Source organism: Dysgonomonas sp. 511 (genome assembly GCF_010501105.1).
GTDB lineage: Bacteria > Bacteroidota > Bacteroidia > Bacteroidales > Dysgonomonadaceae > Dysgonomonas.
In genome coordinates this window covers 1-230686 of sequence record NZ_QVMQ01000011.1, presented here as the reverse complement: position 1 = coordinate 230686, position 230686 = coordinate 1, and the positions used below count along the sequence as shown (strand labels likewise).

The following is a 230686-nucleotide window of genomic DNA, read 5'->3' as shown; positions in this document are numbered from 1 at the left end:
TGCCTTTCGTGCAGATACTCAAGGGCAGAAAGTAACTGTTGAATAAATTTTTTAAGATTGCTTTTTGAATGGAAATAGTCAGGTTCTTTTTCAAGAAACTCTTTTAAGGTATACCCTTCAATATAAGGAGCTAAAAGGTATATTCCATTTGAATCGTAGCCTTTTTCTAAATAGCTCGATATATTGGGATGTTCAATTTTAGAGCCAATCTCAAATTCTTTCTCAAATGCAGCTTTATATAATGGATGATTAGAATATTCATCTTTGGGACGTTTAAGGAAATACCACTTACCTTCTAAATATATTTTATAAGTATTACTTGTATTACCATTTGAATATAATTTCTGTATCTCACTAAAATCAAATGATTTACAATTAATTAATTCATCAAAAGAAGAACTTTCCATAGTTTGTCAGATTTTCGACAAAGATAAATCCTTTTTATAAAATAGATAAAGAAGTTATTCCTGATATTTTTCCTGCTGTAAACTTTCCTATTGAAATGTCATTTCTTATTACATTCGATACAATGAGGGGATAATTGAGAACAAAATGGCTAACTTCAATAATATCATTTACAATTAACTTACTGTTTAAACTGTCGATAACAGAAAATTTATTATCCCCAATATATTCTATTGTAACAATCCTGTCAGGAGAGTAAGTAAACCTGATTTTTGTTCCAATGCTTATATTTTGGATATCTATTTCTTCAATGGATGTAAATGAAGAGTTTCCTGATTGGACAAGGCTTTCCAATAGTTCGTCCCAATTCTTATGGTTTATATATCGAGCTATCGCATCCAATGTGTAAAGTCGAGGTTCTTTCACACCATCAATAAATCCAAGTAATCGTTTTAAGGTATTCGTGCTAACTCTTTGCTTAGTGCATTTTTCTATATCAAATGATAAATGCTCACAATCAGATGGGTAACGTATTTCTTTACCCAATTGATATTCTAATTTTTCTTTGATTACAGGTGATATCATAGCTAAATTTTGCAGCAAAAATAGGGTAAATATCTCATAAAAATTCATTATGGACAATATGGATGCAATGTACAAAATGGATTGGGAATATTCAGAATAAGCATTATACTTTTGACCTGATATTTTTTTAACAAACTAAATTTATTCAATCTATGAAAAAAATGTTCTTCCCATTATTGATGACCATCATTCTGATGACAAGTTGTGGCTCTATCAGCAAAACAGGTTATGTTGCTCCTTTCGCTCGTACAGAAGTACATACAGATGTACTAAAAGCTGATTTAGATATCAGTAAAGAAAAGGTTGAAGCAAAAGCAAGTTCTTCTTATCTCTTTGGTTTTTGGAGAGTGGCAGGAGATAATAAGTTCACTGAGGCGAAAGATGCAGGGCTTAGTAACTCTATCTTTGGTGGACGAATTGATAAAGTAAAAAGTGCAGCCATGTATAAAGCATTGCAACAAAGTGATGCTGACATGCTTATCACGCCTCGTTACGATACTGAAACAAAAAGCTACTTATTGGGATTATTCAAAACTTACAAAGTGAAAGTGAGTGGTTACAATGCAAAAGTTAAAGACCTTCATCAAATAGAAGTGCCTATTGAGAAAACAGTAAGAACAATAGGAGATTAAAATATTTGACTATAAATAAGTTTAGTAACAGCCCGATGTGTATTAACAAAATTTTATATATTTGTACTGTACTTCACAGTACAGACATATTTTGTGATACACAGAAAGTGTAGCTTTATTCTTAAGAAACGAATCTGACAGTTCAAAATCTAAGCAGAGAATAAGCCAATATTCTTCTCATCATATCCTCGTATATGGTGGGGCTGTTGCTTATATTTGATGCTTAGAGGCTTTGTCAGAGCCTGTTTCTTTCAGATTAAGTTTTCAGCACCCACTTTCTTTTTTTTGTAATACTTTTCTTTGGTGCTGAGAAAAAGGAGTATCTGAAAATCCTCTAAGAGAGTAAGGCAATCGACAAATGAGAACTAAAATGAGAGCATTAAGAACCTCTGCAGATTTGCTTTTATGCAAATATTGTAACACTCCTATTCTCCTCAAAGGAGCAACGAAATATATTAATCCTAATTGTCCTTCAAATAAGCCACTTAGGAGTAAAAGAGAGAAGATGTTGAAAATAATTGAGGTATAACAATATAGATTTCATAAGATATGAAAACTCCCACATTAATAATATTGCTTGTTATCATTCCCTTGTTATCATTTTCTCAATCCAAGAATCCTTCTTTAATGATTCTCCCAAGTGATAATTGGTGCAATCAACGCTACTTTATGACTGAATACAATAATCAGGGAACAATGATGAAAGTTCCTGATTATAAAATGGCATTTCAGGAAGACACTGAATTGGGGCAGGTTATTAGTAAAATTGGCACATTGATGTTGAAGAAAAATTATTCACTGAAAGATGCTGAACAGGAATTAAAAAACATTCAGCAACGAATAGCAGAAGACAATGTAACTCAAAGCTCAGCAACAGGCTCTTTCCTTTCTGAATCGCCTTTAGATATATTAAAGAAAAGGGCAAAAGCTGATATTGTCATTCAAATTTGGTGGAAAGTAAACAAAACAGCAACAGGAAAATCAATTTCCTTTACATTGGAGGCTTTTGATGCTTATACAAGCAAAAGAATTGCCTCATCAACAGGAACAGATATACCAACAAACGAAAGTATTGTTCCTATTATGTTGGAAAAGGCTGTATCTGACAGGATGAAAGAGTTTACAGGGCAAATGGATAAATTCTATAAAGATATTTCCAAAAATGGAAGGGAAATTATTCTTTCTGTAAAACGATGGGAAAATACAGATTTCACATTGGAAAAAGAAATCAATGGAGAAGAAATAATAACTCATATCAATGATTGGATGAGAAAGAATACAGTTAATAGCCAATTCAATATGAGCGATGCTACTGAAAACTTTATCTTATTTGAACAAGTGCGCATTCCTATGAAAGGCAACATGGATGCGAGGGAATTTGGCAGACAATTACAAAAATATCTGAAAAGTTCGCCTTTCAATATAGACGCAAAGTTGATGACGAGGGGATTAGGAGAAGCAATTTTAGTTTTAGGAGAAAAGTAAACTATGAAACTGATTACTATAAAACAGATTTTCAGTATTGTAGCAATGATTTTCAGCATAGTATCTGTAAAATCACAAACAATAGATGATTTTGGAAAAATTACGCTTCAAAATCAAATTTCAAGCAGTTCAAGCCTATCCAAAGAAGCAATTTCACTTATTGAAACAAAGATGAAAGAAATTGTAGCCAATAATGGTATTGCTTCAACAGATGTAAATCCTCGTTTTGTCATCACTACAACTGTCAATGTATTAAGCAAAGATATTGTAGCAGGACCACCACAAATGGTGTCTCAAAACTTTGATATTACTTTTTCTATTGATGATATGGTTGAACAAAAGATTTTTTCAACAACAACTATTTCGTTTATTGGAGTTGGAACCAATGAAACAAAGGCTTTAATTGGAGCAATAAAAAAGATTAATCCCAATAATCCTGACTTTACAACCTTTATAGAGAATGGAAAAACGAAAATCATTGCTTTCTATCAGGCAAATTGTGAATCCATAATAAAAACAGCAGCAGCACTTTCTCAACAAGGAAATTACAATCAAGCTATCTACAATTTGGCTTTGATTCCTGATGTTTGCTCTGACTGTTATCATTCAGGTTTGAGACTACAAGGAGAAATTTATACTAAAAAGATAGAAGCAGAAGGAAAAAGAGCATTTCAGAAAGCTCAATCTCTATGGTCTCAATCTCCTAACAAAGAAATAGCTTCGCAAGTAATGAACTTTGTATCACAGATAAACCCTGATGTTTCATTTTTTCAGAATGTCATTTCTTTTGTAAAAGAAGTTTCGACCACAATACAAAATCAGGAACTTAGAGAATGGGAGCAATCAGTAAAAGAATACAATGACAGGTTGGAACATGCTAAGAAACAATCTGATAGAGATTTTCAATTACGACAGATGAGAATTAAGACATATAGGGAAATTGCTGTGGAATATGCAAAAAATCAACCTAAAAGAGAAATTTATAACACATTAATAATTAGATAAAATGAAAAAGAATGTATTGCTACTAATTTTCTTATTCGCCCTAAATGGGATATATGCACAAAAAATAGATATTGTATCCTTAACTACTATTGGAGAGGGAAAAACAAAAGATGAAGCTGTAACAAATGCTCTTCGCAGTGCGATTGAGCAATCGTTTGGGACATTTATTTCCTCACAAACAAACATAGTTAATGATGAATTAGTAAAAGATGAAATCGTCTCAGTCTCTAATGGCAATATAAAGAAGTATGACATTGTAGACAGTCAATCATTGAGTAATGGAAATACTTCTGTAACTGTAAAATCTCAGGTGTCATTATATACACTTTCGTCTTTTTGTAAGAATAAGGGATTTGAGACAGAATTTGATGGCGCTGCTTTTGGTGCAAATATTAAACTGCAGGAACTTTATGCAAAAAATGAAATAGAAGCTATTCGCCAATTGCAAATACCATTTCTTGCATTAACAGACAGGGCTTTTGACTATAAAGTGTCAGCAAAAGACCCTATAAAAGCAGGCACATACAAAGTAACAAGCAGAAATCAACCCATAGAAACAGGACCAAGAAGGCAACCCAAAACAGACGAATGGGAAGTTCCATTAGAAATAACAGCTTCTGCGAATCAAAATTTTTTCTCAGCAACAGAGGTATTATTCAATACATTAAGTTCACTTTCTTTATCTAAAAGTGAAGTCGAAAATTATCTTAAAATAAATAAGACTGTTTATCCATTCACACTGTGTATTTCAAGTAAAAAGTATGATATATTCTATTTGAGGTCACAACAATCAGTACAACAAATATTGTCTTTACTAAGCAGTTTAAGAAATTCACTTATGAAAGCAGAAATAGATGCAAATATTCAAACAGTCGTAATAAGTTCTTTACCTAATGCACTCGATAGCAAAAACGCTACATTGATAAACAAATATGGTACACGTAATGCAAAAAACGCGAATCCATTTGTTTGCCAACTTGATAATATCTATTTGTCTGAGGTTGCTCTTTATAGTTCTCAAATGGTTCAATCTACATCATTAGGATATAGTGCTCGTAGAGTAACCTCAAAAACATACGAAAACACACCTTTCGATTTTCTATATAAACTTGAGAAAAATGCTCTTATTCATAAGGCAGGGAATAGAGGTGTAGACTTTGGTTCTGTTATTTCTCTTTCTGCAATCAACAAAGATAAATATAATTTACTCGTGTTCAATACTGTACATCCCGATCTTTCAACAGATAAGCTTTCCAAGATAAAAAAGTATACAATTTCATCTAAATAATATTATAAGTTATCATGAAAACAATAATTAAAATCACAGGAAGTAATTCAGACAATGAAGTTCTACTAAAAGCTATTAAAGTAAAAGAGTTATGTATTTCAGAAGATTTGTTACCAAATGGTTGTGATTACGAATTGGTGTTTAAATTCAAAAAAGACGCTATTGTCTCCTTATCAACAGGTAAACATTATCTTTTAGAAAATAACTATTGGAATAAGAAAACGTGTGCATCTATCTATGGAAATAGGATAAAATTCAATGAATCTTTGGCTGAAATAATTCCATGCTTATGAGAAGATGGTTATTATTTATATTCATATTGCCCGTTTTCCCTTGCTTTTCTCAGGACTATTCAAACGAAAAAACCTCTTTGGCTAACTTCTTAAAAAGAATGCACAATCAAACAGCATTTGAGGGAGTGAAGGTTGTTGAGGACTATGACAACACTTACTTAATCTCTGCATTGAGTTTAGATAAAAGTAAGTATAAGAGTGACAACATCTTGAATAGAGTGGCACAAGTAAAAGCAAGACAGCAAGTAAGTGTATTCTTGAATGGCTCTACGATATCATCTGATTTGATAATTAGGACAACTGAAACAAAAAAAAGAGCAGATTCTGAAATAATAATTGAAACAACAGAAATATTGAAAGAGCATTCTGTTGGCTTTGTCAATGAAATAGAACTGCTTATAAATTTTATAGCTAATACAGACAACAATAAAGTAGTATATATCTTTATCAAACGTTTGGATAAAGATAATAATCATTCAAAATACAATAATTTATGAAATATATTACAATCTTTACATTAGTGGTTTTTACAGTCGCTGCTTACTCATGCAGTAAAAGTAACGACAAATCACAAGAAAATGTTAGTCCCCTAATTGACAGTATATTTTTGATTACAAGCAATGCTGTTGGGGAATATTCTCTTGACCAAACTCTACCATTTTTCATTACAGAAACACATGGAGGTAATCTACGAGAATCTGAAAGGTGGATAAATCTTGATGACGTACAATTTAAGGCCAAATGTTATATTAATTATGATGGGAATGAGATGCAGATTAAAATTGTAGATTATTCAGATGAATATGGTCCTAAACAATATGACGAAATTAATGAAATATTAGTCAGGTCACCATTATATCAAACAAAAGAAGGCGCTGCTGTTGGAATGACATTATCTGAATTGAAAAAGAGATATAACGATTTAACATGTAAGTATTATTGTCGCTGTCCTGAACCTATTTTGAGTATAAAATATCCTGAATATAGCTTATCTGTACAGACAGACATATATCCCAATGTTTATTTTCTATTCTCTACCAAACAACTGAAAAGTGAAGAAAAAGTATTATCCAACGATGGAATGAATTTAACGATATCAGAAATAAGAGATGATGCCAAAATTATTGCTATTTTATTATCAGATGGTAGCGCAACTGTAAATGATATAGAGTCTGAATCACGTTACTAATATATTAAGATGAAAATGTAGTCAAGGGAAAAAATGATAGTTGTTGACCTTGAAAAAAAATATCAGAATACAGAAATATTAGATATCTCAAAAGCAGATATTGCGAATAATACAAGGTGTACCATATTGATGAAAGTAAAAAAGAAAACATAACATCTCAAGCAAGTATGAAACAGATTACACAAGCATTTATTCTCATTGTTCTTTTATTAGGACTTATAGGATGTAAAAACAAGAATGGTAAGGAAAAGAATGAATTGATTGGTATTTGGGGAACAACTAATCACCAATGTGATGGAGGTCTACTTCTATACATTGGAGAAAATACTGCTATATATACAGACGATATGTGCTTCAACTATGAAGGGAAATATGAAATGGATTCTTTATTTGGAAGGTTTGAGTATTTAGTTTTGGATGGTTTTGATAATTCAGTTTGTGATAATTTCCCTACTCATGCAGAACATAGATTTCAAATAGATAGGGATAAGGGGATTTTGGTCTACAACTCAGATATATTTTCAAAAATTTCTGATTTGGATGATAATACGAAAGAAAAACTAACTAAAATTCAAAATGGATTACAATCAAATAAGCTAACTGCTGTCATTAATGATAAGGATGGTTGGACAAATGCGAGAAAAGAACCAAATACATCATCTGATATTCTATATAAGATTTATGAAGATGAGATTTTCTATATTAATCCTGTTCTAAATGGGAATTGGTATAAAATTGTTGAATATAAAAATAATTCAAAAGGTTGGATACACAAATCATGCGTAAAGATTATTTCAAATAACCAAAAGAATAATTCAAATAATTTTTCCAACAATAGTTCAATTACCATCAATTCTGAAATGGATTTCAGAGCATATATTAATAATAGGACATTTAAGTCTTTAAGTGATGATATAACATTTAGATATGTCAATTCTGAGAATATTGCATATTTAAAAGGAATCGCAACAGGTCCAATAGAGGTGATAAAACATTCAACTTATAGCGAAGGAACAAGTGTGACATTTCTATTAAGAAGTACTTATAGTGGGAAGACTGCTCGATTTTCATTTGCAACTCCCAATATATTATTTGATGAAACAGGACGAGAGTATAGAATGCAATAAAACAGTTAAATATAAATCTTATGACAAAAGGGTTAAATTATTTCAACAATATTCTAATTATATTGTTACTATCGACAATTTCAGCGAGTTGCCAAGAGAAAATTGTTGATATAGAAGAATTACAAGAACATGATGGTGTTTTTTATAGAGTCAATTCAAAAACCCCATTCACTGGAAAATGTACTTCATATTATCAAAATGGACAATTAAAAATAGAAGGAAATCTAAAAAATGGATTGATGCATGGTGATGCGAAATTTTACTATGAAAATGGACAGCTTGAGGTAGAAGGAACATACATTGGAGGTAAAGAAAATGGAGTATTCAAATTATATTATGAAGATGGACAATTGATGAGAGAAGAGACATACATTGAAGGTAAAAAGAATGGAGTATACAAGTCATATTATGAAAATGGACAACTTGAAAGAGAAGAAACATACATTAGAGGTAAGGAAAATGGAGTATTCAAATTATACTATGAAGATGGACAATTGATGAGAGAAGAAACATACATTGAAGGTAAAAAAAATGGGGTACACAAGTCATATTATGAAAATGGACAACTTGAAAGAGAAGAAACATACATTGGAGGTAAAGAAAATGGAGTATACAAATCCTATCATAAGAATGGGCAATTGGTAACAGAAAGAATATATAAAGATGGGAAATTAGAAGATGGGATATACAAATCTTACTATGAAGATGGACAATTGATGAGAGAAGAAACATACATTGGAGGTGAAAGAAATGTAGTATCTAAGCTCTACTATAAGAATGGGCAATTGGAATATGAAAGTACATATAAATATGGAGAGTTAGAGGGAATATGTAAAAGCTATTTGGAAAATGGACAATTGAAAGAAGAAGGAACATACATTGGAGGTAAAAAAAATGGGATATTCAAATACTATGATAAAAATGGGTTGAATAAAGAAAAAGCATATAAAAATAATAAATTGGAGGGTATGAGTAAGAGCTATTGGCCTAATGGACAATTGAGATTTGAAGATACATACATTGGAGGTAAACAGAATGGAGTATCTAAGTCTTACTCATGTGATGGAAAACTGACAAATGTTGCAATATTTAAAGATGGGAAACGAGAAAGATAAAATCTAAAAACTATGGAAGACATTATGATTTTTAGAAAATTCCAAATCATAAACATTGTATTATCAACGCATCACATATTTGCATTCTAGAAATCATTAGCGAAAATATAATACATTGACAATTAGTTAATTATGCGTTTCTATTTAGTGGTAATTAAATAGAAATACACTAATAGACGTGTCAAAATACTCATTAAATATCCTCATTATCAGAAGGTTTATTAGGAATAGTTTCCCAATAAGCCTTCATTTTCTGACTAATTTTCTGCTTTGTCTCATCACTTTGAGTTCGTCCATAATTGGGGTTTAAAATTCCTTGCTTCTTAATTGACATCTTTGTTTTGGTAGCCTCACTTGCCTCTCTGAATAATCGTTTTGCCATATCTCTGTTACTATTATTTTCATTATACTTGACTTTTTTCTTTATTGAACTATATTTATATATAAATATTAAGAAAAATGGAAAAAGACAGTTTTAGGTCGAAGAAAAAGAAACTAAAAAAAGGAGAATTCCTATTATATTATGTTGATGGGCTGAACCATATCGATAATAAACTGAATACAGATTATATTATATCCCAACATATAAAATATTCAAAGTTCACAGATGAAGAAAGGGAATTTTGCCATAATTATGAGAATACCCCTAAAGATTTTATTATTGATAGTAATAAGTCTAACGAAGAACTTACAATAGATGATATATCAGAAAGGATGAACCTTGCACTAGCAAAACAAGAGAAAGAATGGAAATATAGCGAAATACAAAGAAAATTGGATTTAAAACCAATAGGGAGACAACATAAAACGAAATTACATCACAAATTCAATTACCTTATCCATCTATTTTGTTCAAGGTGTACCAATAATGAAAATGGATATACCAAAGTCAATTCAGAACTATTAAAAGATATCATTGGAAATGACTATAATATAGCTTTATATACTTTGCTTAGAATTGGGTTTATTGACACTGATGGGGCTTATACCATTGGAAAGAGTTCAAGGGCATATCGTATAAAGGATAAATATATATCCTCCATAAAAACGAAACCTGAATCCAATGTAACAATCAAAAAATATATTTATAAAGGTTACGAACAATTTGAAGCATATAAAAGAGCTAAATTCAATCGTTTATCTGACAGGGATAAGTTTATAGTTGAGAGATATGATAATTGCTTGCTAAGGCTTAAAATGGCTTTTACTGATGAATGTGAGAAATTCATATATAATAACAAAGAATATGAGCAAAATAAACCTATTCAAAAAGAATATTATCTAAACATATATAACAAATATACCTATCAGGAAAATGGCCCTTTTACAATAAATAAAATTGATAATGATAACAGGATATATCATATTCTTACCAATACCCCAAAAGATTTAAAACAATTTCTTAATATTAAATTCTCCATAGATATAAAGAACTCACATCCATTATTATTGAATAAACTATTATTAATATATTATTCTGATAATGAATTATTTAATAATATTGTAAATAAAGATATCAATATATATAATATACTTATATCCAATAATAATCTTTCTACCCATTATGTTTATGAGAATCCACATAATAAATTAATAAACAACAATATAGATAAATTATTGAATGATATTCCTAATATTCCTGTTGATGTAAAGAAGTATATCTATAAGACCTCACAAGGACGTATGTGGGAGGAGCTATTAGAAGCTTGCAAATCACAAGGATTGGAAGCCCTTGACAGAGGCGAGTTAAAAGCCCAAATGTTTGCAGAGGTTTTCTATTCTAAAACAAAAACGATGGCTTATAAAGAATATGGTAAGGTTTTCAAATCCATATATCCCAATGTATATAAAGTTATCAATGAATTGAAGCCAAAGGGAGATGAAACCAAGTTAAGCCATATTATTATGAAGATGGAGAGCGAATTATTCTATCAAATCTTAGAAAGTATATACAAGGAAACAGGATATGATGCTATCAATATACATGATGCGATTGTGATACTCGACACACCCAATAATGAGAGTTGTAACCACAATGAAATAGAAGCGATAATGAAAGAGATTTATAATACTTATAGCCTGTTTCCAAGCTTTTCTATTGAATTGTATAGCAGACCAAAGAAACTTGTTAGAATAGCTCAAAATGGCTTAATATAGTTCAAATATATTTACCCTGACACTTTGGAAAATTTAGTATGTCGACAAACAGACAGTAATCCATAGTTCATAAGCACCCCATAGCTCAATATGTTTTACCTAGGTGGATACAGGAGTCTTACTTATATATAGGGGGGATGTAGCATACAAAAATATACCCCACAGTGTACCCCAAAAAGAAAAATCCACTGATAAATTACTAATTATCAATGGATTATCTGTTGTAAAATGTGGTCCCACCTGGGCTTGAACCAGGGACCCCCTGATTATGAGTCAGATGCTCTAACCAACTGAGCTATAGGACCTGATTTTCGGCGGTTAACCCGAAATCGGTTGCAATATTACTGCTTTTCGACGAATTGAGCAAACTTTTATCAAGAAAATTACAGATAATATTAACGGAAGTCCGCTATCTACGCTGTTTTTCTGTTACTTATAAGCGACAAAGCTATGTAAAACAATACAGCCCCCGCAATACCCAATATAAACGAATGAAGCACGACCTCGGCTGCGATAAGCATTATTATAGTACCTATCACCAGAATATAGCGATATTCATTCCCTGCAAACTTCAAATTCTTTATCTTAAATGCAAACATCGGGATTTCCGATACCATCAGCAAAGAGAACAAGACAATGCCAAACAGCACCGTATATATCAGCATAGCACTCACCACAGGCATATTGGCAAGACCATAGCTAAGGCTTATCCAAAACATTGCATTTGCAGGTGTATTCAATCCCATAAACGAGCTCGTTTGCCGTGTATCTACATTAAACTTGGCCAGGCGCATAGCCGAAAATACTGTAAGCAAGAAAGCTACATATGGCAAATATGCAACAACGAACGCATTGCCCGAAATTACATGCATATTCATCGACAGGAATGTAAATACAGCAATGGCCGGCGCTACCCCAAAGCTAACCATGTCTGCCAGCGAATCCAACTCTTTACCCAATGGCGAATAAGCTTTGAGCAAGCGCGCAGTAAAACCGTCGCAAAAGTCGAAAATAGCGGCAACAATAACCCATGCCACGACACAAAGGAATTTCCCGTGGAAAGCCATTACAGAAGCAATACATCCCGAAAGCAAGTTAAGGGATGTCAGGGTATTCGGTATATAGTTTTTCATTCTCAATCAGGGTTTAAATTTTGCAATAACAGTTTGGTTGCCTGTTACTTTTTGATCCATCTCCACCAATATCTCAGTGCCGAGAGGCAGATAAACATCAACCCGCGAGCCTAGCTTGATAAAACCCAGATGCTCGTCGATATGAGCCACTTCCCCTACCCGAGCATAGGTAACAATGCGGCGGGCCATAGCCCCTGCCACCTGACGCAGCAATATCTGATGCTTGCCGTCTTCGGTTTCCATTACCACGGTCGAGCGTTCGTTCTCGGTACTCGATTTTGGCAGGTACGCAGCCATAAACCTCCCGTCGTGATGCTTAGATTCCAACACTTTCCCGTTTATAGGATACCAGTTGGCATGCACGTTGAACGGCGACATGAATATGGAAACAAGCAGGCGTCTATCGTTAAAATATTCACTTTCATACACTTCCTCTATTGCTACAATCTTCCCGTCTGCCGAAGCCACAACAATGTCCTTGGTCTCGCCCTTGAACCGGCGGTACGGGCTACGGTAAAAGTTGAGGACTATCAGAAACAGGATCAACGATATCCCCCCTATGAAATAAGAAAGTACAGACTGATGGAAAAAGTACCACAATGCCCCGTTTAGCAAGGCAAGGATAATGAAGTATGTTACTAAAACATCGCGTCCTTCGTGATGAACTTTCATGTTATTATTTATATAAATATACCATTGTGAGTTGCAAAAATATCTTTATTTAGTGATATATACAAATTTGCTTTCCTAATTTTTAACCGTAAAACGACCAGCATCTATCTCACCTTTCACTTTCTACGCTGTGGCTTCTATTCCTTATTTATGAGAAAACTAAAGTGTGAAAAGTAGGGCAAAGGCAATGATCGCTACAAAAAGCAGCATTTACCCATCCAAAATAGGCATTATATACAACAGGGCTAACGCATGAAAAAATGATATTCCAGTTTTGACTACTGTAGGGGCGAATTATCATTCGCCCGAAATAGAAAAAAATCTGCGGGCGAATGATAATTCGCCCCTACGAAGCTCGGAATTGAGTTTGGATAAATTTTATGCGTTTGCTCTATTATATACAATAGGCTTTTAATACATCAAAAAATCAATGACTTCGCAAATGGCCAGTAGATATCAGCTAAAAAGCAACACCTCTCAATTTAATTCCAACAACTTTATCTATACCATACAGACCCTAAAGCTATTAAATAATAAAAGAACCACAATATGCAAAACAATGAAAAATGTGTTCAAGTGTTACTTTTTAGAGAGATACAAGATGCCAGTAGACGAGTAAACGGGTTGGTTTCTTGTAAAACATGAACTTGTATCTCGTATCTTGTTTACTTGTATCTAAAGAAAAGGTAACAAGGAAAAAGTAATGAAAAGATGTTACAAGTGTTACTTTTTGGAGATGCAAGGTGCCTGTAAACGGGTTGGTTTCTTACAAAATTATGAACTTGTATCTCGTATCTCGTTTACTTGTATCTAAAGATATTGCTAATTGATGGCTGTTGGCCGATAACTGAAAGGTACACATACTACATGAGAGATATTTATTTATCTTTGTAACTTCATTTATTGCATAAAACATTTGAAAACAAATATCAACGTGTATGTCTGAAAGTAATTTAAACCCCGAAGAACCAAAAAAGAGCCTCAATTTTATAGAGGTGGCAGTGGAAAACGACCTGAAAGAAGGAAAGAACGATGGCCGTGTCCAGACGCGTTTCCCGCCGGAGCCGAATGGTTATTTACACATAGGGCATGCAAAAGCTATTTGCATCGACTTTGGTATTGCCAAAGAGTATGGAGGTATCTGCAACCTGCGTTTCGATGACACCAATCCCGTGAAAGAAGACGTGGAATATGTAGATTCTATAATGGACGATATAAAATGGCTGGGCTACAACTGGGCGAACGTTTACTACGCATCCGACTATTTTCCTCAGCTTTGGGATTTTGCCGTGCAGATGATAAAAGACGGCAAGGCTTATGTTGACGAACAATCGGCAGAAGAAATAGCCAAACAAAAAGGTACGCCTACGCAGGCAGGCACAGAAAGCCCGTTTCGCAACCGCCCGGTAGAGGAAAACCTCGACCTGTTCAACAAGATGAACAGCGGCGAACTGGCTGAAGGCAGCATGGTGCTTCGTGCCAGGATAGACATGGCTGCGCCTAATATGCATATGCGCGATCCTATTATGTACCGCATAATACACCACCCGCACCATCGCACAGGCAACAAATGGTATGCCTATCCCATGTACGATTTTGCACACGGGCAGTCCGACTATATAGAAGGTGTGACCCATTCGCTGTGTACCCTCGAATTTGATGTGCACCGTCCACTTTACGACTGGTTTATCGACCAGTTGGCAACCGGCGATTACCGCCCGCATCAATACGAGTTCAATAAGCTGCAATTTACTTATACCCTGCTAAGCAAGCGCAACCTCAGGGCGATGGTAGAAGAAAACATCCTCTCGGGATGGGACGACCCGCGTATGCCTACCATCAGGGGATTCCGCCGCAGGGGATATACCCCTGAGTCGATCCGTATACTGATGGATAAGATAGGTTACACCAAATATGACGGGGTGAACGATATCGGGCTTTTGGAACATTCCATACGCGAAGACCTGAACAAGATAGCAACCCGTGTTTCGGCAGTGCTCGACCCTATAAAACTCGTTATAACCAACTACCCGGAAGGGCAAACAGAGGTGATGAGCGCCCAGAATAATCCTGAGGACGAAAATGCAGGAAACCATAATATTACATTCTCGCGCGAACTGTTTATCGAACGCGACGACTTTATGGAAGATGCTCCTAAAAAATACTTCCGCCTGACTCCGGGCAATGAAGTACGCCTGAAAAACGGTTACATTGTGAAATGTACAGGTTGCAAGAAAGACGAAAACGGAAACGTAGCAGAGGTATATGCCGAATACGACCCGTTGACAAAAAGCGGTATGCCCGATAGCGGACGCAAGGTGAAAGGAACTATCCACTGGGTATCGACCGAAGATTGTTTCGATGCCGAAGTGCGCCTCTACGACCGCCTGTTTGTTGTAGAAAATCCTGCGGATGACGAGCGCGATTTCAGGGAGTTGCTTAACCCCGATTCGCTGAAAATACTGAAAGGTTGTAAGATGGAGGCTTACCTCAAGAATGCGAAAGAAGGGGATAAGTTCCAGTTCCAACGTACAGGATATTTCTGTATAGACAAGGATTCTACTGCCGGCAACGTTATATTCAACCGTACGGTATCGCTGAAAGATTCGTGGGCTAAGGCTAAGGTGAAGTAGGGGGGTACTCTGCTTTATATAGCCTATACTCCGTGGGGCGAAGCTCAGGGTAAACGCATGAAAAACAGGAATACTATTTTTCATGCGTTTACCCTGTGAACTTTGTGTAAAACTTTGTGTTCTTCGTGGTTAATTTTTTTTACTATAAAGAATACGGAGTTTTACGCCATATATTTTGGTAAACAATTGATTGCGTACTGTTCTTTATCTCGAACTCACATTATTTCTTACATAGAAACTGTATTTTTATCAAGAGCGATTATCTATATAATGAGGAAAATATTATTAGAGTCTGTTTAAATTTTATAGCAAATCTTTTTTATAGCTATTTGACTCGCCTTCGCTTCGTCGATTTTCAATTTTAGATGGATTTTTCGTGTTTTACTTGCTGGTTTAGCGGGCTAAACCGAGAGTAAAATGTGGAAAATACGCTAAAAAGAGCATAAGAAAGTTGCTAAGAACTATACTAAAGAACCTATAAGAAATATTTTCGCTAAAATTTAAACAGGCTCTTAGTTATTAAAAAAAATATTTTCCTGTTTCCTTTTAAATCGAAACAAAAAACAAAAAATAGAAAGAATTAGAAAGTTAATATTTCTTTTTGGGTGTATTTTAAAAAATATAATTATATATTTGCATTTAAATGAAACCTTAAAGAGATAATAACATGAATTATTCACATTTTTTACGTGGCATTGCTTTTGTTTTCTTGCTTTTTGTAATATCGGGTTTGCAATCGCAGATAAACATAACGCCAAAGCCACTTAAATTGACCGAGAAAGAGGGGCGGTTTACCTTAAAGACGGATACCCGGCTTATCGTGAAAGATAAAAACGCGGAAAAAGTGGCTTCCTTCTTCGCTGCCAAAATAAATAAATCGACAGGATATAACCTTGCAATACAAAAGGACGGAAGCGGCGCAAATTGCATCCGGCTCGAGATTGCATCCGGTATTCCCGTAAACCACGAAGGATATTTATTCCAATCGGACAAAGACGGGATAACCATTAAAGCCAAAACCCCTCAGGGCTTATTCTATGGTATGCAGACACTCCTGCAATTGTTGCCTGCCGAAATAGAAAGCCCGGTAGCAGCAAAAGGTGTTGAGTGGAGTATCCCTTCGGTTGATATAACCGACGAACCCCGGTTCGAATACAGGGGGCAGCACCTCGATGTTTGCCGTCATTTTGCAGATGTAGATTATATAAAGAAACAACTGGATGTTCTTTCCCTGTTCAAAATCAACAAATTCCACTGGCATCTGACCGAAGATCAGGGGTGGCGCATAGAGATAAAGAAATATCCGAAGTTGACCGAAATATCCTCGAAACGAATGGAGAACGAGGGTTTCGAATATGGTCCGTATTTTTACACGCAGGAAGAAATAAAGGAGGTAGTAGCCTATGCCAAAGAGCGTTTCATAGAGGTGATACCCGAAATAGAGCTTCCGGGGCATGCTGTCGCCGTGCTGACTGCCTATCCCGAATATTCGTGCACGGGAGGTCCTTTCGAAGTGCGTAATATATGGGGGATATCCAACGATATATTTTGCGCTGGCAACGAAGCTACTTTCAGCTTTCTCGAAGACATAATAAAAGAGGTGATGCCGCTGTTCGAAAGCGAATACTTTCATATCGGAGGTGATGAAGCCCCGAAAACCAGATGGAAGAAATGCCCGAAATGCCAGGCGAAGATCAAAGAGTTGGGATTCACATCAGATAACGAGCATAGTGCGGAAGAACGCCTGCAAAGCTACTTCATACAGCGCATAGAAAAATTCCTGCTGAAGAACGACAAAAAGCTGATAGGCTGGGACGAGATACTCGAAGGGGGGCTGGCTCCTACGGCCACCGTTATGAGTTGGCGTGGAGAGAAAGGGGGAATTGCCGCCGCCAACATGGGGCATAATGTAATAATGACGCCAAACGATTGGCTATATCTCGACAATTACCAGGGCGACAGGAAGGTGTTCCCTGTATGCAACCGTCGCGATGTGCCTTTGGCGAAAACCTACAGCTACAATCCAGTTCCCGCTGCACTGTCAACCGATAAGCATCGGTATATCTATGGTGTACAAGCCAATGTGTGGTCGGAATATATGTACACTACCGATATTATGGAATGGTGTACATATCCGCGTATCCTGGCCTTGGCCGAAATAGGATGGACAGCCGACGAGAATAAGGATTATACCGATTTCGAACGCCGGCTCGAAAACCAGCGCACCCGCCTCGATATGCACGGTGTGAACTATTACATACCTGTGCCTCAGCAGAAAGGTGTACCATCATGCAATTTTGTGGCCTTTACCAATACTGCCAAACTGGAGTTTGAGACTACCGAGCCTGTAAAGATGGTATATACAACAGACGGATCGGAGCCCCATGCCAAGTCGCAGGTGTATGAAAGGCCTCTGTACTTTACTGTAAATACGAAGCTGAAAGTCAGGTCGGTACTACCTTCGGGGAAGATGGGCGATGTAAGAACCATTGTTGTAGAGAAACAAAGCCTCCTGCCTGCAACAGCTCAGGAAAAACCATCGGGGCTGAAAGTGGACTATTATAAGGGGCTACATCGTAGTGTGTCTGATCTGGATGGCAAGCAGCCGGACGAAACCGGGAACTTAGACGCACCGCAAAGTGCAAAGTATGTGTATAAGCGAAATTCAGACCTCACGCCTGACAAATTTTGCAGTACTGTTGTCGCAGGCTATATGAATATACCGCAAGATGGCGTATATTACTTTGCTACCGATGCCGGGCAGTTCTGGATTGGTAACCAGCTTCTTATCTCCAACGAAGGGGAAGTGAAACGGCATAGCCGTGCCGACAGGTCTATTGCATTATCGAAAGGATACCATGCGATAAAATTAGTTAAACTGTCGGGTATAATTGGTGGCTGGCCTACTATCACGGAGAAACTGACGCTAAATATAAGACCGGAAGGGGTAAGTGAGTTTAGGGAGATGGATGCTTCTTGTTTCTAATCGAAGCTATTTTGCTTTCATTATCCAGCCTTGGAAGTTCTTTTTGTGTTAATTTATTTTGCATTTTGTTTTATATTACTATATTTGCGCAATGCCTAAGACAGAACAATGAAAGACAACCTGTATCGAAAGAACCTTAAATCCAGAGTAAGCCTGATTTTAATTGACCAACAGAGATTAAACAAGCTTAATATTTTCTTGTATATATATTCCCTTTCCCGTAACAACGGGGGGTTACTTTTACGAACCGTAACTAATATATACTAAGTATTTTATGATGTATCACATATTAATGTCAAAATTTTAACTATGAAAACTGCCTGTTTTGGACAAAAGATTCCTCTTGTCGGAGGACTCATTTCCACATTATTTATGATGTTTTCTTTTTCGTTGCTTTTCATATCGTGCGACGATGATAAGGAATATGGGCGTGGAGAGTTTCTTATCGTTTCCGAAACGAAAGAAAAAGAAGCTACTTCAGGAGTCTATTGTAAGATAGAGGGAGGAGAAGACACCCTCTATGTATTTTCTAATGTCGATTATAAATTATTCTTTCAAACTGCCGACAAAGACGAGGAATGGATAAAGGTGCTTAGTTCAGATTACCTTTCCGACATTCAAGCCACCAGGATAATACTAGAGGTCAGTCCGCGAGGCGATGATCTTGTAAAGCGTACGGGTGTCATGTCTTTTTCGTCGGAAGAAAACTTCTTAGGACAGTTTGTATCTTTCAATCAGGGATTCAACACCCGCCTGAAAGAAGATTTTACATGGTTGCGCTATGGCACAGCCAGTCCGTTCGACGAAAGTAAAGAAACCCTTATCGAAAATTGGACAGATGTACAAAAAGCATATGGCTGGAAGTCTACAACAGCCGATGGCAACACTTCTGCCTACTGCTACGGAAAAAGTGGCTATGTGAAATTGGGGCAGACTTTTAGCGGAGCAGACCTGATATCTCCATATACAAATGGCGTGATTAAAGACACAATATTAATGTTGTCTTTCGATGCCGTTGCCTACGTTTCGGAGATGGGGGTTAAAGACAATAATACACTTACAGTAAATATTCTCGATGGCGGGGAGTTTGTCGATGGCACTACATCCAAAACCATAGATATCGGCTATTACGACCATACCAACCGCGATGTGCCGGGAACAATGTGGAACGACGCCAGATACCATATGCTGATAGTCAGCAGGGAATCGAACCTGTTTACAGGCGATACCCGTGTGCAGTTTGTTACAGGCAACGACATAACTACAGGCACTCTCAATCGTATGTTTATCGACAATGTTTCCTTGTATATTATAGATGAAAAGTCTTACTATCTAGCTGAAGAAAACATCATACCTTAAAGTACTAATTTAGATAAAACAACAAGTATGAAAGTATTATTTAAAATAAGTATAACCTGCTTATTATTAGGGCTCGCCTTTGCCTTCACAGCTTGTGAAGACGAGGACGTGAACGCCCGGAAAAGCGGACAAAACCGGAGCTATTCCATCTCTGTAGGTTCCGGATCGGGTTCTGCTAGTTTCAATATCTCGGCAAACAGTTCGTGGAACTTGTCGATGGATGCAGCCACCGAGAGCTGGGCTTCTATCCAAAGTGGTACGTCCGGCAACGGAAACAGTACCATAGAAGTCAACTACACCGAAAACAAAAGCTTCAACCGTTTAGGGCGCATATACATATCCATCCCCGATGTATCGGTAGTAGATACATTATACCTGAGGCAATTCGGGCAGCTGCCTGTTCTCGAATTTGTTGCCAAAGAATTTGAAGCACATGGCTTTGGTGCAAAGGCTATAATGCAGGTAAGCACCAATCTGCCCGACGACCTGAAAGACAGAATCTCTCTCGAAGTAGATTATAAAAGCGAGGTTAAAGACTGGATCACCGATTTTGGCCTTACCCAAGACCTTACTTCGGCATCTTTCACTGTTACCAAAAACGCTTCCTCTTCCGACCGCACAGCAAACGTAAATCTGGTATTTACCGATGAATGGGGCGAAAAGCACATATCATCGTGCATGGTAATACAGTCGCGCCAAGGCGGAACCGAAAACACACAGGATGTCAGCTTCGAAACAGTAAGGGCATTGATAAGTGCCTCGTCAGGCTCTATCGAAATCACAGACGATATAAGCATCAGCGGCTTTGTAATCAGCGATTGCGAAAATCCGAATGTAGCAGCAAACCCGAATATTACGACCTCTACTATCAATTATGATGCAAACTACACCACTGCTTACGTGCAAAATGCAGCGGCGCAATATGGATTTGCCCTGACTACCGATACCAAAGATGCAAATATAATGCATCGGTACGACAACCTTAAGTTGTGGCTCAAGGGGCTTATGCTGGTTAAGGAATCGAACCCCGAACGTTACACAATAAAGGGTATAACAAACATCAATTATATCACTCTCGATGCGGGTACAGCATCCAATCTTGCCAAAAAAGAAAAATATATCAACGACCTGACCGATGCCGACCTCTATACATTCGTCACGCTGAAAGATTGCGAACTGCCAATCCGCAAAGGGCCGTTTACCCCTATCAACGAAGGTTATGGCGTAGCCTATGCCGTTTACCGTGTAGATATGTATCCTCTGGTTATAAGAGATAGCAAAGGCGGAAGTTCGCACCTGATGACGAATCTCGGATGCCCATACCGCCGCGATGGAAGCGTTCTCCCTCAAGGTTCGGGTGATATATCGGGTATAATAGTACACGAAAAATACGAACGTTTCGACCTTGGAGGCGATATCGGGAAATACCAGATACGCCACCTCACCCGCGAAGATATCAATGTAGCACAAAGTGCCGACAACAGTTTCTCGAAGGTGATATGCGAATGGACTAAATTTCAGGGTACATCTAAGATTGTTACGCCTACATCGGGTAGCGGAGAGCTCAGCCAGACTTACTCAACCGGCAATATCTATGGCACTCAGGATTATACTTATCTGGGCCCAATCACCGGAAAAACGGCAGACGACAACAAGGGAGTCATTCCTTCCGCTCAGGGACAAGGCATTGCCAAAACATATTGGTGGAACGGCACATCCGGCGAAAGCTGGGTGATTAAATTCTCTACCAAGGGGATAAGTAGCAGCCAGCTATCGCTACAGTTCACAGCTTTCCACAACGGACTGGGCGCGCCTCGCTACTGGACAATAGAGACTTCTACGCATGGCAATCAGAGCGGTGTGTGGGACAAGGTAAAAGACTATACAGTGCCCGATGTAGTACAATGGAGCAATACATTGTATAATCAGATCAGCGGATTGAAGAATATCGACGCATCATTGCCAGCATCCTTAATGGGACAAGAAAATGTATATGTACGCCTGCGTGTAACTCAAAATAAGGCAGGTACGGCAGCTTCTTACGACGGTACTGCTATCAACAACGCAACAGCAACCGTACTCTCTTATGTATCTGTACGCTATAATAAATAAATATAAAGGAACACCTAATGAAAAAGAGAACTAACATATTTAGGCAGAAGGTACAACGTTGTACCATGTTTCTGGCTATGTTTCTTTTAACATCTTTGGTATATGCCCAGAATATCACTATAACGGGTAATGTGAAAGACGATGATGGCGAACCCCTGATAGGGGCGACAGTCGTAGTTAAAGGAAACGCACAAAGAGGAACGATCACCGATGTAGATGGAAACTATTCCATACAGGCTTCACCCAATGCCACTTTGGTATTCAATTATGTAGGCTATATTTCTCAGGAGACTAAAATCGGCAACAAGACAAAGATTGACATTGTCATGTACCAGAACAAAGACCGGGAATTGCAGGAAGTAGTAGTAATCGGGTACGGCGAAGTAAGCAAGAAAGACCTTACCGGGTCGGTGGTCAGTGTCAAGATGTCCGACATCAAGGACGTTCCGGTTTTGTCTGTCGACCAGGCATTACAAGGACGTGTAGCCGGAGCCGACATCATGGCTACAACCGGCGAGCCGGGAGCTGTTACCTCTATCCGTATCCGTGGTACACGCTCTATTACGGCAAACAATGAGCCGCTTATCGTGGTCGATGGAGTAATGGATGCCGTCAGCGACCTTGGCGATATCAACTCCTCCGACATCGAATCTATTTCCATACTGAAAGACGCGTCTTCTACGGCGATCTACGGGTCGAGAGGTAGCAATGGTGTTATTATCGTTACCACAAAACAAGGTAGGAAAGGAAAACCCGATATCACATTCAAGGCAGATGTAGGATTCTCGCAGCTACCACGCAAACTAGATATTATGGATGCTTCGGAATTTGCGCAGTATCGCAACGACTACGCCTACTTTGCTACATCCGACAATTACGGAGAAATAGGGCCCGAAACCCCACAATCGGAATATCCGTATCCCGATCCGTTCAAGTATGGAAAAGGAACAGACTGGATAGACGAAATATCGCAGACAGCCCCCTATCAGAATTATAACATCTCGTTGGCCGGAGGTTCCGAAAAAACGACCTATTATGCTTCATTCTCGTACAACGACACCCGAGGTATCATCGAACGAAGCGGTGTGAAGCGTTATACCGGACGCCTCAACCTCGATCATCAGTTATTCAAGTGGATGAAGGTAGGGTTCAACGGGAACTATACCTTCCGCGACCAAGACCCCAATCTGGTTACAATCGGGGGAACAAACTGGTGGAATGCAGCAATCTATCTGAATCCTTTGCTCGATGCCAAGTCTTCTTTCAACAACCTGTGGTATAGCGGACAGAAATATAATTCGCCACGCTCGTACCTGGACCTCGTTACACGCAACCAGAAGAGCCACAATACAAATTATAGCATCTATGCCGAAATCACTCCCCTCAAAGGGCTGCGATTCAAAACACAGGGAACATATTACAAGTACGAACGAAACATCTTCCAGTACGAACCGGGAACAATGCCTGCCAAAGCCGAAGATGAAGGAGGTACAGCCTACAGGGGCGAGTATCATAAAACAAATTTACTGATAGAGAATACCCTATCGTACAAAACATCTTTCGACAAAAAGCACAATATAGATGTTATGGGAGGGCTTACCTCGCAGCGATGGGAAGGTAACAACCTCACCTTGCAAGGCAAAGGCTACCAGTCGGACAAAATAGGCTGGAACGACATGGGGGGTATTCCCGATAAAGAGAACTATACGGCAACCTCTTCTTTCGTAGATGGAGGTAAGACATCGCTGCTCACCCGCCTCAATTACAACTTTAAGGAAAAATATTACATAACCTTTACTGCACGTGCCGACGGAGGCTCCAACTTTGCCGACGACCACGAATGGGCATTCTTCCCATCGGGGGCATTGAAATGGAATATTACGGGAGAAGATTTCATGAAAAACGTGAAATGGATAGACGAAGCAGCCATGAGGATAAGTATGGGGCGGACAGGAAACGATGGTATTTCCGAATACCTGTCGCTGGATAAATTGACATCGACCACCGGAGGTTATCTCTTTGGCGGAAAACAACCTGTAGCTTTCTACCCTTCGCGCATGAAGAATAAAAAGCTCACATGGGAAAAAACAGATGTATATAACCTCGCTTTCGACTTGTCGTTCTTCAAAAACAGGCTGAATATAACTGCCGAAGGTTACCTTTCGTACACAAAAGACCTCCTGCTCAACCTACAGTTGCCTACACAGACAGGGTATAATCAAACCCTTAAAAATATCGGCGAGACCTCGAACAAAGGGGTGGAACTGAGCATAGAAACAAAGAATATAATAGGTGCAAAATTCTCTTGGCTTACATCTTTAACCCTGTCGCACAATAAGCAAATGGTGGAAGATATAGGAACAAGCGACTTTGTGAAAGCATACTCGGCCTATGGCAACAACAGCTATATGATGTACGGTTATGTAAAAGGCTATCCGCTGAATGCCCTATGGGGATTCAAATATGCAGGCACATGGAAAAACAAGGATGAGATAGACCGCAATAAGACCACCAAGGCTTACATATCGCCTACTCCTGCCCTTTACGATCCCGGATGCGCACGCTACCTGGATGTAAACCACGACGGGGTGATGAATGAGAACGACCTTGTTTACCTGGGCAATGCCGACCCTTGGCTGCACGGAGGTATCCAGAATACATTCCATATATTCGATTTTACGCTGGGTGTTTATTTCAACTATTCGTTAGGCGGCAAAATATACAACATATCGGAGCAATGGATGGGTAACGGCTCGCCATATACCAACCAGTACCGCTTCATGCAAAACGCATGGCATCCCGTGCGCAACCCCAATTCTGATATCCCGCGTGCAGGCAGCAACGATGGTATAGCTTCCGACCGCATGGTTTACGATGCTACATACCTCCGCCTGAAAAACATATCTATCAGCTACGATTTCGATTTGCGCAGGATCACCAACAACGTGATAAGGAGTTTGCGGGTAAGTGCCAGTGGCGAAAACCTGTATGTATGGAAGAAATATAACGGTTTCGACCCCGACGTATCTTCCAGCAGCAACAACTCCACGCTGCGCCGTGTAGATATCGGAGCATACCCGAAACCGCGCACTATAATCTTTAGCCTTCAGGTGAAATATTAACAATAAGTAAAAGAAAGTACTTAATGATACATTATTCCAAATCTAACCAGTTGATGTATTTAATCTTAACAAAATAACAAATAGGTCTGAGACCTTAAAGAATAGCAAAGATGAAAGCAAATATAAAAAATACGATATTACTTGCGCTGATAGCTATTGTATGTGTACTCCCTTCTTGTTCGCTGGAGGAAAACGCTCCGTTCGACAATATGGATAGCTTCTATAAAACCGAAGGGCAGTGCGTATCGGGATTAAACTCATGCTATATACCGCTCAAGTCGATATATACCTACACATACCTTATAGCGATGGAAGGCGTCACCGACCTGATGAGTATTAAATCGGGAACACTGGATGCACAGTTGAACATATCTCCCGCACAGCCCCGTTTCGGACAAACGATGTGGACACAGGGCTACAAGGGAGTCATGTATTGCAATGCTGCAATAAAAGGGATAGAAGGCGCGCCGATAAGGGAAGACGTAAAGAAAGAACTGTTGGCCGAGGGCATTATTCTCAGGGCTTATTACTACTGGTTCCTCACTTCCACCTTTGGCGACGTGCCATTCTATACCGAACATGTAGACGATACCAATATCGACCAAATTGCTGTTCTGGGGCGTATGTCGGCCGTAGATACCCGCAATTACCTGATAAAAGAACTGCAAGACCATGTTCCCAATATGAAGCAGATACGCTCCAGCGATATAGCCGACAACCGCATAGGCGCGGCTATGGGCTGGATGATAATGGGTAAGCTGGCACAATGGAACAAACGCTGGGATGTAGCCCGCGATGCGGTGGATGAACTCGAAACCATATACGGCGATCTCAACCAGTATTCATTAGACGATATTATGCTTCGCAATAAGAATACGCCCGAATCTATTTTCGAAATACAATTCTCCTACTCCGAAACAGGGCTGAAGGTAACCACCAATGCCGCCTGTATCTGTACACCAAGCCGTTCAAGCGGATTTACTTACGACGGCATAGAGATTACCGAACTGGGCGATAAAGCTACTACATGGACAGCCATGCGCCCCAATGCCTATTATTTCCAGTCGATAATGCCGAAGAAAAGTGTAGACAAGCGCAAAGACCTCAATCTGGCTTGGGAATACAACGGCAGGCAGTTCAACAGCACAGCCTCCATACCTTGGCCGGGCCCTAAATTCTGGTCGCCGGGGATGTTCAATACTGCCGATGGAAACAACCAGAAGGTATTCCGCTATGCCGATGCCCTGCTGATGCAAGCCGAGAACTATATGGAATTGAACAATCCCGACAAATCTGTCTATTACCTGAATCTGGTGAGGGATAGAGCCGGACTGGCATCTTATGTATTCAAAAACTGGGATGCCCTCAGGGAAGAAATTCAGAAAGAACGCGGGCGCGAACTCTTGGGGGAATACCAGCGCAAATACGACCTTGTACGCTGGGGGATCTGGTATCAGATGACATACGACTATACCGATTATGCATCGGTAAAGAACAATATCCTTCCTTGCCACGAATACTACCCGATACCCGACGTAGAGGTTATTTATTCGAAATACAATCTTGACAATAAAGCTTATAAAGCTTATGGTATGTAAAAACAAAATCTATAAGGAGATGAATCATATGAAAAGATATATCAAAAAAGCCGTACAGGTTTTCATACTAGGGCTTCTTGTCTTCAACTTGTCTGGTTGTAGCGACGACGACATACTGTTGTCGGTGTCGCCCGGAGAAGATACCAGTAATGGAGAATCGTTGCGCCTTATCAGCTACAATATACTCGAAGGTATGAAGCTGGATAAAACCAATAACTACGACAACTTTGTAGAATGGCTCAAAAGCTACGACCCCGATATCGTAGCCTTGCAGGAAGCCAACGGATTTACGCAGGAGTCGCTCGAAAAACTGGCTGCACGCTACAATCACCCGTATGTGATAACCAACGTGAAAGTAGGAGATAATTATCCCGTAGCATTGACATCGAAATACCCGCTCGAAAAACGCAGGCGGGTTACCAAGCATGTTTCGCACGGCTGCATCTTTGCATCCATCAAAGGAGTCAACCTTGTCGTTACCCACCTTTGGCCGCAAGGCTACTGGCATCAGGATGGTGATGGGCTGGGGACGGAATACCGCCTGCACGAAATGGGTATATTCCTCGACAGCACGATCAACAAATTCCCGATGGAACCGAAATGGTTGCTGATGGGCGACTTCAATGCCATGTCGCGCATCGATATGGATGGCATGGACAACCCTCAGGGACGCGACTACCGCGTACACGATATGATAATGGATGCCGGTTTCTCGGATGCTGTGCGCCACCTGCACAATTACTTCCACCGCACTACGCCTACTGTGTATGGCGGATGGACAGCCGGACGGAAAGGTACACGCATCGACTTTATATACGGCACTGACGCCATGCTGCGCGATGTCACTAAAGCGGGGGTGATATATGACGATTTCACCGATAATTTTTCAGACCACTATCCTGTGATGGTAGAATTCAGGTATTAACAGATAAAGACTAAGATTGATGAAAGCAATATCTATAAACGACATATTGAAAAAGTATTTCAACCGGATACTATGTGTGCTGGTAATACTTATGGGCTCGTTTACAAGCTGCGAAGACGATTCGGATATGGATTTATCGCTGGCAGTAAACTCCAACAGCGTGAAGTTGCCTGCGGCGGGCGGGCAAACCCATATCATGGTATATTCCACCGGAGAGTGGAATGCCGAGTTTGCTGCTCCTGTAAACTGGGCCTCGATAAACAAACTGATTGAGAAAGGAAACAGTTCGGTGCTGCTGTCTTATGCACAGAATTTCGGCGCTCCGCGCAAACTGGTTATCAACCTGGACAAGGCTGATGAATCGGAAGAAATTGTAGTAGTACAGGAAGGGATAACTCCTGAACTGAAATTCCCTGTTACGAAATACACACTGCCTAAAACTGAGTTGCCAACAAGTATTCCGCTGACTACAAATCTCAAGCACGACCTTGCCGATATACAAGTCAGCATATTGTATGACGACGAAACGTCGGAAGATTGGATATCAGAATTTAAGGTTACCGAAAAAGCATTTGAGTTTTACGCCCTCGAAAACAATCTGGGCGAATACCGCAGTGCCCGCGTCACATTGAAATTTGTCGATGGATTCGACCAAAGTTATACTACATACGTGGATATAGGGCAAACGCTCGACCCGGCAACAGTAGATCAGGAAAGGAATGTTACCGACCTCACCAAATTCGAAGCATCAGCTTCGGTAATGTTGAACGGCAATATAGCCCCTAGCCTGATTTTCTTCGATCAGAAAGTGGAATACCTGAGCGGAGCCGGCTGGATATCGAATGTTGAGGTAATCAACAACAAGCTTACATTCGATGTTGCAGCCAATGAATCGGGTAGCGACAGGTCGGCAAACATCGTTCTTTCGCTGACCACCAATAAGGGACAAACCTTCAAGATAAAACATGTAGTGAACCAGTACGCCACATCGTACACCACCTACTCCTTCGACGACCTGCGCGCCCTGATACCGGGAGCTACGGGAGAGCTTCAGATCAGCGATGCAATGGCAGGATTGACAGGTATTGTTATCAGCGATGCTGCCAATCCGAATATGGAAACCAATCCGAACACAGCATTTAATAAGATTGATTTTACAGAAAACGAAAAGACCGCCTATTTGCAATCTCTTGACGGGAAATATGGTATCCGTATAAAACTATCTACAGCCGAGGATAATACACTTAAGCGTTACAGTAAGGCAACAATAGCTTTGTCGGGGCTTACACTGGTAAAAGAATCGAACCCCGAACGTTATACACTGAAAGGCGTGACAACGGGCAGCATACTGGAAGCCATACCGGGTTCATCGGGAGATTTGGTAAAGAAAGAAAAGTATATTGCCGACCTCACTGACGATGACGTTTACACCTATGTGACACTGAAAGATGTAGAATTCTCTGTTCCTTACGGTTCTTACCTGAATACCAATACAGGCTATGTAGCCAATACAACATGGAATACAGGTGGGGTATCTGCCGGAGGAGCTTACCTCGATGCCGTACCAAGTACGCTTATCGATAATAAGGGTAGCAATATCAACTTCGTGATAAATGCGAAAGTACCGTGGTACAAAAATACATTACCGAAAGGATCGGGAACACTAAGCGGTATTATTGTCTATACCAAGCTTATCCGGTTTGGGAATAATGACGGCGATGTAGGCCGCTACCAGATACGCGTACTCGACGAACAGGGAGTTTCCCTTTCCGGCACTACCAAAAACACTACATTAGTAGAGTGGAACTGGATAAAGAACGGAACCGATATCAGCGCAGCAGGAGCCGTGCAAAAAGACGTTAACGGATTCGTAATGCCGGCTATAGGGACAGGAAAACTGCATTGTACGGCAAGTACAAGCACAGGCTTAGGTTCTCAGCCTATCTATTTTCCTAATGCAGCAGCAAAAGGCGGTATAAACAGTGCCATGCACTATACGGCCAAATGGTGGAATGCAAGTACGAATAAGGGTGAAGCATTTGTCTTCAATTTCTCTACGGCAGGCATCACCGGCAGCAACTTTACTATAAACCTCACACAAGGTGCAGGTTCGGGTACGGCAGCTACAATGGCATTCCCTGCATACTGGCAGATAGAATACTCTACCGATGGTGTAAACTATACCGTATTGCCTAATTCTACCTACTGCGTACGTCCGTTGGGCTGGTGGGGTGGCACATTGCAGTTTGTAAACCTGGGGCTGGTAAACCGTTCGTTCGTATTGCCTTCTTCCCTCTTCGGAAAAGACAATGTATATGTTAAGCTAGCCGCTAAGAGTAATGTTTGCGCTACCTCTACAGGAGCCGAAAACGGAACACTCGATGCAGATAGCCCGACAGTAAATGTGCGTCTTGGATTCGTGTCATTTAAGTATAACAAGTAAAACATAACTATTATGATAAGCAATATATTCAGGTCAAGAGTAATAAACCCGGCATATCTCATTTTGCCGGGGCTGCTCGCCTTCGTTCTCGGCGCTTGTTCTATGGATGATGGCGATGATATCGATATGTCGGAATTAGGAGCTACTAATTCGGAGTACATCGTTCCGGCTCAACCCGGTGAAGTACAGGTACAGGTATATTCCAACACAACTTACAACCTCACCTTTGTAAACGATACGGATTGGGCTTCTTTTCCCGAATCGCAGATCTCGGGCGACGGCAATTTCACTGTTTCGTATAATGCCAATGTAGGTTTCCCGCGTATGTCAGCTATCCTGATAGATGCGCCTTCCGTTGGCAGGCAAGACACCGTTTACCTGAAACAAAGAGGTGCTATCGAGCCTAAGATGGACTTCAAGATGACAAGCCAGACAGTAATGGGCGATGGCGGGCGCATAGAAGCCGAACTGGACACCAATATCGAATTTGCCGATATGGAAATCAAGGTCACCTATTCCAACCAGGACGGGGTGGAATGGATTCACGATAATTTTGCGATAGAAGGCGGCAAACTGATAATGACAGCCGACAACAACCCGTCGGAAACCTCGCTGCGCAATGCAAGAGTAGAATTGGTATATGTGGACGGATGGAAGCAGAAAATAGTTTCCAGCCTGTTCCTTACGCAAGCCAATGCAAACAACCTTTTCGGTGTTGAAGCATCTTTCCCTGAAGTAAGGGATCTGGAAGGCGGCAAGGTGAATAGCGACATTTACATCGAAGGGTATATAATAAGCGATGCTGCCAGCCTCAATGTTGCCGATTGTCCGCAGACTACCAATACTGCTATCGACTATACGGTTAACGACAAAACGGCTTATATACAAAGCATAGACGGACGTTATGGCTTCCGCCTGGTGGCAGCTACGGTGGCCGACAATATATTTACCCGCTATAGCAAAGTAAAACTGTTGCTGAAAGGCACGAGCGTAACTCTGGATACAGACCCTAACCGTTATTCCATCACAGGCATCACGTCCGATATGGTAATGACTTCGGAAGCAGGAACGTCAGCCGACCTTGTGAAAAAAGAAAAATACATGGGCGACCTCACGGACGACGATATATATACATACGTAACGCTGAAAGACTGCGAGTTTCCTATCCGCAAAGGCTCGTTCACGCCTATCAACGAAGGATACTCCACAGCCTTCAATGCTCATCGTATAAGCAAATTCCCTCTATTGATGCGCGATATACAAGGTAACAACATGTTCTTGCTTACCAATACCAAATGTCCGTACCGCCGCGATGGTTCTACCCTGCCTTATGGTTCGGGTACGGTTGCGGGTGTCGTCGTACACGAAACATTCAGCCGCTTTGCCTACGAAGACACCGGCGATGAGGAGACTTATGGGCAAATAGGCCGTTACCAGATCAGGCATATGGCACGCGAAGACATTACACTGGCGGCAAGTTTCGACAATAGCTTCTCAGGATTTGTCACAGAGTTCCGCTATTATAATGTAGAAAACGGTGTATTGTTGCCTACCACGGGAACCAACGGACGCATAACAACTACCGCCGCCGGAAAAGTGATCGGCGTGACCAGCGACTACTCGTATCTGGGGCCTGTCGGCGCAGCAAATATTGGAAACTCTAACGGAAACGGTGTAATCAAAGACGATGGTTCTAAGCTGAGTACAAGCACTTCTACCAACTCCGATGGAAAAGGTAGCGTGCATACTTCCGACAACTCGGCATGGAGCCTCAACTGCGAATGGTGGAATTACGACCGCAACGAAGGCGAATCGTGGATGCTCGAAATGGCGACTACAGGTATATCTACCAATAAACTCTCGTTGCAGATAGCGACTATGAACTGGACTGTAACCGGGCCGCGCTACTGGGATATAGAATGGTCTACACACGGCAACATCGACGGCCAATGGACCAAACTCTATACATATGCCACTCACGAAGCTCCGGTATGGGCTAATACGGCTCTCTTCCAGTTGCCGGGATATAAGAACATGGACTTCCCGCTACCTTTGGATATGTTGGGCAAGGCGAAAGTATATATCCGCTTCAAGGTTGCGAAAAATTTGTGCAGCGATGGTTATGCTTATGCCAATACTCCGATTACGGCGGCATCGAGCAACGCGTTCAGCTATGTGGCAGTACGTTATAATAAATAAAAGCGTTCTTTAGATAGTTATAAGTTGCTAAGAACTATATTAAAGAGCCTATAAGAGATATTTTCGCTAAAATTTAAACTGGCTCTTAAAAGGATATATAATTATTGACTCGTTTAAACATTAAAATATGAACAAAAAGACCATTTACCTATTACTACTCTCATTGCTCTGCGCAGCCGGAGCAATGAGTCAAACCACTCAGAAGCATCCTCTCAAGCTGAGGATAGGAACATATAATGTAGGGCATTTCAACCAGGGTAAGCTGGGAGGCTATCAGGGTGAAGATGTGCAGGAAGAGCTTCAGCGTTGGCGCAACTGGATAAGCGCGCAATCGATGGATATATTCATTGTCAACGAATGGAACAGCAAGTTCGACAAAGGCGGCACGGTAGACGCTACGGAAACCCTTCTCAAACCGTTGTACAACAATGTCTATTTCGGCGATGAAAACAAGTGGATATACAACGGCATAGCTACCAACTACGAGTTGACCAACATCCGTCAGGTGACATGGCATGCCGATTATTACGCACTTGTTGCCGACCTCAAAATCGGTAAGAAAATCATTACCATCATGTCTACCCACATTCCGTGGAAAAAGGAGCATCATCCCAAAGCGATAAACGACATGATAGCCGAAATGAAGAAATACGAATACCTGATTTGCATGGGTGATATGAACGCTCCCGATGCCACGCAACTACGTTTTCAGGAAGAGGGCTTCAATATAGCCAATGGAGGCTATCAGGGTTTTATGTGCACCGCGCCCGGCAGCAAGGCAAAAGGACGGACTAAGGATATCAGTATTGATAACATTTTTACATCGAAAAACATAAAAATATTGAATGCATCGGCTCCAAGTGCAGGGCTGACCGAACAGGATCATTATCCCGTGCTGGCCGATGTAATCATTACATGGTGATCTGAGTATTAGATTATTTGCAAAACCGACAGAGAGTTGCACAGGTGGGGAAGCAGCTCTCTGTCATTTTTTTTAGTAACTGTTTAAATTTTATTCATTCTAATTTTTAGAACTGTTTTAGAGATAATTTTTTCATGCGCGAAGTGATAGTAGCGGGCTACTTGAGCTGAGCGAAGGGGGAAATTAGCCGAAAACAGACTGAAAATGAATGAAGAAAAAGTAATAATAAAGTATTCGTATAAAATTTAAACAGTTACTTATTCTTCCGTATCCGGTTCGCCTTTTTTCTTCATCACTTTTCCCAGTTGCATAATCGGCTTGGCAAAGAAAGCCAGAATGCCCACTATCAGCGTTGCTATACCAGCCACTATAAAGGCATTGAGCAACCCTATCTTTTCGGCGATAAAGCCTGTGGCGAGCAAACCCGGTATAGTAGGCAGCAAGCTTATACTATCGTAAATGGAGAATACGCGCCCCAGAGCAGCAGGGTCGATCCTTGTCTGCAATATTACGACAAACGTTCCCCAATAGATCGAGCTTACCACGCCACCTATTGTAGTGATGACCACGAAGACGATAAATGCCGATGCAGGCAGTAGCCCGCAAGCCCAAAAGGCAAGCCCCATCAATATAGTCGTTATGTTTATAATGTATATCTTATTCACGGTCTTCATAAACCTGAGGCTTACTATCGCACCGCCGATAAGCATACCACTGCCCCAGCATACCTCTACCAGCCCCATCTGAAATTCGGAACCTCCGAAATAGTTGATGGTCATCAGGGGAAACAATGCGCCGATGGGAACCATAAAAAATGTGACTATTATCACACAGGCAAGCAGGTAAGAAAGTCCCTTTTCGCCGAACATATGCCCGATTCCCTCTTTTATCTCGCGCCAGATATGGGGAGCTACATTTTCTTTCTTCTCAGGATTGGGTATCGTCACAAACATCAACGAAGTGCAGGCAATGGCAGCTCCCACTACATCGAACAACATGATATATCCCATATCGAAGAATGCCACGAATACAGCGCCAAGCGCAGGGCCGGCAATATTACTCACCGACTGTATCATCTGGTTGATGCCTGCCACCCGCATCAATTCGCTTTCGGGAGCAAGCAAAGGCACAGAAGCCTGCATGGCAGGAGTGTGGAATGCGCTTCCCGCCGAACGCAGGGCAAGCAATAGATATATTTCCCACATCTCTATCCTTCCCATGAAGAACAATATTGCTAAGACTGCAGAGCAAAGGGCGACAAAGCTATCGGCTATTATCATCGTGCGTCGCCTGTCCCACCTGTCTACAAACACCCCCGTAAACAGCCCGAGGACGATGAAAGGCATAAGTACTGCCAGCATGGAGTATGCCAGCACTTTGGGCGAACCTGTTTCCATACTGAGCCAGAAGACAACGGCAAAGCCGACTATCGCACTGCTGAGCATAGAAAAAAATTGCCCCGACCATATAATTGTAAATGTACGTTTCCAGTTATTCATTTTTGTATTTTCCGGAATACTCCGGCGATAGTTTAAGATGAAAGTGTCCTAAAAGTAATATTGGTTGTAGTAAGTGGCTTTTAGAGCCAGAAGAGAAACAAAAGGTAATATACCTCTTTTGCTTCGTCCTTAAACATACAGAATAACTGGTTTCATTAGAATTGTTTTATGAGATGCAAAGATAAATATTTTTGAGAATGTCGGCATATTTGTTAATTGATTATTTGCAACTATCCGTTAAACTACCCGTAAGTTAAATTTACAAACGGGAAATTCACTATCTTTGTTCGTCTTAAAAAATAATGAAAATGAGATTCATACACTTTGCAATTATTGTTATAAGTATAATTTTTCCGATGAAATCGTATAGTCAGGATGCTCCTTTAACTCTGGAAGATTTAATTCCCGGAGGAAAATATTATTATAAGTACCAGCCGCAGATGCCTTACAATATGGCTTGGCTGGGCGATACCCCGATGTATGTAAAGGGGGCGGGGCGCGACAAGATGATGGCTGCTCCGATGAATGGCGAACAAAAGGAGAAACTTTTCTTAGAAATCAAAGACTTTCTGGCCAACCTGCCTCTCGAAGAAGATGAGAAGCCGGGAAATTTCCGGAGTGTAATTTTTTCTGAACAAGGTAAAGACGAAGCTCTGGTTATAGGACGTAGCAAACTATATCTTTACAACTTTACGACGAAAGAGATAACCGCAAGCTATTCCGATTCGTACTTCAATATGGCCAATCTTGAGTTAAATTCTGCGACGCGGCAAATAGCTTATACGAGGGAAAATAACTTGTATATACAGGACGGGAACGGAGCGGAAACAGCCGTCACCGCCGAAACAGACAAAGGTATCGTTTCGGGGCAATCGGTACATCGCAACGAGTTTGGGATAAATAAGGGTATATTCTGGTCGCCGCAAGGAAATCTGCTCGCCTTTTACCGTATGGATGAGACTATGGTAACAGATTACCCTTTGGTAGACGTTTCGGCTCGCGTGGCTAAACTGAAAGATATAAAATACCCGATGGCAGGGATGAAAAGCCACCATGTAACAGTTGGCGTGTTCGATCCTGCGACCGGGGAAACCATATTCCTGAAAACAGGAACACCTAAAGAGAAATACCTGACCAATATAGCCTGGAGTCCCGATGAAAAGACGGTTTATATAGCCGAATTAAACCGTGGACAGGATACCTGTATATTGAAAAGCTATAATGCGGCAACAGGCAAACTGCAAGCAACCCTGTTTACCGAAACTCACCCGAAATATGTGCAGCCCGAAAACCCTGTCTTGTTTCTGAAAAACGATCCTTCGAAATTCCTTTGGCAAAGCCGCCGCGATGGGTACAACCACCTATATATGTACGATACAACCGGCAAACTGTTGAAACAGGTGACCAGCGGCAAGTGGGAAGTGCTTTCTGTCGTTGGATTCGACGAAAAAGGAGAAAGCTTGATTTATATTTCTGCCGAGCATAGCCCGATAGAAAAGCATATCTATAAGGTGAATCTGAAGAGCGGCGAACGTACCCGCCTGTCGAAAGAAGAAGGGGTGCATCATGCAAAACTGAGTGCATCGGGAAAATATATTTACGATATTTATTCCTCGCAGTACAATCCGGGAAAAGTTGCTATAACAAATGTAAAGACAAACGAGACACACATATTCCATTCTGCTAAAGACCCATACAAGAATGTAAAGCTACCGGAGATAACAACCGGAAAACTCAAGGCATGGTCGTCGGCCGATAGCGATTTATATTACCGTCTGGTAAAACCTGCCGGTTTCGATTTGTCGAAAAAATATCCGGTCATCGTTTATGTCTATGGCGGGCCTCACTCCCAGTTGGTAGACAATTCGTGGATGGCTCAGTCGCGAGGATGGGAGATTTATATGGCTCAAAAAGGCTATCTTGTATTTGTGATGGATAACAGGGGTACGAGCAACCGCGGATTCGATTTCGAAAATGTCACCCATCGCAATCTCGGAGTAGTAGAGTCTATGGATCAGATGGAGGGAATCAAATATCTGAAATCGCTGCCGTATGTCGACGCCGGCCGCATAGGAGTGCACGGCTGGAGCTTTGGCGGGTTTATGACGCTGAACCTTATGCTTCGTTTCCCTGATACATTCAAAGTCGGAGTAGCAGGAGGCCCTGTCACCGACTGGAAATATTATGAGGTAATGTATGGCGAACGCTATATGGATAGCCCGCAGGAGAATCCGGAAGGCTACAAAGAAACGAATATGGTAGCGCGTGCCGGCGACCTGAAAGGGCGTTTATTGCTTATTCATGGCGATGAAGACCCTACAGTAGTAATGCAGCACACCCTACAGTTTGTAAACTCGGCGATTGAGAAAGGTACACATCCCGATCTTTTTATCTATCCGGGTCAGGAGCATAATATGCGGGGACGCAGCAGGGTGCATTTGTATGAGCATATTACCCGTTATTTTGATGATTTTTTGAAATAAAGGTAAAAAAGTTTATCTATATAACACCGCTCTCCCCGCTTTCTCCAAAGGGAAGCCCCCTAATCCCCCTTGGGGGACTTATGTGCAAAGCCATGACGAGGGAGAGGGGAAAAGTAACAGAAAAAAAAAGAGAAAAATGTGTTACATGTGTTACTTTTTGGAGAGATACAAGATACCAGTAGACGAGTTAACGAGTTGGTTTCTGGTAAAATATAAACTTGTGTCTCGTATTCGGGGTAAACGTATGAAAAAAATGATATTACAGTTTTGATACTGTAGGGGCGAATTATCATTCGCCCGCAGATTTTTTCTATTTCGGGCGAATGATAATTGACTCCGTCGATTTTCAATTCACCCCTACAAAGCTCACAATTGAGTTCGAATAAATTTCATGCGTTTGCTTTGGTCTTGTATCAATAGTATTGGAGGGTCGAGATGCTTCGTTCCACTCAGTATGACAGAGAGGATATAACAAGAAAATATTATAAACGACTATGTATAAAATAAGTAAACAGTTTGCCTTTTCGGCATCACATATATTGGAGGGGCTGCCTACAGAGCATCCCTGTTCGCGGTTGCATGGACATAATTATATTGTTACCGTACATTTGAAAGCCGAACATCTCAATGAAGTGGGTTTTGTGAAAGACTACAGGGATCTGGACAATGTGAAGAAATATATTGACGATGTTCTCGACCACAGGCATCTGAACGACATCCTGCCCTTTAACCCCACAGCCGAAAATATGGCTAAATATCTGTACGATATTTTCAAAAAAGACATCCCCGAATTATACGCAGTAGAAGTCTCCGAAACTCCTAAAACAACAGCTATCTATGAAGCTTAATGTGAACGAGATATTCTATTCGCTGCAAGGAGAGGGTGGGCGAATGGGAGAACCTTCCATCTTCATCAGGCTTACCAAATGCAACCTGGCTTGCAGTTTCTGCGATACGGACTTTGCATCGGGCTGCGATATGGCTTTGGAAGAAATATTAAATACAATAAAAGCCTATCCCTGCAAGTGGATAATATGGACAGGGGGCGAACCCACAATACAGTTGCGCGACGAACACCTTTCCTTTTTCAAAGAAAACGGGTACTGGCAAGCTATAGAAACTAACGGTACACGCAAAGTGCCCTCGTTGATAGATTATATATCGTGTAGTCCTAAACAAGACTATCCGGGCATAAAAGCAAGGATACCCAAAGCAGACGAAATAAGGATTCCCGTAGCAGCAGGCGATGACATCCCCGATATCAGTGCTTTCCCCGAAGCGGATAACTATTACCTTAGCCCTATCTTCGATGGAAACGGGATAAACCAGCAGAATGTGGACTACTGCGTAGAGTTTATCAAAGAAAACCCACAGTGGAGGCTCAGCCTGCAAATCCATAAGCTGATACATATAGAATAAAAATGACAATGGAACGATTCGAACTCGATATACTGGGCTGCGGCTCGGCCACTCCGACAACGCTGCACAACCCCTCGTCGCAGGTGCTGAACATACGCGACAAGCTATTTATGATAGATTGCGGCGAAGGTACACAGCTACAGTTCAGGAAAAGCAAGCTGCGCTTCGGACGGCTCAACCGTATTTTTATCTCCCACCTGCATGGCGACCATTGCTTCGGATTGATCGGGCTTATTTCTACTTTGGCCTTGTTAGGGCGGACGGGCGATTTGTATATCCATTCCACCACAGGGCTGGAAGAAATACTTCGCCCCGAACTCAACTTCTTTTGCCGCGACAATCCTTTTCAGGTAAAGATAGAAACTTTCGACCCGAAGGTAAACGAAATTATATACGAAGACCGGTCGGTAACAGTAAAGACCATCCCGCTAAAACACCGCATCCCTTGCGCCGGGTTTCTTTTTTGCGAAAAGCAGAAGGATGCCAATTTGCGTGCTGATATGATAGAGTTTTACAATGTACCTATCAAAGAACGTGCCCGGATAAAGCAAGGAGCTGATTTTGTGGCTGAGGACGGAAAGCTGATACCAAACAAGATGCTGACCCGCCCTGCCGAACCGGCACGGTCGTATGCCTATTGTTCCGATACGGCATACAGCGAAGAAATAGTGCCGATTATAGAAGGGGTAGACCTCCTTTATCACGAAGCCACCTTTGCCAACATAGACAAAGGGCGTGCGCACGAAACAGGGCATTCTACAGCATGCGAAGCTGCCGGAATAGCGAAAATGGCAAAAGTGAAGAAGCTAATGCTTGGACATTTTTCGGCGCGATATCCCGATAATAAGGTGTTGCTGGACGAAGCAAGGGAGATATTCGCCAATACAGTACTAGCCAACGAAGGTTTAAGTGAAAAATTATAAAAGACGTCAAAAATTTTACCTTTTTTTGTCTTTTATAACCTTTAATCCTTATATTTGCCTTTGTTAGAGTATAATATGGCTACATACAGGAAAATATTGCTGATTCTTTTGTTTGCTGGTGTTTCACTGGCAAGTGTAGCTCATACGTCTCCCCTTCCCGTTTCATCAGTTCCCGATCCGCTAGAGCAAACGGATGATACCATGACTATCTATGTAGTGGTGAATGGAGCCACTAAAGTGAAAATGGAAAACATTCCAGACTCGGGCTATCTTGAGGTATATAGCATTCTGGGTGTAAGGGTATCGAGTGTAAACCTCAAGACTATTTCGGGAGAGGAACATCATATAAACTTACCCAAAGGATTGTATATACTCAAAGCCGGAAAGGTTGCCGTGAAGGTAATTGTTAAATAAGGCTCAAATAGAGATGTCTTCACAGCACTTGTAAAATCACAACAAAGTGCAATAACGCAAAACTTATTTATCTATACTGCAAAGTTGTCTTGGGTTTCTAGGAATCTGAAACAGGAGAGTTGTAGAAAAAACACAAAAAGCACAGGTAATCATTTCTAAAGTTGGGAATATATAAGGCTATACGCTGAATTATTCTTAAATTTGCAGCTCAACAGGAAACAGTATGAATAAGAAGCTTTTGATAGCCCAACCAGTAGCGGAAGAACTAAAGATTTTCGGTGAACGTTACAAAAATTCTATTTTTTGTAACAATATGAGACTTCAGGAAATTATAGACTATATAATGAAGTCGGATGGAAAGCGTATCCGCCCTACACTGTTGTTGCTTGCGGCAAAAGCTTGTGGCGACATCAATGATATCACCTATAATTCGGCTATTACTATCGAATTGCTCCATACAGCCTCGCTTATACACGACGATGTGGTCGACGAATCGGATATGCGCCGTGGGAGGGCTTCGCTGAATGCTATTTACGACAATAAGATGGCGGTTTTGGTGGGCGATTATTTCCTGTCTACTGCCCTTATCAAAAGTGTGCTTACAGGCAATATCCGTATCATTTCCGATATTTCCGACCTTGGGCGCGACCTGGCAGAAGGAGAGCTGAACCAGTTGTCGTTGGTAAAAGAGCTCATTCTCGACGAAACCGAATACTTTGAAGTAATAAAAAAGAAAACAGCCTCGCTGATGTCGGTTTGTATGCGCATAGGCGCAATGTCGGTAGATGCACCGGAAGAAGATGTTATCAAATTCACTAAATTGGGCGAAATATTGGGGCTTTGCTTCCAGCTTCGCGACGATATATTCGATTATTTCACCGATGCCATTGGCAAGCCTACCGGAAACGATATCCGCGAAGGCAAGATAACACTGCCATTGCTCTTTGCCTTGAAAGAAGCTACAGAAGAGGAACGGAAAGAACTGCATTCCGTTATCTTCTCCTACGATTATACGCAGGAAAATATCAATAAGTTAATTAACTATGCTAGAGACCACGGCGGCATAGATTACGCTTACCGGAAAATACAGGAACTAAAATCCGAAGCTGAAAAGATCATAGAAACCATACCGAACACGGAAGTCCGCGAGGCATTGGATGCAGCTATGGATTATATAGTAGAGAGAGCTTATTGATTTATTGTAAGCAAAGGCTGTTGATAAGCACCAGATAGATAAACACAGCCGGAATAGCTAATATAGTACTGTCGAACCTGTCGAGTATTCCGCCATGCCCCGGTATCATATTTCCTGAGTCTTTAACACCCAAAGTCCGCTTGATAAGCGACTCGAAAAGGTCGCCCCATGTGCCAAATACCACGGTAACGGCTGCAAAGCCCAACCATGCAGGGACAGACAAATTGGGACAGAAGTGGGCGAATATAAGCGATGAGGCTATCGACACCGTTGCACCGCCTACAAAGCCTTCCCACGATTTCTTCGGAGAGATGCGTTCGAATAGTTTATGCTTACCGAATGCCATTCCCGAGAGGTAGGCAAATGAGTCGTTCACCCAGATGAAGACAAGTAGGGCGAGGATATATACATGGCTGTAGCTTCCCGGTTCGTAAGCAAATACAAGGTAATTAGCCAGAGCCATCGGCAAGGCTATATACAGCTGCCCTAGCAGGGCATAAGCAACCGATTGTATCGGATTTTGCCGTTTAAGATAAAGCTCGCTGATAAAGAGAGTCAGTAGGTAAATGATGTAAGGGACAAATGCCAGTGGCGTAGCCAGATAACAGCTATAATAGAAGCCACCGAGGAACAGGAAGAAACCGCCCAGCACATTCCATACACGGGTAAGGGGTACTTTGGCGTCTTTCTCTATCAAGCCGTAGAACTCGTATAACGACAATACGGTGATGAGAGAGAAGATGATGACGAATGTATATTGGTTTACAAGGATTCCTCCTAATAACAGGCCGACGAAAACAGCTCCGGCCAGGATACGGACAACGATGTTAGGTAGTTTCAATTTTTTCTATTTTTAGTACAAGGCAAAAATAGTAAAAATAGCAATACCATAGGAGGTTATATTGCCTAATTTATCTGAAGCGGTAGGTTTGCCCGTTCCAGCCTTTGAGTTCGATGAAGACAGACTGGTCTTTCACATCATCGGTTTTCACAGTGCATTCGATAGTTTTCTCCTGTCCGGGCTCTATGCTGATATAATTGTCTTGCCATACAGCAGAAGGGATAAGTTCGGCATGACCGTTCTTTATCTTTAGCATATTGAAGAAGGAAATGGAAGATGAGTTGTTTTTGAGAGTCACCTTGAAGGTAGTGATATCTCTCTTTTCTTCTCTCTGCACAGCATGTTCAAGCCTTACAGCAGATAGGGCAGCCAGATCTTTGAAATCATTATAAGCAATAAGCGGCGTTCGCATCCAATTGGTAGCGTTCCAGTCATATTCATCCTGAATATGAGAGATGGCATAGAAGTTATCGGCTATTACCTTTCCCGATATATCTTGCAATTCCATACTTATGAACAGGTTTTGTCTCATAGGGTCGAGGCTTAGTATGCCGGCAGAGGTATTGTCCTTGAGGTTGACTTTGACAATATGCTCGTCTATCAGTTTCGAGTGTATATCATATATCCGGATATGGGCTTTGTAGTTTTCTACGTTAACGAGCGATTCGTTTACTGCATATATGCTATTGTCGCCATAGTTATATATCAGTTGCAATGGCTTATTCGCCTTTTTCACCCCATAATAAGCACTGGTAGGCACCTTATAGTAGTCGTACAGTTGCCAATAGAGTGACGGCCATGCCGAATTGAGCATCCACTGTATAATTCCCGTACTATTGCTGAGGTTTACCCTGAATGCTTCGAACATGGCGCGTGTGCCGTCGTAATTTATGAGGTCGGCTCTTTGAAGATATTCCTCCAATGAACTGGCTTCACCATATTTACTGTTAATGACCTCCGTAAGTACATCGAGGCTATTCATACCTGCTGCCGATGCGGTGCAGTGCTGATTGTACTCTTCCCCGATAGGCCATAGCTTATTTGCAGGGATAAACTTTTGCAGGGACTCGATAACAGGCAGTTGCGCGCCGATACCTGTTTCGGTATTGAACCCAAATGCCCCGCCATGGTTCTTGTCTGTGTACCAGTAATTCGGACCTGCATATTCGTAAGGACCTGCCATTTTTGTACCTGTCGCCCCCGATAGAATACTCGCGCGCGCTTTGGCTGCACCAATATAAGGGCGGTTGTCTTCTTCTTCGAGAAACGTCAGGTATCTCTCTTCCAGTTTGGGGGCTGGCAGCATATCGCTTCCCGGCATCCAGGCTATGATGGATGGATGATTGCGAAGCCATCTTACCTGATCTTTGAATGAACGGGAGATCAACCCTATCTCTTCATCTGTCTGGATACAGCCGTATTGATCGTTGCAGGGTTTGCCATAATATGTATCCCATTCCCATTGGCAGCACCATCCGGCTATAGACATTATGCCATACCGGTCGCACAGGTCGTAGATACTTGAACTTGTGCCCCAGAAACCTTCGAAACGGATAAGATTGAGGTTCATATCCTTTATCATCTGCATTTGCCGCTCATTATCCGCAGGGGTATCACGCAGAAAGATATCGTCGGTCCATCCTGCACCTTTGAGCAATACTGTATGCCCATTCAGGGTAAATTCGCGATGTCCGCTTTCGGTTATATGGCTTTCTATTTCGCGGATGCCGAATGTAATAGTATCTGCCCAACTGAGAGTATCGTTCTTGCTGAAACTGAGTTCCAGGTCATAAAGTTCAGGTTTGCCCAGATTGTTGCACCACCATATGCGTGGCTGCGTTATATGTAATTCGGGTATATCTTTTGCTGTTAAAGTCAGTTTCTTTCGCTCACGGGCAGATAACTGTATAGGGTAGGAGAATGAGATATCGGGTTTTATCTTTCCATTGAGAACTCCTTTGCTGTTTTGTGCAGAAAGGTTTTCAACTTCGGTTTCTATCGTGAGCCACGCTTCGCCTAGTGTCTGGGTATTTACTTTTGTCTTAATTGCAGTATTGCTCAGTTTCGTATCTCCTGTGACAATGACGGAGACAGGGCGGAATATTCCCATGTTTTCGTCGCAAGGCCGCGGGTTCCAGTCGGCAAAGCCAATATTGGGGTCGCCCGGTTGTGCGCCGAATACTTCGATAGCGAGAATATTATCCTTAGCTATATATGGTGTAATATCCAGTTCGAAGCGCCGGTATGCACCAAAGATGCTATCGCGGGAGGCTATAAGCGTGCCGTTAAGCCATATGTTGGCATAATAGCTTATCCCCTCCAACTGAAGGAAGGCATGTTGCTCCTCCCTTAGTGGTGCCTGGTGGAAGGTGGTTCTGTACCACCACGATTGCCGGAACAGGGATGTGTCGGCATTATGTATATTGTTTCCTGCCAGTATGTCTTTGTATCTTCCGTTATCTACCAATGTTCCCATAATGGTAGATGGGACAGAAGCTTTATACCATTGGTCGGTTATCTGAAATTGGTCGGAGGCAATGATATTCCCTGCCGAAGATGTTGAAGCGGCAGGGAATACTTGCCAGTGGGAAGATAGCCTGATTACTTTGTACAATGCCTTGTCTTCATCTTTGCAGGATGAAAACACAAGAAGTAGAGTTATAAGCACAAAGGCACTTCTTCCGTACATACACACACTAATTTTAACCTATGAATTTTAATTAACTTGTATCTCGTCAATGAATATGGAGGCCGGTTTGCCTGCCCCTCCTGCCCATTCGGGTTGAGAACGAAGGTATTTGGCCACAACTTTTACATAGCGGGTATCTACTTTGCTGAACTCTGCATCGAGATAAACCGGGCCTACAGGCTGGCTTTCTTCCACAGGAGCAAATTCCTTGCTATATATTTGTTTAAAGTCCTTGTTGTCGTCAGAAACATATATCGAGTATTCCGATACATTGAATATCCAGCTGGCTACGTCGACAAATGTGCCCATACGCACTTTCGATATCGGTGTGGTTTCCTCAAGGTCGATAGTGGCTATCATGTCTTGCTGGAAGCCGATCCATCCGCCGCTGGCGTACACATCGCCTCCTGCCTGCCCGTCGACCAATGTAGGTGCACCGGCATAGCTGTAGCGTCCCCAGGGTTTGTTTTCGAGGGTAATAGGCTTGAATGTCGCTTTGTTTATATCCAGTTTGCGTTCGTATATCTTGCTTCTTATACCATCGCGAATGGCGACAGCTTTGATATCTACATTTTTGTCTATTTGGATAACCCCTTCATATAGAGTGCTTTTTTCGGTAGGTTCAGAGCCGTCCAATGTGTAGAATATAGGTGCATTGTCGAAAGTAGAAAGCGTCATTTTAAGCTGCTTGTTTGCGTTGTCGGTTTCTATCTTGCCTTCGATGTTGAATATATGAGTGGCAAAGTTATACCCCAGTTTGGCATACAGCTTGGTCAGTTTAGCCAGACGAGGCAGGAACTTCTGGTAATCCTTTTTCTCCGGCTGTGTCCACTGTATTTCCGAGAGTGCAGCCATGCGCGGCAATACCATATATTCCACATGGTTGAAGTCTTTCATATACTCTGTCCATACATTTGCCTGAGTGCCGATGATATGCTTTTGCTGTTCTTTGGTAAGTCCTTCGGGCATCGGTTCGTAGCTATATACCTTTTCTACAGGTACATATCCGCCTATGCCGAATAGTTCGTCTTTGATGTCTAATGCCTGATAGTAGTCGAAGTACAGGTAAGTAGTAGGAGTCATTATAGCATCGTGGTGCTGGAGGGCAGCTTCTGTTCCGCCTTCTATTCCCTGCCACGACATGATGGTGGCGTTAGGGGCTATGCCTCCTTCGAGTATCTCGTCCCAGCCGATCACCTTTCGTCCTTTACTGTTGATATATTTCTCTATGCGCTGTATAACATAGCTTTGCAATCCCTGTTCTGCTGTGTGTCCGGCATCTGCTTTAAGTCCCAACGCTTTGATCTTTGCCTGGCACTTAGGGCATTTCTCCCAACGTGTTTTGGGGCATTCATCGCCTCCTACGTGGATATATTCGGAAGGGAAAAGCTCGATTACTTCGTCGAATACGCCTTCGAGAAATGGATATATATCTTCGTTGCCTGCACAGAGTACATCATCGAATACTCCCCAGGTTTCAGCCACTTTATATGGACCGCCTGTACATCCCAGATTAGGATATGTGGTCAGTGCGGCGAGCATATGCCCCGGCAAGTCTACTTCGGGAATAATAGTGATGAAGCGTTCTTCGGCATATTTCACCACCTCTTTTATTTCATCCTGAGTATAGAATCCGCCATAAGGTTTTCCATCGTATTCTCCGCTGTTTTTGCCAATTACGGTTTGTGCTCTCATCGAGCCTGTTTTTGTGAGTTCGGGATATTTCTTAATTTCGATACGCCAGCCCTGGTCATCGGTCAGATGCCAATGGAAGCGGTTTATGTTGTGTAGAGCCAATATGTCGATGTATTTTTTCACGGATTCGATAGGGAACATATGACGGCTTACGTCGAGATGCATCCCTCTGTAACCGAAGCGGGGATAGTCTGTAATTTCTGTTGCGGGAAAGCTGACTGTAGTTATATCATGACCAACAGGCATTGATTTACGAAGGGTCTGCATACCGTAGAAAACCGCAGCTTCGGCAACGCCCTGTATTGTAATCTTGTCTTTGCTTACCAGAAGTTGGTATGCTTCCGGATTGTCACCTTTATAGCCTGTTTTGAGAACAATGACATTCTGATCTTTGACATCGCCGGTTATATCTGGTTTAAGCCCGATGCTTAAATTAATATATTCGGATAAGAATCCGGCAGCCTGCTTCAATGTCTCATTGCCTTCCGGGTAAACAATCATTGTTTTATCGTCGAGAATAAAAGGCTCGCCACCTGTATTCTTTACTTCGAAAGGTAAGGGTACGATTTCGTAATCGGCTTCTATGTTATGTTTCGAGCCACAACCTATGATAAGGCAACAGGCTGAGATAAGGAGTATCTTTGATAATATATTCATATGTAGCGTGTCTGTTGTTTTCAGATTAAAGTACTTAGCAAAAGATAGTAATATCCGGATATGACTTTTGCCATTCCGAATATTACCGTCTTCAATCACATAATTAATTACCCAAGCTTGTGTTCATTTGTTTGATTAGGGAAGCTGCCGGATCTTTACTGTCATTCTCGATAGACCATAAAGCCATTCCTGCAAGATCTTTTGTCAGGGCAAAAGCAGCCTTGGCACGGATAGCCGGAGGTCCGTCGTAATATATCTTATCTACTTCTTTCGACTTATCTCCATCGTTATCCTTTATTATTATTCCATTCTTAGCAGGAGCATCAGGATATTTCGAGCAAATCGCTTTGTATGAAACATATGTATTGAAGCTGCCCCAGTTGCCCCATGTATAATCGGCTGGTTTGCCGGAAAAGTGTACTCCAAACGTAGGAACGCCGAGTACCAGCCTGTTTGCCGGAATAGGGCCTATCCATGTTGTCATCCATTGGGCAATCTCATTTTCGGCAGCCCATTGTGAAGAATGCGGTACGGCGTCCAGGTCTTCGATAGCGAAAGCCAGTACATTTATCCAATCGTATTCGGTCAATCCTGCGACTGTATACAAAGAACCTCGTGTCCATCCTGCAACTACCGACATAGTCATTATATAGTCGTGTTCGACTTCATTGAGGACATTCTTTCCCGATTTCATCTCATTTGCCAGATATAGATAAAAATCTCTCAGCTTGGCCGATTCGGCAAATAAACCATTGGCAGTATTGGCTTTATCCATATATACATTTATACCATCGAGATTATGTGCTTTTACCTGTTCTACGATATTGTCTGCAAGGCTTTTATATTTGCTGCCTACTGCATTGTCGTAGAATGTATAGCTCTGATAAACAGGCGCCGCATTAAGGTAAGAGTTTAGTATTCCCGATACTTCGAGCAATACAGATACGCCATGATGGTGTGCATAAGTAGTAAGGACGCTCAGGTTCAGCCCATTGATATTCGACATGTTAAGAGAACCGTCTTCTTCTACTACGGCCGACGATACTATCAGATGAGTGATATTGTCCCAATCGACATCGCCTATAGAACCATTGCCAGTAAGGAATGCCACCGATTTTTTATTATATGCCTTAGGCGCAAAATCGTTGGGTACAAGTATGTATCCTTCACGCGAATTGGAAGCTTCTTTACGGGTAACTTCGAATTTTAGCAATCCGACCATTTTCTGTGTGATCGTATAACTGAAGTCTTTCTCTGTGGATATGACCTCACCATCGAGTGTCCACTTATAGGTAGCCCCATCGGAAGGAGAAACCATAGGGGAAAGGGTGATTACATCTCCTACATTCCGGGTCAGGTATTGTTGCCAGTCCATATAGATACGAGGAACTTCATCATCGGCAAAGCCTGGATTGTCTCCGTCATCGTTTTCGCAACTAATGAAAGCGAAGAGAGGCAATATTACAAATAATATATATTTTAATGTCTTCATTTCTTATTCTTTTTATAGGTTATTATTTTTTGTCCCACCAAACGCGTTCATTCCATGTATCAGTCTTGCTTTCGAGTCTGTCTATAGCCGATTGGTACCCTTCAGGGTTGCTCGTTTGCTCCGATACAGGATATTGCATGCGGCGAGGGCTTTCTCCTTTCGATTCGTTCTCAGTAGGATAATTATTGAGGAAATTGGCCTCTCTTGGCAATCCTAACCTACGGTAGTTAGACCATGTTTCGAACGGGTCGAGGAATGATAATATCCATAACTGTGTGGCTATTTGCTCCATCTCTGTCCCTGTTTTCAAGGTGTTTGTATTCAGAAAGGCTTGCAGTGCGGTCTGATCCGGGCTCACACCAAAGAGAGACCATTGCTCGACTGCCGCTTTCAGCCCTGCCTGGAAGTGCGATGCTGCGCTACCTCCTACATTGTAGCCGCGGAAAGCAGCCTCGGCGAGAAGAAGCTCTACTTCGGCATAAGACATGTGAATGTATGGAGTTGCCGGGTTTGATATTATTTTCGATGGTTGCATGAACTGGTACAGCCTTTCTACCGAGATGATAGTACCATTATCGAGCGTCAGGGAAACAGGATTGTTTGGCACTGTGGCTCTTTCGTCCCAAGAGAATAACTCTGCACCTATTGCAAAGGTTTCGTATTTTCCATATGCTTTGTATAGCAGAGGGGTAATATCTGTACGTACATTGTCTTCGAGATACGAACCAGCATAGTACGGGATGCGCGGGTCTTGTGTTTTTTCCATGGCCGCAATCAGTTGTTTGGAAATGCGGAATGTACTTGAGTTTGCATTCAGGAAACGGTTGGCAATGGCATTACCTCCCGATGGGCCGGTTCCGCCAACATCGTCGTGCATTACATAGCATATGTCGCTATTGGATGTGAAAACACCATCGGCCACCGCCGCTTCAGCTTCCTGTTTTGCCAATGCCGGGTCTACCTTTATCAAGCGCATAGCGATGCGTAGACGCAACGAGTTGGCTAATTTTCTCCATTTTTCGAGGTCGCCGCTATAATACATATCGCCACCCGCGATAGATTCAGCCGAGCTGTTGAATTGACCTGCTGCTTCTTTCAGCTCTTTGAAGAAATCTTTGTAGATATCTTCCTGACGGTCGTAAGCCGGTTTGAAAGCTCCGGAATAGTATGCCATACCTGCTTCGAAGTAAGGAATATCTCCATAATAATCGGTAAGGCGCAGAAAGTTTTCGACCCTCATTATACGTCCGGCAGCATGAGCATTCACGTATTCGGGCTTGTCGCGGGTTCTTTCTACCAGATCGACAACATTCTTGATAACAGACGGGTACATAGATTCCCACAATTGGGCAAAGAAGCTGTCATTTTTCTTCCCTTTACCTCCGTATTCTACCAGCGACCAGTCGTTAGACCATTGGTTTATAAAGCCGCCCGGATAGATCAAATACCTATGCCACGCTTCGGGGTCACTGGTCGGTAGTACCTGTATGGTAGTTATTTGCAGGTTGGGGTCCATATCAGGATTTGTATTAGGGTCTTTGTTCAGATCCTCATCGATGCAGGCTGTTAGTCCAACAATTGCAGCCAATGCAAGCCATTTTATATTTTTAATTATATTCATAATATTCCAGCAATTTAAAATTTAACATTGACTCCAAAACCAAATGTTCTGCGCGATGGTAACGATCCGTATTCCAATCCTTGTCCGTTTCCATTATTATAGTTAGACTCTGGGTCTATATTCTTTAGCTTGGAGTGAAGGATAAACAGGTTTCTTCCATAAGCCGACAGGGATAATCCTTTGATAGGTGTTCTGGCCAGAAGTTTCAGCGGGAAGTTGTAAGTAAAGTTCAGCTCTCTCAGTTTCACATAAGAAGCATCAAGAATAAACGGCTCAGGAGTGTTGTCTGCTACCGATCTCCAATATACCTGAGGGTCTACCGGTGTCGTATTATTCATCCATATAGTATTGCCATTCTCATCAAGTCCTCCATCGACCACACCTTTACCTACATATCCTCCGGTAGGAGTCCAGTTCTCTAAAGTGGCGTTAGCCGCTCTGCGGGCTTCTTCCGATTCGTTCCACTCACGGCGTCCTTCCAGTGTGTTTTTGGATGTGCCATTGTAGTGAGCCATGCGGTAACTCATAGAATAGATATCAGCTCCGAATTTCATGTCGAATAATACACCGAGCGAAAAATCTTTGTAACGGAACGTACTACCTACACCCAATGTCAGGTCGTGGTTACCATTTCCTAGCACAGATACTTCATTCTCGAATGTAGGCATACCATCTTCGGTGAAGATTACGTCGCCGTTTTCGTTGCGGGCAAACTTTTTACCCATGATAGACCCAAAGCTTTCGCCTTCCTTGGCTACAACCGAGGCTCCTGCCCATCTGGCTGCTGATAGTTCATATATCTTCACATCGTCGTGGAGTTTTTCCATTCTGTTCTTGTTGTGTGCAAGATTTACGTTCAACATCCATTCGAAGTCCTTTATGCGTACAGGTATCGCAGTTATTGCCAATTCAACACCCTTGTTGGAGATTTCACCGGTATTGATAATGGCGGCTGTATATCCCGCAGACGATGTCAGAGGCAGGTTCATAATCTGGTTTTTTGTAGATTGGTTGTAATAACCGAAGTCGAAATTGAGCCTGTCGTTGAGGAAACGTAAATCGAGGCCTATTTCGTGAGAATATGTAGATGTCGGTTTCAAAAATTGATTTGGCAATACGTCGGATGCGATAGTTCCCAAAGAGCTTCCTCCTATAGTGAAATCCAACAAGCCATAAGCATTGAATATCATATACGGACTGGTATCGCCACCTACTTTTGCCCAAGATGCACGGAGTTTACCGAACGATAAGCCTATGTTAGACAAGTTGGCGATTTCGGAGAATACAAAGCTTCCCGATATGGATGGATAGCTGTATGAGTTATTGTCTTTGGGTAGGGTAGAAGACCAGTCGTTGCGCAATGTAAATTCTCCGTACAGGAAGCTGTTGTAACCTACGCTTACAGAGCCGAATACAGAATTTACATCTTTTTTCAGGTTGGTGTATGAAGGGCGGTCGTACCGGTTATAGTTCCTTATACTTACTACATCGGGTAAACTTTGGTCGGTACCCTTGTTGCCGATGTTTTCCATTTTGTACTGCATCATATTTGCACCTACGAAAGCACTAACATCGAGCTTGTCGTCGAGGAAGCGTTTGTTGAAACGGATCAAACCTTCGTAATTGATCTCCGATACGGTTGTAGATGTTTCCGACATTTCTCCGGTTGTCCTTCCATCGGTATAACGAGGGGTATAATCGGTGAAACGGAATTTGTAATCGTCTATACCCACGCGCCCTTGAACTGATAGGTAAGGCAGTATTTTATAGCTAGCCATTACGTGCCCCATTGTACGCTCTTTGTTCGAACGGTTTTGCATTTCATTAATAACCCAATAAGGATTCAGTCGCCATTGGTTTCCGTTCCAAGGGGAATAACGTCCAAATTCGTCTTTATACCCTTCTGCCAACCATTTTTGGTCGAAGTTTGGAGCAATGCCGATAATACTGTTTCCTATATTGTTTGGCGAGTCTGATAATGCAGGGCGGTTGTTTACTTTCTCGCGCGAATAGTTTGCCCTGGCTTCTACATACAGATCTTTGGTCACGTTATAGTCTCCCTTCATCATCACAGTGGTGCGATACATGTTCGATGAAGGTACGATGTCTTTGTTTCTCATATCGGATACCGATACGCGGAAGTTGCCTTTTTCGCTGTTGTTGGACACAGCTACCGAATTGTTGTAAGTAATTCCTGTGCGGAAGAAGGAGAGGATATTGTCGTTGCGGTTTCCATACGATTTCATTTCCCCGTTGTAGATAGGAAAAGTAAGGGACGGGTCGAGCTTGCCTCCCCATGCACTTTGTGTCGATGTCTGTGCACTGGATGCCAGATATGAAGGCACTCCACTTGTACCTTGTCCATATTCGCGCTGGTAGTCGTCGAAGCCCGAAAGGATTTTCACTCCCGTTACATTCATCGAAACATCTATACCCAGTCCTTTTTGTCCTTTACCTGTTTTGGTGGTAATCAGTATAACTCCATTCGAAGCTCTCGAACCGTATAGGGCAGATGCCGAGGCTCCTTTCAATACCGACATCGATTCTATGTCATCGGGATTGATAGATGACAGCCCATCGCCTAAGTCGTATCCTCCGTTTACACCGGCGCTACCCATCGAGGTGTTGTCCATCGGCACGCCGTCAATTACATACAGGGGTTGGTTGTTTCCTGTCAATTGCGATACTCCGCGAATAATTACACGTGTGGATCCGGCTGGACCTCCACTACCGGTAGAGATATCTACACCTGCCATTTTCCCCGACAAAGCATTGACAGCATTGTCGCTACGGCCGGCAGTAAGTGCCTCGCTTTTCACTTCGGCTACCGAATAACCCAATGCCTTAGCTTCGCGTTTGATGCCGAGGGCGGTAACTACCACTTCGTCCAATATCTTGCTGTTTTCGACAAGTACCATATTCATAGTGGTACGTCCACCCACAGCTGCTTCCTGCGTGTTGAAGCCCACATAAGTAAATACTAATGTGGCATTAGGGGCTACGCGCATAGTGAAGTTCCCATTGAGGTCGGTCATTACAGCATTTGTTGTGCCTTTTTCCGATACTGATGCGCCCAACAGAGGCTCTCCCATATCGTCTTTTACAACACCTTTGACTGTAATTTTATCGGCAGGTTTTTGTTGCGCTGCCGAGCCTTTATCAGTCAGGAATATTTTCTTGTCTTTGATTTCGAAAGACACATTCGTTCCTGCGAATAGTTGGTTCAATGCATTTTTCAGGTCGGCATCAGTAACGTTGAGGCTGACTAGTGCTTTAGGATTGATAGTAGGTTGGCTGTAAGCGAATGTATAATTGGTTTGTTCAGTGATAGCTGAAAAAACCTTTTCCATTGCTACTTGATTGAGATTCAGGGTTACTTTTTGAGCCGAAATAGAAATCGTTGAACTCAAAAAAAGGACCCCCAGCAAAAATAAAAGTAGTCTCTTCATAGTCAATTAAATTTAAAAGTTAATTCCTTTTTACATTCTAATTGACACACGAAAGGTGGAAACGGGTGATAGGGGTTGAATATTTTTTTTTATCATTTTGTAAGTGGAAAACAACCGGTGCTATTTTTTCTAAATCGAGCAAAACCTTCTCCAAAGGGGTGTTTCTGGAGATAAGTATAGTATAAGAATATTTTAATGCCTCCTGCTCCAAAATTTCGAATCTTATATCATATTTGCGGTCAAGAACCTTTATTACCTCTTCCAGCGGTTTGTTTTTGAGATATACGACATCATCTTTCCAAAGGCTGGGCGATACATAGGAGTTATTTGCCAGAATGATGCACGAGCCATTGACCTTGTCGTATATCATTTTCTCACCCGGGTCGAGCGTATATTTCTTAGTGCCCGACAATGGGCGCAGGTTTACTTTTCCTTCGTCGAGGATCAGCGATATGTTGCGTTCGCTGCTATAGGCCTCCAGGTTGAAGGATGTGCCAAGCACATTTACGGCCACGCTATCGAGTTCGACAATGAACGGGCGGCTTGCATTTTTCTCTATTTCGAAGTATGCTTCTCCGTCCAGATATACTTTCCTGTCGGAAAAGGCAAACTTCTTGGGATAGCGCAACTTAGTGTCGGAATTTAGATATGCTACGGACCCATCGGGGAATACAATTTGCATGCGTTCGCCCTTAGGGGTATATACATCGACATACTCGGCGTCGCCAAAAAGGTCTACGCGCGAATCAAGTTTGTTCAATCCCCAGAATACGATGATAAGAGGAAGCAGAATGGCTGCGGCATAGCTGCCGATTTTTATAATTTTCTTTACAAACAGCCGTTTTTCTATTTTTTCATAAATATCGTCGGAAGGTATATCTTGTGTTTCCATTAAGGTTTCCAACAAATCCTTGTCAGTATAAAATTCTTCATCCATCCGTCTCGACAGATACAATTGCCCTTCTTTTGTGGCAAACCATGCAGCAACCTTTTCGGAATCTTCATCGTTGCCTATTCCGTTGATTATTTTATCTATTTTTTCTTCGTCCAGTTTCTGCATCATAGTGATATGTTTTCGCTAATATACCTTCTCCTCATTATTGACACGCAACTACCAGGAAAGGATGATGAAAATAGCAAGCAAAACCTTGCCTAAATACCATCTTAACATTTTTAAGGCTTGTGCATAATGTGTTTTCACGGTATTGATCGAAATTTTCATTTCGTCAGCAATTTCCTGATTCGACAGTTTCCCTTCCAGTTTCATCAAACAGATGGCCTTCTTTTGTTCGGGAAGCCTGTTTATTGCTTCATAAAAGTATGCTAGTTTTTCTTTTTCTTCAATAGCTTTGTGCAAATCTTCTTCATATGCATCCATACCTTCCGATTGGTATATCTTATAGTTGTGTTGGATAGCATTGTTGCGGTTGCGTATCTGGTTCAGAATGTAATTCTTCGTCATGGTGTATAAGTAGTTTTTCACGCTCAGCGATACATCCAGACTCGAATGAAATTCCCAAAACTTAACGAATACATGCTGTACCGCATCTTCGGCCATCGGTGTGTCTTTCAGGTAACGCAACGAAAGTACATACATCTGCTTATTATACCGTTCGTATATAATAGTAAATGCCTCCTTATTCCCTTGTTGTATCAACCGAAACAACTCTTTATCTGAAAGATCACCCTGTGCGTAATTATTAGTCAACATGGATTTCAGATACTGTTTTTTTTGTTTTTCTTAATAAAGTTAGTATCCTCTTTTAAGGTTAATGAACAAAGATATCAGAATATTTCTGAAAAATGCAAATTATTTATTATTCTACTTAGAGCCTGTTTAAATTTTAGCGAAAATATTTCTTATAGGTTCTTTAGTATAGTTCTTAGCAACTTTTTTATGCTCTTTTTAGCATATTTTCCACATTTTACTCTCGGTTTAGCCCGCTAAACCAGCGAGCAAAACACGTAAAATCCATCTGAAAACAGTTATAAAAAAGATTTGCTATAAAATTTAAACAGACTCTTACCTTACTACAGATAATTTGAGATGCCGATAAATGATAGAATTAACAAAAGAAAGGGTTGCAACTTATGTTTTTTTCCGTGAAGTCGTATCGAAGCCGTCGTGTAATGTTCTGGTTATTACATCTATTTCAGTTGCTTTTGGGCAGGTTTCGCTAAATCAATCGGCTGATTCAATATGTTAACATCTGTTTCGTTAAGAAAATGAGCCGGAAGTACCAACTCTCGACCCATCCTTACGTTTTCCTGTACAAAGGGTTATGCTACAGCCAGATAATAGAGGCAACGATTTGCCATATACCTATTATGATAGCAGCAATACCCAGTTTGCCTTGAAGTGGAGCAAGCTTAGCAAGCACTTGCTGTCCTTTTTCGGCAGCAGCTTCATTTTTCGAAAGGACATATTTGGCTATCAATCCATAGCCTAAAATGAATCCCAATGCTGCTTCTACGATAGAAACCAGCAACCATGTGATCCAATAGATAGGCCATGTGGTAAGGAAGCTAAGGTTGAGGATGCAACTGATGATACCCCATATTCCCCAGAATGCAAATACGACTCCGATCCATCCTTGGTAAGGAGTAAGCTTGTCGAGCCATTCTTTAGCATCTGGTTTTTTAGAGAGTAAAAGTGAAGGAACAGCCAAAAGTCCCAATACGATTAATGTAATACCGTAAATCATTTTGTAGTTAGTTTTTGAAGTTAGACATAGATTAGTGTTATATAAAAATGTTTTTATATCCGGAATTGTATCGGCTATACTATTTATTGAGATATACCAAGGTTCAGCTTATTTTTTATGATTTATTCTTCTATTTTAAGGTTATTTCTCAAAGATAATCAAAAAAGTAAATATACAACCTATACACATCGGGATACTACAAACCAAAAGCACTGTTTCATGCCCGTATGTCTAAAATATGCTTTGCCACCTTGCCGAGAAACTCCCGGCGATGCTCGTCTGTGCCTTTCGAAGTGCCTTCGCAACCCAGCCATACGGCATTGCGTATTCCCACAGGATTGAGCATGTCGCCTATAAAGCCTTTTTCGATAATATTGGCGAAGTTGGGGCTTGGATGTTCCGAGGTGGTTATTACAGTTGTCTTTTCTATTTTCAGTAAGGGGTTGAAGCCGCCTTCATAGTTGAAAGCGAAATCTTTGAGCAATGCCTTGTCGAAAAAGCCCTTTAGTATAGCCGGCATCGTATTCCACCAGTTGGGAAATATAAACACCATTTCGTCCGACTTCTTTATCATCTCCTGATAGCGCAGGATGAGCGGGTCGAATGCCCTGCCCTGGCTGTAGCCTGCCAACTCTTCTTCCGTGAATACAGGGTTGAAGCCGTCTTTGTGCAGGTCTATTACATTGTAAGGGACGTTTTCTTTGTCGTAAACGGCTGTTACTGTATCTAGTATTGCTTTGTTGAAACTGCCATGCCACGGATGGCTGAAAACGATGGTTACCATATATGTGTTTATTTAATAATTACAAGTTTACAAGTAGTTGCGCATATTGCAATCTGGCAATACGGCTTCTATCCCGCCACATTCACTTTTATTCCCAATTGCTCTACCTTAGCAGCTATTTCTTTCAGCTTGCCTACCGGTACTTTTTCAAGGTTCTTTTCTGGTGTTTCGCGGTCGATGGTGTATATCATCACCTCGCGCGGACGGGTTGCCTTTATGGCTTTTATCCATGCCGCAACCTCTTCTTCGGTGGTGTTGTCTACCACTTTGCCGTTGTGCGTGCCTGTGACAAACATGGTCTGCATAATGAAATTGCCTTCGAAACGGCTGAATTGCTCTATCTGATGCTCGATGCTGTACGACGGCGCATTGGGGCGGTCTATCAGGCGGACTGTTTCCAATATACCCGAATCGAGCTTCAAGATATTGTTGTCTACCCGTTGCAATGCCCTGAAAACAGATTCTTTGTTCAGGTGCATAGCATTCGACAAGACACTTATCTTGGCCTCAGGGTAATACCTGTTGCGCAGTTCTATTGTGTCGTCTATTATGCCTTCAAACTGTGGGTGCATGGTGGGCTCGCCGTTGCCGGCAAAGGTGATGACGTCGATAGTCACATTGTCGTTTTTCAGCTTTATCAGCTTGTCTTCCAATGCGGCTTTTACGTTGTCCCTGTCGGGAAGCTTGGTCTTGGTCTTGAAATCTTTGTTGTAGCCGCATTCGCAATAGATGCAGTCGAACGAACATAGCTTGCCATCGTAGGGCAATAGGTTCATTCCCAACGAAGAGCCCAATCTACGGCTGTGGATAGGGCCGAAAACTATTTCGTGAAATAATATTGTCGACATGGTTTTACCCTCCTTTTTTTCTTTTTGATAATCTTTTCAGTTAACAATAACTTTAGGTACAAGTAGACAAGATACGAGATACAAGTTTATATTTTACCAAAAAACCAACTCGTTAACTCGTCTACTGGTATCTTGTATCTCTCCAAAAAGTAACACTTGTAACACCTTTTACTCTTTTTTTATTGCTACCTTTTCTTTAGGTACAAGTAAACAAGATACGAGATACAAGTTTATATTTTATCAAAAAAACCAACTCGTTAACTCGTCTACTGGTATCTTGTATCTCTCTAAAAAGTAACACATGTAACACCTTTTCATTACTTTTTTCTGTTACTTTTTCCCTCTCCCTCGTCATGGCTTTGCCTATTTCCCCCTTCGGGGCATTTCTCCCTCAGTGTTTCTCAGTGGCTTCTTCGTGTATCTCAGTGTCATATTTTATTCTTTTAAAGTATTATTTCGTTTAGAACTTAACAGTCCTGCCCTTCGGGGGGATAAAGGGGGGCTTATATAGATAAACTTTTCTGCCTTTATTTCAAAAAAACGTCGTAACGCCTATATTATCCAACTCACACCGTACATTATCAGCACATAACGCAGAAACTTACCCGTAAACATCGCAAAATTGACGATATAGACATTCGCCCGCATGTATCCCAAAGCCAGTGCAATAATATCGCCCACCACAGGCAGGAAGCTGAAAAAAGCCATTGATGCGCCCTTGCCTTCGAGCCAATGTTGCATCTTGTCTATTTTTTCCTGCTTCACCTTCAGGTATTTTTCTATCCATTCTATTTTGCCCAGTTGCCCGAGGTAATAATTGGTCATGCCTCCCGCCCAGTTGCCCAACGATGCCACTACGACACACCCCCACGGGCTCATGCCCATAGCAAGCAATCCGGCAAATACAAATTCGGAACCCAGGGGTAGGATGGTGGCAGCAAGAAACGAAGCAAGGAACAGGCCGATATAGCCATATTCGACAAATCCGTCGAGCATTCCGTCAGGCATTAAGTTTGGTGTAGATGAAGGTGCCGAATATTACCCCCAGCACACAAAAAACTATACCCGTCTTGCGTACCCACGATTCTGTTTTTATTCTTTCTTCATCGTATTTGGCCTTGCGGATTACAGAGCCGGGGCTGACTATCATAAATATGCCGAACAAAAACATAAAAATAGCATACAGGTAGTCGAAATTGGTATATTTCATTTTCTATTCTGTTTTGGTTTATCAGTAAATTTACCTCTGACAACAAAGGTAATATTCCTGATAGTAATAACAACCGGCACAGGCAAAATGATTTCTACCGGCTTCGCTATTTTTCTCCCAACCGCTCTTGCAGCCGTCCTATTTCGCGGCTCAGGGCTTCTACTTCTTTGGTAAGGCATGCCATCTCCCTAGCCTGCGATTCTTTTTCCTGAGCCATTAGGTCTTTATACATCTGGGCTACTTCGGGCGGGAAATAATTGTTTATAGTTTTATTTTCGTTTTGTTCTATTTCATTGATAGCATTATCGCTTGCTGTAATGGTTTCTGCTTCTACCTTAAAGGTCATATTGCCTTTTTTGAAATAATCGCTGATAGTAAAATCGCGTAGAAATTCGAGGTCGCATTCCATCACATCGGCCAGCTGCTTCAGCGTCTCTTCGGCGATTGTTTCTTTGTTTTCGAGTTCCGATATCTTTGTCTGATGGAGTTTCAGGTTGTATTTATCGTTCAGCCTGTCGGCCAGCATTTCCTGCGTCCAGCCCAAATCCATACGGCGGGCTTTCATATTGAATCCCTGGTCGGGCTTGCGCCTGCTTGTTGTTTCTGCCTTTGCCATAATTGCGATATGTTGTTTTTGATGTTATTCTTCTATTGTTCAACAACGATATGTTAAACATAGTTTAGAGTCTGTTTAAATTTTAGAGAAATTTATTTTTAGCACGAAAATAGTATAAATATACCAATAAATATAGTCGGGAAATTATTTTTATGCCGGAAATGTTGGGATACATTTGTCGCAAATTTGATAAACGGGTAGGCTGATATACACGTTTATTTATTGCTTATTACAAAACAACTTACAGCATAGCAGGAGGCAAGCTTGTAAATTACAAAATAATGATGCCCGATGTATCCGAAAATGGAAAACGGGTGCGTGTATGCGCCTCTCTTATTTTAGCTTATCTTACCGATAGGCTAAAACTTTTTAACCGCTTAACCGCCTACATAATGAAAGCAAAACTGGTTTTCTACATCATATAGTGTGTCCTCGATAGTTACTTTAATATTGTTCTTCGTATTCGCAGTCGTTTTGCCCGGAAACAAGACCGAAAAAAGACAGCATTATATAAATTTGCCTTGTTTGCATATCAGATATTGCACATTTTTACTAATTTTGTGCGATAATATAGCTTCTAAATATCAATATTTATTTTTAAGTAGCTAATAATCATTAAAATAAACATAAAGATGAGCAACAATTTATTAAAAGGCAAAAGAGGTATTATCTTCGGAGCGTTGAACGACAAGTCGATAGCATGGAAAGTAGCTGAAAAAGCAGTAGAGCAAGGAGCAACCATCACCCTTTCGAATACACCTATGGCTGTAAGAATGGGCGAAACCAATGCTTTGAGCGAAAAGCTGGACACAAAAGTTATCGCTGCCGACGCTACCAGCGTAGAAGATCTTGAAAAGGTATTCACAGAATCGATGGAAATACTTGGCGGAAAAATAGACTTCGTACTGCACTCTATCGGTATGTCGCCTAACGTACGTAAAGGACGCGCCTACGACAACCTCGACTACGGTTTCTATGACAAGACCCTCGATGTATCGGCACAGTCTTTCCACAAGATGATGCAGGTGGCTAAAAAACTCGATGCCATCGCCGATGGCGGTTCTATCCTTGCCCTTACCCATATCGCTGCTCAACGCACATTTACAGGATACAACGATATGGCAGATGCTAAGGCATTGCTCGAATCTATCGGACGCAGCTTCGGATATGTTTACGGGCGCGACAAAGGTGTACGGGTGAACACTATTTCACAATCGCCTACACTTACTACAGCCGGACAGGGAATCGGTGGGATGAACGCATTCTTCGACTTCGCCGAAAAAATGTCGCCTCTCGGAAATGCAAGCGCTGAGGAGTGTGCTGACTATTGCATCGTAATGTTCTCTGATCTTACACGCAAGGTAACAATGCAAAACCTGTTCCACGACGGAGGTTTCTCCAGCATGGGACTTACACAGGCTATTGTAGAGGATTACATTGAGAAGAAATAGAAAGCTTCTTGGGGTATTGAAATAGAAGAGACAGTCTCTGATATAGATAGACCCGGAGAATAAAGCATAGAAAAGGGGCTTGTCCGATTTTTTGGGCGGCCCCTTGTGTTCCTTTTACCCAAAGTAGTAGTAGCCAAAAACAGTTTTGCATTAGCCCTTTGGTTTGTTTTGCGTAATGGCAAACGGCATTCGACCAAGCTAAAGATAAAAGAAACAGAATTATTAAGAGCCTGTTTAGAGCCTGTAAACTATGATACAATTTGCAACCCGCAACCAAACGCCGGAAGTCCGCCAAATGTGGAAAGAATGCTTTTGCGATGATGAATGTTTTCTCGATCTGTACTTCTCCGAAAAGTACAGGCCGGAGAATACACTCCTCTATTTTGCGGACGGCAAAGCGGTTGCTGCTTTACAAATGTTGCCATATTCTATTACATTTTACGGACACGAAATACCCTTTGCTTACCTTGCCGGACTATGCACATTGCCCGAATATCGAAGGCGGGGTTACATGAATCAATTGATACGCTATTCGCACGAAGTTATTGCCTCCCGAAACATACCATTATCCATATTAATTCCGGCGGAGGAGTCACTTTTTGGCTTTTATGAGCAATACGGTTATACCCAGGTGTTTGATGGTAGCGAAGAGCCTATTCCTCCATTGAAAGAATTGCTATCAGCAAACCCGTACCTATACGATGCTTATGACGCTTTCGATTCGATATACAGGAAGAAAGATTTTTGCGTGCAAAAGACATTCGAAGACTTCCGGACTATAGTAAAAGAACAGAATATAGACGGCTTTCCCGACAAGTATAATCTGGCCGGAATGGCACGGATAATAGATAAGGAAAAACTATGGGATTTATACTCCAAGGCTACCAATAACCAAACACTAGGTAAAGATGAAAAAGACGATTTCTTGTGCCGCCTTCTTTTTGGTTACAAAACAGACGAACTGGATGAACCATACAGAAGTCTGTTTCCTGTGCATCATCCTGTAATGAACCTGATGCTGGAATAAACCGTTAAATCTTTTTTAAGAAGGCAGTTTCGATTTATCTATCTATATGTAAAAGAAATAAGTTATCTTTGAACCTTCAAAGAAATAAAAGTATTTGATGGAAAACTTCGGTATAGGCATAAGGGATATAGTTGATATATTGCTGGTAGCAACAGTAATGTACCAACTGTACCGCATTGTTTCCAAATCCGGAACGGGAGCCATATTCAATGGGGTGTTAGCCTTTATTGTTTTGTGGATACTTATTTCCCAAGTGTTTCAGATGAGGCTGATGGGAGCGATTCTCGACAAGGTGGTGAATATCGGTCTGTTCGTTATTGTTATCATTTTCCAAGACGAGATCAGGCGTTTTCTTATGTCGCTGGGATCTAACCGTACAATCAAATTCCTGATGCGACTGTTCCGGTCTAAAGATAAGGAAGATGTTAACGATTCAACTATAACTTCGCTCGTATTGGCGAGTATGAATATGACGAAAACCCACACAGGGGCATTGATCGTTCTAGAGAATGAAATAAAACTGACCCAATATGCCGAAACCGGCGAAACCCTCGATGCAGATATAAGCACACGTTTGCTCGAAAATATATTCTTCAAAAACAGCCCCCTGCACGATGGTGCAATGATTATCTCAGGCGGACGTATCAAGGCGGCAGGGTGCATCTTACCTGTGGCACAAAATCAGGATATACCAAAAGCTTTCGGGTTGCGTCACCGTGCGGCATTGGGTATCACACAAGAAACTGATGCCAAAGTAATTGTAATATCGGAAGAGAGAGGTAAGATATCGTTTGCCAACAATGGCAAGATAGAAGCAAACATCACGCCCGAACGCTTGCAGGAACTTCTGATAGAAACCATGCGGAAGAAAAAGAAGAAATAACACAATTGCTTATTTCCCGTCCAGAGTGATAAATGGTATTATCATCTCTTCCAGCGATATACCGCCGTGTTGGAATGTGTCAGTATAATACGAAACATAATGGTTGTAATTGTTAGGATAGGCGAAAAAATCCACTCCTGTGGCAAAGATATATTTGGTGCTGATGTTAGGTGCGGGTAGCCCCACTTTCTCAGGTGAGTGGATATCATATACCTTCTTGCGGTCGTATTCGAGGTTGCGCCCGGCTTTGTAGCGGATGTTGGAGTTTACCGACTTGTCGCCAATTACTTTCAAAGGATGCTTTACCCTTACTGTGCCGTGGTCGGTAGTTAATATGATTTTAAACCCCATGCTTTTAGCCTTGCGCAAAATATCCATTGTGCTCGAATGCCTGAACCACGAACGGGTGAGCGAACGATAAGCCGCTTCGTCACCGGCAAGTTCTTTTATCATCTTCGATTCGGTACGGGCATGCGAAAGCATATCCACAAAGTTGACTACTACTACATTCAGTTGTTTGTTGGCAAGGGTGTTCATGTTTTGTGCCAGCTTCTCACCGTACGAAGATGTAAGTATCTTGTGATACGAGAAACTATAGTTTTTCCGGTAGCGTTCGAGTTGTCCTGCTATCAACAGGTCTTCGTGCATATTCTTGCTTTCGTCCTCATCCTCATCAACCCAAAGTGCCGGATACTGTCTTTGTATCTGTTCGGGCATAGCTCCTGCAAAGATAGCATTGCGGGCATATTGTGTAGTTGTAGGCAGTATGCTGAAGTATTCGTCTTCGGAGATAGTAAACTCTCCTGCCAGTATGTCCTTTATCTCCCACCATTGGTCGAGCCTGAAATTGTCGATAAGGATAAAGAACAGCTTTTCGCCATTGTCGAGCATCGGGAATACTTTCCGGGCAAAGAGGAGGGGGCTAAGCAGAGGCTTGTCGTCAGCACCCTGTATCCACTTCTCGTAGTTGAACCTGATATACTTGGCAAAAGCATTGTTGGCCTCCTGTTTTTGTGTATGCAGCAGGTCGAGCAACGGGCTTTGGGCAGAGGTCAGCTCCATCTCCCAATATATAAGCTTCTTGTATATGTCGACCCAGCCCCGGTAGCCGGGCGAATCGTTTATCATATTACTGATGTTTACATACTCCCCGCGATAGCCTTCGAGAGTGGCTTCGGATACGATATCGTCTTTGTGAAGTATTTTCTTCAATGCCAGCAATATCTGGTTGGGGTTGACAGGCTTTATCAGGTAGTCGGCTATCTTCTTGCCTATGGCATGGGTCATAATGCCCTCGTCTTCGCTTTTGGTTATCATTATAACCGGAATATTGGGGTCGACTTCCTTTATCCTGCTAAGGGTTTCTATGCCACTAAGTCCCGGCATATGCTCGTCGAGGAATACGATATCGAATGTCTCTGTCCTGAATGTTTCTATAGCATCCTGTCCGCTGTTTACCGGCGTTACATCATACCCCTTCTCGTTGAGGAAAAGGATGTGAGGCCGCAGGATATCTATTTCGTCATCTGCCCAGAGTATTCGCTTTTGTCTCATATTCGTCTACTATTTTAAGCAACAAACCCGCTTTGCATAGGGCAAAGCGGCTTGTTGTTTCCATTATCGAGAACGCGTTTTGTCCTGCTTTATTATTTCAGGCTTTGGCTTATTGCGTTTATCAGGTAGCTCTTGTTGTCGTTGCCTTGCTCCCACATCATAACACCGGCTAGTCCATTTGTCATTACATAACTGCATTTTGCCTTTACCGACTCTTCGTCGTCGTAAGTAATGAAGATGCCTTTGTAGAAGTTGAACAGATATGGAGCCTGTGCTGCATCGTCCCAATAGCGGTAATATTCCTGTTGGTTTACAAGGCTGTCCTTAATATTGGTATAGCTCTTGGTAGTATATTTGCTTTCTGCAGGGTCGAATCCTTTGTCCCATCCTTTTTTCAACTGGTAAACACGTCCATAAGCTGAAATACCCATTACCAACTTTCCGGCAGGTACTCCGGCGGCGATATATGCGTCGACAGACTTGCTTGCGCTTGCCGATGGCTGGTATTTCTCGCTCGGTTTCAGGTTGGTATGGTGTACTGCTTTGCCTTCCTGCTGGTAGTCGTAGGTCATTATATTCACATAGTCGAGATACTCTTGCACTTTAGCCATCTCTGTATTGTCGATAAATCCCTGATGGCCACCTACTGCGGCTGTAAGCTGGTATTTCTTATCGTTTCCGGCTGCGGCAGCGTCTAGTTCTGCCCTGATAGCAGCAAGCATCAAGGTGAAGTTTTGCTTATCTTCGGGACGGAAAATATTACCTTCCGCACCCGCTGTTGCCGGATATTCCCAGTCGATATCCAATCCGTCGAGGTCGTATTTTTTTACCAGTTCTACAGCCGATTTAGCAAAGGCTTTTTGTCCTTCGGCTGTCAATACAGCATCGGAGAAGTTCTTGCTGCCAGCCCATCCGCCTACCGAAAGAAGCACTTTTAGGTCTGGGTTTTGCGTTTTAAGTCCTGTAAGTGCCTTCAGGTTTGCGGCGTCCACTGCTTCGTTGGCAAGGATTACTTTGCCATCTTGTATCAAGGCGAAGGCGTAGTTGATATGCGTAATTTTCTCGGCAGGTATGCGGTTGACATCTACATTGCCGTTGTATCCTGCTACGTAAGAGATTACAACAGGTTTGCTTTCTTCTACAGGCTTATTGTCTGAACACGAAACCAGAACAGCCAGCGCGAGCATTAACGAAAGAATAATTTGTTTCATAGGTTATTTTTATTTATAGTTATTTCAGTTAGCCGACAATGAGTTATAAGAGAAAAAGCAACACCCCTTGGTACAGTACATGACAAAAAGTGATATCCCCTCGAAAGCCTGTAGGGGCGTAATATTGCAATAATTTTAATTTTTGTCATATGCTATGCCTTTCAGGCCCTTTTCCTGAAAACTTCCTTCGAGGCAGGGTATAGCCAGAACTTAATAACCCTACTCCTTAAACATCAACAAATGTAAGAAAATTCTTGTTCAGCTTATAATTATACCCTCCTAATTTGAGGAAAGGGTCTTTTGCATTTCCCGAAAAAGCAATTTCAGTAATTTGCACTTCGGCAGAAGAGGACGGCTTTTTCAGCTTGCCTGCCAATTGAAGAATGCAGATATAAGGTAAAAGATACATGAAGATTTTCACAAAGCTGCGAGGTGGGGAAGTGCGACGGCATAAGACTATCTTAGTACAGTGATTCTTAGCGTTATCAAGCATAGCAACGGCCTCTATTAATGGGTTGAAATAACACATTGTGGAAAATTTAGAATCGAGCCAATTTTTCATAATGGAAAACTTTTCAACAATTTAAAAAATATAAATGTCTGATAGGCATTGTGTTGAAAAATATTGGGGAAAACTTTTGAAAAAATCACGTATAAATAAATTCTTTTTTTTCTGTATAATCGGATTATATAATATAACTTTGTTGTCGTATACGGTTCCACCGAAATAGGACGAAAAAGGGAATCAGGTGCAAGTCCTGAACTATCCCCGTAGCTGTAAATTTCACAGAAAAGCCTGGCTCTCACGCCACTGTTTTGAGAAGCTGATAGCAGAAAAACTAAAAGCTGACAAGAAAATGGGAAGGCGCCTTGCTTGAAATAAGTCAGAAGACCTGCCGTATACGCAATTCGTAGCTTTCGGGAGAAAAGCAAGGATATACGACTACTTCCCAGCTGTGGTATTCGCGTATATTTCTGCGCCCTTCCGTCGGTTATGTTTTTATAGAATTAAAGTATAAAAGACATATTTCATTATGATCCAGACTGTAGTAAAAAGAGACGGGCGTATCGTTGGCTTCAACGAAGAAAAAATAATGGCTGCCATCCGCAAAGCCATGTTGCATACCGAACACGGCGAAGACGCAACATTGATAAGGCGTATTACCGACTATGTATCGTGCCAGGGCAACGAGCAAATGACCGTGGAGCAGATACAAGACATGGTGGAAATGGAACTGATGAAAAGCCCGCGTAAGGAAGTGGCTAAAAAATATATCGCCTACCGCGACAAACGCAATATTGCCCGCAAGGCCAAAACGCGCGATATGTTCCTCGAAATTATAGAAACCAAGTCGAACGACATCACCCGCGAAAACGCCAATATGAATGCCGATACCCCGGCAGGCATGATGATGAAGTTTGCAAGCGAAACCACAAAACCCTTTGTCGACGACTATCTATTGTTGCCGGAAGTGAAGGAAGCCGTACGTCTGAACTACCTGCATATCCACGACAAAGACTATTATCCTACAAAGAGCCTCACCTGCGTACAGCATCCCCTGGATAAGATATTGAACAACGGGTTTTATGCAGGTCATGGCGAATCGCGTCCGGCAAAACGGATAGAGACTGCCAGTATGCTTGGTTGCATTTCGCTCGAAACGGCTCAGAACGAAATGCACGGTGGACAGGCCATCCCGGCATTCGATTTCTACTTAGCCCCGTTTGTAAGAAGAAGCTATGTAGAGGAAGTGCAGGTGTTGGAGCAAATCAACGGGCAGGATTATAAGCACCTTTACGATGTGCAAATAGAAGACTATTATATTAGAGAGTTGGGCGGACTGCAAGGTGACGAACGCGTTATACAACACGCTATCAACCGCACTGTCAATCGCGTACACCAGTCTATGGAAGCTTTTATCCATAATATGAATACCATTCACTCGCGCGGAGGAAACCAGGTCGTATTCAGTTCTATCAATTACGGGACTGATACTTCTGCCGAAGGGCGATGCATCATCCGCGAATTGCTGCATAGCACTTACGAGGGTGTAGGCAATGGGGTCACAGCCATTTTCCCTATACAGATATGGAAAAAGAAAAGAGGAGTAAGCTATTTGCCGGAAGACAAAAACTACGACCTCTACAAACTTGCCTGCAAGGTGAGTGCACGCCGTTTCTTCCCCAACTTCCTTAACCTGGATGCGTCATTCAACACGCACGAAGAATGGAAAGCCGACGATCCGCGCCGTTTCGAACACGAAGTGGCTACTATGGGATGCCGTACACGTGTGTTTGAAAACCGCTTCGGGAAGAAGACATCTATCGGACGCGGCAATCTTTCGTTCTCTACTCTCAATCTCGTACGCATAGCGTTGGAATGCAGGAATATTGAAAACGAAAAAGAAAGGATCGACTGTTTCTATAGCAAACTCAATCACCTACTCGACCTAGCCGCCTTGCAATTGCACCGCCGTTTCGAATTTCAGAAGACGGCAGCACCAAAACAATTCCCATTACTAATGTCGGTACTGTGGGAAGGGTGCGAACAACTCGAAGGCGAAAACACAATAGAGAAAGTAATCAATCAGGGAACGCTGGGGATAGGGTTTATCGGTCTTGCCGAAGCTTTGGTTGCTCTGATCGGCAAACATCATGGCGAAGATGAAAAAGCACAAAAACTCGGACTAGAAATAGTTACCTATATGCGCGACCGCATAAATGAATTTTCCGACAGATACCAGCACAATTACAGCGTACTGGCTACTCCTGCCGAGGGTCTGGCGGGGCGTTTCACCCGTAGGGACAGGAAAGACTTCGGACTTATAGAAGGGATTACCAACAGGGATTATTATACAAATTCGAACCACGTTCCTGTATATTACAAATGCAGTGCGCACCAAAAAGCAAAGGTGGAAGCACCGTATCACAACCTCACCCGTGGAGGTCACATCTTCTATGTTGAGGTAGACGGCGATGCCACCCACAACCCCGAAGCTATAATGACTGTGGTAGATATGATGGACAAGTATGATATGGGATATGCTTCGGTAAATCATAACCGCAACCGCTGCTTGAAGTGTGGCTATGAAAATGCGGATGCGCGTATAGCTGCCTGTCCGAAATGCGGAAGCAACGAAATAGACCGCTTGCAACGTATTACAGGCTATCTGGTGGGAACAACTGACAGATGGAACAGTGCCAAACTGGCCGAACTGAACGACCGTATTATCCATGAATAATGCGAATCGGCAGTTAGAATTTAACGGCAAATCGTTCTTTTATATACTGCGCGCAATCACAGATTGGCTCCGCTTCGCTCTGCCGAACGGTGTTTGCTTGCGTTCCTTTTGGCCTAAGCCCCAAAAGGAACCAAAAACTCTTTTGCGCCTCGCTTCGCCGTACGACCCACTTTGCGCTTTGCCGGCTGAATGAAGTGAACTAACGACAAGCCTTTTGTTGGCTTAGCAAAGTTGCATAACAGCAGCCCCACTTCATTCTACGCCGTCTGCATCGCGTGGGTACCCCGTACGCAAAGCTAATGGCGCGGGCTAAAGCCCAACAAGAGTTTGCGATATCACTAGCCTTTTGCTTCCTTTTGGGCAATGCCAAAAGGGAGGGCAAGCCCAGGAGGGCGCGGCAGGATGAGCTAATGATAAAATGTTTAACACAAGATTGCTTTTATGCAGTATAAAAAAGTAACATACAATTTAACTACTGATTAGCATGAATAAGCTATCTATACTAAATATTGTACACGACACTACCGTAGATGGTCCGGGATTCCGTACAGCCATCTATGGTGCAGGGTGCATACATCAGTGCGAGGGTTGCCACAATCCACAATCGTGGAACATAATGGCAGGCAGGGAATATTCGACAAGCGAATTGCTGGAGATAATAAAGCAGGATGAGTTTTCGAATGTGACTTTTTCGGGCGGCGACCCGTTTATGCAGATAGACGGATTCACCGAACTTGCCCGGCTGATAAAGGCAGAAACAAAAAAGAATATCTGGTGCTATACCGGATTTACGTATGAGCAGATTGTGAAATCGGCTAAGTTGTCGCAGATATTGCCTTTTATAGACATCCTTGTAGACGGACGGTATATAGAAAAGCTACGCAACGAAGACCTGCAATTCAGAGGCAGTAGCAACCAGCGTATTATTGATATCCAGAGATCTTTATCGGCTAAGGATATTGTATATTGGGAAAAGGAAAAAGTATCAAAACACTTCTATTCACATTCCAATATTGGTTTACATTCCAGGGTAAACGCATGAACTTTATTCGAGCTCAATTCTGAACTTTGTAGGGCGAATGATAATTCTCCCCTACAGTAGTCAAACACCTCCCAATTTAATCCCAACAACTTTATCTATATCATACAGGCTCTAAAGCTGTTTAACAATAAAAGAACCACAATATGCAAAACAATGAAAAATGTGTTACAAGTGTTACTTTTTAACAATATATATGTTGATTATCAGTGGTATATGCATATTGGCTCTTTTTGAATATACATAGATAGAATCTTTATTTCCGAAAAAATATCTGCATATTTGTAACATCCGGTTTTTTTCTGCGTATATATTTTTAGAGAAAGGGAAAGTAAATGAACGATATCGAAAGTATAATCGGACAATGCCGGAAGGGAGAACACAGAGCACAGATGCAACTGTACAATGCTTTCTACAAGCGGGTGTATAACTCTTGTTTTCGCATACTGAGAGATTCGCTGGAAGCCGAAGACGCCATGCAGGAATCTTTCTTGAAGGCTCTTACCCGGCTCCACGATTATGACGAAACGATCGCCTTCGGTGCGTGGTTGGTGCGCATAGCGATAAATACATCTATCGACAAGCTGCGCAAAAAGGAAAAGAATGTTATAACACTCAACGAGGATATGGGATATAATGCTATAGCCGATAACGATAGCGATGATTGGGAGTACATTGTAGGCAAAGTGGAACAAGTAAAAATGGCAATAGAAAAACTGCCCGAAGCCAGCCGCTTGGTTATCAACCTATATCTGATAGAAGGATACGACCACGAAGAGATGGCAGAGATATTAAAAATACCCACCGGAACGGTGAGGGTGCAATATATGAGAGCAAAGCAAAAATTGATTGAACTTATCTGAAAAGGAGGGAACAATGAAAGATAAGAGAAAAAAATATATAGATGACAACAGGAACTTGTTTGACGACCAGGAGCCTGTGACTGGGCATGCCGAACGCTTCGAAGCATTGCTAAACAGCAAGATGGACAAGAGTATTAGGCAAGGCACAGGGCACAATAAGAAGATGCTTGTCAGTATAATATCCATCGCAGCTTCATTCTTGCTGGTAATAACCATAGCCACAAGGATATATTTGCCAAATAAGGAAAATATGGGAGCTACTCTCGACAAGCCGGTTGTGGTAAGTACCATACCTGACGAATTTAGGACAGTAAACGAGTATTACGACCGCCAGATGAAAGGATATATCTCCAATATTATGTGTAAATTGGGACATACCGATCCTCAAAACCAGGCAAGGCTTGCAGCCGACCTCGAACAGATAATAGAAAACAATTCGGCCTTCGTCAACGAAATGTTGCAGAACGAGAACGAGAAAGTGGCTGTGCGATACCTGAAAAAGCATTATAAGGCAAATATGCAAGCGCTTGAGAATATAGATAAAAAATTGGAAAAATACACAGATTGTTAAATTACACGATTATGAAAAGATATGCATTGATAGCCACGTTGTTATGTATCAATATATTGTACATACAATCCACCCCTGTAGGCGATACCATTCCCGGAAATAAAATAAATATAGATATGAAGGGAGTATTCGACCAGATAGAAGAGGGTCTTGACTTGAAAATAGACTTCGATTCTCTCGACAATTCTTTCAAGGTAAATGATAGTAGCTTGCAGGCATTCAAGGTTAATATCAGCGAGAAAGCAGGCAAGAATGTCACAGTATATACTAACCCCAAAAACGGTTACAGCTACTCTTACAGCATAAGTAGGCAAGGGCAAAAGGGACGCACCCCAACAAGAACGGAGAAGAAAACCTTTTCGAATATCTCCGAAATAGAGTTTTTTCAGAAATATGGAAATATCACTGTCAAAGAAACGGCGTCGAAGCAGGTAGAACTCGAAATACACTATTTCGATACCAAATCGGAACAGGCCTCTTGCCAGATAACTACCAGCAACAAACTGCTCTCGATAGCAACAAACAGTTCGAGAAAAGGAAACTCATCAGCTAAAGTCAACTATATAATAAGCATTCCCCGCAATGTGGGACTGAATATAGACATTAAGTATGGTAATGTATCTATGGATAAGCACTCCGGAGCATTGTTGCTCGATCTCTCCTATGCCGAAATAACAGCCGGAGAGATACAGACTCCTAAGTCTATCATAAAAATGAAATATAGTGATGCTAAAATAAGCGTGCTCAAAGATGTCGATATCTCCGCATCGTATTCCGACATAAAGGTAGGAAAAGCTGGCAGGATAGACTTTATGGGAAATTATTCCGACTACAAGATAACCGAAGTGTCGGATATGGTTTCCAAGGGGAGTACGTCTTCTTATGGAGATATAAAACTGGGTACGGTGAATAATATTGATGTCAACATGAAATATAGCGACATAAAAATAGAACACCTGATTTCTACATTCAATGTATCGTCTGCCTATGCCGATGTATCTGTAAATAGTGTTTCCGATAAATTGAAGGCTTTGACCTTCAGCGGGGCTTATGCCGATATATCCATCAACCTACCCGAAAAATTTCCGGTAAGCGTGGATATCACCTTAAGCTATGGCGACCTGAATGTGTCGAAGAAGCATAAGGCAACCTATACCGAATCGAAAGAGACAAACACCGCTATTGTCAAAAAAGGACAAATAGGCACAGGCACGCCTAAGGCTAAGATTGCGGTGAAAAGCAGTTATGGCGATTTGCAAATAAGATAGTAGGCAAAATACGCCGGTAGTAATCTTTTAGTTTTTATATCCAAAATGGCGGGATGGGAATCTCTACATCAAAGGCGTTTCCATCCCATCCTTATGTAATTTTTGCCTGAAAAAAAGGAAGCCACTGAATGAATCAGCAGCTCCCTAAACTTCACAAACTATTGCTATCTATTAAAACTAACTACAGGCTATCGCCAAAGTCTTCTTTAAATTTCTCTATCAACCGTTGCGGCCAGTCGCTTACAGGCTCGAGCCCTCCCATAAAGAAACGAAGTACAGGCGGCTCGTAAACGAAGCGTAAGCCTCCTATCAGGTGGCGGTTTTCGTATAGCCATGCCATGCGGTCTTCCACATATTTTATTTGCGACAGGGTGAATACCCGGCGTGGAACGGCAAGGCGGAGCAACTCCATATCGGCATAAGTCTCGTTGCCATATTCGTCGCGCTGGTTCGATACCGATCCGCGTTCCATACCCCTGATACCCGATATGAGGAAGAAGGCAGCAGCAAGCGAGCCGGCAGGGTATTCCTTTTGCGAGATATGGGCACAAACCTCCATTGCATTCACGTGGGCGCCAAGTACTCCCGCAGGTGTAACCATAGGCACGCCTTTCTTTTCTAGCGAGTTTACAAGGTATTCTATAAACTGCGGGCTTTGGCAGATCATGCTTTCATCCAGTGTTTCGTACAGCCCTACTGCTATAGATTCTATCTCGCGCACCGACATACCTCCATAGGTAAGGAATCCTTCGAAAAGAGGAATAAGCGGTTCCAGTTCTTTCAATATGGCATGGTCGTTGGTGCAGATACCCCCTCCGCGCGAAGAACTCAGCTTACGCGCCGAGAAATAAACCAGGTCGGCCATCCCCGTCATAGTCTGGATGATATCTTTCATCGAGCTGTTTTTAAACTCTTCCTCGCGTTTTTTCACCAGATAGGCATTCTCGCCAAGCAGGCTGGCATCGAGCACAAGGCGTATTTTGTATTTGTCGGCAATGGCTCGTACGCCCCTGAGGTTTTCTATAGAGAATGGTTGCCCGCCAATCAGGTTGGTCGAAGCCTCCATGCGGATATACGGTATATTGGCAGCACCATGTTTATTAATACAGGCTTCCAGCTTTTCGAGGTTCATATTCCCTTTGAACGGGTGACGGCTGTTTATTACATAGGCTTCATCGTACAACAATTCTTCTATCTTCCCTCCATATTGGGTAATGTGCGCCATGGAAGTAGTGAAGTGGTAATTCATCGGCACAATGCTGCCTTTGCGTATATAGGCATTCGATATTATATTCTCGGCAGCGCGCCCCTGATGCACAGGCAACAGGTATTTCTTTCCCAAAACTTCTTCTACGGCTTTCTGGTATCTTACAAAGCTTTGCGAGCCGGCATAAGCGTCGTCGGCTATCATCATAGCGCCGAGTTGGCGGTCGCTCATCGCATTGGTACCGCTATCGGTAAGCATATCGAGGAATACATCTTTGGTGTCGAGCCTGAAGGTATTGAATCCGGCTTCGTATAGTGCTTCCAGGCGGCGTTCGATGGGTACTAAATGTAGTTTTTGTACAACACGTACTTTGTGCAATTCCAGAGGGATGTCTTCCCCGTTGTAGAACTTAATTTTAGGTGAATTGTCTGACATAGTATTCGTTTATAGTAATGTTATGATTGTTGACAGAATAATAGTTGCGCAATTTATAAATAATTATTCAAAGTGCAATGAATATTTATTGATATGTGATAAATTATTCGCTATAATTATTCTTATTGTGACTATTTGTGTAATAAATATCGTTTTCTGTATCTCTTTTTCTGCATTTTGTCATCTGGTAAAAATTGCTATCTTTGCGCCTGGTTTCTTGCATTTGATAAATAGTAGACAAGAAATATTAGTCAAAAGAAACCGGAAAGTACTAAACAAAACTAACTAATCAAGCAAATGAAAAATTTAAAACTACTAAGCTTCCTTTTTGTTGCCGTATTGAGTTTCGGCTTTGTATCATGCAGCGATGATGACGACGATGACAATGGTGTAAAAAATGTACTTAACTACGATTCTAAATCGTATGAAATCTCTGGCGGACATATCCTTGACTATGGATATGGAGTGTATAATGAAAGTCTCTATAATCTCGATCTTTATCTCTATACAAAAGGAATGAACATTGATGAAGAGACTGGAGACCTTTCCGGCGAAGGGAAAGTGGTATATGCAGAGCTGTGGTCTTCAACTGCAGAGCTTACAGCAGGAACATATACATCTAACCCATGGGGTAACGAAGTTAAGATGAAGGCAAATACATTCTCATCCTTGACCATCTGGGATGGAGATACTGAAGTGCAATTCACTGAAGGAACAGTTACCATTGGCAAATCTGGTGACAATTATACAATTACCATTGCCGGAACAGGTGACGATGGCAAGGCTCTTTCTGCCTCATATCGTGGTACTTTGAAATCCTTCATACCAAAGATGTAAAAAGATTCTGAATCTTTTTTAAGGACGACTAAGAGTAGCCTTCGGATTTTTCGAAGGTTATTTTTTTTGATCTTATTTCTCAAAGATACTGAAGTTGACGCTCCCATACACCCTCTTGTCTGTGAAAAGGGGATAATCAGAAAAATCATACTCTTTCGAGTGTTCCAAGATAAACATTCCATCGGGCTTAATCAGGTCGCGCTCGAAAACGAGGCGGGGTACGTCGGCAAAGTTTTTGAGGTCGTATGGCGGGTCGGCAAAGATAAAATCGAATTGCTCGCGCCCTTTTTCCAGATAGCCGAACGCATCCAGTTTCAACAACTGCATTTCGCTGCCGATTTTCAAGGTTTCCTTCGTTTTCTCGATGAAAGAAGCATGGTTGAAATTCTTTTCTACCGACACCACTCGTGGGCAACCCCTCGAAACCAGTTCGAAGCTAATGCCGCCTGTACCTGCGAAGAGGTCGAGCGCAGAGGTTTCTTCCCAGTCGATAATATTGTTAAGTACATTGAACAGGTTTTCCTTTGCAAAGTCGGTTGTAGGACGGGCTTTGAAATTCTTTGGAGGGTCGAACCTGCGCCCTTTGTGTTTTCCGCTTATAATTCTCATAATGGAAGTGATAAAGAAAGTAAATCGAGCGGAGCCTTGCGGGCATCTTCGCTCCAGAAATGGATTTCCTGCGGCAAGCCTATTATTTCTATGTTGTTGATATACTGGTACAGTTTTTCCGAAAGCCGGCTATCTGCCTTGCCTGCCAGATACAGGGTGTCGTTCATCTGGTCGAAACCGCATTGTTCCCATATTTTCAGTATATAGTAAAGCGTATTTGCCGGAGGTTCGTTTTCGTATGTCAGGCTATGCAAAAGCGTTGCCCCTTGGAAGCAGATGACATCAGTAAAATCTGTGTGGAAATTGACGAACATCTTATTCCCCTCTCCCGAAATGCGTGCTTTTTCTTCAAAGGTATTTATCAATAGTTGCGAATGGTGGAAGAAATGAGGATTCCACAGGTTGCGCGACAGGAAGCTGAATAGGTCGTCTTCTATATTGTAGAGCATTACTATATCCTGCCTCTCGAACAGGGCCGATTGTATATGTCCGGACTTGTTGGTATGGGTGAAATCGTAAAAGTTCTGCTGCTTCTTTTTGTCGTAAAATTCTGCCGGAACCATTTCGTAATCTTTCGAGACTATCACCACGTTGGTCTGCCTGAAAATCTGCGTAAGGAAATTAAAGTCGAAAATAATCCGCTGCACATTTGTCAGCAGGTCGTCGCCCGGTCTGAATGTCGTTTCGCGCAGGCAATAATTATTGCCCATATCGGGATCGGTAATGGAGAACATAAAACCGTTGGGTTTTACGCGCAGCGAAAGGATATATTTTTCCGACTTGCCGAGGTCGATATTTTCGGGTAGAAACATAGGTGACAGATAAGTTTTCTACACAAAGGTAGGAAAAAGATAGTTTTGTTTGTCAACTATTATAGCATCATTGAAGAAATGATGGTGTTATATTTCTGTTCGATCTCGTACGAAGAAATCTAATAACTCCTTGTTTAAAGGCTTTTTGTATATAATTAATGTAAGAGTATGTATGTCAGTTCAATATTTTTTTATTCCTTTGCACCTGAATATTGAATTGATATACTGAATGAACCGTAAGAAAATACTTGTAACCGGAGGAGCTGGATTTATAGGTTCGCACCTATGCGAAAGGTTACTTAACGAAGGAAACGAAGTTATTTGCCTCGACAATTACTTTACAGGATCGAAAGATAATGTAATCCATCTGTTAGACAACCCTTATTTCGAACTGATAAGGCACGATGTTGTGCATCCCTTCCATATAGATGTAGACGAGATATACAATCTTGCCTGTCCTGCATCGCCGGTGCATTACCAGTACAATCCTATCAAGACAATAAAAACCAGTGTGATGGGTGCAATCAATATGCTGGGGCTGGCAAAAAGGGTGAAAGCAAAAATTTTGCAGGCCTCTACCAGCGAAGTATATGGCGACCCTAATGTACATCCTCAACCGGAGGCTTATTGGGGAAATGTCAATCCGATAGGCATACGTTCGTGCTACGACGAAGGTAAGCGTTGCGCCGAAACCCTCTTTATGGACTATCACCGTCAGAACGGGGTGAGAATAAAGATAGTGCGCATATTTAATACTTACGGGCCACGTATGAATCCCGAAGACGGGCGCGTAGTGTCCAACTTCATTGTGCAGGCACTCAAAGGAGAAGATATAACCATATATGGAGACGGTATGCAAACCCGCAGTTTCCAGTATGTAGACGATATGGTAGAAGCAATGGTGCGCATGATGGGCAGCGACGAATCGTTTACAGGCCCTGTCAATACCGGCAATCCGGGCGAATTTACCATGCTGGAACTTGCCAATCTGGTATTGGAACTCACCGGTTCGAAATCGAAACTGATCTTTTGCCCACTGCCTAGCGACGACCCTAAACAACGCCGCCCGGATATATCTCTGGCTAAAGAAAAACTGGGATGGGAACCAAAGGTGCAATTAAGGGACGGTCTGGTGAAAACCATCGGATATTTTGACAATGTACTGAAAAATTCATAATGAAAATAATGCCCCTATAAATTAATATAACTCTGAACTTTGATGAAACTATCAGTTGTAATACCCGCTTATAACGAAGCAAAAACGATTCATTTAATATTAGATAAAGTAATAGAAGTAGAGCTCATAGGAGGCTTTACCAAGGAAATAATAATAGTAAACGACTGCTCGAAGGACGATACAGTGGCTGTCGTTCAAAAATACATTGCGGCACATCCTCAAGCCGATATGAAGCTGTTTGAGCAGCCGAAAAACATGGGTAAAGGCGCGGCCCTACACCGAGGAATAGCTGAGGCTACAGGCGACTATATCATCATACAGGATGCCGATCTGGAATACGATCCCGAAGAATACAATATATTGCTTAAACCTGTTGTAAACGGTTTTGCCGATGTAGTATTCGGATCGCGTTTTCTGGGAGGAAAGCCTCACCGTATCCTGTTTTTCTGGCACTCTATAGGCAACAAGTGGCTCACATTTGTATCCAATATGTTTACCAACCTGAACCTTACCGATATGGAAACCTGCTACAAGCTTTTCCGTTCGGATATTATAAAGAGCATCCCGTTGCAAGAAAGACGTTTCGGATTCGAGCCGGAAGTTACGGCAAAAGTTGCCCGTTATCCTAAGGTAAGAATATACGAAGTCGGTATTTCTTATTATGGAAGAACTTACGAAGAAGGTAAGAAAATAGGGTGGCGCGATGGAGTGAGAGCATTTATCTGTATGCTCAAATACGGTTTGTTCAGGATGAAATAGGAAGTATAATAAGATATTTTCAGACAGTTGCTTACAACTGAGAAAAAAAAGATTCGATTGATCTGGTGAAGTTTTCCCACGACAATCGTTTCTTTTCTTTTTTAAGGTTTTCTTTATATTGCTCAAGCCCGGCATCATCGGTGGCGAAGAATGACTTTATGCCTTGTGCCAGATCCGAAGCTGTTGGTTCAGATACGACTAACCCCGTTCCGGAATGGTTGACAGTGCTTCCCAGCGCGCCCACATTGGTCGCTATCATTGGCAGTTCCAGTTGATATGCCAGTGCAACCACGCCGCTCTGCGTAGCCGAACGATAGGGTAGAGCCAATACATCCGCCGCCGAGAATAGTGTTGTTACCATATTATCGGGGATATATTGCTCGAAAACTTTTATATTGTCTTTCAATGGCGAATTATTTATCAGTCCGGTATATTTATCGAAGCTGCCGTAGCTTTCTCCGGCAATTATCAACTGATATGAATCGTCGAGATACGCCATTGCCTCTATCAGCAGATCCAATCCCTTATAGTCTCTTATCAGCCCGAAGAACAGGAGATTCTTTTTATCCGCCATTACTCCCAGTTCGTTGCATGCCGTTTCTTTATCGAACCGTTCGGCATAATGGTCGTAGATGGGATGAGGCTGCAAAAGAACAACAGCATTTTTTTTCAGAGTCAGCAGGTCTTTTCTTACGGGATCGCTCATTACAATAAAAGCGTCGCACCTGTTGAAAAAGAATTTTGCCAACGGCTTTTCTATCAATGTCCGTTCGTGCGATATGGCATTGTGTACCAGAGAGACAACCTTAGTCCTTTTGTTCACAAACAGGCAAACCGAACCATAAGCCGGAGCCAGAAACGACATCCAGTAAGGGATTATCAGCAGATCGGGGGCATATTTGTTTATTTCCCTTGCTGTTTTTATATACGAGAAAGGATTGATGCTACTCAACACCCTACGGCTGTCGATAACAGTCACAGGATCGTTTTCGGTCACATACTGAGTTTTACCCGGAAAGAGGAAATTGGGATATAATGTAGTAAAGGTAAATGCTTTCACCTCATTGTTTTTCGATAGCTCCGTGTAGAGGCGGGCATTGAGTTGTGCCAACCCTCCCCTGTAGGGGTAGAAAGGTGAAAGTATTGCTATTTTCATTTCTGCTTCGCGGCTATTACTTCGTTTACCCGGTCTACTACAGTTTCTTCTTTTATCATATTCAGGCAGGCATAATCGCTTCTCAGGCATGGTTGCTCGCCGAATACGGAACATGGGCGACAATCGAGATCGCCGATTTGCACAGCATTTTTCAAATCCTGACGGAATCCGTAAAACCCTAAAGCCGGATGGGTTGCACCCCATATGGAAACCACCGGAACCTGCACCAGAGAAGCCAGATGCATATTTGCAGAATCCATGGTGAGCATGACATCCATATACGACATAAGCAAAAGCTCTTTATTAAGGTTCACTTTTCCTGTTGGGTCTATAATGTTAGGATATTTTTTTGCCCAAAGGGACAATACTTTCTGTTCTTCTTTGCCTGCGCCAAAAAGGAAGACCGTAGTATTTGGCTGTGCCGATAGTTTTTCTACAACCTTTTCCATCTTCTCCAAAGGATAGATTTTCCCTTTATGTTTGGCAAAAGGAGCGACACCGATCCATGTGCCTTCTTTTTCGGTTACAACAGCGTTCAACAGCGACAAATCTTTGCCTACGAAGTCGAACAGGTTGTTGAATACCATTGGTGCGGGAAATCCCAACTTGTCGAATACTTCGCGGTATCTTTCGATTGTATGTTTCAGAGGTTGATCCAGTTTTTTGCTTGCAATAAGATCATATTTCTCTTTGCGCCCTTTGTCTATCTTTGCAGTCTTTTTGCCTAGAAGGAACATGCTGCAACGCACTCCTTTCGACCTCAATACATCGTGTACATCGGCCACGTGGGAAAACCGCATAGGTATAAGCCTTCTCATTACCCTGATGAAACCTCTTATCCCCTTATGCCTCTTCTTGAGGTCTAAGGGTATCACATTGATATTGAACCCTAAATTTTCGAATAACGGAGCGAATGCTTTCCGTGTCATTACCGAGAATCTGTCTTGCGGGTACTTCGCTGCAACGGAAGCGACCACAGGAACCAGTAATGCAACGTCGCCAAAAGAAGATGCTCTTATTACCAAAACCTTAGCCATAAGCTTAAAAAATAATTACTGTATTAGTTTGTGTCGTGTTTTTATTTATAGTCTTTTCTATTTCGAAGGCTTACCATACAAAACAGGGTTCAGCGATGGGTCGTTGTACATCTTCATCTGTTTGTACACCTTCATATATTTTTTGCCGGCTTCTATATCGGCCAACAATTCTTCTATCGCTGTAGACAAGTCGCTCCGCTGGGTAAGCAATACTTGCAGTTTTTTCTCCGTTTCGGCACGGTGGTCGCGCGATGCATCTTTTCGGTCGGTCTCTTGCTGCATATGATATATCTTGAGCGCCAGTATCGAGAGGCGGTCTATAGCCCATGCAGGGCTTTCGGTGTTGATCTGTGCTCTGGGCTCAACTTTTACATCCTTGTATTTTTCGAGGAAATAACTGTCTATCAATTCCACGAGGTCTGTCCTTTCCTGATTCGATTTGTCTATCCTGCGTTTTATTTTCAAAGCTTCGGCAGAGTTTATTTCCGGATCGCGGATTATATCCTCCAGATGCCATTGCACAGTGTCTATCCAGTTTTTCAGGTACAAGAAATATTCAATAGTCTTTTCCGGATAAGGATTATTGATAACAGTGTCTACATTATCATGTTTATGATAATCTTCAATCGATCTCTTGAATATAAAATTACTAATTTCGGTAAAAGTCATAATTTAATTGTTTAAATACTAAGGTCACAAACTTACTTATTATCTACCCAAGTATATCTGTCACTTATTAGCCCAGGTTTCTCTATCCAAATTTCGGTAATTTATTGCTTCTGCCAAATGTTTCGGTTCAATTTTTTCGGAATTATCTAAATCGGCTATTGTCCGCGATACTTTCAGAATTCTGTCGTAGGCCCTGGCCGACAGGTTGAACCTATCCATTGCTGTTTTCAATAATTGCAGTCCTGTTTCATCAATAGAAGCATATTTGTTCAGCATTTTGGGAGTCATCTGTGCATTGCAATATGTTCCTTCTTCGTTTTCGAAACGCTTTACTTGTATCTCCCTCGCTTTTATCACCCTTTGCCTGATGTCTTTGCTTGGTTCGGCAGGGGTTTTGTCCGATATTTTTTCGAAGGGTACGGGTACTATCTCTATATGTATGTCTATCCTGTCGAGCAAAGGCCCTGAAATTTTATTCAGATACTTCTGCACTGCTCCGCCCGGGCAAACGCAGTCTTTCTCGGGATGGTTGTAATATCCGCACGGGCATGGGTTCATCGACGAAACCAGCATGAAACTGGCCGGATAATCGACAGTGAACTTCGACCTCGATATGGTTATTCTCCTATCCTCAAGGGGTTGGCGCATTACTTCGAGCACACTCCTGCTAAATTCGGGCAGTTCGTCCAGAAAAAGCACCCCATTGTGTGCCAGGCTTATCTCACCCGGCTGAGGGTATGTTCCGCCACCTACGAGGGCTACATCGGAGATGGTGTGATGGGGACTCCGGAAAGGACGTTGAGCCATCAGCGAAGTGTCTGAGCCCATCTTACCTGCTACACTATGTATTTTTGTGGTTTCCAGTGCTTCGTACAGTGTAAAGGGGGGAAGGATGGAGGGCATCCGTTTTGCCATCATCGACTTTCCCGCGCCCGGAGGGCCTATCATTATCAGGTTGTGCCCGCCGGCAGCGGCAACTTCCAAAGCCCGCTTTACGTTTTCCTGTCCTTTTACATCGGAGAAATCAAATTCGAATAATTGTTGGGAGCTGTGAAATTCTGCTCTGGTATCTACAACGGTTTTTTCGAGTTGCTTCTTTCCATTGAAAAACTCTACTACTTCGGTTATATTATCCACACCGAAAACATCCAGATTGTTCACCACAGCGGCTTCTCTCGCATTCTTGCCGGGAAGCACGATGCCCTTAAAGCCCAGCTCGCGGGCTTTGATTGCAATGGGCAAAACCCCTTTTATGGGCAGGATAGAGCCATCGAGCGACAATTCTCCCATTATCATGTAATCTTCGAGCATACCGGGGTCGACACCGTTGGATGCGCCCAGAATACCGATAGCCAACGGCAAATCGTATGCTGTGCCTTCCTTGCGTATATCGGCGGGAGACATGTTTATAACGACTTGTTGTCTTGGGAATTTGTAGCCATTGACTTGCAATGCCGAAACGATACGTTCGTGGCTTTCTTTTACCGATGCATCGGGCAGTCCTACAAGCATAAATTTTATGCCTTTAGAACAATTCACTTCAATGGTTATCAAAGTGGCTTCTATACCATGCACTGCAGCGCCAAATACTTTAGCTAACATTTCACCTATTCTGTATTTGTTTTTACTCGAATGCAAAAATATAAAAATAACCGGAATAAAGGCTGTTTATCAGACGAAAAGATAGCCAAGCAGTCTTGTTGACAACGATGCCTCTTGGCTTTTTCAATAAATAAAGCCTGTCTGAAAATCAGGCAGGCTCATGTATCATCTTCTCTTTTGACACCCTTATGGTGTCTTTTTTATTTCAGAATCCCGACCTAGTCAAACTCTCCTTCGTTGCGTGCAACTATTTTCAACAGTTTTATATCGAAGAAAAGCGTAGTATATGCAGGGATCGCGCTTGTTGCCGATGTTCCATATCCTAATTGTTGGGGAATACAAACTTCTCTTTCTTCGCCAACGGTCATGTATTGCAATATATCTACCCACCCCATTACACCACCTTGGGCAAGGGTGCTGAGGCGAAAGCCGCGTCCGGACTGGGCATTGTTATTACCCTCTGTGCTATCGAATTCTACTTTGTTGCCATCGTAGTTCAGGTACCAGCCAATATAGCGCACAACCACACTATCGGTTACATGCGGAGTGCCTTCTTGTGTGATTTTAGGTGTGGCAAGGCCTATAGTGTTGGTTATCACATCGGTATATTTCCAGTAGAGAGTACCGTTTCTCGAAAATGATTCCAAAGGTTTGTATTCTCCGCTTGTGGCCACATCCCTTACTACTTTTTCGTTGTATGCCTTCCATTCCTCATCTATCTGATAGGGGTCGTCATCGTCTTCGCACGATGAAAACAGAAGTACAAAGCTGCTGAGCAGGATTGATATTATTAGTACGTTTTTGTTCATATTTATAGTTTATCCTATTGTTTTCAAAAGGTTCTTCAAGCTCACTTTGTCGGCTATGATACCTGCAAGCCGGTCGATGGCTACGCGTTCTTGCTCCATAGTGTCGCGGTAACGGATAGTAACCGTATTGTCTTGCAAAGTCTGGTGGTCTACTGTTACGCAATAAGGAGTGCCTATGGCATCCTGACGGCGGTAACGCTTACCTATGCTGTCTTTTTCGTCGTACTGGCATTTGAAGTCGAATTTCAGGTTGTCGATTATCTCGCGTGCTTTTTCCGGCAATCCGTCTTTCTTCACCAATGGCAATACACCTAGTTTTATCGGGGCAAGTGCCGGAGGCAGTTTCAATACTACGCGGCTTTCTCCGCCTTCGAGCTGCTCTTCGCAATATGACGCCGACATAACCGACAAAAACATACGGTCGACTCCGATCGACGTTTCTATAACGTAAGGAACATACGATTTATTGAGTTCGGGATCGAAATATTGTATTTTTTTACCCGAAAACTCCTCGTGGCTGCTCAGGTCGAAATCGGTACGCGAGTGTATTCCCTCTACTTCCTTGAAACCGAATGGCATTTCGAATTCTACGTCTGTGGCGGCATTGGCATAGTGCGCAAGCTTGTCGTGGTCGTGGAAACGGTATTTTTTGTCGCCGAACCCGAGTGCTTTGTGCCACTTCATACGGGTTTCTTTCCATTTGGCAAACCATTCGAGTTCTTCGCCCGGACGAACGAAGAATTGCATCTCCATTTGTTCGAACTCGCGCATACGGAAGATAAACTGGCGGGCAACTATCTCGTTGCGGAATGCTTTACCTATCTGTGCGATACCAAATGGTATTTTCATGCGTCCTGTCTTTTGCACGTTCAGGAAGTTGACAAATATACCTTGTGCCGTTTCCGGGCGCAGGTACACTTTCATTGCGCCATCGGTAGTCGATCCCATTTCGGTAGAGAACATCAGGTTGAACTGGCGCACATCTGTCCAGTTGCGCGTTCCACTGATAGGGTCTGCTATTTCGCAGTCGATTATTATCTGGCGAAGCTCTTCCAGGTTGCTGTCGTTGAGCGCTTTTGCAAAACGTGTATGAATTTCGTCGCGTTTTTGCTGGTTTTCGAGCACACGAGGATTCGTCTGGCGGAACATAGCTTCGTCGAAGCTTTCGCCAAAACGTTTTGCAGCTTTTTCTACTTCCTTGTTTATCTTGTCGTCTATCTTGGCCAGATGGTCTTCGATAAGCACATCGGCACGGTAGCGTTTTTTACTGTCTTTATTATCTATCAATGGGTCGTTGAAGGCATCCACGTGTCCCGATGCTTTCCAGATAGTAGGGTGCATAAATATGGCGGAGTCGATACCCACTACATTTTCGTTAAGCAGTACCATGCTGTCCCACCAATACTTCTTGATGTTGTTTTTGAGTTCCACGCCCATTTGCCCATAGTCGTAAACCGCGCTTAGCCCATCGTATATCTCACTCGACTGGAATACAAAACCATACTCTTTGCAGTGCGAAACTATCTTCTTGAAAACATCTTCTGACATAACTCTTTCTGTTCTTTTTACGTTCAGTTTTATATGAATTTGAATAAGTTGCACAAAGTAAACATTTTTTTTTGATATAAGAGGGCTTGCAGCTAGCCATTAATACTAACCTGATATCCGGTTTTTGCATATTTAGTAACTGTTTAAATTTTATACGAATACTTTATTATTACTTTTTCTTCATTCATTTTCAGTCTGTTTTCGGCTAATTTCCCCCTTCGCTCAGCTCAAGTTAGGATGAATAAAATTTAAACAGTTCCTTACTGTGTCTGGTTGGCGATGAACAGGCGTTTTTTACCCGAAGGCGAAAAATAACGCTTTTTTGAGCCGTTAGCTGTTTTAGCCTCCAAAGGCTTGTGTGTCGGCTATTATCATAACCTGGAGATTATCTTGCCCGCACAGGCTTGGAATATGAGCGAATAAATATTATTTTTATAGTCTCATCCATTAGAGAAGCGGAAATAAGAGCAAACTGCAAGAACAAAAAATGCAAAGCAAACAGAGAAGGTATTGTTTTTTAACAAAAAAAGCTGGTAATGAGTGCCGTGGCTACCTTGTCTGATAATTATGGTGTTGCTTTTCGCTAAGATTGATTGTCTATTTATACTGGGAAACAATGACAAATAAAATAAAAGAACTAAGGAAAATAGTTCCCATCCCCATAGGAGAAGCCATGCAACTGCTGAAAGAGAATGACGGCGATATAGAAAAATGCGTTTACCTCTTCAAAGCAAAATCTATTGCTGAAATCTGCAAACAGACCGGATGCGACGAAGCGGTGGCCGCCCGGCATTACGAAGAGGAAAAACTTGATATAAACCGAGCTGTATCTGTCGTAAAAGACACCCTGTTCGATGCCGGATACACCCCCATCGGTGGGCTTACGGCAGCTAAGATAAGAACCGTTTACAGTTGGTTTCACCTGATAGAAGAATATGATCTGGGTGCAGCATTAAGTTTTTCGCTATTGAATGTTGTTGCAGAGGTGTTTTCGTTGATTCCCGAAACAAAAGAATTTGCTGTCTCGATCGGAAAGGCAAAAGTGGCGAAAGATATTATTTTCGAGGGATATGCCGATTCCGATCCTTTAGAAGAGTTTGTGCGCAGGAGCCAACGACTCGACGATGATGCCGATTTTAGCCAAGTGCTGGCTGTCGTAAACCTGCAAACAACAACCATAAAAGAAATATTGAACAAGCATTTGAGGAATTTGGTGAGGCTGAATATATAATAAAGACGGCATTTACCAGTTTATTCAGAGCAAACGCATGAAAAATGATATTCCAGTTTTGGTTACTGTAGGGGCGAATTATCATTCGCCCGGAATAGGGGAAATCTGCGGGCGAATGATAATTCGCCCCTACAAAGCTCAGAATTGAGTCCAGATAAATTTATGCGCTTGCCAATTTATTGGAAGAATTATGGTTTGTTAAATTAAAAATGTATAGGCAGGCAATGTTATACATTTTTTAAGAAAAAATAATTAGGGAATTTACATATTAACCTACTCTAGTAAAAAAAGGTTATCTTCGTTGTTCCAAAAGTATGGTTTTATGAGATTTTTGTTTATCGCTCTACTATCCCTTTTGAGTCTTTCCTCCGTTGCCCAATCGGCGGGGAAAACACAAAGAGGATACGTGCGGGGACAAGTGTATTACAAAGAATCGGACGAAACCATCCCCTACGCTACCATCCGCATCCTTTCGCAAGCCGACAGTACACAAATCAGGGCAGTAGCCACCGATACTACAGGCCGGTTTAACATACCGTTGCCCCTTGGCAGCTATATATTCGAAGCCTCTTTTATGGGACGTAAATCTTATTCCGGTAAAATAGACCTGTCGGCAAAAGAGCCGGGAGTTACCCTCGGTAAGATATACCTGGAAGAAAGTGCCATATCGCTCGATGCCGCAATAGTGGAAGTGCAGGTGCCCAATATAGTAGTAAGAGGCGATACCATAGAATACAATGCCGGTTCGTACACCGCCGAAGAAAGCGATATGCTCCAAGACATTATAAGGAATATTCCCGGCATAGAGGTAAATAGCAACGGTACCATTGTGGCAAACGGAAAGCCCGTCAAGAAAATATTGGTGGACGGAAAAGAGTTTTTCGGCAACGACATTCCTATGGCGCTCGCCAATCTGCCTGCCAATATGATAAAGAAGCTGCAACTGTATAAAGAAGAATCGGAAACGGCAAAGATAACCGGATTCAAAGACAAGAACCCCGACCAGGTTATCAACCTTGTGGTAAAGGAGGAACTCAAACAAAGCATATTTGGCGATGTGAGGGCAGGATACGGCAGCGACAATAAATATTCGAACAAGGTGTCGGCTAATTATATGAGGAACGACAACCAGATATCGGTAATCGGCGACCTCAACAATGTCAACGGCGACGATATGTCGGCAGGGCTCGACAATGGCATCGACAAGAATAAAAACCTGGGCGCAAATGCTTATTTCCACGCCTCCAAAAAGTTTAAGATAGGAGGTAATATCCGCTATTCGAACAACGAGAACCTGATGGAGACAAAGACTAACACCCAGACTTTCCTCTCCACCGGCGACCGCTATTCGGTATCGGATATGTCGACCCTCAATACCCGCGAAAGTTTCAATATGGGGATGAACCTGCAATGGAAACCCGATTCGATGACAACTGTCTTTGCCCGCTCTTATGCCAATTTCAACAATACGCATAGCGAAAACTCGTCTGCCGACCTGTCTTATGTAATAGGGGGAGATACCACTTCGGGCAATTCGCTCAGGCTGACGAGGGGCGATGGCCTTAATGTCAACAATTTCGTTACTGTGGGGCGCAAGCTGGACAATAAGGGCAGGGTGCTGAGCTTCACGTTCAACAACTCCATACGCAAAGATGATTCCAAAGGGTCGAATTACTCACTTACCCAATATACCGACAATACGCCCGACAAGGTAATAGACCAACTGACCAATACCAATAGCAGGACAAACAGCTATAACCTGTCGGCATCGTATGTAGAGCCTTTGGGCAAAGATTACAGGCTGAAACTATCTTACTCGTACAACAGGAACGACTCGAAAAGGGAGCGCGATGTCCGCCGGAAGGACGATGATGGCAACTATACCGTGGTAGATACCGCTTATACGCGGAATACCAAAAACAGGTACATAACGCAGAGCATCAGCCTCAATTTTCAGGCGGATAAAGAAAAATACAGGTACACATTGGGCTTTAGCATCGACCCTTCTTCGTCGAGCAGCAATGTCACTATGGGCGATTCTATAATAGAAAACCTGAAGCAGAGAGTAATCAATTTTTCTCCCAGCCTCAACTTCTCGTATATGCCAAACGACAATAGCAGCTTCGACTTCAGCTATTCCGGTGCTACCAGCCAGCCAAGCCTAAGCCAGCTTTCGGCAGATACGATTATCGTCAGTGCCCTGTCGAAAAGGTATGGCAACCCCAACCTGAAGCCCAGCTACAGCAACAATCTGAATGCTTATTATCAAAAGTCGAATTACGAAACCGGGCGGTTTTTTATGATTTCCACAGGCTTTAACTATACGTTCAACAATATTGTCAATTACACCCTGATAGACGATAAGGGGAACACGACCGATACCTACAAGAACGTTAGCGGCAACCTGGGGGCAAACCTCAATGTGATGTACGATACGCCACTGAAAAACAAGAAATTCTCGATCAATAATACAACCTATATCAACTTCTATAAGAATATAGGTTACTCGAATGGCGACAAGGCAATTACCAACAACTGGGTATTGAGTGAACAGATAATGGCAAAGTTCAAGTCGTCGAAGGTAGAAACCAGCCTGCGCGCAGGCATCACCCATAGCACCAGCCGCAACAACCTCACCGACTTGCAAAACCGGAGTACGACCAATTACAATCTTTACCATTTCCTGCAAATAAGGCTGCCGTTCGATTTTTCGATACAAAGCAACCTGAGCTATTCGTACTATTCGGGTTACGAAAACGACTTCAAGAACAGTGAGTTGCTTTGGAACGCTTCTGTTTCGAAGCACTTCCTAAAGAAGAAACGAGGAACGCTGAAAGCTCAGTTTTACGACATACTCAACGATCGCAACAACCTCACCCGCATAGTGACCGGAAACTATATCTCCGACGCACGAACCAATACTGTCAACCAGTATTTTATGGTAAGTTTCTCCTACCGCTTCAATATTATAAAAGGGAAGAGTAAGAAGAGCGGCGAGGAGAACGATTACGAAGATTATTAAATTTTATTCATTAAGGCGGGCAACCGCTATCTGTACCCTGCTTTTAGTGTAGACCATCACACAAACTCATCCGGCAGGTTTACCAAATACAGTTTTCCGCTAGCCCGCGTGATAGCCGTATAGAGCCAGCGGTAGAAATTCACGCCCAAGTGTTCTTCGGCAATATACCCCAAGTCTAAGAACACATTTGTCCACTCACCCCCCTGCGCCTTGTGGCAGGTAACGGCATAAGCAAATTTTACCTGTACGGCATTGAAGTAAGGGTCTGTTTTCAACTGCTTCATCTTGCCGGCTCTGGTAGATATGTCGGCATAGTCTTCCAATACGTTCAGCAGCAGTTCTTCCGAACGTTCGCGCGACAGTCCTGCCACATCCGAGTGTAGGGTGTCCATCAATATCTTTATCTCCAGTTCGGTGTCGTAGTCGAAACTCCTGACCTGTACATCGCAGAAGCGGAAGCCGTAAAGTTCCTGCTCGTTTCTCACGCGCACCACCTCCACTATTTCGCCATTGGCAAGGAAGTCTATTTCGTCTATCTTTTCTGTCCAGTAATAGTTGTTTCTGGTTATCATCAGCAGGTCGCCTGTCGATAGCTCTTCTTCGCGGTAAAGTATGCTGTTTCTTACCCCCTGGTTGTAGATGTTGCACCGCTTGTTCGACCGCGCTATTATCATCGTGCTTTCTATGCCGTCGCGGCTGTAAGCCGAGTTTATCTCATCTATCAGGTCTTCGCCCGATATGCGGACTATATCCGTGTATTTCTTTAGCTTGAGTTTGGGGTAAGCACCTGTTTTGCCTTTGTTGAGGGCGTTGCGGATAGCCGTTGCGTTTACCAGTATGCCCGAAGCCTCGGCCTGCCTCACTATCTGCGACAGCATGGCATCCCTCACTTCGAGCCCATAGCCTTCGAGTACGGCTACCTTCAATGCGGGGCTATCTTCTTCGCCTACGGGTGGCAACTGTGCCGAGTCGCCAATCAGCAGCAAGCGGCAATTCTCGCCCGAATAGACATAGTGTATAAGGTCGTCCAACAGGCAGCCTGTGCCAAAGTACGAACTGTCGGAGCCGGAGTTGCTGATCATCGAAGCCTCGTCGACTATAAACAGGGTGTCTTTGTGCAGGTTGTCCATCAAACCGAAATTGCCGAAGTCGCCGGAGAATTTCTGCTGGCGATATATTTTCTTGTGGATGGTAAATGCAGGATGGTTGGCATAGGCCGAAAATACTTTTGCCGCCCGTCCGGTGGGAGCCAGCAAGACTGTTTTCTGCCTAAACTCGGTCATGGTTTTTACCAACGCACCAAGCAGTGACGATTTTCCCGTACCTGCATAGCCCCTTAGCAGGAAGATGGCTTCTTCTTTGGGCAGGAAAAGGAAATCGACTATCCTGTCCAATGCTCCGCCCTGCTCGGACGTGAGTTCGAACGGAAAATTCTCTTTTACCTTGTCTTTGAAGAAGTTGCTTAGCATATCTTAACCCTACTTTTTGCCCTCTTGTTCGTTCAGCATCTTTTCGAGCATCTGGCTGCGCTCTTTTTCCAATGCGAGCAGGCGTTCGTATAGTTCTTGTTTTTCTTGTGTGAGTTTTAGAATTTCTTCGATAGGGTTATTATAATTAACAATATTCTCATTATCGCTACCGGTGCCAATATTGTTACTACCGCTTTCAAAGGTATTGTTCTCAATAATTATGGTCACAGGGTCTTCCTGCATTTCCCTTAAAACGTTAACGGAGATATCTAATGCCTTTGCTATTTTTTCGAGGGTTTCGCTGTCTATTTCCCTCTGCTGCTCCAGTCGCGACACCGATGCCTGTCCTACGCCAAGTTTTTCGGCCATCACTTCTTGTTTCATACCCAGGGCTTTGCGGATGCGTTTCATGGCATGTCCGTGATGGGTATTGTTTTCTATTGCTTCGTTACTTTCCATATGGTATTTGTTTTTTTCGTCTTAACAAATGTAAGAAATTTCTTGTTCAGCTTATAATTATGAGCGGCTCAACTTATAATTATCGGTAAGAATTATTGAGTTGATCCCAAAATAGGTAGTACAGAAACACAAGAAAGGTGTCCTTACTTACTTTCGGGACATTTACTGTAGCCTGATATTTATAATCGTCTATACGATTATTACCTACCAGCCCCCACGATCCTCTGATTTTCGCCGAAGGCATTATATTCCTCAGCTTTTCGGGATAAAAACTCTCTTCCGAGATTCTCCACGCTGCCGATAATGAAGGAAACCATGCAGAACGGTTGCCTTTTCGGAATTTAGATGAAACGTCGTCACGAATATTGAATTCGAACAAATACCGTTCTTTAAAATTATAATTCAATCGGAAAAAAGCTGAATAGATAGACCATTCTGTTTGCCATTCCTGATTGCCGGTATTAGAAGTTTGGAGACCTCCCATAATATCATAATTCGATTCGTCCAGCAACCTGAATGATTCGAAACGGTTATCAGTATTCCCTTCATAAGAATATCCTCCCATTGTACTGAAGGCATGATCGCCCCATTTTTTGTCATAAGACAAGATCAGGTTGGTAGTAATACTCTGGATACGTTGCGAACTGTTTGTCATGCGATTTTCCTGATCCCCCGATCCGGGTATGGCTTTCCTATTTTCTTTCAGTCTGTTATAATACAACTGCGCGCCGACCATTCCCTGTAATTTTAACCCTTCGATAATTTTAAACTCGGCATTTATGATACCTGATAAATCATCGTTCCTGCTTTTGCGTGTACCTCCTTGTTCGAGGCGAGCCAGTGCGTTTGTATTGCTCCCTCCGGGATAAGTGTAATTTCCATTCTCATCTTTTATCGGATATATCGACGGCATACGAGTTGCTTGCTCGATAAGCCATTCGGTCCAATAAGCATGGTCTTTGACGGCATTACGCGTATAAGATGCCAAAACGCTGAATTTGAATCTTTCAGATACTTTAGTGTCTATATTTGTCCTGAAATTATACCGTTCCAGTCCATAGCCGGGGCCTTCGAACATGCTTTCCTGGTCGGTATATGCTCCCGACACCAGATAAGTGGTTTTGTCATTTCCCCCCGTAATGGAAAGGTTGTGTGTCTGCTGGGGTGCTCTTGACTTGTAAATTTCTTTCATCCAATTCGAATTAGGACCGTTCAGCCTGAAGTCCTTTATCTGTTCGGATGAAAATTGTATAGGTCGTCCCGAATTAACTAATGCTTCATTCCTCAATTCGGCATACACCCATGAATCGACTATGTCGGGCATAAATGTTGGTGTTTGAATAGCATATGTATAATCATACGACACACGAGTTGTTCCTTTAGCTCCTTTTTTCGTTGTAATTAAGATAACACCATTTGATGCACGCGAACCATAAATTGCAGCAGAGGCGGCATCTTTCAAGACTGATATATTTTCAATATCCGCCATGTTGACATTTTGGATATCGCCCTGTATTCCATCTATTATTACCATCGGATCGTTGTTATTCAATGTATTTACTCCCCGAATGTTGATAGATGGACGGCTTCCCGGTTGCGAGTTGCTTTGCTGGATAGTCAGTCCCGGTGTAGTTCCCTGCAATGCTTCTACTACATTTAAAACTGGTTTGCTTTCGAGTTCCTTCATATCTACTGAGGAAACAGCTCCGGTAAGATTTACTTTTTTTTGTGTGCCATAACCGACTACTACAACTTCGTCGAGTTCCCTGTTTTTTTCTATTAGCGTAATCTGTAGATTCTTTTTTTCCGATACAGGCACTTCTTGACTTTCAGACCCAACGTATGAGATAACAAGAATGGCTTTAGGAGATACGTTTAAGGTAAAACTTCCATCAATATCAGTTATAGTACCATTTGTAGTGCCTTTTTCTGTTACCGAAGCTCCGATAACAGCCTCATTATATGTGTCTATTACAGATCCTTCTATCTTGTTTTTGCTATTCTGAGCATATATCGCCATACTCAGCATAAAAAAACATACAGACAGGAAGGCTTTAAAAAGTGTTTTGCTTCTCTGAGAAAAGAAGTGCCGAGTTTGTCTATGACTCGTTGTAGTTAACATGTGATTTTTCATAAGATTCAATTTAATCTTTGATAATATTAATTTAATTGTCTAATGTATATAATGCATATGCATACGCACCTAACGATATCGCTTTGCTGGTGCCGAGAAAAGTTTTCATGATTATAGTTTTTTTATTAGGGTGGTAGTGAACTGTTTTGTCGCTAAATGGTATTGTTTCCGTGTATTTTGTATCACGTCCCCAGTCGATAACCTCTTTTCCGCGTTGTACATTAATAGGACGAGGTTTGCCATCTAATCCCAAACGTTGCCAGTCCCATAGTTTGAATGTAAAGAGATTAGGTGTAGAGCTGATTTCGAGTACTACCGCATCTATTCCCGAGCAATGGATTGTTCCTGACGGAATGAGGAAATGATCGTGTTTCTTGGTCGGAAATTTATTGACATATTTTTCAGCATCGAACACAAAGTCTCCTTTTTCAGCTTTTTCTAAATCCTCTATCATGGCTTTGTTGTCTATTCCGGTTTTCAACCCAAGATAGACAGTTGCGCCTTCTTTCGCATCCATGATATAATAACTCTCATCTTGTGTGTAATTCAGCCCGAAGTTATCATGCACATATTGTGTGGTTGGATGTACTTGCAAACTCAAATTGCCACCCTTGACAGTATCCAGAAAATCGAAACGGATAGGAAACTCTTTACCAAATCTCGACTCGACAGGTTCGCCAAGTAGTTCGCGGCTTTTTGTATAAACGAGATTCACTGAGGGCATCTCAAACACAATTCCACCCACTTCCAATAATAAACTGTTTTCTTCGGGTACGCAATCGAAACACCATCCATAATTTGATTTAGACGGATCAAGATTACACACTTCCTTCATCCACTGACCTCCCCACGGTGCAGGGTCGAAAAACGGAACCACGCGGAAAGGTGAAGTAGCAGCTTTGTCCATTCCTGCATAGAAAGTTTGCCTGTCTATCATTTTCGGATCATTGGTAATCACTGTGTCGAGCCAGTAATCTACGTATTGGTAAATATTGCGTTTGTGCTTATCTAATACGCGCCAATCGTTAAACATGCCACGTTTGTACTGGAATGAGAAAGGCTCTTTACTGTTGTCGATACCTAATCCTTTTGCTTCCCGGCGACGCATACGCTGTTGTATTTCCCAGCGCGGCATATCGGCGTAGATCAGTATATCGCCGTTTGCAACAAGCTGAGCGCCATGTCCAAAAATCGTGATGCAACCTTTTGTTTCGCTGATGTGCTTTCTTGCTGCCTCTAATTTCTCTTTATCGAAATATTCCGGTAGGGAAATGTTAGACATATATCCGAAAAGGACATCATCGGTCATAAATCTTTTTGTCAATGCTTCAACTTTCGACTCGGAAATAAATAAATCTTTTGTGTCGATAATCAAATCACTCTTAAGCTTCGTGAATTGAGATTTTAGTTCAGTGTAATGTACTCCTGTATAGCAGTCTATTACAACAATTCTTTTGTTCGCTTTTTGCTTTTCAATAATGGATATAATATCATCCCAGCCAGTTGCAGCAAAACCATTTAATTCGATAGAAGGGTTCTTTTTGTAGGTACTTACCATGTTTTTAACAGTATGTTTGTTTGACCATATTAAATATATGTATGAACATATCGTTTGGCAAATATATATTATTATTTTAAAAAACAAGTTATTCTATCTTATTTTTTTTACATTTGTATTAAAAAAAATGAAACTACGAATTGATCATAATAGTCAAATACCTCTTCATAAACAGGCAGAAGAGCTCATCAGGAAGCTTATAGAAAGACCGGAATATAGGGATGGACAATATCTTCCAAAAGAAGTTGATTTGTCTGAACAATTGAAAATTTCCCGTAATACTTTGAGGCAAGCAATCAATACATTAGTAACTGAAGGATTACTAGTGAGAAAGAAAGGTGTGGGTACACGTGTCGAAAAAAAGAAGATTTTCAGTGGAGCCAGCAATTGGCTCAGTTTTTCAGAGGAGATGAGAATTTTAGGAATAGAGATTCATAATTTTGAATTACAGATATATAGGCACGAAGTGTCAGCAGAAGTTGCTACATTCTTCAATATTAAAGCCGGCACAAAAGTTATGAGGCTCGAACGCTTGAGAGGAAAAAAGGAATATCCCTTCGTATATTTTGTATCCGAGTTTAATCCTCAAATACCTATTTCGGCTTCTGAGGATTTCAATCGTCCACTTTACGAAATATTGGAAACTGATTATGGGGTTATTGCTCAAACATCGAAAGAAGAAATCAGCGCAGCGGCGGCAGATGCTTTTACTGCTTCGAAATTGGAGATAAAGCCAGGCGAACCTATTCTTATACGAAAAAGGTATGTATATGATATCAATAACAATCCTATCGAATATAATATCGGGTGCTATCGTGCCGATTCTTTCACATATACGATTGAGAGCAAAAGAAATCTTTGATATTATCCCCTCGTTATACCAGATAAATGAATATACAAGCTATTTTTTTTGATATAGACGGTACTTTCGTCAGTTTCGAAACACATAAGATTCCCCTATCTGCTCTTGAGGCTGTTGAAAAACTTAAGCAAAAAAACATAAAGCTGATAATTGCGACAGGGCGTTCTTTACATGATATAAACAACCTTGACGACCTTGTGTTTGATGGCTATATTACTGCAAACGGAGCCTATTGTGTAACAAGTGACAAGCATGTTTTGCATAAAAATTTAATATCCAAAGAAGATTTATGCAGGCTGGCAATCTATCAGAGAGACAATAAGTTTCCCTGTATATTTATGACAGAAAAAGGAAATTTTGCAAACTATATAAACGATTCAGTAAAAGCAATCAATAATATGGTAAACTTACCCCTACCTACAGTTAAATCAATGGAGGAGATTATCAAATATGATGTTTTTCAAATAGATACGTTTGTTAATGAGGACGAAGAGAAAGTATTAATCGAAAACATATTAATAGGATGTGAAGGTAGTAGGTGGCACCCTTCATTCGTCGACATAAATGCCCGAGGCAACAATAAAGCTGTTGGAATAGAAGTGTTTCTCAAGCACTATGATATCTCCCGAAAAAACACAATGGCTTTTGGGGATGGGGGAAATGATATCCCTATGTTAGAATATGTAGCTATCGGAGTTGCAATGGGAAATGCAAATGATCAAGTAAAACGAGCTGCTGATTATGTTACTTCTTCTGTTGATGATGGTGGTATAATGATGGCATTGATAGAGAATAGAATACTTTAAGCTATTCTCTATGTTAATTATACTGCAAAAACACTACTGGCAAATGTGTAGATGCAGGGCAAACGCACGAAAAAGTGACCATACCTGCAACGGTTTTTTAGGACGAGATATCTCTATTTTTTGTCTTTAGGCTCAAGGCTCTCTATTTTGCCGGCTATGGCATCGAGCGATATATCGCGTTCCAATATGTAGCCCCGGGGGGATATGAGTATATGGTAAGGTATTCCCCTGATGTAGTAGGTGTCGAACACGCTGGCACTCCATCCTCCCTTGACAGGCAGTATAGTCCATTTTACGGAGTCGGATATGTTTTTCGACAGCGGAACCGTCTCTATATCTTTTACTACTGTGACGAATTCGATGTTTTTCTTCTGTTTTTTCAGGTCGTTATATACTTTTATGGCATCTTTTTTCTCGTCTTTGCATACATCGCAGGTAGTGGCGGCAAACGACAGCAAGACATACTTGTCGCGATAGTCTACAAGTTTTACTTCTTTCCCTTTTATATCTTCGGCGGTGAAAAGGGGCGCATAAGAGCCTACTGCCGATTTTTTCACTTTGTCTCTGTATCTCCTGAGTTCTTCTGTCATCGGGAAGTCCAGCGCCCTGCCTTTAAACAGGTTCAGGCTTTCGTCGAGGCGGGGTATAGACGATTCGTCTTTGAAAAAGGCATTTGCCAGCATTACGCTTGCCACCTTTTCGGGGTTGGCCTTTATGTACGATGCTGCAATGTTGGACAATTCGAAGTTTGTATTCCGCAATTCTGCCACATAGTTTTTTACGGGCAGGCTGTCGTTTTCCGTATTTTCATCTTCCACTGCCATCAAAATGTCGGCGCGCATCTTCAGCAATTCCTTATTCTTATTTTTAAATTCGGTGAGGTCGTCGTTCACCTTGCCTCCCTTTATGTCTATCAGGTCGGGATATAGTGCGTCTCCTTCCATTTGTATATTCCATCCTTTGTTGACAAGGATGAAGATATTCTTGGTGTTGTTGTTGAAATAGAGCGACATCACGGTGAGCGTGTCAACCTTGCCGGTAAACGAAAATTTGCCGTTCTCGCCGATGGCAATAGTGTCGATCTGCACCGAGTCGCCTACTTCGTAGGAAGTATAGAAATGCGAACCTTCTACATTTTCGAGTGTGCCTTCTACCGAAAATATATCCTTATCTTTTTTCTTACACGAAAACATCCCTGCAATTACCAATAAGGCAATGGTTACGCAAAGGGTTATATTGATTTTATGTATCATGTGGCTATTTATTGAATTTTCCTCTAAATTATAAAACGCATATAAATGTGCTTTATTTTCTTAAACGTTTAAAAATATAAAATTGTTCTAAAAAAAACTAACACATCTGTGTCTATTTTTTTATAATAGTTCATAGAACTTGTTTTGCCTTTCAACACCAGAGTCGCGCTAAGCCCTATTGGGTATGACAAGACTCTCTGTTTTACAGGTGATTATGCCTCGGTGTATAAAGTATGAACAAATGTATTTTTTAGATTATTATTAATAAAACCCGGTACAACTCTTCTTACCCTGCGGTCAAATAAAAAGTTGAGACGACTTCATACTTATACCTCGGGATACAATAATATTAACAATTATCATACCAATTTTTGCTAATATGGTTATTCTTTTCATTAGATCATCGAAAAACGACAATGCTGCATAAAAAATGTAAAAATGGCAGGAAGAGAAAACTATCTCAAAAAACAATCCTAAAAAACTGATCCTCGTTACTTTCTCAAAACTCCCTCAACCCCGACACCTTATGGCGGCTCAGCGTTTCCAGCCTGACGGATTTACCGACCGAAACACCCTTACCTATCAAAGCCTGCTCTACGGTCTTAAAAGCCAGATCGGGATGGTTATTGTCTTGGCTGAGGTGGCAAAGCCAGATATTCTGCATCTTTTCGTGGTAGATATCGGCAATAAATTCGGCCGACAGCTTGTTGCTAAGATGCCCCATGCCATTCTTGATGCGTTCTTTCAAATAATAAGGATACCTGCCTGCCTGTAGCATATACTCATCGTAGTTGGCCTCTATTACCAGATGATTGGCTTGCGATGCGTAAGACTTCACCTTGTCGGTAATGCAGCCGATATCGGTAATCAAGACAAAAGTATGATGCCCAAGCCGGATATGGTAACCGACATTGCCGATACTGTCGTGCGGCACATCGAATGCAGTGATAGAAAAATCGCGGATAGAAAAAGGAACTTCCTTCTCTATCACCCGGCGCGACTGCAACAATGAGGCCTGTACTGCCTTGTTGCGCAAGATACCCTCGTGTACGCTTTGAGTAGCATATACCGGAATATTGTACTTGTCGCCGAAGCAGCCTACAGTCTTTATATGGTCGGCATGGTCGTGGGTGATAAGTACAGCCATTATCTTGTCGAACGACACCCCGTATTCGCGCAGGGCCTTTTGCACATTGCGGATGCCTATGCCGGCATCTATCAATATACCATAATCGCGGGTTCCCAGGTAATAACAGTTGCCACTGCTACCGCTGCCTAGACTGAAGAATTTATATTGGTAATCTGTGAACAGGTCGTATTGCATAATGGGCGCAAAGGTACATAGTCCGGCTGAGAAATAAGGATAATATAGCGTTAAAGTTCGGGGCAAACGCATGAAAAATGACATTACAGTTTTGGCTACTGTAGGGGCGAATGAATTGAGGCCAAACAAATTTCATACGTTTGCCCTGGCTGCTGGTCAATTTAATATTGATTATTCGTCAAAGTTATTTATTTTTGTCAGCAAATAATCAATAGTGGAAACTACCAACCCGAAAGAAATACATATAGAAGGCTATAACTACCCGCTTCCCGACGAGCGCATAGCAAAATACCCGTTGGCAAGGCGCGACAGTTCGAAGCTACTGGTCTTCAAAGGCGGAGCGATTACCGACTCTGTATTTTCCAGCCTGCCTGCCTATATCCCTGTGGGTAGTACGATGGTGTTTAACAATACGAAGGTGATACAGGCACGCCTGCATTTCAGGAAAACGACAGGCGCACTGATCGAAATATTCTGCCTCGAACCTCACTCGCCGCACGACTACCTGCTCAATTTCCAGCAAACGCAGTCGTGCTCGTGGGTTTGCCTTGTCGGCAACCTGAAAAAATGGAAAGAAGGCGCATTGGTAAGGGTGCTGGATATTGGCGGCAAAACGGTTACGGTAGAAGCCAACCGCCTGCAATGGGGCGGAGATGCGCATATCGTAGAATTTAGATGGGACAACCGTGATTTCGCCTTCTCCGATCTGCTCGAAGTGATGGGCGAATTGCCTATTCCCCCCTACCTAAACCGCGACACCGAAGATCAGGATAAAGAGACTTACCAGACAGTATATTCGAAGATAGAAGGCTCGGTAGCCGCCCCTACCGCCGGGTTGCATTTTACGCCCGAAGTGTTTTCGTCATTGAAAGATAAGGGGGTAAGCATTGAGGAGATTACGCTCCATGTGGGCGCAGGCACTTTTCGTCCTGTAAAGTCGGAACAGATAAAAGACCATGTGATGCATTCCGAATTTATCTCGGTGAAACGTGATATAATAGAAAGTCTGCTGAACAGCACAGGCAATATTATAGCAGTGGGTACAACTTCGGTGCGCACACTCGAAAGCCTGTATTACCTGGGAGCATTGCTGGAAAATAATGCTGATGCAGACTTGAAGGTGGCGCAGTGGATGCCTTACGACGAAGCCAACAACTGCCTGCCTGTAAAGAAGGCCTTGCAGAATATACTCGACTATCTCAGCCGGAACAATCTCGGTACACTTATTGCAGATACACAGATAATTATAGCACCCGGTTACCGGTTTAAGGTGGTAGACGGCATCGTTACCAACTTTCACCAGCCGCAAAGCACCTTACTGCTGCTTATCTCCGCCTTTTTGGGTGGCGATACGTGGAAAAATGTGTACAGCCATGCTCTGGATAACGGCTACCGTTTCCTGAGCTATGGAGACAGTTCCCTACTTATGAAATAATAACACAAGCCCTTTATGAAAAAAACGATTTTGTATATTATCCTTGCTTTTGCGATTGTCGCCATTGGCGGTGCAGTATATGTTTACAGTATCTTTTCCTCCGGCTTCGACATAGATAAGACAGTATATATATATGTGGATAAGAACAAAGACTACGAACGCCTGCTGGCACAGGTGAAAGACAGCGCCAAAGTAGAGAGTATACGCAATTTCGAATGGCTGACTTCTTTCTTCGACTATCCCGACAATATGCGTACGGGCCGCTATGCCGTTACCAAAGATATGACCGTAAAAGAACTTGTGCAAAACCTGCGCAACGGAAACCAATCGCCTGCAAAGATCAAGTTTAACAATATACGTACCAAAGAAGATTTTGCCAAGCGGATCAGCAGCCAGCTTATGCTGACGGAAGACGAATTGCTGTCGGCGCTCGACGACAAATCGCAATGTGAAGAGCTGGGATTCGATACCCGCACCATCGTTGCCATGTTTATACCCAATACTTACGAGTTTTATTGGGATACAAGTGTAGACAACTTTCTGGAAAAGATGAAGAGAGAATACACAAGGTTCTGGAACGACGACAGACAGAAAAAGGCGGCGGAAATAGGATTGACGCCTATCGAAGCCTCTATATTAGCATCCATAGTAGAAGAAGAATGTACCTATTCGGACGAATACCCTAAAGTAGCGGGGCTTTATATGAATCGCCTGAATCGCGGGCAACTGCTGCAAGCCGACCCTACTGTGAAATATGCCGTGGGCGATTTCAGCCTGCGCAGGATATTGAACAAGCATCTTGAGACAGACTCTCCTTACAATACTTACCGCAATGCCGGGCTACCTCCGGGGCCTATTCGCATCCCTTCGATAAAAGGGATAGATGCCGTATTGAATTATGCGAAGCACGATTACCTGTATATGTGCGCCAAATCGGACTTTTCGGGTTACCACGATTTTGGGAAAACATTGGCAGAGCACATGGCTAATGCAAGGAAATATCAGCGGGCTTTGAGCGAGAGGGGCATATTTAAGTAAGATTCTCTTTTACGCTGCTCCGGGATATCAGGTACATAAGCCCTACGGAAAAGATCAGGCTGAAAATGGTAATCACGCTAAAGTTGGCTGAGTTGCTTACTGTATCTGTACCTGCAAAATAATCTGCAATAATACTCATCCCATTGTGAAGTATATGTATAGCAACAGGCAGCCATATGGTGCGCGACCATACAAACAAATATCCAAGCATAGCCCCCAATATTACGCGAGGGATGAATCCGTAGAACTGAAAGTGTGCAATGCTGAATATAATGGCGGCTATCCATACTGTAAGATGGATGTTTTTCGTCAATTTGCCAATAATTTGCTGTACACATCCCCTGAAAAAGAACTCCTCCATTACTCCTGCAAACACAGCCATTATCAGTAGGTTGAAAGATAAGCCGAAAGCCGACTTGTCAGCTAAAAGGAAACTTTGCGACTCCTTTGCCCTATTTTCAGACTGCCTCATCCATTCTTCGGCCGACGATAGCCATTCGGGTAATGCAAGCTGGCTATTGTAATAAGAAAGTGAAATGATAAGGGGTTGTATTACAATGATAAGGGAGATGGAGAACAGGAGGATGGGCAAGCTTATCCTTTGCTTTATCCCAAAATACTGGTTGGCATCGGCACTGCACAAATATGCAAAGGCTATCGCCGGAAGAAGGAACAGGCAGCACGATTGTATTGCCATCGACAGCCTGAGGTCGTACAGCGACTCTTTTATCGAATGTATATCTACAAAGGTAAGTACGAGCAACATGGCAAGTATATATCCCGAAAAAAACAGGAAGAACATGAACAACAGTTGCGACCAGCCACCCAGATCGGATAAAATGCCTTTGAGTTTCATTGTTCCTTCATCCTTAAAACGGTTATGCCTGTACACGACTTCGAATCGTTGCAATACTTAGCCAATGTGCGCGGTTCTGCAATCACAGCCTTATGCTTGCTCGAAGCGTGTATAAAGTGTAGCCTGCCGTTTTGCCAATGTGCGATGCCCATATGCGAGTAGTCGAGCCCTGGCACCGATGTGGCGAACAGGATAATATCGCCGTCTTTTATTTTATTTGCGATGCGCGATATGCCGCTTTTTTCTACAAGTACATAAGCATCGGCATCGTTTATCTTTTGCTCTATATCTTTTATCTGGGATATATTTGCCGGATTGTTTTTTAAGTGTTTGTATGAGGCGGGATGAGTAGACATAAAGTCTATCGTTTTCTTCACTTTGCCGCCTCCCAACTGCATCGCTATATTTTCCCAGATATCCCTGTCTCTATTCTGCATCACCCATTCGGTGCTGTAGTGCAGGCGCGAAGCATAGCTATGGATAATGCCGTCGCGATAGCGTATCCGGGTAAGCAGGCGGCAATAGTTGGAAAAAGACCGGTCGCCAGACTTTATGGCTTGCGACAGGGCAATACAATTTTCAACAAAACTAGTGCAGTCAAACTCCCTTAGGTTGATCACCAGCTTCTCGTCGCCGGAGACTTCGAGCGTGGCGGCAACATAAGGCTTGTTGAGGAAATACTTTGCTGTTTCTGTCAAGAGTTGATTGAGCGGCACATCCTGTTTCGAAGCGAATTTGCTTATATACCCTTCGTAGATAATAGAATCCTGACGGGTGTATATAGTACCGCTTTCTGCCGCTTTGGATGCAGAGGCAGATAGGATAAATAATAATATGGATAAGATTAGTTTTTTCAATTCCTTACAAACTATATGTTTGCAAAGTTAACTCAATCCTTCGATAATTCCATCAACTATATCCATATGATTGGCCTGAGGCACTGCCGGAAGCCCTGGCATGCGCATTATATCGCCTGCAATAGCTACAATAAACTCTGCTCCGTTATTCAATACGATATCGTTGATAGTCAGCGTGAAATCTTTCGCCACACCGTACACATGGGCGTTGTCGGAGAAGGAATATTGCGTCTTCGCAATGCAAACGGGGTATACACCCACATTTTGCTGCTTTATTTGCGAAAGCTTCTTTTTGGCTTTTGCGCTTAACACAATATCTTTTGCTCCGTAGATACGTTTGGCAATTTTCTCTATTTTGGTTTCTGTCTGGTCTTCGTTTTCGTAAGTAAATTGTAATGCGGGAGATGGCTTTTCGTTTATAAGCTTCACTACGCTTTCTGCCAATTCTATTGCACCGTCGCCACCTTTAGCAAACGATTCGTTTTCGGCGAAGGCTACGCCTTGTTGCTCGCAATGCGCTTTGATAAGTGCAATCTCATCGTCGGTGTCGAAACCATAACGGTTGAGGGCGACAATAACGCTTTGCCCAAACGACTTCATATTTTCTATATGCTTGTCGAGGTTGGCAAAACCGGCTTTCAACCCTTCTATATTTTTCTTTTTGATGTCTTCGAGCGGCACATTACCATGCATCTTCAATGCTTGTGTAGTAGCAACTATCACTGTCAGCTTAGGCGAGATACCCGCTTTGCGGCACTTGATGTTGAAAAACTTCTCTGCCCCGAGGTCTGCCCCGAAACCCGCTTCTGTGATTACATAGTCGGCATGCGACATTGCCATCTTGGTAGCTATTATAGAGTTGCAGCCGTGCGCTATATTTGCAAACGGGCCGCCATGAATTATTGCAGGTGTATTTTCGGTAGTCTGCACCAGATTGGGATTGATGGCATCTTTCATCAGTATGGCTATTGCACCTGCCACTCCGAGGTCTTTCACTGTGAAAGGCTCGTTGTTCATGTTATATCCCAGTATGATGTTGCCGATGCGCCTTTTCAGGTCGTCCATATCCTTGGCCAGACACAGTATCGCCATAATTTCCGAAGCGGGAGTAATCTCGAAACCGCTTTCGGCCGGTATGCCGTTTGCCGAACCGTTGAGCCCTGTAACGATATAGCGCAGGCTGCGGTCGTTTACATCCAGCACCCGTTTCCATACCACTTCTTTCAGGTATTTATCCGTTCCGCGATGCCTGTACAGGAAATTGTCGAGGAGGGCGGTTATCATATTGTGTGCCGATGTAACAGCATGGAAGTCGCCCGTAAAGTGCAGGTTTATATCTTCCATCGGCAACACTTGTGCATATCCTCCTCCGGCAGCACCGCCTTTCATACCGAAGCATGGGCCGAGCGAAGGTTCGCGCAATGCTACTATTGTCTTTTTCCCTATTTTCGAAAGTCCGAGAGCCAGCCCTATCGAAGTGGTGGTCTTACCTATTCCCGCCTTTGTAGGTGTGATGGCTGTGACGAGTATCAGGTTGTTTTTTGCCACCTTGTTTTCGTCTATCAGTTCCACAGGAACTTTGGCTATATGTTTTCCGTACTGGTGGAGGTTTTCGCGGTCTATGCCGGCTTTTGCAGCTATTTCAGATATGTTGTCTAAACGTGTTTCGCGTGCTATTTCTATATCTGTTTTCATCTGGTATGGGAAATGAGTTATTTATGTATTACAATCAGGTGGCAAAGGTATGTTTTTTCTTTCGGTTTTTTAAATAAAATTGCTTGTGCAGAAACCAGCCTGAAAGCTTCGGTAAGTGGCTTTTTGTTATTCTATTTTGGTAAACCATATCGAAAATACAGGCTTTTATCTTTCCTTTACAATAAAAGATATATAAATACTTGTATTTGATACCCGTTTGATAAATAATATTTTTAAAGAATATTAGAGCCTGTTTAAATTTTAGCGAAAATATTTCTTATAGGTTCTTTAGTATAGTTCTTAGCAACTTTTTTATGCTCTTTTTAGCGTATTTTCCACATTAAAAACAGCTATAAAAAAGATTTGCTATAAAATTTAAACAGACTCTTAGACATTATATTGAATAACGTGAGTTCGATATAAAGAACAGTATGCAATCAAGTGTTTACCAAAATATATGGAGTAAAACCCCGTGTTCTTTGTGCTTTTTCTTTGTGGTAAAAAAAATAAGGTTTAACCACAAAGGAGACAAAGTTTTACACAAAGCTCACGCATAACTGATTGATATTAGCAAATATTTTGTAATATCTTTATCTATATAGGGAACTCTACATTCCTCTAGCCCCCAAAGGAAAAAGTAACAAGGGAAAAGTAACGAAAATGTGTTACAAGTGCATAATACATGACAAAAATTAAAATTATTGTAATATTAGTATTGTAGGGGCGAATTATCATTCGCCCGTCGATTGTGTCGGGCGTAAGATATTACGCCCCTACAGGCTTTCGAAAGAATATCATTTTTTTGTCATGTACTGTGTACAAGTGTTACTTTTTGGAGAGATACAAGATACCAGTAGACGAGTTAACGAGTTGGTTTTTTGATAAAATAAGAACTTGTGTCTCGTATCTTGTCTACTTGTATCTAAAGAAAAGGTAGCAATAAAAATAGGGGAGAAATGTGTTACAAGTGTTACTTTTTACCACCTCACTCCCCGCTCTCTCCAAAAAGAGAGAGAGCCGCAAGGCCACGACGAGGGAATGGAAAAAGTGACAATGGGAAAAACAATAAAAGAGTTACTTTTGTTACTTTCTTGAGACGCTGTTATGCTGAATGGAACGAAGCATCTATTTCGAAAGAAAAGCAAATCGTTCGCAACATCTGAATGACAGAAGAGACTGACAAATGAAACAATAGACAATATAATTATGAAAAAGATATTAATGGGGCATAATTTCGCCCGCAAAGGTTTCGAAAGCCTTGAAGGGAAGTTTGATGTAATCTATCCCGAAAACGACCTGTTCAGGAAAGCTGAGATATTGGACAGGATTGCCGATGCCGATGTGCTTGTGCCCAATTTTTCTTTCCAGACCGGTGCCGAAATAATAGATGCCGGCAAAAACCTGAAGCTGATAGCCAATTTTGGGGTAGGGTACAACAATATCGACGTGGAGTATGCGACTGCCAAAGGTATCGTTGTGACCAATACGCCGCAATCGGTACTGGAACCTACTGCCGAACTTGCTTTTGCCCTCATGCTTGCCACTGCCCGCAAAGTGGCTTGGTACAATCACAGGTTGCACAACGGCGAAAAGCTCGACTGGAGCTTGTACGGCGACCTCGCATTGCCCATCTATGGGCAGACACTCGGCATTTATGGTATGGGGCGCATCGGGCAGGCTATTGCCCGCAGGGCTGTAGCGTCGGGCATGAAGATAATCTACCACAATCGTAAGCCATTGCCCGACGAGGTGGCCGAAAGGTACGGTGCCGGCTATGTAAGCTTCGATACATTGCTCAGGGAGTCGGATATCTTGTCGCTGAATGCCCCGGCAACCGCCGATACTTATCACCTGATAGGCGAAGCGGAGCTGAAAAAGATGAAGCCGTCGGCTATCCTCATCAATACGGCGCGTGGGCAGTTGGTCGACTCGGCAGCATTAGCCGCAGCGTTGAAGAGTGGCGAAATATATGGTGCGGGGCTCGATGTATATGAAAAAGAACCGAAGATACCTTCCGATCTGATAGGATTGGATAATGTAGTCTTATCGCCTCATGCCGGAACGAAGACTTATGCGGCACGTCTGGATATGGAGGAGGAAGTGGCGAAGAATATTGTCAACTTCTTCGATGGAAAGGATATAAGCAGGGTCAACTGACGTATAAAAAGGAAGTGTCCCAAAAGTAACCATCTGCTTCATTGCTTCATTTTTTAGCCATCGGTCACATACTTTAGTATGCTCCCTTCTGCCTAAAAATGAGCGGCTTCGCATCTAATCACTTTTTGAACACTTCTCTATATAAATACAATAAAGGTGTCCTTTATTACTAATGAGCCACCTTCCTTTGCTCTAGTCTGCCTTATTGGTTTTCTTTTCTATACGCTTTTCGCGTTTCTCTTCTTTCTCGTAAGCCTCTACTATGCGTTGCACAAGCTTGTGACGGACAATGTCGGCTTTGTCGAATTCGATGTGGCCGATACCTTTCACTCCTTTGAGTATCCGCAAGGCATGCTTCAAACCCGACAGTTGCGACGGCGGCAGGTCTATCTGCGTGATGTCGCCTGTTATTATCATCTTGGCATTCATGCCCAGACGGGTGAGAAACATCTTTATCTGGTGCGTAGTCGTATTCTGCGCTTCGTCGAGTATAATCACGGCATCGCTCAGCGTACGCCCGCGCATAAAGGCAAGCGGCGCAATCTGTATCACCTTGTTTTCGATATAGTCTTTCAGTTTCGCCGGAGGGATCATATCTTCCAGCGCATCGTAGAGAGGTTGCAGGTAAGGGTCTATCTTATCCTTCATATCTCCCGGCAGGAAACCCAGTTTTTCGCCGGCTTCTACGGCAGGGCGGCTAAGGATGATCTTCTTCACCTCCTTGTTTTTCAGGGCTTTTACAGCTAGGGCGATGGCCGTATATGTCTTGCCCGAACCGGCAGGGCCTATGCCGAATACCATATCGTTTTCGTAGAAACTATCTGCAAGCTTCTGTTGGTTTGGTGTGCGTGCAAAGATGGGTTTGCCGTTGATACCGTAAATGATGAGGTTGTCTTGTTTTACCACATTGGGCGATTTGCCTTTTACAATGTCTACGATGTCGTCCTCGGTAAGCTTATTGCGTTCGGTAGAGAATTTCTCCAGTTCCCTTACCTTCTCTTCGAACAGAGGTACGTCTTCGGCGTTTCCTATGGCTTTTATTGCATTACCCCGCGCAACGATGCGCAGTTTTGGAAAAAGAGTCTTCAGTAACTGTATGTTTGCATTGTTGACCCCGAAAAATACAAGGGGGTCGATATGCTCTAAAATTATTACTTGTTCAATCATTCAGTTCTTTAATCAGTGTGTACCATATAAATCAATTTTGGTAAATGGAGCAGTAGTAATGGTATAACAAAGATATATATATTATTGTTAACAACGATATGCAATCTTCTTTATTCGATAGTTAAAGTCCCTAGATGAAAAGCCTGTATGCAGTAAATATATCTGACAAAATAGTTTACCATCATGCCATTTATTGATATGTATCCTGTCAGTTTTTGGAGGTTGCGAAACTAGTTTATTCCTTTGTAGCGAACCTTAAGTTCTGGTTATCTAAAAACTCTATAAACCTTTATTTATGAAAAAAGACAAACTATCCCTATTCTTTGGAGTGATACCGTTGCGGTGGGCGAAAGGAATACTTGTATTTCTCCTCATCGCCGCCTGCCAGCCGGGTATTGCTCAAACTTATATACCTTTGGAACTGGCAGGGTACAACACCGATGCAATAGTCCATGCAGGCGAAGACCCCTCGCAGTCGGGTTTTCTGGATAAGCCCAGCAATGGATATACCTACTATTCGAAAGAGTGGAGAAACGATGGTGGGCTTTCCCGGAGTTTTACTTCCAATGGCGGAGTAGCTTATCAATTGGCTGCATTCACATCGAATAATGTATTAAAATTAAGCCCCGACGGTTCACTTACCGGTTCTCTCACACTAGTTACGCCGATAAAAACGGGTGGTATCTGGGTATTGGGTACTGCTACCGAAGCCAATTCAAAAGTCAAGATAAAAGTACATTATGACGACGGTACTTCCCACGATGCAGGAGAAGAGGAATACCGCGACTGGTACAGCGGCAACAGTTCGGGTACAGCCATACACGGGCTTAAGCGTATCAGGACTAATAGCAGCTACGACGACAGGGCTAACTTTTCATTATACGAAAAGCTGATCCCTACCGATAATACGAAGAATATAGTATCGGTAGAGTTTCAGATTGACAACAATAAATACCTAAGCATCTTTGCTATATCTGCTTATGATATAAATAGCCCTATCCCTCAGGCGGGTACAGTATATATGATACCCAACTCGCATCTCGATACACAATGGAACTGGACTGTGGAGACTTCGATAGACCAGTATGTGAAAAATACATTGGAGAAAAACTTCGAATTATTCGAGAAATACCCCGGTTACAAGTTCAACTTCGAAGGAGCCATCAAGTATAAGTTTGCAAAAGAATACTATCCCGAATTGTATGACAAGCTGAAAGGTTATATCGCCTCCGGCCAGTGGAATATCAGCGGTGGTTCTGTCGATGCCAACGATGTAATGGTTCCGTCGGCAGAGTCTATAATCCGCAACTTCCTTTACGGGCAGGAATATTATAAGAAAGAGTTTGGAATAAAAGGAGGAAGCGATATTATGCTACCCGACTGCTTCGGCTTTCCATACTCGCTGCCTACATTGGCCAGCCATTGCGGCGTAACAGGATTCCATAGTGCCAAGTTGGGCTGGGGTTCGGCATACGACCTCAAGAGCCTGCCTAACTTCGGCGTATGGCGCGGGGTAGACGGCTCGGAGATATTTGCCGTTTACAAACCGGGCGCTTACGATACCGAATCTAAATACCGTAAAAACATTGCATACGACAGTGATATACTATCAGAAATCAACTCGAACAAGTCGAACTACGGTGTAGCTTCTTCGTTCCGCTATATAGGTAATGTGGGCGACCGTGGTGGTGCTGTAGCTGACGAAACTGCCGGTTGGCTTACCCAAAGTGCCGCCAACGATGGCCCTGTGAAAGTAAAACTGGCGACACCGACAGAGTTTTTCAACAGTATAACGCCTGCCGAGAAAAGCTCCCTCCATGTGTGGGACAACGAATTGCCGATGGAAACCCACGGCGTAGGCTGTTATACTTCGCAAACCATACTGAAATACTGGAACCGCAGGAATGAACTTTTGGCCGATGCCACCGAGAAATCGTCCGTTTTGGCACACTGGCTGGGAGGCTTGCCATATCAGTCGGAACCGATACGCAATTCGTGGACAAATGTTCTTTGGCATCAGTTTCACGACGACCTGCCGGGAACATCCATCCCTCAGGCATACAATTTTACTTACAACGACCATATACTTGCCCAAAAGAATCTGTCGGGCATATTCAGCAATGCTATTGGTGCAGTAGCCAGGCAGATGGATACCCAAGTGACGGGCATACCTATCGTTGTATCCAACCCTCTGTCGGTAGAGCGCGAAGATGTAGTAGAAGTAAGCATCCCTCTCGAAACCGAACCTTCTTTTATCAGCGTATATGCGCCCGACGGCAGTGTGGTAGCTGCACAGAAAAACGGATATAAAGACGGCCAACTGTCCCTTATCTTCCTCGCCAAAATGCCATCGTTGGGCTATGCAACATACGACCTCCGGCTGGAGGATAACGCTTCCGCATCTGTATCTACCAACCTCGCTATCACTACCAATACGATAGAAAACGATGAATACAAGGTGACTGTAGATGCTAATGGCGATGTATCATCTATCCTCGACAAGAAACAAGGAGGTAAGGAACTGCTGAAATCTCCTATCCGCCAGTCGATGTCGCTCGATAAGCCGGGCTACTGGCTTGCATGGGAAATAAGCCGTGGCGACATCGAAAGAGCGCCTTATGGCTATGTAGGCGAAAATGCTACCGTTTCCATCGCCGAAAACGGGCCATTGAGAGCCAGCCTGAAAATTACCCGTTCGGCTAGCAAAGACAGGGACAACGATGTGCCATCTACATTCACTCCTTCCGAGTTTGTCCAATACATCCAGATGACGTCTCACGGATCGAAAGACAGGATAGACTTTGTAAATGAAATAGACTGGAAAACAACAGAGACATTCCTCAAAGCAGAGTTCGACCTGAATGCGACTAATGAAAAAGCAACGTTCGACCTCTCGATAGGTACAATAGAGCGCAAGACCCGTAAACCCGGCGATAAACTCTACGAAGTGGTAGGGCACCAGTGGGCAGACGTTACTCACAACGATGATTCGTATGGAGTATCTATCCTCAACGACTCGAAATATGGATGGGACAAGGCGACCGACAATAAGCTTCGCCTGACATTGATCCATACTCCGAAGAAAGACGGGAACGACTACGCATATCACAAGAATCAGGATTTAGGCTTGAATAAGTTTACCTATTCTTTCTTCCGCCATATGGGCAAATGGGATGAAACTACCCAGTGGGAAGCCGCAAAACTAAACCAGCCGTTGACTGCACACCAGGCTCCGAAACACACGGGAGCATTAGGTAAATCGTATGGCTTTGTAAGCCTGAATACCGACAAAGTGGCGGTGAAAGCGTTGAAAAAGGCAGAGTCGGGTGATAATATGATTGTCCGCGTTTACGAACTGACAGGTGAGTCTCACAGCAATGTAGAAATACAGTTCCCTGCCAATATCGTTTCGGCAAGCGAAGTGAATGGTATAGAAGAAAATGTAGGTGCAGTTTCGTTCTCAGGCAATAAACTGACCTTCGATATTACGAAATATCAGCCGAAGACTTTCTCTGTACAACTGGCTACTGCAACCACCACGATCGATGCGCCTGCTTCTACCAAAGTGGCACTGGCATACGATATGGATGTAATGAGCAGCGATGCAGCAAAGACCGACGGACAGTTTGGCGATGCTCCGTATCTTTATCCTGCCGAACTGTTGGCAGATGAAATAGAAGCTGACGGTATCAAATTCTCGATTGGCGGCCGTACCGATGGCAGCAACAATGCCATGAGCTGTAACGGACAGGAGATAGACATCCCGCAAAATGCGGCAAACAGGAAGATATATATACTTGCGGCAAGCAAGAACCCGAAAGGATCGAAAGTAAGCTTCGGTGTAGATGGTATCGGCAAGGAAATGAAAGTAGACTATTATGCTGGATTTGCCGGACAATGGGGTAGTGCTTATGCTACACAGGAATATGTAAGCAGTAATGTTGCCTTTGCAGCCACCCATCGCCACAACATAAAAGACAATAAGAACAATGCTTATCACTTTATGTATATCTATAAATATGCGATAGAGATAGACGCAAATGCACAAAAGCTTATTCTGCCGAAGAATGACGATGTTATGATATTTGCCGTCACAGTATCAGATAATGCAAATGACGATGCCATTCCTGTAAGCACTATAGCTGCCCTTCCTAAGTTCGAAACAATAGAATCGCTCGAGTCGAATCCAGTAGGGGAAGCTTTATCTCCCGATTCGTTCGATGCTTCGGGACAAACCAACAATAACGAAGGGCCTCGGTTTGCAGCCGACAACAATCCCTGGTCGAAATGGTGCGACAACAGTTCTCCTAACAAGTGGCTGCAATACAACTTCGACGATGCTGTGGAAATCAGCCAGTGGAGCGTTCTACATGCCGGTCTCGAAAACGAAGGCAACATCACATCCGAGTTTAGGCTGCAACGCTACGATGCCGCTACCGAATCGTGGATAGATGTCGATGTGGTAACGAACAACACTCAGGCGGCATTAGGCAATTTCGATGCTAATAAGACTTTCCGTGCCGTTACGCCATTTACTACTACAAAAGTAAGGCTGGCTATCGACAGGGGCGAAGTGCAGCATAATGTAGCCCGCATCCACGAATTTACGGTCTATGGCAAATTGGTAGTCGACGATAACGATGCCACACTGGCAAGCCTTACCGTTTCGCAAGGTACGCTTAGCCCTGCATTCGATCCGCAGACAGAAGAATATACAGTTACGGTGGGCGAAACCATTACATCGCTCGAAATCAACGGGACGACAACAAACACTAAAGCCTCGGTAGAAGGTACAGGCACAAAAGACAACCTGGCTACAGGCGATAATGTATTCAATGTAGTGGTTACTGCAAAAGACGGATTCACTACAAAGACTTACAAGGTGAAAGTAGTGCGTACGGCAAGTGCCGATGCATCACTCAAATCATTGGAAGTGTCTGTGGGTACACTTACGCCTTCGTTTTCTCCGCTTACGTACGACTATACGGTAAATGTGGAAAATGACGTGACGGCTATTACGCTGACCGCCGAGGTGAAGCACGATAATGCGACACTTACAGGCGATGGGCTGAAAGAGAACCTCCAGTTGGGCAACAATAAGTTTGAGATTGTAGTTACCGCTCAGGATGGTGCTACGCAGCAAACTTATACTGTAAATGTTGTCCGCCGCGTACTCAATAGCGATGCGTCTTTGCACAGGATATTGGTTAATGGCGAAGAATGGAACCTCGACAACCGGTACGATATGGGATGCGACGACATATTGTCGCTTATGATAGAACCAACCGACCCTACTGCAACAGTAGATATAGGCAAAACTTATAGCGAAACGATAACCACAGCCACTCTCAAAACCATTGCATTCAGGATAACCGCCGAAGATGGTTCGTATCAGGATTATGCACTGAATATAGAACGCCGCTATGCATTCGATGATATTATCTCGGTGAAGTGGAACAATACACTGATGATAAACCTTAAGAAAGTGCGCGAAGACGGCTTTACGCCTACCGGTTACCAATGGTACAAAAACGGCAGTGCGATGAAAGGAGCGACAGCCGCCACATATTCGGCCGGGGCAAGCAAAGTCGATCTGCTGGAAAGCGAATCGGAATACCATCTCGAAATGAGTACTACTATTGGCAGGATACGCACTTGTGCCAGAAAACCGGATCTGAAGAGTTTGTCGGTAAAGGTATTTCCCAATCCGGCTGCCTATGGAGAAGCGGTTTATCTCGATGCCGATATTGAAGACGAGATGCTCGAAGGTGCGTCTATCGAAACATTCAACCTAAACGGGGTGAGGGTGTCATCGGCGAAAGTTACAGGGCGTGTAACCGAGATTAGGCTTCCTGCATCGAGCGGCACATATATTGTCAAATTTGCAGGCAAGGGAGGCTTTGTCAAAGACCTGAAAGTGATAGTAAAATAGATTAGCCAACCAGTACACTGGCGTGTTGGTGTACTGGTTTTAAAAATATAACTTAACAATATGATAAAGAAATATATATACTTATTCGTGTCGGGGCTGTTGGCTTGTATGTCGGTAATGGCTCAGGACAAACCGCATCATGAATACTCCATATCGCTGGGAGGGGGCGTGTCTTCCTTTAAGTACGATACATCGGCAGGCAATCACAACTATGGCTTTGGCGGCGATATCGGTTTTGGCTACAAATACTTCTTCAACAATAACTGGGCTGTGCAGTCGGGAGTGGAAATTGCCTGTCTCAATGCAAAGACCGACAATCTGGAAGCCCTGAGTTATGCTCCCGGGCTACGCGATTCGGAAGGTGAGGTGTATGATTATTATTCTGCCGTAAGCGACCTTGCGGAGAGGCAACATGCACTTCTTGCCAACATTCCCATAATGGGGCATTTTCAGACGGAGGTTTTCGATGGCAACCGGTTTTATATCTCTGCCGGTATGAAAGTAGGTATCCCCATTGTCGCAAAATATAAGACCAAAGGCGGGCGCTACGAAAACAAAGGCTGGTACACCGAAAAAGAGAACTGGGCCGACAGTCAGAAATTTGCCGGATTCGGCATATTCTACGACAGGGATGTAAAAGAAGACCTCGACCTCAAAATTGCGTTTATGCTTAGTGCCGAAACGGGGATTAAATGGCAGTTGCCAAATGGATTGGGGCTTTATACCGGGCTATATTGCGACTATGGATTGAACGATGTGATGAAAAACGGACATGGCAATCCGCTTGTAACGCAGGAAATACAGCCCGACAGGTATTACTTTACATCGAACAGTGCGTTGGAATCTTCTCACTACGACAAATATGTGCACGAAGGTGGCAAAGGAAAACAGATAACAGACAAGGTAGTGCCTGTTGCGCTGGGAATAAAGCTGAGGCTGACTTTGAATTAACAGAAAAATGGGGATGCCCTTTATAATGTGCCGGGGGAGTGAATTGTGATAGGGTTGCCCTCTCTGGTCTTATGTGAAGACGCACAGCAAAGTCGAAACTTTATTATATGAATCCCTTCAAATTCCTGTAAAATAAGGGGAGTTTGGAGGGGTTCTTGGGCTCAACTATCGGGGTGAGCAAATCACGGAAGATACAAAAAAACCGCTAAAATGGACAAGAAAAAATTGCCGACAAGTAGAATCTCGCTAAAATTTAAGCAGGCTCTTAGCCTTTAACGAATCTTTCTGTATTCAGTATCGCTCCCTCCAATATGCTTTTCCTTGTATATCGTCAATATGGCATATTCGTCTTCCGTTCCTTGCAGATTCCCAGCTTCCTTCCACGGGGTTGAAATCATCGTCGCCCGAGCAGCTGATCAATGTAGGGAGAATCAGTAATATTATCAGTAGCTTTTTCATTCCGGTTATAGTTTGGTCTTGGCAAATTTAAAAAAAACATCCCTCTCCCGCACATCCAAAGACACTAAATTGTCATTTGCCCTTATGTTCGTTGAAACACTTTAATGGTTTTTGCTGTTTTCTTTATCGACTGCACTTTCTACTATCTGCTGAAACGTAGTTGATGCATCCCTTTTCTCAAAAACGTATTTTATAAGAAATAATGTTAACTTCGCAATCATAATATTGTAACTCAGAAATAAAACAGCTAAAACCATAATTTGCATGAAAAAACAAGTCTGTACATTATTCTTCCTCATAGCATCGTGCCTCATTTCCCTACAAGCCCAGAAAGTTGACACGGTTGAGGTTTTCAGCCAAAAAATGAATAAGGCATTGAAGAATGTCGTCATTTTGCCCGAAGGGTACGACAAAGCCAACGACAAAAGATACCCGGTAGTATATCTCCTTCATGGATATGGCGGCAAACACAGCACATGGGTAGACCATACCAAAAAGAGCCTACCACAGGATGCCTCGAAATGGGATGTGATAATAGTATGTCCCGACGGGCAAAACAGTTGGTACTGGGACAGCCCCGTAAACCCTGGAATGCAATTCGAAACCTATGTCAGCAAAGAACTGATTGGTTTTGTTGACGAAAATTACAATACCATCGCCTCGCCAAAAGGCAGGGCGGTTACCGGGTTCAGTATGGGCGGTCACGGCGGCTTGTGGCTCGGTATAAATCATCCCGATGTTTTTGGTGCTTGCGGCTCTATGAGCGGCGGCGTGGATATACGCCCCTTCCCCAACAACTGGGAAATGAGAAAATGGCTGGGTTCGTATAAAGCCAACCCCGAAGTATGGAAGCAATATACAGTAGCTACCCAATTGCACAAGATAGAACCCAACACGCTCGAAATTATTATAGACTGCGGCAAAGACGATTTCTTCTATAAAGTAAACGAAGACTTGCATCATGATATGCTGCGCAGGAATATCACCCACGATTATATTGTACGTCCCGGCGGACATACACACAAATACTGGAACAATGCAGTAGATTACCAACTGATGTTTTTCTCCAAGTTCTTTAATAAGGAACCTGCCGAATGAAAGACGTTATAGTATTCGATGCTCAGGATATAACCCGCATAGGCATCGAGACGCTACTGAACAGCCAGAAGAAATATATGCCTGCGCAGGTGGTCGAATCTAAGGCGGCATTGTTGAAAATGCTGGCAGAGTATCCGCAGGCATCTGTAATTCTCGATTATTCATTGGCTGATTTTGCCGGGGCAGATGATCTGCTCAATGTCAGCTCCCGTTTTCCGTCAGCACGCTGGCTTCTGTTTTCCGAAGAGCTAAGCAACGATTTTGTCAGCAAGCTCACCTTTAGCAGCGAGGCTTTTAGTATCGTATTGAAAATGTGCGATGCGGATGAGATAAATGCTGCCCTGAGTCTTATGCTTCGCGGCGAACGGTTTATCTGTGCGCGTGTAGCCAACCAGTTGTTGCAAGTGCAAAAACATACGCCGGCGGCAAGTAGCGATATACTGACTGCTACCGAAAAAGAGATACTGAAAGAGATAGCATCGGGGCATACCACAAGGGAAATAGCATCGAACCGCAACCTCAGTTTCCACACCATCACCACCCATCGCAAGAATATTTTCCGTAAGTTGGAGGTCAACAATGTACACGAAGCCACAAGATATGCCGTGCGCGCCGGACTGGTCGATCTGGCGGATTATTACATTTAGAGGCTACCTTAGTCGAAAGAGAGATAAGGTGATAGTCTTTTTATATCTTTTTCGCTAAACTCGTCGAGTAGCTCCAGTCTGCCAATCGAGCCGATAGCACCTTTCCTTTCCCTTATGTCAGTTATTGCCTGCGCCTGCTTGTAGTTGATGTACGGATGTTTGGCAAGCTCTCTGAAAGAGGCGGAGTTTATCTTTATTTTCCTGCTTTTGGCGGTTAGTGTCATATATGGCTTAATGTCGTCGAACAGATAGTCGTCCATTCCCCATACTTCTTTCAGCTGTTCTATATGGTTGAAGCCGCCAAGAAGTTCCCTGTATTTTACTATGCGGTTGGCAAATCCGCGCCCTATTTTTGGTATCTTTTTCAGCGCGGTAGTATCGGCACTGTTTAGCTCTATGGTTTCCCCAGCCTTTAGTTTTTGCTGATAAAGGGGCGGGCTGTTTTTGTGCCTGTCCTGTTTTGCTTGCGTTTCCGTATCTTCTGTATACTTCATATTGGCAATAAAAGCTTCGAAGCGATTGTTGTCCGATATATTTTCCGGTTGCGTCCTGGTCTGTTTTGGATATGATACTGCATATAATATACCGGCCAATAGGATGAGTATCAGCAGTAAGATAATGGCGGTTTTGTCACCCCTTTGAAAATAGAGGTAGTCTTTCCAGTTCATCTTGTGTCGGTTTCTTATTCAGTGTCAAAAATAGATAAATAATAGCAATTGGAAGATTAAAGTATCACATAATTGCGGTTTAAGCCAGTGTGCTCTGCGGTTTCCTCGTCATTTTATTGCTCAATAACGCACAAAACATCATCTTCTACGGAAAAACTTTCAAAAAAGCAGGTAATAATTTGTGTAATTGGTTGATAATCTCTACATTTGCAACCCGAATAATGCATGTAAAAGGGCTTATTTCGGTGGCAAGTATTTGATTGCCATTGAAATAGCTTCTTTTTAATGTATTGTGGGAGTTAATTAAAATTAATAACAAAAAATTGAATTAAAAGTTCTAAAGATTAAAACAAGATGCCTACAATTCAACAACTAGTAAGAAAAGGACGCACTGTTTTGGTTGAAAAGAGTAAATCACGTGCTCTTGATGCTTGCCCGCAACGTCGTGGCGTATGTATCCGCGTGTACACTACTACTCCTAAAAAACCAAACTCGGCGATGCGTAAGGTAGCGCGTGTACGCTTGACAAACTCAAAAGAGGTGAATGCATATATACCCGGAGAAGGGCACAACTTGCAGGAACACTCTATTGTGCTTGTTCGTGGCGGCCGTGTGAAAGACCTTCCGGGTGTACGTTACCACATCGTACGCGGTACATTAGATACTGCCGGTGTTAACGGACGCACTCAACGCCGTTCGAAATACGGAGCAAAACGTCCTAAACCGGGAGCTGCAGCAGCAGGAGCTAAGAAAAAATAATCCTGAGCAGGTCCACTAACCGAGTTTTTTAATTAAAGTATTAAAACGGTTTAAGTTTATTGGATAGGCTATATACAGGTTGAGTAAACGGTTCGGCGGAACTGTTGAAGACGCTAAAACAATGGCAGCCAAAAACAAAAACAAAATTTAAAAGTAAAAATGAGAAAAGCAAAACCAAAGAAAAGACAGATCCTCCCGGATCCTGTTTTCGGTGATGTAAAGGTTACAAAGTTTGTTAACCACTTGATGTACGATGGTAAAAAATCTACAGCATTCGATATATTCTACACTGCACTCGAGGGTGTGAAGAAAAAACTACCGAACGAAGAAAAATCTCCTTTGGAAATATGGAAGTCAGCGTTGGACAACGTAACTCCACAAGTAGAAGTGAAGTCTCGCCGTGTAGGTGGTGCAACATTTCAGGTTCCTACCGAAATCCGTCCCGACAGAAAAGAGTCGGTATCAATGAAAAATCTTATCCTTTATGCCCGCAAGAGAGGTGGAAAAACTATGGCTGATAAATTGGCCGCAGAAATCACCGATGCGTTCAACAACCAAGGAGGAGCATACAAGAGAAAAGAAGATATGCACAAAATGGCAGAAGCCAACCGCGCTTTTGCACATTTCAGATTTTAATATAGAGGGCTAAATCAATGGCAAAAATAGTAGAAAACTTAAGAAATACAAGAAATATAGGCATCATGGCGCACATCGATGCCGGTAAAACGACCACATCGGAACGTATCTTGTTCTACACCGGCCTTACCCACAAAATCGGGGAGGTGCACGATGGTGCAGCCACTATGGACTGGATGGAGCAAGAGCAAGAGCGTGGTATTACCATCACATCTGCCGCTACTACAGCTAGCTGGAAGTACAACAACGAAGTGTTTAAAATCAACTTGATAGATACTCCCGGACACGTTGACTTTACAGTAGAGGTAGAACGTTCGCTTCGTATCCTCGATGGTGCTATCGCAGCTTACGACGCGGTGAGCGGGGTAGAACCTCAATCGGAAACAGTATGGCGCCAGGCCGATAAGTACAACGTGCCACGTATGTGCTACGTGAACAAAATGGACCGTTCGGGTGCCGACTTCTTCGAAGTTGTTCGTCAGATCAAAGATATGCTGAACGGTAACCCTTGTCCTATACAAATACCTATCGGTGCTGAAGAAAACTTCAAAGGTATCGTCGACCTGATCACAATGAAGGCGATGTATTGGCACGATGAAACAATGGGCGCCGACTACAGCATCGAAGAAATCCCTGCCGAATATCTTGCCGAAGCTCAAGAGTGGAGAGATAAATTGGTAGAAATGGCTGCCGAGGCAGACGAAACATTGATGGAGAAATTCTTCGACGACCCTTCTACTATTACAGAAGACGAGCTTCTTGCTGCTATCCGCATAGGAACACTTGAGCAAAAAATCAACCCTATGCTTTGCGGTTCATCTTTCAAAAATAAAGGTGTGCAACCATTGCTGGATGCAGTATGTAAATTCTTGCCTAGCCCGATAGACACATTGGCTATCGAAGGTACAGACCCACGCACAGGCAACACAGTAGTACGTCATCCAAGCCCGGATGAGCCTATGTGTGCATTAGCATTTAAAATTGCTACCGACCCATATGTAGGCCGTCTATGTTTCTTCCGCGTTTACTCGGGAGAGTTGGCTGCCGGATCGTATGTATATAACAGCCGTTCGGACAAGAAAGAGCGTATCTCACGCTTGTTCCAAATGCACTCAAACAAGCAAAACCCGAAAGAAGTTATCGGTTGTGGCGATATAGGTGCAGGAGTAGGTTTCAAAGATATCCGTACAGGAGACACACTGTGCGACGAAAACCATCCTATCGCGCTTGAGTCTATGGACTTCCCAGATCCGGTTATCGGTATCGCTATCGAGCCAATCACTCAAAAAGACGTAGACAAACTGGCTACAGGTCTTGGTAAATTGGCTGAGGAAGACCCTACATTCCGCGTACATACCGACGAAGATTCGGGTCAAACCATTATCGAAGGTATGGGTGAGCTTCATCTTGAGATCATTATCGACCGTCTGAAACGTGAATTTAAAGTTGAATGTAACCAAGGACGCCCACAAGTGTCTTATAAAGAAACGATTACTCAAACAGTTGAGCTTCGCGAAGTTTATAAGAAACAATCGGGAGGTCGCGGTAAGTTTGCCGATATTATCGTTAAAGTTGGTCCTGCTGACGAAGATTTCGAAGGCGAATTGCAATTCATTGACGAAATAAAAGGAGGTAACGTACCTAAAGAATTTATCCCTTCAGTTCAAAAAGGTTTCCTTGCTGCTATGAAAAATGGTGTGCTTGCAGGTTATGCCCTAGACAAACTGAAAGTAGTTCTTGTAGATGGTTCGTACCACACAGTAGACTCTGACCAACTGTCTTTCGAACTTGCAGCTAAGTTTGCATTCAAAAATGCTTCTGAAAAAGCAGGTCCGGCATTGCAAGAGCCTATCATGAAACTGGAAGTTGTTACTCCTGAAGAAAGCATGGGTGATGTAATCTCCGACTTGAACAAGCGTCGCGGACAAGTAGAAGGAATGGAATCGAGCCGTTCGGGTGCACGTATCGTGAAGGCGAAAGTGCCTTTGGCAGAAATGTTCGGTTACGTTACATCGCTGCGTACAATCACTTCGGGTAGAGCAACGTCGGCAATGACATTCTCTCACTACGAAATGGTGTCGCCATCTATCGCACGCCAAGTGTTGACAGAAGTGAAAGGACGAGTAGACCTCATAAAATAAAACTAAATATAAGCTGTGGTTAGTGAATGACTCTTAACCACAGCTTTAGAAATGATTATTATTATAAATTAAAAACAGACAATGAGTCAAAAAATCAGAATTAAACTCAAATCGTACGATTATGCATTGGTTGACAAATCAGCCGAAAAAATCGTTAAGACAGTAAAAGCTACAGGCGCAGTAGTAAGCGGTCCAATTCCGTTGCCAACACACAAACGTATCTTTACTGTAAACCGTTCTACTTTCGTTAACAAGAAATCGCGCGAGCAATTCGAACTATCTTCATACAAGAGATTGATCGACATCTACAGCACGTCACCTAAAACTGTAGAAGCTCTGATGAAACTTGAAATACCAAGTGGAGTTGAAGTAGAAATCAAAGTTTGATGAAATTTTATATTAGTTTAAATAAATAATTTAGAGAAATGCCAGGATTATTAGGAAAGAAAATCGGAATGACATCCGTATTCAGTGCCGAGGGAAAAAACATTCCATGCACTGTTATCGAAGTAGGTCCTTGTGTTGTTACTCAAGTGAAAACCGTTGAAACAGACGGTTACGAAGCCGTTCAGATTGGATTTGTAGAAAAGAAAGAAAAGCATACTACAAAACCATTGCAAGGACACTTCAAGAAAGCAGGAGTAGCCCCACAAAGATACTTGGCCGAGTTCAAGTTCGAAGAGACATACAATTTGAAAGACGTTATAACTGTGGACGGAATGTTCTCATTAGACGATCCTTATGTAGATGTAACCGGAATATCTAAAGGTAAAGGTTTCCAAGGAGTAGTTAAGCGTCACAACTTCCGTGGAGTAGGTGAAGCTACCCTCGGACAACACAACCGTCTTCGTGCTCCGGGTTCTATCGGTGCCTGTTCGTATCCAGCGAAAGTATTCAAAGGAACACGTATGGGGGGTCAAATGGGTAACAAGCAAGTTACAGTTCAAAACCTCGTGATTATTAAAATAATTCCGGAACACAATCTTTTGTTATTAAAAGGATCAATTCCGGGAAGTAAGGGTTCAATCGTTAGAATAGAAAGATAATGGAACTGAGCGTATTAGATATAAACGGTAAAGATACCGGTAAAAAAGTAGCATTGAACGATGCTATTTATGGAATAGAGCCAAACGAGCATGTTCTGTGGTTAGACGTAAAGCAATATCTTGCAAACCAACGCCAAGGTACGCACAAATCGAAAGAAAGAAGCGAAATGTCGGGAAGTACCCGCAAGCTTATCCGCCAAAAAGGTAGCGGAGGCGCTCGCCGTGGTGACATCAACTCTCCTGTATTGGTAGGTGGTGCACGCGTATTCGGTCCTAAACCTAGAGACTACAGCTTCAAACTGAACAAGAAAGTAAAACAACTTGCCCGCAAGTCTGCTCTTTCTACAAAAGCTAAAGACAACCAGATACTTGTAGTTGAAGACTTCAATTTTGAAGCTCCTAAGACTAAAGACTTCGTTGCATTGGCTAATAATCTGCAAGTAGCTGATAAAAAGATACTTCTTGTTTTGCCAGACCAAAATAAAAATGTATATTTGTCGGCTCGAAATTTACAAAGAGTGAAAGTGGTAAGGGCTTCTGACCTAAATACTTATACAATACTAAACTGCACAAGTCTGGTATTGGCTGAGTCGTCGGTAGCTGTTATCGATAACCTTTTAAAAGCATAAGGAGGACATACTATGGGAATTTTGATAAAACCAATCTTAACAGAAAAGCAAACCGCAATCTCGGAAAAATTTCCGAACCGTTACGGTTTCCGTGTTGCTCCAAGTGCAAACAAGGCTGAGATAAAGAAAGCAGTAGAAGAACTTTACGGCGTAAAAGTAGAGTCGGTAAACACGATAAACTATGCCGGAAAGAAAAAAAGCCGTTACACCAAATCAGGTGTTATCAGCGGCAAAACTTCTGCATTCAAGAAAGCGATAATCACCCTCAAAGAAGGTGACAGTATAGACTTTTTTAGTAATATCTAAATAATAAAATGGCAGTACGTAAATTAAAGCCCACAACTCCGGGGCAGAGACACAAAATTATTGGTACATTCGAAGAAATCACTGCAAGTGTACCAGAAAAATCCCTTGTAGTCGGTAAAAAAGCGTCTGGTGGCCGTAACAATACTGGTAAGATGACAATGCGTTATCTCGGTGGCGGTCATAAGAGAAAATACAGGCTCATAGACTTCAAGAGAACAAAAGACGGAGTTCCGGCCACTGTAAAATCAATAGAATACGATCCGAACCGTTCGGCTCGTATCGCCCTATTGTATTATGCAGACGGAGCAAAAACATACATTGTTGCTCCACAAGGCCTGCAAGTTGGCCAAACAGTGATGTCGGGAGCCGATGCAGCTCCTGAAGTAGGAAACGCTTTGCCACTGGCAAATATTCCTATCGGTACAGTAATTCACAACATCGAACTTCGTCCTGGTCAGGGAGCTAAGATGGTTCGTTCGGCAGGTGGATTCGCACAGTTGACTTCTCGCGAAGGAAGCTATGCAATCATCAAAATGCCTTCCGGAGAAACACGCAAGATCCTCCTTTCCTGCAAAGCCACTATCGGTAGCGTAGGTAACTCAGACCATGCCCTCGAAAAATCAGGTAAAGCCGGTCGTTCGCGCTGGTTGGGCCGCCGCCCTCACAACCGTGGGGTAGTAATGAACCCTGTCGATCACCCTATGGGTGGTGGTGAAGGACGTTCATCAGGAGGTCACCCACGTTCACGTAAGGGATTGTATGCTAAGGGTCTTAAGACAAGAGCGCCTAAAAAACACTCTTCTAAGTATATAATCGAAAGAAGAAAAAAATAATAACCTGATTAATTAAAGAATATATGAGTCGTTCGTTAAAAAAAGGCCCGTACATTAATGTTAAGCTTGAAAAGAAAGTCTTGGCTATGAATGAGTCAGGAAAAAAAGCTGTAGTTAAGACATGGGCAAGAGCTTCAATGATATCTCCAGACTTTGTTGGCCATACTATCGCTGTTCACAACGGGAACAAATTCATCCCGGTTTATGTAACAGAAAACATGGTAGGACACAAACTAGGAGAATTTGCACTTACACGCACATTCCGTGGACACGGTGGCAACAAGAAACGCTAATTGAAGCACCATAATTAATTAAAAAAAAGAAAACATTATAATGGGTAAAAGAAAACGTATAGCAGCTGAAGCAAGAAAAGAAGCACAGAAGAGCGTTTCCTTTGCGAAGTTGAATGAAGTACCTACATCACCACGCAAAATGCGCCTAGTAGCAGATATGGTTCGTGGAATGGAAGTATTCAGGGCACTTGGTGTACTGAAATTCTCTAACAAAGAAGCTGCAGCCAGAATAGAAAAATTGTTGCGTTCGGCTATCGCAAACTGGGAAGCCAAAAATGAACGCAAAGCAGAAGGCGGAGAACTATTTATATCACTAATACAAGTAGACGGCGGGGCAATGCTCAAAAGAATGCGCCCGGCACCGCAAGGTAGAGGTTACAGAATACGTAAGCGTTCAAATCACGTAACGCTTCACGTAGATACACTTAATAAAGAAAACCAAAATTAATTTAGCAGATGGGACAAAAAGTAAATCCAATAGCAAATCGTTTAGGAATCATCCGTGGATGGGATTCTAACTGGTATGGAGGAAAAAGCTACGGAGAAACACTGTTGGAAGACAGCAAAATCCGTAAATACCTCAATGCCCGTCTGGCTAAAGCAAGCGTATCGCGCATCGTGATCGAACGTGCGCTTAAACTTGTAACCATTACAGTTTGCACAGCACGCCCCGGAGTTATCATCGGTAAAGGCGGACAAGAAGTAGACAAACTGAAAGAAGAACTTAAGAAAATTACGGACAAAGATATCCAGATCAACATTTTCGAGATCAAGAAACCAGAGTTGGACGCAGTTATTGTAGCCAACAACATAGCACGCCAGGTAGAAGGCAAAATCGCTTACCGTCGCGCTATCAAAATGGCCATTGCATCTACGATAAGGATGGGAGCCGAAGGTATCAAAGTGCAAATATCAGGACGTTTGAACGGAGCAGAAATGGCTCGCTCAGAAATGTATAAAGAAGGACGTACTCCACTCCATACATTCCGTGCCGATATAGATTATGCACACGCCGAAGCACTTACCAAAGTAGGTCTGATAGGTATCAAAGTATGGATTTGCCGTGGCGAAATCTATGGCAAGAAAGACCTTGCACCTTCATTCGTAAACACTAAAGACAGCGGAAATTCTGGCAACAGAGGCGACCGCCGTTCAAGAGACGATCAAGGTAAAGGTTTCAAGAGAAACAAGAGAAAGTAATTAAAAAACGATTGAAGCAAAATGTTACAACCGAAAAAAACAAAATTCAGAAGACAGCAGAAAGGCCGTATGAAAGGCAATGCCCAAAGAGGGCATGAGCTGGCTTTCGGTTCGTTTGGCATCAAAACCCTTGAGAACAAATGGATCACAGGACGCCAAATAGAAGCGGCTCGTATTGCGGTAACCCGTTATATGCAACGTCAGGGGCAAGTTTGGGTACGTATATTCCCCGACAAGCCAATCACAAAGAAACCTGCCGAAGTACGTATGGGTAAAGGAAAAGGATCTCCTGAAGGATTCGTCGCTCCGGTAACACCAGGTAGAATACTATTCGAAATCGAAGGAGTATCTTATGATGTAGCAAAAGAAGCATTGCGCCTAGCAGCACAAAAGCTTCCTGTAACTACAAAATTTGTAGTACGCAGAGATTATGACTTAACTCAAAACGCTTAAGAAGTATGAAAATTGCAGAAGTAAGAGAACTTTCGGACAAAGAATTGAAAGAAAGACTAGATGCTGAAAGAATAGCATTAAACCAACTGGTGTTAAACCACAGTGTATCTCCATTGGACAACCCAACTCAAATAAAGGTAAAACGCCGCGACATCGCACGTTTCCTTACAGAGTTGCGCCAAAGAGAATTAAACACAAATAAATAAGAGCTGATGGAAACTAGAAATTTAAGAAAAGAAAGATTCGGGGTCGTTTTCAGCAACAAGATGGACAAAACCATTACAGTAGCTGTAAAATGGAAAGAAAAACACCCTATGTACGGAAAATTCGTTAACAAAACGAAGAAATATCATGCTCATGACGAAAAAAACGAGTGCAACATCGGCGACACAGTGCGTATTATGGAAACTCGTCCGTTGAGTAAAACAAAAAGATGGAGATTAGTAGAAATAATCGAAAGGGCTAAATAATTATGATACAACAAGAATCAAGACTAGTAGTTACTGACAACAGTGGAGCTAGAGAATGCTTATGTATCCGCGTACTAGGCGGAACAAGAAGACGCTATGCGTCGGTAGGGGATGTGATTGTGGTTGCTATCAAGAATGTGATCCCTTCGAGTGATATTAAGAAAGGTGCTGTAACAAAAGCCGTTATCGTGCGTACCAAAAAAGAAATCCGTCGTCAGGACGGTTCTTACATCCGCTTCGATGACAATGCCTGCGTACTATTGAATGCAGCCGGTGAACTAAGAGCAAGCCGTATCTTTGGACCAGTTGCCCGCGAACTTCGCGCAACCAACATGAAGATTGTTTCATTGGCACCAGAGGTACTATAATCCAAAAAACAAAAAGCAATGAGTAAATTACATATCAAGAAAGGCGATATAGTATATATAAATGCTGGTAAGGATAAAGGTGAAACCGGACGTGTACTCAAAGTGTTGGTCGAAAAACAACGCGCTATAGTAGAAGGCCGCAACATGATTACCAAGCATACTAAGCCTAATGCGAAAAATACGCAGGGAGGAAGAGAAACAGTAGAAGCGCCTATCCATATTTCGAACCTTAACGTAGTCGATCCTAAAACAGGAAAACCGACACGTATAGGCCGCAAACTGGTAGATGGCAAATTAGTTCGTTACGCTAAAAAATCAGGGGAGGAAATTAAATAATGAGCAATACAACAACACTTAAAGCAGAATATAAAGACCGTATTGTAGCCTCTTTGATGAAAGAATTCGGTTACAAATCGAACATGCAGGTGCCTGTATTGAAAAAAATCGTTATCAACCAAGGTCTTGGTATAGCAGTAGCAGATAAGAAAATTATTGAAACTGCTGTTAACGAAATATCCACTATCACAGGTCAGAAAGCAGTAGCGACATACTCTAAAAAAGATATCTCGAACTTCAAGCTTCGTAAGAAAATGCCTATCGGTGTGATGGTTACACTACGTCACGACAAAATGTACGAATTCCTCGAAAGACTGGTACGCGTGGCATTGCCTCGTATCCGCGACTTCAAAGGAATCGAAAGCAAACTCGACGGACGTGGAAACTATACACTCGGTATACAAGAGCAAATCATTTTCCCTGAAATAAATATCGACAATATTAGCCGTATTTTGGGAATGAATATTACCTTTGTAACTTCCGCAAAAACGGATGAAGAAGGTTACGCCCTGCTCAAAGAGTTCGGATTACCATTTAAGAACGCAAAAAAAGAATTGATATAAGATGGCAAAAGAATCAATGAAAGCCCGCGAGGTGAAAAGAGCCAAGATGGTTGCCAAATATGCAGCAAAAAGAGAAAAACTTAAAGCTGAAGGCGATTACGAAGCTCTACAAGCAATACCTAAAAATGCTTCGCCTGTACGTCTGCACAACCGTTGCAGCATCACAGGCCGTCCAAAAGGCTATATCCGCCAATTTGGAATTTCCCGTATACAATTTAGGGAAATGGCATCGAAAGGTTTGATACCGGGTGTGAAAAAAGCAAGCTGGTAAAACAGAAATTAAGAATTATGAATGAAAAGTTATGAATTGAGTCACCCGTTCTTAATTTTTCATTCTTAATTCATTATTTATATTTTTTAAATATTGTCCCGGTAGTCGGGATTAATTTAAACCAAATTAAACATGACAGATCCAATCGCAGACTATTTGACGCGTGTAAGGAATGCCATCATGGCAAAACACAGAGTTGTTGAAATTCCGGCGTCGAATTTGAAAAAAGAGATTACAAAAATTCTCTTGGAAAAAGGCTACATCCTTAACTATAAGTTTGTAGACGAAGGTCCTCAAGGCTCTATCAAGATTGCCTTGAAATACGATCCTGTGAACAAGGTGAACGCTATCAAGAAACTGATTCGCGTATCATCTCCCGGGCTTCGTAAATATGTAGGGTATAAAGAAATGCCTCGTGTCCTCAACGGACTGGGTATAGCTGTAGTATCTACCTCTAAAGGAGTGATGACAGACAAAGAAGCGCGCGAACTGAAAGTTGGTGGCGAAGTAATGTGTTATGTTTATTAATTAAGAGGGAGGATAACAAGTTATGTCTAGAATAGGTAAATTACCCATCAATCTTCCTGCCGGAGTAACAGTTACTGTGAGCAAGGAAAACTTAATTACTGTAAAAGGACCAAAAGGAGAACTTTCGCAAGAAGTAAACCCAGATATCAAAGTTTCGATAGAAGATGGTGTGTTGTCAGTAACACGCCCTACTGACGAAAAAGCTCACCGTGCAATGCACGGACTATACAGATCTTTGATCAACAACATGATTGTTGGAGTTTCTGAAGGATATCGCAAAGAAATGGAATTAATCGGAGTCGGTTACCGTGCATCAAATGCAGGTCAACTACTTGAACTTTCACTCGGATATACACACAATATCCATATGATGTTGCCTCCTGAAATAAAATTGGAGACAAAATCGGAAAGGAACAAAGCTCCGCTTATCATCCTCGAATCTTGCGACAAGCAGCTGATAGGCCAGGTGTGTGCGAAAATTCGCTCATTCCGTAAACCAGAGCCATACAAAGGAAAAGGTATACGATTTGTAGGAGAAGTTATCCGTCGCAAGTCTGGTAAAGCCGCAGGTAAATAATCCATAAACTGTAGTAATCATGGTAACAAAGACAGAAAGAAGAAATAAAATAAAACTACGCGTACGCGGTAAGATCTTCGGAACTGCAGAGCGTCCGCGCCTGACGGTTTTCAGAAGCAACAAGCAAATCTATGCGCAGGTTATCGACGATTTGACAGGTAAAACTTTAGCGGCAGCATCATCACTTAAGATGACCGACAAAGCCCCTAAAAAAGAAATAGCTGCAAAAGTAGGTGAACTGATTGCTAAGAATGCACAAGAAGCTGGTATTACAGCTGTGGTATTCGACCGTAACGGTTACTTGTATCACGGTAGAATCAAAGAATTGGCAGACGCTGCCCGTAACGGTGGACTTAAATTTTAATAGAAATGGCAGGAGTTAACAATAGAGTAAAATCGACAAACGACATCGAATTGAAAGATAGGCTAGTGGCTATCAACCGTGTTACCAAAGTAACAAAGGGAGGTCGTACATTCAGCTTCGCTGCTATCGTAGTTGTAGGTAATGAAGATGGTATCGTAGGCTGGGGACTAGGTAAAGCCGGTGAAGTAACAACCGCCATTGCGAAAGGAGTTGAAGCTGCTAAGAAAAACCTTATCAAAGTTCCGGTACTTAAAGGAACCGTTCCTCACGAGCAAGTTGCACGTTTTGGCGGTTCGGAAGTAATGCTTCGCCCGGCTGCTCCCGGTACAGGGGTTAAGGCAGGGGGTGCGATGCGTGCCGTGCTTGAGAGTGTTGGAGTAACAGACGTATTGGCAAAATCGAAAGGTTCGTCAAACCCTCACAACTTGGTGAAAGCTACAATCGAAGCTTTAGGCGAGTTGAGAGACGCATATACTGTTGCTCAAAACAGAGGTGTTTCGATGGAAAAAGTGTTTAAAGGTTAATTTGCAAAGAAAACAATTATGGCAAAAATTAAAGTTAAACAAACAAGAAGCAGAATCAACTGCCCTAAAGACCAAAAAAGGACTTTAGATGCCCTTGGACTTAAGAAAATGAACAGGGTAGTAGAGCACGAAGATACACCTGCAATAAGAGGTATGGTCAACAAAGTAAGCCACTTGGTTACTATTGTAGAATAAATTAGTTTTATAAGATAAAAAATAACGAAATATGAGTTTATCAAATTTGAGACCTGCTGAAGGTTCTACCAAAACCAGAAAAAGAATCGGACGTGGTCCGGGTTCAGGCTTGGGCGGTACTTCCACTAGAGGTCATAAAGGAGCTAAATCCAGATCAGGTTATTCAAGGAAGATCGGATTCGAAGGAGGACAGATGCCTATCCAACGCCGTCTGCCTAAATTCGGTTTCAAAAGCCTAAACCGTGTAGAATACAAACCAATCAATCTGGATGTTTTACAAACTTTGGCTGAATCTAAAAACCTTACCAAAATTGATGTACAAACATTGATCGAGGCAGGATTCATCTCAGCTAAACACAATGTAAAAATATTAGGAAACGGAGCATTGACAACTAAAATAGATGTTGAAGCTCATGCTTTCTCAAAATCTGCGGAAGCAGCTATACAAGCAGTAGGTGGAACAGCAACAAAACTAAAGTAAGATGGGATTTATAAAAACATTGCAAAACATCTCGAAGATTGAAGACCTGCGCAACAGGCTTCTTATCACCTTCTTTTTCGTAGTAATATACCGTTTGGGAGTACATATTGTCCTTCCGGGTGTCGATCCTCAGGAATTGACAAACCTACAGGCTATGACTTCGGGCGGAATACTCGACATATTAAATATGTTCTCGGGAGGTGCATTTGCCAATGCTTCGATTTTTGCTCTGGGTATTATGCCGTATATATCGGCTTCCATCGTAATGCAATTGCTGGGTATGGCTTTGCCGTACTTCCAAAAACTACAACGCGAAGGCGAAAGCGGACGCACAAAGATGAACCAATACACCCGTTACCTCACAGTAGCTATCCTGCTATTTCAAGGACCGGCTTACCTTATCGGGGCATTAGGCCCTGCGGCTCCTACATCGTGGACATTCCTTGTCCCTTCTACCATTATCTTGGCCGGAGGTAGTATGTTTGTCCTTTGGTTGGGAGAGCGCATCACCGACAAGGGAATCGGAAACGGAGTATCATTCATCATTCTTGTAGGTATTATCGCACGCTTGCCTCATGCACTTATCGGTGAATTTACTTCCCGTTTGAGCAGCCAGGCAGGAGGATTGGTAATGTTCCTTGCCGAAATAGTATTGCTATTGCTTATCATTTGCGGTGCAATATTATTGGTACAAGGCACACGCCGTATCCCTGTGCAATATGCCAAAAGAGTTGTAGGAAACAAACAATACGGAGGCGCACGCCAATATATTCCGTTGAAAGTGAACGCAGCCAATGTGATGCCTATCATCTTTGCTCAGGCAATCATGTTTGTGCCGATTACGCTAGCAGGATTCTCTACCGAGAAAACAGGCTTTATCGGCTCGCTTACTTCGCACGACGGAGTTGCATACAACGTTTTGTTTGCTCTGCTTATCATTGCATTTACATGGTTTTACACAGCCGTGACTATCAATCCTACCCAAATGGCCGACGAGCTGAAGAGGAACAACGGATTCATACCGGGTATCAAACCGGGTAAGAAGACAGCCGATTACATCGATACCATAATGACACGTATTACATTCCCTGGTTCTTTGTTCCTGGCACTGGTTGCTATCCTTCCTGCATTTGCCAGCTATTTCGGCATAAGCCGCGAGTTTTCCCAATTCTTTGGAGGAACATCACTGCTTATCCTTGTAGGAGTTGTACTCGACACATTGCAGCAGATCGAAAGCCATTTGCTGATGAGACATTATGATGGATTATTGAAATCCGGAAGAATCAAAGGTCGTTCTGGTTCAATTGCAGCATATTAAGGAGAATTTAAATGATATTTCTGAAAACAGACGAAGAAATCGAATTGATGCGCGAAGCCAACCGCTTGGTCGGAATGACACTCGGCGAACTGGCAAAGCACATTAAACCTGGAGTTACTCCGGCACAATTGGATAAGATTGCCAAAGAATTTATATACGATCACGGAGCAATCCCTTCCTTCTTGGGATACAAGGGGGCTCCGGGTTCGGTAGATTTTCCGGGTGCTATCTGTGCTTCGGTAAACGAACAGGTCGTGCATGGATTTCCTACCGACTATGTTCTCAAAGATGGTGATATAATATCTGTGGACTGTGGTACTGAAAAGAACGGGTTCTGTGGCGACTCTGCCTATACATTTTGTGTAGGTGAAGTGGCAGAAAACGTGAGAAAGCTACTCAGAACAACAAAAGAAGCCCTTTATCAAGGTATAGAAAAAGCTGTGGAAGGAAATCGCGTAGGCGATATCGGAGAAGCAGTGCAGACATATTGCGAAAAAAGAGGCTACACAGTTGTACGCGAACTTGTAGGTCATGGTATCGGTCGCAAGATGCACGAATCCCCCGAAGTGCCCAATTATGGCAGGCGAGGGACGGGTCCTTTGCTCAAGAAAGGAATGTGCATAGCAATAGAGCCGATGATAAACATGGGAAGCAAGAATGTGGTGTTCGAAAGCGATGGCTGGACAGTGCGGACGAAAGATCGCAAACCATCGGCGCACTTCGAACATACAGTAGCTATACGACAAGGCAAAGCTGATATATTATCAACATTCGAATTTGTAGAATCTGTTTTAGGGGATAACGCAATTTAAATCTTTAAATACCAATATGGCAAAACAAGCAGCAATAGAACAAGACGGAGTCATAGTAGAAGCATTGTCGAATGCTATGTTCCGTGTAGAACTTGAAAACGGACACGAAATCACAGCACATATTTCTGGAAAGATGCGTATGCACTATATCAAAATACTTCCGGGAGACAAAGTGCGTGTAGAAATGTCGCCTTATGATTTGTCGAAAGGACGGATTTCATTCAGATACAAATAAAAAATAAACAAAGATATGAAAGTAAGAGCATCATTGAAGAAGCGTTCCGAAGATTGCAAAATCGTAAGAAGGAAAGGACGCTTATACGTAATTAACAAAAAAAACCCGAAGTTCAAACAACGTCAGGGATAATTTATTAATTTTGCAAATTAATCAAGAAAATATATGGCTATAAGAATAGTTGGGGTCGATTTACCGCAAAATAAAAGAGGCGAAATTGCCTTAACATACATTTTTGGTATCGGACGTAGCTCTGCTAACAAAATCCTTGCTGAAGCAGGAATCGATAGAGACATCAAAGTAAAAGACTGGACTGACGATCAGGCCGGAGCAGTACGTGAAATCATCGGTACCCAGTTCAAGGTAGAAGGAGATTTGCGTTCGGAAGTGCAACTTAACATCAAACGTTTGATGGATATAGGTTGCTACAGAGGAATCCGTCACCGTATCGGTTTGCCTTTGAGAGGTCAAAGCACTAAAAACAATGCCCGCACACGTAAGGGTAGAAAGAAAACTGTTGCTAACAAGAAAAAAGCTACAAAATAATTAATTTGATATGGCAAAAAAAACAGTCGCAGCTAAAAAGAGAAATGTCAAGGTGGAAGCTCTTGGTCAAGCCCACATACATTCTTCTTTCAACAACATTATCATTTCGTTGACAAACAACGATGGACAGGTAATCAGCTGGTCATCAGCAGGAAAAATGGGTTTTAGAAGTTCTAAGAAAAATACCCCTTATGCAGCCCAAATGGCAGCATCGGATTGTGCAAAAGTTGCATTCGACTTAGGACTGAGAAAAGTTAAAGTATATGTAAAAGGACCGGGCAACGGACGTGAGTCTGCTATCCGTACCATCCATGCAGCAGGTATTGAAGTATCGGAAATTGTTGACGTTACTCCACTTCCTCACAACGGATGTCGTCCTCCAAAACATAGAAGAGTTTAATCATATTTAAAATTTGGAACTTAAATTGTGATTTGATTACACAAACCCTCTCTGTGATCGCGGCTGCACAATTTCAGCTTTCATCAATTATTAATTAGAAAAAAATGGCAAGATATACTGGACCAAAATCAAAAATCGCCCGTAAATTCGGAGAGCCAATATTCGGACCTGATAAAGTTCTTTCGAAAAAGAACTATCCTCCGGGACAACACGGTAACGGAAGGAAGAAAAAATCGTCGGAGTACGGTATCCAATTGCGCGAGAAGCAAAAAGCAAAATATACATATGGCGTTCTTGAAAAACAATTCCGCAATATGTTTAACAAAGCCCTAAGTAGCCGTGGTATTACCGGTGAGGTGCTTCTTCAAATGTTGGAATCAAGACTCGACAACATCGTTTTCCGCCTGGGCATAGCTCCTACAAGAGCTGCTGCACGTCAGTTGGTTTCGCACCGTCATATAGTTGTCGATGGCAAGGTGGTAAACATACCATCATATTCAGTTAAGCCGGGACAACAAATCGGCGTTCGCGAGAAATCTAAATCGCTGGAAGTTGTCAGCGAGGCATTATCAGGATTCAACCACAGCAAATACCCTTGGATTGAGTGGGATCAGGCTTCTATGACTGGTAAATATCTTCACCAGCCGGAAAGAGCCGATATCCCGGAAAATATTAAAGAACAATTGATCGTAGAGTTGTATTCTAAAAACTAATTAAATTCATGGCTATATTAGCATTTCAAAAACCGGATAAAGTATTGATGTTAGAATCGGATGATTTCTTCGGGAAATTCGAGTTTCGTCCGTTAGAACCCGGCTATGGTATTACCGTAGGTAATGCTTTGCGCCGTATTCTGCTTTCATCTCTCGAAGGTTTTGCTATCACTTCTATTAAAATCGACGGCGTTGAGCATGAATTTGCTACCGTGCCGGGTGTTATAGAAGATGTTACAAATATCATTCTGAACCTGAAACAAGTACGTTTCAAACAGATAGTTGAAGAGATTGAAAACGAGAAGGTAAGTATAACAGTCTCAGGTACCGAAGTATTCAAAGCCGGAGATATAGGAAAGCACCTGTCGGGATTCGAAGTATTGAACCCTGACTTCGAGATCTGTCATTTAGACAAGAACGCAAGCTTCCAGATCGAGTTGAATATTAACAAAGGCCGTGGATATGTACCTGCCGACGAAAATCGCAATCTGTCCGACGATGTTAATGTTATAGCTATTGATTCTATTTATACTCCGATCCGTAACGTGAAATATGCGATAGAAAACTATCGTGTAGAACAAAAAACGGACTACGAGAAACTTGTTATAGAAATAGCAACGGATGGCTCCATACATCCGAAAGATGCCTTGAAAGAAGCTGCTAAAATTCTTATCCACCACTTCATGTTGTTCTCTGACGAGAAGATTCTCCTCGAACAAAGCGAGTCGGATGGAAACGAAGAATTTGACGAAGAAATCTTGCATATGCGCCAATTGTTGAAAACAAAACTGGCAGACATGAACCTGTCGGTGCGTGCGCTTAATTGCTTGAAGTCGGCAGAAGTAGAAACTTTGGGTGAATTGGTGCAGTTCAATAAGAACGACCTCCTTAAGTTCCGTAACTTCGGTAAAAAATCACTTACCGAGCTTGACGAACTGTTGGATAGCCTGAGCTTGTCTTTCGGCATGGATATTTCTAAATATAAATTGGATAAAGATTAATAAGCGACATGAGACATAATAAAAAATTCAATCACTTAGGACGTAAGAGCGCACATAGAAACGCTATGCTGTCGAATATGTGTTCGTCTTTGTTCCTTAGCCCTAACAAGCGTATCTTTACGACTGTGGCTAAAGCCAAAGCTTTGAAGAAAGTTGTAGAGCCTATGATTACGAAGGCAAAGGAAGATACAACTCACTCAAGACGTCTGGTTTTCCAAGACCTTCAAAACAAATTTGCAGTTACAGAATTGTTCCAAAATATCTCTCAAAAGATAGCTGACCGTCCGGGTGGATACACTCGTATCATCAAGACCGGTAACCGTTTGGGTGACAATGCTGCAATGTGTTTTATCGAGTTGGTAGACTACAACGAAAACATGTTGAAGGAGAAGAAAGCTGCTTCGAAAGGTAGGACTCGTAGGTCTAAGAAAGCTGCTGACGCTGCTGAACCTGTTGCTAAAGAAACAGCCAAGAAAGCGAAAGCTGAAAAAGCAGAAGAGGTTGCTCCTGAAGCTCCGGCTACAGAGGCTGCTGCAGACGAAACTCCTAAAGCAGAGTAATAGAATTACAAATTTACTCTATAATAAAAGAAAGCATCGATTTCGGTGCTTTCTTTTTTGTGCTTTATCGTTCCATTGGATTTATACTCATCGCTGCCCTCAGTGTGTTAAGAAGCTTTCTTCCTCCCAAACGAATCCTTTACCCATCGCGGCACTATCAAAGCCCCTACAAACAGGTAATTATAATATGTGAGTAACCTCCACAACAATATAACAAGAGGTACCACCCCTGTCAACGGAATAAACTCGCTCAGGTACTCCTTGAATATAAATTCGCTGAATCCACTTCCCCCCGGTGTAGGGCTTACTACCATCACTATCCACATCACAAACTGGCGGGCAAATATCAGCAGGTTATCATATACCGGAAAGAATGCCATGAAAATAGCGTTTACGACCAGATAGCGCGAGCACCACGACAGAATAGTGGATGTGATAAGCGGAAACCAAAACTTAGCCTTCTTACCCTTTATTTCCTTCGAACTGGTGATGATGTCGTCACCAGCCTTTGCCGCAGCCTTGTGCCACCGGCGGAGAAATGGCAGCCTGAATACCTTTATCAGTAGCCAGCGTATGCTTTGTGGGCGGAAGAACAGGCCTACTATGAGGAATGTACACATCAGCATCTTTATCAGGTATGCAGCAGTAAAGAGAATGAGTACCCCTGAGCCTAATGCCGACGTATCGGAAAACAATGTGTGGAATGGAATGAATAGAAGCAATATCGGGAATGTGACGATAAAGAACATCTCATCGAGCAGCAATGTGACAAATACGATAGCTGTACTTCGCCCCACGGGGATATTCTCTTTTGCAAGGAATAGTACGGCCATGCTCGATCCCCCGACCGACGAAGGCGTGATTGCCGTTCCAAACTCAGCCAACAAGGTCACCTTTATACATTGTTTCCTCGACAGGCGTTTTTCCGTCAGGTAGCGGTAGCGGATAACGAAACCTGCATCGCGCCCCAGCATAAAACAGAAGGCAACGAATATCCAGATCAGGGATGTGCCGGTTATACTTACTTGCTGCAAATCGCCAAAATCGAACTCCCGCATAAACATATAACCTACCACCCCGATACCTATCAGGGTAGGCAATATGATTTTCCATACACTAAAGCCGGACGATTCTTTTCCCATTCCTCAAATATCTGTTTTGCAAAAATATAAACTTTATCTGTATATACACTTGAAATAATGCTTATAAAAGATAAAGGGCAATATTAGTGGCTGTTTAAATTTTATAGCAGAACTTTTTTATAGCTTTTTCTTCCTTCATTTTCAGCCTGTTTTCGGCTAATGCTATGCCACCTCTCTCCCTTCCCTCTCTGTTGGAGGGGCTGGGTAGTAAAAAAGTAACAAAAGTAACACATTTTCGTTATTTTTTTCTTGTTACTTTTTCCCTCTCTTGTTGTGGCTTGCAGCTCTCTCTTTAGAGCAGGGCTTAACAACCCTACCCTTTGGATAGAACGAAGGGAGAGGTAGCATTTTTACTATAGATAAAGTTGTCGGGATTTAGTTACTTAATAATGGCAATGGGTAGTTGAATTATATGTTGATTTTTATACTGCATAAAAGCAATTATGATTTTAATATTTTATTATTGGTTCATACTGCCGCGCCCTCCCGGGCTTACCCTTCCTTTTGGCATTGCCCAAAAGGAAGCAAAAGGCTAGTGCTTCGTTCCTCGTCGACCTGTCAACGGCTTGCCGCCTTCACCGGACAGGTACCCGCCTGCGGAACTGATGCACGGAAAGCTGACGCCCGACAAGAGTTTGCGATAACACTCGTCGTGCTTTAGCCAAGCGCCCTTAGTTTTGCGTACGGGGCACCCACGCGGTGCAGGCGGCGTAGAATGAAGTGGGGGCGTTGTTATACCACTTTGCCAAGCCAACAAAGGCTTGTTGTTAGTTCACTTCATTCAGCCGACAAGGCGCAAAGTGGGTCGTACGGCAAAGCGAGGCGCAAAAGCGCTTTTGGTTCCTTTTGGGGCTTAGGCCAAAAGGGACGCAAGCAATCTGTGATTGCGCGCAGTATAAAAAAGAACATTTTGCAGCTAGATTCTAACTGCTGATTCGCATTAATTATGGGGTGTTACTTTTTAGCCTTTTCTTTCCTCCGCAGATATTTCGGCCTTCAGCATGACTGAGTAAAGATATCCATGCAACAAAGAAATATGTTTTAACTCAAGGCCATCCATAATTCTTACTTATACATTATCGGCAGAACAGGAAATTTCTTACATTTGTTAAGATAAGAAATAAATAGCCTCTCTGTTGACAGGATGACGGGAAAAGAGGACAAACGGACAATATCAACCCCAAAAACCAAAATCTGAAAGCAATAGATAAGATATCACACAGCCTCCCTGTAGCCTCTCTTCGGAGGAGGTGGGCGGGTCTGAAAAAAAAATATAAGATTGGGCTGCCTATCTTTGCCGTATTGCTTATCTGGTATATCTTTTGCCTGCCGTCTCCATTGTTCGATGTGTCGTATAGCACAGTAGTGTCCGACAGGCACAACGAACTGTTGGGTGCGCGCATTGCCGGCGACGAGCAATGGCGTTTTCCCGAATCCGATTCCATTCCCGAAAAATATAAGGTTTGCCTTGTGGAGTTCGAAGACCGCCATTTCTACCGCCATTGGGGTGTAAACCCATTGGCAATAGGCCGCGCCGTGAAACAAAATCTGAGTAGCGGGCGCATTGTGAGCGGGGCTAGTACTATCACTATGCAAACTATCCGCCTCTCGCGCAGGGAAGGGCGTACCATCTTCGAAAAAGCAATAGAAGCCATACTTGCCACCCGCCTAGAGTTTGCCTGCTCGAAAGAAGAAATACTCAACCTCTATGCTTCGCATGCCCCTATGGGCGGCAATGTGGTAGGCATAGAAGCCGCATCGTGGCGGTATTTCGGGCATAAGGCTGCTACATTGTCGTGGGCAGAAGCTGCTACATTGGCTGTATTGCCCAATTCGCCCGCGCTGATGCACTTCGGCCGCAACAGGGACAGGTTGCTCGATAAGCGCAATCGCCTCTTGTTGCATCTGCATACACAGGGCATATTAGACGAGGTAGATTACGAGCTTGCTGTTTCCGAACCTTTGCCTATGCAGCCGCAACCATTGCCCAATGTTGCACCCCACCTTGTAGCACGGTTGTATCAGGATAGGGGAGGGCAGCATATAGTTTCTACTATTGACAAGATGCAGCAGGAGCGTACCGAGATTATCCTCAACCGTTGGAATGCCGAGTTTGCCCAGAACGGCATAAAAAATATTGCTGCCATAATATTCGATGTAAAAAAGAACGAAGTATTGTCTTATTGCGGCAATGTAGATTTCGAAAGCTCCGTATCGGGCAATCAGGTAGACATTATACAGGCTCCCCGCAGTACGGGCAGCATCCTCAAGCCATTCCTCTATTGCGCCATGTTGCAAGAGGGGCAACTGCTGCCCAACCAACTCTTACCCGATATACCGCTCAATCTGGGCGGATTTACCCCTAAGAATTTCAGCCTGCAATACGATGGGGCTGTTCCTGCTTCCGAGGCTCTTGCCCGTTCGCTGAATATCCCATTTGTAGTGGCATTGCGCCAATACAATGTGCAGAGGTTTCACAACCTGCTGAAAAAAGGCGGTATGACTACACTCAATCGCCCGTCGAACGTTTACGGGCTTTCGCTGGTGCTGGGAGGAGGAGAGGGGAAACTCTGGGATATTTCGTATATGTACCTGCAAATGGTGCAACAGCTTAATATGTTCAACGAAGAAGGACGTTATTATGAAATGAAGCCTCCTGCTTACATCCTGAATAGCGACAACAATAAGAAAGGTGAGCGCATCCACAACCCCTTATTCACGGCGGGAGCAATATGGCAGACATTAGATGCTCTGACCAATGTAAACCGCCCCGAAGAACTCGACTGGCAATCTATACCCTCCATCCAAAGGATAGCATGGAAGACAGGTACAAGCTTCGGGTTTCGCGACGGATGGGCTATCGGAGCCAGTGCCCGGTATGTGGTAGGCGTATGGGTAGGCAATGCCGACGGCGAGGGGCGTCCGGGATTGACAGGCGCACGCACGGCAGGTTGGGTTATGTTCGACATATTCAATTCGTTGCCGCAAAGCAGTTGGTTTGCCCGTCCCGACAAAGATCTGGTGTCGGTAGAGGTTTGTACCAAAAGCGGATGCCTGGCAGGAATGAATTGCCCGAAAGAAGAGATCGGCTCACAGATGGTTTGTAAGAAAGGACGAGAGGCTTCTGTTTGTACCTATCACAAGCTAGTGCATTTGTCGCGGGATATGAAGTATCAGGTTTACAACGATTGTGCCGGTAGCCGCGGCATTGTGCATACATCGTGGTTTATGCTGCCGCCCTCGTGGGAGTGGTATTATAAGGAGCAGCATCCCGACTATCGCTCGTTGCCTCCTTATTCGCCTGAGTGTAGCGACAATACTCATCTCAAGTTGATGGAATTTATATATCCTTTCCAGAATGCAGTGATAAGTTTACCCAAACAATTGGACGGCTCTCCCGGCGAACTGGTTTTCGAACTGGCTCACCGTTCTCCGCGCAATAAAGTATTCTGGCATCTCGATGGTGAATATATCGGCGAAACAGAATATATACACAAAATGTCGTATAGCCCGGCAGCCGGAAAGCATAAATTGACGGTGGTGGATGAGTCGGGAATAAATTTATTTATAAATTTTACTATAAAATAATGTAGCGTAAGTGTTTGATTTACAGTGTTTGTTGTTGATTTTTGGAAATCTATATATAGATAATTGCATTTTTTTTTCATAGGGAATGCAACGTTTTCAAGTTTCATTCATCTTATATATGTAAATCAATAAAGAGTTTACTTTAACGTTTTTAAGATAGACTTCCTAACTTTAACACAAACTTTGCTACTTATACGGTTAATATCCGTATTATGACTTCCAAACTACACAAAGCTTTAAACGCAAAAAGCATTCTGCATTCCGCAGGATGCTTTATTTTAAAGCGTAATTCTATTCAGTTCATCCATCCATAGTTGCATAGCAGCATCACTCGGCATACGCCAGTCGCCACGCGGCGAAAGGTTTACCGAACCCACTTTTGGCCCGTCGGGCAGGCACGAGCGTTTGAATTGCTGGGTGAAGAATCGGCGAAAGAAAGTCTTCAGCCATTTCAGTATGGTTTCATTATCGAACCGCCCGTCGAAGGCTTGTCTTGCAAGGAAAAAGATTTTGGCCGGCGAAAAGCCGAAGCGGAGTACATAGTAGAGGAAGAAGTCGTGCAGGATATAAGGGCCTACCACATCTTCTGTCTTCTGGGCAATGTTCCCGTCTTTGTCGGCAGGTAGCAGTTCGGGGCTTACGGGTGTTTCCACCACATCGTCAAGCACCATTTGCGAAGCCTTATCCATCTGTGTAGCAGCTACCCACGACACCAGTGTGCGAACCAGCGTTTTGGGTATGCCTGTGTTTACACCGTACATCGACATATGGTCGCCATTGTAAGTGCACCAGCCCAGAGCCAGTTCCGACAGGTCGCCTGTACCTATAACCAGCCCGTTTACCTTGTTGGCATAGTCCATCAGTATTTGGGTACGTTCGCGCGCCTGCGAGTTTTCGTAGGTTATGTCGTGTACATCTATGTCGTGCTCTATGTCTTTGAAATGTTGTATAACCGCATCTTTGATAGATATTTCCTTTATGGTTACACCCAACGATTGCATCAGCTTGATCGCATTGTTGTATGTGCGGTCGGTAGTGCCGAATCCGGGCATGGTGATACCATAGATATTTTTGCGTGGCAGTCCTATCTTGTCGAAAGCCCTGACTAATACGAGCAATGCGAGAGTAGAATCCAATCCGCCCGATACGCCTATTACAGCCGTTTGTATATTGGTATGCAGCAGCCTTTTAGCCAGTCCCCCTATCTGGATGGAGAATATCTCTTCGCAGCGTTCGTTGAGTGTGTTGTCGTTTGCAGGGACAAACGGCGTAGGGGAGATATAACGTTCTAAAGGAATATTACTTGTATTGGTATTTTCCGGCAGCTCTATATTGATTTTTTTATAATATACATCGTTCAAAATGGTATTGTATGGGGTAGCTGAGAACGACTTGTTTTTCAGCCTGTCGCTCCTTAGGCGTTCTATATCGAGGTCGGCTGTTATCATCCGGCTTTCGAAAGAGAAGCGCTCCCCTTCGTTCAGCAGCGCACCGTTTTCGGCTATCATGCTGCTGCCTGCAAAAACGATATCGGTAGTTGATTCACCATTTCCCGATGCTGCATATACATATCCTGCAATGCAGCGTGCCGACTGCTGGCTTACCAATGCCCGGCGGTAAGCATGTTTGCCTGTAGTCTCGTTGCTTGCCGACAGGTTGAATATCACTTCTGCCCCATAAAGCGAAGATATACTCGATGGCGGTATCGGAGTCCACAGGTCTTCGCAAATGTCTATAGCAAAGTTGAAGCCTTTAGCCGAAAATATGAGGTCGATGCCTACCGGGATTTCCTGTCCGCACAGATAAATTGTATTTTCATTCAATTCATCGGACGAAGAAAACCAACGCTTTTCGTAGAACTCGTTGTAATTAGGTAGGAATGTTTTGGGTACGATTCCGTATATTTTTCCATTGCCGATAACGGCGGCTACATTATATAGTTTATTGTTTATCTCTACAGGCAAGCCAATAATGGCCGTAATGGAAAGCCCTTTGGTCGCTGTGCAGATTTGCGCCAGAGATTTTTCTGCTTGGCCGATAAGCAGGCGTTGCAGGAATAAGTCGCCGCAGGTATATCCTGTTACCGATAGTTCGGGGAATACGATGGCGGCGGCATCCTTTGCTTCGGCTTGTTTTATTATGTCTATTATTTCGTTGGTATTGTAGTTGCAATCAGCAACTTTCAGCATTGGTGAAGCGGCAGCTACACGGGCGAATCCATATTTATTCATAGAGGGGTACAATATATATTTATACAAATTTACAAAATTTTCATGTTATATATCACTTTGTGTACTGAACCAAAATTACTTACCTTTGTTAAGTAACTTTAAAACGAAAGGTTATGAATTGGAATATTCTCGATTTTACGCAAATATTAAGTGCCTTTGTTGTGCTTTTCGCTCTTATAGATGTTTTGGGTTCAGTGCCTATTTTTCTTAATTTCAAGACAGGAGGAAAGGATGTAAACCCTATGCAGGCTGCTGTGTACTCATTTATTATAATGACAGCATTCTTGTTTGTCGGCGATTGGGTGCTGAAACTTTTCAATGTCGATGTATCATCTTTTGCGGTGGCAGGTGCATTGGTTATTTTCATTATTTCCATCGAAATGATCTTTGGTGTCGAAATATTCAAGAACGATGCGCCGGGAGGTTCGCGTACATTGGTTCCCATTGTTTTCCCTCTGATAGCGGGGCCGGGTACATTTACGGCGTTGCTGTCTATGCGTGCCGAATTTGAAGTACCCAATATAATCATAGCCCTGTTCCTGAACATGGTTCTTGTATTTCTGGTGTTGAAATACCTGAACGTAGTAGAGCGCATTGTGGGGGTAAGCGGAGTATATGTGATGCGTAAATTCTTCGGCATCATACTTATGGCTATTGCTGTAAGGCTGTTTACAGCAAATATAAACGCACTACTTCATAGCCTGCAATAAGATGATGGGCGATTTGTCGAGCCTGTCGATTCACATAAGTACAGGACAGTGAAGAGCTTCTGTTTTTTTAGATGAAAAAACCAATTTGTAATATTTCCTAATAGACTCTTAATTCTAGCTTTATTTTTTCGCTTTTAGTTCGTCCTCAAGCTTTATTATCTGGTCGCGAAACTGGGCGGCTTCAAGAAATTCCAGTTTCTTAGCGGCAGCAGCCATCTGTCTTTTTGCTTTGGCAATAGCTTTTTGCAGGTCGTCTTTACTCATGTATGCTATCTGGTCTTCCGAGGCTATAGCCAGGCTTGTATCCTGCTTGTATCCCTTAGTGTTTTCGTCTTCTTTCGTTTTATTGAATACAGATGTGCGGGCTTTCTTGATCTGCTGCGGCGTGATGCCGTGTTGTTCGTTGTATGCCATTTGTTTCTCGCGGCGGCGGTTTGTTTCATTTATTGTCTTTTCCATACTTTCAGTTATCCTGTCGGCATAAAAGATAACCTTCCCGTTTACATTACGGGCAGCACGTCCTACGGTCTGGGTCAGCGAACGGTGCGAGCGCAGGAAGCCTTCTTTGTCGGTATCCAATATGGCAACGAGCGATACTTCCGGCAAATCGAGTCCCTCGCGCAGAAGGTTGACCCCTACCAGAACGTCAAACTCTCCGGCTCGCAGGTCGTCCATGATCTGCACCCGTTCCAGTGTGTCTACATCCGAGTGGATATAACTGCATCGTATGCCATTGTCCGACAGGTAATTCGTCAATTCTTCCGCCATACGCTTAGTAAGGGTGGTGACAAGGGTTCGTTCGTTTTTTTCTACACGTATCTGTATCTCTTCCATCAGGTCGTCTATCTGATTGAGGCTCGGACGTACATCTATCGGAGGGTCGAGAAGCCCGGTAGGACGTATAAGTTGCTCCACCACTACACCCTCCGATTTCATCAATTCGTAGTCGGCCGGGGTGGCGCTGATATAAACAGTTTGCGGCACAAGCGATTCAAATTCTTCGAACTTCAATGGCCTGTTGTCTAATGCCGACGGCAACCTGAATCCGTATTCCACAAGATTCTCTTTGCGCGAATGGTCGCCACCGTACATCGCCCGTATTTGGGGGATAGTAACGTGGCTTTCGTCTATCACCATCAAGAAGTCGTCGGGGAAGAAGTCTAACAAACAGAACGGGCGGCTGCCCGGCTTGCGGTTATCAAAATAGCGGGAATAGTTTTCTATACCCGAGCAGTGCCCTACTTCGCGTATCATTTCCAGGTCGTATGATACTCTTTCGTACAGGCGTTTGGCTTCTAGCGGGCGTCCTACTGAGTTGAAGAACTCTACTTGCCGTCCCATATCTATTTCTATCTCGGATATTGCCCTGTCCATCCTGTCTTTAGTGGTCACGAAGAGGTTTGCCGGGTAGATGCGGAATTCGTCGTATTTATCTATTCTAACTCCACTCAACGGGTCAAGGCATTCGATGCTTTCTATTTCGTCGCCCCAGAATACAACACGGACTATCGGGTCGCCATATGCAAGGAATACATCGACAGTGTCGCCCTTTACCCTGAAGTTTCCGGCAACGGGCGATATTTCGTTCCGCGAGTAAAGAGCGTCTACCAACCGGCGCAAGAAGACATCGCGTACAAGCTTTTGCCCTACTTTGATAGATATGGTCGAATGCTCGAAGTCTTCGGGGTTACCCATACCATAGAGACACGATACGGACGAAACGACAATTACATCGCGCCTGCCCGACAGCAGGGCGGTTGTAGATGCCAGCCGTAGTTTTTCTATCTCATCGTTTATCGAAAGGTCTTTCTCTATGTATGTATTGGTGGAAGGGATATAAGCTTCCGGTTGATAATAATCGTAATATGAGACAAAGTATTCTACCGCATTTTCGGGAAAAAAAGATTTAAACTCGCCATAAAGCTGAGCTGCCAATGTCTTATTATGGCTCAGTATCAAAGTTGGTTTCCTTACATTCTGGATAACATTTGCTATTGTAAATGTCTTTCCCGAGCCGGTCACGCCTAATAACGTTTGCGCAGGGATGTTTTGCATTACCCCTTCCGATAAGGCTGCAATAGCAGCAGGCTGGTCTCCGGTAGGCTTGAAACTGGATGTGAGTTTGAAATTCATTTTGTCTTACAGTGTACTTAGAATAAAGAGAACAAGAATTGTGCAAATTGCTTGCGATATATTGTCTTTACATTATTTAAACAACAAATATAGACAATTATGTAAAAGGTAGTATGTTGTATGGCATTATTAGTCGAATAATTAAATGTCTTTTTGTCATGTTTCATAATATTTGTATATTTTTGTATCCTGTTTCCAAAAAGGATATGATATGTCTCAAAAAGTAAGGGTGCGTTTTGCGCCAAGTCCTACAGGTCCTCTGCACATAGGGGGAGTACGTACAGCATTATACAACTATTTGTTTGCTAAAAAGAATAACGGAGACTTTATCCTCCGCATAGAAGATACAGATTCCCAGCGTTTCGTTCAGGGAGCCGAAGAGTATATTATCGAAGCCCTGACCTGGCTCGGAATAGAGTTTGACGAAGGAACCCACTTGGGTGGTGCCTATGCTCCTTACCGCCAGTCGGACAGAAGGGATATTTACAAAAAGTATGTAGATATCTTGCTGGAAAAAGGTGCGGCGTATATAGCATTCGACTCTCCTCAAGAATTGGAGGCAAAACGCGCATCTGTCCCTAATTTCCAATACGATGCATCTACAAGGAACGAAATGCGCAATTCCCTTACCCTGACGAAAGAAGAGGTGCAAAAGCTGATAGATGAGGGCAACCAATATGTGGTGCGTTTCAAGATAGACGCAGGGCAAGAGGTTATTGTCAACGATATTATCAGGGGCGAAGTGAAATACAACTCGTCTGTGCTCGACGACAAAGTACTATACAAGTCGGCCGACAACCTACCAACTTACCACCTTGCCAACATTGTAGACGACCATCTGATGGAAATAACACATGTGATACGCGGGGAAGAATGGCTTCCTTCTGCGCCTTTGCATGTCCTGTTGTACGAAGCATTTGGCTGGAAAGACACAATGCCGCAGTTTGCACACCTTCCGCTTCTGTTGAAACCGGAGGGCAACGGAAAGCTGAGCAAGCGCGATGGCGACCGTTTAGGCTTCCCTGTATTCCCGTTGGAATGGAAAGATCCGAAGACCAGCGAGATATCATCAGGATACCGCGAAAGCGGTTATTTGCCGGAGGCCGTAGTCAATTTTCTGGCTTTGCTGGGCTGGAATCCCGGAAACGACCAGGAGATAATGTCGATGGACGAACTTATACAGCTTTTCTCGTTGGAAAAATGCAGTAAAAGCGGTGCGAAGTTCGATTACGAAAAAGGAAAATGGTTCAATCACCAATATATACAGCAAAAACCAAATGCCGAAATAGCAAAACTCTTTTATCCCCTTCTCGAAGAAAACGGGATAGATGTGTCTTTGGATTATATAGAAAAAGTAGTCAGCCTTGTAAAAGAACGGGTCAATTTCGTAAAAGAGCTTTGGGGACAATCTTCCTTTTTCTTTGTTGCGCCTGCTGCTTATGACGAAAAAGTAGTAAAAAAACGCTGGAAAGAAGATTCTCCTACACAAATGGCGGAACTGGCCGGGGTAATTGATTCGATCGGCGATTTCTCATCTCATAATCAGGAAGAAGTAGTAAAAGGCTGGATAGAAGCGAAAGGATATCATTTAGGAAACATAATGAATGCCTTCCGGCTTGCCATTGTAGGCGAATCCAAAGGCCCTCATATGTTCGATATAACCGAAGCCATAGGCAAAGAGGAGACTGTAAAGCGTCTGGAAACGGCAATCCGCGAAATTAAACCTCTCTGATATGATATTTTATAATCTGGCTATATACCTCTATGCCTTTATTGTGCGTGTCATTTCACCCTTCCACAAAAAGGCTCGGAAAATGATTGCCGGGCATAAACAAGCATATAAGATACTAAAAGAAAAAGCCGACCCCAATGCCGAATATATATGGTTCCATGCTGCATCTCTGGGCGAGTTTGAGCAGGGAAGGCCTATCATAGAAGAAATAAAAAGGAAGCATCCGGATACCAGGATATTACTTACCTTCTTCTCTCCGTCGGGGTATGAAGTGCGCAAAGATTATCCCTATGCCGACATCGTTTGCTACCTGCCATTCGATAAAAGGAGGAATGTAAAGAAATTCTTTCGGCTGATCAATATAAAGAAGGCTATCTTCATCAAATATGAGTTTTGGTACAACTTCGTAAACCTGTTGAAGAAGAACGATATTCCGGTGTTTATGATCTCTGCCATCTTCCGCCCGTCCCAAATCTTTTTCAAATGGTACGGAGGGGTAATGAGAAAGTTGCTGGGATATTACAACTATATTTGTGTCCAGGACGAGAACTCGAAGCAGTTATTGGCATCTATAAATATTACGAATGTAAAAGTATGCGGAGATACCCGTTTCGACCGGGTCTTGGATGTTCGCAAGCAAGCTAAGCCTTTGGATATTGTGGATACCTTTGCTCGGAAAGCCGAATCGGAAAACGAAAAGATTATCGTAGCCGGCAGCACATGGCCTAAAGATGAGGATGTGATAATCCCTTACTTCAACAGTGCCACCGATGTGAAGCTTATCATAGCACCCCACGAAATAGATGAAGCCCATTTGAAGTATATAGAGGGCAATCTTCAGCGTCCTTATATACGCTATTCGCAGGCGATACCTGCCATGATGCACGATTACGATTGCCTGATAATAGACGGTTTCGGGCTCTTGTCTTCTGCCTATCGCTATGGGCAGATAGCTTATGTAGGCGGTGGCTTTGGAGTAGGGATACACAATGTACTCGAAGCGGCAGTATATGACATACCTGTGATTTTTGGCCCTAACTTTAAGAAGTTCAGGGAGGCTCAGCAGTTGCTCGAAGCAGGAGGAGGCTATTCCGTTTCCGACTACCAGTCTTTCAGAGGGCTTATGGATGAGTTTTTGCAGTACGATGATATACTTAATGTTGCCGGAAAACATGCCGGAGATTATGTGAGGACAAATGCCGGCGCAGTAGAAAGGGTAATAAATGTCCTTGAGCTTTAGTAACACTTACTAAAGGCTTTTTGCATTTATCTTTCCCATATTTGGAATAATCTTAGTAGATTTGTGTTTTAAACCATATTGTTATGGCTCAAATTGATAAGATACTAGACAGTAGGATCAAGATACCTACGCCTCTTTTTTTTATAGCTACTATTTTGATTATAACATATTTTCTTCCCCGCGAAGGGAAATATGAATATGTGTATGCCGAAAACCGTCCTTGGCAGTATGGGCTGTTGACGGCGCCCTTCAATTTTCATGTACACAAATCGGAAGATCAGGTAAATCAGGAAAAAGATAGCATTCTCCAAACATACCAGCCCTATTACAAGACCGATAAAGATGTGTCGAAGAAAGCTGTTTCGCAGTTTGCAAAAGACGCAAATGCAAAGAGTATTCCTTACGAATATATCAGCTATGTTTCGCGAAAACTGGCGGAGGTCTACAAAGCCGGGATAGTATCGGCAGAAGACTACGAAAAGGTGCAGAACCTAAAAAAGAAGCAGCTCCATTTGCTCGACGACAATAATATTGCGGGAATGCGGCATGTGGCATCGTTTTATACGCCGCGGCAGGCATACGACAAGATAGTGGACGACGCTCCCGGAAACGTAGATACAAATACGCTATTGTCCCTCAATCTGAATGACTATCTCAATGTCAATATCGTTTTCGATGAAAAAAGGTCGAATAGTTTCAAGGACGATTTGTTGAAGCAGGTTTCTCTGTATGAAGGAGAGGTGCAATCGGGCGAAAAAATTATAGACAGGGGCGAAATCGTTGACTTTCACACCAAAAACATACTCGATTCGTACAAGCGTGAAATAGAAAGCAAGGTGGGCACAAAATCGAAACCCGGATGGCTTATCCTGGGCGAGTTTGTGATGATAACCTTGTTTGTCATGTCGCTAATGCTTTACCTGAAATTCTACAGGCCGCGGGAATACGAAAACCGCAAGGATATAATATTCATTTTGCTCTTGGTTCTTGTGTTTACCATTATCGCAGCTAAGGTGGCAGATAGCAAGATGTTCAGTTTAGTTTATCTTGTGCCATTTGCCATACCTGCAATCCTTATACGTACCTTTATCGACTCGCGTACGGCAATGACAGTCCACACGGTAATAGTTGTCATTTCAGCCTTGATGATACCTGTAGGGCAAATGGCCCAGTTCATCGTTTTGCAGATATTGGCAGGCTATGTATCCATCTTTAGCCTGAGGAATCTGTCGGAACGCTCGCAGTTGGTCTACTGCTCATTGTTTATATTGATTACTTATATAGTAGCCTATACCGGTTGGGTGCTTGGTACAGAAGGCGACATTGGGCTGATAAAAGAAAATGCAAGGTTGTATGTATATTTCTGTATCAACTTTGTCTTTGTGTCGTTTGCTTACCTGTTGGTTTATATGTGCGAACGTGTATTCGGTTTTATTTCCGAAGTCAGCATGATAGAGTTATCCAATACCAACAGGCCGTTGCTGCAACAGTTGTCGGAAATAGCTCCGGGCACTTTCCAGCATTCGATGCAGGTATCCACGTTGGTGGTTTCGGCTGCACACCGTATAGGGGCTAATGCAACGTTGGTGCGCACGGGAGCTTTATACCATGACATAGGCAAAATGGTAAATCCTATATTTTTCACCGAAAACCAGTCGGAGGGAATGAATCCTCATGCGGGGCTGACGGAGAAAGAGAGCGCCCGTATCATAATAGACCATGTAGAAGAGGGAATTAAAATAGCAAAGAAAAACAACCTTCCGCAGCAGATTATCGACTTTATAGAAACGCATCATGGTAAAGGTAAGGCTAAATATTTTTACAACTCATACATAAACAAGCATCCGGACGAGGAAGTAGACGAAGCAGACTTCACTTATCCGGGGCCAAATCCTTTTTCGAAAGAAACAGCCTTGCTTATGATGGCAGATACTGTAGAGGCTGCTTCGCGCAGCTTGAAGGATAATAGCAAGGAGGCCATATCGGAGCTTGTAAACCGATTGATAGATAGTCAGGTAGCCGATGGTCTGCTGAAAAATGCTCCGATAACCTTCAAGGATATTGAGCAATCGAAAGAGGTCTTTATCGAGAAACTGGTGAGCATGCGGCACCTCAGGGTTGCATATCCTGAATTGAAAAAAGCACAGGAGGACTTAAACAATACACAAAATACTGAAGGATAAATTAAGATGAAAAAGCTATTATTGTTGCCAATCCTGCTATTGGCATTGAGCCTGTCGGCACAGTCGGGTTATAAATTTACTGTAGTAAAAGAAAATCCTATCACATCAATTAAAAACCAGTCGAATAGCGGAACTTGCTGGAGTTTCTCGGCAGTAGGATTCCTTGAGTCGGAACTCATACGGATGGGAAAAGGTGAGCACGACCTTTCGGAAATGTATATCGTCCGCCGCAATTATGCAGATAAAGCTGAAAAATATGTAAGGCTTGGAGGACATCTGAACTTTGCGCAAGGTGGCTCTTTTGCCGATGTAATAGAAACATTGAACGAATACGGTATAGTTCCCAATAATGTTTATTCAGGATTAAACTATGGAGAGAATATGCACCGCCATAGTGAATTGGAGTCGGGGCTTTCCGGTTATGTATCAGCTATAAAGGCCAACAAAAACAGGCGTCTGTCTACAGCATGGATAGCGGGATTCAATGGAATACTTGATGCCTATTTCGGCGTATTGCCTCAAACTTTCGACTATGATGGAAAGAGTTATACCCCGCAATCGTTTCGCGAGTCGTTAGCCCTTGATGCTAAAGATTATATTTCTTTGACATCGTTTACACACCATCCGTTCTATGCTCCTTTTGCATTAGAAATTCCGGACAACTGGCGCTGGGCACTTTCTTACAATCTGCCTATCGACGAGTTTATGGAAGTTTTCGATAATGCAATAAATAACGGATACACTGTAGCGTGGGCGTCCGATGTCAGCGAAATCGGTTTCTCGCGCAAAGGAATTGCCGTGATACCGGACGAAGAAGCACCCGAAAATATTGGTTCCGATCAGGCGCACTGGCTCGGGCTCTCGCAACTGGATAAGAACAATGCCTTGAAATCGAAAGTGGAAAGCGGGCCGGTGAAAGAAAAAATAATAACACAGGAAATGCGTCAAACAGCTTTCGACAACCAGGAAACAACCGACGATCATGGCATGCAGATATACGGAATAGCCAAAGACCAGAATGGTGCAAAGTATTATATGGTAAAAAACTCGTGGGGACAAGCCGGTATGTATAAGGGCTTGTGGTATGCTTCCGAAACTTTTGTGAAGTATAAGACCTTAAGTATTGTGATACATAAAGATGCTCTGCCAAAAGAAATAGCTAAAAAACTGGGTATTTAAACAGGCTCTAAATATTTCAATTATACCAAACGGGGTGAAGTATCTCTTATCGAAAAAAGAGATGTTTCACTCCGTTCGGCACAATAGGGATACTTTAATATGGGGAGATACTCCCTGTATTTGCCGGATTAGTAATGAATTTTGCTCATATCTGAATTATAAAGATACTTTTTCGATACTCTCTTTATTAAAAAAATGTATTTTTGTAAAATCGAATAAAATCGCGTTTATGAAGAAGGTTGTTTTATTTTTGTACGAGCTGTTTATATTTGCTCCCATATTTATCATAGCCACTATCATTACAGCCGTTACAGTTATGATAGGCTGCCTGATAGGTAACTCTAAGTTCTGGGGATATTACCCTCCGCATTTGTGGGGCAAACTGGCATGCAGGTTGGCTCTGTGTAAGATAAAAGTGACTCATAAGTCGAAGCTCGATCCCGAAAAATCGTATGTCTTCATCCCTAACCACCAGAGCGCTTATGACATTTTCCTTATCTACGGATACCTGGGGCAAAATATAAAATGGGTACAAAAACAGGAACTTCGCAAAATACCGTTTGTCGGAAAGGCATCCGAGATTGCAGGGCACGTATTTGTCGATCAGTCGAGCCTGAAATCAATGAAAGAAACCATCGAGAAAGCCGAAGCTCAACTCGATAAAGGGTCATCGATGGTCATATTTCCCGAAGGAGCCAGGACAAAGACCGGAAAAATGGGACGCTTCAAACGGGGAGCCTTTATTATAGCTAAAGAAATGAACCTCTCCATAGTGCCCGTTACAGTAAACGGAGCTTACGACCTGATGAAGATAAAGACATACCTGTTGAATCCCGGTACATTGGAGCTTATCGTGCACGAACCTGTTTCGACCGAAGACCTTACTGATGAGAATATGCCCGATTTCATAAATAATTGCAGGGAAACTGTACACTCCGGATTATGGGAGAGTTATAAATAAAAATCTTATAACAAAATATAATGTCATTTTTGTATTTTTGCTTTTTAAACAAATACTATTGAATATGAGGATTAAAAATTTATTCACATTCTTCTTCATCCTTACTGCCTCTTGCCTGCTGAGTAATGCAAGTATATTGACAGCAAATGAAGAGATAAACACAAACGGACGGTATTATACTTCTACACCACAAGACGGAATAATCACATATACAGTAAAAAAAGGCGATACGGTGTTTGGTATTGCTAATGCACACGGAACAACAGTGGAGGAAATATACGAGTTGAATCCGAAGGCCGCAAAGGGTATTAAAGAAGGCGATAAGCTGAAAATAAAGAAATCGAGAAAAGCTGCACGACACAGCAACCATTTGATAGAATCGGGCGAAACATTGTTTTCTGTATCCAGGATGTATAGCATCTCGGAAAATGAACTTAGAAATGCAAATCCCGGGCTCGACAAGGCTACATTCAGGACTGGTAAAACAATAAAGATACCGGTTTACGAAAATACAGCTACAGTTGCAACAAAGGTTGCGACAGTCACCGCAACTACAGCCTCTCCCACTACACACAAGGTAGGTAAAGGGGAAACGCTGTATGGCATCGGAAAAAAATACGATGTGCCGGTAGCCTCATTGCTCGGTGCAAACCCTCAACTGGAGGGTGGTGTATTGAAAGAAGGCAATATTATAAATATACCAGCCAAAAATACGGCAGGTACTACAACTACAGCTTCGGTGATCAGAACGAATGATGGAACCCAGACGAGTGTATTGGATATTCCATTTGCCTCTAGCGGCGAAACCGTTAAGGTTGGTATCCTATTGCCTTTCCTCGAAGAAAAGGGTAATATAAAGAAAGATAAACTGATAGAATATTACGAAGGATTTCTGCTCTCTCTGGAAACATTGAAGAAAAAAGGGTTGAACGCCGAAGTATATACATTCGACATAGGCAACAGCAGCAGTACAGAACGGCTGGAAAGCCTGTTGGAGACAGCAGAACTGCGAAGCCTCCATTTGATAATCGGCGGTGTTTCGAAAGAGCAAATCGCTAAAATTTCAACCTTCTCGAAAAAGACGGGAATAAAATATGCTATTCCGTTCGGCACATCGAAAGAAATGTTATCCACCCCTTCGTTGTACCAAATGACCAGCCTCCACTCCAATCTGTATGATGAAATAAATGCAGGTTTCATTAAGCAGTTTAATGATTATAATATAGTATTTGTTTCGGAGTCGGGCTCGAAGAATGATAAGGAGGATTTTGTAAAACAATTGAAGAAAGCCCTTACCGAATCTTCGGTTACATTCAAGACTATTGATGGGTCTGACAACCTGTTGGCAGATATAAAAAATTCATTGAATATCTTCAAAAAGAACATTCTGGTGCCTACTTCGGCTTCGGAAGCTACTTTGCGAAAAATACTATCTTCTGCCAAAACCCTGTCGGGAGAATCTTTCACACTTTTCGGTTATCCCGAATGGCAGACATATACACAGCATCTTGCCGACCTGCAAAAATATAACTCATACATTTATAGCATATTTTACCTGAACGAGCAAGACCAGGCAGTGCAGGAAGTAGCATCGGAATACAAGAAATGGTATAATAAGGAAATTATAAATTCTTTCCCTAAATACGCCTATCTGGGATACGATACAGGCCTGTATTTCTTTTCTGCCTTGAATAAGTATGGCAGCGATTTCAGCCCTCATATAAAAGGATTTAGTGTGCCAACTTTGCAATCGGCCATCCATTTTGAGAATAAAGACGATAAAAATTCCGGTTTTGTGAATAAGGGATTGTATTTTATCCAGTTCAAGTCGAATGGTAGTGTTGCGAAAACAGATGTAAGTAAATGACCTGCAAAGATATATTAATATTATTATTGTTCATTTGCTTTTTTATTCCGGTGAAAGGGCAGGATAAGGGTAAAAAGTTCGAACCGGAATGGAACGTCGGTGTCGGATTTGGGCCTACTTTTTCCACTATCGATTTTGAAAAGGCAAAAGGAGGGGCCTCCCTTTCTACAAAAAACACCCAACAGTTTGCCGGAGGGCTGGCTTTGAGATACCTCTCCGAGAAGAATCTCGGATTCATTGTCGAACTTAATTACAGCCAGCAGGGATGGGAGCAGGACTTTTCGAAAGAGCCCGAGCAAAGCCAGTATGCACATACGCATAAATTGTCGTATCTGGAATTGCCGGTACTTACCCATATCTATTTTGGACGTAAATTGCGTTTCGTATTCAATCTGGGGCCAAAGCTGAGTTACCTGATAAGCGAGAGTGAGGAAATGAACAAAGAATTGTCGGATTATCTTTCGAGCGGCAACATGGGGCCCGGATTTGTTACACACCAGTATTACCGGAATGCCGACCGTAAAATAGACTACGGGCTGATGGGTGGACTTGGACTCGAACTCCGGACGGGCATCGGCAATTTTATGCTCGAAGGGCGTTACACTTTTGGCTTGGGAGACATATACAGTAATAGTAAATCAGATTATTTTCCGCGTTCGGCAAACAGGGTTATTTCGGCTAAGTTGACATATTACATTAAGTTGTTTTGATATGCCACGTATATACAAGCTCTCTCGTACAGGGCTGAGGATACTATATAAAATACGCCATCATAGGGGGCATGGCATACATTCGCCTTTTGTATTCAATCTGATAACAAAGGTGATAGAAGAGAAGGCTCCTTACCATGCCTATGATGATATAAAAGAAGTATTGCAAAGAAATGGAGACAAAAACCTTAAGCTGACCAAGGCCAACCTGCTGTCTTTTCGCCTGATGAACTATTTCGAAGCCCAAAATATATTGGAAATAGGTTCCGGCTTTGGTGCGAATACATTATGCCTTACTGCCCATTCTGCCGACAGCATATGTACCTGTATCGAAACATCGGAGGATAAAGGTCGTGTAGCAGAAACATTATATAGCGAATGGCCGAGAAATATAAAGTTGCTCAAAGCGTCGGAATTGCCATTTTTAGATAAAAAACAAGATTGTATATATGTCGATTTAAACCATTTCAGGTTGTTTAAGTCTGATCTAATCAGATGCCTTGAATATCATTCGTCTGAAAAAACTTTTATAATTGTTAAGGGAATCCGAACAAATAAAAGGTGTCAGGCGTTATGGAAAGAAATTATTAACATGGATGGCCGCACTGCGGTTCTCGACTTGTTTAATATAGGGATTTTGTTTTTCGATAAGAAACTGTATAAATGGAGTTACCAGATTAGTTTTTAAAAACCTGAGAAAGATGAAGAAGAGCTTGATATATACCAAAACGGGAGATAAGGGGACTACATCTCTGGTAGGGGGCAAACGTGTGCCAAAAGCGCACATAAGGCTTGAGGCATACGGTACTGTCGACGAACTGAACTCGTTTGTCGGATTCTTGTTAGAAACAATAAGCGACGAAAGCGACAGGGAGCGGCTACGCTATATACAGCATAAACTATTTACAGTAGGCTCTTACCTGGCTACGGAGACAGAGGCCATATCGCCCAAGGCTGCAAGCATTATTAGCGATAAGGATATCGCTTTGCTCGAAACCGAAATGGACATGATGGATAGCCAGTTGCCGGCACTCCGCCAGTTTGTATTGCCGGGAGGTAACGAGCCCGCATCGAGGGCGCATCTTTGCCGCACAGTTTGCCGCAGGGCTGAGCGTTGCATTTACCGTGTGAAAGAAGAATATCCGGTCGACGAAAATATTATGATGTTCGTAAACCGGCTCTCCGACTACTTTTTCCTTCTGGCTCGAAAAGAGAGTAATAAAACGGGGAGTGAAATATTTTGGGATCAGTCTTTGATATAAGAAATAATATCCTATTTTTGCGGAAAATATAGATGATCAAGAATAACAATTAAACTTTAAGATACTATGTATTGGACTTTAGAATTAGCATCGAAATTGGAAGATGCCCCGTGGCCGGCAACAAAAGATGAGCTGATAGATTATGCCCAACGCTCAGGAGCGCCGCTCGAAGTTATCGAAAACCTACAGGAGATAGAAGACGAGGACGAAATATTCGATACAATAGAAGATATCTGGCCCGACTATCCCAGTAAGGAGGATTTCTTCTTTAACGAAGACGAGTATTGACGTCAAAAAATTGTAAAACGCTTTAAAATAAAGCATATATACAGGGGATTAGGGTAACAAAAAATTACCTTAATCTCTTTTTTATGCCCTTTTTTGCTATATTTGTTACCCTAAATACAACCCTAAAAAGGGTAATATTCCTAAAAAAATACATAGTAATGGGTAGAAAGAAAGCTGATAGGCCAACAGGGAAATTTAAACTTCGTACAGACCAAAGCAAAGATGATGGTAAATACACCTTATATTTAGAGTACAGTCTGAATAGAAAATTTGCAAAAACTACCACAGAATATAAGTTTAAGCCCTCAGAATGGGACGATAAGAATCAAAAAGTAAAAGGGACTGTTCCAAACTATAATCGTATCAATGCTCAATTATCCAAGCTTAAAAATGGTATTGATGCAGCTATTATTGATTACCTTGACAGAACAAAAGGCAATATTAAACGAAGATTAAGTATTGAAACCTTAAGAGCTATAGTTCAACGAAAACCAATAACTACATTAGGAAAGGTTGAGGATAATGAGTTTTTTACTATGGCAAATCAATTGCAAGAAAAAAATTATTCTCAAAATAGAATAGGTTACAGCACATATGAAAACAATCTCTGTCAATTAAGATTATTTCGTCAGCTTGTAAGAGAAGTAACAGGCGAAAATTATATAAGTTGCAACGAAATAGATATAGACTTGATTAATAAATTTATAAAGCATAAGCAAGACAAAAATAATAAGCCTGTAACGATTAATAAAGCCTTGAAACCAATAAAAGAGACATTAGAACTTGCCTCAATTAAAGGATTAGCAAGTGCAGAGATGGTATATTTAATTTCTAAAAATTATCTCCCCATTGATGAAACATCAATTGATAGAGAAGATGGGGATGTCAAATATCTGAATAAAGAACAACTTATAGCATTGTTAAAGTTGTATCCCAATCTACATAACAGGACAAAAGATTTTATTGATATGCTCCTTTTCTCTGTACACACAGGTTTGAGAGTTTCAGATATAATTACACTCCCGAAGATAAATATGCAAGATTTTTACCTAAGACCATAAAAGAAGAAGTTGAAACCAAACTCGATTTCAACTTCCTTCCTGATGGCTTTTAGCCAATCTTTATTTTAATCATAAGCAAATGCTTCTAAACGATTTTTCTGATAAAAGTACATTATATCTTCATAGCTGTATAGAAATTTATCACCTACCTGAGTGTAGGGCAAATAACCTTCATCTCTATACTTTTTTATCCAATTTTGACCCACGCCCAAGAGTGCAGGAAGGTCTTTATTGGTATAAAATGGTTTTACAATGTTATTTTTAGTGTGTTCAATTAGGATTGAACATAAATTTTTCAAATCTTTTATCTCTTCTTTTAGTTCGTTTAGTTCATCGCTATGAACTGCAATCAAAGTGCTCATTATTTTAAATTTAGCAACTTTATTATTCATGGATTTTCACAAATCCAAGCTGTACCATAATTATTGCACTTCCATCATCAGAAAGCGACTAAAACAAATATACCTTTTTTATTTTCTAAAAACAAATGATATTTTAACAAAAATAGAAATTGGCCCTAGGTATCCATCTATCTCCAACTTTCAAAAACCCTACCCCCTAAATATAAGGGGCATTATCCTGTGAATGCCTCCTCAAAAAAATTCCAGAAAAAATTTTGACACTTTATAAAAGTGATTTTGTATAATTGAATGAATCGGACCGGCACAACATTTAAAAAAAAATATTATTGTTAACTATTGATTATTTTTTTTAAATAAATACATATTTAGATATATATAGACTGTACCATAGTGTACCTAAAAATAATAAGAGTATAAATTTAAAATCAATGACAAATGAGAAGAAAAGAAAACAGTACCCAAAAGCAACAATCCAATTAGATAAGTTAGTATTTTGCTGCAAATCAACAGTAGAAGACAATTTCAATTACGCAGTAGAATGCAATCCAAATTACTATTTTGAACCTGAATTTCAATTTAACCAAACAAAGCTAATACGCTTTCAAGACCCAGCTAAGAGATTTAAGCACTCTTTCAAAGTCCTATATAAAGATAAGCAGATAGGAAGTATTGATTTTAATATGTATGGAGCATTATTCGATAATCTTATTCGATTTACTGTGTTAAATGAGGTATTCTATAACAATACATTGAAATGTGTGCCAGTGGCTTTAAAAGACCTAAATTTAGAGATTAATAACTTCAACAAGATTGATGTTTCAATAGATTGTTATAATTATGATATTGAGCATGTACTAAGGAAAAATATACGAGCAAAAGATAATACGGTCAAATTATTTGGTCAAATGATAAAGGATCGTGACAAAGTTATTAGAGAAATAACCTATTATAATCATGGCTCTCGAAATAACCCTTACTTAATAAGGTCTATCCTTATTAAGAATAAAAAAGGAACTTTTGAATTGTCATGTTATAATAAGACTGAAGAAATCAAACAATCGAAAAAAGAGTATATCAATGATTATCATAAAGAGCAAAACTCTAAATTTAGTAAGCTGTTTCGTATTGAAGTAAGATTAACGTATGATGAAATACATCGCTATATAAAGAAGCATAAGAAACCTATCTCATTTGATGATATTATGAATGCTCAGTTCTTACATGAAATGTTCTCTGAGTATTTGGATAGGATTATTGTCATTTATAAAAATGGAACAAATAAGAGGAAAAGAGATAAAGTTTCTCTTATTCCAACTATTGATATTGTACCCTCAGAGGGTATATTACAACCTACCCTCCCAGATACAATATTACTACCTCAACATTCAGAAAATGAAACCAATAATATTAAAAATTTTGATAATATAAAAAACAGTATTATTAATCAATATAAAGAGGTAAAATATAAACATGAAATATTTATAAATAAGATAAATAACAATATCAATAAGTATTTAAACTACAATAATCCATGAGAACAAATAGAAAGCTGTCAGAAGAACATAAGCAAAAGATAAGCGAGGCATTAAAGGGCGATAAAAATCCTAATTTTGGAAAAGCTCTTTCGTCTACCCATCGCCAAAAGATCAGTAAAAGCCTTCTAAAATATTGGTCCGTATTGGAGTGATTGACACCTGCGTTACTCGTAATTTTCGTAAAATCGTCTATTTACATGGAAAATCAGGCGTGAAGATTATCCTGTTTATTCCATACGACAAAAATGATCATCAAAAGATGATTATCATATATTTGTGATAATTTTGTGTGAAAATAAAAATGTATCAATATAATCTATAAATAGACTTATTGATACATTCTTATTTGTGTGAACTTAACCTAAAAGATTAAACTGATTTAATCCATTTCAATTTTACATTTTATATGACCATTTACTTTCATCAAATAATTATAATCAGGATACCAATTCCTATTTAAAGGCAAAATAATATTCTTGAATTCCACTTTCATTATTTGAGAAGACTTATCAAATTCAGTCACAATAGCTTGTCCTTTATATTTGTCATATTTCTCTTCGTTAGGAACAAATAAATTATTAAGCCAATAATTTTCCTTTTGATAAAGTAATTTAACATCGTAGTTCTTATTATTCGCTAAATTATCTCCTACTTGTATATCTTCCAAAGATATTTTTAAAATACTTATAGTAAATATACCATATTCAACATCTTCATTGTTACCATTATCATCGCCTAACCATATAGAAATATTTAAACTTGCTGATCCTGTTAAATTAGGAGTAGAATAAGAAATATTGCTCAAGAAAGAACTTGTGGAAACAGAAATACCATCAATGTTTAAACTTGTTGATGTGGAGCCATTTTCAAAAACATCATCATCATCGTCACTACAAGCCACAAATGAGATACTAAAAACAAATATTGATAATATAAACAGTAAATTCTTTTTCATAATTTTATATATAAATTCAGTTTGTGATTAAAGTTTATAGCCTATTGTAAGCATAGGGACAGTTTGTGAGCCTGATTCACTCATTGCACTGTATTTGTATTGGAAACCTGCATGAAATCGACTATTGATGTCATAACGACCACCAAGCCCTAGATTTAAACCATACTTTGTTTCGTTTTCCTGGCCACTGCCTTCCCAAGAGTTAAGACCAAAACCAATAATAGGAAATACTTTGACTTTACTCCCAATTCCATACAATCTATGGTAATCGAAATTGATTTCCTTAAGATTTACTCCATCCTTTTTAAGGTAAAGATTGATAGAAGGGGAGAACTCATGCTTTTTTCCTGTAAGATTAAAGGTTAACCCAAATCCTGCTGTTTTAATTTTCGAGCCATACAAGACATTGGCTTGCCATGAATTTCTGGTGTCTTGCCCATAAATGCTCACGCATACAAATACCATTAACAGTGGCATAAAAAGTTTTTTCATAACGAAATACGTTCAATTTGCCCATCAGCTCCAAATGCGCAGTTTTGTAAAATAAAGAAAGCGTGAAGACTGTTAACTTACTTGCCTCGAGGTCTTGGTATACCCTGCAACAGAATAAGCAACAGCCCCACGCCTATACGATATAAAGACATGGAGCGATTGACTTATTACCCTGTTGCATGAAAGTTACCAAGTTTCGAGTGCAGGTAATATTAAACGCTTTCGTTTTTTCAATAAATCCTTCAATCAAACCAACACTTTGATATATGATTGAATTATACTACAAAGATTAACAAAATATCTTAATCTCACAAATTATTTTCAATCCAAATTATACATAAATGCCTTTAGTCCAGACAGTTGATAAAATACGTAAATTATAAATGGTTATTTTAACTAATTATTATAAGTTATATATTTGATAATACTATATCTTTGGATCAGAAAAGTTAAAAATATTTATTTTATTGATAAATAGCGATTTATCTCTTTTCGTGGATTTTTAGAGTTTAATAGATTTCACTCTGTATTCACTGATAATTTTAATTAATTGATAATGAAATACATATATGATGTGATTTCTTCTTTAACGAAGACGAGTATTGACCGGGGATTATCCAGAGTTTCGAGGGAATAAACTGAAAGGATTGACGAAGACGAGTTTTTCGTTAGTCCTTTTTTGCGCTCTATTTGTTTCATTGCCGTAAAGAATATACTTAATCCGGCGATTATTCGTTAAATAAATCAAGAGTCTTTTTCACTAATAAGAGATCTTATACATAAACAGGAAATACAAAAAGAATGAAAATAGGAGATAAAGTCCGTTTTTTGAATACAACGGGGGGAGGAATCGTAAAAGGTTTTCAAGGCAAAGATATAGTACTCGTAGAAGATGAAGACGGCTTCGACGTACCTGTCCTTATCCGCGAAGTAGTGCTTATCGAGCCTGCCAACGATATGCAAGTGCGCCAGTCGGCGAAACCTGTGACCCCGCCCGCCCCGGTTTCTGCCGCAAAACAGGAAAAGCCGCAGGAAGATTATCATCCTGAGGAAACGAAGGAAGGCGAGCAATTGTCTGTTTTTCTCGGTTATTTGCCGCTCGATATAAAAAACCTGAGTTCTTCCGGCTACGAATGCTATCTGGTAAACGACAGCAACTATTACCTGTCGTACAATTACATGAGCCGCAACCGGCAGGGATGGGTAAGCCGCAATGTAGGGGTAATAGAGCCTAATACAAAACTTTTCCTCGAAGAGTTTGATAAAACCGACTTGAACGGCTTGGAGCGTATATGCCTGCAATTTATAGCCTATAAAACAGATAAGCCTTTTTCGTTGAAGAATACTTATTCGGTGGAAATAAAACTCGATGCCGTGAAATTCTACAAGCTGCATAGCTTCAGGGAGAATGATTATTTCGAAGATAACGCTATTATCTATCCGGTAGTGCGCCGCGACCTTTCGGAAAAAGAGATGACCATATCGGGAGAAGAAATAGAGCGTGCGATGCGCGAAAAAAGCCATTCCGATAGTAAAACACAAAGCCATATACAGTTTTTGCCCCAAAGAGAGAAAAGAGCCATCCTGGAAGTAGACCTCCATATAGATGAATTAATAGATAATACGAATGGATTGTCTCCTGCCGACATATTAGACTACCAGCTGACAAAGTTCAGGGAAGTAATGGACGAAAATAAGCGGAATAAAGGGCAAAAGATAGTCTTCATTCATGGCAAAGGCAATGGTGTGCTTAAAAGTGCAATACTTAAAGAGTTGAAGACAACCTATAAATCAGCCTATTTTCAGGATGCTTCATTCCGCGAATACGGCTATGGTGCTACAATGATTACAATACATTAATATAAATAAACTACACAAAAACTATTTGACATGACAAAGAGAATTATTGTTTTGCTGCTTCTTGTAGCAACATTGACAGGTTGCGATTCTGTAAAGCAAGGATTGACAAGTACCTACAATATAATAAATTGCGAGTATAGCTATAAATCAATATCGAAACTTACCATATCCGGCATCAATGTATCGAACGGATTGTCGGTAACCAACATAGCTAAAGTCACGTCTATCTTTTCGGGTACGGCTTCTTCCATCCCCCTCGATTTTACACTCAACCTCAATGTGAAGAACCCCAACCAGTCGGCAGCAATGCTGCACGGGCTGCAATATATAATCAGTATCGACAATATACAATTTACTACCGGTTCTGTAAACCAATCGCTTAACATCAATGCCGGAGAAACACAGACATTGCCGCTAACTATTGGCCTCGACTTGGCAGAACTGATGAAGAACAACTCGAAGGAGGCAGTTACAGATATCGCCAAAAACTTCCTCGGGTTGGGCAACAAAGCATCAACAGTATCTTTGCAACTCAAGCCATCTTTCCTTATTGCAGGGCAGACTGTGGCTTCGCCGATGTATATTCCAGTAAGTTTTTCGTTCGGAGGAAACTAAAAGAGCCTCAAGCTTGTTATTACATGAGTAGTGGATAATAAAAAACAAACTTATGGAATACAATGTAGTACACAATGAGGAGCTGAGCCGCTTCGAAACTAAAATAGAAGGACTTATATCTCTTGTCGATTATCGCAAAATAGACGATGTGCTGGTCGTAACCCATACCGGAGTTCCCCGCGAACTCGAAGGTAAAGGTATTGCTGCCGCACTGACAAAAACCTTGCTCGACTATGCAAGGGAAAACGGTTATAGGGTACGCCCTGTATGTCCTTATACAAAAGCTTATATACAACGGCATCCCGAATACGTTGATGTCGTAAAGAAATAATATTCCCGTTGATAATATAACTCAGGCAAAGAAGGTGTCCCAAAGGTAATTAAGGACATCTTCTTTGTAGTATTTATACCCCTTCACAATCTTAATAATCGGGTATTCTGTCGATAAAAACAGGCATTCTGTCGAATGTGCTTTGTCGGATGATTACCCAATGCTTATTTTGAAGTAATAAGAATAATAGATATTAAGGAAATGAAGGTTAAGTATAGATTGGTTCTTTTGGTTATCATTATTGGTTTCTCATGCAATCTCTCAGCTCAAAAAAAATGGACGTTGAGAGATTGTATTGATTATGCCCGTCAGGAGAATATTCAGGTGAAGAAATCCCAGATATCAGTACAAAGTGCAGATATTGACTTGAAGAAGGCGAAAGCAGGATTGTTTCCCAGCCTGAGTGCAAGCGTCTCTCAAGGATATAACCATTCTCGTCAGGATGCCAACGGTTATAAGTATAAAGGGATTTTCAACGGGCAATACGGTATAAATGCAAGCTGGACTGTGTACGACGGCAAGAAGAACCTGAATAATATCAAGCAGGCAGGATTGCAGAAAGAGGCTGACGAACTGTTTATGGAGCAGCAGCAAAACGATATAGAAATATCCATTACCCAGACTTATCTGCAACTGTTATATGCCCGCGAGTCGATAAAGAATAATGAGAACATTGTAGCCTCCTCCGAAGCCCAGTTGAAACAAACGCAGGATTTCCTCGATGCCGGAAGTATTACCCGTGCAGAATATGCTCAGGTAGAAGCGCAATATAGCTCCGATAAATACAATCTTGTTCTCGCACAAAACTCATACGATAGTTATCTGTTACAGCTCAAACAATTGCTTGAAATGGATATGGAAGACGAACTTGATGTCGTATTCCCTCAAATTGGTGATGAACAGATCAAAGTGTTTATCCCTTCCAAGTATGAAGTCTATCAGACAGCGTTGTCTATCATGCCCGAAATAAGAGGAAATAAGCTGGGTATTGATATCGCACAAGTGGGCAAATCGACAGCAAAAGCAGGATACTTGCCTACCGTTTCCATAAATGGAAGCTTGGGGACTAGCAATATATGGAATGGCGATGTTCCGGCTTTCTCCACACAGGTGAACAGGAACTTCAACCAATATATAGGGGTTTCGGTCAGCGTGCCCATATTCGACAATAGGACGAATAAATCGAATGTGCAGAAAGCCAACCTGCAAATTCAAACAGCCGAGTTGGATTATATACAAGCCCAGAAAGACCTGTCGAAAACAATAGAGAATCTCTATCAGGATGCAATTTCGGGGCAAAGCAAATACCAGGCGGCAAAAGACAAGCTAAAGTCTTCCGAGTTGAGTTACACCTTAGTGAAGGAACAATATGCACTGGGCATGCGCAACACTGTGGAGCTTACAACCGAGCAAAATAATTATGCGAATGCATTGCAGGAGCTATTGCAGGCTAAATATACTGCATTGCTAAGCCTGAAACTATTAAGTTTCTATCAGGGAAAAGAAATAACATTATAAAGTACATATAGGTAATGAACACATCGAAAAAGAAATATCTGATAATCGGAGCAATACTTCTTCTGGCCGTACTCGCCTTCTTCTTCTGGCCGAAGAACCAGGTGGCTCCTTTGAAGCTGACAACCGAAAAAGTAAAGAAGGGTAATCTGACCACTAGCGTCACAGCTACCGGGACGGTAGAGCCTATCACGCTGGTTGAAATAGGTACGCAAGTCTCAGGTGTAATATCCAAGATTTATGTAGACTTCAATTCGGAGGTGAAAGCCGGACAGGTAATTGCCGAACTGGACAAGCGTATGCTTTCCTCTGAACTAGAAACAGCACAGGCAACTTTGCAATCGCGAAAGGTCGAACTCGCTCAGCAGCTAAGAACCTATAACCGCAATAAGGAATTGTGGGAGAAACAGGCTATAAGCAAAGCCGACTGGGAAGATGTGCAAACAGCATACGAAACAGCTAAACTGGCGGTGACTTCGTCGCAGGCAGCAGTATTCAAGGCACAGACTAATTTGGGATATGCCACCATTTATTCAACGATAGACGGTGTGGTCGTATCGCGGGCGGTCGAAGAAGGGCAAACGGTGGCTGCATCGTTCAGTACGCCAACATTGTTCACCATTGCCAACGACCTGACCAAGATGCGCGTTATAGCCAATGTGGACGAAGCCGATATAGGGCAGGTAATAGAAGGGCAACGGGTGATGTTTACCGTAGATGCTTATCCCAACGATGAATTTCAGGGAAAGGTGGTGCAGGTAAGGCTCGAAGCTACTACCACATCGAACGTGGTGACATACGAAGTAGTAATAGACGCCCCCAATCCCGATTTGAAGCTGAAGCCCGGTTTGACGGCCAATGTCAATATATATACCCTCGAGGAAAACGACGTGTTGATTATGCCGGCAAAGGCAATGATGTTTAGCCCCGATCCTGAGGTTATGAAGCAGTTGGGCGATATTACAGTAGAGCAAAACGAGTCCTTATCACCTGCTAAAAAATCGGTATGGGTGAAGGCAGGTAATACTATAAACCAGCGCAATATAAGTATAGGGACGAGCGATGGCATCAATATCCAGATATTGGATGGGCTGGAAGAAGGCGCCGAAGTCGTTACCGGAGTATCGCAGCATACTCCTGCAATGCCAGAGAACGGAGCAGGTGGAGAATCGAGTCCGTTTATGCCCAAACGCCCGGGTCAGAAAAAGTGATGGAAAGGCATCGGAGATGAATACAATGCAAAAGAAAGAGATAATTAGGGTCGAAAATATCAAGCGCGACTATATCGTTGGCGAAGAAGTAGTCCATGCCTTGCGTGGGGTGAGCTTTACGATATACGAAGGCGAGTTTGTCACCATCATGGGCACGAGCGGTTCGGGTAAGTCCACTCTCCTCAATATGTTGGGCTGCCTCGATACTCCCACTGCCGGAGAATACTATCTGGATGGCATATCGGTGCGCAAGATGGGTAAGAACGACAGGGCTACATTGCGCAACCGCAAGATCGGGTTCATATTCCAGTCGTACAATCTTCTGGCTAAGACTACAGCCGTAGAGAACGTCGAACTTCCCCTGATGTACAATCCATCCGTATCGGCAAAGCAAAGGCGCGAAAGAGCAATAAAGGCATTGACCGAAGTGGGTTTGGGCGACAGGCTCAACCACAAATCGAACCAGATGTCGGGAGGGCAGCAACAGCGTGTTGCTATTGCCCGTGCGTTGGTCAACGAACCTGTTATAATCCTTGCCGACGAAGCTACCGGAAACCTCGATACCCGTACTTCTTTCGAAATACTTACCCTGATGCAGAAGTTGCACCAGGAGGAGCATCGCACCATTATCTTTGTCACGCACAATCCCGAACTGGCAGATTTCAGCAGCCGTACTATTGTTATCAGCGACGGGCGGATAAAGTCCGATACTTGCAACAAGGAGATCAAATCGGCTAAATCGGTACTCGAAACCCTGCCAAAAGAAGAGTAATAATCATGAATATAGTCAATCTGTTTAAGATAGCCCTGCGCGCCCTGAATGGCAATAAGTTCAGGGGATTCCTTACCATGCTCGGAATCATCATCGGGGTAGCGGCAGTTATTACCATGCTTGCAATCGGGCAAGGCTCTAAAAAGAGCATCCAGGATCAGATTTCCACAATGGGGTCTAATATGATAAACGTCCGTCCGGGTACCGGTCAATTCGGTGGCGTACGCCAGAGTGGCAGCAGTATGCAGACCTTGAAACTGGAAGACTACGAAGCCATAGCCTTGCAGGCCGAATACATAAGTGCGGCAACACCCGAAGTATCAGCTTCGGGACAGGTCATATTCGGCGCCAACAATGCCCCTACATCTATGTACGGTGTCAATCCTTTGTATCTGGATATCCGTAAATACTCGGTAGATCAGGGTAGTATGTTTACCGATACCGATGTGAAGACATCGGCTAAGGTATGCGTGATAGGGCAGACTGTGGTAGAGAACCTCTTCACCAATGGCGAAGACCCTGTAGGGCAGACTATCCGTTTCAACAAGATTCCGATGAAGGTGATAGGTGTACTGACATCCAAAGGCGATAATACGATGGGGATGGATCAGGACGACCTCGTTCTCGCTCCTTATACTACCGTCCAGAAACGCATTCTGGCTATTACCTATATACAATCCATTGCCGTATCGGCTGTCAGCGAAGATGCAACGGAAGATGCCATTGCAGGCATCGAGGAAATACTGCGCCAACGCCATAAGATAGGAGTAGGGGAGGAAGACGACTTTAACGTCCGCTCGCAGAAGGAGCTGATCTCTATGATGAGCTCGACCACCGATATGATGACCGTATTGCTTGCCTGCATTGCCGGAATATCGTTGCTCGTAGGCGGTATCGGCATTATGAATATTATGTATGTGTCTGTAACAGAGCGTACACGCGAGATAGGACTGCGTATGTCTATCGGCGCAAAAGGCATTGATATCCTCATGCAATTCCTTATAGAAGCCATCCTGCTGAGCGTTACAGGAGGGGTTATCGGAGTCATTCTAGGCATAACCAGTGCTTATGTCGTGAAAAATATATTGATGTGGCCCATTGATATTCAGATTTATACCATAATTTTGTCTTTTGTAGTATGTTCGGCCACCGGAATATTCTTCGGTTGGTATCCTGCAAAGAAAGCTGCCGACCTCGACCCTATAGAAGCGCTTAGATATGAATAATATAAAACCTGAAATAAAGAAAGGCATTCCTCCGGTTATACATATACTGTTTTGTATAGTCGTTTTGGTTATTCCTTTTCTGGTGATGTCGCGAAGCGGCATATCAGAGAACTGGCATTATATAGGTTACCTGATCCGTACGGGGATATTGATAGCCCTGTTCTATATCAACTATTTCATCTTAATAGATAAGTTCCTGTTTAAGAGGAAGGTCACGTTCTATATTCTTATCAATGTCTTATTGATAATCTTGGCAGTGCCCTTACAAAACATTTTGTTCAAACTGTTTGCCGGTCCGCCTCCTGTTATCCCAATGAGAAGACGGGAGCCGAATATACCCCGCCCTCCTTACGAGATGCGTATATTAGGCGATTATGTCCTTATTATACTTGCCGTAGGGATGAGTGTGGCAGTGAAGGCGACAATGCGATGGTACAGGGATTCTATTAATCTGGAATCAATAAAGGCTACACAGCTCGAAGCCGACTTGAAGAACCTCAGAAGCCAGTTGAACCCTCACTTCCTATTCAATACCCTGAACAATATCTATTCGCTTATAGCTGTAGATACTACCAAGGCTCAGGATGCAGTCCACCGGCTGAGCGGGTTGCTGCGCTATATATTGTACGACAACGACCGGAAGTTTGTTCCTATAGACAAGGAACTTGAGTTTACCCGGAATTATATCGACCTGATGCGCCTTCGCATGAGTCCGAATATGAAGTTGGATGTCTCTATAAAGAATGACAATTGCAATGTAGAGATAGCTTCGCTCTTATTCATTACCCTCATCGAGAATGCCTTTAAGCATGGCATAAATAATGGCACGGATAGTTTTATCAATATAAAAATATTGGTTGACAAAGAAAATGGCGTGCTTTGCACGGTCGAAAACTCGATGAGTGATGTGAAGGATAAGATAGAGCCCGAAAACTCCGGCATAGGGCTTGCAAACCTTCGCAAACGCCTCGAACTCTTATATCCGTATAAGCATGAATTGATAGTACAACAAGATAAAGACCGCTTTTCAGTACTTTTACGTATTGGATTCGATACCCTAAAATGACGGGCTGAATGAAACTGAAATGTGTTATAGTCGACGACGAACCGCTGGCTGCCGACCTGTTGAGGTCGTATGCTCTCCAAACCCCGTTTCTAGACGTGGCAGGAGTATATAATAGTGCGATAGATGCTTTGCCCCGAATCAACGAAGGCGGTATCAACCTCATTTTCCTCGATATAAATATGCCGAAGATAAACGGCATGGAGTTTTCGAAGACATTACCTGCCTCTATCAAGATAATATTCACTACCGCCTACGACCAGTATGCTATAGAAGGCTTCAAAGTAAACGCGCTCGATTATCTGCTGAAACCAATAAGCTATGTCGATTTCCTGCAAGCTTCAAACCGGGCTTTAGACTGGTTCAAAGTGATGAATAATATCTCTGCCGAAAGCATATTCGTGAAATCGGGATACCAGTACAAGAAGTTGGAATACAGCAATATTCTATATATCGAAAACCAGAAAGACTATGTCAGGTTCTTTCTCGAAGGACAAAGCGAACCCGTTAGTTCGCTGATGAATATCCAGCAATTAGCCGAAAAGCTTCCCTGCCATGTTTTTATGAGGGTACACCGTTCCTTTATTGTAAACCTCGACAAAGTGAAGACCGTGGAGCGTAATTGCATTGTTTTCGGCAAAACGCTTATACCCGTATCGGATACTTACCGCGAGCAGTTCAACCTTTTTCTGAATAAGGGTATCTTATAGTCCTTCCGGTTTTAGTTTCTTAGTCTTGATAAGTAATCCCTCTATCCATTTTCGCAATGGAATGAGGGATTATCATATCTCGCTTTTCCGGAGATAAAGCCTTATTTCAAATCAAAGCTTACCTTACCTTTTATATCGGTTGCCGAGGCTGCTACGATAGCTTCGAAAGTGCCTGCTTCGGCTACCCAGTCGTGTTTTTTATCATCGAAGAAGCTCAATGCCGACTTGTCTACCGTAAAGCTGACAGTCTTTTCTTCCCCTGCTTTCAGATATACTTTCTCAAAGCCTTTAAGCTCCTTTACTGGTCTTGGCAGGCTCGATTTCAGGTCGGAGATATAAAGCTGGACTATTTCTGCACCATCTCTGCTGCCTGTGTTCTTCACACTCACCGAGAAGGTGATTTTATCGCTTTGGCTTATTCCTTTCTTGTCGGCAGTTACCTTTCCATATGCAAAGGTTGTGTAGCTCAACCCGTGCCCGAATGGGAACAATGGTTTTATCTTCTCTTTGTCTGTCCACCTGTAGCCTACAAAGATACCTTCGTTGTATGTTACTTGCTCTTTACCCGGATATTCGCCGAGTTTGTGCGCGCTGTTATCATCCAGTTTTACAGGGAAAGTGAAAGGCAGTTTGCCCGATGGGTTCGCATCTCCCGCAAGAATAGATGCCAATGCTGTACCCGATTCAGTACCATTGTACCACGATTGTACGATTGCCGGCACCTCGTTCACCCACGGCATAGCTACGGCATTTCCCGAAATATTGACTACTACAAGGTTTTTGTTGGCTTTGTACAGTTCTGTTATCACCTTATCCTGATTGTATGGCAGTTCCAGATGCTTACGGTCGTGTCCTTCACAATCCTGATTGTTGCTCTTGTTTAGCCCGCCAATGAAGATTACAAGGTCTGACTCCTTAGCCAGTTGGGTAGCTTCGGCGATAAGCTCTTCGGCCGAGCGAGGTTCGGTGAGGTCTCTTTTCAGCACAACGCCGTTATACTTGCTTGTAGGGTCGCCTACATAGCCCCGTGCATATTTTATGTCTGCTTGCGTACCCATACGTTTCACTATTCCATCCCAAGGGGCGACTTCGTATTTAGCTTTCAGCGACGAACTGCCTCCTCCTACTGTCATCGGCTTGATGGCATTCTCGCCTACTACCAATATCCTCTTGGTCTTACTCAGGTCTATAGGCAGGGTGTTGTTCTTGTTTTGCAACAATACAATTCCTTCTTCTGCTATCTTACGTCCGGCGGCAGCATGCTCAGGTGTTCCGAACGATCCCCACGGGCGTTTTGTGTTCATTGTGGTACGGAAAGCCAGGCGCAAGATATTGCGTACTTTTTTGTCAACTTCCTCTTCTTTTACTTCCCCCGATTGCAGAAGCTTCAAAAATGGCTTTGCCAGATAATAGTTTTCATAGGCATTGCTTGCGCCTTCGCTAAGTCCGTCGGTCCATGAGCCAAATTCCATATCCAGCCCGTTGTATATAGCTTGCTTTGTATTGTTTACTCCACCCCAGTCGGAAACCACAACGCCATCGAAGCCCCATTCGCCGCGAAGTATATCGTTCAGCAAGTATTGGTTATGGCAAGCCCATTGGCCTTTATATTTGTTGTAAGCTCCCATTATCGCCCACGCCTGTCCTTCTTGTACCGAGGCTTTGAATGCAGGCAGGTATATTTCGTATAAGGCGCGGTCGTCTACATTCACGTTTACCGTATGGCGGGCTATCTCCTGATTGTTGAGAGCGAAGTGCTTTACACAGGCGGCTACGCCATTGGCTTGCACACCATGTATGTATGGTACTACCATTTTAGATGCCAAGAAAGGATCTTCGCCCATATATTCGAAGTTGCGCCCGTTGAGGGGGGTGCGGTAGATATTTACACCGGGTCCCAGCAATATATTCTTGTTGCGGTAGCGGGCTTCTTCGCCGATACTTTTGCCATAAAGCAGCGACATATCCTTGTTCCAGGTGGCAGCAAGGCAGGTAAGGGCAGGAAATGCGATACACGAGTCGTTTGTCCATCCTGCCTGGTCCCATTCGTCCCACAACACTTCGGGGCGTATGCCGTGTGGGCCGTCTGTCGCCCAGTTTTCGGGTATGCCGAGGCGTGGTACTCCGGCAGAACTGAATTTAGACTGGGCATGGCACATGGCTACTTTTTCTTCGAGTGTCATGCGCGAAAGGGCGTCTTCTACCCGTTCTTCTATGGGTTTGTTTTCGTCTAAATAGACAGGCAGCTTGTTTTGCGCCGTTGCATTGAGGCAGATGATGCCTGCCAGAATAAAACCTAATACCGGTTTGAGAGATCTGAACATAATCTTTAAGTGATTTTATTTGAGTATTTTAACCTAAAACAATCTTATATCTCTATTTTACAAAAATTAAAATTATTGTAATATTAGCATTGTAGGGGCGAATTATCATTCGCCCGTCGGTTGTGTCGGGCGTAAGATATTACGCCCCTACAGGCTCTCGAGAGAATATCATTTTTTTGTCATGTACTGCGCACATTTCTTCTTTTTAGATACAAGTGACAGGATACGAGACACAAGTTCATATTTTATCAACAATCAACCTGTTAACTCGTCCACTGGTACCTTGTGTCTCTCCAAAAAGTAACACTTGTAACACCTTTTCGTTACTTTTTCCCTGTTACCTTTTCTTTAGATACAAGTAAACAAGATACGAGACACAAGTTCCTATTTTATCAACAATCAACCTGTTAACTCGTCTACTGATATCTTGTATCTCTCCAAAAAGTAACAAAAGTAACACATCTACAGTGAAAATAAAAGTAATACTTTTTGTCTTTTAATCCGCTGATTATCTGTATGTATAGATAAAGCGAACGCGATAAAATGCAGTCTTTCTTATTTTACCTGTTACTTTTCTTTATCCAGTCTGCCATCAGCAGGCAGCCCGGAATATATACATTGCCATGATCGAAGCCTTGCAACTCGAGCAACTCAACTTTGTTCCCTAAGGCCTTTAATATAGCCTCCAGATGCAGGTTTTCTTCATATCTGGCTGTCATTTCCAATCGTCGGTCACCGGTAATCAGCAGGGTAGGGGGAACGCCCTTCCTTGCTTGGTTCAACGGGGCATACTCGTCTATTATAGGTATCAGGTCGGGAAGCTTCCTTTCTTTCCTGATCGTATAATGTGTGTTGGTCTGTCCGCTGATGGGGAGCAACCCTTTTATGCTGTCGGCATCTATATTATATTTTGCCAGGTAAGATTTGTCTAAGCCTACCATTAGTGTGAGGTATCCACCGGCGGAATGTCCCGATATGTATATCTTACCGGGACTGCCACCGAATGATTGTATATTGTTGAATACCCATGCCACCGACTGTGCTGCATCTTCTATATAGGCCGGGTATCCTGCTTTTGGGCTGAGCCTGTAATTTACGGCCACTATTGCATATCCTTTGTCCTTCAGTTCGTTGGGGATGCCTTTCCCGCCGCCTTCGAGCCCGCCGCCGTGAAACCAGACGATAGTAGCGAAGCCTTGCCTGTTTTTTGGATAATAGATATCAAGCTTACAGCGTTCTTTCTTGTATTCATCACTTTCTGTGATTTCGACATACGCGATGTCTTTCACGAAGGCATATTGTATTTTATCATTGTCTTGTCCTTTCGATAAAATACTAAATAACAGGAGGAAAAAGATTGCAAATGTTTTTTTCATAAGTTACGGTTCTGGATCATCCCCAAAGATAAATGAAATAACCGATTTTGCCGGCACATTGTACGTAAAAGCTACCTCTCCTTCCTGTATTGTTATCGGAGTTTGAGCAGATGTTTCGTTCACCAATACTACAGAAAGCGATTTGTCGGGATTCTGGAATGCCGAATGATATATACCACCTGTGGCACTGCTTTCCGACTTGATACGATGACTTCCCGGTTTCACTACTTTCGATAGATGAGCCATTGTATAATAATGGCTGTTTTTGTCCATAGTAATATAATCTTCGGAGTCGATGGTGATACATCCCAGACAGATGTCGCATCCTCCCGGACGGTCGGGGCCATGCTTGTCGTCGAGCATGTAATTCCACATGATTACGGCTTTGTTGTAGTTATTGATGGTGCCGATGCAGACTTCCTTCATGTTCCACATCAGGTCGCGGCCAAATGAGTAGCCTTCGCCCCATAGCCCTATCGACATTTCGGTGAAGTACAGGTTCTTGTCGGGGCGTGCATTGTGGATCGCCAGCAGTTCCGATTTGTCGCCGCCATAGGCATGGTATGCAGCGCCGTCGATATACTTTGCAGCGTCGGCATCTTCATATATCTTGAGCGGGTATTGCCCTTGGTCGTGGTTTTCGGGTTTGTTGTCGTCATAGTTGTAATTGTGGTCGTAGACTACAATTTTTGTCTTTATTCCTGCCTTTTCAAACGCAGGGCCTAAGGCTTCTTTTACAAAGTCGCGTTGTTCCTGCCATGTCATGTATAGTGACATCGAATTGCCTCTGTTGAGCGGTTCGTTTTGTATGGTGACGGCGTCTATATGAAATCCTTCGGCCTCCATTGCCTGTATGTATTTTACGAAGTATGCAGCATAGTCCTGGTAGTATTTAGGGTTGAGTTGCCCGCTTGTCCACGAATCGAATGGTTTCAGGTTTTTCAGGTTATCTACCTTCATCCATTTGGGACACGACCACGGCGAACCCATTATCTTTACATCGGGATTGATTGCTTTTATTTCTTTCAAGATAGGGAGCAGGTCGCGCTTGTCGTATTCATGCAGGGCAAAATTCTCTATTCCCGGCTTGTCGCAATAGGTATATTCATCGAGAGAGAAATCGGAAGCCCCGATAGAAATCCGTATATAGCTATAGCCGTAGCCATCTTTGGGATCGAAGGTTTCTTTTAGTATTGCCGTCCTGTTTTCGGGAGCCATCTTTAGCAGGTTGTAGCTGCTCGACCCTGTGATGGCTGCGCCAAACCCGTCCATTTCCTGATATTTTTCGCCGGGGAATAAGGTAATGACGTTTTCCGTTGTTTTAATGTCCGATTTAGAAATCAATATTGCAGAATCTTTCTGCATTGTCATCGTTTTATCGGCAGTGGTAATATAGAGTTCGGCATAGTTCTCTTTCCTGCTACAGGATAAAAGAGTGAGACAACATATTGAGGTAAGAAGTAATTTTTTCATGAGAAGCTTTTATTCATATTCTTTATAACTATAGGAAAAAGAGCCTGCTGTGTATCTTTGCAGGCTCTTGCCAAACAATCTTTATTTGAGTAAAAATGAGGCTACGGCAGCATTTGGTACTGTATATACGAAACGTTTGCCCGTAGTCTGGTCTTTTACTGTCAGGTTGATATTATTGCCCGATTGATTTACGATAACAAGTCCCCGGCTGCCATCAGGATTGCTGAATGCAGTGGCAGTAGCGCCGTCGGGCAGTGTTCCGGTAAACGATGTGCCTATCATTTTCGCCCCGCTGCGGCATACTTTGGCGAAATGACCCAACAGGTAATATTCAAGTTCTCTTTTATAGGTGTCGCCATCTATGGTGACAATTCCCCTGCAATCTTCGCAGAATACGCCGCCGGGAGTTACAGGGCCGTGCTGCGAGTTGAGGGCGATATTGAACATCATATAGTTGCTCGAACCATTTTGGATGCAAGGCACAAGGAAATCGGTAAGGTAGTAGAACATTGTTTCCATCTCGCTACCGGTATTCCATCCGCCGCCCGAAAGTTCGGTTTCGTAGATGCTTTTATCGGGGAAAGCTGTTTTTACGGCATTTATAGCCGAAGGCTTGCCTGCATATCCGTGAAATGCCGTTCCATGTATGTATTGGCTGGCAACAGGGTCGCCCAATACATTGATGGCATAATCGTATATGTCGAAATTGTGGTCGAGAATAAGTATCTTGGTTGTTATCCCGTTTTCGCGGAATTTAGGGCCCAGATGTTTGCCTATAATTTCGGCTTGCTCTTCCCACGACATTTTCATCGACGGGTGTACTCCCGATTCGAAATCGGCTTCATTTTGCAGAGTGATGGCGTCGATAGTGATGCCTTCGGCTTTCATTGCCTGAATATATTTTACAAAGTATGTAGCGTAGTCGTCATATACTTCTGCGCCTTTTAGCGTTCCATGATTTAGTTTCCCTGAGCTTTTCATCCATGCCGGAGGCGACCACGGGCTGGCTATTAGTTTGATATTCTGATTTATAGTTAGTATTTCTTTCAGCACGGGCAACAGGTCGCGTTTATCAATTTCGGGTATAGCGAAATTTTCAATTCCCTCTTTGTCGCAATATGTATATAAATCCATAGAGAAGTCGGATGCACCGATACAGAGCCTCAGGCTTTCGAGCCCTGCTCCTTCTTTCGGGTCGAAAAGGTCTTTGAGTGCTTTTGCCCGGGCTTCGGTGCTCATTTGTTTCAGCAGGTAGGCAGACGAACCTGTAAGTCCTCCTCCAAATCCGTCGATGGTTTGGTGCGTAACCGAAGGTTCGAGCCTTACCACAAGGTCTGTAATGTCGTTTGAGTATTCGATAGGCTGCTCTTTCAGCATATATACTTTCGACTGGGTGGTGAGCCACATTCTCACATCGTTGCCTTCGGTCGAACCCTGCTCTTTGTCTTCGTCGCTGAATCCCGAATCTGTATTGTAGTTGATACAGGATGTAGCCAGAAATATAGATAGTATGGGTATCAGATATTTTTTCATATTATTTTATTCTTTGAGTTTTCCCTCTGCCGTATATAGCAGAGGGAAAGGTTGCTATATGTATTTTCTTATGGTAAAGTGAATTTTTCGGTATGCACTGTCTTTGCAGCAAGGTCGATGGTCATTCTGTAATGTGTATGTTCCATTCCTGCGGCCGAGTCCCAGTTGCCTCCTCCTCCGGGCGAGATTATAGCCTCTCCGGTAAATGTATAGTCATTTGCTCCTTTTTCATTTTCCCAGTTCAGCCCTTCGAAGAACTTGAAGCTTGCATAATCGTCGTGGTCGCCCGGCATATAGAATGTGCCTTGATATACATTGTCGCTTATCTTGCGGAAGAGGATGTAATCGAGCAGGCAATTGGCTCTGCGTTCCCAGTTGGTAGTGGTACGGTGCTTGTCGGGATAGGCGGTGTTTATTACATCTTCGGTAACTTTGGTAGGATATCCCAATCCGAAGCCGACAGCAAACAATACATCAGGGAAGGCTGGTGTAGGCTGGTTGATGATAACCATCTTGCGCACTATATTGTAGTGGATAACCCAGTCTCCGTCTGTGCCGAGGAATTTAACTTCGTTTGCGCTCGTCCTGTCGAAATAGTCAGGGTTGAATACTACATCGAGAGAGGCTAAGTCGCCTTCGAGTCCCAGTTTCTTATTAGCCGTCAGCGGCAGGGTTATCTTCTTGTAGGTTTCGCCATCCATCGTAACATCGGTGAAATCGTCGAGGTTGAGCGTTATGGCATTCGGGTCGAAAGCTTCTCCTGAGATTGTTGTGTTGAACAAATAAGTGTCGAATACAATGCTTTCTATCGTTTTCAGCGATGAATTGGTTGTTGTTATATAATCTCCCGTTTCATCCACCAGCTGGATTGTTCCTCCTGCATAGCCCCATACATGCCCACTATAGTCTATCTGATTGTCGGCGGCGATTTTCTCTGCTATCTTATACCTGATGCTGTTCGACTTCAATAGTATATCTTCCGATTGGTATTTGTCGGTTTTCGCACCCTGAGAGGTGAGTGTAAATACCTGCCCATCGTCGAGAACGGCATACAACTTGTCGAAATAGGTTCTTTTGCCTTTCACACCTGTTATGGTTCCTGTAGTTTTGTCACCTTCCACATTTATCAGAGTGAGTAGTATTTCTACATCGGCATCTTCAGGCAATTCGGCCACATTGGCTACTTTAAATTTTCGCGAAACTTCGGCACTGTTTCCGGCTGTCCTTATTGATTGGGTGGCAACCAGCACGTCGTTTACTATCATTTTCATTTCCAGTGTGGAAAGCGGTGTTGCCGGATCGGATACTTTTGCCGTGATAGTAATGGAATCGCCATAAACGAAAGCCGATGGATTGATAGCCGCCGATTCTATTACCGGAGTTGAGTGGGAAAATACCGTTCTTTCATCTTTTTCTTCGCACGAGGCAAATAAGAAGGTGGCGAGTATTCCGCATATTATTGTTTTATATATGAAATTCATGATTTTAATGCTTTAGATGATTAATAACCCGGATTCTGAACAAGATTTTCGTTCATCTCTTTTTCGCTTTGAGGTATAGGCCATATGAGCCTGTTGTCGTTGAGGCTGCCGGCATATTCGCTTTGATGGTCAGTGCATGCTTTCATTGCCTGAATAAACCTTCCTCTGCGTTTGAGGTCGAACCAGCGTTTTCCTTCTAAAGCAAATTCGAGGCGGTGTTCGTTTTCTATTGCCAGGCGCATGGTTTCTTTCGTGTTGGCTGTAGTGCCTGTAAGCCCTGCCCGGTCTCTTACTATATCTACCAGTTTCTTGGCTTCTGTCAGGTTGCCAAGTTCATTTTCGGCATCGGCTAGTAATAAGATGGCTTCCGGTAGGCGAAACAATACGATATTCGCTGCTTCCTGCGCCCTCATCTTATTCGAGAACGGATATTGGTTTGCTGCCCAGTATTTGTCTGTCCATTTGCCGGTTACGTTGCCGAACCTGATAGTTGCATCGCGGCGTACAACATCGCCTGCATTTGTAAAGGCTCTGTGTAAATCCTGGCTGGGAGTGCAGAATTTCTTCCAATCGAGGCCATATACCATTTGTGCGCCCCAGTTGCCGAGTGTCGACCAACTGTTGTAATCTACTTCGAAGATAGACTCTTTCGAGTGTTCGTTTTTCAGGTTTATATTCGGCAATGTTCCGCTGGCAGGGTTGTCGTCTATGGCAAAGAGGTCGTCGAAATTGTCCAGCAAACCGTAGCGGGTGTCGCTGGTTATCAGTTTGGCGTATTTCTTTACCTGATTCCAATCGGCATTCTGGAAGCCATCTTTGGTAGCATATACCTCAGCTAATTGTAGTCTTACCAATGCTTTTGTAATCTTGAACTTATCGGCCGAATAATCCATTACATTTTCTTCTGCATATTCGAGGTCGTCTATTATCTGGGTATATATATCGCTTATTTCTGCCTGGCTCGGATACAAGAGGGGGTATATTTCTTCGATATTGTCTACACTTATTTCAGGTATATATTGGGTAATCAAAGGTACATGGCCGAAAAGGCGTACAAGGTTGAAATAGGCTATAGCCCTCATAAAATGTGCATCGCCGCTTATTTCTCCCCTGCGTTTTTCGGTCAGGGCGGAGTCTTTTATCTTAGGTATCCACTCAATGATGGTGTTTGCTTTCGATATATGCGAATAAAGGTAGCTCCAGTCGCGGCTGGCTGTTCCGTTCGACGACGACATTCTGAATTCGTCTATCTGCCGGGTCTGGTCTTTGTCTTCTCCTGCATAGGCGTTGTCCGATTGCGCTTCGTTCATTATATATAGGTCGAGTTGCCAGAATTCACTGGCAAAATCACCATAAGCACCTGTCAAAAGCTGTTCCATCTGGGTGGCGGTAGTATATTCGGTTGCATGGTCTTTGTCGCCCGAACCCCAGTTTTCGTTGGTCAGTTCCGAATAGGGAGCTTCGTCGAGGAAGTTACATGCTGCAAGCGACATGCAGGCGATAGCTCCACAGAAGATGTTCTTTATATTGTATTTCATATCGTATGATTTTTAAAAAGTAAGGTTGAATCCGAAAATAAATGTACGGGCTTGAGGATATGTTCCCATGTCGATTCCCAATTGCGCCGCGTTTCCGCTTGTCCAGCTCAATTCGGGATCGTATCCCCTGTATTTAGTCAGCGTAAACAGGTTGTTTACGGTTCCGTATATATTTAGTTTGCTGGCAGCGAATAGCCTGCAGATTTTAGGATCGAAGTTATAGGATAGGGTCAGCGATTTCAGGCGGATGAAAGAACCATCTTCTACAAACCGTGTCGAGGCCCATGAATTTTGCAGGTTTCCTGCTCTTGGCACATCGGTTATCATACCCGGCCGTACCCATCTGTTGAGCACTGTTGTCGATTGGTTTTTCGAATCGAACATACCTTCAGAGTCTATTCGTGTAGCATTGAATATATCGTTGCCGTACGAACCGTTGAAGAATGCACTCAGTGTAAAGTTTTTCCACGACAGGTTGTGTGTAAATCCGAACGTGAAGTCGGGCTGTGCATCGCCTATCACTGTTTTGTCGTCAGGCGTTATCTGTCCGTTGCCATCGAGGTCGCGGTACATGATATCTCCCGTTTCAGGATCGACACCTTCGGAGATGTATCCATAGAAAGAGCCTAGAGGCAATCCTTCTTTGACAATGATAATGTCATCGTTCGTACTTTCTATATTGGCGGTATATATTCTTTTGGTCAAGCCCAGTTTAGAGAGTTTATTCTTGTTGAAAGACATATTTAGGTTGGCATCCCACTTGAAGCTTCCTGTAAGAATTTTTCCGTTCAGGTTAAATTCGAAACCTTTATTTACCATTTCGCCATCGTTTCTCATCGGAAAACTAATTCCTGTAGAGCTAGGCAGTTTGGTTTCGAGTAGCAGGTCTGTTGTCTTTTTGTAGTATGCGTCTATTTCTGCTATCAGGCGCGAGTTGAAGAACGAAAAGTCGAATCCGGCGTTGTACTGCGTCGTTTTTTCCCATTTCAGGTCGCGGTTCCCAAGTTTGCCAGGAGTTACGGCGGGGCCTTCGCCCGATGTTTCTTGTTTGCTGATATTATATTTGTCGTACGAATCGTAACTGCCTATACCACCTTGGTTTCCTATGCGTCCCCAGCCGATTCTCAGTTTTGCATCGTCGACAACATTGGTCAGCGGTTCGAAAAATTTCTCGCTTGAGAAACGCCATCCGGCCGATGCCGACGGGAAGTATGCCCATTTGTGATACAGCTTCGACGAGCCATCGGTGCGGAAGTTGGCAGTAAACAGGTAGCGGCTTTCGTAATCGTACTGAACCCTTGCCAGGTACGAAATCAGTGAATTCCCGTCTTTGGATGTGGTCGCATTATTTATTTTGTTAGCCATATTCAGGGTCATGGTTTCGTATGTAGTGCCTTTCACAAAATCTTCGACCGACATATAGGCATTGTTGTGCCTGTAGCGTTGGAAGGTTGCTCCTCCTACGAAACCGAAGTTGTGGCTTTCGTTGAATTTCTTGTTATACGACAAAATATTCTCGCTTTGCCATGTCAGGTAATCGTCGTCGGCATGTTCGCCTCGCCCGTTGGCCTGGCGTCCGTAACCTGTTTTTATCGGGTCGATAAATTTGTCCCATGTGTGCGATGTGAAGTCGGCAGAGAATCTCGGTTTGAAATGTAAGCCTTCGAGTATGGTGAAGTCCAGTTCCAGATTCCCCATGAAGCGGTATTCTCTGTTTTTGTCGTATGTGTTTGCCTGTGCATACGGGTTTTCCCACGACGACTGGTAGGGATTGGTTGCATACTGGCCGGGATTGTCAACATCCCATATCGGCATCGATGGCGGTGTATTGATGATGGACATGATGATGCCCCCGCGTCCCGAATTGGCGTTGTCGGTAGCATCCATGCGTGTATTGCGGGCGAAGCTCATGTTTGTATTTATTTTCAGCCACGATGTCACTTCCGAGCTTATGTTGCTCCTGAACGAAAATCTGTCGTATTCGGCTGGAGATATGACGCCTTTTTCCTGTTGGTAGTTGCCCGATACATAATAGCTCGTTTTGTCGGTACTGCCCGATACGGATGCCTGATAGTTTTGCTGATATCCTGTGCCGTACATTTCTTTGGCCCAGTTGGTATAATTGTGGTTTGTACGGTCTACGCTTAGCCCGATTTCTTCCATCAGGTTGTAGTACTCTTTTGTATTGAGGGTTTTAATATTTTTGGTGATATTGGAGAATCCGGCATACATCGAAATATCTACCTGAGCCTTTCCTTTCGCTCCTCTTTTTGTGGTAATGAGTACCACCCCGTTGGCGGCGCGGCTACCGTAGATAGCGGCAGAGGAGGCGTCTTTGAGGATCTGCATGTTTTCTATATCGCTCGGCGAGATATTTGAGATATCGTTGGTTATGATGCCATCGACAACATATATGGGGTCGTTGCCGGCATTGAGAGATGTAGCACCGCGTACACGCACCTGTATGCCAACACCCGGTTTGCCCGAAGGCTGTACTACCTGTACGCCGGAGGCTTTTCCTTGCAGGGCTTGCTGAGCCGACATGATAGGCCTGTTTTCCCATTCTTCGGCACTTACACTGGCCACGGCAGTGGTGATGTCGGCTTTGCGCTGGGTGCCATATCCGATGACGATAACTTCGTCTAAAGCACGAGTTTGTTCCTGCATCTTCACATCTATTGTCGATGATGAGGCTTTTATTTCTACTGTGTTAAATCCCAGATAGGTGAAAACCAAGGTCGAATTTTCGGGTACGTTTATCGAATATTTTCCGTCTACATCGGTCATCGTTCCGTTTGTAGTACCTTTTTGTACTACCGATACACCGATGAGGGTTTCGCCTGTAGCGGCGTCGGTCACTGTTCCTGTTATATTCCTGTTATTTTGGGCAAAGGCAAACAGCGGGCACAACATAGCCATTACAAGAAGGATCTTGTACATTGATTTTTTACAAGGTTGCTTTTCTTTACATTTCATGATAATTTAGGTTTAAATAAATCGGTAAATGGAGATTTTTAGATTTTGAAGGCGGGAATATGCCCTCCGTAAGATTCAGTACTGATTTCAGGTCATGGTGCAATTTGTTTTTATTTAGGTATTATACATATAACCGGATGAATTTTTATTTAAGGAATATTGTCCAAAAACTTAATAATTCAAAATTATATGAATTGAATACCCTTACTTTTTTTTGAATAAAAAAAGTAGTGGTTTGTGAGTTTTACACAATTGATTATCAGTCGAATTGTGTTTTTGAAGCCATGAAAAAAGTAGTGGTTTTAATCTTCTCCTATTATCTTTTTTGTTGAAGTATGCCTATATTCATTACCCTCTCTTCAAACTCGTTGCGCGAGACGGCGGCTTTGTTCCTTGCCTTTGTGCGGTAGTTGTAGATTGTACTTAGCGAGTAGCGGAGAAAGCCTGCAATTTTTACACTGTCGGTTATGCCGAGGCGTATCAGTGCGAAAATACGGAGTTCGGTATTGAGCAATTCCCCGGGTTTGAGTATTACCTGTTCTTCTTTTATAAGCAGCGAATTAAAGTCTTCGACGAAAGTAGGGTAGAGGCTCAGGAATATATTGTCGAACTTTTTATACAGTTCTTCGAGTTCGTTGTCGACAATGGTTGTCGATTTCAGCATTTTGAACAGTTCGTCCAACTGGTTGTTCGCCGCTTTTTTGTTGAGAGCCTTGCGGTAGTCTTCCAGTTTGGTGATATAGGCAGAGCATAAGTCGAAAAAATGAGCTATGTATTCTTCCTTCACATGATTCGACTCCGACAGTTCTGTGTTTACTTTATGAAGCAGAGTGTTGGAGTCGCTTATATCTTTATTCAGCTCGGTGAGCTTGACGTTTGTCCTGTACAGCTCTTTTCTGATTCTGGCAACGCGCTTCATCTGTTTGTAAACGTATATTACGGCAATGATGAGGAACAGGGACAGTATGCTGATGAAGATGAGCGACAGTTGCAGCTCTTCTTTCTGTTTTTTCTCCTTTGCCAGATATGCTGTGTTGATGATGGAATAAAATTCGGATATTTCGATGGTACGAAACCTTACATTGCAGAATACGGCATCGTCTATTGCCGACTTTGTGAATTTGTAAGCCATATCTATATCTTCCGACTCGTAGGCGAGCAGTGCCAGGCTTTGCATAGAGGCGTTGTCTTTTATCGAATTGCGGATGTCGGCCAGAGCAGAGAGTGCATAGTAATGTTTTTGCAGTCCGACATTGTGTTTCTTTTTGTAGACGTTTCCCAGCAGATAGGTTATCAGTCCGTAGTCGGTGTCGTCTTCCGGCGTTTTTTCAAGGAGGGTCTGCAACCTTTTTTCTGCTATTTCCAATTGGTTCTGGAAAAGGATTTTCTCGGCATATGATATTTTATATTTTGTAGAATTGGGGTCGATTACGCTTAGCAAAGAGTCGCGGTATGCTTCGTTTATCTGAAAGTATGAATGGCGGCTGTTGCTTTGGGCATAATGCCCGCAAAACTGGCTGTTGGCTTCGAAATAGAGGGGTAGCAGGTTTTCGCTAATGCTACCTCTGTCTATATTGTTTAATATATCTTTTGCTTCTATATACATTCCTGTAGCCGAATATAAAAGTGATAATTGCAACCGGGTTTCAGCCAATAGTTCCATATTGTCGACAGTCAGGGCTAGTTCTCTGTTTTTTTCGGTGTAATAGATGGCAGAGTCGATGATGTATTTCCGGTATTCCTGCGCCAGTTGGGTATTTATGCCGTACTCTTGAAGGACAGATAGGTTCTTTACATTGAGTAGCTGTTCCAGAGCATTTATTTTCTGTCTTTTCTTGTTGTCGTAGAAGGGTTTGTTGTTTATCTCTTTATATAGTTTTATGATTAGGGAATCTTGTTCGTTCTTAGCAAAAGTTGTCTCTACGGAACATATTAATAGGAAGAGCAAAGGGATAAGGTATCTTCTCATATTATTAGAATTAATGTTGCTTGTAAACAAGTTGCAAATTACGTAAAAATAAAATAAATAGGAATAAATTGAGGAGGCATTTGTCTCCCGGATACTGAGTAGGGGTCTTTTTCTACTCATTCTGATATAAAAAAAACTGTGCTGACGTTTATATTTGTCAACACAGCTTTTATTCTTTTCTGTTATTTTTTTTATTTGACCTCAAATTCCTGTTTCATATCTATTTCTTCTTTATCCTTATCGTAGAAGTGATATTCCAAAAAGGCAAGGTCTTGGTTCGGTATTATTTTTATACCCATACTATACCTCCATCTCCATTTCCATTTCAGAGGGATGAGGCCTTTGTTTATAAATGCTGCAACATATGGATGTACGTGCAGGTAAAATTTCTTCACATTTAGTTCTCTTACCAGATAGCTGATTTTCACTCGCAGAGTGTCGGTAAACAATATCGATGGCCTGATTTCTCCTTTTCCGAAACATGTAGGGCAGGTTTCGGTTGTAGATATTTCCATTTCGGGACGTACCCTTTGGCGAGTGATTTGCATCAGTCCGAATTTGCTCAACGGCAGGATATTGTGCTTTGCCCTGTCTGCCGACATAAGTGTCTGCATCCTGCTTACCAACTGACTGCGGTGTTCTCCATCAGTCATATCTATAAAGTCGATTACGATAATGCCCCCCATGTCTCGTAAGCGTAGTTGCCTTGCTATTTCTTCAGCTGCGGCAGAATTTACTTCCCATGCATTGTTTTCTTGTCCGGCTTCGGGATTTTTCGAACGGTTGCCACTGTTGACGTCTATTACATGCAGAGCTTCGGTATGCTCTATTATCAGGTAAGCCCCATTGCGGAAAGTCACAGTCCGCCCAAAAAGAGCCTTTATTTGTTTGGTAACAGCAAAGTTGTCGAATATAGGAAGTTCCCCGTCGTATAGCTTTACGATACTCTTCTTTTCGGGAGCTATAAATGTTATATAATCCTTTATCTGGTTTGCTGTATCTACGTCGTTTACGTGTATCTCCTGAAAACTGGGATTGAATACATCGCGTAGAAGACCGACAACACGCCCTGTCTCTTCGAAAATAAGCGTGGGCAGTTTACTTTTTTGTATTTTGGGAAGATTGTCGTCCCATCGTCTGATCAGTGTTTTCAACTCGGTATCGAGATCGGCAACTTTCTTGCCTTCGGCAACGGTTCTGACTATTACACCGAAGTTTTTGGGTTTAATGCTCTGTATCAGTTGACGCAGACGCGCCCTTTCTTCTTTCGACTTTATTTTTTGCGAAACAGATACTTTGTCATTAAACGGGATTACAACAAGGAATCGTCCTGCCAGGGACAATTCTGCTGTTAGGCGGGGGCCTTTGGTCGATATGGGTTCTTTGGCTATTTGTACAAGTATTTCCTGCCCAGGCTTTAATATATCGCTTATCGAGCCGCTTTTCTGTATATCAGATTCCAGCTTTAGTTTCGATATATTCGGAAATTTTTTCTTGTCGGCCAGAGCTTGCTTGTAGAACTTATCGACAGAATTGAATTGTGGTCCGAGATCTAAGTAGTGAAGAAAAGCGTCCTTTTTGTATCCTATGTCTACAAAAGCAGCATTTAGTCCCGGCATAAGTTTTTTTACCTTGCCGGCATAGATGTTGCCCACCGCAAAAGATGCGTCGGTGCCTTCTTTTTGTAGTTCTACGAGTTTTTTGTCCTCCAGAACTGCAATAGAGACTTTGTCGGGCTTTACATCGACTATAAGTTCGCTATTCATAACTACATTTTATAATTTCGATAAATATAAGATTTGATTAATAAACAAATCTCAGTGTGTAGAAGTTTTGTCTCCCCGGGAGACTATTTTCTTATAAATACACAAAGAACAAACTTAGAAATTGTTTAATCTATAAGTTTGTTCCCGTATATTTCTCTTCAAAAGAAAGAGAATAGACTTATTTTTTCTTTTTGTGTCTGTTTTTTCTCAGTCTTTTTTTGCGCTTGTGCGTAGACATTTTATGTCTTTTTCTTTTTTTTCCGCTTGGCATGTCGTTTATATTTAGTAATTAATAATTATGGTTTCAATTTGTTCGGTGACGAATTATTTTCTTACCTGAATAACAAAAGTTTTAGCTGGTTTGAAAGCAGGTATTGAATGCGCAGGGATAATGATAGTAGTGTTCTTCGAAATGTTACGCGCAGTCTTTTGTGCCCTTGTTTTTACGATAAAACTACCGAATCCTCTCAGATAAACATTTTCTTCTTTGCTCAAAGAGTCTTTCACTACATCCATGAATGATTCAACTGTCTTCAATACAGTGACTTTATCTATACCTGTATTCTTCGCAATTTCGTTAACGATATCAGCTTTAGTCATTTTCTTATTTTTTTAAATTCTAAACAATTAATTTTTTGGACTGCAAATATATAGCTTTTTATTTACCTTTGAAACAAATAAATCTCATTTTTTTTAATTTGCTTAAATTTAACAGGATAGAGAATTGGTTTAATTAATTGTTCGAATCGACTATAGATGCATGAAGGAGACGCTTTGCGGCTGAGCCGCATACTTACCCGCTGGTACGAAATAAACAAAAGGGATTTGCCTTGGCGGCAGACAAACGATCCCTATAAAATATGGATGTCTGAGATAATATTGCAGCAGACCCGTGTAGATCAGGGTTATGCTTATTACAACCGGTTTGTGGAAAAATATCCCACTGTAACCAACCTTGCCGGGGCTACGGAAGAAGAGGTGCTTAAGCTCTGGCAGGGCTTGGGTTACTATAGCCGGGCGCGCAATCTGCATGCTGCGGCGAAAGAGATTGTGGATAGGTATAAGGGCATATTTCCTATAGGGTATAAAGATGTGTTGTCGCTGAAGGGGGTAGGCGAATACACTGCCGCCGCCATTGTTTCCTTTGCTTATAACGAGCCATATGCTGTAGTAGATGGTAATGTTTACAGGGTGTTGTCGCGTATTTTTGCCATCGAGGAACCGATAGATAGCAGTAGGGGGAAAAAGGTTTTTGCACAATTGGCGCAAGGGTTGCTGGATAAAGACAATCCGGGCATTCACAACCAGGCTGTTATGGAATTTGGCGCATTGCAATGCGTTCCGGTATCTCCCGATTGTGCGAAATGTCCTGTCGTAGATTTTTGTTTAGCCCATGCGCAAAATAAGATCAGCCGGTATCCCGTAAAGCAGAATAAGACGAAAACACAAAACCGCTATTTCAATTATCTGGATATCCGGATAGGCGATGATATGTTTCTACACAAGCGCGAGCAAAAAGATGTATGGCAAAATTTGTACGAGTTGCCTTTGATAGAAACCGAAAAAGCCCTTGCTTGGGAAGAATTGGCAGAAAACGAGGTCTTTAGAGGGTTGTTTTCGAAAAGCTCGGCGGTGAAAATCTCGAAAGCTTTTGAGATAAAGCATGTGTTGTCTCATCAGGTGATCTATGCGGTGTTTTACCGGATAGATACAGATAATGCTTTATTGGATGAAAAATATCTGAAAATAAAACTTGCTGATGCAGATCGTTACCCTGTGTCGAGGCTGGTTCATAAATATTTAGAAAAACTGTAATTAAATCCCGGCAATATATTTGTGTGAAAAGCAAAAGGGCTTAACTTTGCGTAGAGACTTAACGACAAAATAGATATCCAGATGGACAAAATATCACTGATTATTCCCTGTTACAACGAAGAACAAGCATTGCCTTTTTTGTATAAAGAGATAAAGAAAGTCGCCGCAGAAATGCCGGGGCAAGAGTTCGAATTTATCTTTATCAACGATGGCTCGCGCGACCGCACATTAGAGCTTGTAAAAGAGTTGAGGCTTGAAGACGAAAGAGTACACTATGTTTCGTTTTCGCGCAATTTCGGCAAAGAAGCCGGGATATACGCCGGATTGAAATCTGCAACAGGAGATTATATCGCACTGATAGATGCCGACCTTCAAGATCCGCCATCCCTGTTGAAGGAGATGTACGAAAGCCTGAAGTCTGCCGATTACGATTGTGTTGCTACAAGGCGTGTCGACCGCAAGGGGGAACCGCCCATACGATCTTTCTTTGCAAAACAGTTTTATCGCATAATAAATAAAATTTCGGACACGGAGGTTGTAGACGGGGCACGTGATTTTCGCCTGATGACTCGCCAGATGGTCGATTCCATCCTGGATATGGGCGAATACAACCGCTTCTCGAAAGGTATTTTCGGATGGGTGGGTTTTAAGACCAAATGGATTGCTTACGAAAATGTGGAACGTATTGCGGGCCAGACCAAATGGTCGTTTTTCGGTCTTTTCCTTTACTCCCTGGAGGGTATCATCGCATTCTCTACCCGCCCGTTGCTTATCGCATCGGTATTCGGTATCTTGTTTTGCTTTATAGCCTTCCTGATGATAAGCGTGATAATAGCCAAGACCCTCCTCTGGGGCGATCCCGTTGCCGGCTATCCGTCACTTATCTGTGCCATATTCTTTATGGGCGGATTGCAGCTTTTCTGTCTTGGTATTTTAGGGCAGTACTTGTCAAAAACATATCTGGAAACAAAGAAACGTCCGATTTACATTGTAAAAGAAAAAGCATGATCATATTTTTGTAAACTATAGTTGCCAAATTGAGTAAATTTGGCAACTATTTTTTTGCTTTTAAGAAATAAAAAACTAATTTTGCGCGGATTGTCAAAAGCCCATAAATCATAGGGTTCAGCTTGCTTCGATGACATTTTGAAACCTTTACTTGCGCTAAAAATGACAATTGATAGAAATGTCTTAACTTTAATATGAAAATATGAGTACTTCCGCTCTTTTTTTAGTAGTTTTACTAACAGGAATTACCTTAGTCGTGGCCGGTCTGGGCATGGCTCTGTTACTCTCCCCTAAATCATTCAATGCACAAAAAGGCGAACCTTACGAGTGTGGTATACCTACACACGGCACGTCGTGGATGCAGTTTAAAGTAGGATACTATCTCTATGCCATCTTATATCTGATGTTCGATGTCGAAACCATATTCTTGTTTCCTTGGGCTACAGTAGTCCGCGATCTGGGTATGGCAGGTCTGGTCAGTATATTGTTTTTCGTTTTGATATTGGGCTTAGGTTTGGCCTATGCCTGGAAGAAAGGAGCATTGCAATGGAAATAAAAAAAGTATATATAAAGGGTATTCCGTCCGAAGAGTTTAAAGACAACGAGTACCTCGAAAATATGATAAAGGAGCTCAACGAAGGTGGAGTTCCTGTTGTCGTTGGGCAATTAGACCAGTTGATAAACTGGGGGCGTTCAAATTCGGTATGGCCTTTGGCCTTTGCTACAAGCTGTTGTGGTATCGAATTTATGGCATCGGCAGCTTCCCGCTACGACCTTGCCCGTTTTGGGATGGAGGTTACACGCAATAGCCCACGCCAGGCAGATACAATGGTTGTAGCCGGAACAATAGTACACAAGATGGCTCCATTGCTCAAACGCGTTTACGACCAGATGGCAGAGCCGAAATATGTAGTTGCTATGGGTAGCTGTGCTATATCAGGCGGCCCGTTTGTCGATTCATACCATGTGGTAAAAGGCATTGACGAAATTATTCCGGTAGATGTATATGTTCCGGGATGCCCACCCCGTCCTGAAGCCTTGTTCTATGGCTTGATGCAATTGCAACGAAAAATAAAAGTTGAGAGATTCCTGTTTCGCAAAGGGCACAAAAATATAAAAAGAGATAAATAGATAATGGAAAATATCAAAAAGTTAATTCTTGATGCTGTTCCAGAGGCTGTAATAGAAGAAGCCGGAAAGCTGACCGTTACAGTAGAACCCGACAAACTTAGACAACTGATGAAAGCCCTTCGCTACAACGAGGAGTGGCCTTTCGATTACCTGGCCATGCTTACAGGCGTGGATTGGGGCGAAAAATTAGGTGTTAATTATTTGTTGGCCTCGTCTAAAGACCTATCCAAAGAGGTGGTTGTAAAAACAGGAACTGCCGATCGCGAAAATCCTCTTTTATATACAGTTACCGATATCTGGGAAACAGCCCATTACAACGAGCGCGAAGTATATGCCATGCTTGGCATCCGTTTTATCAACAATCCGGATATGCGCCGTTTCTTCCTTAATTCCGATTGGAACGGATTTCCTTTAAGGAAAGATTATGATGCTAATCCTGTCTTAAACCCTGTTTCTGTACAAAGCCGCGATATTATTGATGTCGCCCCGCGTATTATGGAAACACCCAACGGGTTGAAAGAGGAAACTGTCAAAATATTCGAAGACGACGATTATATAATCAATATAGGCCCGCAGCACCCTTCTACCCACGGTGTGATGCACTTCCGTGTAGCACTCGAAGGCGAGATAGTGAAAAAAATAGACGTGCATAGCGGCTATATCCATCGCGGGATAGAAAAGATGACCGAAAAGATGACTTATCCGCAGATACTTCATCTTACCGACCGTCTCGACTACCTTTCTGCCAATATCAACCGTCACGGCTTGTGTATGTGTGTCGAAAAAGCGGCAGAAATAGAAATCCCGGAAAGGGCGCAATACATCCGTACCATTATGGATGAGTTGAACCGTATCGACTCGCATCTCGTAGCATGGGGTACTATGTGTATGGACTTAGGTTCTACTACGGCTTTCATATATGGTATGCGTGAGCGTGAGGACATTCTCAAAATATTTGAGAAAACAACAGGAGGACGCCTTATCATCAATTATAATGTAGTCGGAGGAGTAATGTTCGATATCGCCCCTGATTTCCAGAAAGATGTGAAAGCATTTATTCCGGTGATGCGCAAGGCTCTGGTAGAATACGACAGGCTGTTCACAGGCAACGTTATCGCTGTAGGGCGTATGAAAAACTTAGGTATCTTATCGAAAGAAGATGCAATTTCTTATGCTGTAACAGGCCCTGCCGGACGCGGATCTAGCTTCTCGTGCGATATCCGTAAACATGTGCCTTATGCACTTTACGACAAGGTCGAATTTAAAGAGATAATCCGTCACGAGGGCGACTCGTTTGCACGTTACCTCAATCGTCTCGACGAGATTGAAGAATCGCTCAAAATCATAGAGCAACTTATCGACAATATTCCGGAAGGTGATTTCTTAGCCAAAACCAAGGCTATAATAAAATTGCCTGAAGGTGAATACTATCAGCGGGTGGAAGCCGGACGCGGTGAATTTGGGGTTTATATTTGCAGTAAGGGAGACAAATCTCCTTATCGCTTGAAATTCCGTTCGCCATCTATGGCTGCCGTATCGGCAATGCCGTTGATTTGCGAGCGTGAGAAAATATCAGACTTTATCGGTATAGGTGGTTCTATGGACTATGTGATTCCTGATATCGACCGTTAACCAAGAATTATTTATTTATCAATATAAAGATATATGCTGTTAAACTATTCGCAACCGTTAGAGGTCTCAAAGCTCCTACAGAACTTTGATGCATTTTTGAGCGAAAATTTACCTACATGGGCGGTTCTGGCAATAGAGTTTGTATTGGTAGGCGTTGCCCTGCTTGCTCTATATGCCATATTGGCATTGATACTTATTTATGTAGAACGTAAGATCACAGCCTTCTTTCAGGCTCGTTTGGGTCCCAACCGCGTTGGTAAGTACGGTATAATACAGAGTATCGCCGACATGATTAAGATATTGTTGAAGGAGATAATCCATATCAACAAGTCGGACAGGTTCTTATTCTATACCGCTCCGTTCTTTATGATTGTGGCATCTATGCTAACCTTCGGGGCTTTGCCGTTCGGGCAGGGGCTTCATGCTATCGACTTCAATATTGGAGTGTTTTATGTTATAGCAGTGTCCTCGCTCGGAATCATCGGTGTTTTATTAGCCGGATGGTCGAGCAACAACAAATATTCGATGATTGGTGCCATGCGTAGTGGAGCACAGTTTATCAGTTACGAATTGTCGGCAGGCTTTGCTTTGATGACAATGGTTGTATTGTCGGGTACGATGAGCTTCTCCGGTATTATGCAGCAACAGGCTTACTGCTGGAATATTTTCAACGGACATATACCTGCGCTTATCGCATTCATTATCTACCTGATATCCGGTCATGCCGAAACCAATCGCGGGCCATTCGACTTGCCCGAAGCCGAATCGGAATTGACTGCCGGTTACCATACAGAGTATTCGGGGCTGCAATTCGGATTTTTCTATCTGGCAGAATACTTGAATATGTTTATTGTAGCAGGTATTGCAGCAACGGTCTTTCTGGGCGGTTACATGCCTTTCCAAGTAGAAGGATGGGATGGCTTCAATCAGGTTATGAATTATATACCATCGTATGTATGGTTCTTCGGCAAAACAGCTTTCCTTGTATTCCTTAGCTTGTGGGTAAGATGGACATTCCCTCGCCTGCGTATCGACCAGTTGTTGAATCTGGAATGGAAATACTTGTTGCCTATCAATATGGTAAACATTTTGTTGATGGTTCTTGTCGTTTTAGCAGGATTGACGTTGACAGATATATTTTAATTTATAGAGGATTAAGAAAATGAGTTCAGTATCAGAATATTTTTCAGGTTTATTCGGCGGAATCAAGTCGCTGCTTACAGGTATGCGGGTGACTTGGGGAGAGCTTTGGACAAAAAAAATCACAGAGCAATATCCGGAAAACCGTGCTACCCTTGTTATACCTGAGCGTTTTCGCGGCGAATTGGTTATGCCTCACGACGAGAACAACGAGCATGCTTGTACAGCTTGTGGTATCTGTCAAATGAACTGTCCGAATGGAACTATAGAGGTGATTTCGAAAATGATAGAGACAGAAGACGGTAAGAAGAAGAAAATTCTCGACCGCCATGTGTACGACTTAGGCAAGTGTACATTCTGTAATCTATGCGTGATAACTTGTCCGCAAGATGCTATCGTTTTTGCCAATACGTTCGAAAACTCACTCTTCACACGTAGCAAGCTTATCCAGCAATTGAACCATGAAGGCTCTAAACTTCGCGAAAAGAAAAAAGAAAACAAGCCGATTGTAAGCAAGCCTGTAGCTAAAGCAGAAGAAGCTGTACACGGAACAAATAAAGCTCCTGAAGGAAAGCCTGAAACTCCTGTAGAGCCTATACCTTTGCAAGATATAAAACCCGAAGCAGAAACCAAACCGATAGTAAAAGAGAAAATGCAGGATACAACTCCTGTGACTACGGATACAGTTCCGGCTTCGAAGTTACCGGAAGCAGAGGACAAGCAAAAAGAAGATAAAGAATAATATACGATAATCAATAGATTATGGCAGAACAAATTATATTTTACATTTTAGCAACAATAATTGCATGTAGCTCAGTAATGGCAGTTATCACACGGAAGATTATCCGTTCGGCTACATTTTTATTGTTCGTTTTACTGGGAACAGCGGGTCTGTACCTTTTACTAGATTATCACTTCCTGATGGCTGTGCAGATAGCTGTATATGCAGGCGGGGTGATGGTATTGTTTATCTTCGCAATCTTACTGACGCACGAACCGGGAGTAGATGTCAAATTCGAGAAACCGGGACGTATGTTTATTGCCTTGGTATCGGCATTAGCCGGGCTTGGCATTTGCGGGCATATCATATTCTACAATGTGAATAAGTTTTATACTTATATCACGCAAAGCGAATTGAATATGCAGGAGGTCGGACTGGCAATGATGGGTACGGATAAATACCAATACCTGTTGCCATTCGAGGCGATAAGTATCCTCCTTCTTGCCTGTATCATTGGTGGGCTGATGATTGCCCGGAAAAGATAAGGAAGAAAATGGGGATGCGTGCGGAATATATGATGATTGACGAGGAAACTCTTATTCCTTTGATAAAACTCGAAGAAGAAGAGTTGAGCGATCGTCTGATGGAAATAGAAGAAAGTGAAAAGTTTCCATCCGTAGGCCTTGATAAATCGTGGGATTTGTTGCACTATTACCTAACCGGGGTGTCAGCTTCAGATCCGATAGAAGGCGAGAAGCTTAGCGAAGCGGTAGTCGGGGTGCATGTGATGAGTTACGAAAATGAATTTATAGCATGTACCGAAAACAAGGAGTTGCCGAATATAATCGCCGCTCTCGAAAACTTTGACGTCGCTGCTCACACAATCAAACTCAATGTGGCAAAGATGAAAAGAGCCGACCTCTATCCCGAAGGTATCGAAGAAGAAGATAAAGACCAGCTTTTGGAAGAAATAGAAGAAAGCCTCCGGATATTGATCGGTTTCTACAAAAAAGCTTTGGAACAAAAACAACATATTATTGTAAGTATATTATAAAGAAATAAAATAAGTAACAGATAAAATTTATTGATATGTTTTAAAGTTATAACTAACAACGACAGTTATACTTAGATAGACAATAAATAGGTCTGCGACCTTAACCCTACAAAAAGGGATAAATATATAGGAAATATATGGGCGAATTAATAACAAATTTTCTGTCGGGTCCGGTGCCAATCGAGGCATTTCTGGCTGTAAGTACAATCATGTTTTTTGCAGGGGTGTACGGATTTTTGTCACGCAAGAATATGCTGATGGTTTTGATATCGGTCGAGTTGATGCTAAATGCCGCCGACCTCAACTTTGTGGTGTTCAACCGTTATCTCTATCCCGGACAGCTCGAAGGATTTTTCTTCACTCTGTTTGCTATTGGTATAGCAGCAGCCGAAACGGCAGTGGCGATTGCCATTATTATCAATATATACCGCAATGTGAAGAGTATATATGTGGATGAAAACATAACCAAAATGAAAAACTAAGAAGGAAATTGCAATAAGATATGGAACACGCATTTAATTATTCTATACTGATTCTCATACTTCCGGCTGTAATGTTCCTCATTTTGGGGCTCGGTGGTAAATACATGAAACCGGTGGTTGCCGGTATATTAGGCTCTATATCGTTGGGCGTAATGGCCATATTGGCTTATATGACTGCCTACCAGTACTTCTTCGAAGTAGGAAAAGATGCCGATGGTATATATCAGGCTATAAATGTATTTAATTTCGAATGGCTTCGGTTTACCGATTCACTGCATATCGACTTGGGTATGTACCTCGACCCTATTTCGGTGATGATGCTTGTTGTAATCACAACAGTGTCGCTGATGGTGCATATATATAGCCTGGGGTATATGAAAGGGGAGAAAGGTTTTCAACGTTATTACGCTTTTCTTTCATTGTTCAGCCTTTCGATGTTGGGGCTTGTGGTGGCAACAAACATTTTCCAGATGTATGTTTTCTGGGAACTTGTAGGAGTGTCTTCATTCCTTCTTATCAGTTTCTACTATGTAAAACCTTCTGCGGTAGCTGCTTCTAAGAAAGCATTTATTGTAACTCGTTTTGCCGACTTCTTCTTCCTTGTAGGTATATTATTACTATCATATTTCACAGGCACGTTCGACTTCGCTTCTCTGACAGCATCCAATGCCGCCCTTGCAGTATCGTCGACTGCCGGAACGTCGTTCCTCGGTTTTTCTGTCCTTTCATGGGCGATGATGTTGATATTTATGGGAGGTGCGGGTAAATCGGCGATGATGCCGTTCCACATCTGGTTGCCCGACGCGATGGAAGGCCCTACACCTGCTTCTGCACTAATCCATGCTGCAACGATGGTTGTTGCCGGAGTATTCTTGGTTGCACGCTTGTTTCCGGTATATGCTTTCGGAGCACCCGATGTATTGAACATAATAGCTTGGGTAGGAACGATCACTGCACTTTTTGCCGCAATCGTAGCTTGTACGCAGACAGATATAAAACGAGTACTCGCATTCTCTACCATCTCTCAGATAGCTTTCATGCTTACCTCGCTAGGGGTGTCCAAGTATGGAGGACACGAAGGACTGGGATATATGGCAGGTATGTTCCACTTATTTACCCACGCTTTCTTCAAAGCATTATTGTTCCTTTGTGCCGGTGCTATCATACATGCTGTGCACAGCAACGAAATGGACGATATGGGAGGTCTGGCCAAGAAGTTGCCGATCACGTGCATTACATTTGGTATCGCATGGCTGGCTATTGCCGGAATATTCCCACTCTCCGGGTTTTGGAGTAAAGATGAAATACTTGTTGCTGCCTTCGAACACAATAAAGCGATATACTTCTGCCTTAGTTTTGCAGCCGGATTGACAGCGTTCTATATGACTCGTTTGTTCCTACGCATATTCTTCTATGAGAAGAAGCATTATCATCACGAACCACACGAAGCCGGCCCTACTATGGCTATTCCATTGATTATACTGGCTTTCTTTGCTGCGTTTTCGGGTATCATTCCGTTTGCCAGGTTTGTGACTAACGACGGTGTGCCTTACGATGCGCATGTGAATATGCAGATAGCGGTTACCAGTGTTGTGATTTCACTCATCGGAATAGGTATCGCATTCAAGTTATATTATAAGAAAAACGAGTTGCCGGATAAGATTGCGGGCAGCATAAGCACATTATATAAATGGGCATTGCATAAGTTTTACTTCGATGAATTATGGTTATTCGTTACACGTAAAATTATATTCAAACGTATTTCTAAACCTATCGCATGGTTCGACCGCAAGTATGTCGATGGCTTTATGGATTCGCTTGCCTCTGTAACTCAAGCAGCATCCAGTACTATAAAGAATTTCCAATCGGGCTATATACAGCAATATGCCTTAGCCTATTTATTGGGAGCGTTAATTCTGGTTGTAGGATTCTGCGGATGGATAGTATGTTTTGTTTGTAAGTAGAAAAGAGCCTTTGGTTATAAGCTAAAGGAATAAGATAAAAAATATAAAAGTATAAAAGAGCTAATGGCTAACAGCTATTGGCTAACAGCTAAAAAAAATATGAATATTCTTTCATTATTTATTCTGGTTCCTGTTTTGATGCTGATTGCATTTATTCCATGCAAAAACATCAGACAAGTGCGTACGGTGGGTGTTATCGGCGCAGTGATAGAGGTTGCATTGGCCCTTGTCCTTTTATTTATGTTTTACCAGGAGAGGGGAGCAGGCAACATGGCGGAAATGTTGTTTACATACGATAAGGTATGGTTCGAAGCATTGAACATACACTATGCTATCGGTGTAGATGGTATTTCGGTGTTGATGATATTGCTTACAGCGATAATTATCTTTACCGGCACATTTGCTTCGTGGAATATGAATCCCCTGCCAAAAGACTTCTTTATGTGGCTCACGCTGCTGTCGGTAGGAGTGTATGGATTCTTCATATCGTTGGATATGTTTACCATGTTCTTCTTCTACGAAATAGCCTTGATACCGATGTATCTGCTTATCGGGCTTTGGGGAACAGGACGGAAAGAATATTCGGCAATGAAACTGACTCTGATGCTGATGGGAGGCTCTGCATTCCTTGCGGTTGGCATCTTCGGTATCTATTTTAATTCGTCTGCCACAGGAGACTATACATTCAATATATTAGAAATTGCAGCTAATAATGCAATTCCTGTCGCAGCCCAATATTGGATATTCCCGTTGACATTCTTAGGCTTTGGAGTACTAGGGGCTCTTTTCCCGTTCCATACATGGTCGCCCGATGGTCACGCATCTGCGCCGACTGCTGTTTCGATGCTTCACGCAGGAGTATTGATGAAGTTGGGGGGATACGGCTGTTTCCGCATAGCGATGCGCCTTATGCCCGAAGCTGCCGACGAGCTGGCATGGATATTTATAATACTTACGGGTATCAGTGTGATTTATGGTGCATTGGGTGCTATATCTCAAACAGACCTGAAATATATCAATGCATACTCTTCGGTTAGTCACTGCGGACTTGTATTGTTTGCCATCCTGATGATGAACAAGACTGCAATGACCGGGGCAGTGATGCAAATGCTTTCGCATGGTCTGATGACAGCCCTTTTCTTTGCCTTGATAGGTATGATATATGGACGGACGCATACACGTGATATTCGCGAAATGGGAGGTTTGATGAAAATAATGCCGTTCCTTAGCGTATGCTATGTAATAGCCGGTATGGCTTCGCTCGGTCTTCCGGGATTGAGTGGTTTCGTAGCCGAAATGACAATATTTGTCGGTGCATTTGCCCACAACGATATGTTCCACCGCATATTTACAATAGCGGCTATATCGTCTATTGTGGTAACAGCGGTATATATATTGAAAGTTGTAGGTAAAATACTGTATGGCCCTGTTCAAGATCCACATCATCTGGAGCTGACTGATGCTGTATGGCACGAGAAAGTGGCAACAGTAGGGCTTATTATCTGTGTGGCAGGTATGGGTATGTTCCCGGGATGGATATCCGAGTTGATAAGTGCAAGTTTGGCGTATATAAAATAAAAATAAGATATAAAAATGGATTTGAGTAATTACTTGTTGATGAAGCACGAACTATCACTGATTGTGGTATTTCTCCTACTCATTTTTTACGATTTGTTCGCTTCGGACGGGGCAAAGAAATATTATTTCCCGGTGGCTTGCACAATTTTCCTTGCGCACACTGTCCTTTGTTTCTTTTTCAAAGACGATGGCAGTTCTTTTGCCGGGATGTATGTTACAGGCCCAGCCTATTATACAATAAAGAATATATTGAACATAGGGGTTTTCCTTATACTTCTGCAAGCAAATACATGGTTGAAACAACCGCAATCTATTATAAAGAGAGGCGAGTTTTTTATGCTGATCGTCCTTACACTGATAGGGATGAACCTGATGGTATCGGCAGGGAACTTCCTGTTGTTCTATATCGGGCTCGAAACAGCTTCTCTTCCGATAGCTGCACTGGTTGCGTTCAATAAGCACAAACACGAATCGGCCGAAGCCGGAGCCAAGTATATATTCAATGCCATCTTCTCGTCAGCAATAATGCTGTTTGGATTATCTTTCTTGTACGGTGCGGTTGGTACATTGTATTATACCGACATAGCCGCAACAATATACGCTAGTCCCCTGACTATCATGGCTATGATATTTATGATGACAGGGTTGTTCTTCAAGATATCTCTCGTTCCGTTCCATCTATGGGCACCCGATACTTATCAGGGAGCACCGACAAATGTTACCCTGTATCTTTCTACAATATCGAAAGGTGCGGCAGTATTTGCATTGATGGCCATTTTGTTCAAAGTATTCCCCACGCTCTCAGATGTTTGGGTGAATATAATATGGATAATAATATTGGTTACTATCACTGTTGGTAACTTGTTTGCACTTCGCCAGAAGAATATGAAACGCTTCCTTGCCTTTTCTTCCATATCGCAAGCAGGATACATTATGCTGAGCTTGTTTACAGGAACACAAGAAGGTATGGCTGCCACAATCTTCTATATATTTGTTTACGTATTCTCTAACCTCGCAGCCTTTGGCGTTATATCGGCCATAGAGGATAAGACAGGCAAGGTAAGCATGGATGATTATAATGGCTTGTATAATACAAATCCAAAGCTGGCATTGGCTATGATGATAGCAATGTTCTCGTTGGGAGGTATCCCGTTTGCAGCCGGATTCTTTAGCAAACTGTTTGTATTTATGGCGGCAATGGAACAGGGACATGTGCTTTTGGTATTCCTCGCCTTCTTGAATACAGTAATATCTTTATACTATTATCTCCTGGTTGTGAAAGCAATGTTTATTAACAAAAACAATTCTCCTATCGAATCTGTTAATACAGATGGCTATATGAAAGTGTCATTGGTACTCTCTATGGTTGGTATATTTGTAATTGGAGTAGTTAGTTGCTTCTATCAATATATACATAATGTGAGTTTCGGGATATATTAAAGATTATTAAATGATAAATAAAAATTCGACAGATGACTTATCTTTGTTCGTCTGTCGGATTTTGTTATAATTAAATGTAAACATCAACCTATGAATTTATTAGTTTTGCTTCAAGCCGTTGAGCCTACAGTAGAAATAGCAGGGCAGGCTGCCCAAAACGTACCAGAAGAAAGCTATTTAAGCCTTGTGATGAAAGGAGGATGGATACTTCTTCCCATATTCTTATTGTCACTTGTGGCGATATACGTAATTATAAATAAATGGTTGGTAATAAGCCGTCTTGGCCGGAAAGACTCCGTTTGGTTATCGCGTGTCGTAGAGCTTGTACATGATGGAAAGATAGAAAAAGCACTCAAATTCTGTGTCGAGCGTCCTTATGCTTCGGCAAAGATAATCGCTGCCGGACTGAAAGAATACGATAAAGAAGAGTCGGAAATACAGGAAGCGATGGAAATAGAAGCCCGCCAACAGGTAAGCGTGCTCGAAAACCAGATGAATTGGCTCGGAATTACTGCATCTATAGCACCCATGCTAGGGTTTTTGGGAACCATATTTGGCGTGATAAAGATATTTTATGACATTGCACTCGCCAATGATATTGCTATCGACACTATATCTACAGGTCTTTATCAGAAAATGATCTGTTCGGGAGCAGGCTTGCTCGTGGGTATCGTAGCCTACACTGGCTACTATTTGCTGAATGGAAGAATAGACAAGGTTGTCATTAGTGTAGACAAGGAGTCGAACGAAGTATTGAAGGCTATAAGGGCAAGTAAGAGAAACAATGGCTTGTAATTATAAAAAGATGCCCAGATTGCCAATATTAGAAAATAGTAGGATATGAAAATAGAACGCAAAAAGACAAGAACCGCTGAAGTATATACAGCATCGTTGAACGATATAATGTTCTTCTTGCTGCTTTTCTTTCTTATTATATCCACAATGGTCACTCCTGCAGCAATAAGGGTTTTATTGCCTAATGCATCTACATCGGAACAGGTGGTGACAAAAAAGAACATAAATCTGATAATTACCAAAGACCTTAAATATTTCATCGACGACAAAGAAATGCAAAAAGGGGAAATAGAACCTGCATTATTGTCTATACTCGAAAAAAAATCGGAAAATGAGGAAATGAATGTGCTACTACAGGCAGACCGTTCGTTAAGCCTGCAGGATGTAGTAGATATCATAGATATAGGGAATAAAGTAAAGGTGAAGATGATACTTTTTACCCAACGACCAGACTAAAATAAAACTGTCATATTATTTTTGTAAAAATATATATGTAATTTTGAAAAATTAATTGAAGATGCATGCAACATTTCCTTTTTAATTGCATCTTAAAGAACGAAGCCCAGCCCATATGAATGAACTGCAAATTATAGCAGGCTGTAAAGAACAAAAGCGAGAAGCTCAAAAAATGCTATACGAGACGTATGCTCGTAAAATGTATAGCATATGCTTGCGTTATAGTTCCGATACAGATACCGCTCAGGATTTGCTTCAGGATGGATTTATTAAGGTGTTTGCCAATATAAACTCATTTCAGGAAAAAGGTTCGTTTGAAGGTTGGCTTAAACGTATATTTATTAACCTGGCTTTAGAAAACTTAAGAAAGAAAAAAGTTGCTATATATACATCCGATGATGTGCATACTCTTCCCGATATTGTTGATGATTCTACAGAAGAAGATCAGATGTATAAGATATCAGAAGGAGAATTGTTGAAAATGGTGCAGGACTTGCCTCGAGGCTATGCAACCGTTTTCAACTTATATGCTATAGAAGACTACTCTCATAAGGAAATAGCTGATATGCTGGGTGTGAGCGAAGGCACATCACGATCTCAATACGTAAGAGCCAGGCAGCTTTTGCAGGAGAAAGTGAAACAATATGTAAAGAACAATTTGTAATAAAATGGCAATAGGGCAGGATAAAATAAAAGATCTTTTTGCTTCAAAACTAAATAGTTTTGAACCGGAAGTCCCTATGTCTGTTTGGGAAGGGCTCGAACAGATATTGCCTTTCCAAACGCCATCGCCGCAGGTAGAGGAAACCTCTATACAGCCGGATAATACTCCGTCCTTAAAGAAAAAAATATATGTAGCAGCCGGAGCTGTTGCTGCAGCCATTATCCTCGGATTTCTGTTTATACCAAACGAAGAAAATACTATACAGAAATATGAGATATCGACAGGCGATATCAGCCCATTGCAAAAAGCACATGAAGATACGCCGGAAGCTGCCCTAGAACCGGATGTCCGCATTGTATTGCCGTTGCGACAAAAAGAGAAGAAAGCAGACGTTGCACCCGAAATAGAAGACTTTGCGCACGAAGAAAAGATTGTAGAAGCGAAAAAAACAGAAGAAAAAGCGGCGAGGAAAAGAAGAGAGCCTAAAGCGAATGTACATGACAAGAAGATCCTCTTATTGCCCGAAAAAGACTCCAAATCTCACCCTTATTCCGTAGGCATATCAGCAGACGCCAACCTGCTGGCAGACAATGTCTCGCAAAGAGGAAGCGATTTGTTGTTCTCGCGTGAGGTTCGTGGTGCAGCTTTCCATGCAGCACTGAAAGATGAAGGCAGCGAATTTAAACTAAAACATAAACTGCCGGTTTCGGTTGGTGTGACCATCGGCAAACAAATATATCCACGCATATCGTTAGAAACAGGAATCGTATATACATACCTGCAATCGGATATAACATCCAATAGCACTTTAGGCATAAAAGAAACACAGAAATTCCATTATTTAGGCGTACCTTTGTCTGTCAACTATACGATCTATCAATTGCATAAGCTAAAAATATATGCATCTATAGGAGGTATGGTGCAAAAAGATATAAGTGGAAAATACACAAGCCGGATGGATGTCCCTAACCAGTTCATCGCCGAATTTTTGCCGGAAAGCAATAAAGAAGGAATCGCAGCTCCTATAACAGAGCCACATTATATAAAACAATCAATAGATCAAGATCATCTTCAGTTCTCGGTGAATGCCAGATTAGGGATTGCATATCCACTGTATAAGAATATAAACCTATATGGTACTTTCGGTGGAGCTTACTATTTCAATGCAGGAAATAAATACAGGACAATATACTCTGACAGAAAAACCCAATTGAATCTGAATATAGGAGTTAAATTTGATTTTTAAACAATCTTAATTATTATCGAGGAAAAATGAAATTACAATTATTAAAGCTAACACTAGGTCTGTTTTTTGCTGCCTTATGTATGTCGTCATGTTTGGGCGATGGGGAAAATTCTGTAGAAAATGAAGAAAAACTTGTTTATATAACTAATGTAAACTACACTCCATGCGCAGCTACAAGTATAGGGTGGGTTACACACTCTACGATAGACGGCTTAGTGCAAGGCAAATGCTATAGAATGGGCTATAAGGTTGTGCTGAATTCGGCAAACAACATGTATGCCGCAGAATATGTAAATGTACTCGATCCCGAACCTTACGACGAATCTAACCTGCGATGGGGCGTTCCTTATATAGATGCGGATAATGCTATTTATGCATCAGCCATGGCAATAGAACATACATATCCGACAGATCATTTTGGCGACTCTTGGTTATTGTCTTATAATGTATCTTTGAAAGAGGGGGAAGAAGAGGAAGCTTATTTCTATTACGACGCCGACAACCAACAGGAAGGCGACGGTAATACAAATATTGAAAACAAGGTAATCATTGACGTAAGGTTTATCAAGACTAATGTTAATACGGAAAATGTTCCTGCGCGAATCGTAAACAAAAAAATAGTATTGAAGATAGGGCAATTGCGCGACAACTATTCGCCGGTATATACCAGCGAAGGTAGCTATGAGTATGCCAATATCGCTGTAAAATTCAGATATATACAAGAAGAAACCCCGTCGGGTAAACCAACAGAATACAATACAAAGTATCTGCCATCGGGTACTTCTTGGTCTACAGCGCCTTTTATCCTGAAGATTAAAGAATAATCTTATAGCAATACTGCATAAAAAAGTACATCCATAAAACGAAGGTGTCCCGAAAGTAATAAAGGGCACCTTCGTTTTTTTTATCTCCCCGTTCGAGTCTATACTGTTAAAAAAAACACAAAGCACTGTTTTTTCTCCACAAAGTTTCTCTCTTTGCAAGAGATACAGTACAAACAAACAGAATAGGTGATACGAATAACGACTAATTATAGCCTCTATAATGTCGATTCTTTGCATATATCATGCAAGGGATTACTGTTTTTTGCCCTTGGCAATACGGTAGCTGGTTCTCTTTTGCCATCATTCCCGGCAAATGACCATCCCATTCTGCTAATAAGAAATCATCAACATCGCTTGTCTGACAAAATACTGCCGGAGGTGTCTTTTCCCAAAGATGCCCTGCTGCACTATTACAAGTCGTTCTACAAGACCCTCCAGTCTAAACTGTTTTATTCATCCGACCTCTTTTGCCGTCTGCGAAAACAGCCAATGGTCGTCTTAGCATTGTTGAATGGGCTGGAGACCTTGTTGGATATATTTTATCGGCAGTCATCTATCGAAACAAACAGAACCAATACATAAACAATTGAAAACTAAAGGGTAAAGTGATAATGAGAACAAACAAACAAAACTAGGTGCATTGGGCATCATCATATTCCTTGCTTTCGCTCTGAATATGAAAGCCCAGGTGACCATAGGCTCCGACTACGCACCCGAACAAGGCGCGCTGCTGCAGCTAAAAGAAACCAACAACCCCGCCGGCATAAACTCTACCAGAGGCATGAAGCTGCCGCGCGTACCACTGGTATCGCTCACTGCACCCGGTGACGACCTGCGCAAGACCATAGAGGGCGGAGAAAACATCGCCGGCGAGAAATGGGACCTCGGTAAACACGCCGGGCTGATGATATACAACCCCAGAATGACCGACTGCGAATCGAAAGGAATATACGTATGGTCGGGTAGCAAATGGGAAGGCATAGGAACCACCCAAGAGACACCATGGCCCGGCAGCCACGCTGAAGACTTGGCGGCTATAGATCAATTTCTGAAAGACAACCCGTCTGTAGTCCCTTATTGGCCTACTTTCACGGCAAATCCTGGTAGTAGTGATTGGACATGGAATATTTCGCCTGGAGAGGCAACTTGGGAGACTGCAACAGAAGTAACCAGAGCGAGGATCAGCTCTAACAAATTAACCTTTGGCTCCGGGTGGGCAGGTTATTACGTAACCAGAGAACTATGGAAAAGAGATTGTTCGGGAGAACTGCGGCTGCGGGAGTTGGACGTGGTGCACAAGAATATAACAGACGCGAGCGCACTAAAGGGGCTGAAAGCATTGCGGAATTTGCTTATTCACGACAATCCCTTGGAGGAATTAGATCTTTCGGGGCTTGGGGAACTGGCTGTGGTAGACATCGACGGATGCATCAACCTGAAGAGTATCGTTTTTGGCGATAATCCGAACCTTGTAGCGTTGAATGTCGGAAAAACAACTAGAAAAAAATATGACATCGGTACCGTGTCCGCAACTGTATTCCCTAACGCTGGCGACCGGATTAAAGACACTGACGACCCTTATCGCTCATCTAAAAGAGACGTAACGATAAGTGGTGTTAAACACTATCTGCTACCTTTCAATGTCGACACGAAGTTGACGCAAATAAAAAACCTGGCGGAATGCCCCAACCTTAAAGGACTGATAATAATAGATCAGGTTTCTTTTAGCGGACTCGACCTTAAAGGTAACCCGGAGTTGACAAGACTTGAAATAAAAAATGGTGCTTCAGAGACGGGCGGGAGAACCGGCAAAAGGGGGGAGATTGAAGATCTTCCGCTGGCATATAACCCCAAACTGAAAACGTTAGTATTGGAATACAATAGCGTTGAGGCACTGGATCTTTCGAAAAACCTCGATTTGACGAATATAACCATTACTAACGAGTTGCTGGTAGGCGCCGACTTAAAATTCCCGGTAATACCGGTCGTTACTAGCCTCTCCATGTCCAGTAACTCTGCGCTAAATGTGCTCAACCTTGGCTCTCAGGTCTATAGCCTGGGAACCTTGTCTCTGTATTCCAATACTATTACGAGCGACAACCTGAATGCCCTTGTCAAGCAATTTTCCGATGCGGGTCTCTGTGACTTTTGGAACAACAAAGTTGGATTATACTCCAAGCCTGCTTGTCCCTGAGTGGCTGGCGCTTTGTAGGACAGGCTCAGCCATCGGTACAGGTAGGGGTGTTGGGCTTTGCTTATTCCCTCTGCCAAGTTGATGCAAGGGAGCATCTCATGTCGAAAAAAATAAAACAATAATACATACAGATATGAACAATAGAATAAGAAAAAACGCTATGTGCCTACTGGCAAGCATACTGCTGCTACCCGCCGCCCTGCAGGGGCAGGTGTCGGTAGGCAGCGTCGGGAAGCCAGTTGCAGGAGCATTGCTTGAGCTGAAAGACGACAAGGTACACCAAAGCGGCGCAACGGCGCGTGGCGCCCTGGCGCTGCCCCGTGTAGAAATAGCAAAGTTTGAGGCCGACGCCTCAAATCTGGCTACAACAATCACCGGTGCCGGTTGTGATACTTGTACTTGGGAGGTAAAGGAACATACCGGCATGATAGTATTCAACACAAAGGCCGATGCGCCCGATGTGGATGCAACCGGCGACTGCGTAAGAGGAGCTGAAACTGATATTGCACCCATATATGTGTGGACAGGCACAGAGTGGCATCCCATGAGGCCAAAGGCTTACCAGTATAGCTTTCGCAGCGATTCGGCTGCTATAATGCAGTTCATCGAAAGAAACTGGAAATACTATCAGCTCTTTTTGGAATACGACAAACAACAGCCGGACGATGATCCTCCTTACTACGACATCCCTCCGGGTCTGAATAATTTTACATGGGACGACTTCAAGCCCGGCAGTAAAACCGGTTACGCTAAATGGGAGAATGTAGAATCGCCATGCGACGAGAATAAGGAGGAACTTCGGCTGGTAGAAATAGACCTGAGCAAAGCTAAGGAAAATTATCATCCTGTCGTTGAAGCCAACGGATTTGTGGGGCTGACACTGGATGCCGTACGCCTGTACGATATTAGCAACAATCTATTAAGAATGGAAGGCCGCGGGCAAGAGACAGAGGTAAACTTGGGGCCTTTTCCTAACCTCAGACACTTTTATGCGAGCAATAATGGAATAAGTCTTGATATTTCTTTGTCCGGATACGGAATGCTGGAGACACTCGACGTAAGCAATAACAAGATAACGAAACTGCTTTGGGGGGGTGATCCTGTGGTCCTAGCCTCTCAGCTGAGGTTTCTGAAAAAGGTCAATGTGGAAAATAATGATTTACCTCAGGAAGTCCTCGATGCAATACGGAATGCTATAGTAAAAGGCTCTTCTGGCTCTTGCACCTCCAACGCCTCGGGGGGTAGCCACATGGACTGATCCTGACTGGAAGTTGACAGGTAACGCCAATGCAACTACTGCCAGTTTTCTTGGGCCAACATCGAATGTTCCGTTAAAGTTTAAATCGAGAAATGTGGCTTCCGGCAGATTGGAATCCGGTTCTACAAGTTATGGATATGGCGCTTATGATGCTGGTGGCAACAATAGCATAACAGCAATAGGAGTAAATGCCCTAGCCAAGATTAGTAATGGTAGTGGTAATACCGCTATTGGAGATAATGCTACGGCAACATTAGCGTCGGGGGCGGGAAATACTGCAATAGGTGCAGGGTCAATGAAAGTGAGCACCACTGCATCGAATAATACAGCTATAGGTAACGAAGCTTTGTATGGTGTAACGGGGACAAGTAATACAGCAATCGGATATGCTGCTGCTACGAGGTTGGAGAGTGGAAGTCACAATGTATTTATAGGAAAAAGTGCAGGGTCAATGATGACTAGCGGAGATCATAATGCTGCTATTGGAGCTAATGCATTATCATCGCTGGCCACCGGAAGTTATAATGTTGGCATAGGAATAAGTGCGGGGACGAATATAACCAAAGGTAATAATAACATTTTTATTGGGTATAACGCCGGAACTGGTGCGAAAGAGCAATCCAACAAGCTTTATATTGGCTCATTCATTAATGATGGAACTTATTATATTGTAGGAAGCAAGTCTGCGCAAAGTAATATGGCTGTTGCAATAAATACTACTGCTACTCAATCTTCATATAATTTCTATGTCAATGGAAAAGCCGGAGGGACAACCGCATGGACTCAGAGCTCTGACAGAAGGCTAAAGAAGGCTATTAAAGACTTAGAATATGGGCTAAAACAAGTGATGCAACTAAAACCCGTAAGTTTTACTATGAAAAAGTCGGAAGAAAAGAGAATCGGATTTATAGCACAGGAGGTTAAGCCTATTATACCCGAGGTAGTGTCCGGCGCCGAAGGTGACATAGAGAAGGGCGAGACACTGGGTATAACTTATAGCGAACTCACAGCCGTACTCACCAAAGCCATACAAGAGCAACAGGCACAGATAGAAGAGCAGCAAAAACTGATAGAAAAGCTTGAGAAACGAATAGAAGAACTGGAAAAGAAGTAGACAAGCTACCCTATTTCCTCAATCTATAACGGAAATCCGGGCTGCCCGTTTGTTTGGCAGCCCGGATTTTTTTCATGCGTTTATCCTGATTAAAAAAACTGTAATATGTACCTGTCATAAATATGTTTTGTACCTTTGCACTTCAAAAAAAGATGGGAGGAGACACTCCTTAACGATATAAGAGAGATACTAAGATGCTGAAAACTGCAAACATCGATGAATTAGAAAACAAGAAGATAAACAAGCTACTCTGGCAATATGCCCTGCCTGCCATCGTGGGCACGATGGTAAACGCCCTCTACAATATTATCGACCGCATATACATAGGCCACGGCCCCAATCTGGGCGACCATGCCATTGGCGGATTGGGTATCGTATTGCCTATAATGAACCTCACGGCGGCGGTGGGTATGCTCGTAGGAGCAGGGTCGGCGAGCCGCATATCCATTTGCCTGGGGCGTGGCGATAAGGAGACGGCCGAAAAGATAATCGGCAACTCGTTCCTGATGACCATCATCTTCACCGGCACGCTGGTCACCCTCCTGTTTATATTCCTCGACCCCATACTGATGCAGATAGGGGCAACGGAAGAGACATTTCCCTACGCCAAAGAGTTTATGACCTACCTGCTTCCCGGAAACATATTCCTCACCATGTGCTTCAATTTCAACAGCATGATGCGCGCATCGGGCTACCCCACCAAAGCCATGTACACGATGCTCATCGGCGTTGTTGCCAATATCATAATCGCCCCGATATTCATCTTCGTACTCGAATGGGGGATAAAAGGAGCTGCCATCGCCACCATCATATCCATGTTTATAGGGTTGTGCTTCGTAATGCACCACTTTATGAACCAAAACAGCATGTTGCGGCTGAGGAAAAAGAATATCGGGTTCAATCCCAAAATAGTATGGACAATAGCCAGCATCGGCTTGTCGCCATTCTTCATACAGGTAGCTGCATCTGCCGTAGCCTTCCTTATCAATTCGAGGCTCAAAATCTTCGGGGGCAATGTCGCCATCGAAGCCTATGCCATATCCAACACTCTGGTGATGATTATCATTATGATAATGGTAGGGCTCACACAAGGCATGCAACCCATAGTGGGCTACAACTACGGGGCAAAGAAAATAGAACGCGTGAAGGAAACCCTCAATTACACCATCAAGATGGGGATTATAATAGGGTGCGCAGGCCTCGCCGTGAGTTTGCTCTTGCCCGACCTCATAGTAAAACCATTCAACCCGTCGCCGCCATTGGCAGCCGAATCGGCAAAAGCACTCAGGATAGTGACGCTGATGTTGCCGCTAGTCGGCTTCCAGATAGTTGTCACCAACTTCTTCCAGTGTATAGGTATGGCCAGCAAATCCATATTCCTGAGCCTTACACGCCAGGTATTATTGCTGATACCGGCATTGTTTATCCTGCCGGGCATATTTGGGCTCGATGGGGTATGGTACTCCCTGCCTGTTGCCGACTTCCTTGCAACGGTGCTCACAGCCGCCATGTTTATCTGGCAGATCAGATTATTCGATAAAATGGACACACTACAAACATCCTGATTTATGAATTATAAAAACAGACAATTTATGTTGGAACACTTTGCCATAACCGAAAACGACCTGCTGAAAGTCATGGCCGAAGCCCTGAGCAAAGGCGGCGATTATGCCGATATATTTTTCGAGCATACCTATAGCAATGGCATAGGGCTGCGCGACGGCGAAGTTAACCGCACATCGTCTAACATCGACTACGGTGCGGGAGTCAGGGTAGTTGCCGGCGATCAAACGGGTTATGCCTATGTGGAAAATACCGACCTGAAAGAATTGCTCAAAGCTGCGCGCACTGCTGCCAGTATTGCCTCTGTTTCGTCGAAAATAGAAAATCCGGTTCAGGTAACCGAAACCCATTTCAAGAACTATTATAAAATAGAACGCCCGTGGCTCGATGTATCGGTTGCCGACAAAAAAACATTTGTGCAGAAACTGAACGACCGCATTTTCTCTCTCGACAGCCGTGTGGTAAAAGCATCGGTCAACCTGAGCGATTCCACTTCATACATCCTGTTCTTCAATTCCGAAGGCACTCTGGCATGGGACTACCGCCCGATGGCAGTAATGTCGGGGTCGTGCACGATGGAAGAAAACGGCAAACTCGAAAACGGTTATTCTTCCCGAGCCTACCGCAAGGGGTTCGAGTTTTTGACCGATGAAATGATAGAGACAATAGCAAAAGAAGCTGTAGAGCAAACCGCGCTGATGTTCGAAGCCGCGAAGCCTAAAGGCGGCGAAATGCCTGTGGTAATGGGGGCGGGAAGCTCGGGCATACTACTCCACGAAGCCATCGGGCATACTTTCGAGGCGGACTTCAATAGGAAAAAGACTTCGATATTTTCCGACCAGCTCGGCAAACAAATATGCTCGCCAAATATAAACGTGGTAGACGACGGTACTCTCGAATTTGCCCGTGGCGCAACCAATTTCGACGACGAAGGTATCGACAGTCAAAAGACATACATCGTAAAAGATGGAGTGCTCGAAAGCTATCTTCACGACCGCATCAGTGCAAAATATTACAATGTAAAACCTACGGGGAATGGCCGCCGCCAATCGTTCCGTTTCGCTCCTATCCCGCGTATGCGCGTTACTTATATGGAAAACGGGAACATACCCGAAGAGGATATTATAGCATCTGTTAAGCAAGGGGTGTATGTAGACAATTTTACCAACGGGCAGGTACAGATAGGCGCCGGAGATTTCACCTTCTTCGTGAAAACCGGATACCTTATCGAAAACGGCAAACTCACCCAGCCGATAAAGGACATCAACATCATTGGCAACGGTGCTAAAGCCCTAGCCGACATCACAATGGTGGGCAACAACCTCAAGATAGACGAAGGTGCATGGACATGCGGCAAAGACGGACAGGGAATGCCTGTAGGGCAAGGATTGCCATCTGTGCTGGTGAGCAAGCTGACTGTGGGAGGAGAATAGGCGTATATATCTGACTAAAATGCAGGGTATATGAAGTTGCGTTGTAGCCTATTATCACACAATTATTTTACACGCATATACTATGTGTTGCTATTTTTTCTTATCTTCACATCATGTTGCAAAAACAGTAATGGTTTCAACGCGGAGGAGGTAGAAAGGTTAGTCAACGAAGGCGATATCGCATTCCGCAGAGGGCATAGCGCAGAGTCGAGGGCAGTGCTTCATTTCGATAGCCTTGGGCTATATTCCCATATCGGGATTGTCGTTTTAGCCGATTCCGTTTACAAGATAATCCATTGTGTACCCGGAGAAAGTCCGGGCGACAGTATTAGGATGGACAATATCGGGGAGTTTTTCGCCGAGGACAGAGCCGGTGCAGGAGCTATTGCAAGATTGCCGAACCGGGCAGGACATGCATTTCTTGCTGCACGGTACGCACACTCGAAATACAGGGAAGTCATTCTGTTCGATCACGATTACGACCTCGACGACACCACCCGGATGTATTGCTCCGAGCTGGTCTGGAAAGCCTACCTGCATACAGGGATAGACATAACCGCCCGAAGCCGTACTATAGTAGAAGGAGTGCCCCTCATGTCGGGTACATATATCATGCCTTCCGACATATATGCAAATAAAGAATTAAATATAATTTACCAATTTTAAATGCCTATTATTATGAAAAAGACATTGACAATCAGTTTATCAATCACGTTCCTAGTACTGTCGTTTATCTCTTGTGGCAACAAAAGCAAATCGGGCGAAACAGAAAATTCCGAACAGGAAGCAGCTATCGTTGAAGAAGTAAAAAAAGACCATCCTGTAATTGCGATGGAAAAGTCGATAATGGACTTAATCGTTGACAAAAAATACAGGGAATCGTACGACCTGATGATAGAAAACGGCGACCTTACCGGCAGCGACAAAGAAATGATGAAGCAACAGGCATCGGCTTTTGCCCAAAAGATAGAGCAAAAATTCAGCAAGAACGGAGGCGTTAAAGAATATGCTATCGAAGACATTGATATAGCTGACGATGCTACTAAAGTAAACCTAAAAGTGAATGTTACCTACAACAATGGCAAGACTTCGACCGAAAAGCCTCAATACATAAAAAAAGGCGACGACTGGAAACGCGCAGTGGTTGTAGATAATAAAAAACGCTAAATACTTATATTTACAAAAAAGGCATTCCATATAAAATACGCTTAATTTCAACGACCATTTTTCCTTATCCGTCGATTAATATATTGAGCTTCTTTGATATGAATGCTTTTTTTGATAACTTCGCGGTGTTTTTCGGCATTAATAGATGAAACTAAACAAACTTATCCATGTAATAATCGCATCCGGTTTCGGTTCGGGGTTTTCCCCATTCGCACCGGGGACGGCAGGTGCGGCGTTGGCTACCCTTATATGGATTGGTTTGGCTTTTTTAGTTTCACCAATGGCTTTGGTGCTGATTACCACCGGGCTGATAGTGCTGTTTACCGTGCTTGGCATCTGGTCGGCAAACGCTTTGCAACCCGAATGGGGAGAAGACCCTTCGCGTGTGGTAGTCGACGAGATGGTTGGGGTATGGATACCCCTGCTTGCTGTAGATGCAGGCCATCTTTATTATGCCATAGCAGCATTTGCCCTTTTCCGTCTTTTCGACATATTCAAGCCTTTGGGCATCCGTAAGATGGAAAGCCTCAAAGGTGGTGTGGGTGTAATGATGGACGACATTCTGGCGGGAGTGTACAGTTTACTAATTTTATTGGGGGTAAGATGTTTAATTGGGTAAAGAAGATAGCAAAAACCATCTCCGAAAAGGGCGGGATATTTATGTTCCTGCGAGCCCAGTTTTCGTCACAGATATCAAGCTTGGCCGACTATGCAGTCAGCCTTACATTGGTAAACGCTTTCGGGCTTTATTTCGGTTATGCCACTTTTTTTGGCAATGTAACAGGGGGTATCGTCAACTGCATTGTCAACTATAAATGGACATTCAAGGCGCAAGGCAGCAAGATAAAGCATGTAGCCGTAAAATACCTGATGGTATGGCTGGTAAACCTGTTTCTTAATACGCAGGGAACAGTCTTGGTTACCACCCTTGTAACCAGATGGATAGACCCGGATAATTTTCCGGAAGTGATTGCCAACAACGTATTCTTGATACCTAAAATAATAGTCTCGCTGATCGTTGGCTTTGTGTGGAATTACAATATGCAACGCCTGTTTGTTTACAGGGACAGGGATTATAAAAAGTATTTCAAGAAGCTAAAAGAAAAGCCCCAAAGAGAAGAGCAAGAACATTCGCTCTTCGATTCGAACGGAGAAAATAAGGATTCTATATAATACAATATAAATACAAGAAAGGGGATAGAAAGGAAATGAAATCCAGAGATATTGCTCAACAAATAATTTATAAAATTATCGACCCTCTTGTCCGCGGGATGATAAAAATAGGGATTACCCCTAACTTTATAACTGCTTCCGGACTGGTTTTAAATATTCTTGCCTGCTGCATACTTATCTTCGGCGCCACGCACGGCGATAGGGGCAACTTCTCGTATGTGGGATGGGGAGGGTTTATCATCCTGTTTGCCGGTCTATTCGATATGATGGACGGGCAGGTAGCCCGCATCGGCAAGATGAGCTCGCGCTACGGCGCGCTGTTCGATTCGGTTCTCGACCGATACAGCGAACTTATCGTCCTCTTCGGCATATGCTATTACCTTATCCTGCAAGGATATTTCTTTAGCTCCCTGTTTGCATTCATCGCTCTTATCGGCTCTATGATGGTAAGCTACGTGCGCGCAAGGGCTGAGGGCTTGGGTATAGAGTGCAAAGGCGGATTTATGCAACGCCCCGAACGTGTAGTAAGCATCGGCCTGGGTGCTATGCTTTGCGGCATATTCTACCACTTTATGGGCGATTATAAAGTATATATCGGCGCATTCAAATTCCCGGTATTCGAACCTGTACTCATATTTGTAATACCATTGGTCATCGTTGCCGTATTTGCCAACATTACAGCCGTTGGCCGTCTGATGCACTGCAAAAGGGTATTACAAGAAATGGATAAGAAAGATCACGAAAAATAAATGAAGTTCCAACTATCACTACCGTCTAAGAAAGAAAGTATTATTGTAGTAGGGATTACCGCCCTGATTATCACACTGACAGCTATATTTGTAGGATACCGTCCTGAACACAACCTAATGTTCGGGCTTTTTCTTGTATTGTTTTTTGCATCCAAATTTACACGCAAGCTGGCTGTTGCACTTATTCCGTTTATCGTCTTCGGGCTGTCGTACGACTGGATGAGGGTTTACCCCAACTATATGGTCAACCCCATAGACGTGAAAGACCTTTACGACCTCGAAAAAGCATGGTTCGGAATGAATGTAAACGGCCAAATACTTATTCCTTGCGAATACTTTGCAATAAATTACTCCACCGTATTCGACTTTTTTGCAGGCATATTCTACCTCTCGTGGGTACCCGTGCCTATCCTTTTCGGTGTTTACCTCTATTTTAAGAAACAACGTAAAATCTACCTGCAACTGGCACTGGTATTCCTGTTTGTCAACCTCATAGGCTTTGCAGGCTACTATATCCACCCGGCTGCGCCACCCTGGTATGCCATGATGTACGGCTTCGAACCGATACTCAACACGCCGGGCAATACGGCGGGGCTTGCACGCTTCGATGCCCTGCTCGGGGTTTCTATATTCGACTCCATATACGGGCGCAACGCCAATGTATTTGCTGCCGTGCCATCGCTGCACTCGGCATATATGGTTGTCGCACTGTTTTATGCCATCAAGAATAAATCGAGCTGGGTGATAATAACCATACTGACTATATTGATGTTCGGAATCTGGTTTACTGCCGTATATTCGTACCACCACTATATTATCGACGTGTTGCTCGGCATATCCTGCGCCCTGCTGGGGATAGCCATATTCGAACTTATATTGCTGAAGATGGGCTGGTTTAAGTCGTTTTTCAACAAATACTACGAATATATAAAATAGACAGACAGGCAGAATTATTATCTTTGTGTACGATTTTCCAACGATTGCTTATGAAAGACAAGCTTATAAGTAAAGAAATGATACAAGGCATCCACCCTGTTTTCAGGGGACGCTTTGGCAACCTTCTTACAAAAATAGTATTCAAGGTAGGCGGGCTGAATAAGGTAAACGATATTTACGACGGCTCGAAACAATATACCGGACTGAAGTTTGTAGACGACATGCTCGACAAACTCGGCATCATCCGCAAATACGAAAATTACGAAGTACTCGACCGCTTCCCCGAAGGCGCATTTATCACCGTATCGAACCACCCATACGGGCATGTAGATGGTATTATCGCCATCAGTGCAGTGGGCAACAAGCGCAAAGATTACAAGGTGATGGTGAACTGGATGCTGAGCCAGATAGACACAATGGAGGAACATTTCATAGGTGTAAACCCGTACTCGAAGGACAATAAGATGTCGGAGCTGAAATCGAGTTTCGGCGGGGTGAAGCAAAGCCTCGAACACCTCAGGGACGGGCATCCGCTTGGATTGTTTCCCGCCGGTGGTGTTTCTACAAACCACCTGACAAAGACCGAAGACCGCGAATGGCAGACCCCCGTGCTCAAGCTGATAAAGAAAGCCAAAGTGCCTGTTGTGCCGATGTATATATCGGGAACAAATTCGTGGATATACCGCACTCTCGGCTTCATTAGCTGGCGCATACGTACGGTAAGGCTGCTGCATGAGGTGAAAAATAAAAAAGGTAAAACAATCTATGTGCGTTTTGGTGAGCCTATCTCGGTAGAAGAACAGGCAAAATTCACTGATATTGAAGAGTTTGGAGAGTTTCTTAAAGCAAAAACTTATGCTATGAAAAAGAAATAAGGACAGATTGCCGGGACGGTAACCTGCCCCTCTACTCTAGGGCTAACACATGGTATTTATCTGGACTCAATTCTGAGTTTTGTAGGAACGATTTCCTCGTCACCGCTCTCTTCCCCTATCAGGCAGGAAAGCCATCTTTGTAATATGATTTGATTTAAAATACCGAAGGAATACTTTCGGTGCAAACCTTTTTACTTTTTATCCGGTTCAGGAATAAGCAATATTAATTATACCAATCAGTAGAAGAAAAGTTTATCTATATAGGCTTCCCTTTGCCCCGAAGTGGGGAATGGGCGAAGCCACGGCGAGGGGGTGAAAAAAGTAACAATGGAAAAGTGATAAAAAGGTGTTACAAGTGTTACTTTTTAGAGATACAAGATACCAGTAGGCGAGTAGACGAGTTGGGTGCTGATAAAATATGAAACTTGAGTGTTACTTTTTAGAGATACAAGATACCAGTAGGCGAGTAGACGAGTTGGGTGCTGATAAAATATGAAACTTGTATCTCGTATCTTGTTTACTCGTATCTAAAGATATTGTTAACTAAAAAAACGTGTTACTTTTTATCCTCTGTCCTATTAATAAAACACGTAAGATTTTTTCTTTACAAAAAAGGTCGTACTTTTGCACACTAACTGTTTAAATTACGTAGTATTAATAAACTAATTCGATGAATTTTGTTGAAGAACTAAGATGGAGAGGCATGATACAAGAAATCATGCCGGGTACGGAAGAACAACTGCAAAAGGAATTGACTTCGGGCTATGTGGGCATCGACCCTACAGCCGACTCGTTGCACATCGGCCACTTGGTGAGTGTGATGATATTGAAGCATTTCCAGCGTGCAGGACATCGTCCGATAGCCCTCGTAGGTGGAGCGACAGGAATGATAGGCGACCCCTCGATGAAGTCGGCCGAACGCAACCTGCTCGATGAGGCAACCCTCCGCCACAATCAGGAGTCGATAAAAAAGCAACTTGCTAAATTTCTCGACTTCGAGTCTGACAAACCAAATGCAGCTGTGTTAGTAAACAACTACGACTGGATGAAGGACTTTTCGTTCCTTAGCTTCATACGCGATGTGGGCAAACACATCACCGTAAACTATATGATGGCAAAGGAATCGGTAAAGAAACGCCTGAGTGGCGAAGCTTCGGAAGGCATGTCGTTTACTGAGTTTTCGTACCAGCTGATGCAGGCTTACGACTACCTCCACCTTTACGAGTCGATGGGTGTGCGCATACAAATGGGAGGCTCTGACCAGTGGGGAAACATTACCACCGGTACCGAGTTGATACGCCGCCGTACAGGAGGCGAAGCATTCGCACTTGTTTGCCCGTTGATAAAAAAAGCCGACGGAACTAAATTCGGTAAGACCGAATCGGGCAATGTATGGCTCGAACGAAAATATACCTCGCCTTACAAGTTCTACCAGTTTTGGCTGAATGTAAGCGATGAAGATGCAGAGAAGTATATCAAGATATTTACAGCCCTCAGCCGCGAAGAAATAGAGGCTTTGGTTGCCGAGCAAAAGGCTGCGCCGCATATGCGTCCGTTGCAAAAACGTTTGGCAAAGGAAGTGACGGTGATGGTTCACTCCGAAGAAGACTACGAGCAGGCAGTAGAGGCTTCGAATATATTGTTTGGCAATGCTACTGCCGATGCTTTGAAGAAACTGGATGAGGAAACCTTCCTGCAAGTGTTCGAAGGCGTGCCTACATTCGAGATTTCGAAAGACGAACTTTCGGCAGGCATCAAGGCTGTAGACCTTCTGACTGAGAAAGCAGCCGTTTTTCCGTCGAAGGGCGAGATGCGCAAGACTGCACAGGCGGGAGGCGTGATGCTGAATAAAGAAAAGCTTGCTAGCTTCGACCAGGAAATCAATTCCGATTATCTGGTTGCCGGCAAGTACATCATAGCGCAGAAGGGCAAGAAGAATTACTTCCTGCTGATAGCTAAATAAAGACCGGGGAGGTGCCTTCGCTAAGGCGCCTCTTCTTTTCTTCGCTTGTTTGTCTCTTACAAACGGGTTGTCTGTCGATAGAAATAACCGTTTTGTCGATTTTTGTTGTGTTTATTCTGATTAGGCCTTAACATTGCAGTGTCAGAAGATACTAAACATGTTATTTACAACAACAAATATAGTTACCACAGTAGGTTCGGTTTCCGGACTCGGAGGCCGTTCCTGAAAATTCGATTTTAGAGATCAATCGGCGCAAGGTTGGCTGGGAAGTCGGCTTTGCGTATTTTATTTGTGGCTGTTTCGCTTTAAAATATATAAAACTATTCCTTAACAGAAGAATTATAATTAACTTGCAGCCGTTTTTCCCGAGCCCTTTTCCTGAAAGGGTTGTTGTTTTCAAACTAAACATCTATTAATGAAAGATTTTATTGTATTGATAAAGCGGTTTGTGCCTCCGTATAAGAAGCAAGTTGTTTTAAACGTGTTTTTTAATATACTGAGTGCTATACTCAATGTCTTTTCGTTCATGTTTATTATCCCTATCTTGCAGATTTTATTCAAGATAGAAATTAATAACTACCAATACATGCCGATTGATACAAGCAGTCTTAGCAAAATGCTTGATTTCGGAGTCTTGAAAAACAATTTTTATTGGTATATAACCGACCTGACAGATAAATATTCGGCCAGTACGGCACTGCTTGTCCTTGGTTTGTTTTTTGTGTCGATGACCATTCTTAAAACCCTGACAGTCTACTTGAGTGGGCATTTTATAGTTTCTGTCCGTACCGGTGTTGTAAGGGATATCAGGAAGCAGATAAATGACAAAATACTCTCCCTCCCGCTTTCATTTATGTCGAACGAACGCAAAGGCGATATTATGGCACGTATGACAGGCGATGTGTCTGAGGTGGAAAATTCGGTAATGAGTTCTTTAGACATGGTGAGTAAGAATCCTATACTGATTGCTTTCTATCTGGGGACTATGCTGGTCACTAGTTGGCAATTGACCCTTTTTGTATTTATACTTCTGCCCATCGCCGGATATATTATGGGAAAAGTAGGTAAAAGCCTGAAACGAAAATCGGTAGAAGCACAAAATCAATGGGGTGGGCTGATGTCGCAGATAGAAGAAACATTGAGCGGGTTGCGTATAATAAAGGCATTCAATGCCGAAGATAAAATTGCAGGCCGTTTCGATAAGGCGAGCAATATATTTCGCGATATGTCGAACCGTATTGCCCGCCGGCAGATGATGGCTCATCCGGTAAGCGAGCTTTTGGGTTCTATCACCATCGTTATTATACTATGGTACGGAGGTTCGCTAATATTAGGCAATGATAGTATGATAGAAGCATCGACCTTTATTTTCTACCTTACTATCTTCTACCTTATCATCCAGCCGGCAAAAGACTTGTCGAAGTCTGTATACGCCATACAGAAGGGGATGGCTTCGGTAGAGCGGATCGATAAAATACTTAAAGCTGAAAATCCGATTAAAGATTCTCAAAATCCAAAAGAAATCACATTCAACAAGGAGATTGCTTACCGAAATGTAGAATTTAAATACGATACAGCCTGGGTTATAAAGAACGTCAGCCTGACTATACCAAAAGGCAAGACAATAGCCCTTGTAGGGCAATCGGGGTCGGGTAAATCTACAATGGCCGATCTTTTGCCCCGCTTTTACGATGTGAACAGTGGCGGCATATATATCGACGATGTGAATATAAAAGACGCTCGCGTACACGATGTGCGTACCTTGATGGGGAATGTAAATCAGGAAGCAATATTGTTTAACGATACATTCTTCAATAATATAGCCTTTGGCGTTGAGGGAGCAACAATGGAACAGGTGGTAGAGGCTGCGAAAATAGCCAATGCGCACGACTTTATCATTTCCACCGAAAAGGGATATGAAACCAATATAGGAGATAGAGGCAGCAAATTATCAGGAGGGCAACGCCAGCGCATAAGCATTGCACGGGCAATATTGAAGAATCCTCAAATACTGATTCTCGACGAAGCCACCTCGGCACTGGATACCGAATCGGAAAGACTGGTGCAAGACGCTCTCGAAAGGTTGATGAAAAACCGTACAACGCTTGTCATTGCCCACCGTCTGTCTACAATAAAGAATGCTGATGAAATATGCGTGATGCACGAAGGTGAAATTGTGGAACGGGGGCATCATACCGAATTGTATAATATGGATGGATACTACAGGAAGCTGTGCGATATGCAGCAATTCTAAATATATTTATCATTAAATACTTGCGACAGTGGAGAATAAGAAGCAAAATCCGGAAACAATATGTGTTCAGGCTGGCTGGACACCTAAAAAGGGAGAGCCTCGTGTGCTCCCTATATATCAAAGTACTACCTTCAAGTATGAAACAAGCGAGCAAATGGCCGACCTTTTCGACCTGAAAGCAAGCGGTTATTTTTACACACGGCTTCAAAACCCGACCAACGATGCCGTAGCTGATAAGATTTGCCAACTGGAGGGTGGGGTAGCAGCTATGCTTACCTCGTCGGGACAGGCTGCAACCTTCTATGCTATATTTAATATATGTTCGGCAGGCGATCACTTTGTGAGTGCGTCGGCTATCTATGGCGGTACTTTCAACCTGTTTGCCGTTACACTCAAAAAACTGGGTATAGAAGTAACCTTTGTCGATCAGGAAGCTTCGGAAGAAGAGATAGCCAAAGCTTTCCGTCCGAATACGAAAGCCCTGTTTGCCGAGTCTATTTCCAATCCGGCGATGAATGTACTCGACATCGAAAAGTTTGCACGTATTGCTCACTCTCAGGGTGTACCCTTGATTGTAGATAATACCTTCCCTACACCTATCAACTGCCATCCTTTCGATTGGGGAGCCGACATCATTATCCACTCTACTACCAAGTATATGGATGGGCATGCAACCAGTGTGGGAGGTGCCATTGTCGATAGCGGCAATTTCGATTGGGAAGCTTATGCAGATAAATATCCGGGGCTAACCGAGCCCGACGATTCGTATCATGGACTGACTTATACCAAAGCTTTCGGCAAACAAGCCTTTATTACAAAGGCGGTTGTGCAATTGATGCGTGATCTGGGGTCGATACAATCGCCTCAGAATGCTTTCCTGCTTAATCTGGGATTGGAAACCTTGCACCTGCGTATGCCGCGCCACTGCGAGAATGCGCAAAAGGTAGCAGAATATTTGCAATCGCGTCCCGAAATAGCATGGGTAAATTATCCACGCCTGGAAGGAAATAAATATTACGACAGGGCAAAAAAATATATGCCGGATGGTACTTGCGGAGTAATGACTTTCGGGCTGAAAGGTGGACGCGATGTGTCTGTCCGCTTCATGGATAGCCTGAAGCTTGTGGCAATAGTGACACACGTTGCCGATGCCCGTAGCTGTGTCTTGCATCCGGCAAGCCATACGCACAGGCAGCTGAGCGATGAGCAACTGGTTGCAGCTGGGGTGGCTCCCGACCTTATCCGCCTGTCGGTAGGGATAGAGAATGTGGACGATATAATTGCTGATATAGAGCAGGCACTTGTTCAGTTAACAGTCAATAGCTAACAATAAAACTTGTAACTGCCCGTAGGGCGAAGTAATTCGTAACTAACCTGATATGGGAAAAAATAAACTCGCCAAATTTGCAAACATGGAGGAATATCCCCATGTATTTCAATATCCTTTTGCCGTATTGCAGCAGAAAGGCTTTGAGATGAAGGGGCGGTGGAATGAGTTGTTCTTTAAGAATGATAATCCTATTGTTCTCGAACTTGGCTGTGGGAAAGGTGAATATACCGTAGGCCTGGCAAAACTTTTCCCCGAAAAGAACTTCATAGGCATAGACATCAAAGGGGCACGGATGTGGACAGGGGCAAAACAATCGTTTGAAGAAAAGCTGCCGAATGTAGCTTTCCTGCGTACTCATATCGAACTGATAACCCATTTTTTCGGACAAGGAGAAGTGTCGGAGATATGGATTACCTTCCCCGACCCGCAAATGAATAAGGTGAATAAGCGGATGACATCTACCCGTTTTATGAAGCTATACAGGCAGATATTGAAAGACGAGGGGCTTATCCATCTCAAGACCGACAGCAATTTTATGTTTACATATACCTGCGAAATGGTGAAAGCAAACTCTTTGCCTGTCTTATTCTCTACCGGCGACCTCTATCATTCCGATCTGGTAGACGATATACTCGGCATACAGACTTTCTACGAACAACAATGGATTGCTCGCGGTTTAAATATAAAATACATCAAGTTCGTGTGCCCCGAAAAAGATAATTGGGCAGAACCCGATGTGGAAATAGAGAAAGACCCGTACCGCAGTTATGGGCGAAGCAACGAACTAAATCAATCAACTAAAAATGGCTAATATATATCCCAAACTTATCCTCGATGCCCTGCGTAATGTACGCTATCCGGGCACAGGAAAAGATATTGTAGAAATGGGTATGGTATCTGACGATATCCATATCAACGGTATGAAAGTAAACCTTTCCATCCTGTTCGAGAAACCCAACGACCCGTTTATCAAGTCGGTAGTGAAAGCTGCCGAAACAGCGATACTCACCTATGCAGATCCCAATATTGAAATAAAAGGGAATATTGAGGCTAAAACAGTGCAGGCTGCTCCTGCGCAACCGGCAAAACTGTTGCCGCAAGTAAAGAATATCATTGCCGTATCTTCGGGCAAAGGCGGTGTAGGGAAGAGCACTGTTTCGGTAAATCTGGCTGTAGCATTGGCTAAAAAAGGCTACAGAGTGGGCTTGCTCGATGCCGATATATTCGGGCCTTCGCTTCCTAAGATGTTGGGAGAAGAAGAAGCCCGCCCGTACCTTGAGCCGGTAGACGGGAAAGAACTGATTGTACCAGTAGAGAAATATGGGGTAAAGATGCTATCGATCGGATTCTTTGTCAACAAGAATGATGCTATCGTATGGCGTGGCTCTATGGCCGGCAATGCCCTGAAACAATTGATAGGGGATGCCAACTGGGGCGAACTGGATTACTTCCTTATCGACTTCCCGCCGGGTACGAGCGATATACATCTCACTCTTGTGCAGACATTGGCAATAACAGGTGCAGTGGTGGTGAGTACGCCTCAACAAGTGGCGCTGGCCGATGCACGCAAGGGAATAAATATGTTTACCAACGATAAGGTAAATGTGCCGATATTGGGGCTGATAGAGAATATGGCATGGTTTACCCCTGCCGAATTGCCTGACAATAAGTATTATATTTTCGGGAAAGACGGGGCTAAGAACCTTGCAGAGGAAATGAATGTGCCATTGCTGGGACAAATACCTATCGTGCAAAGCATCTGCGAAGGCGGTGATAATGGTGTGCCTGTGGCTTTGAACGAAAATACGATTACCGGTATGGCATTCGACCATTTGGCTGACAACTTCATTGCTTCGGTAGATAAGCGTAACGCCGAACTTGCACCTACGCAGAAAGTAGATGTGCAGAATAAATAATAGTAAATTCAGAAATAGATATTGTGTTTTTATATTTGATTTGTATTCTATAAAACATTAAATAAGTCTTTATGCAACTGATTGACGGAAAAGCCATCTCGGCACAAATGAAAAAGGAAATAGCAGAAGAAGTAACCCGCATAAAAGCTGCCGGAGGAAAGACCCCTCATCTGGCTGCCGTACTGGTAGGGCACGATGGTGGTAGCGAAACCTATGTGGCAAGTAAAGTGCGTACTTGCGAAGAGGTGGGCTTTAAATCTTCCCTTATCCGTTTCGAAGATGATGTGACCGAGGCCGAGTTGCTGGCTTGTGTCGACCAATTGAATAAAGATGAAGATGTGGATGGCTTTATTGTCCAGTTGCCGTTGCCAAAACATATATCGGAGCAAAAGGTAATAGAGGCTATCGACTACCGTAAGGATGTAGACGGTTTCCATCCTGTCAATGTGGGGCGTATGTCTATCGGGCTTCCATGCTTTGTGTCAGCTACCCCGGCTGGCATATTAGAACTGTTGAAGCGTTACGAAATACCAACTCAGGGCAAACATTGTGTAGTTCTTGGCCGCAGCAATATAGTGGGTAAGCCTGTAGCCAACCTGATGATGCAGAAAGGCTATCCGGGAGATGCTACTGTAACCGTTTGCCATAGCCGTACACCTAATATAAAAGAGATATGCCAAAGTGCAGACATTATCATTGCGGCATTGGGCGTACCTGAGTTCCTGAAAGGCGACATGGTGAAAGACGGTGTTGTAGTCATTGATGTGGGTACTACTCGCGTGCCTTCTGCCGAAACAAAGTCGGGATTCCGCCTAAAGGGTGATGTGGCATTTGATGAGGTTGCGAAGAAAGCTTCTTTTATCACTCCCGTTCCGGGTGGGGTAGGGCCTATGACTATTATCTCGCTGATGCGGAACACTCTGTTGGCAGGAAAGAAAGAGATATTTACAGCATAGCATTCACATACTGTCGCTGATTGTGGAAAAACTCGTTCCGTAGCAGTTCGCCCGATACCGATATAAGCGAAGAGAAGCGTATAAGCGATTTTATCCATTGCTTATGCTGTCTGCAGATATCAGGATTGGTGCACGATAGGTGGTCTACACAATAGATGCCGACAGAAGAAGCCATAATGTCTGAGCATTCTATAAATGTATAGGTGCAATCGAAAGAAATATGGCATACATAAATATCCATCTTCTTCTTGTTGAAAGACAGGCCGGAAGAAGCGCATTTTTCGATGTCGTCGAGCAGGGAGAGCAGGTCTCGTTTTATCTCATCTACCTGTTTTTCGTCGATCATGCCTAGCGACTGGAAGTATTTTACCATCTCTATATAATCTACAAAGACCTTCTTGTCGAGTATAATAGTCGTATTATCTATCGAATGCATGGCAACAGCAAGTTTATGCTGCATATTGAACAAATCTTTGGATATCTCTATCTCTGTCAGTTCCTTCGGGGTCGATTGCAGGTATAGCTGGTAAAAGAGGATGTAGATATTTATCCGGGATAGCGAATCGTACTTGAAGAGAAACTCTTGAGGAATAACCCTATAGGCTCTTAATGCAGAGCAATTTTCATCTCTCCGCATACAGTCCGTTGCTCCTAATATCTGGCTGATCATTTTGTAGTATCCTTCTACCGGCCTATTGGAAAAGATGGTATTGACATGGAAAGAAAAGACATCGTCGGGGTTGGTTCCCATCAGTATATCCATAGACAGGTTGAGCCTCCGGCATATTAATGTTGCCTCTTCCAAGGTGAAAGGTATCTCTCCTCTCAACCTGCGGTATGCTGCTTCTTTTCCTATCGGGATGATGTCCATCAGCAGGCTGACAGTGTTCTTTTTGGGCGGAGTCTCCAGCTTTAGTATTCTGATTAATTCGTTATTGATGCAATTCATTTTCGTATATATTTAACAAATATAAGAATATCATTCTTATAATTATCAGAAATAGTCGCTATAATACAAAGTTACCATATGGGACAGGTGCTATCCCATATGGTAGTAAAATTACTTATTTCCTGTTAAATATAAAGCCTTAAGAAGAAAAACTTTCGTTTAGAAATCTGCCATTGCTGTTAGCGAACCTTTTGATATCAGGTTTTCCATCAGGAATTTATCGGCGTCTTCCATTTCTACTATGGCATATTTATCTACTCCGCAAATCTGCATTTCGTCTAATATGTCTACCAGATTTTTGTAGTTAGAATCTTTTGTAGGCTTGATCAATACATTGATACCATCTTTCGAACGATAAACATCTTTCAGTTGTTGTTTGAATTGTTCGTCCGAAATCTCCTTTTTATGGCGCATTCTTTTCAGCTCGCTTATCTTGTTGAAGTTTGCAGCGTTGCGGGTCAACAACATTTCCCTTACTCCTAGCGAAGTGGTTTCTTTCAGCGAAGTATAATCTTCATAATCAGGCAAGCCTTCATAGTAGTACATCTTATCATTTTCGCCAAGGATTACTGTGACCGATTTCGATCCGGTGATTTTATCCTTCTCTGTAGTATCTGCCGGCATAGCTATATCCATTACCTGAGGTATGCTAAGGGTGGTGCAAAACATGAAGAATGTTATCAGCAGCATGTTCATATCCACCATGGGGGTGAAGTCTACTCTTAATACTTTCCTTTGAGGTTTCCCTTTTTTGCCGTCGTTGCCGTTGTTTGTATCTATACTAGCCATGATATTAGTTTTTTATGGGTTAAACTTCTGTTTTTACTTAATAGAGGGTATTCAATTATAAAATCCATAAAATAGGTTCATTTTTTTTCAATAAACTTTATCTTTGTTATAGATCGTAAAGTTGTACGCCCAAATGAAACAGAGGATTTTCTTATTTCTTAGTATTTTTCTTTATTTTATTTTTGTCTTTTTTCTTCAGAAGTTGCTTTTTGTCTGGGCTAACGGAGAGGTGGGAGTGGGCGATATTTTCCGGGTTTTATATCACGGGTTGCCATTAGATATGTCGATGAGTGGATATCTTTCGGCCGTTCCGGCATTATTGCTTATTGCATCTTGTTGGCTAAAACCTAAGTTCCTTTCCTTATTTTTCAGTATATATTTTACCATCATCTTGCTATTGGTAGCCGTAACGGGGATTGCCGATATCATGCTTTATCCATTTTGGGGCTATCATTTCGATTCTTCGGTATTCCTTTACTTGAAGAACCCGCAAGGAGTATTTGCCAGCGCATCGGCTCGCGAAGCGGTTTTAGGCTTGGTAGGCTTTGTCGTTTTCTTTGCGTTGTCTTATCTTGGTTATAGGTTTCTTATTCGGATGCAGTTGTTGAGGCTGGAAGTGCCCAAGTCTATAATCAAAACAAATATAACTCTGGTGTTGCTCATGACTTTGCTGTTTTTGCCTATACGCGGAGGGATAACCGTTTCGACAATGAATGTGGGCAAGGCTTATTTCAGCGATGACAAATTTCTGAACCATGCGGCTGTCAATCCTCAGTTCAATCTGATGTATTCGCTTTCGAAGACAGAAGATTTCGGGTCGCAATACCAGTTTTTCGAAAAGGGAGAGGCTTCCCTTATTTTCGATAGTATTAATTTTCAGCCCGATTGCGATAGCATCCCTTTGTTGCTGACTACCGATAGGCCGAATATAATATTCTGTATTTTAGAAAGTTTTTCGGCCAATGTTGCATCCGATTCTATAGTGACGCCTAATATACACCGGTTAGCAAAAGAGGGAATTTCATTTCCTAATTTTTATGCGAATAGTTTCCGTACCGATAGAGGGCTTGTTTCCATCCTTAGCGGCTATCCGGCGCATCCTACAGTTGCTATTATGAAGTATCCTCAAAAGACACAAACCCTACCTTCTATACCTGCGCAGCTAAAGCGGAATGGTTATAAAAACTTGTCGTTCTATTATGGTGGCGATGTCGATTTTGCCAATATGCGTTCTTTTCTGATAGGCGCCTGTGGGATAAATGATATTGTTTCCGACAAAGATTTTCCATTGGTAAAACGCCTTACTAAATGGGGAGTGCCCGCACAGTACATGACAAAAATAGGATAAAAAGGGAAATAATTGACTGATAATAAGCCTGTTATTATTTTGAAAAGACCTTGATTTTTAGTATCTTAGAAA

General features: G+C 42.6%; 205 protein-coding genes, 1 tRNA gene, 1 pseudogene and 1 riboswitch (1 of these 208 cut by a window edge). Of the genes and pseudogenes, 143 read left to right on the top strand and 64 right to left on the bottom strand.

Translation table 11 applies throughout. The annotated features are described in order from the left end of the window. Positions 1-407, bottom strand: partial view of a protein kinase gene (locus tag D0T57_RS07155; RefSeq protein WP_163272311.1) — the 5' portion only. 1087 nt of this gene lie to the left of the window's left edge; only the first 407 of its 1494 coding nucleotides appear in the window; it begins with the start codon at positions 405-407; its stop codon lies off the left edge, out of view. 34 nt (positions 408-441) lie between these two features. Beyond that, positions 442-990 (bottom strand): hypothetical protein, encoded by a 549-nt coding sequence (locus D0T57_RS07150; protein ID WP_163272309.1) that lies wholly within the window; start codon positions 988-990, stop codon positions 442-444. A 152-nt stretch (positions 991-1142) separates the two neighbouring features. Between D0T57_RS07150 and D0T57_RS07145 the strand changes: the two genes are divergently transcribed. The 9 genes from D0T57_RS07145 to D0T57_RS07105 all read left to right on the top strand — a co-directional run bounded on the left by D0T57_RS07145 (position 1143) and on the right by D0T57_RS07105 (position 9124). Next, the gene (locus D0T57_RS07145) at positions 1143-1622 is read left to right on the top strand and encodes a hypothetical protein (protein ID WP_163272307.1); all 480 of its coding nucleotides are present in this window, start codon (positions 1143-1145) and stop codon (positions 1620-1622) included. Positions 1623-2171: 549 nt separating this feature from the next. Further along, entirely contained in the window at positions 2172-3107 is a 936-nt protein-coding gene (locus D0T57_RS07140) for a DUF6175 family protein (RefSeq protein ID WP_221412294.1), read from the top strand. Positions 3108-3110: 3 nt separating this feature from the next. After that, positions 3111-4112 (top strand): hypothetical protein, encoded by a 1002-nt coding sequence (locus tag D0T57_RS07135; RefSeq protein ID WP_163272305.1) that lies wholly within the window; start codon positions 3111-3113, stop codon positions 4110-4112. A gap of 1 nt (position 4113) precedes the next feature. Then, positions 4114-5400 carry an LPP20 family lipoprotein gene (locus D0T57_RS07130; RefSeq protein WP_163272303.1) on the top strand — a complete coding sequence of 429 codons (1287 nt, stop codon included), beginning with the start codon at positions 4114-4116 and terminating at the stop codon, positions 5398-5400. A gap of 14 nt (positions 5401-5414) precedes the next feature. Beyond that, complete coding sequence (locus tag D0T57_RS07125) at positions 5415-5693, top strand: hypothetical protein (protein ID WP_163272301.1); 279 nt, start codon at positions 5415-5417, stop codon at positions 5691-5693. Beyond that, positions 5690-6190, top strand: coding sequence for a hypothetical protein (locus D0T57_RS07120; RefSeq protein WP_163272299.1), 501 nt, complete (start codon positions 5690-5692; stop codon positions 6188-6190). Before D0T57_RS07125 ends, D0T57_RS07120 begins: the two co-directional genes overlap by 4 nt. Beyond that, the gene (locus D0T57_RS07115; protein WP_163272297.1) at positions 6187-6882 is read left to right on the top strand and encodes a hypothetical protein; all 696 of its coding nucleotides are present in this window, start codon (positions 6187-6189) and stop codon (positions 6880-6882) included. The genes D0T57_RS07120 and D0T57_RS07115 overlap by 4 nt, the downstream gene beginning before the upstream one ends. A 167-nt stretch (positions 6883-7049) precedes the next feature. After that, the gene (locus D0T57_RS07110) at positions 7050-8009 is read left to right on the top strand and encodes an SH3 domain-containing protein (protein ID WP_163272295.1); all 960 of its coding nucleotides are present in this window, start codon (positions 7050-7052) and stop codon (positions 8007-8009) included. Positions 8010-8029: 20 nt separating this feature from the next. Further along, positions 8030-9124 carry a toxin-antitoxin system YwqK family antitoxin gene (locus D0T57_RS07105; RefSeq protein WP_163272293.1) on the top strand — a complete coding sequence of 365 codons (1095 nt, stop codon included), beginning with the start codon at positions 8030-8032 and terminating at the stop codon, positions 9122-9124. A gap of 193 nt (positions 9125-9317) precedes the next feature. Here D0T57_RS07105 and D0T57_RS07100 read toward each other — a convergent pair whose 3' ends face one another. Then, positions 9318-9506: an NUMOD3 domain-containing DNA-binding protein gene (locus D0T57_RS07100; RefSeq protein ID WP_163272291.1), complete on the bottom strand. Its 189-nt coding sequence runs from the start codon at positions 9504-9506 to the stop codon at positions 9318-9320. A 77-nt stretch (positions 9507-9583) separates the two neighbouring features. Here D0T57_RS07100 and D0T57_RS07095 point away from each other — a divergent pair, with 77 nt between their 5' ends. Further along, a complete protein-coding gene (locus tag D0T57_RS07095; RefSeq protein WP_163272289.1) occupies positions 9584-11281 on the top strand; it encodes a hypothetical protein in 1698 nt (565 codons plus the stop codon). 231 nt (positions 11282-11512) lie between these two features. Here the strand turns inward: D0T57_RS07095 and D0T57_RS07090 are convergent. The 3 genes from D0T57_RS07090 to D0T57_RS07080 form a co-directional block, all read right to left on the bottom strand. Then, a tRNA-Ile gene (locus tag D0T57_RS07090) sits at positions 11513-11586 on the bottom strand. A 108-nt stretch (positions 11587-11694) separates the two neighbouring features. After that, complete coding sequence (locus tag D0T57_RS07085; RefSeq protein ID WP_163272287.1) at positions 11695-12414, bottom strand: phosphatidylcholine/phosphatidylserine synthase; 720 nt, start codon at positions 12412-12414, stop codon at positions 11695-11697. Positions 12415-12420: 6 nt separating this feature from the next. Further along, positions 12421-13086 (bottom strand): phosphatidylserine decarboxylase family protein, encoded by a 666-nt coding sequence (locus D0T57_RS07080; RefSeq protein WP_163272285.1) that lies wholly within the window; start codon positions 13084-13086, stop codon positions 12421-12423. Between the two features lie 938 nt (positions 13087-14024). Between D0T57_RS07080 and D0T57_RS07075 the strand changes: the two genes are divergently transcribed. The 10 genes from D0T57_RS07075 (at position 14025) to D0T57_RS07030 (ending at position 33385) form a co-directional block, all read left to right on the top strand. Next, positions 14025-15719 (top strand): glutamine--tRNA ligase/YqeY domain fusion protein, encoded by a 1695-nt coding sequence (locus D0T57_RS07075; RefSeq protein ID WP_163272283.1) that lies wholly within the window; start codon positions 14025-14027, stop codon positions 15717-15719. Positions 15720-16386: 667 nt separating this feature from the next. Continuing rightward, entirely contained in the window at positions 16387-18705 is a 2319-nt protein-coding gene (locus tag D0T57_RS07070; RefSeq protein WP_163272281.1) for a family 20 glycosylhydrolase, read from the top strand. A 309-nt stretch (positions 18706-19014) separates the two neighbouring features. Then, a complete protein-coding gene (locus tag D0T57_RS07065; RefSeq protein ID WP_163272279.1) occupies positions 19015-20064 on the top strand; it encodes a hypothetical protein in 1050 nt (349 codons plus the stop codon). 27 nt (positions 20065-20091) lie between these two features. Next, complete coding sequence (locus D0T57_RS07060) at positions 20092-22176, top strand: BACON domain-containing protein (protein ID WP_163272277.1); 2085 nt, start codon at positions 20092-20094, stop codon at positions 22174-22176. Positions 22177-22193: 17 nt separating this feature from the next. Further along, positions 22194-25298, top strand: a complete 3105-nt coding sequence (locus D0T57_RS07055) for a TonB-dependent receptor (protein ID WP_255490530.1) — start codon at positions 22194-22196, stop codon at positions 25296-25298. A 110-nt stretch (positions 25299-25408) separates the two neighbouring features. Continuing rightward, complete coding sequence (locus D0T57_RS07050) at positions 25409-26896, top strand: RagB/SusD family nutrient uptake outer membrane protein (RefSeq protein WP_163272275.1); 1488 nt, start codon at positions 25409-25411, stop codon at positions 26894-26896. A 28-nt stretch (positions 26897-26924) separates the two neighbouring features. After that, a complete protein-coding gene (locus D0T57_RS07045; RefSeq protein WP_163272273.1) occupies positions 26925-27821 on the top strand; it encodes an endonuclease/exonuclease/phosphatase family protein in 897 nt (298 codons plus the stop codon). Between the two features lie 19 nt (positions 27822-27840). After that, entirely contained in the window at positions 27841-30264 is a 2424-nt protein-coding gene (locus D0T57_RS07040; RefSeq protein WP_163272271.1) for a BACON domain-containing carbohydrate-binding protein, read from the top strand. A gap of 12 nt (positions 30265-30276) precedes the next feature. Continuing rightward, positions 30277-32463, top strand: a complete 2187-nt coding sequence (locus tag D0T57_RS07035; RefSeq protein WP_163272269.1) for a BACON domain-containing protein — start codon at positions 30277-30279, stop codon at positions 32461-32463. A 127-nt stretch (positions 32464-32590) separates the two neighbouring features. Next, on the top strand, positions 32591-33385 hold the full coding sequence (locus tag D0T57_RS07030) for an endonuclease/exonuclease/phosphatase family protein (protein WP_163272267.1): 795 nt from the start codon (positions 32591-32593) through the stop codon (positions 33383-33385). 257 nt (positions 33386-33642) lie between these two features. On the opposite strand, the gene D0T57_RS07025 is transcribed toward D0T57_RS07030, so the two are convergent. Then, positions 33643-34884 carry an MFS transporter gene (locus D0T57_RS07025; RefSeq protein ID WP_163272265.1) on the bottom strand — a complete coding sequence of 414 codons (1242 nt, stop codon included), beginning with the start codon at positions 34882-34884 and terminating at the stop codon, positions 33643-33645. 302 nt (positions 34885-35186) lie between these two features. Here D0T57_RS07025 and D0T57_RS07020 point away from each other — a divergent pair, with 302 nt between their 5' ends. From D0T57_RS07020 to D0T57_RS06995, 6 genes are all read left to right on the top strand, one after another. Then, the gene (locus tag D0T57_RS07020; RefSeq protein WP_163272263.1) at positions 35187-37367 is read left to right on the top strand and encodes a S9 family peptidase; all 2181 of its coding nucleotides are present in this window, start codon (positions 35187-35189) and stop codon (positions 37365-37367) included. A gap of 494 nt (positions 37368-37861) precedes the next feature. Further along, positions 37862-38215, top strand: a complete 354-nt coding sequence (gene queD, locus D0T57_RS07015) for a 6-carboxytetrahydropterin synthase QueD (RefSeq protein ID WP_163272261.1) — start codon at positions 37862-37864, stop codon at positions 38213-38215. Then, on the top strand, positions 38205-38786 hold the full coding sequence (locus D0T57_RS07010; RefSeq protein WP_163272259.1) for a 7-carboxy-7-deazaguanine synthase QueE: 582 nt from the start codon (positions 38205-38207) through the stop codon (positions 38784-38786). The genes queD and D0T57_RS07010 overlap by 11 nt, the downstream gene beginning before the upstream one ends. Before the next feature lie 8 nt (positions 38787-38794). Then, positions 38795-39709 (top strand): ribonuclease Z, encoded by a 915-nt coding sequence (locus D0T57_RS07005; RefSeq protein ID WP_163272257.1) that lies wholly within the window; start codon positions 38795-38797, stop codon positions 39707-39709. A 75-nt stretch (positions 39710-39784) separates the two neighbouring features. Further along, positions 39785-40123 (top strand): T9SS type A sorting domain-containing protein, encoded by a 339-nt coding sequence (locus tag D0T57_RS07000; RefSeq protein WP_163272255.1) that lies wholly within the window; start codon positions 39785-39787, stop codon positions 40121-40123. A gap of 223 nt (positions 40124-40346) precedes the next feature. Beyond that, entirely contained in the window at positions 40347-41318 is a 972-nt protein-coding gene (locus tag D0T57_RS06995) for a polyprenyl synthetase family protein (protein ID WP_163272253.1), read from the top strand. 1 nt (position 41319) lies between these two features. Here D0T57_RS06995 and D0T57_RS06990 read toward each other — a convergent pair whose 3' ends face one another. The 14 genes from D0T57_RS06990 to D0T57_RS06925 all read right to left on the bottom strand — a co-directional run bounded on the left by D0T57_RS06990 (position 41320) and on the right by D0T57_RS06925 (position 59925). Further along, positions 41320-42159: a phosphatidate cytidylyltransferase gene (locus D0T57_RS06990; RefSeq protein WP_163272251.1), complete on the bottom strand. Its 840-nt coding sequence runs from the start codon at positions 42157-42159 to the stop codon at positions 41320-41322. A 70-nt stretch (positions 42160-42229) separates the two neighbouring features. Further along, positions 42230-44848 (bottom strand): sugar-binding domain-containing protein, encoded by a 2619-nt coding sequence (locus D0T57_RS06985; RefSeq protein WP_163272249.1) that lies wholly within the window; start codon positions 44846-44848, stop codon positions 42230-42232. A 27-nt stretch (positions 44849-44875) separates the two neighbouring features. After that, complete coding sequence (locus D0T57_RS06980; protein ID WP_163272247.1) at positions 44876-47200, bottom strand: glycoside hydrolase family 20 protein; 2325 nt, start codon at positions 47198-47200, stop codon at positions 44876-44878. Positions 47201-47303: 103 nt separating this feature from the next. Further along, positions 47304-48692, bottom strand: coding sequence for a glycosyl hydrolase family 18 protein (locus D0T57_RS06975; protein WP_163272245.1), 1389 nt, complete (start codon positions 48690-48692; stop codon positions 47304-47306). 22 nt (positions 48693-48714) lie between these two features. Continuing rightward, positions 48715-50313, bottom strand: coding sequence for a SusD/RagB family nutrient-binding outer membrane lipoprotein (locus D0T57_RS06970; protein ID WP_163272243.1), 1599 nt, complete (start codon positions 50311-50313; stop codon positions 48715-48717). Positions 50314-50327: 14 nt separating this feature from the next. Next, the gene (locus D0T57_RS06965; protein WP_163272241.1) at positions 50328-53663 is read right to left on the bottom strand and encodes a SusC/RagA family TonB-linked outer membrane protein; all 3336 of its coding nucleotides are present in this window, start codon (positions 53661-53663) and stop codon (positions 50328-50330) included. Between the two features lie 136 nt (positions 53664-53799). Further along, positions 53800-54825, bottom strand: a complete 1026-nt coding sequence (locus tag D0T57_RS06960) for a FecR family protein (RefSeq protein WP_163272239.1) — start codon at positions 54823-54825, stop codon at positions 53800-53802. 48 nt (positions 54826-54873) lie between these two features. Beyond that, complete coding sequence (locus D0T57_RS06955; RefSeq protein WP_163272237.1) at positions 54874-55473, bottom strand: RNA polymerase sigma-70 factor; 600 nt, start codon at positions 55471-55473, stop codon at positions 54874-54876. Positions 55474-56047: 574 nt separating this feature from the next. Next, the gene (locus tag D0T57_RS06950) at positions 56048-56467 is read right to left on the bottom strand and encodes a hypothetical protein (RefSeq protein WP_163272235.1); all 420 of its coding nucleotides are present in this window, start codon (positions 56465-56467) and stop codon (positions 56048-56050) included. Positions 56468-56684: 217 nt separating this feature from the next. Then, on the bottom strand, positions 56685-57251 hold the full coding sequence (locus D0T57_RS06945) for an NAD(P)H-dependent oxidoreductase (RefSeq protein ID WP_163272233.1): 567 nt from the start codon (positions 57249-57251) through the stop codon (positions 56685-56687). Positions 57252-57319: 68 nt separating this feature from the next. After that, on the bottom strand, positions 57320-58099 hold the full coding sequence (locus D0T57_RS06940) for a radical SAM protein (RefSeq protein ID WP_163272231.1): 780 nt from the start codon (positions 58097-58099) through the stop codon (positions 57320-57322). A 552-nt stretch (positions 58100-58651) separates the two neighbouring features. Next, the gene (locus D0T57_RS06935; RefSeq protein ID WP_163272358.1) at positions 58652-59095 is read right to left on the bottom strand and encodes a YqaA family protein; all 444 of its coding nucleotides are present in this window, start codon (positions 59093-59095) and stop codon (positions 58652-58654) included. Positions 59096-59099: 4 nt separating this feature from the next. After that, positions 59100-59309 (bottom strand): hypothetical protein, encoded by a 210-nt coding sequence (locus tag D0T57_RS06930; protein ID WP_163271935.1) that lies wholly within the window; start codon positions 59307-59309, stop codon positions 59100-59102. A 106-nt stretch (positions 59310-59415) separates the two neighbouring features. Further along, positions 59416-59925 carry a helix-turn-helix transcriptional regulator gene (locus D0T57_RS06925; protein WP_163272229.1) on the bottom strand — a complete coding sequence of 170 codons (510 nt, stop codon included), beginning with the start codon at positions 59923-59925 and terminating at the stop codon, positions 59416-59418. A gap of 632 nt (positions 59926-60557) precedes the next feature. Here D0T57_RS06925 and D0T57_RS06920 point away from each other — a divergent pair. The 3 genes from D0T57_RS06920 to cdaA all read left to right on the top strand — a co-directional run bounded on the left by D0T57_RS06920 (position 60558) and on the right by cdaA (position 63286). Further along, positions 60558-61376 (top strand): enoyl-ACP reductase, encoded by an 819-nt coding sequence (locus D0T57_RS06920; protein ID WP_163272228.1) that lies wholly within the window; start codon positions 60558-60560, stop codon positions 61374-61376. A 250-nt stretch (positions 61377-61626) separates the two neighbouring features. Then, positions 61627-62403: a GNAT family N-acetyltransferase gene (locus D0T57_RS06915; RefSeq protein WP_163272226.1), complete on the top strand. Its 777-nt coding sequence runs from the start codon at positions 61627-61629 to the stop codon at positions 62401-62403. A gap of 94 nt (positions 62404-62497) precedes the next feature. Then, on the top strand, positions 62498-63286 hold the full coding sequence (gene cdaA / locus D0T57_RS06910; RefSeq protein WP_163272224.1) for a diadenylate cyclase CdaA: 789 nt from the start codon (positions 62498-62500) through the stop codon (positions 63284-63286). A 9-nt stretch (positions 63287-63295) separates the two neighbouring features. Here the strand turns inward: cdaA and D0T57_RS06905 are convergent, their stop codons facing one another. From D0T57_RS06905 to D0T57_RS06895, 3 genes are all read right to left on the bottom strand, one after another. Next, positions 63296-64840 carry a PglZ domain-containing protein gene (locus tag D0T57_RS06905; protein ID WP_163272222.1) on the bottom strand — a complete coding sequence of 515 codons (1545 nt, stop codon included), beginning with the start codon at positions 64838-64840 and terminating at the stop codon, positions 63296-63298. 92 nt (positions 64841-64932) lie between these two features. After that, positions 64933-66051 carry a glycoside hydrolase family 18 protein gene (locus tag D0T57_RS06900; protein ID WP_163272220.1) on the bottom strand — a complete coding sequence of 373 codons (1119 nt, stop codon included), beginning with the start codon at positions 66049-66051 and terminating at the stop codon, positions 64933-64935. A gap of 226 nt (positions 66052-66277) precedes the next feature. Then, complete coding sequence (locus D0T57_RS06895) at positions 66278-66613, bottom strand: hypothetical protein (protein WP_163272218.1); 336 nt, start codon at positions 66611-66613, stop codon at positions 66278-66280. Positions 66614-66748: 135 nt separating this feature from the next. Continuing rightward, positions 66749-66967, top strand: a riboswitch (cobalamin riboswitch). Between the two features lie 118 nt (positions 66968-67085). Here D0T57_RS06895 and D0T57_RS06890 point away from each other — a divergent pair. The 5 genes from D0T57_RS06890 to D0T57_RS06870 all read left to right on the top strand — a co-directional run bounded on the left by D0T57_RS06890 (position 67086) and on the right by D0T57_RS06870 (position 73034). Beyond that, positions 67086-69293 carry an anaerobic ribonucleoside triphosphate reductase gene (locus D0T57_RS06890; protein WP_163272216.1) on the top strand — a complete coding sequence of 736 codons (2208 nt, stop codon included), beginning with the start codon at positions 67086-67088 and terminating at the stop codon, positions 69291-69293. 484 nt (positions 69294-69777) lie between these two features. Beyond that, positions 69778-70335 carry an anaerobic ribonucleoside-triphosphate reductase activating protein gene (gene nrdG, locus D0T57_RS06885; protein ID WP_163272214.1) on the top strand — a complete coding sequence of 186 codons (558 nt, stop codon included), beginning with the start codon at positions 69778-69780 and terminating at the stop codon, positions 70333-70335. A gap of 332 nt (positions 70336-70667) precedes the next feature. Beyond that, positions 70668-71195, top strand: a complete 528-nt coding sequence (locus tag D0T57_RS06880; RefSeq protein ID WP_163272212.1) for an RNA polymerase sigma factor — start codon at positions 70668-70670, stop codon at positions 71193-71195. A 13-nt stretch (positions 71196-71208) separates the two neighbouring features. Continuing rightward, on the top strand, positions 71209-71766 hold the full coding sequence (locus D0T57_RS06875; RefSeq protein ID WP_163272210.1) for a hypothetical protein: 558 nt from the start codon (positions 71209-71211) through the stop codon (positions 71764-71766). Positions 71767-71777: 11 nt separating this feature from the next. Further along, on the top strand, positions 71778-73034 hold the full coding sequence (locus D0T57_RS06870; protein ID WP_163272208.1) for a DUF4097 domain-containing protein: 1257 nt from the start codon (positions 71778-71780) through the stop codon (positions 73032-73034). A 181-nt stretch (positions 73035-73215) separates the two neighbouring features. Here D0T57_RS06870 and D0T57_RS06865 read toward each other — a convergent pair whose 3' ends face one another. Further along, positions 73216-74676, bottom strand: a complete 1461-nt coding sequence (locus D0T57_RS06865) for a tryptophanase (protein WP_163272206.1) — start codon at positions 74674-74676, stop codon at positions 73216-73218. A 297-nt stretch (positions 74677-74973) separates the two neighbouring features. Between D0T57_RS06865 and D0T57_RS06860 the strand changes: the two genes are divergently transcribed. Beyond that, positions 74974-75513: a hypothetical protein gene (locus D0T57_RS06860; RefSeq protein ID WP_163272204.1), complete on the top strand. Its 540-nt coding sequence runs from the start codon at positions 74974-74976 to the stop codon at positions 75511-75513. Positions 75514-75585: 72 nt separating this feature from the next. Here D0T57_RS06860 and D0T57_RS06855 read toward each other — a convergent pair whose 3' ends face one another. Together D0T57_RS06855 and D0T57_RS06850 are read right to left on the bottom strand one after the other, a co-directional pair. Further along, complete coding sequence (locus D0T57_RS06855) at positions 75586-76122, bottom strand: RsmD family RNA methyltransferase (protein ID WP_163272203.1); 537 nt, start codon at positions 76120-76122, stop codon at positions 75586-75588. Next, a complete protein-coding gene (locus D0T57_RS06850; RefSeq protein WP_163272201.1) occupies positions 76119-76934 on the bottom strand; it encodes a DUF3822 family protein in 816 nt (271 codons plus the stop codon). The genes D0T57_RS06855 and D0T57_RS06850 overlap by 4 nt, the downstream gene beginning before the upstream one ends. A 229-nt stretch (positions 76935-77163) precedes the next feature. Here D0T57_RS06850 and D0T57_RS06845 point away from each other — a divergent pair, with 229 nt between their 5' ends. Both D0T57_RS06845 and D0T57_RS06840 read left to right on the top strand, forming a co-directional pair. Next, positions 77164-78111, top strand: coding sequence for a UDP-glucuronic acid decarboxylase family protein (locus D0T57_RS06845; protein ID WP_163272199.1), 948 nt, complete (start codon positions 77164-77166; stop codon positions 78109-78111). 42 nt (positions 78112-78153) lie between these two features. Continuing rightward, positions 78154-78870, top strand: coding sequence for a glycosyltransferase family 2 protein (locus D0T57_RS06840; protein WP_163272197.1), 717 nt, complete (start codon positions 78154-78156; stop codon positions 78868-78870). Between the two features lie 31 nt (positions 78871-78901). Here D0T57_RS06840 and D0T57_RS06835 read toward each other — a convergent pair whose 3' ends face one another. The 6 genes from D0T57_RS06835 to D0T57_RS06810 form a co-directional block, all read right to left on the bottom strand. After that, positions 78902-80026, bottom strand: coding sequence for a glycosyltransferase (locus D0T57_RS06835; protein ID WP_163272195.1), 1125 nt, complete (start codon positions 80024-80026; stop codon positions 78902-78904). Then, entirely contained in the window at positions 80023-81063 is a 1041-nt protein-coding gene (locus tag D0T57_RS06830; protein ID WP_163272193.1) for a glycosyltransferase family 9 protein, read from the bottom strand. The genes D0T57_RS06835 and D0T57_RS06830 overlap by 4 nt, the downstream gene beginning before the upstream one ends. A gap of 57 nt (positions 81064-81120) precedes the next feature. Next, entirely contained in the window at positions 81121-81732 is a 612-nt protein-coding gene (locus tag D0T57_RS06825) for a DUF4254 domain-containing protein (RefSeq protein ID WP_163272191.1), read from the bottom strand. Between the two features lie 60 nt (positions 81733-81792). Beyond that, on the bottom strand, positions 81793-83334 hold the full coding sequence (locus tag D0T57_RS06820; protein ID WP_163272189.1) for a YifB family Mg chelatase-like AAA ATPase: 1542 nt from the start codon (positions 83332-83334) through the stop codon (positions 81793-81795). Positions 83335-83552: 218 nt separating this feature from the next. Further along, a complete protein-coding gene (locus tag D0T57_RS06815; protein ID WP_163272187.1) occupies positions 83553-84143 on the bottom strand; it encodes an FKBP-type peptidyl-prolyl cis-trans isomerase in 591 nt (196 codons plus the stop codon). A gap of 9 nt (positions 84144-84152) precedes the next feature. Next, on the bottom strand, positions 84153-85691 hold the full coding sequence (locus D0T57_RS06810; protein ID WP_163272185.1) for a glycine--tRNA ligase: 1539 nt from the start codon (positions 85689-85691) through the stop codon (positions 84153-84155). Between the two features lie 616 nt (positions 85692-86307). On the opposite strand from D0T57_RS06810, the gene D0T57_RS06805 reads away from it, so the two are divergent. Continuing rightward, the gene (locus D0T57_RS06805) at positions 86308-86922 is read left to right on the top strand and encodes a hypothetical protein (protein WP_163272183.1); all 615 of its coding nucleotides are present in this window, start codon (positions 86308-86310) and stop codon (positions 86920-86922) included. Positions 86923-87244: 322 nt separating this feature from the next. Beyond that, on the top strand, positions 87245-89944 hold the full coding sequence (locus D0T57_RS06800) for a TonB-dependent receptor (RefSeq protein ID WP_163272181.1): 2700 nt from the start codon (positions 87245-87247) through the stop codon (positions 89942-89944). Between the two features lie 56 nt (positions 89945-90000). Here the strand turns inward: D0T57_RS06800 and D0T57_RS06795 are convergent, their stop codons facing one another. From D0T57_RS06795 to D0T57_RS06780, 4 genes are all read right to left on the bottom strand, one after another. Next, positions 90001-91413, bottom strand: a complete 1413-nt coding sequence (locus D0T57_RS06795) for an ATP-dependent RecD-like DNA helicase (protein ID WP_163272179.1) — start codon at positions 91411-91413, stop codon at positions 90001-90003. A gap of 9 nt (positions 91414-91422) precedes the next feature. After that, complete coding sequence (locus D0T57_RS06790; protein WP_163272177.1) at positions 91423-91872, bottom strand: helix-turn-helix domain-containing protein; 450 nt, start codon at positions 91870-91872, stop codon at positions 91423-91425. A 79-nt stretch (positions 91873-91951) separates the two neighbouring features. After that, positions 91952-93892, bottom strand: coding sequence for a SusC/RagA family TonB-linked outer membrane protein (locus tag D0T57_RS06785; RefSeq protein WP_221412293.1), 1941 nt, complete (start codon positions 93890-93892; stop codon positions 91952-91954). 145 nt (positions 93893-94037) lie between these two features. Further along, complete coding sequence (locus D0T57_RS06780) at positions 94038-95564, bottom strand: class I mannose-6-phosphate isomerase (protein ID WP_163272173.1); 1527 nt, start codon at positions 95562-95564, stop codon at positions 94038-94040. A 127-nt stretch (positions 95565-95691) separates the two neighbouring features. On the opposite strand from D0T57_RS06780, the gene D0T57_RS06775 reads away from it, so the two are divergent. Further along, positions 95692-96426 carry a GntR family transcriptional regulator gene (locus D0T57_RS06775; protein ID WP_163272356.1) on the top strand — a complete coding sequence of 245 codons (735 nt, stop codon included), beginning with the start codon at positions 95692-95694 and terminating at the stop codon, positions 96424-96426. Between the two features lie 26 nt (positions 96427-96452). Next, on the top strand, positions 96453-97232 hold the full coding sequence (locus D0T57_RS06770; protein WP_163272171.1) for a Cof-type HAD-IIB family hydrolase: 780 nt from the start codon (positions 96453-96455) through the stop codon (positions 97230-97232). 113 nt (positions 97233-97345) lie between these two features. On the opposite strand, the gene D0T57_RS06765 is transcribed toward D0T57_RS06770, so the two are convergent. Both D0T57_RS06765 and D0T57_RS06760 read right to left on the bottom strand, forming a co-directional pair. After that, the gene (locus D0T57_RS06765) at positions 97346-98485 is read right to left on the bottom strand and encodes a TlpA disulfide reductase family protein (protein WP_255490527.1); all 1140 of its coding nucleotides are present in this window, start codon (positions 98483-98485) and stop codon (positions 97346-97348) included. A 499-nt stretch (positions 98486-98984) separates the two neighbouring features. Next, the gene (locus D0T57_RS06760) at positions 98985-99809 is read right to left on the bottom strand and encodes an MBL fold metallo-hydrolase (RefSeq protein ID WP_163272352.1); all 825 of its coding nucleotides are present in this window, start codon (positions 99807-99809) and stop codon (positions 98985-98987) included. Positions 99810-100023: 214 nt separating this feature from the next. Between D0T57_RS06760 and D0T57_RS06755 the strand changes: the two genes are divergently transcribed. Both D0T57_RS06755 and mltG read left to right on the top strand, forming a co-directional pair. Next, a complete protein-coding gene (locus D0T57_RS06755) occupies positions 100024-101244 on the top strand; it encodes an S-adenosylmethionine:tRNA ribosyltransferase-isomerase (RefSeq protein ID WP_163272169.1) in 1221 nt (406 codons plus the stop codon). A 15-nt stretch (positions 101245-101259) separates the two neighbouring features. Further along, positions 101260-102282, top strand: coding sequence for an endolytic transglycosylase MltG (gene mltG, locus D0T57_RS06750; protein ID WP_163272167.1), 1023 nt, complete (start codon positions 101260-101262; stop codon positions 102280-102282). On the opposite strand, the gene D0T57_RS06745 is transcribed toward mltG, so the two are convergent. The 3 genes from D0T57_RS06745 to D0T57_RS06735 are packed head-to-tail and all read right to left on the bottom strand — an operon-like array spanning position 102275 to position 105690. Continuing rightward, a complete protein-coding gene (locus tag D0T57_RS06745) occupies positions 102275-103138 on the bottom strand; it encodes a CPBP family intramembrane glutamic endopeptidase (RefSeq protein ID WP_163272165.1) in 864 nt (287 codons plus the stop codon). The genes mltG and D0T57_RS06745 overlap by 8 nt on opposite strands. After that, a complete protein-coding gene (locus D0T57_RS06740; protein WP_163272163.1) occupies positions 103135-103995 on the bottom strand; it encodes an N-acetylmuramoyl-L-alanine amidase-like domain-containing protein in 861 nt (286 codons plus the stop codon). The genes D0T57_RS06745 and D0T57_RS06740 overlap by 4 nt, the downstream gene beginning before the upstream one ends. A 27-nt stretch (positions 103996-104022) precedes the next feature. Next, positions 104023-105690, bottom strand: a complete 1668-nt coding sequence (locus D0T57_RS06735; protein WP_163272161.1) for a formate--tetrahydrofolate ligase — start codon at positions 105688-105690, stop codon at positions 104023-104025. Positions 105691-106896: 1206 nt separating this feature from the next. Here D0T57_RS06735 and D0T57_RS06730 point away from each other — a divergent pair. Next, complete coding sequence (locus D0T57_RS06730; protein ID WP_163272159.1) at positions 106897-107847, top strand: NAD(P)-dependent oxidoreductase; 951 nt, start codon at positions 106897-106899, stop codon at positions 107845-107847. Positions 107848-108039: 192 nt separating this feature from the next. On the opposite strand, the gene D0T57_RS06725 is transcribed toward D0T57_RS06730, so the two are convergent. Further along, positions 108040-109014 (bottom strand): PhoH family protein, encoded by a 975-nt coding sequence (locus D0T57_RS06725; RefSeq protein WP_163272157.1) that lies wholly within the window; start codon positions 109012-109014, stop codon positions 108040-108042. A 295-nt stretch (positions 109015-109309) separates the two neighbouring features. Here D0T57_RS06725 and D0T57_RS06720 point away from each other — a divergent pair, with 295 nt between their 5' ends. Beyond that, positions 109310-114946 (top strand): glycoside hydrolase family 38 C-terminal domain-containing protein, encoded by a 5637-nt coding sequence (locus tag D0T57_RS06720; RefSeq protein WP_163272155.1) that lies wholly within the window; start codon positions 109310-109312, stop codon positions 114944-114946. A 60-nt stretch (positions 114947-115006) separates the two neighbouring features. Further along, positions 115007-115897: an outer membrane beta-barrel protein gene (locus D0T57_RS06715; RefSeq protein WP_163272153.1), complete on the top strand. Its 891-nt coding sequence runs from the start codon at positions 115007-115009 to the stop codon at positions 115895-115897. Positions 115898-116188: 291 nt separating this feature from the next. Here D0T57_RS06715 and D0T57_RS06710 read toward each other — a convergent pair whose 3' ends face one another. Then, the gene (locus D0T57_RS06710; RefSeq protein WP_163272151.1) at positions 116189-116356 is read right to left on the bottom strand and encodes a hypothetical protein; all 168 of its coding nucleotides are present in this window, start codon (positions 116354-116356) and stop codon (positions 116189-116191) included. Positions 116357-116620: 264 nt separating this feature from the next. Here D0T57_RS06710 and D0T57_RS06705 point away from each other — a divergent pair, with 264 nt between their 5' ends. Beyond that, on the top strand, positions 116621-117454 hold the full coding sequence (locus D0T57_RS06705) for an alpha/beta hydrolase family protein (RefSeq protein WP_163272149.1): 834 nt from the start codon (positions 116621-116623) through the stop codon (positions 117452-117454). Continuing rightward, a complete protein-coding gene (locus D0T57_RS06700; protein WP_163272147.1) occupies positions 117451-118101 on the top strand; it encodes a response regulator transcription factor in 651 nt (216 codons plus the stop codon). The genes D0T57_RS06705 and D0T57_RS06700 overlap by 4 nt, the downstream gene beginning before the upstream one ends. Positions 118102-118109: 8 nt before the next feature. On the opposite strand, the gene D0T57_RS06695 is transcribed toward D0T57_RS06700, so the two are convergent. Continuing rightward, positions 118110-118769 carry a helix-hairpin-helix domain-containing protein gene (locus tag D0T57_RS06695; protein ID WP_163272145.1) on the bottom strand — a complete coding sequence of 220 codons (660 nt, stop codon included), beginning with the start codon at positions 118767-118769 and terminating at the stop codon, positions 118110-118112. Between the two features lie 354 nt (positions 118770-119123). Between D0T57_RS06695 and rpsL the strand changes: the two genes are divergently transcribed. The 33 genes from rpsL to rplQ all read left to right on the top strand — a co-directional run bounded on the left by rpsL (position 119124) and on the right by rplQ (position 137327). Next, complete coding sequence (gene rpsL / locus D0T57_RS06690) at positions 119124-119528, top strand: 30S ribosomal protein S12 (protein WP_163272143.1); 405 nt, start codon at positions 119124-119126, stop codon at positions 119526-119528. A gap of 159 nt (positions 119529-119687) precedes the next feature. Beyond that, positions 119688-120164, top strand: coding sequence for a 30S ribosomal protein S7 (gene rpsG / locus D0T57_RS06685; RefSeq protein WP_163272141.1), 477 nt, complete (start codon positions 119688-119690; stop codon positions 120162-120164). A 17-nt stretch (positions 120165-120181) separates the two neighbouring features. Further along, positions 120182-122305: an elongation factor G gene (gene fusA, locus D0T57_RS06680; RefSeq protein ID WP_163272139.1), complete on the top strand. Its 2124-nt coding sequence runs from the start codon at positions 120182-120184 to the stop codon at positions 122303-122305. 81 nt (positions 122306-122386) lie between these two features. Then, on the top strand, positions 122387-122692 hold the full coding sequence (gene rpsJ / locus D0T57_RS06675; protein ID WP_163272138.1) for a 30S ribosomal protein S10: 306 nt from the start codon (positions 122387-122389) through the stop codon (positions 122690-122692). Positions 122693-122730: 38 nt separating this feature from the next. Next, on the top strand, positions 122731-123351 hold the full coding sequence (gene rplC / locus D0T57_RS06670; RefSeq protein WP_163272136.1) for a 50S ribosomal protein L3: 621 nt from the start codon (positions 122731-122733) through the stop codon (positions 123349-123351). Then, positions 123351-123980 (top strand): 50S ribosomal protein L4, encoded by a 630-nt coding sequence (rplD, locus tag D0T57_RS06665; RefSeq protein WP_163272134.1) that lies wholly within the window; start codon positions 123351-123353, stop codon positions 123978-123980. Before rplC ends, rplD begins: the two co-directional genes overlap by 1 nt. Before the next feature lie 12 nt (positions 123981-123992). Next, on the top strand, positions 123993-124286 hold the full coding sequence (rplW, locus tag D0T57_RS06660; RefSeq protein WP_163272132.1) for a 50S ribosomal protein L23: 294 nt from the start codon (positions 123993-123995) through the stop codon (positions 124284-124286). An 8-nt stretch (positions 124287-124294) separates the two neighbouring features. Next, positions 124295-125119, top strand: coding sequence for a 50S ribosomal protein L2 (gene rplB / locus D0T57_RS06655; RefSeq protein WP_163272130.1), 825 nt, complete (start codon positions 124295-124297; stop codon positions 125117-125119). Positions 125120-125142: 23 nt separating this feature from the next. After that, positions 125143-125412, top strand: coding sequence for a 30S ribosomal protein S19 (rpsS, locus tag D0T57_RS06650; protein WP_029903251.1), 270 nt, complete (start codon positions 125143-125145; stop codon positions 125410-125412). Between the two features lie 40 nt (positions 125413-125452). After that, on the top strand, positions 125453-125860 hold the full coding sequence (gene rplV, locus D0T57_RS06645) for a 50S ribosomal protein L22 (protein ID WP_163272128.1): 408 nt from the start codon (positions 125453-125455) through the stop codon (positions 125858-125860). Positions 125861-125868: 8 nt separating this feature from the next. Continuing rightward, positions 125869-126612, top strand: coding sequence for a 30S ribosomal protein S3 (gene rpsC, locus D0T57_RS06640; protein ID WP_163272126.1), 744 nt, complete (start codon positions 125869-125871; stop codon positions 126610-126612). 21 nt (positions 126613-126633) lie between these two features. After that, complete coding sequence (gene rplP, locus D0T57_RS06635; RefSeq protein WP_108821556.1) at positions 126634-127065, top strand: 50S ribosomal protein L16; 432 nt, start codon at positions 126634-126636, stop codon at positions 127063-127065. 5 nt (positions 127066-127070) lie between these two features. Further along, positions 127071-127271, top strand: coding sequence for a 50S ribosomal protein L29 (gene rpmC, locus D0T57_RS06630; RefSeq protein WP_163272124.1), 201 nt, complete (start codon positions 127071-127073; stop codon positions 127269-127271). Positions 127272-127277: 6 nt separating this feature from the next. Next, entirely contained in the window at positions 127278-127535 is a 258-nt protein-coding gene (gene rpsQ / locus D0T57_RS06625; protein WP_163272122.1) for a 30S ribosomal protein S17, read from the top strand. Positions 127536-127537: 2 nt separating this feature from the next. Beyond that, positions 127538-127903 (top strand): 50S ribosomal protein L14, encoded by a 366-nt coding sequence (gene rplN, locus D0T57_RS06620; RefSeq protein WP_163272120.1) that lies wholly within the window; start codon positions 127538-127540, stop codon positions 127901-127903. An 18-nt stretch (positions 127904-127921) separates the two neighbouring features. Then, positions 127922-128239, top strand: coding sequence for a 50S ribosomal protein L24 (gene rplX / locus D0T57_RS06615; protein WP_163272118.1), 318 nt, complete (start codon positions 127922-127924; stop codon positions 128237-128239). Further along, positions 128239-128802, top strand: a complete 564-nt coding sequence (gene rplE / locus D0T57_RS06610; RefSeq protein ID WP_163272116.1) for a 50S ribosomal protein L5 — start codon at positions 128239-128241, stop codon at positions 128800-128802. Before rplX ends, rplE begins: the two co-directional genes overlap by 1 nt. A gap of 1 nt (position 128803) precedes the next feature. Beyond that, positions 128804-129073 carry a 30S ribosomal protein S14 gene (rpsN, locus tag D0T57_RS06605; RefSeq protein WP_163272114.1) on the top strand — a complete coding sequence of 90 codons (270 nt, stop codon included), beginning with the start codon at positions 128804-128806 and terminating at the stop codon, positions 129071-129073. A gap of 132 nt (positions 129074-129205) precedes the next feature. Next, complete coding sequence (rpsH, locus tag D0T57_RS06600; protein WP_163272112.1) at positions 129206-129601, top strand: 30S ribosomal protein S8; 396 nt, start codon at positions 129206-129208, stop codon at positions 129599-129601. 22 nt (positions 129602-129623) lie between these two features. Further along, on the top strand, positions 129624-130178 hold the full coding sequence (gene rplF / locus D0T57_RS06595) for a 50S ribosomal protein L6 (protein ID WP_163272110.1): 555 nt from the start codon (positions 129624-129626) through the stop codon (positions 130176-130178). A gap of 19 nt (positions 130179-130197) precedes the next feature. After that, positions 130198-130542: a 50S ribosomal protein L18 gene (gene rplR, locus D0T57_RS06590; RefSeq protein ID WP_163272108.1), complete on the top strand. Its 345-nt coding sequence runs from the start codon at positions 130198-130200 to the stop codon at positions 130540-130542. A 5-nt stretch (positions 130543-130547) separates the two neighbouring features. Next, entirely contained in the window at positions 130548-131066 is a 519-nt protein-coding gene (gene rpsE, locus D0T57_RS06585; protein ID WP_163272106.1) for a 30S ribosomal protein S5, read from the top strand. 18 nt (positions 131067-131084) lie between these two features. Further along, a complete protein-coding gene (gene rpmD / locus D0T57_RS06580; protein ID WP_163272104.1) occupies positions 131085-131261 on the top strand; it encodes a 50S ribosomal protein L30 in 177 nt (58 codons plus the stop codon). 31 nt (positions 131262-131292) lie between these two features. Further along, on the top strand, positions 131293-131742 hold the full coding sequence (gene rplO / locus D0T57_RS06575) for a 50S ribosomal protein L15 (RefSeq protein WP_163272102.1): 450 nt from the start codon (positions 131293-131295) through the stop codon (positions 131740-131742). Between the two features lies 1 nt (position 131743). Further along, positions 131744-133060 (top strand): preprotein translocase subunit SecY, encoded by a 1317-nt coding sequence (gene secY, locus D0T57_RS06570; RefSeq protein ID WP_163272100.1) that lies wholly within the window; start codon positions 131744-131746, stop codon positions 133058-133060. Positions 133061-133071: 11 nt separating this feature from the next. Beyond that, the gene (gene map, locus D0T57_RS06565; RefSeq protein WP_163272098.1) at positions 133072-133872 is read left to right on the top strand and encodes a type I methionyl aminopeptidase; all 801 of its coding nucleotides are present in this window, start codon (positions 133072-133074) and stop codon (positions 133870-133872) included. A gap of 16 nt (positions 133873-133888) precedes the next feature. Next, positions 133889-134107 carry a translation initiation factor IF-1 gene (infA, locus tag D0T57_RS06560; RefSeq protein ID WP_014224918.1) on the top strand — a complete coding sequence of 73 codons (219 nt, stop codon included), beginning with the start codon at positions 133889-133891 and terminating at the stop codon, positions 134105-134107. Between the two features lie 15 nt (positions 134108-134122). Further along, complete coding sequence (gene ykgO, locus D0T57_RS06555) at positions 134123-134239, top strand: type B 50S ribosomal protein L36 (RefSeq protein ID WP_163272096.1); 117 nt, start codon at positions 134123-134125, stop codon at positions 134237-134239. Positions 134240-134272: 33 nt separating this feature from the next. After that, positions 134273-134653, top strand: coding sequence for a 30S ribosomal protein S13 (rpsM, locus tag D0T57_RS06550; protein ID WP_163272094.1), 381 nt, complete (start codon positions 134273-134275; stop codon positions 134651-134653). A 10-nt stretch (positions 134654-134663) separates the two neighbouring features. Then, positions 134664-135053, top strand: coding sequence for a 30S ribosomal protein S11 (gene rpsK / locus D0T57_RS06545; protein WP_163272092.1), 390 nt, complete (start codon positions 134664-134666; stop codon positions 135051-135053). 104 nt (positions 135054-135157) lie between these two features. After that, on the top strand, positions 135158-135766 hold the full coding sequence (gene rpsD / locus D0T57_RS06540; protein WP_163272090.1) for a 30S ribosomal protein S4: 609 nt from the start codon (positions 135158-135160) through the stop codon (positions 135764-135766). 8 nt (positions 135767-135774) lie between these two features. Then, the gene (locus D0T57_RS06535) at positions 135775-136767 is read left to right on the top strand and encodes a DNA-directed RNA polymerase subunit alpha (protein ID WP_163272088.1); all 993 of its coding nucleotides are present in this window, start codon (positions 135775-135777) and stop codon (positions 136765-136767) included. Positions 136768-136775: 8 nt separating this feature from the next. Beyond that, entirely contained in the window at positions 136776-137327 is a 552-nt protein-coding gene (gene rplQ, locus D0T57_RS06530) for a 50S ribosomal protein L17 (RefSeq protein ID WP_163272086.1), read from the top strand. Positions 137328-137434: 107 nt separating this feature from the next. Here rplQ and D0T57_RS06525 read toward each other — a convergent pair whose 3' ends face one another. Next, the gene (locus D0T57_RS06525; protein ID WP_163272084.1) at positions 137435-138469 is read right to left on the bottom strand and encodes a lysylphosphatidylglycerol synthase transmembrane domain-containing protein; all 1035 of its coding nucleotides are present in this window, start codon (positions 138467-138469) and stop codon (positions 137435-137437) included. 1302 nt (positions 138470-139771) lie between these two features. On the opposite strand from D0T57_RS06525, the gene pbpC reads away from it, so the two are divergent. Beyond that, entirely contained in the window at positions 139772-142057 is a 2286-nt protein-coding gene (pbpC, locus tag D0T57_RS06520; RefSeq protein WP_255490525.1) for a penicillin-binding protein 1C, read from the top strand. A gap of 278 nt (positions 142058-142335) precedes the next feature. Here pbpC and D0T57_RS06515 read toward each other — a convergent pair whose 3' ends face one another. Beyond that, the gene (locus D0T57_RS06515) at positions 142336-144288 is read right to left on the bottom strand and encodes an NAD(+) synthase (RefSeq protein ID WP_163272082.1); all 1953 of its coding nucleotides are present in this window, start codon (positions 144286-144288) and stop codon (positions 142336-142338) included. A gap of 113 nt (positions 144289-144401) precedes the next feature. On the opposite strand from D0T57_RS06515, the gene D0T57_RS06510 reads away from it, so the two are divergent. After that, positions 144402-144998, top strand: coding sequence for a MarC family protein (locus D0T57_RS06510; protein ID WP_163272080.1), 597 nt, complete (start codon positions 144402-144404; stop codon positions 144996-144998). Between the two features lie 120 nt (positions 144999-145118). Here D0T57_RS06510 and uvrB read toward each other — a convergent pair whose 3' ends face one another. Further along, positions 145119-147131 carry an excinuclease ABC subunit UvrB gene (gene uvrB, locus D0T57_RS06505; RefSeq protein ID WP_163272078.1) on the bottom strand — a complete coding sequence of 671 codons (2013 nt, stop codon included), beginning with the start codon at positions 147129-147131 and terminating at the stop codon, positions 145119-145121. Positions 147132-147342: 211 nt separating this feature from the next. Here uvrB and gltX point away from each other — a divergent pair, with 211 nt between their 5' ends. The 11 genes from gltX (at position 147343) to D0T57_RS06450 (ending at position 159614) form a co-directional block, all read left to right on the top strand. Beyond that, positions 147343-148863 (top strand): glutamate--tRNA ligase, encoded by a 1521-nt coding sequence (gene gltX / locus D0T57_RS06500; protein ID WP_163272076.1) that lies wholly within the window; start codon positions 147343-147345, stop codon positions 148861-148863. A gap of 4 nt (positions 148864-148867) precedes the next feature. Then, positions 148868-150103 (top strand): 3-deoxy-D-manno-octulosonic acid transferase, encoded by a 1236-nt coding sequence (locus D0T57_RS06495; protein WP_368666904.1) that lies wholly within the window; start codon positions 148868-148870, stop codon positions 150101-150103. Positions 150104-150186: 83 nt separating this feature from the next. Continuing rightward, complete coding sequence (locus D0T57_RS06490; protein ID WP_163272072.1) at positions 150187-152286, top strand: HD family phosphohydrolase; 2100 nt, start codon at positions 150187-150189, stop codon at positions 152284-152286. 6 nt (positions 152287-152292) lie between these two features. Continuing rightward, positions 152293-153465: an aminopeptidase C gene (locus D0T57_RS06485; protein ID WP_163272070.1), complete on the top strand. Its 1173-nt coding sequence runs from the start codon at positions 152293-152295 to the stop codon at positions 153463-153465. A 229-nt stretch (positions 153466-153694) separates the two neighbouring features. Continuing rightward, a complete protein-coding gene (locus D0T57_RS06480) occupies positions 153695-154426 on the top strand; it encodes a 1-acyl-sn-glycerol-3-phosphate acyltransferase (RefSeq protein ID WP_163272068.1) in 732 nt (243 codons plus the stop codon). Positions 154427-154490: 64 nt separating this feature from the next. Further along, a complete protein-coding gene (locus tag D0T57_RS06475) occupies positions 154491-156293 on the top strand; it encodes a LysM domain-containing protein (RefSeq protein WP_163272066.1) in 1803 nt (600 codons plus the stop codon). Then, positions 156290-157003, top strand: a complete 714-nt coding sequence (locus D0T57_RS06470) for a porin family protein (RefSeq protein ID WP_163272064.1) — start codon at positions 156290-156292, stop codon at positions 157001-157003. Before D0T57_RS06475 ends, D0T57_RS06470 begins: the two co-directional genes overlap by 4 nt. A gap of 1 nt (position 157004) precedes the next feature. Further along, positions 157005-157691 (top strand): class I SAM-dependent methyltransferase, encoded by a 687-nt coding sequence (locus D0T57_RS06465; RefSeq protein WP_163272062.1) that lies wholly within the window; start codon positions 157005-157007, stop codon positions 157689-157691. A 13-nt stretch (positions 157692-157704) separates the two neighbouring features. Continuing rightward, positions 157705-158265: a cob(I)yrinic acid a,c-diamide adenosyltransferase gene (locus D0T57_RS06460; protein ID WP_163272060.1), complete on the top strand. Its 561-nt coding sequence runs from the start codon at positions 157705-157707 to the stop codon at positions 158263-158265. 66 nt (positions 158266-158331) lie between these two features. Then, positions 158332-158553, top strand: a complete 222-nt coding sequence (locus D0T57_RS06455) for a DUF2795 domain-containing protein (protein WP_163272059.1) — start codon at positions 158332-158334, stop codon at positions 158551-158553. A 158-nt stretch (positions 158554-158711) separates the two neighbouring features. Beyond that, a complete protein-coding gene (locus D0T57_RS06450) occupies positions 158712-159614 on the top strand; it encodes a phage integrase SAM-like domain-containing protein (RefSeq protein WP_163272057.1) in 903 nt (300 codons plus the stop codon). A 65-nt stretch (positions 159615-159679) separates the two neighbouring features. Here the strand turns inward: D0T57_RS06450 and D0T57_RS06445 are convergent, their stop codons facing one another. After that, the gene (locus tag D0T57_RS06445) at positions 159680-160006 is read right to left on the bottom strand and encodes a helix-turn-helix domain-containing protein (protein WP_163272055.1); all 327 of its coding nucleotides are present in this window, start codon (positions 160004-160006) and stop codon (positions 159680-159682) included. A gap of 398 nt (positions 160007-160404) precedes the next feature. On the opposite strand from D0T57_RS06445, the gene D0T57_RS06440 reads away from it, so the two are divergent. Continuing rightward, positions 160405-161511: a hypothetical protein gene (locus D0T57_RS06440; RefSeq protein ID WP_163272053.1), complete on the top strand. Its 1107-nt coding sequence runs from the start codon at positions 160405-160407 to the stop codon at positions 161509-161511. Then, positions 161508-161663, top strand: coding sequence for an NUMOD3 domain-containing DNA-binding protein (locus D0T57_RS06435; protein ID WP_163272051.1), 156 nt, complete (start codon positions 161508-161510; stop codon positions 161661-161663). Before D0T57_RS06440 ends, D0T57_RS06435 begins: the two co-directional genes overlap by 4 nt. 227 nt (positions 161664-161890) lie before the next feature. Here D0T57_RS06435 and D0T57_RS06430 read toward each other — a convergent pair whose 3' ends face one another. From D0T57_RS06430 to D0T57_RS06420, 3 genes are all read right to left on the bottom strand, one after another. Then, positions 161891-162466 carry a hypothetical protein gene (locus tag D0T57_RS06430; RefSeq protein WP_163272049.1) on the bottom strand — a complete coding sequence of 192 codons (576 nt, stop codon included), beginning with the start codon at positions 162464-162466 and terminating at the stop codon, positions 161891-161893. Positions 162467-162493: 27 nt separating this feature from the next. After that, positions 162494-162958: a hypothetical protein gene (locus tag D0T57_RS06425; RefSeq protein ID WP_163272047.1), complete on the bottom strand. Its 465-nt coding sequence runs from the start codon at positions 162956-162958 to the stop codon at positions 162494-162496. A gap of 546 nt (positions 162959-163504) precedes the next feature. Continuing rightward, complete coding sequence (locus D0T57_RS06420; RefSeq protein WP_163272045.1) at positions 163505-163657, bottom strand: hypothetical protein; 153 nt, start codon at positions 163655-163657, stop codon at positions 163505-163507. A 102-nt stretch (positions 163658-163759) separates the two neighbouring features. Here D0T57_RS06420 and D0T57_RS06415 point away from each other — a divergent pair, with 102 nt between their 5' ends. From D0T57_RS06415 to D0T57_RS06375, 9 genes are all read left to right on the top strand, one after another. Continuing rightward, complete coding sequence (locus D0T57_RS06415) at positions 163760-164818, top strand: DUF2027 domain-containing protein (RefSeq protein WP_163272043.1); 1059 nt, start codon at positions 163760-163762, stop codon at positions 164816-164818. 30 nt (positions 164819-164848) lie between these two features. Continuing rightward, positions 164849-165433 (top strand): LEA type 2 family protein, encoded by a 585-nt coding sequence (locus D0T57_RS06410; RefSeq protein WP_163272041.1) that lies wholly within the window; start codon positions 164849-164851, stop codon positions 165431-165433. A gap of 52 nt (positions 165434-165485) precedes the next feature. Beyond that, positions 165486-165764, top strand: coding sequence for a GNAT family N-acetyltransferase (locus tag D0T57_RS06405; RefSeq protein WP_163272039.1), 279 nt, complete (start codon positions 165486-165488; stop codon positions 165762-165764). A gap of 282 nt (positions 165765-166046) precedes the next feature. Next, complete coding sequence (locus tag D0T57_RS06400; RefSeq protein WP_255490522.1) at positions 166047-167282, top strand: TolC family protein; 1236 nt, start codon at positions 166047-166049, stop codon at positions 167280-167282. A gap of 14 nt (positions 167283-167296) precedes the next feature. After that, positions 167297-168490, top strand: coding sequence for an efflux RND transporter periplasmic adaptor subunit (locus D0T57_RS06395; RefSeq protein ID WP_163272035.1), 1194 nt, complete (start codon positions 167297-167299; stop codon positions 168488-168490). Positions 168491-168515: 25 nt separating this feature from the next. Then, positions 168516-169262: an ABC transporter ATP-binding protein gene (locus D0T57_RS06390; RefSeq protein WP_163272347.1), complete on the top strand. Its 747-nt coding sequence runs from the start codon at positions 168516-168518 to the stop codon at positions 169260-169262. Between the two features lie 5 nt (positions 169263-169267). Continuing rightward, entirely contained in the window at positions 169268-170488 is a 1221-nt protein-coding gene (locus tag D0T57_RS06385; RefSeq protein WP_163272033.1) for an ABC transporter permease, read from the top strand. Next, positions 170481-171554: a sensor histidine kinase gene (locus tag D0T57_RS06380; RefSeq protein ID WP_255490521.1), complete on the top strand. Its 1074-nt coding sequence runs from the start codon at positions 170481-170483 to the stop codon at positions 171552-171554. The genes D0T57_RS06385 and D0T57_RS06380 overlap by 8 nt, the downstream gene beginning before the upstream one ends. Before the next feature lie 8 nt (positions 171555-171562). Then, positions 171563-172261 carry a LytTR family DNA-binding domain-containing protein gene (locus D0T57_RS06375; RefSeq protein WP_163272032.1) on the top strand — a complete coding sequence of 233 codons (699 nt, stop codon included), beginning with the start codon at positions 171563-171565 and terminating at the stop codon, positions 172259-172261. 101 nt (positions 172262-172362) lie between these two features. Here D0T57_RS06375 and D0T57_RS06370 read toward each other — a convergent pair whose 3' ends face one another. The 10 genes from D0T57_RS06370 to D0T57_RS06325 all read right to left on the bottom strand — a co-directional run bounded on the left by D0T57_RS06370 (position 172363) and on the right by D0T57_RS06325 (position 189297). Continuing rightward, entirely contained in the window at positions 172363-174585 is a 2223-nt protein-coding gene (locus D0T57_RS06370) for a glycoside hydrolase family 3 C-terminal domain-containing protein (protein ID WP_163272030.1), read from the bottom strand. Between the two features lie 560 nt (positions 174586-175145). After that, positions 175146-175961: an alpha/beta hydrolase gene (locus D0T57_RS06365; protein WP_163272028.1), complete on the bottom strand. Its 816-nt coding sequence runs from the start codon at positions 175959-175961 to the stop codon at positions 175146-175148. A gap of 3 nt (positions 175962-175964) precedes the next feature. Then, a complete protein-coding gene (locus D0T57_RS06360) occupies positions 175965-177434 on the bottom strand; it encodes a glycoside hydrolase family 30 beta sandwich domain-containing protein (protein ID WP_163272026.1) in 1470 nt (489 codons plus the stop codon). 81 nt (positions 177435-177515) lie between these two features. Further along, positions 177516-178967 carry a glycoside hydrolase family 30 beta sandwich domain-containing protein gene (locus D0T57_RS06355; RefSeq protein WP_163272024.1) on the bottom strand — a complete coding sequence of 484 codons (1452 nt, stop codon included), beginning with the start codon at positions 178965-178967 and terminating at the stop codon, positions 177516-177518. Positions 178968-179035: 68 nt separating this feature from the next. After that, positions 179036-180448: a DUF5016 domain-containing protein gene (locus D0T57_RS06350; RefSeq protein WP_163272022.1), complete on the bottom strand. Its 1413-nt coding sequence runs from the start codon at positions 180446-180448 to the stop codon at positions 179036-179038. Between the two features lie 20 nt (positions 180449-180468). After that, positions 180469-181986, bottom strand: coding sequence for a RagB/SusD family nutrient uptake outer membrane protein (locus D0T57_RS06345; RefSeq protein ID WP_163272020.1), 1518 nt, complete (start codon positions 181984-181986; stop codon positions 180469-180471). A 12-nt stretch (positions 181987-181998) separates the two neighbouring features. Then, positions 181999-184926: a TonB-dependent receptor gene (locus D0T57_RS06340; protein ID WP_255490520.1), complete on the bottom strand. Its 2928-nt coding sequence runs from the start codon at positions 184924-184926 to the stop codon at positions 181999-182001. 352 nt (positions 184927-185278) lie between these two features. Then, entirely contained in the window at positions 185279-186931 is a 1653-nt protein-coding gene (locus tag D0T57_RS06335) for a DUF6377 domain-containing protein (protein ID WP_163272016.1), read from the bottom strand. A gap of 191 nt (positions 186932-187122) precedes the next feature. Beyond that, positions 187123-188697 carry an Rne/Rng family ribonuclease gene (locus D0T57_RS06330; RefSeq protein WP_163272014.1) on the bottom strand — a complete coding sequence of 525 codons (1575 nt, stop codon included), beginning with the start codon at positions 188695-188697 and terminating at the stop codon, positions 187123-187125. Positions 188698-189021: 324 nt separating this feature from the next. Next, complete coding sequence (locus D0T57_RS06325; RefSeq protein ID WP_163272012.1) at positions 189022-189297, bottom strand: HU family DNA-binding protein; 276 nt, start codon at positions 189295-189297, stop codon at positions 189022-189024. 156 nt (positions 189298-189453) lie between these two features. Between D0T57_RS06325 and mutY the strand changes: the two genes are divergently transcribed. From mutY to folD, 37 genes and pseudogenes are all read left to right on the top strand, one after another. Continuing rightward, positions 189454-190512, top strand: a complete 1059-nt coding sequence (gene mutY / locus D0T57_RS06320) for an A/G-specific adenine glycosylase (protein WP_163272010.1) — start codon at positions 189454-189456, stop codon at positions 190510-190512. 81 nt (positions 190513-190593) lie between these two features. Continuing rightward, positions 190594-191520, top strand: a complete 927-nt coding sequence (locus D0T57_RS06315; RefSeq protein ID WP_163272008.1) for a glycosyltransferase family 2 protein — start codon at positions 190594-190596, stop codon at positions 191518-191520. 202 nt (positions 191521-191722) lie between these two features. Beyond that, positions 191723-192076 carry an NADH-quinone oxidoreductase subunit A gene (locus D0T57_RS06310; RefSeq protein WP_163272006.1) on the top strand — a complete coding sequence of 118 codons (354 nt, stop codon included), beginning with the start codon at positions 191723-191725 and terminating at the stop codon, positions 192074-192076. After that, positions 192067-192651: an NADH-quinone oxidoreductase subunit B gene (locus D0T57_RS06305; RefSeq protein ID WP_163272004.1), complete on the top strand. Its 585-nt coding sequence runs from the start codon at positions 192067-192069 to the stop codon at positions 192649-192651. Before D0T57_RS06310 ends, D0T57_RS06305 begins: the two co-directional genes overlap by 10 nt. Before the next feature lie 3 nt (positions 192652-192654). After that, positions 192655-194283, top strand: coding sequence for an NADH-quinone oxidoreductase subunit D (locus D0T57_RS06300; protein WP_163272003.1), 1629 nt, complete (start codon positions 192655-192657; stop codon positions 194281-194283). Positions 194284-194316: 33 nt separating this feature from the next. Then, positions 194317-195426 carry an NADH-quinone oxidoreductase subunit NuoH gene (gene nuoH / locus D0T57_RS06295; protein WP_163272001.1) on the top strand — a complete coding sequence of 370 codons (1110 nt, stop codon included), beginning with the start codon at positions 194317-194319 and terminating at the stop codon, positions 195424-195426. Between the two features lie 19 nt (positions 195427-195445). Next, positions 195446-195919: pseudogene (locus D0T57_RS06290) on the top strand (4Fe-4S binding protein); the annotation flags it as partial. Between the two features lie 266 nt (positions 195920-196185). After that, positions 196186-196689 carry an NADH-quinone oxidoreductase subunit J gene (locus tag D0T57_RS06285; RefSeq protein WP_163271997.1) on the top strand — a complete coding sequence of 168 codons (504 nt, stop codon included), beginning with the start codon at positions 196186-196188 and terminating at the stop codon, positions 196687-196689. A 14-nt stretch (positions 196690-196703) separates the two neighbouring features. Continuing rightward, entirely contained in the window at positions 196704-197198 is a 495-nt protein-coding gene (locus D0T57_RS06280; protein ID WP_221412292.1) for a DUF1877 family protein, read from the top strand. Between the two features lie 137 nt (positions 197199-197335). Further along, a complete protein-coding gene (gene nuoK / locus D0T57_RS06275) occupies positions 197336-197680 on the top strand; it encodes an NADH-quinone oxidoreductase subunit NuoK (protein WP_163271993.1) in 345 nt (114 codons plus the stop codon). A 20-nt stretch (positions 197681-197700) separates the two neighbouring features. Next, positions 197701-199644, top strand: coding sequence for an NADH-quinone oxidoreductase subunit L (nuoL, locus tag D0T57_RS06270; RefSeq protein ID WP_163271991.1), 1944 nt, complete (start codon positions 197701-197703; stop codon positions 199642-199644). Between the two features lie 99 nt (positions 199645-199743). After that, positions 199744-201222: a NuoM family protein gene (locus D0T57_RS06265; RefSeq protein ID WP_163271989.1), complete on the top strand. Its 1479-nt coding sequence runs from the start codon at positions 199744-199746 to the stop codon at positions 201220-201222. A gap of 15 nt (positions 201223-201237) precedes the next feature. Next, positions 201238-202662, top strand: a complete 1425-nt coding sequence (locus D0T57_RS06260) for an NADH-quinone oxidoreductase subunit N (RefSeq protein WP_163271987.1) — start codon at positions 201238-201240, stop codon at positions 202660-202662. Between the two features lie 90 nt (positions 202663-202752). Then, complete coding sequence (locus D0T57_RS06255) at positions 202753-203457, top strand: MotA/TolQ/ExbB proton channel family protein (protein WP_163271985.1); 705 nt, start codon at positions 202753-202755, stop codon at positions 203455-203457. Between the two features lie 45 nt (positions 203458-203502). Continuing rightward, positions 203503-203913, top strand: coding sequence for a biopolymer transporter ExbD (locus tag D0T57_RS06250; RefSeq protein ID WP_163271983.1), 411 nt, complete (start codon positions 203503-203505; stop codon positions 203911-203913). A gap of 115 nt (positions 203914-204028) precedes the next feature. After that, positions 204029-204577 carry an RNA polymerase sigma factor gene (locus D0T57_RS06245; RefSeq protein ID WP_163271981.1) on the top strand — a complete coding sequence of 183 codons (549 nt, stop codon included), beginning with the start codon at positions 204029-204031 and terminating at the stop codon, positions 204575-204577. 4 nt (positions 204578-204581) lie between these two features. Further along, positions 204582-205823, top strand: coding sequence for an outer membrane beta-barrel protein (locus D0T57_RS06240; protein WP_163271979.1), 1242 nt, complete (start codon positions 204582-204584; stop codon positions 205821-205823). 26 nt (positions 205824-205849) lie between these two features. After that, positions 205850-206647: a hypothetical protein gene (locus tag D0T57_RS06235; RefSeq protein ID WP_163271977.1), complete on the top strand. Its 798-nt coding sequence runs from the start codon at positions 205850-205852 to the stop codon at positions 206645-206647. 186 nt (positions 206648-206833) lie between these two features. Continuing rightward, a complete protein-coding gene (locus tag D0T57_RS06230) occupies positions 206834-207229 on the top strand; it encodes a hypothetical protein (RefSeq protein WP_163271975.1) in 396 nt (131 codons plus the stop codon). 58 nt (positions 207230-207287) lie between these two features. Further along, positions 207288-208841: a hypothetical protein gene (locus D0T57_RS06225; protein ID WP_163271973.1), complete on the top strand. Its 1554-nt coding sequence runs from the start codon at positions 207288-207290 to the stop codon at positions 208839-208841. A 133-nt stretch (positions 208842-208974) separates the two neighbouring features. Further along, positions 208975-210099 (top strand): leucine-rich repeat domain-containing protein, encoded by a 1125-nt coding sequence (locus tag D0T57_RS06220; protein WP_163271971.1) that lies wholly within the window; start codon positions 208975-208977, stop codon positions 210097-210099. A 94-nt stretch (positions 210100-210193) separates the two neighbouring features. After that, positions 210194-211213, top strand: a complete 1020-nt coding sequence (locus D0T57_RS16085) for a tail fiber domain-containing protein (protein ID WP_163271969.1) — start codon at positions 210194-210196, stop codon at positions 211211-211213. A 194-nt stretch (positions 211214-211407) separates the two neighbouring features. Beyond that, a complete protein-coding gene (locus D0T57_RS06210; RefSeq protein ID WP_163271967.1) occupies positions 211408-212778 on the top strand; it encodes an MATE family efflux transporter in 1371 nt (456 codons plus the stop codon). Between the two features lie 3 nt (positions 212779-212781). Further along, positions 212782-214209 carry a TldD/PmbA family protein gene (locus D0T57_RS06205; RefSeq protein ID WP_163271966.1) on the top strand — a complete coding sequence of 476 codons (1428 nt, stop codon included), beginning with the start codon at positions 212782-212784 and terminating at the stop codon, positions 214207-214209. 30 nt (positions 214210-214239) lie between these two features. Beyond that, positions 214240-214875: a YiiX/YebB-like N1pC/P60 family cysteine hydrolase gene (locus D0T57_RS06200; RefSeq protein ID WP_163271964.1), complete on the top strand. Its 636-nt coding sequence runs from the start codon at positions 214240-214242 to the stop codon at positions 214873-214875. Positions 214876-214887: 12 nt separating this feature from the next. Beyond that, the gene (locus D0T57_RS06195; RefSeq protein WP_163271962.1) at positions 214888-215376 is read left to right on the top strand and encodes a DUF4878 domain-containing protein; all 489 of its coding nucleotides are present in this window, start codon (positions 214888-214890) and stop codon (positions 215374-215376) included. Positions 215377-215521: 145 nt separating this feature from the next. After that, positions 215522-215995, top strand: coding sequence for a phosphatidylglycerophosphatase A (locus D0T57_RS06190; RefSeq protein ID WP_163271960.1), 474 nt, complete (start codon positions 215522-215524; stop codon positions 215993-215995). Beyond that, positions 215980-216549, top strand: coding sequence for a GtrA family protein (locus tag D0T57_RS06185; protein ID WP_163271958.1), 570 nt, complete (start codon positions 215980-215982; stop codon positions 216547-216549). The genes D0T57_RS06190 and D0T57_RS06185 overlap by 16 nt, the downstream gene beginning before the upstream one ends. A gap of 35 nt (positions 216550-216584) precedes the next feature. Beyond that, positions 216585-217298, top strand: a complete 714-nt coding sequence (locus D0T57_RS06180) for a CDP-alcohol phosphatidyltransferase family protein (RefSeq protein WP_163271956.1) — start codon at positions 216585-216587, stop codon at positions 217296-217298. Next, complete coding sequence (locus D0T57_RS06175; protein ID WP_163271954.1) at positions 217299-218234, top strand: phosphatase PAP2 family protein; 936 nt, start codon at positions 217299-217301, stop codon at positions 218232-218234. 50 nt (positions 218235-218284) lie between these two features. Then, positions 218285-219109: a lysophospholipid acyltransferase family protein gene (locus D0T57_RS06170; RefSeq protein WP_163271952.1), complete on the top strand. Its 825-nt coding sequence runs from the start codon at positions 218285-218287 to the stop codon at positions 219107-219109. A 670-nt stretch (positions 219110-219779) separates the two neighbouring features. Beyond that, on the top strand, positions 219780-221072 hold the full coding sequence (gene tyrS, locus D0T57_RS06165) for a tyrosine--tRNA ligase (protein ID WP_163271950.1): 1293 nt from the start codon (positions 219780-219782) through the stop codon (positions 221070-221072). Positions 221073-221487: 415 nt separating this feature from the next. Beyond that, entirely contained in the window at positions 221488-223326 is a 1839-nt protein-coding gene (locus tag D0T57_RS06160; protein WP_163271948.1) for an ABC transporter ATP-binding protein, read from the top strand. A gap of 28 nt (positions 223327-223354) precedes the next feature. Continuing rightward, complete coding sequence (locus D0T57_RS06155) at positions 223355-224653, top strand: O-acetylhomoserine aminocarboxypropyltransferase/cysteine synthase family protein (RefSeq protein WP_163271946.1); 1299 nt, start codon at positions 223355-223357, stop codon at positions 224651-224653. A 52-nt stretch (positions 224654-224705) separates the two neighbouring features. Beyond that, positions 224706-225467, top strand: a complete 762-nt coding sequence (gene trmB / locus D0T57_RS06150) for a tRNA (guanosine(46)-N7)-methyltransferase TrmB (RefSeq protein WP_163271944.1) — start codon at positions 224706-224708, stop codon at positions 225465-225467. After that, positions 225460-226572 (top strand): Mrp/NBP35 family ATP-binding protein, encoded by a 1113-nt coding sequence (locus D0T57_RS06145; protein ID WP_163271943.1) that lies wholly within the window; start codon positions 225460-225462, stop codon positions 226570-226572. The genes trmB and D0T57_RS06145 overlap by 8 nt, the downstream gene beginning before the upstream one ends. A gap of 71 nt (positions 226573-226643) precedes the next feature. Beyond that, positions 226644-227528 (top strand): bifunctional methylenetetrahydrofolate dehydrogenase/methenyltetrahydrofolate cyclohydrolase FolD, encoded by an 885-nt coding sequence (gene folD / locus D0T57_RS06140; RefSeq protein ID WP_163271941.1) that lies wholly within the window; start codon positions 226644-226646, stop codon positions 227526-227528. On the opposite strand, the gene D0T57_RS06135 is transcribed toward folD, so the two are convergent. Next, the gene (locus D0T57_RS06135; protein ID WP_163271939.1) at positions 227518-228477 is read right to left on the bottom strand and encodes a helix-turn-helix domain-containing protein; all 960 of its coding nucleotides are present in this window, start codon (positions 228475-228477) and stop codon (positions 227518-227520) included. The genes folD and D0T57_RS06135 overlap by 11 nt on opposite strands. Before the next feature lie 159 nt (positions 228478-228636). Then, positions 228637-229266 (bottom strand): biopolymer transporter ExbD, encoded by a 630-nt coding sequence (locus D0T57_RS06130; protein WP_163271937.1) that lies wholly within the window; start codon positions 229264-229266, stop codon positions 228637-228639. Between the two features lie 202 nt (positions 229267-229468). Between D0T57_RS06130 and D0T57_RS06125 the strand changes: the two genes are divergently transcribed. Further along, positions 229469-230614, top strand: a complete 1146-nt coding sequence (locus D0T57_RS06125) for an LTA synthase family protein (protein WP_255490518.1) — start codon at positions 229469-229471, stop codon at positions 230612-230614. The last annotated feature ends 72 nt before the right edge of the window (positions 230615-230686 follow it).

Coding starts and splice junctions, on each gene's coding strand:
- D0T57_RS06145 (WP_163271943.1), top strand. CDS start 225,460: ATGGCTAATATATATCCCAAACTTATCCTCGATGCCCTGCGTAATGTA.
- D0T57_RS06475 (WP_163272066.1), top strand. CDS start 154,491: ATGAGGATTAAAAATTTATTCACATTCTTCTTCATCCTTACTGCCTCT.
- D0T57_RS06280 (WP_221412292.1), top strand. CDS start 196,704: ATGCGTGCGGAATATATGATGATTGACGAGGAAACTCTTATTCCTTTG.
- rpsH (WP_163272112.1), top strand. CDS start 129,206: ATGACAGATCCAATCGCAGACTATTTGACGCGTGTAAGGAATGCCATC.
- D0T57_RS07060 (WP_163272277.1), top strand. CDS start 20,092: ATGAAAGTATTATTTAAAATAAGTATAACCTGCTTATTATTAGGGCTC.
- D0T57_RS06890 (WP_163272216.1), top strand. CDS start 67,086: ATGATCCAGACTGTAGTAAAAAGAGACGGGCGTATCGTTGGCTTCAAC.
- D0T57_RS06830 (WP_163272193.1), bottom strand. CDS start 81,063: ATGGCTAAGGTTTTGGTAATAAGAGCATCTTCTTTTGGCGACGTTGCA.
- D0T57_RS06895 (WP_163272218.1), bottom strand. CDS start 66,613: ATGAAAAATTGGCTCGATTCTAAATTTTCCACAATGTGTTATTTCAAC.
- D0T57_RS07070 (WP_163272281.1), top strand. CDS start 16,387: ATGAATTATTCACATTTTTTACGTGGCATTGCTTTTGTTTTCTTGCTT.
- D0T57_RS06780 (WP_163272173.1), bottom strand. CDS start 95,564: ATGGTAAGTACCTACAAAAAGAACCCTTCTATCGAATTAAATGGTTTT.
- D0T57_RS06745 (WP_163272165.1), bottom strand. CDS start 103,138: ATGAAACTCAAAGGCATTTTATCCGATCTGGGTGGCTGGTCGCAACTG.
- D0T57_RS06705 (WP_163272149.1), top strand. CDS start 116,621: ATGAAAAAACAAGTCTGTACATTATTCTTCCTCATAGCATCGTGCCTC.
- rplX (WP_163272118.1), top strand. CDS start 127,922: ATGAGTAAATTACATATCAAGAAAGGCGATATAGTATATATAAATGCT.
- rpsE (WP_163272106.1), top strand. CDS start 130,548: ATGGCAGGAGTTAACAATAGAGTAAAATCGACAAACGACATCGAATTG.
- trmB (WP_163271944.1), top strand. CDS start 224,706: ATGGGAAAAAATAAACTCGCCAAATTTGCAAACATGGAGGAATATCCC.
- D0T57_RS06710 (WP_163272151.1), bottom strand. CDS start 116,356: ATGAAAAAGCTACTGATAATATTACTGATTCTCCCTACATTGATCAGC.
- D0T57_RS06355 (WP_163272024.1), bottom strand. CDS start 178,967: ATGAAAAAATATCTGATACCCATACTATCTATATTTCTGGCTACATCC.
- D0T57_RS06220 (WP_163271971.1), top strand. CDS start 208,975: ATGAACAATAGAATAAGAAAAAACGCTATGTGCCTACTGGCAAGCATA.
- D0T57_RS06345 (WP_163272020.1), bottom strand. CDS start 181,986: ATGAAATACAATATAAAGAACATCTTCTGTGGAGCTATCGCCTGCATG.
- D0T57_RS06350 (WP_163272022.1), bottom strand. CDS start 180,448: ATGAATTTCATATATAAAACAATAATATGCGGAATACTCGCCACCTTC.
- D0T57_RS06850 (WP_163272201.1), bottom strand. CDS start 76,934: ATGTTTCTACCCGAAAATATCGACCTCGGCAAGTCGGAAAAATATATC.
- D0T57_RS06485 (WP_163272070.1), top strand. CDS start 152,293: ATGAAAAAGCTATTATTGTTGCCAATCCTGCTATTGGCATTGAGCCTG.
- rpsQ (WP_163272122.1), top strand. CDS start 127,278: ATGGAAACTAGAAATTTAAGAAAAGAAAGATTCGGGGTCGTTTTCAGC.
- D0T57_RS06365 (WP_163272028.1), bottom strand. CDS start 175,961: ATGAAAAAAACATTTGCAATCTTTTTCCTCCTGTTATTTAGTATTTTA.
- D0T57_RS06870 (WP_163272208.1), top strand. CDS start 71,778: ATGAAAAGATATGCATTGATAGCCACGTTGTTATGTATCAATATATTG.
- D0T57_RS06760 (WP_163272352.1), bottom strand. CDS start 99,809: ATGCAATACGACCTGTTCACAGATTACCAATATAAATTCTTCAGTCTA.
- D0T57_RS06920 (WP_163272228.1), top strand. CDS start 60,558: ATGAGCAACAATTTATTAAAAGGCAAAAGAGGTATTATCTTCGGAGCG.
- map (WP_163272098.1), top strand. CDS start 133,072: ATGATATTTCTGAAAACAGACGAAGAAATCGAATTGATGCGCGAAGCC.
- D0T57_RS06470 (WP_163272064.1), top strand. CDS start 156,290: ATGACCTGCAAAGATATATTAATATTATTATTGTTCATTTGCTTTTTT.
- D0T57_RS06185 (WP_163271958.1), top strand. CDS start 215,980: ATGTTTAATTGGGTAAAGAAGATAGCAAAAACCATCTCCGAAAAGGGC.
- nrdG (WP_163272214.1), top strand. CDS start 69,778: ATGAATAAGCTATCTATACTAAATATTGTACACGACACTACCGTAGAT.
- D0T57_RS06285 (WP_163271997.1), top strand. CDS start 196,186: ATGGCAGAACAAATTATATTTTACATTTTAGCAACAATAATTGCATGT.
- D0T57_RS06810 (WP_163272185.1), bottom strand. CDS start 85,691: ATGTCAGAAGATGTTTTCAAGAAGATAGTTTCGCACTGCAAAGAGTAT.
- D0T57_RS06835 (WP_163272195.1), bottom strand. CDS start 80,026: ATGAAAATAGCAATACTTTCACCTTTCTACCCCTACAGGGGAGGGTTG.
- D0T57_RS06805 (WP_163272183.1), top strand. CDS start 86,308: ATGACAAATAAAATAAAAGAACTAAGGAAAATAGTTCCCATCCCCATA.
- D0T57_RS06255 (WP_163271985.1), top strand. CDS start 202,753: ATGAATTTATTAGTTTTGCTTCAAGCCGTTGAGCCTACAGTAGAAATA.
- D0T57_RS07055 (WP_255490530.1), top strand. CDS start 22,194: ATGAAAAAGAGAACTAACATATTTAGGCAGAAGGTACAACGTTGTACC.
- D0T57_RS06860 (WP_163272204.1), top strand. CDS start 74,974: ATGAAAAATTTAAAACTACTAAGCTTCCTTTTTGTTGCCGTATTGAGT.
- D0T57_RS06720 (WP_163272155.1), top strand. CDS start 109,310: ATGAAAAAAGACAAACTATCCCTATTCTTTGGAGTGATACCGTTGCGG.
- D0T57_RS07120 (WP_163272299.1), top strand. CDS start 5,690: ATGAGAAGATGGTTATTATTTATATTCATATTGCCCGTTTTCCCTTGC.
- D0T57_RS06490 (WP_163272072.1), top strand. CDS start 150,187: ATGGCTCAAATTGATAAGATACTAGACAGTAGGATCAAGATACCTACG.
- D0T57_RS06815 (WP_163272187.1), bottom strand. CDS start 84,143: ATGAACAAAAACGTACTAATAATATCAATCCTGCTCAGCAGCTTTGTA.
- D0T57_RS06825 (WP_163272191.1), bottom strand. CDS start 81,732: ATGACTTTTACCGAAATTAGTAATTTTATATTCAAGAGATCGATTGAA.
- D0T57_RS07065 (WP_163272279.1), top strand. CDS start 19,015: ATGAAAACTGCCTGTTTTGGACAAAAGATTCCTCTTGTCGGAGGACTC.
- D0T57_RS06205 (WP_163271966.1), top strand. CDS start 212,782: ATGAATTATAAAAACAGACAATTTATGTTGGAACACTTTGCCATAACC.
- D0T57_RS06765 (WP_255490527.1), bottom strand. CDS start 98,485: ATGATACATAAAATCAATATAACCCTTTGCGTAACCATTGCCTTATTG.
- D0T57_RS07040 (WP_163272271.1), top strand. CDS start 27,841: ATGAAAGCAATATCTATAAACGACATATTGAAAAAGTATTTCAACCGG.
- D0T57_RS06130 (WP_163271937.1), bottom strand. CDS start 229,266: ATGGCTAGTATAGATACAAACAACGGCAACGACGGCAAAAAAGGGAAA.
- D0T57_RS07125 (WP_163272301.1), top strand. CDS start 5,415: ATGAAAACAATAATTAAAATCACAGGAAGTAATTCAGACAATGAAGTT.
- rplP (WP_108821556.1), top strand. CDS start 126,634: ATGTTACAACCGAAAAAAACAAAATTCAGAAGACAGCAGAAAGGCCGT.
- D0T57_RS06770 (WP_163272171.1), top strand. CDS start 96,453: ATGAATATACAAGCTATTTTTTTTGATATAGACGGTACTTTCGTCAGT.
- D0T57_RS06250 (WP_163271983.1), top strand. CDS start 203,503: ATGAAAATAGAACGCAAAAAGACAAGAACCGCTGAAGTATATACAGCA.
- D0T57_RS06195 (WP_163271962.1), top strand. CDS start 214,888: ATGAAAAAGACATTGACAATCAGTTTATCAATCACGTTCCTAGTACTG.
- D0T57_RS07110 (WP_163272295.1), top strand. CDS start 7,050: ATGAAACAGATTACACAAGCATTTATTCTCATTGTTCTTTTATTAGGA.
- D0T57_RS07085 (WP_163272287.1), bottom strand. CDS start 12,414: ATGAAAAACTATATACCGAATACCCTGACATCCCTTAACTTGCTTTCG.
- D0T57_RS06800 (WP_163272181.1), top strand. CDS start 87,245: ATGAGATTTTTGTTTATCGCTCTACTATCCCTTTTGAGTCTTTCCTCC.
- D0T57_RS06535 (WP_163272088.1), top strand. CDS start 135,775: ATGGCTATATTAGCATTTCAAAAACCGGATAAAGTATTGATGTTAGAA.
- D0T57_RS06735 (WP_163272161.1), bottom strand. CDS start 105,690: ATGAAAACAGATATAGAAATAGCACGCGAAACACGTTTAGACAACATA.
- D0T57_RS07030 (WP_163272267.1), top strand. CDS start 32,591: ATGAACAAAAAGACCATTTACCTATTACTACTCTCATTGCTCTGCGCA.
- D0T57_RS07150 (WP_163272309.1), bottom strand. CDS start 990: ATGATATCACCTGTAATCAAAGAAAAATTAGAATATCAATTGGGTAAA.
- rpsM (WP_163272094.1), top strand. CDS start 134,273: ATGGCTATAAGAATAGTTGGGGTCGATTTACCGCAAAATAAAAGAGGC.
- D0T57_RS06450 (WP_163272057.1), top strand. CDS start 158,712: ATGGGTAGAAAGAAAGCTGATAGGCCAACAGGGAAATTTAAACTTCGT.
- D0T57_RS06980 (WP_163272247.1), bottom strand. CDS start 47,200: ATGAATATATTATCAAAGATACTCCTTATCTCAGCCTGTTGCCTTATC.
- rpsK (WP_163272092.1), top strand. CDS start 134,664: ATGGCAAAAAAAACAGTCGCAGCTAAAAAGAGAAATGTCAAGGTGGAA.
- rplO (WP_163272102.1), top strand. CDS start 131,293: ATGAGTTTATCAAATTTGAGACCTGCTGAAGGTTCTACCAAAACCAGA.
- D0T57_RS06315 (WP_163272008.1), top strand. CDS start 190,594: ATGGACAAAATATCACTGATTATTCCCTGTTACAACGAAGAACAAGCA.
- D0T57_RS07010 (WP_163272259.1), top strand. CDS start 38,205: ATGAAGCTTAATGTGAACGAGATATTCTATTCGCTGCAAGGAGAGGGT.
- D0T57_RS07140 (WP_221412294.1), top strand. CDS start 2,172: ATGAAAACTCCCACATTAATAATATTGCTTGTTATCATTCCCTTGTTA.
- rpsG (WP_163272141.1), top strand. CDS start 119,688: ATGAGAAAAGCAAAACCAAAGAAAAGACAGATCCTCCCGGATCCTGTT.
- D0T57_RS07145 (WP_163272307.1), top strand. CDS start 1,143: ATGAAAAAAATGTTCTTCCCATTATTGATGACCATCATTCTGATGACA.
- D0T57_RS07045 (WP_163272273.1), top strand. CDS start 26,925: ATGAAAAGATATATCAAAAAAGCCGTACAGGTTTTCATACTAGGGCTT.
- D0T57_RS06200 (WP_163271964.1), top strand. CDS start 214,240: ATGAAGTTGCGTTGTAGCCTATTATCACACAATTATTTTACACGCATA.
- rplF (WP_163272110.1), top strand. CDS start 129,624: ATGTCTAGAATAGGTAAATTACCCATCAATCTTCCTGCCGGAGTAACA.
- D0T57_RS06390 (WP_163272347.1), top strand. CDS start 168,516: ATGCAAAAGAAAGAGATAATTAGGGTCGAAAATATCAAGCGCGACTAT.
- D0T57_RS07130 (WP_163272303.1), top strand. CDS start 4,114: ATGAAAAAGAATGTATTGCTACTAATTTTCTTATTCGCCCTAAATGGG.
- rplV (WP_163272128.1), top strand. CDS start 125,453: ATGGGTAAAAGAAAACGTATAGCAGCTGAAGCAAGAAAAGAAGCACAG.
- D0T57_RS06955 (WP_163272237.1), bottom strand. CDS start 55,473: ATGTTGACTAATAATTACGCACAGGGTGATCTTTCAGATAAAGAGTTG.
- uvrB (WP_163272078.1), bottom strand. CDS start 147,131: ATGAATTTCAAACTCACATCCAGTTTCAAGCCTACCGGAGACCAGCCT.
- D0T57_RS07025 (WP_163272265.1), bottom strand. CDS start 34,884: ATGAATAACTGGAAACGTACATTTACAATTATATGGTCGGGGCAATTT.
- D0T57_RS06175 (WP_163271954.1), top strand. CDS start 217,299: ATGAAGTTCCAACTATCACTACCGTCTAAGAAAGAAAGTATTATTGTA.
- D0T57_RS06820 (WP_163272189.1), bottom strand. CDS start 83,334: ATGTTAGCTAAAGTATTTGGCGCTGCAGTGCATGGTATAGAAGCCACT.
- D0T57_RS06395 (WP_163272035.1), top strand. CDS start 167,297: ATGAACACATCGAAAAAGAAATATCTGATAATCGGAGCAATACTTCTT.
- nuoH (WP_163272001.1), top strand. CDS start 194,317: ATGCTGTTAAACTATTCGCAACCGTTAGAGGTCTCAAAGCTCCTACAG.
- rplB (WP_163272130.1), top strand. CDS start 124,295: ATGGCAGTACGTAAATTAAAGCCCACAACTCCGGGGCAGAGACACAAA.
- mutY (WP_163272010.1), top strand. CDS start 189,454: ATGCATGAAGGAGACGCTTTGCGGCTGAGCCGCATACTTACCCGCTGG.
- D0T57_RS06840 (WP_163272197.1), top strand. CDS start 78,154: ATGAAACTATCAGTTGTAATACCCGCTTATAACGAAGCAAAAACGATT.
- rpmD (WP_163272104.1), top strand. CDS start 131,085: ATGGCAAAAATTAAAGTTAAACAAACAAGAAGCAGAATCAACTGCCCT.
- D0T57_RS06700 (WP_163272147.1), top strand. CDS start 117,451: ATGAAAGACGTTATAGTATTCGATGCTCAGGATATAACCCGCATAGGC.
- rpsC (WP_163272126.1), top strand. CDS start 125,869: ATGGGACAAAAAGTAAATCCAATAGCAAATCGTTTAGGAATCATCCGT.
- D0T57_RS06795 (WP_163272179.1), bottom strand. CDS start 91,413: ATGCTAAGCAACTTCTTCAAAGACAAGGTAAAAGAGAATTTTCCGTTC.
- D0T57_RS06310 (WP_163272006.1), top strand. CDS start 191,723: ATGAGTACTTCCGCTCTTTTTTTAGTAGTTTTACTAACAGGAATTACC.
- D0T57_RS07105 (WP_163272293.1), top strand. CDS start 8,030: ATGACAAAAGGGTTAAATTATTTCAACAATATTCTAATTATATTGTTA.
- fusA (WP_163272139.1), top strand. CDS start 120,182: ATGGCAAAAATAGTAGAAAACTTAAGAAATACAAGAAATATAGGCATC.
- D0T57_RS06385 (WP_163272033.1), top strand. CDS start 169,268: ATGAATATAGTCAATCTGTTTAAGATAGCCCTGCGCGCCCTGAATGGC.
- D0T57_RS07050 (WP_163272275.1), top strand. CDS start 25,409: ATGAAAGCAAATATAAAAAATACGATATTACTTGCGCTGATAGCTATT.
- D0T57_RS06855 (WP_163272203.1), bottom strand. CDS start 76,122: ATGAGAATTATAAGCGGAAAACACAAAGGGCGCAGGTTCGACCCTCCA.
- D0T57_RS06335 (WP_163272016.1), bottom strand. CDS start 186,931: ATGAGAAGATACCTTATCCCTTTGCTCTTCCTATTAATATGTTCCGTA.
- D0T57_RS06235 (WP_163271977.1), top strand. CDS start 205,850: ATGAAATTACAATTATTAAAGCTAACACTAGGTCTGTTTTTTGCTGCC.
- D0T57_RS06970 (WP_163272243.1), bottom strand. CDS start 50,313: ATGAATATAATTAAAAATATAAAATGGCTTGCATTGGCTGCAATTGTT.
- D0T57_RS06960 (WP_163272239.1), bottom strand. CDS start 54,825: ATGATGCAGAAACTGGACGAAGAAAAAATAGATAAAATAATCAACGGA.
- rpsL (WP_163272143.1), top strand. CDS start 119,124: ATGCCTACAATTCAACAACTAGTAAGAAAAGGACGCACTGTTTTGGTT.
- D0T57_RS06190 (WP_163271960.1), top strand. CDS start 215,522: ATGAAACTAAACAAACTTATCCATGTAATAATCGCATCCGGTTTCGGT.
- D0T57_RS06405 (WP_163272039.1), top strand. CDS start 165,486: ATGGAATACAATGTAGTACACAATGAGGAGCTGAGCCGCTTCGAAACT.
- D0T57_RS06525 (WP_163272084.1), bottom strand. CDS start 138,469: ATGGGAAAAGAATCGTCCGGCTTTAGTGTATGGAAAATCATATTGCCT.
- D0T57_RS06480 (WP_163272068.1), top strand. CDS start 153,695: ATGAAGAAGGTTGTTTTATTTTTGTACGAGCTGTTTATATTTGCTCCC.
- D0T57_RS06455 (WP_163272059.1), top strand. CDS start 158,332: ATGTATTGGACTTTAGAATTAGCATCGAAATTGGAAGATGCCCCGTGG.
- mltG (WP_163272167.1), top strand. CDS start 101,260: ATGAAAAAAACGATTTTGTATATTATCCTTGCTTTTGCGATTGTCGCC.
- D0T57_RS06170 (WP_163271952.1), top strand. CDS start 218,285: ATGAAAGACAAGCTTATAAGTAAAGAAATGATACAAGGCATCCACCCT.
- D0T57_RS06370 (WP_163272030.1), bottom strand. CDS start 174,585: ATGTTCAGATCTCTCAAACCGGTATTAGGTTTTATTCTGGCAGGCATC.
- D0T57_RS06410 (WP_163272041.1), top strand. CDS start 164,849: ATGACAAAGAGAATTATTGTTTTGCTGCTTCTTGTAGCAACATTGACA.
- queD (WP_163272261.1), top strand. CDS start 37,862: ATGTATAAAATAAGTAAACAGTTTGCCTTTTCGGCATCACATATATTG.
- D0T57_RS06510 (WP_163272080.1), top strand. CDS start 144,402: ATGAATTGGAATATTCTCGATTTTACGCAAATATTAAGTGCCTTTGTT.
- D0T57_RS06725 (WP_163272157.1), bottom strand. CDS start 109,014: ATGATTGAACAAGTAATAATTTTAGAGCATATCGACCCCCTTGTATTT.
- D0T57_RS06900 (WP_163272220.1), bottom strand. CDS start 66,051: ATGAAACAAATTATTCTTTCGTTAATGCTCGCGCTGGCTGTTCTGGTT.
- gltX (WP_163272076.1), top strand. CDS start 147,343: ATGTCTCAAAAAGTAAGGGTGCGTTTTGCGCCAAGTCCTACAGGTCCT.
- D0T57_RS06135 (WP_163271939.1), bottom strand. CDS start 228,477: ATGAATTGCATCAATAACGAATTAATCAGAATACTAAAGCTGGAGACT.
- rpsS (WP_029903251.1), top strand. CDS start 125,143: ATGAGTCGTTCGTTAAAAAAAGGCCCGTACATTAATGTTAAGCTTGAA.
- D0T57_RS07095 (WP_163272289.1), top strand. CDS start 9,584: ATGGAAAAAGACAGTTTTAGGTCGAAGAAAAAGAAACTAAAAAAAGGA.
- rplN (WP_163272120.1), top strand. CDS start 127,538: ATGATACAACAAGAATCAAGACTAGTAGTTACTGACAACAGTGGAGCT.
- D0T57_RS06330 (WP_163272014.1), bottom strand. CDS start 188,697: ATGAATAGCGAACTTATAGTCGATGTAAAGCCCGACAAAGTCTCTATT.
- infA (WP_014224918.1), top strand. CDS start 133,889: ATGGCAAAACAAGCAGCAATAGAACAAGACGGAGTCATAGTAGAAGCA.
- D0T57_RS06950 (WP_163272235.1), bottom strand. CDS start 56,467: ATGATTTACGGTATTACATTAATCGTATTGGGACTTTTGGCTGTTCCT.
- D0T57_RS07005 (WP_163272257.1), top strand. CDS start 38,795: ATGGAACGATTCGAACTCGATATACTGGGCTGCGGCTCGGCCACTCCG.
- D0T57_RS06935 (WP_163272358.1), bottom strand. CDS start 59,095: ATGCTCGACGGATTTGTCGAATATGGCTATATCGGCCTGTTCCTTGCT.
- D0T57_RS07080 (WP_163272285.1), bottom strand. CDS start 13,086: ATGAAAGTTCATCACGAAGGACGCGATGTTTTAGTAACATACTTCATT.
- D0T57_RS06340 (WP_255490520.1), bottom strand. CDS start 184,926: ATGTACAAGATCCTTCTTGTAATGGCTATGTTGTGCCCGCTGTTTGCC.
- D0T57_RS06975 (WP_163272245.1), bottom strand. CDS start 48,692: ATGAAGACATTAAAATATATATTATTTGTAATATTGCCTCTCTTCGCT.
- tyrS (WP_163271950.1), top strand. CDS start 219,780: ATGAATTTTGTTGAAGAACTAAGATGGAGAGGCATGATACAAGAAATC.
- D0T57_RS07075 (WP_163272283.1), top strand. CDS start 14,025: ATGTCTGAAAGTAATTTAAACCCCGAAGAACCAAAAAAGAGCCTCAAT.
- D0T57_RS06875 (WP_163272210.1), top strand. CDS start 71,209: ATGAAAGATAAGAGAAAAAAATATATAGATGACAACAGGAACTTGTTT.
- D0T57_RS06260 (WP_163271987.1), top strand. CDS start 201,238: ATGGATTTGAGTAATTACTTGTTGATGAAGCACGAACTATCACTGATT.
- D0T57_RS06325 (WP_163272012.1), bottom strand. CDS start 189,297: ATGACTAAAGCTGATATCGTTAACGAAATTGCGAAGAATACAGGTATA.
- D0T57_RS06965 (WP_163272241.1), bottom strand. CDS start 53,663: ATGGAAAAGGTTTTTTCAGCTATCACTGAACAAACCAATTATACATTC.
- D0T57_RS07020 (WP_163272263.1), top strand. CDS start 35,187: ATGAAAATGAGATTCATACACTTTGCAATTATTGTTATAAGTATAATT.
- D0T57_RS07135 (WP_163272305.1), top strand. CDS start 3,111: ATGAAACTGATTACTATAAAACAGATTTTCAGTATTGTAGCAATGATT.
- D0T57_RS06845 (WP_163272199.1), top strand. CDS start 77,164: ATGAACCGTAAGAAAATACTTGTAACCGGAGGAGCTGGATTTATAGGT.
- D0T57_RS06305 (WP_163272004.1), top strand. CDS start 192,067: ATGGAAATAAAAAAAGTATATATAAAGGGTATTCCGTCCGAAGAGTTT.
- rplQ (WP_163272086.1), top strand. CDS start 136,776: ATGAGACATAATAAAAAATTCAATCACTTAGGACGTAAGAGCGCACAT.
- nuoK (WP_163271993.1), top strand. CDS start 197,336: ATGGGCGAATTAATAACAAATTTTCTGTCGGGTCCGGTGCCAATCGAG.
- D0T57_RS07115 (WP_163272297.1), top strand. CDS start 6,187: ATGAAATATATTACAATCTTTACATTAGTGGTTTTTACAGTCGCTGCT.
- D0T57_RS06465 (WP_163272062.1), top strand. CDS start 157,005: ATGCCACGTATATACAAGCTCTCTCGTACAGGGCTGAGGATACTATAT.
- D0T57_RS06695 (WP_163272145.1), bottom strand. CDS start 118,769: ATGAACTGGAAAGACTACCTCTATTTTCAAAGGGGTGACAAAACCGCC.
- D0T57_RS06445 (WP_163272055.1), bottom strand. CDS start 160,006: ATGAATAATAAAGTTGCTAAATTTAAAATAATGAGCACTTTGATTGCA.
- secY (WP_163272100.1), top strand. CDS start 131,744: ATGGGATTTATAAAAACATTGCAAAACATCTCGAAGATTGAAGACCTG.
- D0T57_RS06785 (WP_221412293.1), bottom strand. CDS start 93,892: ATGGCGATATATGCTCAGAATAGCAAAAACAAGATAGAAGGATCTGTA.
- D0T57_RS06945 (WP_163272233.1), bottom strand. CDS start 57,251: ATGGTAACCATCGTTTTCAGCCATCCGTGGCATGGCAGTTTCAACAAA.
- D0T57_RS06180 (WP_163271956.1), top strand. CDS start 216,585: ATGAAATCCAGAGATATTGCTCAACAAATAATTTATAAAATTATCGAC.
- D0T57_RS07100 (WP_163272291.1), bottom strand. CDS start 9,506: ATGGCAAAACGATTATTCAGAGAGGCAAGTGAGGCTACCAAAACAAAG.
- D0T57_RS06460 (WP_163272060.1), top strand. CDS start 157,705: ATGAAGAAGAGCTTGATATATACCAAAACGGGAGATAAGGGGACTACA.
- D0T57_RS06420 (WP_163272045.1), bottom strand. CDS start 163,657: ATGAAACAAATAGAGCGCAAAAAAGGACTAACGAAAAACTCGTCTTCG.
- D0T57_RS06380 (WP_255490521.1), top strand. CDS start 170,481: ATGAATAATATAAAACCTGAAATAAAGAAAGGCATTCCTCCGGTTATA.
- D0T57_RS06210 (WP_163271967.1), top strand. CDS start 211,408: ATGCTGAAAACTGCAAACATCGATGAATTAGAAAACAAGAAGATAAAC.
- D0T57_RS06915 (WP_163272226.1), top strand. CDS start 61,627: ATGATACAATTTGCAACCCGCAACCAAACGCCGGAAGTCCGCCAAATG.
- D0T57_RS06730 (WP_163272159.1), top strand. CDS start 106,897: ATGAAAAAGATATTAATGGGGCATAATTTCGCCCGCAAAGGTTTCGAA.
- rpsN (WP_163272114.1), top strand. CDS start 128,804: ATGGCAAAAGAATCAATGAAAGCCCGCGAGGTGAAAAGAGCCAAGATG.
- rpmC (WP_163272124.1), top strand. CDS start 127,071: ATGAAAATTGCAGAAGTAAGAGAACTTTCGGACAAAGAATTGAAAGAA.
- D0T57_RS06265 (WP_163271989.1), top strand. CDS start 199,744: ATGAATATTCTTTCATTATTTATTCTGGTTCCTGTTTTGATGCTGATT.
- D0T57_RS06865 (WP_163272206.1), bottom strand. CDS start 74,676: ATGTCAGACAATTCACCTAAAATTAAGTTCTACAACGGGGAAGACATC.
- D0T57_RS06160 (WP_163271948.1), top strand. CDS start 221,488: ATGAAAGATTTTATTGTATTGATAAAGCGGTTTGTGCCTCCGTATAAG.
- rplR (WP_163272108.1), top strand. CDS start 130,198: ATGGTAACAAAGACAGAAAGAAGAAATAAAATAAAACTACGCGTACGC.
- D0T57_RS06375 (WP_163272032.1), top strand. CDS start 171,563: ATGAAACTGAAATGTGTTATAGTCGACGACGAACCGCTGGCTGCCGAC.
- D0T57_RS06360 (WP_163272026.1), bottom strand. CDS start 177,434: ATGAAAAAATTACTTCTTACCTCAATATGTTGTCTCACTCTTTTATCC.
- D0T57_RS06245 (WP_163271981.1), top strand. CDS start 204,029: ATGAATGAACTGCAAATTATAGCAGGCTGTAAAGAACAAAAGCGAGAA.
- folD (WP_163271941.1), top strand. CDS start 226,644: ATGCAACTGATTGACGGAAAAGCCATCTCGGCACAAATGAAAAAGGAA.
- D0T57_RS06415 (WP_163272043.1), top strand. CDS start 163,760: ATGAAAATAGGAGATAAAGTCCGTTTTTTGAATACAACGGGGGGAGGA.
- nuoL (WP_163271991.1), top strand. CDS start 197,701: ATGGAACACGCATTTAATTATTCTATACTGATTCTCATACTTCCGGCT.
- D0T57_RS06930 (WP_163271935.1), bottom strand. CDS start 59,309: ATGAAATATACCAATTTCGACTACCTGTATGCTATTTTTATGTTTTTG.
- D0T57_RS06995 (WP_163272253.1), top strand. CDS start 40,347: ATGAATAAGAAGCTTTTGATAGCCCAACCAGTAGCGGAAGAACTAAAG.
- D0T57_RS06300 (WP_163272003.1), top strand. CDS start 192,655: ATGGAAAATATCAAAAAGTTAATTCTTGATGCTGTTCCAGAGGCTGTA.
- rpsD (WP_163272090.1), top strand. CDS start 135,158: ATGGCAAGATATACTGGACCAAAATCAAAAATCGCCCGTAAATTCGGA.
- D0T57_RS06790 (WP_163272177.1), bottom strand. CDS start 91,872: ATGGAAAGTAACGAAGCAATAGAAAACAATACCCATCACGGACATGCC.
- D0T57_RS06925 (WP_163272229.1), bottom strand. CDS start 59,925: ATGGCAAAGGCAGAAACAACAAGCAGGCGCAAGCCCGACCAGGGATTC.
- D0T57_RS06940 (WP_163272231.1), bottom strand. CDS start 58,099: ATGTCGACAATATTATTTCACGAAATAGTTTTCGGCCCTATCCACAGC.
- D0T57_RS06880 (WP_163272212.1), top strand. CDS start 70,668: ATGAACGATATCGAAAGTATAATCGGACAATGCCGGAAGGGAGAACAC.
- rpsJ (WP_163272138.1), top strand. CDS start 122,387: ATGAGTCAAAAAATCAGAATTAAACTCAAATCGTACGATTATGCATTG.
- D0T57_RS07000 (WP_163272255.1), top strand. CDS start 39,785: ATGGCTACATACAGGAAAATATTGCTGATTCTTTTGTTTGCTGGTGTT.
- D0T57_RS06905 (WP_163272222.1), bottom strand. CDS start 64,840: ATGAGACAAAAGCGAATACTCTGGGCAGATGACGAAATAGATATCCTG.
- ykgO (WP_163272096.1), top strand. CDS start 134,123: ATGAAAGTAAGAGCATCATTGAAGAAGCGTTCCGAAGATTGCAAAATC.
- rplD (WP_163272134.1), top strand. CDS start 123,351: ATGGAACTGAGCGTATTAGATATAAACGGTAAAGATACCGGTAAAAAA.
- D0T57_RS06715 (WP_163272153.1), top strand. CDS start 115,007: ATGATAAAGAAATATATATACTTATTCGTGTCGGGGCTGTTGGCTTGT.
- rplC (WP_163272136.1), top strand. CDS start 122,731: ATGCCAGGATTATTAGGAAAGAAAATCGGAATGACATCCGTATTCAGT.
- D0T57_RS06425 (WP_163272047.1), bottom strand. CDS start 162,958: ATGAAAAAACTTTTTATGCCACTGTTAATGGTATTTGTATGCGTGAGC.
- rplW (WP_163272132.1), top strand. CDS start 123,993: ATGGGAATTTTGATAAAACCAATCTTAACAGAAAAGCAAACCGCAATC.
- rplE (WP_163272116.1), top strand. CDS start 128,239: ATGAGCAATACAACAACACTTAAAGCAGAATATAAAGACCGTATTGTA.
- D0T57_RS06515 (WP_163272082.1), bottom strand. CDS start 144,288: ATGAATAAATATGGATTCGCCCGTGTAGCTGCCGCTTCACCAATGCTG.
- D0T57_RS06985 (WP_163272249.1), bottom strand. CDS start 44,848: ATGTACGGAAGAAGTGCCTTTGTGCTTATAACTCTACTTCTTGTGTTT.
- D0T57_RS06430 (WP_163272049.1), bottom strand. CDS start 162,466: ATGAAAAAGAATTTACTGTTTATATTATCAATATTTGTTTTTAGTATC.
- D0T57_RS06240 (WP_163271979.1), top strand. CDS start 204,582: ATGGCAATAGGGCAGGATAAAATAAAAGATCTTTTTGCTTCAAAACTA.
- D0T57_RS06440 (WP_163272053.1), top strand. CDS start 160,405: ATGACAAATGAGAAGAAAAGAAAACAGTACCCAAAAGCAACAATCCAA.
- D0T57_RS06775 (WP_163272356.1), top strand. CDS start 95,692: ATGAAACTACGAATTGATCATAATAGTCAAATACCTCTTCATAAACAG.
- D0T57_RS07035 (WP_163272269.1), top strand. CDS start 30,277: ATGATAAGCAATATATTCAGGTCAAGAGTAATAAACCCGGCATATCTC.
- D0T57_RS06435 (WP_163272051.1), top strand. CDS start 161,508: ATGAGAACAAATAGAAAGCTGTCAGAAGAACATAAGCAAAAGATAAGC.